The organism is Endozoicomonas sp. ALD040 (genome assembly GCF_049275945.1).
Lineage (GTDB): Bacteria > Pseudomonadota > Gammaproteobacteria > Pseudomonadales > Endozoicomonadaceae > Endozoicomonas_A.
The window spans coordinates 4,009,217-4,239,902 of sequence record NZ_CP184829.1; the positions used below are offsets into that span (position 1 = coordinate 4,009,217).

Annotated in this window: 187 protein-coding genes, 2 pseudogenes and 1 CRISPR repeat array (2 of these 190 cut by a window edge); of the genes and pseudogenes, 74 read left to right on the forward strand and 115 right to left on the reverse strand. The window is 47.3% G+C overall.

What is annotated here, in order from left to right:
- Window positions 1–313, forward strand: the final stretch of a protein-coding gene (locus ACOJUN_RS14715) for a hypothetical protein (protein ID WP_422132694.1). It extends 338 nt beyond the left edge of the window; only the last 313 of its 651 coding nucleotides appear in the window; its start codon lies off the left edge, out of view; it ends in the stop codon at window positions 311–313.
- A 22-nt stretch (window positions 314–335) separates the two neighbouring features.
- Window positions 336–2,150, forward strand: coding sequence for a translational GTPase TypA (gene typA, locus ACOJUN_RS14720; RefSeq protein ID WP_422132695.1), 1,815 nt, complete (start codon window positions 336–338; stop codon window positions 2,148–2,150).
- A gap of 35 nt (window positions 2,151–2,185) precedes the next feature.
- On the opposite strand, the gene ACOJUN_RS14725 is transcribed toward typA, so the two are convergent.
- Window positions 2,186–3,886 carry a CAP domain-containing protein gene (locus tag ACOJUN_RS14725; protein ID WP_422132696.1) on the reverse strand — a complete coding sequence of 567 codons (1,701 nt, stop codon included), beginning with the start codon at window positions 3,884–3,886 and terminating at the stop codon, window positions 2,186–2,188.
- A gap of 267 nt (window positions 3,887–4,153) precedes the next feature.
- On the opposite strand from ACOJUN_RS14725, the gene pip reads away from it, so the two are divergent.
- A complete protein-coding gene (gene pip, locus ACOJUN_RS14730; RefSeq protein WP_422132697.1) occupies window positions 4,154–5,107 on the forward strand; it encodes a prolyl aminopeptidase in 954 nt (317 codons plus the stop codon).
- Between the two features lie 249 nt (window positions 5,108–5,356).
- Window positions 5,357–5,794, forward strand: coding sequence for a D-aminoacyl-tRNA deacylase (dtd, locus tag ACOJUN_RS14735; RefSeq protein ID WP_422132698.1), 438 nt, complete (start codon window positions 5,357–5,359; stop codon window positions 5,792–5,794).
- 31 nt (window positions 5,795–5,825) lie between these two features.
- On the opposite strand, the gene ACOJUN_RS14740 is transcribed toward dtd, so the two are convergent.
- A complete protein-coding gene (locus ACOJUN_RS14740; protein WP_422132699.1) occupies window positions 5,826–6,314 on the reverse strand; it encodes a DUF29 domain-containing protein in 489 nt (162 codons plus the stop codon).
- Between the two features lie 186 nt (window positions 6,315–6,500).
- Here ACOJUN_RS14740 and ACOJUN_RS14745 point away from each other — a divergent pair, with 186 nt between their 5' ends.
- Window positions 6,501–8,093: an FMN-binding glutamate synthase family protein gene (locus ACOJUN_RS14745; protein WP_422132700.1), complete on the forward strand. Its 1,593-nt coding sequence runs from the start codon at window positions 6,501–6,503 to the stop codon at window positions 8,091–8,093.
- A 48-nt stretch (window positions 8,094–8,141) separates the two neighbouring features.
- Here the strand turns inward: ACOJUN_RS14745 and argS are convergent, their stop codons facing one another.
- On the reverse strand, window positions 8,142–9,884 hold the full coding sequence (argS, locus tag ACOJUN_RS14750) for an arginine--tRNA ligase (RefSeq protein ID WP_422132701.1): 1,743 nt from the start codon (window positions 9,882–9,884) through the stop codon (window positions 8,142–8,144).
- 26 nt (window positions 9,885–9,910) lie between these two features.
- Between argS and ACOJUN_RS14755 the strand changes: the two genes are divergently transcribed.
- The 3 genes from ACOJUN_RS14755 to ACOJUN_RS14765 all read left to right on the forward strand — a co-directional run bounded on the left by ACOJUN_RS14755 (window position 9,911) and on the right by ACOJUN_RS14765 (window position 11,506).
- Entirely contained in the window at window positions 9,911–10,141 is a 231-nt protein-coding gene (locus ACOJUN_RS14755) for a hypothetical protein (protein WP_422132702.1), read from the forward strand.
- 171 nt (window positions 10,142–10,312) lie between these two features.
- Complete coding sequence (locus ACOJUN_RS14760) at window positions 10,313–10,438, forward strand: hypothetical protein (protein WP_422132703.1); 126 nt, start codon at window positions 10,313–10,315, stop codon at window positions 10,436–10,438.
- An 87-nt stretch (window positions 10,439–10,525) separates the two neighbouring features.
- Window positions 10,526–11,506 (forward strand): class I SAM-dependent methyltransferase, encoded by a 981-nt coding sequence (locus tag ACOJUN_RS14765; protein ID WP_422132704.1) that lies wholly within the window; start codon window positions 10,526–10,528, stop codon window positions 11,504–11,506.
- Between the two features lie 6 nt (window positions 11,507–11,512).
- On the opposite strand, the gene ACOJUN_RS14770 is transcribed toward ACOJUN_RS14765, so the two are convergent.
- From ACOJUN_RS14770 to phrB, 4 genes are all read right to left on the reverse strand, one after another.
- The gene (locus tag ACOJUN_RS14770) at window positions 11,513–14,110 is read right to left on the reverse strand and encodes an ATP-binding cassette domain-containing protein (RefSeq protein ID WP_422132705.1); all 2,598 of its coding nucleotides are present in this window, start codon (window positions 14,108–14,110) and stop codon (window positions 11,513–11,515) included.
- A 258-nt stretch (window positions 14,111–14,368) separates the two neighbouring features.
- Window positions 14,369–14,566, reverse strand: a complete 198-nt coding sequence (locus ACOJUN_RS14775) for a hypothetical protein (protein ID WP_422132706.1) — start codon at window positions 14,564–14,566, stop codon at window positions 14,369–14,371.
- Between the two features lie 105 nt (window positions 14,567–14,671).
- The gene (locus ACOJUN_RS14780; protein WP_422132707.1) at window positions 14,672–15,646 is read right to left on the reverse strand and encodes a YbgA family protein; all 975 of its coding nucleotides are present in this window, start codon (window positions 15,644–15,646) and stop codon (window positions 14,672–14,674) included.
- Window positions 15,647–16,308: 662 nt separating this feature from the next.
- Entirely contained in the window at window positions 16,309–17,727 is a 1,419-nt protein-coding gene (phrB, locus tag ACOJUN_RS14785; protein ID WP_422132708.1) for a deoxyribodipyrimidine photo-lyase, read from the reverse strand.
- Between the two features lie 276 nt (window positions 17,728–18,003).
- Here phrB and eat point away from each other — a divergent pair, with 276 nt between their 5' ends.
- The 7 genes from eat (at window position 18,004) to ilvD (ending at window position 27,182) form a co-directional block, all read left to right on the forward strand.
- Window positions 18,004–19,449 (forward strand): ethanolamine permease, encoded by a 1,446-nt coding sequence (gene eat, locus ACOJUN_RS14790; RefSeq protein ID WP_422132709.1) that lies wholly within the window; start codon window positions 18,004–18,006, stop codon window positions 19,447–19,449.
- A gap of 66 nt (window positions 19,450–19,515) precedes the next feature.
- On the forward strand, window positions 19,516–20,889 hold the full coding sequence (locus tag ACOJUN_RS14795; RefSeq protein WP_422132710.1) for a glutamine synthetase family protein: 1,374 nt from the start codon (window positions 19,516–19,518) through the stop codon (window positions 20,887–20,889).
- Window positions 20,890–20,912: 23 nt separating this feature from the next.
- Window positions 20,913–22,301 (forward strand): aldehyde dehydrogenase family protein, encoded by a 1,389-nt coding sequence (locus ACOJUN_RS14800; protein ID WP_422132711.1) that lies wholly within the window; start codon window positions 20,913–20,915, stop codon window positions 22,299–22,301.
- A gap of 22 nt (window positions 22,302–22,323) precedes the next feature.
- Window positions 22,324–23,493 carry an iron-containing alcohol dehydrogenase gene (locus ACOJUN_RS14805; RefSeq protein WP_422132712.1) on the forward strand — a complete coding sequence of 390 codons (1,170 nt, stop codon included), beginning with the start codon at window positions 22,324–22,326 and terminating at the stop codon, window positions 23,491–23,493.
- A complete protein-coding gene (locus ACOJUN_RS14810) occupies window positions 23,490–24,188 on the forward strand; it encodes a glutamine amidotransferase-related protein (protein WP_422132713.1) in 699 nt (232 codons plus the stop codon). Before ACOJUN_RS14805 ends, ACOJUN_RS14810 begins: the two co-directional genes overlap by 4 nt.
- A gap of 287 nt (window positions 24,189–24,475) precedes the next feature.
- Window positions 24,476–25,186, forward strand: a complete 711-nt coding sequence (locus tag ACOJUN_RS14815; protein ID WP_422132714.1) for a DUF3581 family protein — start codon at window positions 24,476–24,478, stop codon at window positions 25,184–25,186.
- Between the two features lie 154 nt (window positions 25,187–25,340).
- On the forward strand, window positions 25,341–27,182 hold the full coding sequence (gene ilvD, locus ACOJUN_RS14820; RefSeq protein ID WP_422132715.1) for a dihydroxy-acid dehydratase: 1,842 nt from the start codon (window positions 25,341–25,343) through the stop codon (window positions 27,180–27,182).
- Window positions 27,183–27,297: 115 nt separating this feature from the next.
- Here ilvD and ACOJUN_RS14825 read toward each other — a convergent pair whose 3' ends face one another.
- A complete protein-coding gene (locus ACOJUN_RS14825; protein WP_422132716.1) occupies window positions 27,298–27,510 on the reverse strand; it encodes a type II toxin-antitoxin system PemK/MazF family toxin in 213 nt (70 codons plus the stop codon).
- The gene (locus ACOJUN_RS14830) at window positions 27,452–27,685 is read right to left on the reverse strand and encodes an AbrB/MazE/SpoVT family DNA-binding domain-containing protein (RefSeq protein WP_422132717.1); all 234 of its coding nucleotides are present in this window, start codon (window positions 27,683–27,685) and stop codon (window positions 27,452–27,454) included. The genes ACOJUN_RS14825 and ACOJUN_RS14830 overlap by 59 nt, the downstream gene beginning before the upstream one ends.
- Window positions 27,686–28,039: 354 nt before the next feature.
- Here ACOJUN_RS14830 and ACOJUN_RS14835 point away from each other — a divergent pair, with 354 nt between their 5' ends.
- A complete protein-coding gene (locus tag ACOJUN_RS14835) occupies window positions 28,040–29,857 on the forward strand; it encodes a hypothetical protein (RefSeq protein WP_422132718.1) in 1,818 nt (605 codons plus the stop codon).
- Window positions 29,858–29,939: 82 nt separating this feature from the next.
- On the opposite strand, the gene ACOJUN_RS14840 is transcribed toward ACOJUN_RS14835, so the two are convergent.
- From ACOJUN_RS14840 to ACOJUN_RS14865, 6 genes are all read right to left on the reverse strand, one after another.
- Window positions 29,940–31,319, reverse strand: coding sequence for a sodium-dependent transporter (locus ACOJUN_RS14840; RefSeq protein ID WP_422132719.1), 1,380 nt, complete (start codon window positions 31,317–31,319; stop codon window positions 29,940–29,942).
- A gap of 171 nt (window positions 31,320–31,490) precedes the next feature.
- Window positions 31,491–32,372: a hypothetical protein gene (locus ACOJUN_RS14845; RefSeq protein ID WP_422132720.1), complete on the reverse strand. Its 882-nt coding sequence runs from the start codon at window positions 32,370–32,372 to the stop codon at window positions 31,491–31,493.
- A gap of 253 nt (window positions 32,373–32,625) precedes the next feature.
- Window positions 32,626–33,672 carry a DNA polymerase III subunit delta gene (holA, locus tag ACOJUN_RS14850; protein ID WP_422132721.1) on the reverse strand — a complete coding sequence of 349 codons (1,047 nt, stop codon included), beginning with the start codon at window positions 33,670–33,672 and terminating at the stop codon, window positions 32,626–32,628.
- Window positions 33,669–34,232 carry a hypothetical protein gene (locus ACOJUN_RS14855; protein ID WP_422132722.1) on the reverse strand — a complete coding sequence of 188 codons (564 nt, stop codon included), beginning with the start codon at window positions 34,230–34,232 and terminating at the stop codon, window positions 33,669–33,671. The genes holA and ACOJUN_RS14855 overlap by 4 nt, the downstream gene beginning before the upstream one ends.
- Before the next feature lie 184 nt (window positions 34,233–34,416).
- Window positions 34,417–35,289, reverse strand: a complete 873-nt coding sequence (locus ACOJUN_RS14860; RefSeq protein ID WP_422132723.1) for an aspartoacylase — start codon at window positions 35,287–35,289, stop codon at window positions 34,417–34,419.
- 95 nt (window positions 35,290–35,384) lie between these two features.
- Entirely contained in the window at window positions 35,385–36,275 is an 891-nt protein-coding gene (locus tag ACOJUN_RS14865; protein WP_422132724.1) for a LysR family transcriptional regulator, read from the reverse strand.
- A gap of 290 nt (window positions 36,276–36,565) precedes the next feature.
- Here ACOJUN_RS14865 and ACOJUN_RS14870 point away from each other — a divergent pair, with 290 nt between their 5' ends.
- Window positions 36,566–37,861, forward strand: a complete 1,296-nt coding sequence (locus ACOJUN_RS14870) for an ankyrin repeat domain-containing protein (protein WP_422132725.1) — start codon at window positions 36,566–36,568, stop codon at window positions 37,859–37,861.
- 55 nt (window positions 37,862–37,916) lie between these two features.
- Here ACOJUN_RS14870 and ACOJUN_RS14875 read toward each other — a convergent pair whose 3' ends face one another.
- From ACOJUN_RS14875 to ACOJUN_RS14885, 3 genes are all read right to left on the reverse strand, one after another.
- A complete protein-coding gene (locus ACOJUN_RS14875; RefSeq protein WP_422137077.1) occupies window positions 37,917–39,131 on the reverse strand; it encodes an RNA-guided endonuclease InsQ/TnpB family protein in 1,215 nt (404 codons plus the stop codon).
- A complete protein-coding gene (locus tag ACOJUN_RS14880; RefSeq protein WP_422132726.1) occupies window positions 39,043–39,699 on the reverse strand; it encodes an IS607 family transposase in 657 nt (218 codons plus the stop codon). The genes ACOJUN_RS14875 and ACOJUN_RS14880 overlap by 89 nt, the downstream gene beginning before the upstream one ends.
- Before the next feature lie 127 nt (window positions 39,700–39,826).
- Window positions 39,827–39,952: a LysR family transcriptional regulator gene (locus ACOJUN_RS14885; RefSeq protein WP_422132727.1), complete on the reverse strand. Its 126-nt coding sequence runs from the start codon at window positions 39,950–39,952 to the stop codon at window positions 39,827–39,829.
- Window positions 39,953–40,067: 115 nt separating this feature from the next.
- Between ACOJUN_RS14885 and ACOJUN_RS14890 the strand changes: the two genes are divergently transcribed.
- A complete protein-coding gene (locus ACOJUN_RS14890; RefSeq protein ID WP_422132728.1) occupies window positions 40,068–40,319 on the forward strand; it encodes a hypothetical protein in 252 nt (83 codons plus the stop codon).
- Between the two features lie 60 nt (window positions 40,320–40,379).
- Complete coding sequence (locus ACOJUN_RS14895) at window positions 40,380–41,153, forward strand: ferredoxin--NADP reductase (protein ID WP_317142846.1); 774 nt, start codon at window positions 40,380–40,382, stop codon at window positions 41,151–41,153.
- Between the two features lie 124 nt (window positions 41,154–41,277).
- Here the strand turns inward: ACOJUN_RS14895 and ACOJUN_RS14900 are convergent, their stop codons facing one another.
- The 5 genes from ACOJUN_RS14900 to ACOJUN_RS14920 all read right to left on the reverse strand — a co-directional run bounded on the left by ACOJUN_RS14900 (window position 41,278) and on the right by ACOJUN_RS14920 (window position 46,703).
- Entirely contained in the window at window positions 41,278–42,306 is a 1,029-nt protein-coding gene (locus ACOJUN_RS14900; RefSeq protein ID WP_422132729.1) for a hypothetical protein, read from the reverse strand.
- Between the two features lie 546 nt (window positions 42,307–42,852).
- Window positions 42,853–44,193: an ADP-ribosylglycohydrolase family protein gene (locus ACOJUN_RS14905; RefSeq protein ID WP_422132730.1), complete on the reverse strand. Its 1,341-nt coding sequence runs from the start codon at window positions 44,191–44,193 to the stop codon at window positions 42,853–42,855.
- 169 nt (window positions 44,194–44,362) lie between these two features.
- Window positions 44,363–44,779 (reverse strand): hypothetical protein, encoded by a 417-nt coding sequence (locus ACOJUN_RS14910; RefSeq protein ID WP_422132731.1) that lies wholly within the window; start codon window positions 44,777–44,779, stop codon window positions 44,363–44,365.
- Window positions 44,780–45,197: 418 nt separating this feature from the next.
- Window positions 45,198–45,407 carry a hypothetical protein gene (locus ACOJUN_RS14915; RefSeq protein WP_422132732.1) on the reverse strand — a complete coding sequence of 70 codons (210 nt, stop codon included), beginning with the start codon at window positions 45,405–45,407 and terminating at the stop codon, window positions 45,198–45,200.
- Window positions 45,408–45,533: 126 nt separating this feature from the next.
- Complete coding sequence (locus tag ACOJUN_RS14920; RefSeq protein WP_422132733.1) at window positions 45,534–46,703, reverse strand: pyridoxal-phosphate-dependent aminotransferase family protein; 1,170 nt, start codon at window positions 46,701–46,703, stop codon at window positions 45,534–45,536.
- A 152-nt stretch (window positions 46,704–46,855) separates the two neighbouring features.
- Between ACOJUN_RS14920 and ACOJUN_RS14925 the strand changes: the two genes are divergently transcribed.
- Window positions 46,856–47,566, forward strand: coding sequence for a DNA-3-methyladenine glycosylase I (locus tag ACOJUN_RS14925; protein WP_422132734.1), 711 nt, complete (start codon window positions 46,856–46,858; stop codon window positions 47,564–47,566).
- Window positions 47,567–47,754: 188 nt separating this feature from the next.
- Here the strand turns inward: ACOJUN_RS14925 and ACOJUN_RS14930 are convergent, their stop codons facing one another.
- Window positions 47,755–48,621 carry a hypothetical protein gene (locus ACOJUN_RS14930; RefSeq protein ID WP_422132735.1) on the reverse strand — a complete coding sequence of 289 codons (867 nt, stop codon included), beginning with the start codon at window positions 48,619–48,621 and terminating at the stop codon, window positions 47,755–47,757.
- A 272-nt stretch (window positions 48,622–48,893) separates the two neighbouring features.
- Here ACOJUN_RS14930 and ACOJUN_RS14935 point away from each other — a divergent pair, with 272 nt between their 5' ends.
- Together ACOJUN_RS14935 and ACOJUN_RS14940 are read left to right on the forward strand one after the other, a co-directional pair.
- A complete protein-coding gene (locus ACOJUN_RS14935; protein ID WP_422132736.1) occupies window positions 48,894–50,558 on the forward strand; it encodes an ankyrin repeat domain-containing protein in 1,665 nt (554 codons plus the stop codon).
- Between the two features lie 355 nt (window positions 50,559–50,913).
- Window positions 50,914–53,385: an F-box/WD repeat-containing protein gene (locus tag ACOJUN_RS14940; RefSeq protein WP_422132737.1), complete on the forward strand. Its 2,472-nt coding sequence runs from the start codon at window positions 50,914–50,916 to the stop codon at window positions 53,383–53,385.
- A 67-nt stretch (window positions 53,386–53,452) separates the two neighbouring features.
- Here ACOJUN_RS14940 and ACOJUN_RS14945 read toward each other — a convergent pair whose 3' ends face one another.
- A complete protein-coding gene (locus ACOJUN_RS14945; protein WP_422132738.1) occupies window positions 53,453–53,632 on the reverse strand; it encodes a hypothetical protein in 180 nt (59 codons plus the stop codon).
- Between the two features lie 543 nt (window positions 53,633–54,175).
- On the opposite strand from ACOJUN_RS14945, the gene ACOJUN_RS14950 reads away from it, so the two are divergent.
- A complete protein-coding gene (locus ACOJUN_RS14950; protein WP_422132739.1) occupies window positions 54,176–54,787 on the forward strand; it encodes a YceI family protein in 612 nt (203 codons plus the stop codon).
- A 109-nt stretch (window positions 54,788–54,896) separates the two neighbouring features.
- Here ACOJUN_RS14950 and ACOJUN_RS14955 read toward each other — a convergent pair whose 3' ends face one another.
- Window positions 54,897–56,735, reverse strand: coding sequence for a hypothetical protein (locus ACOJUN_RS14955; RefSeq protein WP_422132740.1), 1,839 nt, complete (start codon window positions 56,733–56,735; stop codon window positions 54,897–54,899).
- A gap of 84 nt (window positions 56,736–56,819) precedes the next feature.
- The gene (gene trxC, locus ACOJUN_RS14960; protein WP_422132741.1) at window positions 56,820–57,260 is read right to left on the reverse strand and encodes a thioredoxin TrxC; all 441 of its coding nucleotides are present in this window, start codon (window positions 57,258–57,260) and stop codon (window positions 56,820–56,822) included.
- Window positions 57,261–57,408: 148 nt separating this feature from the next.
- On the opposite strand from trxC, the gene ACOJUN_RS14965 reads away from it, so the two are divergent.
- Window positions 57,409–57,825 (forward strand): response regulator, encoded by a 417-nt coding sequence (locus tag ACOJUN_RS14965; protein WP_422132742.1) that lies wholly within the window; start codon window positions 57,409–57,411, stop codon window positions 57,823–57,825.
- A gap of 66 nt (window positions 57,826–57,891) precedes the next feature.
- Here the strand turns inward: ACOJUN_RS14965 and leuS are convergent, their stop codons facing one another.
- Window positions 57,892–60,489 carry a leucine--tRNA ligase gene (gene leuS / locus ACOJUN_RS14970; RefSeq protein WP_422137078.1) on the reverse strand — a complete coding sequence of 866 codons (2,598 nt, stop codon included), beginning with the start codon at window positions 60,487–60,489 and terminating at the stop codon, window positions 57,892–57,894.
- Between leuS and ACOJUN_RS14975 the strand changes: the two genes are divergently transcribed.
- Window positions 60,478–60,879, forward strand: a complete 402-nt coding sequence (locus ACOJUN_RS14975) for a hypothetical protein (protein WP_422137143.1) — start codon at window positions 60,478–60,480, stop codon at window positions 60,877–60,879. The genes leuS and ACOJUN_RS14975 overlap by 12 nt on opposite strands.
- Window positions 60,880–61,070: 191 nt before the next feature.
- Here ACOJUN_RS14975 and ACOJUN_RS14980 read toward each other — a convergent pair.
- A pseudogene (locus ACOJUN_RS14980) lies at window positions 61,071–61,637 on the reverse strand (trypsin-like serine protease); the annotation flags it as partial.
- A 114-nt stretch (window positions 61,638–61,751) separates the two neighbouring features.
- Between ACOJUN_RS14980 and ACOJUN_RS14985 the strand changes: the two are divergent.
- From ACOJUN_RS14985 to hslU, 8 genes are all read left to right on the forward strand, one after another.
- The gene (locus ACOJUN_RS14985; RefSeq protein WP_422132743.1) at window positions 61,752–62,015 is read left to right on the forward strand and encodes a hypothetical protein; all 264 of its coding nucleotides are present in this window, start codon (window positions 61,752–61,754) and stop codon (window positions 62,013–62,015) included.
- A gap of 22 nt (window positions 62,016–62,037) precedes the next feature.
- Window positions 62,038–63,102, forward strand: a complete 1,065-nt coding sequence (locus tag ACOJUN_RS14990; protein WP_422132744.1) for a hypothetical protein — start codon at window positions 62,038–62,040, stop codon at window positions 63,100–63,102.
- 342 nt (window positions 63,103–63,444) lie between these two features.
- Window positions 63,445–64,575 carry a hypothetical protein gene (locus ACOJUN_RS14995; RefSeq protein ID WP_422132745.1) on the forward strand — a complete coding sequence of 377 codons (1,131 nt, stop codon included), beginning with the start codon at window positions 63,445–63,447 and terminating at the stop codon, window positions 64,573–64,575.
- A gap of 92 nt (window positions 64,576–64,667) precedes the next feature.
- Window positions 64,668–65,045: a hypothetical protein gene (locus ACOJUN_RS15000; protein ID WP_422132746.1), complete on the forward strand. Its 378-nt coding sequence runs from the start codon at window positions 64,668–64,670 to the stop codon at window positions 65,043–65,045.
- Window positions 65,046–65,093: 48 nt separating this feature from the next.
- The gene (locus ACOJUN_RS15005; RefSeq protein WP_422132747.1) at window positions 65,094–65,693 is read left to right on the forward strand and encodes an SPOR domain-containing protein; all 600 of its coding nucleotides are present in this window, start codon (window positions 65,094–65,096) and stop codon (window positions 65,691–65,693) included.
- A gap of 71 nt (window positions 65,694–65,764) precedes the next feature.
- Entirely contained in the window at window positions 65,765–67,867 is a 2,103-nt protein-coding gene (locus tag ACOJUN_RS15010) for a S9 family peptidase (RefSeq protein WP_422132748.1), read from the forward strand.
- A gap of 411 nt (window positions 67,868–68,278) precedes the next feature.
- Entirely contained in the window at window positions 68,279–68,827 is a 549-nt protein-coding gene (gene hslV, locus ACOJUN_RS15015; protein WP_257255452.1) for an ATP-dependent protease subunit HslV, read from the forward strand.
- Window positions 68,828–68,924: 97 nt separating this feature from the next.
- Window positions 68,925–70,265, forward strand: coding sequence for an HslU--HslV peptidase ATPase subunit (gene hslU / locus ACOJUN_RS15020; RefSeq protein WP_422132749.1), 1,341 nt, complete (start codon window positions 68,925–68,927; stop codon window positions 70,263–70,265).
- Window positions 70,266–70,269: 4 nt separating this feature from the next.
- Here hslU and ACOJUN_RS15025 read toward each other — a convergent pair whose 3' ends face one another.
- The 4 genes from ACOJUN_RS15025 to ACOJUN_RS15040 form a co-directional block, all read right to left on the reverse strand.
- On the reverse strand, window positions 70,270–71,532 hold the full coding sequence (locus ACOJUN_RS15025) for an LPS O-antigen chain length determinant protein WzzB (RefSeq protein WP_422132750.1): 1,263 nt from the start codon (window positions 71,530–71,532) through the stop codon (window positions 70,270–70,272).
- Window positions 71,533–71,774: 242 nt separating this feature from the next.
- Complete coding sequence (locus ACOJUN_RS15030; RefSeq protein WP_422132751.1) at window positions 71,775–72,113, reverse strand: hypothetical protein; 339 nt, start codon at window positions 72,111–72,113, stop codon at window positions 71,775–71,777.
- Between the two features lie 449 nt (window positions 72,114–72,562).
- Window positions 72,563–73,108, reverse strand: coding sequence for a hypothetical protein (locus ACOJUN_RS15035; protein ID WP_422132752.1), 546 nt, complete (start codon window positions 73,106–73,108; stop codon window positions 72,563–72,565).
- Window positions 73,109–73,454: 346 nt separating this feature from the next.
- Window positions 73,455–74,828: a TatD family hydrolase gene (locus ACOJUN_RS15040; protein ID WP_422132753.1), complete on the reverse strand. Its 1,374-nt coding sequence runs from the start codon at window positions 74,826–74,828 to the stop codon at window positions 73,455–73,457.
- Between the two features lie 208 nt (window positions 74,829–75,036).
- On the opposite strand from ACOJUN_RS15040, the gene ACOJUN_RS15045 reads away from it, so the two are divergent.
- Entirely contained in the window at window positions 75,037–75,420 is a 384-nt protein-coding gene (locus tag ACOJUN_RS15045) for a gamma-butyrobetaine hydroxylase-like domain-containing protein (protein WP_422132754.1), read from the forward strand.
- Window positions 75,421–75,424: 4 nt separating this feature from the next.
- On the opposite strand, the gene ACOJUN_RS15050 is transcribed toward ACOJUN_RS15045, so the two are convergent.
- Window positions 75,425–75,940, reverse strand: a complete 516-nt coding sequence (locus ACOJUN_RS15050) for a hypothetical protein (RefSeq protein ID WP_422132755.1) — start codon at window positions 75,938–75,940, stop codon at window positions 75,425–75,427.
- A 224-nt stretch (window positions 75,941–76,164) separates the two neighbouring features.
- Between ACOJUN_RS15050 and adk the strand changes: the two genes are divergently transcribed.
- The 5 genes from adk (at window position 76,165) to ACOJUN_RS15075 (ending at window position 80,431) form a co-directional block, all read left to right on the forward strand.
- Window positions 76,165–76,815 (forward strand): adenylate kinase, encoded by a 651-nt coding sequence (gene adk, locus ACOJUN_RS15055; RefSeq protein WP_422132756.1) that lies wholly within the window; start codon window positions 76,165–76,167, stop codon window positions 76,813–76,815.
- A gap of 151 nt (window positions 76,816–76,966) precedes the next feature.
- Window positions 76,967–77,638: a tRNA (adenosine(37)-N6)-threonylcarbamoyltransferase complex dimerization subunit type 1 TsaB gene (tsaB, locus tag ACOJUN_RS15060; RefSeq protein ID WP_422132757.1), complete on the forward strand. Its 672-nt coding sequence runs from the start codon at window positions 76,967–76,969 to the stop codon at window positions 77,636–77,638.
- A 113-nt stretch (window positions 77,639–77,751) separates the two neighbouring features.
- The gene (locus ACOJUN_RS15065) at window positions 77,752–78,567 is read left to right on the forward strand and encodes an undecaprenyl-diphosphate phosphatase (RefSeq protein ID WP_422132758.1); all 816 of its coding nucleotides are present in this window, start codon (window positions 77,752–77,754) and stop codon (window positions 78,565–78,567) included.
- 219 nt (window positions 78,568–78,786) lie between these two features.
- A complete protein-coding gene (locus ACOJUN_RS15070) occupies window positions 78,787–79,446 on the forward strand; it encodes a peroxiredoxin (protein ID WP_422132759.1) in 660 nt (219 codons plus the stop codon).
- A 199-nt stretch (window positions 79,447–79,645) separates the two neighbouring features.
- Complete coding sequence (locus ACOJUN_RS15075) at window positions 79,646–80,431, forward strand: class I SAM-dependent methyltransferase (RefSeq protein WP_422132760.1); 786 nt, start codon at window positions 79,646–79,648, stop codon at window positions 80,429–80,431.
- Window positions 80,432–80,512: 81 nt separating this feature from the next.
- On the opposite strand, the gene plsB is transcribed toward ACOJUN_RS15075, so the two are convergent.
- The 4 genes from plsB to ACOJUN_RS15095 all read right to left on the reverse strand — a co-directional run bounded on the left by plsB (window position 80,513) and on the right by ACOJUN_RS15095 (window position 86,380).
- Window positions 80,513–82,993 (reverse strand): glycerol-3-phosphate 1-O-acyltransferase PlsB, encoded by a 2,481-nt coding sequence (gene plsB, locus ACOJUN_RS15080; protein ID WP_422132761.1) that lies wholly within the window; start codon window positions 82,991–82,993, stop codon window positions 80,513–80,515.
- Window positions 82,994–83,212: 219 nt separating this feature from the next.
- The gene (locus ACOJUN_RS15085; RefSeq protein ID WP_422132762.1) at window positions 83,213–83,599 is read right to left on the reverse strand and encodes a hypothetical protein; all 387 of its coding nucleotides are present in this window, start codon (window positions 83,597–83,599) and stop codon (window positions 83,213–83,215) included.
- A gap of 32 nt (window positions 83,600–83,631) precedes the next feature.
- Entirely contained in the window at window positions 83,632–84,762 is a 1,131-nt protein-coding gene (gene dapE / locus ACOJUN_RS15090; protein ID WP_422132763.1) for a succinyl-diaminopimelate desuccinylase, read from the reverse strand.
- Between the two features lie 160 nt (window positions 84,763–84,922).
- Window positions 84,923–86,380, reverse strand: coding sequence for a hypothetical protein (locus tag ACOJUN_RS15095; RefSeq protein ID WP_422132764.1), 1,458 nt, complete (start codon window positions 86,378–86,380; stop codon window positions 84,923–84,925).
- Between the two features lie 393 nt (window positions 86,381–86,773).
- Here ACOJUN_RS15095 and ACOJUN_RS15100 point away from each other — a divergent pair, with 393 nt between their 5' ends.
- Both ACOJUN_RS15100 and ACOJUN_RS15105 read left to right on the forward strand, forming a co-directional pair.
- Entirely contained in the window at window positions 86,774–88,159 is a 1,386-nt protein-coding gene (locus ACOJUN_RS15100; RefSeq protein ID WP_422132765.1) for a hypothetical protein, read from the forward strand.
- An 80-nt stretch (window positions 88,160–88,239) separates the two neighbouring features.
- A complete protein-coding gene (locus ACOJUN_RS15105) occupies window positions 88,240–89,319 on the forward strand; it encodes a substrate-binding domain-containing protein (protein WP_422132766.1) in 1,080 nt (359 codons plus the stop codon).
- Window positions 89,320–89,428: 109 nt separating this feature from the next.
- Here the strand turns inward: ACOJUN_RS15105 and nth are convergent, their stop codons facing one another.
- From nth to rsxA, 7 genes are read right to left on the reverse strand one after another with little or no spacing between them, the layout of a single operon-like run.
- The gene (nth, locus tag ACOJUN_RS15110; protein ID WP_422132767.1) at window positions 89,429–90,061 is read right to left on the reverse strand and encodes an endonuclease III; all 633 of its coding nucleotides are present in this window, start codon (window positions 90,059–90,061) and stop codon (window positions 89,429–89,431) included.
- Entirely contained in the window at window positions 90,061–90,819 is a 759-nt protein-coding gene (locus ACOJUN_RS15115) for an electron transport complex subunit E (protein ID WP_422132768.1), read from the reverse strand. Before ACOJUN_RS15115 ends, nth begins: the two co-directional genes overlap by 1 nt.
- Window positions 90,816–91,604, reverse strand: coding sequence for an electron transport complex subunit RsxG (gene rsxG, locus ACOJUN_RS15120; RefSeq protein ID WP_422132769.1), 789 nt, complete (start codon window positions 91,602–91,604; stop codon window positions 90,816–90,818). Before rsxG ends, ACOJUN_RS15115 begins: the two co-directional genes overlap by 4 nt.
- Before the next feature lie 14 nt (window positions 91,605–91,618).
- Window positions 91,619–92,692: an electron transport complex subunit RsxD gene (rsxD, locus tag ACOJUN_RS15125; RefSeq protein WP_422132770.1), complete on the reverse strand. Its 1,074-nt coding sequence runs from the start codon at window positions 92,690–92,692 to the stop codon at window positions 91,619–91,621.
- A 30-nt stretch (window positions 92,693–92,722) separates the two neighbouring features.
- Window positions 92,723–95,233: an electron transport complex subunit RsxC gene (gene rsxC, locus ACOJUN_RS15130; RefSeq protein ID WP_422132771.1), complete on the reverse strand. Its 2,511-nt coding sequence runs from the start codon at window positions 95,231–95,233 to the stop codon at window positions 92,723–92,725.
- The gene (rsxB, locus tag ACOJUN_RS15135) at window positions 95,230–95,814 is read right to left on the reverse strand and encodes an electron transport complex subunit RsxB (protein WP_422132772.1); all 585 of its coding nucleotides are present in this window, start codon (window positions 95,812–95,814) and stop codon (window positions 95,230–95,232) included. The genes rsxC and rsxB overlap by 4 nt, the downstream gene beginning before the upstream one ends.
- A 19-nt stretch (window positions 95,815–95,833) precedes the next feature.
- Window positions 95,834–96,418 (reverse strand): electron transport complex subunit RsxA, encoded by a 585-nt coding sequence (gene rsxA / locus ACOJUN_RS15140; RefSeq protein WP_034834307.1) that lies wholly within the window; start codon window positions 96,416–96,418, stop codon window positions 95,834–95,836.
- Window positions 96,419–97,033: 615 nt separating this feature from the next.
- Here rsxA and dnaK point away from each other — a divergent pair.
- Window positions 97,034–98,989 (forward strand): molecular chaperone DnaK, encoded by a 1,956-nt coding sequence (gene dnaK, locus ACOJUN_RS15145; RefSeq protein WP_422132773.1) that lies wholly within the window; start codon window positions 97,034–97,036, stop codon window positions 98,987–98,989.
- 161 nt (window positions 98,990–99,150) lie between these two features.
- On the opposite strand, the gene ACOJUN_RS15150 is transcribed toward dnaK, so the two are convergent.
- Window positions 99,151–99,780, reverse strand: a complete 630-nt coding sequence (locus ACOJUN_RS15150; RefSeq protein WP_422132774.1) for a glutathione S-transferase — start codon at window positions 99,778–99,780, stop codon at window positions 99,151–99,153.
- A 316-nt stretch (window positions 99,781–100,096) separates the two neighbouring features.
- Between ACOJUN_RS15150 and ACOJUN_RS15155 the strand changes: the two genes are divergently transcribed.
- Window positions 100,097–100,819, forward strand: a complete 723-nt coding sequence (locus tag ACOJUN_RS15155) for an SDR family oxidoreductase (RefSeq protein ID WP_422132775.1) — start codon at window positions 100,097–100,099, stop codon at window positions 100,817–100,819.
- 49 nt (window positions 100,820–100,868) lie between these two features.
- Here the strand turns inward: ACOJUN_RS15155 and ACOJUN_RS15160 are convergent, their stop codons facing one another.
- The 3 genes from ACOJUN_RS15160 to ACOJUN_RS15170 form a co-directional block, all read right to left on the reverse strand.
- Window positions 100,869–104,024: a hypothetical protein gene (locus tag ACOJUN_RS15160; RefSeq protein WP_422132776.1), complete on the reverse strand. Its 3,156-nt coding sequence runs from the start codon at window positions 104,022–104,024 to the stop codon at window positions 100,869–100,871.
- 119 nt (window positions 104,025–104,143) lie between these two features.
- Entirely contained in the window at window positions 104,144–107,281 is a 3,138-nt protein-coding gene (locus tag ACOJUN_RS15165) for a hypothetical protein (protein WP_422132777.1), read from the reverse strand.
- Window positions 107,282–107,401: 120 nt separating this feature from the next.
- Entirely contained in the window at window positions 107,402–110,542 is a 3,141-nt protein-coding gene (locus tag ACOJUN_RS15170; RefSeq protein WP_422132778.1) for a hypothetical protein, read from the reverse strand.
- Between the two features lie 175 nt (window positions 110,543–110,717).
- Here ACOJUN_RS15170 and ACOJUN_RS15175 point away from each other — a divergent pair, with 175 nt between their 5' ends.
- The 3 genes from ACOJUN_RS15175 to ACOJUN_RS15185 all read left to right on the forward strand — a co-directional run bounded on the left by ACOJUN_RS15175 (window position 110,718) and on the right by ACOJUN_RS15185 (window position 112,798).
- Window positions 110,718–111,080, forward strand: a complete 363-nt coding sequence (locus ACOJUN_RS15175; RefSeq protein WP_422132779.1) for a DUF2288 domain-containing protein — start codon at window positions 110,718–110,720, stop codon at window positions 111,078–111,080.
- A 5-nt stretch (window positions 111,081–111,085) separates the two neighbouring features.
- A complete protein-coding gene (gene arfB, locus ACOJUN_RS15180; protein WP_422132780.1) occupies window positions 111,086–111,502 on the forward strand; it encodes an alternative ribosome rescue aminoacyl-tRNA hydrolase ArfB in 417 nt (138 codons plus the stop codon).
- A 381-nt stretch (window positions 111,503–111,883) separates the two neighbouring features.
- On the forward strand, window positions 111,884–112,798 hold the full coding sequence (locus tag ACOJUN_RS15185) for a Tim44 domain-containing protein (RefSeq protein ID WP_422132781.1): 915 nt from the start codon (window positions 111,884–111,886) through the stop codon (window positions 112,796–112,798).
- A 68-nt stretch (window positions 112,799–112,866) separates the two neighbouring features.
- Here ACOJUN_RS15185 and ACOJUN_RS15190 read toward each other — a convergent pair whose 3' ends face one another.
- A complete protein-coding gene (locus ACOJUN_RS15190; protein ID WP_422132782.1) occupies window positions 112,867–113,526 on the reverse strand; it encodes a hypothetical protein in 660 nt (219 codons plus the stop codon).
- Window positions 113,527–113,759: 233 nt separating this feature from the next.
- Window positions 113,760–114,530, reverse strand: coding sequence for a type IV pili methyl-accepting chemotaxis transducer N-terminal domain-containing protein (locus ACOJUN_RS15195; RefSeq protein ID WP_422132783.1), 771 nt, complete (start codon window positions 114,528–114,530; stop codon window positions 113,760–113,762).
- A gap of 157 nt (window positions 114,531–114,687) precedes the next feature.
- On the opposite strand from ACOJUN_RS15195, the gene ACOJUN_RS15200 reads away from it, so the two are divergent.
- On the forward strand, window positions 114,688–114,888 hold the full coding sequence (locus tag ACOJUN_RS15200) for a type II toxin-antitoxin system PrlF family antitoxin (protein ID WP_422132784.1): 201 nt from the start codon (window positions 114,688–114,690) through the stop codon (window positions 114,886–114,888).
- A gap of 435 nt (window positions 114,889–115,323) precedes the next feature.
- Window positions 115,324–116,312: a CRISPR direct-repeat array (repeat unit 28 nt; unit sequence CTGCTAAACAGCCTACCCGGCTGAACAC).
- A 145-nt stretch (window positions 116,313–116,457) separates the two neighbouring features.
- Here ACOJUN_RS15200 and cas6f read toward each other — a convergent pair.
- From cas6f to ACOJUN_RS15225, 5 genes are read right to left on the reverse strand one after another with little or no spacing between them, the layout of a single operon-like run.
- Complete coding sequence (gene cas6f, locus ACOJUN_RS15205; protein WP_422132785.1) at window positions 116,458–117,075, reverse strand: type I-F CRISPR-associated endoribonuclease Cas6/Csy4; 618 nt, start codon at window positions 117,073–117,075, stop codon at window positions 116,458–116,460.
- A gap of 2 nt (window positions 117,076–117,077) precedes the next feature.
- Window positions 117,078–118,112: a type I-F CRISPR-associated protein Csy3 gene (csy3, locus tag ACOJUN_RS15210; RefSeq protein ID WP_422132786.1), complete on the reverse strand. Its 1,035-nt coding sequence runs from the start codon at window positions 118,110–118,112 to the stop codon at window positions 117,078–117,080.
- Complete coding sequence (locus ACOJUN_RS15215) at window positions 118,096–120,150, reverse strand: hypothetical protein (RefSeq protein ID WP_422132787.1); 2,055 nt, start codon at window positions 120,148–120,150, stop codon at window positions 118,096–118,098. Before ACOJUN_RS15215 ends, csy3 begins: the two co-directional genes overlap by 17 nt.
- A 2-nt stretch (window positions 120,151–120,152) precedes the next feature.
- Window positions 120,153–121,388 carry a TniQ family protein gene (locus ACOJUN_RS15220; protein WP_422132788.1) on the reverse strand — a complete coding sequence of 412 codons (1,236 nt, stop codon included), beginning with the start codon at window positions 121,386–121,388 and terminating at the stop codon, window positions 120,153–120,155.
- Window positions 121,389–121,395: 7 nt separating this feature from the next.
- A complete protein-coding gene (locus tag ACOJUN_RS15225; RefSeq protein WP_422132789.1) occupies window positions 121,396–121,746 on the reverse strand; it encodes a hypothetical protein in 351 nt (116 codons plus the stop codon).
- Window positions 121,747–121,875: 129 nt separating this feature from the next.
- Here ACOJUN_RS15225 and ACOJUN_RS15230 point away from each other — a divergent pair, with 129 nt between their 5' ends.
- Window positions 121,876–122,091: a helix-turn-helix domain-containing protein gene (locus ACOJUN_RS15230; protein WP_422132790.1), complete on the forward strand. Its 216-nt coding sequence runs from the start codon at window positions 121,876–121,878 to the stop codon at window positions 122,089–122,091.
- Between the two features lie 84 nt (window positions 122,092–122,175).
- Here the strand turns inward: ACOJUN_RS15230 and ACOJUN_RS15235 are convergent, their stop codons facing one another.
- The 14 genes from ACOJUN_RS15235 to ACOJUN_RS15300 form a co-directional block, all read right to left on the reverse strand.
- Window positions 122,176–125,343, reverse strand: a complete 3,168-nt coding sequence (locus tag ACOJUN_RS15235; protein WP_422132791.1) for a type I restriction endonuclease subunit R — start codon at window positions 125,341–125,343, stop codon at window positions 122,176–122,178.
- Between the two features lie 182 nt (window positions 125,344–125,525).
- Complete coding sequence (locus ACOJUN_RS15240; protein ID WP_422132792.1) at window positions 125,526–126,950, reverse strand: hypothetical protein; 1,425 nt, start codon at window positions 126,948–126,950, stop codon at window positions 125,526–125,528.
- Complete coding sequence (locus ACOJUN_RS15245) at window positions 126,950–132,001, reverse strand: AAA domain-containing protein (protein ID WP_422132793.1); 5,052 nt, start codon at window positions 131,999–132,001, stop codon at window positions 126,950–126,952. Before ACOJUN_RS15245 ends, ACOJUN_RS15240 begins: the two co-directional genes overlap by 1 nt.
- Before the next feature lie 46 nt (window positions 132,002–132,047).
- Window positions 132,048–133,916: a UvrD-helicase domain-containing protein gene (locus tag ACOJUN_RS15250; protein ID WP_422132794.1), complete on the reverse strand. Its 1,869-nt coding sequence runs from the start codon at window positions 133,914–133,916 to the stop codon at window positions 132,048–132,050.
- Window positions 133,913–135,778 carry an ATP-dependent nuclease gene (locus ACOJUN_RS15255; RefSeq protein ID WP_422132795.1) on the reverse strand — a complete coding sequence of 622 codons (1,866 nt, stop codon included), beginning with the start codon at window positions 135,776–135,778 and terminating at the stop codon, window positions 133,913–133,915. Before ACOJUN_RS15255 ends, ACOJUN_RS15250 begins: the two co-directional genes overlap by 4 nt.
- A gap of 78 nt (window positions 135,779–135,856) precedes the next feature.
- Entirely contained in the window at window positions 135,857–137,956 is a 2,100-nt protein-coding gene (locus tag ACOJUN_RS15260) for a GmrSD restriction endonuclease domain-containing protein (protein WP_422132796.1), read from the reverse strand.
- A gap of 11 nt (window positions 137,957–137,967) precedes the next feature.
- Window positions 137,968–138,660 (reverse strand): restriction endonuclease subunit S, encoded by a 693-nt coding sequence (locus tag ACOJUN_RS15265; protein WP_422132797.1) that lies wholly within the window; start codon window positions 138,658–138,660, stop codon window positions 137,968–137,970.
- A gap of 29 nt (window positions 138,661–138,689) precedes the next feature.
- Entirely contained in the window at window positions 138,690–140,207 is a 1,518-nt protein-coding gene (locus ACOJUN_RS15270) for an IS1182 family transposase (RefSeq protein ID WP_422132798.1), read from the reverse strand.
- 55 nt (window positions 140,208–140,262) lie between these two features.
- Window positions 140,263–140,901, reverse strand: coding sequence for a restriction endonuclease subunit S (locus ACOJUN_RS15275; protein WP_422132799.1), 639 nt, complete (start codon window positions 140,899–140,901; stop codon window positions 140,263–140,265).
- A 2-nt stretch (window positions 140,902–140,903) separates the two neighbouring features.
- Window positions 140,904–142,505, reverse strand: coding sequence for a type I restriction-modification system subunit M (locus ACOJUN_RS15280; protein ID WP_422132800.1), 1,602 nt, complete (start codon window positions 142,503–142,505; stop codon window positions 140,904–140,906).
- A 243-nt stretch (window positions 142,506–142,748) separates the two neighbouring features.
- Window positions 142,749–143,978, reverse strand: coding sequence for a Wadjet anti-phage system protein JetD domain-containing protein (locus ACOJUN_RS15285; RefSeq protein ID WP_422132801.1), 1,230 nt, complete (start codon window positions 143,976–143,978; stop codon window positions 142,749–142,751).
- Window positions 143,962–147,438, reverse strand: a complete 3,477-nt coding sequence (locus tag ACOJUN_RS15290; protein WP_422132802.1) for an SbcC/MukB-like Walker B domain-containing protein — start codon at window positions 147,436–147,438, stop codon at window positions 143,962–143,964. The genes ACOJUN_RS15285 and ACOJUN_RS15290 overlap by 17 nt, the downstream gene beginning before the upstream one ends.
- Window positions 147,435–148,106, reverse strand: coding sequence for a DUF4194 domain-containing protein (locus tag ACOJUN_RS15295; RefSeq protein ID WP_422132803.1), 672 nt, complete (start codon window positions 148,104–148,106; stop codon window positions 147,435–147,437). The genes ACOJUN_RS15290 and ACOJUN_RS15295 overlap by 4 nt, the downstream gene beginning before the upstream one ends.
- Entirely contained in the window at window positions 148,096–149,532 is a 1,437-nt protein-coding gene (locus ACOJUN_RS15300; RefSeq protein WP_422132804.1) for a Wadjet anti-phage system protein JetA family protein, read from the reverse strand. The genes ACOJUN_RS15295 and ACOJUN_RS15300 overlap by 11 nt, the downstream gene beginning before the upstream one ends.
- A 242-nt stretch (window positions 149,533–149,774) precedes the next feature.
- On the opposite strand from ACOJUN_RS15300, the gene ACOJUN_RS15305 reads away from it, so the two are divergent.
- Window positions 149,775–150,512, forward strand: coding sequence for a WYL domain-containing protein (locus ACOJUN_RS15305; RefSeq protein WP_422132805.1), 738 nt, complete (start codon window positions 149,775–149,777; stop codon window positions 150,510–150,512).
- Between the two features lie 158 nt (window positions 150,513–150,670).
- On the opposite strand, the gene ACOJUN_RS15310 is transcribed toward ACOJUN_RS15305, so the two are convergent.
- Window positions 150,671–150,964 (reverse strand): hypothetical protein, encoded by a 294-nt coding sequence (locus ACOJUN_RS15310; RefSeq protein WP_422132806.1) that lies wholly within the window; start codon window positions 150,962–150,964, stop codon window positions 150,671–150,673.
- Window positions 150,965–151,252: 288 nt separating this feature from the next.
- On the opposite strand from ACOJUN_RS15310, the gene ACOJUN_RS15315 reads away from it, so the two are divergent.
- Window positions 151,253–151,498 (forward strand): 3'-5' exonuclease, encoded by a 246-nt coding sequence (locus ACOJUN_RS15315; protein WP_422132807.1) that lies wholly within the window; start codon window positions 151,253–151,255, stop codon window positions 151,496–151,498.
- Between the two features lie 3 nt (window positions 151,499–151,501).
- Here the strand turns inward: ACOJUN_RS15315 and ACOJUN_RS15320 are convergent, their stop codons facing one another.
- From ACOJUN_RS15320 to ACOJUN_RS15335, 4 genes are read right to left on the reverse strand one after another with little or no spacing between them, the layout of a single operon-like run.
- On the reverse strand, window positions 151,502–152,560 hold the full coding sequence (locus tag ACOJUN_RS15320) for a TniB family NTP-binding protein (RefSeq protein ID WP_422132808.1): 1,059 nt from the start codon (window positions 152,558–152,560) through the stop codon (window positions 151,502–151,504).
- 3 nt (window positions 152,561–152,563) lie between these two features.
- A complete protein-coding gene (locus ACOJUN_RS15325; RefSeq protein WP_422132809.1) occupies window positions 152,564–154,573 on the reverse strand; it encodes a hypothetical protein in 2,010 nt (669 codons plus the stop codon).
- 45 nt (window positions 154,574–154,618) lie between these two features.
- On the reverse strand, window positions 154,619–155,251 hold the full coding sequence (locus ACOJUN_RS15330; RefSeq protein WP_422132810.1) for a TnsA endonuclease N-terminal domain-containing protein: 633 nt from the start codon (window positions 155,249–155,251) through the stop codon (window positions 154,619–154,621).
- A 25-nt stretch (window positions 155,252–155,276) separates the two neighbouring features.
- Entirely contained in the window at window positions 155,277–156,032 is a 756-nt protein-coding gene (locus ACOJUN_RS15335; protein ID WP_422132811.1) for a DNA-3-methyladenine glycosylase I, read from the reverse strand.
- Between the two features lie 11 nt (window positions 156,033–156,043).
- Here ACOJUN_RS15335 and ACOJUN_RS15340 point away from each other — a divergent pair, with 11 nt between their 5' ends.
- Window positions 156,044–159,649 (forward strand): hypothetical protein, encoded by a 3,606-nt coding sequence (locus ACOJUN_RS15340; RefSeq protein WP_422132812.1) that lies wholly within the window; start codon window positions 156,044–156,046, stop codon window positions 159,647–159,649.
- A 93-nt stretch (window positions 159,650–159,742) separates the two neighbouring features.
- Window positions 159,743–160,222, forward strand: a complete 480-nt coding sequence (locus tag ACOJUN_RS15345) for an FKBP-type peptidyl-prolyl cis-trans isomerase (RefSeq protein ID WP_422132813.1) — start codon at window positions 159,743–159,745, stop codon at window positions 160,220–160,222.
- A gap of 56 nt (window positions 160,223–160,278) precedes the next feature.
- On the opposite strand, the gene ACOJUN_RS15350 is transcribed toward ACOJUN_RS15345, so the two are convergent.
- Complete coding sequence (locus ACOJUN_RS15350; protein WP_422132814.1) at window positions 160,279–161,190, reverse strand: DMT family transporter; 912 nt, start codon at window positions 161,188–161,190, stop codon at window positions 160,279–160,281.
- A gap of 145 nt (window positions 161,191–161,335) precedes the next feature.
- Here ACOJUN_RS15350 and ACOJUN_RS15355 point away from each other — a divergent pair, with 145 nt between their 5' ends.
- Together ACOJUN_RS15355 and ACOJUN_RS15360 are read left to right on the forward strand one after the other, a co-directional pair.
- The gene (locus ACOJUN_RS15355; protein WP_422132815.1) at window positions 161,336–161,794 is read left to right on the forward strand and encodes an Lrp/AsnC family transcriptional regulator; all 459 of its coding nucleotides are present in this window, start codon (window positions 161,336–161,338) and stop codon (window positions 161,792–161,794) included.
- A 67-nt stretch (window positions 161,795–161,861) separates the two neighbouring features.
- A complete protein-coding gene (locus ACOJUN_RS15360) occupies window positions 161,862–162,476 on the forward strand; it encodes a hypothetical protein (protein ID WP_422132816.1) in 615 nt (204 codons plus the stop codon).
- A gap of 45 nt (window positions 162,477–162,521) precedes the next feature.
- On the opposite strand, the gene ACOJUN_RS15365 is transcribed toward ACOJUN_RS15360, so the two are convergent.
- The 8 genes and pseudogenes from ACOJUN_RS15365 to metG all read right to left on the reverse strand — a co-directional run.
- Entirely contained in the window at window positions 162,522–164,132 is a 1,611-nt protein-coding gene (locus ACOJUN_RS15365; RefSeq protein ID WP_422132817.1) for a C2H2-type zinc finger protein, read from the reverse strand.
- Window positions 164,133–164,473: 341 nt separating this feature from the next.
- Entirely contained in the window at window positions 164,474–166,144 is a 1,671-nt protein-coding gene (locus ACOJUN_RS15370; protein ID WP_422132818.1) for a C2H2-type zinc finger protein, read from the reverse strand.
- Between the two features lie 297 nt (window positions 166,145–166,441).
- Window positions 166,442–167,431 carry a rhodanese-related sulfurtransferase gene (locus ACOJUN_RS15375; protein WP_422132819.1) on the reverse strand — a complete coding sequence of 330 codons (990 nt, stop codon included), beginning with the start codon at window positions 167,429–167,431 and terminating at the stop codon, window positions 166,442–166,444.
- 189 nt (window positions 167,432–167,620) lie between these two features.
- Window positions 167,621–168,022 carry an SMI1/KNR4 family protein gene (locus ACOJUN_RS15380; RefSeq protein ID WP_422132820.1) on the reverse strand — a complete coding sequence of 134 codons (402 nt, stop codon included), beginning with the start codon at window positions 168,020–168,022 and terminating at the stop codon, window positions 167,621–167,623.
- Window positions 168,023–168,112: 90 nt separating this feature from the next.
- Window positions 168,113–169,426, reverse strand: a complete 1,314-nt coding sequence (locus tag ACOJUN_RS15385; protein WP_422132821.1) for a DEAD/DEAH box helicase — start codon at window positions 169,424–169,426, stop codon at window positions 168,113–168,115.
- 105 nt (window positions 169,427–169,531) lie between these two features.
- The gene (locus tag ACOJUN_RS15390; RefSeq protein ID WP_422132822.1) at window positions 169,532–170,053 is read right to left on the reverse strand and encodes a hypothetical protein; all 522 of its coding nucleotides are present in this window, start codon (window positions 170,051–170,053) and stop codon (window positions 169,532–169,534) included.
- Window positions 170,054–170,203: 150 nt separating this feature from the next.
- On the reverse strand, window positions 170,204–171,535 hold the full coding sequence (locus tag ACOJUN_RS15395) for a DEAD/DEAH box helicase (protein WP_422132823.1): 1,332 nt from the start codon (window positions 171,533–171,535) through the stop codon (window positions 170,204–170,206).
- Between the two features lie 84 nt (window positions 171,536–171,619).
- Window positions 171,620–173,674, reverse strand: a pseudogene (gene metG, locus ACOJUN_RS15400) (methionine--tRNA ligase); the annotation flags it as partial.
- 107 nt (window positions 173,675–173,781) lie between these two features.
- Between metG and ACOJUN_RS15405 the strand changes: the two are divergent.
- The 4 genes from ACOJUN_RS15405 (at window position 173,782) to apbC (ending at window position 176,398) form a co-directional block, all read left to right on the forward strand.
- Window positions 173,782–173,904, forward strand: coding sequence for a hypothetical protein (locus ACOJUN_RS15405; RefSeq protein ID WP_422132824.1), 123 nt, complete (start codon window positions 173,782–173,784; stop codon window positions 173,902–173,904).
- A 201-nt stretch (window positions 173,905–174,105) separates the two neighbouring features.
- On the forward strand, window positions 174,106–174,582 hold the full coding sequence (locus ACOJUN_RS15410; protein ID WP_422132825.1) for a DnaT-like ssDNA-binding domain-containing protein: 477 nt from the start codon (window positions 174,106–174,108) through the stop codon (window positions 174,580–174,582).
- Entirely contained in the window at window positions 174,539–175,228 is a 690-nt protein-coding gene (locus ACOJUN_RS15415; RefSeq protein WP_422132826.1) for a replication protein P, read from the forward strand. The genes ACOJUN_RS15410 and ACOJUN_RS15415 overlap by 44 nt, the downstream gene beginning before the upstream one ends.
- Window positions 175,229–175,303: 75 nt before the next feature.
- Window positions 175,304–176,398 (forward strand): iron-sulfur cluster carrier protein ApbC, encoded by a 1,095-nt coding sequence (gene apbC, locus ACOJUN_RS15420; RefSeq protein ID WP_422132827.1) that lies wholly within the window; start codon window positions 175,304–175,306, stop codon window positions 176,396–176,398.
- A gap of 31 nt (window positions 176,399–176,429) precedes the next feature.
- Here the strand turns inward: apbC and ACOJUN_RS15425 are convergent, their stop codons facing one another.
- Window positions 176,430–177,005, reverse strand: coding sequence for an NAD(P)H-dependent oxidoreductase (locus tag ACOJUN_RS15425; protein WP_422132828.1), 576 nt, complete (start codon window positions 177,003–177,005; stop codon window positions 176,430–176,432).
- A 184-nt stretch (window positions 177,006–177,189) separates the two neighbouring features.
- Between ACOJUN_RS15425 and dcd the strand changes: the two genes are divergently transcribed.
- The gene (dcd, locus tag ACOJUN_RS15430) at window positions 177,190–177,774 is read left to right on the forward strand and encodes a dCTP deaminase (RefSeq protein WP_422132829.1); all 585 of its coding nucleotides are present in this window, start codon (window positions 177,190–177,192) and stop codon (window positions 177,772–177,774) included.
- Between the two features lie 71 nt (window positions 177,775–177,845).
- Here dcd and ACOJUN_RS15435 read toward each other — a convergent pair whose 3' ends face one another.
- The 3 genes from ACOJUN_RS15435 to ACOJUN_RS15445 all read right to left on the reverse strand — a co-directional run bounded on the left by ACOJUN_RS15435 (window position 177,846) and on the right by ACOJUN_RS15445 (window position 180,496).
- Entirely contained in the window at window positions 177,846–178,442 is a 597-nt protein-coding gene (locus tag ACOJUN_RS15435; protein WP_422132830.1) for an OmpA family protein, read from the reverse strand.
- A 479-nt stretch (window positions 178,443–178,921) separates the two neighbouring features.
- The gene (gene dapD / locus ACOJUN_RS15440; RefSeq protein WP_422132831.1) at window positions 178,922–179,959 is read right to left on the reverse strand and encodes a 2,3,4,5-tetrahydropyridine-2,6-dicarboxylate N-succinyltransferase; all 1,038 of its coding nucleotides are present in this window, start codon (window positions 179,957–179,959) and stop codon (window positions 178,922–178,924) included.
- 99 nt (window positions 179,960–180,058) lie between these two features.
- Window positions 180,059–180,496 (reverse strand): ArsC family reductase, encoded by a 438-nt coding sequence (locus tag ACOJUN_RS15445; protein WP_422132832.1) that lies wholly within the window; start codon window positions 180,494–180,496, stop codon window positions 180,059–180,061.
- Window positions 180,497–180,631: 135 nt separating this feature from the next.
- Between ACOJUN_RS15445 and ACOJUN_RS15450 the strand changes: the two genes are divergently transcribed.
- A complete protein-coding gene (locus ACOJUN_RS15450; protein ID WP_422132833.1) occupies window positions 180,632–181,375 on the forward strand; it encodes a DUF6435 family protein in 744 nt (247 codons plus the stop codon).
- A 64-nt stretch (window positions 181,376–181,439) separates the two neighbouring features.
- Here the strand turns inward: ACOJUN_RS15450 and ACOJUN_RS15455 are convergent, their stop codons facing one another.
- Together ACOJUN_RS15455 and ACOJUN_RS15460 are read right to left on the reverse strand one after the other, a co-directional pair.
- Entirely contained in the window at window positions 181,440–181,697 is a 258-nt protein-coding gene (locus ACOJUN_RS15455; protein ID WP_422132834.1) for a hypothetical protein, read from the reverse strand.
- Window positions 181,698–182,024: 327 nt separating this feature from the next.
- Window positions 182,025–184,571, reverse strand: coding sequence for an AAA family ATPase (locus tag ACOJUN_RS15460; protein WP_422132835.1), 2,547 nt, complete (start codon window positions 184,569–184,571; stop codon window positions 182,025–182,027).
- A gap of 391 nt (window positions 184,572–184,962) precedes the next feature.
- Between ACOJUN_RS15460 and ACOJUN_RS15465 the strand changes: the two genes are divergently transcribed.
- Window positions 184,963–185,949 carry a pentapeptide repeat-containing protein gene (locus ACOJUN_RS15465; protein WP_422132836.1) on the forward strand — a complete coding sequence of 329 codons (987 nt, stop codon included), beginning with the start codon at window positions 184,963–184,965 and terminating at the stop codon, window positions 185,947–185,949.
- A gap of 56 nt (window positions 185,950–186,005) precedes the next feature.
- Here the strand turns inward: ACOJUN_RS15465 and ACOJUN_RS15470 are convergent, their stop codons facing one another.
- Window positions 186,006–186,476 carry an aminoacyl-tRNA deacylase gene (locus ACOJUN_RS15470; protein ID WP_422132837.1) on the reverse strand — a complete coding sequence of 157 codons (471 nt, stop codon included), beginning with the start codon at window positions 186,474–186,476 and terminating at the stop codon, window positions 186,006–186,008.
- A gap of 490 nt (window positions 186,477–186,966) precedes the next feature.
- Between ACOJUN_RS15470 and nhaD the strand changes: the two genes are divergently transcribed.
- Window positions 186,967–188,274: a sodium:proton antiporter NhaD gene (nhaD, locus tag ACOJUN_RS15475; protein WP_422132838.1), complete on the forward strand. Its 1,308-nt coding sequence runs from the start codon at window positions 186,967–186,969 to the stop codon at window positions 188,272–188,274.
- Between the two features lie 28 nt (window positions 188,275–188,302).
- Here the strand turns inward: nhaD and ACOJUN_RS15480 are convergent, their stop codons facing one another.
- From ACOJUN_RS15480 to ACOJUN_RS15495, 4 genes are all read right to left on the reverse strand, one after another.
- Window positions 188,303–188,671 (reverse strand): hypothetical protein, encoded by a 369-nt coding sequence (locus ACOJUN_RS15480; RefSeq protein ID WP_422132839.1) that lies wholly within the window; start codon window positions 188,669–188,671, stop codon window positions 188,303–188,305.
- Window positions 188,672–188,854: 183 nt separating this feature from the next.
- Window positions 188,855–191,143, reverse strand: coding sequence for a hypothetical protein (locus ACOJUN_RS15485; RefSeq protein WP_422132840.1), 2,289 nt, complete (start codon window positions 191,141–191,143; stop codon window positions 188,855–188,857).
- Between the two features lie 195 nt (window positions 191,144–191,338).
- Window positions 191,339–194,467 (reverse strand): efflux RND transporter permease subunit, encoded by a 3,129-nt coding sequence (locus tag ACOJUN_RS15490; RefSeq protein WP_422132841.1) that lies wholly within the window; start codon window positions 194,465–194,467, stop codon window positions 191,339–191,341.
- A gap of 5 nt (window positions 194,468–194,472) precedes the next feature.
- Window positions 194,473–195,687 (reverse strand): efflux RND transporter periplasmic adaptor subunit, encoded by a 1,215-nt coding sequence (locus ACOJUN_RS15495; protein WP_422132842.1) that lies wholly within the window; start codon window positions 195,685–195,687, stop codon window positions 194,473–194,475.
- Between the two features lie 717 nt (window positions 195,688–196,404).
- Between ACOJUN_RS15495 and ACOJUN_RS15500 the strand changes: the two genes are divergently transcribed.
- Entirely contained in the window at window positions 196,405–197,103 is a 699-nt protein-coding gene (locus ACOJUN_RS15500) for a response regulator (protein ID WP_422132843.1), read from the forward strand.
- A gap of 17 nt (window positions 197,104–197,120) precedes the next feature.
- Window positions 197,121–198,494, forward strand: a complete 1,374-nt coding sequence (locus ACOJUN_RS15505; protein ID WP_422132844.1) for an ATP-binding protein — start codon at window positions 197,121–197,123, stop codon at window positions 198,492–198,494.
- A gap of 78 nt (window positions 198,495–198,572) precedes the next feature.
- On the opposite strand, the gene ACOJUN_RS15510 is transcribed toward ACOJUN_RS15505, so the two are convergent.
- From ACOJUN_RS15510 to ACOJUN_RS15520, 3 genes are all read right to left on the reverse strand, one after another.
- Complete coding sequence (locus tag ACOJUN_RS15510) at window positions 198,573–198,959, reverse strand: VanZ family protein (protein ID WP_422132845.1); 387 nt, start codon at window positions 198,957–198,959, stop codon at window positions 198,573–198,575.
- 38 nt (window positions 198,960–198,997) lie between these two features.
- Window positions 198,998–199,699, reverse strand: a complete 702-nt coding sequence (locus tag ACOJUN_RS15515) for a pseudouridine synthase (protein ID WP_422132846.1) — start codon at window positions 199,697–199,699, stop codon at window positions 198,998–199,000.
- A gap of 168 nt (window positions 199,700–199,867) precedes the next feature.
- The gene (locus ACOJUN_RS15520; RefSeq protein ID WP_422132847.1) at window positions 199,868–200,068 is read right to left on the reverse strand and encodes a DUF2788 domain-containing protein; all 201 of its coding nucleotides are present in this window, start codon (window positions 200,066–200,068) and stop codon (window positions 199,868–199,870) included.
- Window positions 200,069–200,258: 190 nt separating this feature from the next.
- Here ACOJUN_RS15520 and ACOJUN_RS15525 point away from each other — a divergent pair, with 190 nt between their 5' ends.
- Entirely contained in the window at window positions 200,259–200,621 is a 363-nt protein-coding gene (locus ACOJUN_RS15525) for a hypothetical protein (RefSeq protein WP_422132848.1), read from the forward strand.
- A gap of 82 nt (window positions 200,622–200,703) precedes the next feature.
- The gene (locus ACOJUN_RS15530; RefSeq protein WP_422132849.1) at window positions 200,704–201,810 is read left to right on the forward strand and encodes a hypothetical protein; all 1,107 of its coding nucleotides are present in this window, start codon (window positions 200,704–200,706) and stop codon (window positions 201,808–201,810) included.
- Window positions 201,811–201,814: 4 nt separating this feature from the next.
- Here ACOJUN_RS15530 and ACOJUN_RS15535 read toward each other — a convergent pair whose 3' ends face one another.
- The 5 genes from ACOJUN_RS15535 to ACOJUN_RS15555 form a co-directional block, all read right to left on the reverse strand.
- Complete coding sequence (locus tag ACOJUN_RS15535) at window positions 201,815–202,420, reverse strand: DUF416 family protein (protein ID WP_422132850.1); 606 nt, start codon at window positions 202,418–202,420, stop codon at window positions 201,815–201,817.
- A gap of 120 nt (window positions 202,421–202,540) precedes the next feature.
- Entirely contained in the window at window positions 202,541–203,026 is a 486-nt protein-coding gene (locus tag ACOJUN_RS15540; RefSeq protein ID WP_422132851.1) for a hypothetical protein, read from the reverse strand.
- Between the two features lie 623 nt (window positions 203,027–203,649).
- Complete coding sequence (gene yeiP / locus ACOJUN_RS15545) at window positions 203,650–204,216, reverse strand: elongation factor P-like protein YeiP (protein WP_422132852.1); 567 nt, start codon at window positions 204,214–204,216, stop codon at window positions 203,650–203,652.
- Window positions 204,217–204,330: 114 nt separating this feature from the next.
- A complete protein-coding gene (locus tag ACOJUN_RS15550) occupies window positions 204,331–204,753 on the reverse strand; it encodes a DUF3301 domain-containing protein (RefSeq protein ID WP_422132853.1) in 423 nt (140 codons plus the stop codon).
- Window positions 204,754–204,844: 91 nt separating this feature from the next.
- Window positions 204,845–205,033 carry a hypothetical protein gene (locus ACOJUN_RS15555; protein WP_422132854.1) on the reverse strand — a complete coding sequence of 63 codons (189 nt, stop codon included), beginning with the start codon at window positions 205,031–205,033 and terminating at the stop codon, window positions 204,845–204,847.
- Between the two features lie 382 nt (window positions 205,034–205,415).
- On the opposite strand from ACOJUN_RS15555, the gene ald reads away from it, so the two are divergent.
- Together ald and ACOJUN_RS15565 are read left to right on the forward strand one after the other, a co-directional pair.
- On the forward strand, window positions 205,416–206,537 hold the full coding sequence (ald, locus tag ACOJUN_RS15560) for an alanine dehydrogenase (RefSeq protein ID WP_422132855.1): 1,122 nt from the start codon (window positions 205,416–205,418) through the stop codon (window positions 206,535–206,537).
- 170 nt (window positions 206,538–206,707) lie between these two features.
- Window positions 206,708–207,163 carry a GNAT family N-acetyltransferase gene (locus ACOJUN_RS15565; protein ID WP_422132856.1) on the forward strand — a complete coding sequence of 152 codons (456 nt, stop codon included), beginning with the start codon at window positions 206,708–206,710 and terminating at the stop codon, window positions 207,161–207,163.
- A 70-nt stretch (window positions 207,164–207,233) separates the two neighbouring features.
- Here the strand turns inward: ACOJUN_RS15565 and ACOJUN_RS15570 are convergent, their stop codons facing one another.
- A complete protein-coding gene (locus ACOJUN_RS15570) occupies window positions 207,234–208,727 on the reverse strand; it encodes a CoA-acylating methylmalonate-semialdehyde dehydrogenase (RefSeq protein ID WP_422132857.1) in 1,494 nt (497 codons plus the stop codon).
- Between the two features lie 549 nt (window positions 208,728–209,276).
- On the opposite strand from ACOJUN_RS15570, the gene ACOJUN_RS15575 reads away from it, so the two are divergent.
- The gene (locus ACOJUN_RS15575; RefSeq protein ID WP_422137079.1) at window positions 209,277–209,726 is read left to right on the forward strand and encodes a hemerythrin domain-containing protein; all 450 of its coding nucleotides are present in this window, start codon (window positions 209,277–209,279) and stop codon (window positions 209,724–209,726) included.
- Window positions 209,727–209,755: 29 nt separating this feature from the next.
- Here ACOJUN_RS15575 and ACOJUN_RS15580 read toward each other — a convergent pair whose 3' ends face one another.
- The 7 genes from ACOJUN_RS15580 to ACOJUN_RS15610 form a co-directional block, all read right to left on the reverse strand.
- Complete coding sequence (locus ACOJUN_RS15580) at window positions 209,756–211,714, reverse strand: acetoacetate--CoA ligase (protein ID WP_422132858.1); 1,959 nt, start codon at window positions 211,712–211,714, stop codon at window positions 209,756–209,758.
- Entirely contained in the window at window positions 211,711–212,622 is a 912-nt protein-coding gene (locus ACOJUN_RS15585; RefSeq protein ID WP_422132859.1) for a hydroxymethylglutaryl-CoA lyase, read from the reverse strand. Before ACOJUN_RS15585 ends, ACOJUN_RS15580 begins: the two co-directional genes overlap by 4 nt.
- On the reverse strand, window positions 212,612–214,663 hold the full coding sequence (locus ACOJUN_RS15590) for an acetyl/propionyl/methylcrotonyl-CoA carboxylase subunit alpha (protein ID WP_422132860.1): 2,052 nt from the start codon (window positions 214,661–214,663) through the stop codon (window positions 212,612–212,614). Before ACOJUN_RS15590 ends, ACOJUN_RS15585 begins: the two co-directional genes overlap by 11 nt.
- The gene (locus ACOJUN_RS15595; protein WP_422132861.1) at window positions 214,660–215,445 is read right to left on the reverse strand and encodes an enoyl-CoA hydratase-related protein; all 786 of its coding nucleotides are present in this window, start codon (window positions 215,443–215,445) and stop codon (window positions 214,660–214,662) included. The genes ACOJUN_RS15590 and ACOJUN_RS15595 overlap by 4 nt, the downstream gene beginning before the upstream one ends.
- A 17-nt stretch (window positions 215,446–215,462) precedes the next feature.
- The gene (locus tag ACOJUN_RS15600; protein WP_422132862.1) at window positions 215,463–217,070 is read right to left on the reverse strand and encodes a carboxyl transferase domain-containing protein; all 1,608 of its coding nucleotides are present in this window, start codon (window positions 217,068–217,070) and stop codon (window positions 215,463–215,465) included.
- Between the two features lie 161 nt (window positions 217,071–217,231).
- Window positions 217,232–218,395, reverse strand: coding sequence for an isovaleryl-CoA dehydrogenase (locus ACOJUN_RS15605; RefSeq protein WP_422132863.1), 1,164 nt, complete (start codon window positions 218,393–218,395; stop codon window positions 217,232–217,234).
- A gap of 275 nt (window positions 218,396–218,670) precedes the next feature.
- Window positions 218,671–220,245, reverse strand: a complete 1,575-nt coding sequence (locus ACOJUN_RS15610; RefSeq protein WP_422132864.1) for an F-box/WD repeat-containing protein — start codon at window positions 220,243–220,245, stop codon at window positions 218,671–218,673.
- 688 nt (window positions 220,246–220,933) lie between these two features.
- On the opposite strand from ACOJUN_RS15610, the gene ACOJUN_RS15615 reads away from it, so the two are divergent.
- The 3 genes from ACOJUN_RS15615 (at window position 220,934) to ACOJUN_RS15625 (ending at window position 222,207) form a co-directional block, all read left to right on the forward strand.
- The gene (locus tag ACOJUN_RS15615) at window positions 220,934–221,596 is read left to right on the forward strand and encodes a TetR family transcriptional regulator (protein ID WP_422132865.1); all 663 of its coding nucleotides are present in this window, start codon (window positions 220,934–220,936) and stop codon (window positions 221,594–221,596) included.
- Between the two features lie 127 nt (window positions 221,597–221,723).
- A complete protein-coding gene (locus ACOJUN_RS15620; RefSeq protein ID WP_422137080.1) occupies window positions 221,724–222,011 on the forward strand; it encodes a helix-turn-helix domain-containing protein in 288 nt (95 codons plus the stop codon).
- Entirely contained in the window at window positions 221,941–222,207 is a 267-nt protein-coding gene (locus ACOJUN_RS15625; protein WP_422137144.1) for a hypothetical protein, read from the forward strand. Before ACOJUN_RS15620 ends, ACOJUN_RS15625 begins: the two co-directional genes overlap by 71 nt.
- Before the next feature lie 45 nt (window positions 222,208–222,252).
- On the opposite strand, the gene ACOJUN_RS15630 is transcribed toward ACOJUN_RS15625, so the two are convergent.
- The 3 genes from ACOJUN_RS15630 to ACOJUN_RS15640 form a co-directional block, all read right to left on the reverse strand.
- On the reverse strand, window positions 222,253–223,002 hold the full coding sequence (locus ACOJUN_RS15630; RefSeq protein WP_422132866.1) for an HAD-IIA family hydrolase: 750 nt from the start codon (window positions 223,000–223,002) through the stop codon (window positions 222,253–222,255).
- 150 nt (window positions 223,003–223,152) lie between these two features.
- Window positions 223,153–224,172, reverse strand: a complete 1,020-nt coding sequence (locus tag ACOJUN_RS15635) for an acyltransferase (RefSeq protein WP_422132867.1) — start codon at window positions 224,170–224,172, stop codon at window positions 223,153–223,155.
- A gap of 53 nt (window positions 224,173–224,225) precedes the next feature.
- Entirely contained in the window at window positions 224,226–224,570 is a 345-nt protein-coding gene (locus tag ACOJUN_RS15640; RefSeq protein ID WP_422132868.1) for an antibiotic biosynthesis monooxygenase family protein, read from the reverse strand.
- A 254-nt stretch (window positions 224,571–224,824) separates the two neighbouring features.
- Here ACOJUN_RS15640 and ACOJUN_RS15645 point away from each other — a divergent pair, with 254 nt between their 5' ends.
- On the forward strand, window positions 224,825–225,433 hold the full coding sequence (locus ACOJUN_RS15645; RefSeq protein ID WP_422132869.1) for an HNH endonuclease: 609 nt from the start codon (window positions 224,825–224,827) through the stop codon (window positions 225,431–225,433).
- Between the two features lie 731 nt (window positions 225,434–226,164).
- Here the strand turns inward: ACOJUN_RS15645 and ACOJUN_RS15650 are convergent.
- The gene (locus ACOJUN_RS15650) at window positions 226,165–229,071 is read right to left on the reverse strand and encodes a hypothetical protein (RefSeq protein ID WP_422132870.1); all 2,907 of its coding nucleotides are present in this window, start codon (window positions 229,069–229,071) and stop codon (window positions 226,165–226,167) included.
- Window positions 229,072–229,500: 429 nt separating this feature from the next.
- On the opposite strand from ACOJUN_RS15650, the gene ACOJUN_RS15655 reads away from it, so the two are divergent.
- Window positions 229,501–230,686, forward strand: partial view of a hypothetical protein gene (locus tag ACOJUN_RS15655; RefSeq protein WP_422132871.1) — the 5' portion only. The gene runs 44 nt beyond the window's last position; the window shows 1,186 of its 1,230 coding nt (coding positions 1–1,186); it begins with the start codon at window positions 229,501–229,503; the stop codon falls past the right edge of the window.

Consider the following 230,686-nt stretch of genomic DNA (forward strand, 5'->3'; position numbering starts at 1 on the left):
AACCCGAGTTCTGGCCGAGCAGTTAGCCCGATATATTGCGCAGCTGCATAAACAGGGCGTCTATTTTCGCTCCCTGCACATGGGTAATATTCTCAAGTTGCCCGACGGTGCTCTTGGGCTGATAGACATTGCCGATATGCGCTTTAGCCGGAGTCCTCTGAAAGAAGCGTTAAGGCTGAGGAATTTACATCATCTGGCTCGTTATGAGCAGGATGTTCAGTATCTGATTAAGGACCAGACATTTTGTTCCACCTACGCCAGGCTGGCGGATTTGGATGTGGACAAGGTCGAAGCTGTAATGCAGCACACCTGAAAGATTTTAAGAGAGAAAGACAGTGATAGAAAAGTTACGCAATATTGCCATCATCGCACACGTTGACCATGGTAAAACCACCCTGGTTGACAAGCTGCTTCAGCAGTCCGGAACTCTGGGTCGAAAAGATCAGGGTGCCGAACGGATCATGGATTCCAATGACCAGGAGAAGGAGCGGGGCATTACCATCCTGGCCAAGAACACCGCCATCAACTGGCAGGACTACCACATTAATATTGTGGACACACCCGGACACGCCGACTTCGGTGGTGAGGTGGAACGTGTTATGTCCATGGTGGATTCGGTTCTGCTGCTGGTGGATGCGGTTGACGGTCCTATGCCTCAGACCCGCTTTGTCACCCAGAAAGCTTTTGAGCAGGGTCTGCGCCCTATCGTTGTTATCAACAAGATTGACCGTCCTGGTGCTCGTCCGGACTGGGTCATGGATGAAGTCTTTGATCTGTTTGATCGTCTCGGTGCTACCGAAGAGCAGCTGGATTTTCCGGTTATTTACGCTTCTGCACTGAATGGTATTGCCGGTGATGATCCTGAAAACATGGCACAAGATATGACGCCACTGTTTGAAATGATCGTCAATAATGTCCCTTCTCCCAAGGTGGATGTCGATGCGCCTTTCCAGATGCAGATATCTGCCCTGGACTACAGCAGCTTTCTGGGAGTTATCGGTATTGGTCGTATCACCCGTGGTGTTCTCAAGCCCTCAACTCCGATTCGCTTGATTGGTGCCGATGGCAATGAGCGCAATGCCAAGATCCTCAAGGTTATGGGGCACCTGGGTCTGGAACGTGTAGACGTGGAAGAGGCTCGTGCTGGCGATATCGTTTGTGTAACGGGTATCGACAAGCTGAACATATCAGACACCCTGTGTGATCCAAATCACGTTGAAGCGCTGCCAGCACTGACGGTGGATGAGCCAACCGTGAGCATGACCTTCCAGGTCAATGATTCTCCTTTTGCAGGTCAGGATGGCAAGTATGTGACCTCCCGTAATATCAAAGAGCGTCTGGATCGCGAACTGCTGCATAACGTAGCGCTGCGTGTTGAGCAGGGTGATGATGCTGACAAGTTCAAGGTGTCTGGTCGTGGTGAACTGCATCTGTCGGTTCTGATCGAAACCATGCGCCGTGAAGGTTTTGAGCTGGGGGTTTCCCGTCCAGAGGTTGTCATCAAGGAGATTGACGGCGTTTTGCAGGAGCCTTACGAACAGGTTGTTGTGGATGTTGAGGAAGAACATCAGGGCTCTCTGATGGAAGAGATGGGACACCGTAAGGCAGAACTGACCAACATGGTACCAGACGGCAAGGGCCGTATTCGCCTGGAGTTCATCATGCCTGCCCGTGGTCTGATCGGTTTTCGTTCCCAGTTTCTGACCATGACTTCTGGTAGCGGTATTCTGACCAATGTCTTTGATCACTACGGTGACGTGAAAGATGGCGAAGTGACTCACCGCAAGAACGGTGTTCTGGTTTCTATGGTGAATGGTAAGGTGCTGGGCTATGCGCTCTGGAACTTACAGGATCGTGGTCGTTTGTTCCTGAACCCGAACGTTGACGTTTATGAAGGTCAGATCATTGGTCTGCATAATCGTGACAATGACCTGGTGGTTAACCCGACCAAGGGTAAACAGCTGACGAACGTTCGTGCTTCCGGCTCTGACGAAAACATTCAACTGACACCGCCTATCCGACATAGCCTGGAACAGGCCCTGGAATTTATCGACGATGACGAGCTGGTGGAAGTTACACCTGACAATATCCGTCTGCGCAAGAAATTCCTGAAGGAGCATGAGCGCAAGCGCGCCAGCCGCAGTAAATAATTGAGTGGCTGTTCTGACCGGGGGCAGCGCCCCGGTCAGTATTTTGGTGAAGCAAAAACCTGGGCCCAGTATTTTCTGGATCGGCCGGAGGGATTCTCTACAAAGCTGACTCCCATCTCGGTGACATCAGGCGACATGATATTTTTACAATGCCCCGGACTGTTCATCCAGGTTTTTAACACAGCGTCCAGGTTGTGTTGGCCTACGGCAACGTTTTCGGCAAGAGCTGACCAGCGATAACCCTGTGCTTCAATTCGTTGATTGATTTCACTGCCACCTGAACCTACATGGCTCATAAAATTTTTATTGGCCATATCCGTTGCGTGCTTGAAGGCCGCTGCTTCAAGAGAGTAGTTCCAGCGCAAACGTCCGACTGCACGCATGACGGTATTGCCACAGACCTGCGGTTTAGAGCGTATAGCATTGACAGCGGTTAGCACCTGATTTGCAAAGCCCTGGGTGGGTTGGTCCAGGACCTCGTTGTACCAATGAGAATGAGTCCAGCGAGAGTCAGACCAACGTGATCTCAGGTAGCTGTCCACTTTGAAAGTGAGATATTTCCAGGCTTCACGACTTTTCTCCGGAATTGTATCAACGTAGCCAACCAGTTCCTCAGGCAGATCTTTAGAGTTTCCTATCACCCCTGTGCCATCGAGACGGGCCATCATTGGCAGGTTAGGAGCAATAACTTCTTTCCAGAAGTCTTGTGAATAAGCGTTAATGGTTTCCCATTTCTGGTAAATGACTGCAGAGGCAGCACCAAGAATACCCAGTTTGAAGGCACCTTTTGCACAGCTTGCACAAAAACGAGTCATGGCTCCTTTTCGATATTCGCTTGCGGCTTCGTTTCTGTAATGCTCGACATCTTGTTTCATTTTTTCTCTGGCGAATTTTCTTTTTCTGGCCTCTTTTATTTCGCGCTCCATCTCCTCCAGACTGGGTTGGTGGCGGACATTTCTGACGCCAAATTGGAGCGCAGAGAAAAAGTAAGGTGGTATATCACCGCTGCTACCAGCGAAGATCTCAAGTGTTCTGGCAGGTCGGTTGATCATTGCATTCAGCGAGTCTTCAGCAAGAGCTGCCCCGGGTGTCTGATGGGGTTGCAGATTGAAGACAATGGGCTGCACATGACCAGGAGTGTCATTAACGCCGGGGTTCAGGAAAAGGCTTATATCTGCTGTGATTAAGGCTGAGAAAAGAGTTTCAGGCTCTTCTGACAATGAAATGATGTTTTCCTCAACTTCATAGCTGCCATCTTCAAAGCCTGAGAAGAATTGAGTAGCAATGGTTCCATCTGCTAACGGCGTTATTGTCAGTATTCTCTTCTTAAGAAGAATGGCCAGTTGAGTGTTCAAATGGTTGATAGGCACACCCGGTGTCGCTCCTTCGGGTATGACTGCGCTTTGACTTTCAAGATAGAGATGCAGGGCAGCCGCATTGATTGGCTGATCCTCCGGGTAGTTAAGGTAATCTGCCGATTGCCTGTAGATTTGGCTGAGTTCCTGTTCACTGAGAAGGCTCATGATGGAGCGGGCCCAGCAACTTCCCTGATCTGCGTTTTTGTTACACCTTTCAGGCATCTGATAATTGTGGCCTGAGAGGTAACTGTTCAGCTCCTCAGAATCATCCACCGGGAAGGGGTCCACCACTGCAGCATGGCAAAAGCCTATGGCTGTGGAGAACGCCAAAGCTATGATCAACGGATCAATGGACCTGTGAAAAAATGGGTTGTTCATCGACTACTGCTCGCTGTTTCAACGTTATACATAGGCACTCCCTGCCTTTCATATCAGCTATGAAACTTAGATAGCCAAGAGGCGTAAAAGTTCCTCAGAAGCCATGACAATGCTTGGAAAACCTTGGTTTTTAAGAGTATTGTAGAGTGCTGGGAGCCTTTCTGATTTAAGCTTTAGACTGTCTCCCTGAGACAAGAGGTGGATCAGATGCTCTGTTTGCTCAGCTGACTGACTTCGCTTGATTCAGTGACTTCTGAAGGAAGGAAAATGCGCACGCTTTACCCGGCTATAAAGCCATACTCTGTTTTTAAACTGGCTGTAGATACCGTTCATCAACTTTATGTGGAAGAGTGCGGGAGTCCAGATGGTATTCCTGTGTTGTTTGTCCACGGCGGGCCCGGGGTGGGTACTTCAGAAAAATCGCGGCGATTCTTTGATCCCGAGAAATATAGGATCATCCTTTTTGATCAGCGAGGCTGTGGTCGGTCGCTGCCCCATGCTGAGCTGGAAGGGAATACCACCCAGAATCTGATTGCTGATATGGAGCAGATTCGGAAGCATTTGGGTATCGAAAAATGGCTTCTTTTTGGCGGCTCCTGGGGCTCTACCCTGTCTCTGCTATACGCTCAGGCTCACCCTAAAAGGGTTATGGCCATGGTGCTCAGGGGGATTTTTCTGTCCCGACAGAAGGACTTTGACTGGCTCTACACTAAGCAGGGGGCCGGCAGAGTGTTTCCGGATCACTGGAAGCACTTTGAAGAAATTATTCCTGAAAGTGAGCGAGCTAATATGCTGGAAGCTTATTACAATCGCTTGACCGGTGATGATGAGCTGGCACAGATGAATGCCGCCAAGCACTGGGCATTATGGGAAGGGAGAATCAGCACATTGAAGCCCTGTCCTGATGCTGAAGAATTTTGCAGCGAACCACATAACGCAAAAGCCATATCCCGGCTTGAAGCTCATTACTTCATGAATGACAGCTTTATTGAACCTCATCAGATTATTCGTGACATGAAATACATTGACCAGATTCCGGGCATTATTGTCCATGGTCGATACGATATGATCTGCCCTTTGGATAACGCTCAGGTGTTAGCTGATCACTGGACAGAAGCAGAGCTTCAGGTGATCAGGGAGGCAGGTCATTCGTCCTCCGAGCCAGGTATTGTCGATGCACTGGTGATTGCCACCGATAAGTTGGCGGAAAAATTCGGTTAATTTCACATGGGTTCCAGTGATTTTCTTCCCAGCCCTGGCACTAGGAGCCTGACCGAGAATAGACTGCCCTACTGCGGCGGCAGCAAATTGGTCTGAAAATCCGCTTTTGTTCGTCAAATAGCTCGCTATTCTCCTCACAAAACCGAATTTTCATCCTCAATTTTCTGCCGTCCTCGCTACGGGCGCTATTCTCGGTCAGGCTCCTAGCCTGGGCGACCTTTTATACAGACTTCCGGAGTAGGATAACCCATGCGTGGATTAATCCAGCGAGTTCAGTTTGCCAATGTAAAAGTGAACGGTGAAACCGTAGGCCAGATTGCAGAAGGTCTTTTGCTATTGCTGGGCATAGAAAAGGACGATGATCAGGCAAAAGCGGATAAGTTACTGGATAAAGTGCTCAAATACAGGGTTTTCAGTGATCAGGATGGAAAAATGAATCTGGGTTTGAAAGACACTGGAGGTGGGTTGCTGGTGGTCTCACAGTTCACGCTTGTCGCCGACACACGCAAAGGACTCCGTCCCAGCTTCAGTTCCGGGGCTTCTCCTGAACATGGTGAACAGCTGTATGATTATTTTGTCGAGCGTGCCCAAACTCTTCATCACGATGTCGCAACGGGTCGTTTTGGTGCCGACATGAAAGTCTCTTTGTTGAATGATGGGCCGGTTACTTTCAATCTCGAAGTCTGAAGTATTATTCGATGGAAAAACGCCAGAAGGGTTAATCTCCCGGCAGCCAGTCGTCATCGGTGATTTGCTCGAAAGTCCATGGGCATTGTTCGGGGAAGCTGTCTTTGTTCAGGCGACTGGCCTCAGTGCGAATGTAATGGTTCATTTGTTTGATGGCATCTTTTTTGGCATGCGGATAAACCTCGGCCAGCAGGTCATTAACTTTGGGTTGCAGGCAGGGATTTTTCTGTATGTGGCGTCCAATTTGTGTTCTTGAATTATTGATACTTGGCATCCAGGTATGGATCACTTTATCTTTAACCCAAGGGTCTTTCAGTACCTGTTTCTGATAGTCGTATTTGAGAAGATGCACTAGCAATATGATCAAGTGGGAACCTAACTCGTCGGCAATATTGCCCATCTGTATATCTATCGCCTCCAAAAGATTAGGGACGTCAAGCTGATCAAATTGCCCCTGGGCCAGAAGTTCCCGTTGCTGGCCAAGCCATTGGGTGTAATCGGTTTCGTAAAGATTTTCCATAAAATACCTCCATTTGCCTTACCACTGTAGGCAAAAAACAGAAGGGAATCAAAATGAACTCCCAAGGTTTAGATGCCTTTGCGGAGGGGGACAAAAGAAGGAGCATTGCCAAAGACCGTTTTATCATCAAGACTCAAGAGCATCAGATCCAGCTATCTGGATTTTCTCGCTGAAAAAGGTGGAGAAATGGCTCGTAAACTGTTTTTCTGGGTTGCCGTTGGCGGAATGCTGATCACCTTGCTTCTGTCGTTTTTCTGGCCCGGGATACTTTGGCTGTTTGTTTTTCTGGTGCCTTACACTCTGGTCGGGATTTTTGATCTGACCTGCACCAATCATAACGTTTTGAAAAATTATCCTGTCATTGGCCATATGCGCTATGCGCTGGAGTTTATCAGTCCCGAGATTCATCAATACTTTATCGAGTCAAATCAGAGTGGCAAACCTTTTAATCGTGAAATCCGAAATATGGTGTATTCAAGAGCCAAGGGCGTGTCTGATACCCAACCTTTTGGCACCCAGTTTGAACTGACCGATTGCGGCTACCATCGGGCCAATCATTCCCTGACCCCCAAAGAGGTTGATGCCAGCCATGGAAGAATACTGATCGGTGAACATTCCTGCTCACAACCTTATCTGGCGTCAAGGCTGAATATTTCCGGCATGAGCTTTGGCGCCCTGAGTGCCAATGCCATTAGAGCAATGAATGCGGGCGCACGCAGGGGAGACTTTGCTCACAATACGGGAGAAGGCGGGTTAAGCCGACACCATCTGGCAGAAGGAGGGGATCTGGTCTGGCAGATCGGCACAGGTTACTTTGGTTGTCGTACACAAGAAGGTGGCTTCGACGAAAAAGGTTTTGCTGAAAAAGTAAAGCATGAAGCCGTGAAGATGGTTGAGGTCAAATTATCCCAGGGAGCCAAACCGTCCCATGGTGGCGTGCTACCCGCCGTTAAAGTCTCAAAAGAAATTGCTGAAGCCAGAGGTGTTCCTGAGGGAGAGGCCGTCATTTCTCCTCCCGCGCATTCGGCTTTTTCAACGCCTAAAGAGCTGATTTTATTTATTGATCATCTCAGGGGTATTGCCAGTAAGCCAGTAGGCTTTAAGCTCTGTCTGGGCAACAAAGTGGAGTTTATGGGGATCTGTAAAGCCATGCTGGAAACCGGTTTGGCACCGGATTTTATTACGGTTGATGGCGCAGAGGGAGGCACAGGTGCAGCCCCGGTGGAGTATACTGATCGGCTGGGAATGCCGTTGAATGAAGCCCTGGTCTTTGTGAACAACTGCCTGACGGGTGCAGGTCTGAGAGAGAAAGTAAAGATCATTGCCAGCGGCAAGGTAGCCTCGGGTTTTGATATGGTGACAAAGATTGCTTTGGGTGCTGACCTGTGTAACTCAGCCAGAGCCATGATGTTTGCTGTGGGATGTATTCAGGCATTGAAGTGCAACACCAATCAATGCCCGACCGGAGTGACCACTCAGGACCCGGTCAGAGGCAGTGCCGTCAACATCGCTGAAAAACAGATCCGGGTAGCAAATTATCACCATGTGACGGTGGCCAGTTTTCTCGATATTGTTGGAGCAATGGGGCTGGAAAGCCCGGAACAGTTGAATGCGAGGCATATCTTCCGACGTCTCGCCGATCAGACAGAAGCTTCTTACGCAACCATATACCCGGTTCTGGAAACAGGATGCCTGTTGAATCGCGATGATATGGTTGGCTACAGCAACCACTGGGCCCAGGCTTCGGCTGATGAGTTTTTCCCCGGGCTGATTGCCTGAAATAGAAAGCGCCGACATTAAAGTCGGCATTTTCCGGGTTAAACAGGATTACATCTGTTCAACGGTTTCAATGCCCAGCAGGTCAAGGCCTTTCTTGAGGATATGGGCAGTCAGGGCACAGAATTGCAGGCGGCTGCTTTTAACGGGTTCGCTGACGCCTTCTTTGTTAACCGGGCAGTTTTCATAGAAGCTCATGAATGCACCAGACAAGTCGTAGAGGTAGCCGCAAAGTACGTGAGGCGTTCCTTCACGGGCAGCCTGCTCAATGGTTTCGCTGAATTGGTTGAGCTTCAGAGCCAGGTCTCTCTCGGAAGGCTCTTCAACCAGGATGTTACCGGTGAGGTCGGTTTCAGAAACTCCGGCCCTGCGGAAGATGCTTTTAATACGGGTATAGGCGTAGAGCAGGTAAGGCGCAGTGTTGCCTTCGAAGGCCAGCATGGTGTCCCAGTCGAAAACGTAGTCGCTGGTGCGGTTTTTGGACAGGTCAGCGTATTTTACCGAGCCCATGGCAACGGCTTTGATAACCTTGAACTTTTGTTCTTCGTTGAGATCAGAGGCTTTGCTGGCAATCAGTCTGGCTGCACGCTCTTCAGCTTCGTCCAGCAGATCTACCAGTTTGATGGTAGTACCGGCACGGGTTTTGAACGGTTTGCCATCCTTGCCCAGCATCATACCGAATGCATGATGTTCTGTGCGGGTATCTTCATTGACAAAGCCGACCTTGCGGGCAATGGTGAAGATCTGGTCAAAGTGTTGTCCCTGACGAGCATCAACATAGTAAAGAACACGGTCGGCGTTCAAGGCGTGAGTCCGGTGCCGCAGGGCCGCCAGATCGGTTGTAGAATAGAGAAAGCCGCCGCCAGACTTTTCAACGATGACACCCATCGGGTCGCCGTCTTTGTTCTTGAATTCATCCAGAAAGACCACTTTTGCCCCCTGGTCTTCACTCAACAGGCCTCTGCTGTCCAGTGCATTGATAATGGCAGGCAGGCTGTCATTGTAGGCGCTCTCACCCATAACATCGGATGGCGTCAGGGAAACATTCAATCGCTCGTAGACTTCCTGGTTGTGAGACAGAGTGATATCAACCAGTTTTTTCCAGAGTTTCAGGCAGTGCTCATCGCCAGATTGTAATTCGACAACATATTCACGGGCTTTTGTGGCGAACACTTCGTCATCGTCAAAACGTTTTTTAGCCGCCTTGTAGAAGGCTTCCAGATTTGAAAGCTCCATAGCCTGAGCTTCCTGACTGTCTTGCTCCAGTTCTTCGAGGTGAGCAATCAGCATACCGAACTGAGTCCCCCAGTCTCCCAGGTGGTTCTGGCGAATGACCTTGTGGCCCAGAAATTCCAGGGTTCGAGCGGTGGCATCACCAATGATGGTGGAGCGAATGTGGCCAATGTGCATTTCTTTAGCAACATTAGGCGCGGAGTAATCGACAATCACAGTTTCCGGGCTGTCGACAGAGGCTACACCGGAACGATCGTCTTTTACTGCTTCCTTCAGTCTGGCAGCGAGCCATTCTGGCTTGAGATAGATATTAATGAAGCCGGGTCCGGCAATTTCCGTTTTTTCAGCAATGCCTTCCAGATCCAGGTTTTCTTCTACTTTTTGGGCCAGATCTCGAGGTTTGAGTCCCATTTTCTTGGCTGCTGCCATCACCGCATTGCACTGATAGTCACCAAAGTTGGCCCGTGCGCTCTGACGAACCATCGGAGGGGTGTCTTCTGGGGCTCCGGCGGCGATCAGTGCTTTGATGACTCTGTCTTCAAGCAGTTTAAGAATATTCATGGAAAAAATTCCTTGGTCTGAAACTTGTGTGCGATGATTTTTTTCTCTCTTGGCTGCTCATCGGGAAAAATATTTTGCACTGTCTGCGTCTCATTGTTGATGGTTTTTCAAAATATTTTTCTATCGCTTGGGCGTCTCTAATAGAGCGCCTGTTGACCTTTCCGGTCAGCGGCAGCCTTGTTCTGCAAAAAAGCAGGATGTCGAAAGTGATGGTGACTGAAAAGCAACCTTTCAGCCTTGGCATCGTCGCAATGTGAATGTCAGGCAGCCCGGAAAGTTGCCGCAACAGAGGGCAATATCAGATGCTGACTGAAGCCTTTCAGGACTTGCCGCCTGAGAGGCAGATGAAGTGGCTGATGAGAGTGATTTCATAGCGGGAAATAATAGCGAATAAAACGGCTTTGAGACAATAGCAGTCTTCTTCAATCATGAGAAATGTTGCCACTGTCGAGAAATGTGAAGTCGGGTATCACCATGGTCAGCTGGCTGATTTGTCTACCCCGGCTGCTGCAGAGGCTGATAAACCGGATTTATCGCCATCAATGGGAAAATAAAATAACTGTCTTTTTTCCAAAAAGCGACTAAACATAAGGATTTGAATTCAGACACTTGAATATTCTTCAGATCAGTGAGAGCTTGCGATGTTTTTGAGGACTTTCTGCTTTGCCCTGACTCTATGGCTGGCATTAGCACCTTTAGTTAATGTTTCGGCAGTTAATTTTTTAACCGGACAATATGAATCCAGTTTAATGGGGGCGGCTGCCGAGCATCGTAATTTCGACCTTTACACCAATCAGATGGATGCTGCTTTACAACACAAACTGTCCCGGCTGTTACCCCATCTGCCATTATACGACGGGGCATTTATTATTGATGTAGGATCTGGCACTGGTGCTGTGGCCGCAGCCATTGCCAGGGAAAATCCCGGATTAATGGTTCAGGGGATCGATATTCAGCCTCCGATGATAGCCCATGCCCAAAGTCGATACAGCGCAATAGAAAATCTTCATTTTGAGCAGGGCAGTGGCAATAAACCTTATGGCATAAATGCTGACGCAGTGATAATGGCTGCGGTCCTTCATGAGATCTATTCCTACAACGAAGATTCTCTCGACGCTGTTAAAAATGCTTTAGAGCTTGCCTATCAGACGCTTAAGAAAGGGGGGAGAATCATTATCAAAGATTTTGCCCGACCTGAAGATGATACGAGGCAAGTTCGTTTTTATCACGCAAAATCTGATGTAAAGGACCGACATTGTTTCGCTGAATTTGCACTCGGCTTCTGGCAACATAGCCGGCATGTGCCAATTGGTTCGTATGAGAGTACCGAAGATTATGAATCCGTCGAGACGGATATGGCATCAGCTTATGATTACATGTTCAGAAAGGACTATACGGAAGACTGGCATGCAGAAATTAAAGAACATTACGGATTCATTCATCCCCGCAAACTTATCTTTATGCTGAACGACGTTGGTTTTAAAGTTCATGTAGCTAAGTTTTTTGATAATGAATGGATTTTAGAGCACCGGATTCGTGGAAAAGTGTGGCTTAAGGATGTAAAGACCGGTGAGGACATTCCGATTCCAAAATACGATATGGTCATTGTTGCTTATAAATAAAGAACATTACTGTTCACTTTCCATTTCCCAGAGATTGACCTGGCTGTCTTCAAGGTGGATTCTGCCCGTAAAAAATCCATCGTGGTTATTATGGGCTGCATTGTGGTCGACGATCAGCAGCAGGCTGTCAGGCAGGTATTTTTTTAACATTTCCTGTGCCCGTTGCACCGATGCCTGATCCATCCCGGCGAAAATTTCGTCCAGTATGGCTACTTCGGGGCGCCGGTTAATTACCGAGAGCAGCGCCAGTTTTTTAATCTGGCCACCACTGAGCTGATCTTTCCAGTTGCGTTCGTCGCGAAGCTGTTCTTCCAGAAGGTGCCATTGATCTTCAGGGTAGAAATCGATCTCCTGCAACATGTTGATTAACTCTCTATCTGTCAGGTCGCCTCTGTGTTCTGGCTTTTGAGGATGCGGGTCGTTTGAGTCGGTTTCCAATCTTAACGTGACGAGTTCTCTCAGGGTTGTGTTCGGAGGAATGTAGGTTAACTGTTCGGCATGGAAGACTTCAGGCAACTCGCCATTCGCAGTGGTGTAGGTCACATTACCCGTTGCCCAGATACCGTTGCCGGCTTCTCTTCTGATCTTTGAAAGCAGGCTGCTCTTGCCGCTGCCAGAAGCACCGGAAACCGCATAATAGCCCTTGGGAATGGTCAATGCCTGATCGGTCATCAGCACTCCTTCAGGATGTCCCATGGAGAAGGCGTCCAGACGAATGGCGACCTCATCTCCTTTTTTTGCCCGATAGTCAGGCTGTTTCCAAAGTTCCGCCGGGGGATCGTTTATTTCTGCTCCCAGTGAGTAAATGCTATAGAGCGCTTTATCGAAGCTGAGCAGGTTTTCGACGTTATTAGCGTGCCACGAGAAGGCGTCGGAAACACTGTCAGAGGCGAAAAGAAGGGCCTGATAATCGTCGTATGCAACTTCCCCAGTGCTCATCTTTTTGACAATAAAAAGGCTTTTGGCGACGAAGTCGACAAGGCCTTTTGCTATGCTCCAGCTGCCCGAAATCAGCCCTGCTTTAGACTGGCTGGCTTCTGTTTCACGAACTGCCAGCAGCAGCTCAGAATACTTTTCGACCATAAAATCCTTTTTGGCACCGTTGCCAATGGTTCGTGCATTGGTGTTGAAGTCTTTTTTCAACAAGTCGAGTTTAGTGCTCAGGGAATGCCTTTTGGTTTCCAGATCCAGGGCTCCCTGGTTAAGGCTCAGGGTTACGGACTCAGTCATTTTGCTATAGATATCCATGAACACCAGCATATCGGCAGCGCCGCTTTTGACAATAAAAGAAAGGTCATAAAAACCACCGATATAAGCGCGGGCCAGCGAACGCTTCAGTGAGCTACCGGCATTGACGATGTTGTGGATACTGACATCCATTCCGGCAATCAGGGTGTCGAGATTTTTATCCAGATTCAGTCTTATAAAATTCTGGTCATCGAAAAAGAGACTCTCCAGTTCATCTTCTGCAGCTTGCGTCATCAGAATTCTGTAGTAGCTTTCTATCACCGAATCCATCAACCAGTGTCCTACGTATGGCAGGCAGAAATAGCCCACTGACAGACCGGCTTCAACATAACCGGATAAAGCCTCTTCAGGTTTTAGACCGAACCTTGGATTAAAGTTTGACAGACTTGTATGAAGAGACTGGGCCCGGGAAGAGCGCATTTTGGTCAGTCTGGAGCTCATCAGTTGAGAGCCTGCTATAGCAAGAGCCTGCATGTGTGAGAGTCTCTGGATGGTCTGGTGATCCATAATTTCATTCAGGATCTGATCCATTTCAGAAACGACTTCCAAATTGGATTTGTCATTCTCCCGACTGGAGGGTTTCAGAGTGATACACAGATAAGAAAGGGAGCGCTCGTCTTCTGAAAGTGAGGTAAACAGGCAGGTTCCACTCCAGACAGTGCCAGCACTTTCCATTAAATAAGGAACATTGAGTTGAGACACCGCAGAGCTGTACGAGCTGCCAATCAGTGGCAGTCGGCCCAGAGCCGATGAGAAAAAGGGCGTCATTACTTTTAGCTGAGTGACAGCGGATAATGTTGTGGATAAGGGCTCGGTGCCCGTAAGATTACAGGCTGCCATCACTTCATCGACTGCACCGAGAGCCGCTCCTGCAGCCGCTCCCGGCATTCCTCCCAGGATGGCGCCGTTGATGGCTCCCTTTGCGGGTGCGCTGAGGTACTTTTCAAGAAAGTTAAACTGGCCTGAAGCAATCAGTGCGCCACCGACAAAACCACAAAGGTAATTAATAGAGCTGGGCATGGGAGTATTGCTCATGGTAGCGGCTCCCATGACACCGGCACTCATATAATAGGAGGCAGATGTATTGACGTGATTGTAAAGTAAATCCAGGCCAGATAGTGCGACACCGGAAATAACGCCTGCACTCACGGTATAAGGGGTTTGGTCAGGCGAATTGCTCGCAGCTATGCCACCTGCAATACCGCTCAGGACAGGCATTACCAGCCACTGAGAATTATGCAATATCTGATGAGGCTGGTGAGATACCAGATCAGGATAAGAGGGTTGTAATAATTCTGAACAGAAAGCCATTTCATTCATTAATAACAGAATGAATCCCAATACAAAAAATCGCACTCAAAACTCCTTTTACTTCTTAATTCTTCTTTGTGTGTCACTTCAGTGGACTAGATATTAGAGTATGGGGGGGCGGAAAAGTTCCTTCTTTTCTGATAATCAGTGAAGTAGTTTGAAGTGCTTATCTGGAAGGAGGCTACTGCTGTGTGGCGTGCAAGATGCGAAGTATCCGAATAGTGATTCCGCTTTCTTTGTGACTGTCAGCGCTATTGAGGGTGTCGCAAAACTTCAACAGCTCGTTCTCACGCTCTGAAGTCGTCATTCCCGCGAAGGCGGGAATCCAGCGCCAACATTGGGTCTCTGCCTTTTCGGGGATGACAAGGCCAAGGGGGGCACCGGGCAGTATGGTTCTGGTGGTGAGTCAGTGTGGATTCCCGCCTTCGCGGGAATGACGAGAATGAAGCCGTGAATGACGAGAGTAAACTCGTTCTCAGGCTGGAGAGAGTTTTGCGACACCCTCTATCAGGCGAGGGTTCTTGACCGCTCAAGAAGGTTCTGTTTCACAGTTTGTAGCTCAGCACCAGACACTTGTGTCCGGCGCTTAGTGTGGAGCGTCAGAATTCAGATCTGATTCCTGAGTCCTAATTGATCAGGATGAGGGTTTAGATAGGTTTGTTCCCGAATGTAATCGTTACCATGATTTTCAATGAAATGGCGTAGCATGGTCATTGGAACCACTAATGGCAATATACCCTGACGGTACTCCTCGACCAGCTTGAGAAACTGGTTTCGCTCTTTGGTATCCACGGTCTTTTTCACATACCCCAGAATGTGCAACATGGTATTGGTGTGGGACTTGCGGTTAGCTCTTTTTTTCAGGGTGTTCATGAATTCTTCGAAGTATTGTGCCAGCAAAGATTCCAGTTCCAGTTTGCCACCTTTGGCGACCAGTTTTCCCAAGGCGGTGTAGTCACTGGGGTTGTGAGCCATGATCATATATTTGTGGGTAGAGTGGAAACGAACCACAGCGGCATGACTGGGGTTGTTCAGCACTTCGTTGTGCCAGCGGTGGTAGGCATAGACCCGGGTGAAGAAATTTTCCCTTAAAACGGGGTCATGGAGTCGGCCTTCTTCCTCTACCGGCAGTAAGGGGCTTGCTGCCATCAGAGCCTTGGCGTAGGCGCCGGCTGAACTGACGCCGGAAGGGCAGCCGTTTTCATGGTAGACCTTGACCCTTTCCATACCGCAACTGGGGGATTTTTGCATCAGGATGTAGCCACTGATATCGGTTAATTCTTTGGCTTTCTTGTAGCCATAATCCGTTAGTTGATCGGTAACGTCGACATCCGGATGGTCTGTACCCACAACCCGAACCTTTTGGATATCCCCAACCAGACGAATTGGCTCTCTGGGGGTGCCGAGTCCGATGGCTACTTCGGGGCAGACTGGTTCGAAGTGGAAGTACTGGCTCAGGGTATTCATGCAGAATGAAGAGCGCTTGTGCCCACCATCGTACCGGACTTTCTGACCCATCAGGCAGGCGCTGATGCCGAGTTTGATGTCTTTTTCAGGTTCTGGAATCGAGACGATAGCCATTTAACTCTTCCTTTCTTATCCCTTTGCTTTCAATGTCACTTATTTTAAGGCAAACCCCCGGGAGCCTGTCGGACCAAGGTTCGACCCGGGCACCGGAAAGAGCGGCCATCTTTATCTTTTGTAAGCTTCCTGCCAGGTCCGAATAAAACGACAGCACGGAAGGCTAACATACTACTGCGTACGTATAAGTCCAACGATTCGGCACTGATAATAACAAAGACCGATAACAACAAAGGCCCAAGTTGCACTCACTTGAGAAACTCCCATATCAATATCGCTGAGAAACCTCCGACTGCCCCAGACACATAATCGGGCAGAGAAAAACCGAATATACTACGAAACAATAAACCGATTAAAAAACTTGCTACCAACATCACTGCAAGGGCAATCAGGCAACGTTTCCAGAGAGGCAATATGGATGAAGCAGTTTTAACATCAGACATGATTATCTTCAAAAGACCATAATCACCCAGTCTAGTAGGCGACCGTCATAACCCGCAAATTCAGAGGCGTTATAAACAGCGTGATTTACGATGCAAAATCGACCTGAAGGGTTGCTCAGACAGGTCAACCATTCGCACAAATCCAACAAAAAAAACTGCCTCGTCCACTGAAATTCATTTCCGAAGGCTCAGGGGCGAGACAGGCTCTTCCGATTTTGTTTATGACTGCTTCAGCGCCTTGAAAGCAGAGAGTACTTTTGCTCTGGATGCTTTGAGGTCAACAATCGGTGCCGGGTAGTTAATCTCATGAGTATTTTTTTGCCAGGGGGCGTGAATCTCCTTACTACTGAGTTTGTCCAGCTGGGGTAGCCAGTGGCGAATAAAATGACCTTGTGAATCAAATTTCTCGGACTGACTGACAGGGTTAAACATTCTGAAATAGGGGGCCGCATCGGTGCCTGTGCTGGCAGACCACTGCCAGCCACCGTTGTTGGCAGACAGATCACCATCAATCAGATGCTGCATAAAGAAGGTTTCCCCGAGGCGCCAGTCAATCATCAGATTTTTGCTCAGGAACATGGCCGTGACCATTCTGAGGCGGTTGTGCATCCAGCCGGTATTCACCAATTGCTTCATGGCTGCATCGACTAATGGAAAGCCGGTCTCACCTTTGCACCAGGCATTGAATGCCTGTTTATCCTGATTCCAGGGCAGATGTTCGGTTTCCGTGATGAATGCCCTGCCTCTGGAGAGTCTGGGAAATCCATGCAAAATATGTTTGTAAAACTCCCGCCAGATTAACTCACTCATCCAGCATTGCAGGCCATCACTTCCTGAGTCCATTTCTCCGTTGTTGGCTTGAAGGGCAGCATAAAAACACTGTTTGAGGGAGACTGTTCCTGAAACCAGGTAGGGTGAGAGGGTGCTGGTGGCATCAATACCCGGAAAATCCCGGAACTTTTTATAACCTTCACCGTGAGACTCAATAAATGCTTTGAGCCGGTTTGCTGCTTCCTCCTCACCAGCGGGCCAGAGTTTTTGCAAGCCTTCTACGGGCTTAAACAGATTTTGATAGTCGAAGGTCTCAACTTCAGGCAACTTCAAGGGCTTTTGCTTTTCAGGCGCAGGCAGTGGCTGAATCTGATGCAGGTTAAGGGTTCGATAGAGAGCCTTTTTAAAGGGCGTGAAGACTTTGAAATAATCACCGCTGCCATTCAACAGTTGACCGGGAGGGATCAGGGTCTGGTCAGAAAAGCGCTGGCACTCTAGCTGCTGCCCGATAAATGTTTGCTCTACAGCCTTGTCCCTGTTTTCTTCATTGAGCCCATGTTCGTTATTAAAGCTTATGCCATCGCACTCTAGCTTCCGGGCCATCTGCAACAGTTGTTGGGCACAGTGCTCAAACCTGAGAGACTGGATGACGACCAATGGAATGTTGAGTCTGTTGAGAGACTGCTCCAGTTGTTTGAGATTCTGCATCCAGAACCAGAGCTTGTTCGGGCTGTCATTGTGCTCCTGCCACTGATCCGGGCACAGGCAATAAACAGCTATAACTTCATTTTTGTCTGCGCAGTGGTATAGAGCAGGGTTGTCACTCACTCTCAGATCGCCTCTGAACCAGACCAGTGTTCGACTCATAGATATGTAGGCTGGAAATCCAGCCCACCTCCGAAATAGGCAAATAAATACTCTCTCTGACTGAGCTGGATTTTCATAGTGTGAATAGCACCTTCAGTTATATTTTTAAGTTATAACTCTGTTACGGACTTTAAAAGGAAGTGGATCATCCCGGGGAAACGTTAAGAACTCTGGCTTAATAGTTGCTAAACAATATTTTAACTTTCTCACTATGCTATCAGGGGAGTTAATAGCATAGATGAGCTAACAGGATGGCTTTAAAAAAAGGTACTACACATGCTCGATACGAGTTCGTTTCCAACAACCCGTTCTGTTGAATATGAGCAGGTTTCTGATGATTATCTGAAGCAGAGACAACTTAAGAAAGGAGCAGCGGGCTGGCTGGTTCTGGCTGGACTCGGGGTTTCTTATGTGATTTCCGGAGATTTTGCCGGTTGGAATTTCGGGCTGGAACAGGGCGGTTTTGGTGGCATGCTCCTGGCCACCCTTGTCATGGCTATTATGTATACCTTTATGGTGTTGTCATTGGCTGAGCTGTCTTCTTCATTACCTACTGCTGGTGGCGGCTACTCCTACGCCCGTCGGGCAATGGGTCCCTGGGGAGGGTATCTGACAGGCACCGCCATACTTCTTGAATATGCGATCGCGCCTGCAGCGATAGCCGTGTTTATAGGCGGGTATGTGAATGAACTTTTTGGTTGGGACGGACCCCTGGTTTACGGTGCCTTCTATGCTGCCTTTATTGGTTTGCACCTTTTGGGGGCCGGAGAAGCTCTGAAAATCATGATGGTGATTACCGGCCTGGCATGTTTAGCCATAGTAGTGTTTATCCTGGGAATGATTCCTGTCTTCAACGTCGACAACCTGTTTGATATCGCCGTGAATGCAGAAGCTACCGGCGCTTCAACTTTCCTGCCCGAAGGTTATGTCGGTATCTGGGCTGCCATCCCATTTGCCATGTGGCTGTTTTTGGCGGTAGAGGGTGTTCCCCTGGCGGCTGAAGAAGCCAGCGATCCCAAGAAGGATATGCCCAGAGGGATTATCACCGCCATGGTCGTTCTGTTGTTGTTTGGAGGGCTGGTACTGGTTCTGGCCCCCGGCGCAGTGGGCGCCGAATACATGAAGGATCATGCTGCTCCACTGGTAGGGGCTCTGCAAGAAGTCTATGGTAAAGACTCTTACATGGCGACCTTTGTAAACTTTGTTGGACTTGCCGGTCTGATCGCGTCCTTCTTTTCTATCATTTACGCTTATTCCCGACAGGTATTCGCCTTGTCCAGAGCCGGCTATTTACCTCGCTTTTTATCAAAAACCGGTGAGCGAAAAGTGCCCACAATGGCCCTGGTCATTCCTGGAATCATTGGTTTCCTGCTGTCATTGACCGGAGAAGGTGATCTGATGATCACTATGGCCGTTTTTGGTGCCACCCTCTCCTACGCCATGATGACGCTGTCTCATATTATCCTGCGAGTTAAAGAGCCAGAGCTGGAACGTCCTTATAAAACGCCGGGTGGCATCATAACGTCAGGCATTGCTTTTGGTCTGGCTATTGTTGCCTTTCTCTCTACCTTTCTGGTGAGCAGCGAAGCCGCTTTCTGGTCTGCGGCTTTCTATGCCGTCATGGTGGCTTATTTCGGTTTATACAGCCGACAGCACCTGGTGGCTAAAGCGCCAGAAGAAGAATTCGAAGCCATTGCCGAAGCTGAGTCTGAGCTGAGCTGAGCTGATTGTTTGGGCACCTTTCTGGTGCCTGACACCTGAAAAGCCTAAGAAAAACGAGTATCAAATATGCACAACCCCAGAGATGTCAAAACCATTGAAGATGCTAAAAAAATTGTTGAAGAGAGGGGACTCTCTCACGTTAAGGTCGGTCTTTTCGATAACGATGGAATCATGCTCGGCAAATACATGAGCAAGGCCAAGTTTTTTTCAGCTCTGGAAAGCGGCTTTGCCTTTTGTGATGTAATCCTCGGCTGGGACAGTAAAGACCAGCTTTATGACAATGTAAAATATACAGGCTGGCATACTGGATACCCTGATGCTCCCGTACGAATCCTGCCCCATTCCTGCCGGGAGATCCCATTTGAAAATGGCATGCTGTTGTTCATTGCCGAATTCAAGGGGCAGTCAGAAGCGCTCTGTCCCCGGGGTACATTGAGAAGGGTCATTGAGAAAGCAGCTGACATGGGCTTTGATGCCCGTGCGGCGCTGGAATATGAATTTTTTATGTTCCAGGAGACACCGGAATCGGTTCGGGAAAAAGGTTTTCGAAACCTCAAACCATTGACGCCTGACTGGTTTGGTTATTCGATGATAAGAAACTCAGTGCATTCCGATCTTTATCACCAGATACTGGAAATGGCCGAAGTAATGGATTTTCCCATCGAAGGCATTCATACAGAAACCGGGCCTGGCGTGGTCGAAGCTGCCATTGCTGTCGACTCTGCTGAAAATGCCGCAGATAAAGCCGCACTGTTTAAAACGTTTATGAAAGTGCTGGCGCAGCGTAATGGGCTGATGGCCACTTTTATGGCCAAGTGGTCACCGGATTATCCGGGGCAGAGCGGTCATATTCATTTGTCTTTGTTCAACAAAAAGGATGGGCAGTCGGCGTTCTTTGATCCCAGCCAGAAACACAGCATCAGTCAGACACAGAGGCATTTTATTGCCGGTTTGCAGCGATTAATGCCTGAATTTCTGCCCATGCTGGCCCCTACCGTCAATAGTTACACCCGACTTATTCCCGGCTTCTGGGCACCTACCGACGCGACCTGGGGGGTTGAAAACCGTACCACCGCATTGCGTGTTATTCCGGGTTCAGAGACGTCACAGAGAGTGGAGTACCGGTTGGGCTCTGCGGATGCTAACCCTTATCTTTCCCTTTCCGCCGCTTTGGCTTCCGGTCTTCAGGGCATTATTCACCAATGGGAGCCCGAGGATCAGGTGAAAGGAAATGCCTACGACCAGGGGCACCCACCTGAATATGCACTACCCACAACGCTCTGGGATGCAGCCCAAAAATTCAAGCAATCCGAAGCCGCCCGAACGATGTTGGGTGGCGCTTTCGTCGAACACTACGCTGCTTCCAGAGAGTGGGAAGAACGAGAGTTCAGAAAGCATATTACGGATTGGGAAATGGATCGTTATTTCGAAATTATCTGATCACTTCCAACGGATTTAAAACAATGAATAATACACAGATTACCCTTTCACCAGTGGATGGTTCGGTGGTTGCTGAACGTCCACTGTCTTATATTTCAGACATTAATCAAGCGTTGGCAAAGGCTGAGAAAGCTCAGCTTGAGTGGCAAAGTACTGCTCTGGAAGAGCGACAAAACATCTGCAGCAAAGCTGTGGATTACTTTGTCGCTCAGAAAGACGACATTGCCAGTGAAATTACCTGGCAGATGGGTAGACCAGTCAAATACTCTGCCGGAGAAGTAGCAGGGTTTGAAGAGCGTGCCCGCTACATGATTGAAGCTTCAAGTGAAGCACTGAAGCTCGTCACAATTCCTGAAAAAAAAGGCTTTACCCGTTATATCTGCAAGGAAGCTCTGGGTGTTGTGTTGGTCATAGCGCCCTGGAATTATCCTTACCTGACCGCAATCAACAGCATTATGCCAGCCCTGCTGGCCGGTAATGCCGTGCTTCTGAAGCATTCTGCTCAAACCCCGCTCTGTGCCGAGCGCATGGTCGAAGCCTTTCTTCAAGCGGGTCTGCCTGAAGGGCTTTTTCAGTATCTGCACATGTCCCATGAGAACACTGAGTACCTGATTCAATGTGACGCGATCAAGCATGTGGCGTTTACGGGCTCAGTTCCTGCGGGAGCCGTAGTAGAAAAGGCGGCTGCCGGACGATTCATCGGTATGGGTCTGGAGCTTGGTGGCAAAGATCCTGCCTATATCAGAGCGGATGCTGATCTGGATGCAGCGACAGACACGGTGATAGACGGTGCTTTCTTTAACTCCGGTCAATCCTGCTGTGGCATAGAAAGGCTCTACGTACATGAAGCTGTTTATGATGCATTTGTTGAAAAGGCTGTTGCTCTGGTGAAGCAATACCGCCTCGGACGACCCGATGATCCTGAAACCACTCTGGGTCCTCTGGTAAAAAGCAGTGCTGCGGACTTTGTCAGGGGGCAGGTGGAAGAAGCTGTGTTACAGGGTGCAGTTGCTCATATCGATCCGGCCTTGTTTCCCAAGGATGAGCCAGGCACTCCCTATCTTGCACCCCAGCTGCTGACTCAGGTAAATCACGCTATGCGGCTGATGACTGAAGAAAGTTTCGGTCCTGTTTTAGGGATTCAAAAAGTTTCTTCAGATGAAGAAGCGCTCAGCCTGATGAACGACAGTGAATTTGGACTGACTGCCGCCATTTTCTCACGGGATATTGAGCGGGCGGTTGAGTTGGGTCGTCAGGTTCAAACCGGCACTTTCTTTGTCAATCGCTGTGATTATCTTGACCCTGCTCTGGCCTGGACAGGTATTAAAAACTCTGGTCGGGGCTGCACCCTGTCGGTGCTGGGTTTTGATGCCCTGACCCGACCCAAATCTTTCCACATCAAGCACGGCTGAGGCAGTAAGGAGACGTACATTAATGAACATTGAGCAGTACACAGCTAACTGGAACTTCCCGACAGCTATCCGAACGGGCCCTGGCCGCATCAAAGATCTGCCTGCTGCCTGCATTGAACTGGGGATGAGAAACCCACTCATTATTACCGATCCGGGGTTATCACAGTTGCCCATGATTCAGGAAGCCCGGCTACAGGTCAGCTCTGCTCTGACCGGGTGTGGACTGTTTTCCGGAATCAAGGGTAATCCAACCGGTGAGAACGTCTCAGCCGGCGTCGCTGCCTGTAAGGAAGGCGACCATGATGGTGTGATCGCTTTTGGCGGGGGGTCTGCCCTGGATGCGGGTAAGGCTATTGCCCTGATGGTTGGCCAGAGTCGTTCAATCTGGGATTTTGAAGATGTGGGTGATAACTACCTGAGAGTCAATGTAGAGGGAATGTTGCCCGTTGTAGCTGTGCCCACCACCGCCGGAACGGGCTCGGAAGTGGGGCGTTCTTCCGTGATCACCCATCAGGATGAGCAGGTGAAAAAGATCATTTTTCACCCGGGTATGCTTCCTGGCATCGTGCTTCTTGATGCGGAACTGACCTGTGGTTTACCTGCCGGACTCACCGCAGCGACTGGTATAGATGCACTCTCCCATAATCTTGAAGCCTATTGTTCGCCTTTCCATCATCCTATGGCCCAGGGTATCGCACTGGAAGGCATTCGTCTGGTAAAAGACTATCTTCCCAGGGCAGTGGCGCAGGGCAGTGATCTTGAGGCCCGGCATCAGATGCTGGTGGCCTCCAGCATGGGGGCAACGGCTTTTCAAAAAGGTTTGGGTGCTATGCATGCTCTGGCGCATCCACTGGGGGCTTTATACGACGCTCATCATGGATTGTTGAATGCCATTCTGATGCCCTATGTTCTGAAGGCAAACAGAGCCGCCATCGGTCATAAAATGGCGGCCCTCAGTCGTTACCTTGACCTGCCTGCTCCGGGCTTTGACGCTTTCTTCAACTGGGTGATAGAGCTCAGAGAACAGTTGGAAATCCCCCATACACTGGCTGAAATAGGAATCGACGAAAGCCAGCTGAATAAAGTCGGGCGGATGGCCTTTGCCGATCCTTCGGCGGCCGGAAACCCAATCTCTTTTTCTGCGGCTGAATATCAGCAGATAGGCCAGAATGCGGTTCGAGGAAATCTATGATGAAAGTCGGTTTGCTGTTGTGTGATGATGTTTCGCCCGAGCTGCGCAAGGTTCACAACAATTATCCGGATATGTTTCTGGCTCTGTTGAGAAAGCAGGAACCTGATATACAGATGATCACCTACCGGGTAGTGGATGGTGAGATTCCTGAAACGACTCATGAGTGTGATTGCTGGATTATCTCGGGCAGTCGTCACAGTGCTTATGATCCTTTTCCATGGATAGCTTTATTGGAAGGGTTTATCAGAAGGCTGTACGAGGATCGTTGCAAGTTGGCGGGTATTTGTTTTGGTCATCAAATCATGGCAAACAGTCTTGGGGGGCAAGTAGCGCTGGCTGACAAAGGCTGGGGTGTTGGTATGTCGTACAATCACGTCACCCGAAAGACCCGCTGGATGGAGCCTGCGGTTGAGGACTTCAAGTTACTGGTCAGTCACAGGGATCAAGTCACTCGTTTGCCATCTTCGGCTGAAGTACTCGCCTGCAGTGATTTCTGTCCCAATTTTATGCTGCAATATGGCGATTCTTTTATCAGTATTCAGGGGCATCCGGAATTCAGCAAGTCTTACTCTGCGGACTTGATGAATTCACGTCGGGAGGCGATTCCCGGGGACAGAGTGCGCAAGGGCATGGATTCGTTGAAAGACGATCCTGATAGTGATCTGATAGCTCAATGGATCATGCAGTTTTTCTAGTCATGGTCTAACCCGGAAATTTAATTGAGTTTCCGGGTTGATACTAAAATGGCTTATTAATCAATTGGTTGTATTAATATATGAAGTGCTGAAACAAACGGCTACGTTTTAGTAACAGTAGTCTTATTCGGATTTGACGTATGATATCAGTGAGTCGCCAGAGATAGATCGAGCCCTCTGGCCGTTTTCAATATTTGATTCTCACTGCCCTGGGGAAATACAAGTCCATATGAAATGGATTGAGCTCTGGTCACTCATCTGAAAGACCGGGCCAACAGAACAACATTATGTTTTTAGATCAATATTGTACTGAGCTGGAAAATAACCAGTTCTCATTCACTCGTCAGCAGTCCAGTGATTTTGCCAAGAATATCGCCAATGACTTCAACCCGCTGCATGATGTCGACACCAAGAAGTTTTGTGTTCCGGGTGATCTTCTGTTTGCCAAAATTCTCTGCTCTGAAGGGCTATACCCTGATATGAAAGTGAGTTTCAGTGGCATGGTCAGTGATGGCGTTGCCCTGTCGATTGCCGATGCCGACAATGGTGACAAGATTATTTGTGACCAGAGTGAGAAGGAATACCTGCGGGTTGAGCATGATGGCAAGCAAACAAACAATGCTGACATGATTGCAAAGCTGGTAAAGGCTTATGTGGCGTTCTCAGGTGAAAACTTCCCACATGTTCTGGTGCCACTGATGAAAGAGAAGAATGTCATGATTAATGTGGCGCGGCCTCTGGTTATCTACGAAACCATGTCGGTACATCTGGACACAATTGATCTGAAAGACCCCGTAATAGAGGCCTCAGCGTCTCATCTGGAAGTGAATGGCAAACGTGGTAATGTCACCCTGGGCTTTGTCTTCAAAGAAGGTGACAAAGTTGTGGGCGAAGGGAAGAAAACCATGGTTCTGGCCAACCTGCGGGAATATGATCAGCCTGCCGTCGACAGTATGGTCGAGGAGTATAATCGTCGCCGGATAGAATACGCAGCTTAATTATTCTTCTGCATTATGAGGCTGTCGGGAGCCTATCAGGCTCCCATCATTCTGTTATAATCCCGAATCCGCCATGGAAGACATCAGAGAGCCTGGTTTCCAGAGAGCTTCTCAAACATCAGGATTAAGAATCAGAGAGAAAGGATAGAGAGTCATGCCTGCATACCGTTCAAGAACCTCGACCCACGGTCGTAATATGGCTGGAGCCCGCTCGCTTTGGCGTGCCACGGGTATGAAGGATGATGACTTCAAAAAGCCTATTATTGCCGTAGCCAACTCTTTTACCCAGTTTGTTCCCGGCCATGTTCATTTAAAAGACATGGGACAGCTGGTGGCCAGAGAAATTGAAAAGCATGGTGGTGTAGCCAAAGAGTTTAATACCATCGCCGTCGATGATGGTATCGCGATGGGCCATGACGGCATGCTTTACTCCCTGCCCAGCCGGGACATCATTGCCGACTCCGTTGAGTACATGGTAAATGCCCATACTGCTGATGCCCTGGTCTGTATTTCCAACTGCGACAAGATTACTCCCGGAATGCTCAATGCCGCCATGAGACTGAATATTCCAGTGATATTTGTCTCCGGTGGTCCCATGGAGGCCGGTAAAACCAAATTGGCACAGCATGGACTGGACCTGGTCGATGCCATGGTCATTGCCGCCTCGGATGCCGACGATGAAACTGTTGCTGAGTATGAACGTTCAGCTTGCCCAACCTGTGGCTCCTGCTCCGGTATGTTTACCGCCAACTCCATGAACTGTTTGACGGAAGCTCTGGGTCTGTCCCTGCCGGGCAATGGTTCCATGCTGGCCACTCATGCCGATCGTGAGCAACTGTTCCTCGAAGCCGGTCGACGGATTGTCGATATTACCAAGCGCTATTACGAACAGAATGACGAGTCTGTTCTGCCTCGCTCTATTGCCAGCTATAAGGCCTTTGAAAATGCTATGAGTCTGGATATAGCCATGGGGGGGTCCACCAATACCATTCTGCATTTGCTGGCCGCTGCACAGGAAGCGGGTGTCGATTTCACCATGAAAGATATTGATGCCCTTTCTCGCAAGGTGCCTCAGCTGTGCAAGGTGGCACCTAACATCCAGAAATACCATATGGAAGATGTCCATCGTGCAGGTGGTGTGTTTGGCATCCTGGGTGAACTGGATCGGGCAGGGTTGTTGAACAATGAGATCCCGACGGTTCACAGTGAAACCATGGCCGCAGCTCTGGCTAAATGGGATATCAAACAGACCAGTGACGAATCGGTACTGACATTCTTCAAGGCAGGACCTGCCGGCATACGTACGACACAGGCATTCAGTCAGGAAACTCGCTGGCCAACGCTGGACGATGATCGTGAATCAGGTTGTATCCGGACACTGGAGCATGCATACAGCAATGAAGGTGGTCTCGCGGTTCTGACCGGTAATATTGCCCTGGATGGTTGCGTAGTAAAAACCTCTGGTGTCGATGAGAGTATTCTGGTTTTTGAAGGACCTGCACATATCTGTGAGAGTCAGGAAGATGCAGTCAGTGATATTCTCGAAGGTCGGGTAGAAGCCGGTGATGTTGTTATCGTCCGCTACGAAGGTCCCAAAGGTGGTCCGGGTATGCAGGAGATGTTGTATCCGACCAGCTACCTGAAATCCAAAGGTTTGGGTAAAGAGTGCGCGCTCCTGACCGATGGTCGTTTCTCTGGTGGTACTTCCGGACTTTCCATAGGTCATGCTTCTCCAGAAGCGGCAGCGGGGGGCAATATTGCTCTGGTAGAAAAAGGCGATATCGTTCGTATTGATATCCCTAATCGTACCATTGACGTACAGTTGTCTGATGAAGAGCTGGCCGAGCGTCGTACCCGGATGGAAGTGAAAGGCAAGGCAGCCTGGAAACCTCTGAAAGAGCGGCCTCGTAAGGTTTCTGCGTCATTAAAAGCCTATGCGGCTATGGTGACCAGTGCCGATAAAGGTGCTGTCAGAGATGTGTCGCTCCTGGATTGACAGTGACTCATGAACGACAAGCTCTATGTTATATAGAGCTTGTCGTGTACTTTATCTGTCGTAAACAAACAAAAAATTCAGGACAATGAGTCTGAGCTTACATTGATGTGCCGACTTAATCGAAAATAGCCACTATTTTGGCTATCGCTTCTTCAACTGCATCAGGATCAGCTTTCTCTATGAATTCTAGTTCTCTCGAAAGGTAGTCCAATGACTTGATCTGTTCACAAAGGGCAACTCCTGAAACATCTCCGCCATCAATTTTGACCTCAAAGGGCCAGCCTCTTATCTTCCTGATTAGGCTCAAAACTGTTCTCGTCATAACCATCAAACATCTGCTCCAAGGTGTATTTCACCTTTGGCTTTGATTCCTTCAGGAGAATTTCACCCTTTAAAGAATTTACTTCCAACCAGGAACCTTCACCTAACCCTGAAATAGAAAGAGCCTTAGCAGGTATTCTAACGGCAAGGCTATTACCCCATTTTTTAATTTGAACGATCATCTGGCCACTGGCTCCGAATAAAAGTATATACACAGGTATAAACTATAGCGCCTGAGCAAGTTAATACAAGCGTTCTTAAATTTGGCCACTTTTAAAACTACGAGTGCTCGAAATCGTACAGGGAACTGAATTTTAGTTTCAGGTCTCCAGCCCATGCTCAAGCACTAATCCTTACTGACTTTCATTTTCAGAGATGAGGTTGAGCTCGTTATCCGCCTTTTCTATTTAAAAGCGGAGTTAAAAGGGTGATCAGGTCAAGTCTGGCGGGTGCAGAAAATCTGTCGCTGCTGCAATAGATGGACTACGTTACTGTAGTGTTCAAACTAGGCAAGAAAGACGACAATGGGTAATTATATGGCTCGATTACCAACTGCTGCTTCCCTTGGCCTCATCATAATGGCTTGCCCCTGTTCAAAACTGCTGGCAGGAAGTCCTTTTTCAATGCCTGTGGTGGAGGAATTTGTCAGAGGAAAAACCACAAAAGGGTCTGGCTTCCTGGACGATTTAATTAACCATAATGCTTATACGGGGAAAATCCCTCCTTTTGTACCCAGCCCAAATAGCACCCATCTTATCTTTGCAATGAACTATGAAAATGAGCAAGGCGAAATAATAGCTGAGGGTTCAGAAGCATCGGATGGGGCTGGAGCACAGCAGCCTCAGCCTTTAATGGATATTCCGCTCCCGCCAATGAATCATGCACAAATTACTGCCATTATCCTGGGATTGAATACAGGAATTGCAAACAACACCCTGAACACTATGTTGAGCTATATCCCGATAACCCCACCCGATGAGAGCCTGACAATTGCAAGCATGATTCAGCAAGTACAACAAGTTCTCCATATTTCGGCTGACAGTAACCAGAATGCAATGATAGGCGTTCTGACTAACATCATGGGTACCGAATCTCCTGTCGATATGACTAAGCCAGAAGATCAACAGAACCTGGCGATTTTGATGTTGAGCTACTACACAATCATCCATTCAAATGAAAGCCTCCCTCAGGTGGCTCATGCTTTATTTGACTCATTCCTGTTTCACGCCACTGGCTTGTCTGGTATTGAGAGACTCCATGCCGGAAAACGTGACCTTTTAGGTACATTAGCCTCAATAAACGATCACGACGTTTTAAAAGCAAATGTTAAAGAGTCTGCTTCCGTTTTCTCTGGCCTGAAGTTATTGGGAGAAATGCGTCTTAAGATTTTGCAACAATTGGGTGGTTCCCCAGAAGCTGAAAATTCTGAGGCATCAGCAGACCCAATGTTATTAGCTGCTTACTCTCTGCTCAATTTTGAAGTTAATAAAAATTTAACACCGCTTTATCAGTACGGTGTAGAATCAGCTGAACAAATGTTAATGCTTATAGAAGAATATGGTGAGAAAGATCCTGAATCAGTTGCCTCGAATATGCAGTTCATGAGTTTCTTGTATGCCACAAGCCTGAAACTTGAACATCTCTTTAAAAAAATCGTAAGTGCACATGTTGATAATATGCCGAGTTGTTTTAGCCAATCAGATACGGAAGAAGACATGGTTGAAAATTATGTAACGATTTTCAGAAAATTAGAATTAAAGATAAGACTCAAAAGGGTATTAAACGCCTCAAATGAAAACCCTGGAAATGAAAACCCTGAATTGTTTCAAAAATTTCTTCTAGCCTTAGAAAAGTTCATAACGAATCAATTAGAAAAACCGTTTATTGGTAGATGTGAATTCACGTGCACAATGTTAAGCCTTGGCACAATATTTGACAGAATGCAAATAAACTATGTTGTGGCAGTGTCAACTGCTGTGATGGCGATGTTTCCGCCAACTGTTAATACCAACGTCACTGAGCAGGTTCATGGAGCTATACAAAACAAGGCAGAAAAGAGAGATAAAGAAAAAGAGCTTAGCATCGAAGAGAAAGAGAAGGAGAGAAGAAAAGAAGAAGAGAGGATAAAATATCTGAAAAAACGGGAAAAATACCTGGATGATTTCACTGAATGGTTCGATGCTAACTTTGATTATTCTGTGGAAGAACTTTATGGTTCTGAGAATATCGAGGCTGTCAGAGCGAGAGTGGAAACGTTTTGTGGTTCTGAGAATATCGAGGCCGTCATAGAGAGAGTGGATGCGCTTTATGATTCTGGGGGTATCGATGCCGTCAGAGAGAGTTTTGGCTTTTGACGGAGTTTATTTTTAATCTTCTTCCTGTTCTTTCAGCCCGGTTGCTATTAGCAGGCTTTCCGGGAAATTTTTAAAAAGAAGATCAGAGATTGCTCAGGAAGAGTATCAGAATCAGGCCCGGGCAAATCGTCCTGATATACCAGGGCCAGATCTTCCAGAACAGGCTCTTCCGGATTTCAGGAAAGCCCTGACTCAATTCCTTCAGCAGGCGGTTCTGACGCATGATCCAGCTGCCATAAATGGCAATCATGAAGCACAAAACAGGTTGCAGATACTGAGTAGCGACTTTAACGGCCAGACCCAGCAGCGTCTCAATGTGATAAATGATTAAAACCGACAGGCAGGCTGAGATCACCGTAATGCACCAACTGGCGTAATGGCGACGAAAACTGAGCTTTTCAACCATATAGGCTACGGTTGGTTCTATCAGAGAAATCGATGAAGTCAGCGCGGCAATCGTTAGCAGCATGAAGAAAGCCAGCGCAACCAGCTGCCCGAGTATTCCCAGCTGATTAAATAAGGTTGGCAGTACGTTAAACACCAGCGTGTCAGCACTGTGGAGCTGTCCGTTAGCGGTGTAAATCTCGATACCCTGCTGCATGGCAGCGAACATACAGGGAATGATCAGCATACCAGCCAGGAACGCCACTGAGCTGTCGACCAGCGCAACCTGGAAAGCGGTGAGTGGAAGGTTGGCTTTTTTACTCAGATAAGAACCGTAAACCATCATGCAGCCCACACCCAGAGACATAGAGAAGAAAGACTGCCCCAGGGCTGAAATCAAAAGCTGTTGGTTCAGTAGTTTGGAAAAGTCCGGAATCAGATAGACTTTCAAACCTTCTATACCACCGGGTCGGCTTAAAGCGAAAGCAATGAGCACAGACAAAATAATAAACAGGGCGGGCATCAGCCTGTTACACCAGCGCTCTATGCCCTCTTTAACCCCACCGATGACGATCAACGTGGTCAGAACCATGAAAAGCAGGGTGACCAGAGCCGTTGAGTAGACATTAAAATCGGTCAGCCAGCTGGCCGCCGCGTGAAGGCCGCCCAATTCGAAGATCGGGGCCAGAGAGAAACCAGTAAACCAGCCACCGATAATGCTGTAAAAACTGTAAATCAGAGTCAGGGTCACCAATCCCATAATGCTGGTGATCAAGCCCAGTTTTTTGACCCAGTTCCTGTTATCCAGACCGGTCATGGCAGTCACTGAGTTGGATTGACTGTATCGGCCGATAGTGAGTTCGGCCACCAGTGTGGGATAGGCAAGAAGGAATGAGAAACAGAGGTAAACCAGAACAAAGGCTGCGCCGCCATTTTGTGCCGTCTGGGTTGGAAAGCTCCAGATGTTTCCCACACCTACTGCGCAGCCGGCAGCGGCAATAATAAAGCTCAGTCTGCTACTGAACTGACCTCGTGTAGCCTGGATTTCTGGCAAGGTGGATTTACTCTGATCAGTCATTCCATTCAGGGACTGTTTGTCCGCCGACTTATTTTTAATACAGCCTGTTGATAACAGCTTCCTCGTTGTCTGATGCGCGGGCCTGATCTTTATGGGCCGACAACTGCGCCGCTGTAACAGCAAATCCCAAAGACTATAGCAGTGATTTTGAGGTTTGCTTTTCGTTTTTACCTACTTGTTGGGGCGAATGAACAGCAACGGTTTGCCTTTCTCCAGTACATAGGGGTAAGCGATGGTTTTGTTGTCGTCTCCGATACCCACCTCTTTGGGCGCCATGTAGAAATAGACCCACCCTGGCAGACGGGCACTCAGCTTCTGATAAAAGACATTCTCGCTGATGCTTTCCAAACCTTCACCCTGGGTGATGGACAGCCTGGGGAAAGCGTTATCATCATGGGCTGAGAAAAACCAGGCTGGCTCTCCCGCCATACTGAAATAGGAGAATGAAGGCGCATGGTCGACAGCAGTTGGAACCGGGATATACAGACTCAGAACACAGTTCATTCGGGCAAAAGAGCAGGTAGCACCGGTCTGTTCCAGGTACCACTGCTTGAAAGCCAGACCATTATGCTCGAAAGGTGTTTTGATCGGCTTGTACTTGTAATTCATGTCGTTGAGGATGGTCAGGGCGGAACGGGTCAGCATCAGCTCCATCGTTTCCCTGGCTCCGATCTCATCCTCGGCCATGGCGATGGGCATCCAGGCAAATAACCTGTGGTGATCATAATGGCTGGCACCCGGTACCGTCCATCCCCAGTAAAAGCGTTCAAAGGCGCCATAAGGTTTGACATTAACTCCCACCACACCGCTGGCAGCACCATAGGCCGGGTGAGAAATATTGCCCAGTTTGTAGTCCTCCAGCTTGCCTTCCTTGTTGTAAGCTCCGGCAGGTAACTGCTGGTCATACACCTGTTCAAGCATGCCGCCTGCATTAGTCAGGTTCTTGGCTTTGGACCATTTCTCGTTATAGGCCCCTTTATGGTTTGACATGTTGAAGGCACAGCCTGCTACCAGCAATGCAGCAGCTGCTCCCAGCAGGTTTCGAAAAATCATATCCATACACTCCTGTGCGCGGTTTCGGATCTCTCGAACCATCGGCCCTGCCATAGAAGCCTTTATAGAAGTTGTTCGCTTGTTGCAAATGCGTCTAGCAAGTGGGTTTATTTAGTGCAATAGGAAATTATAAGCGACTAATTAAAGGCAGAATGAGTCAACCGACTGAGATTGAATACTATTTTTAGCCAGAGGTCTGACGGTCACAGCTGTCTGTTTAATGTCATTAAAAACGTACCGATTGGTATAAAATTCAGGCTTGAAGAGGAGCAGGCATACCGGCCAGGAAAAGGCTCAGGGTCAATAATTCATCCCAGCAGTTGATTTTTTCAAGCCCTTTGACACCTTTGTCAATATGGCCAGTATGAATCAGCATCTGGCGAAAGGCACGCTCACTGTGACGACCCATGCATTTTTCCAGCAGGTTTTTACGCTTCTTGAGAATAAAGGATGACATGCCGTGAGTTTTGGCTGCCTGATCATAAGCCAGATTGGGCGGTGTGCCCCGGGATTTTAATCGGCTGAGGTGGCTGAGCAGTCGCACGTCACGGGCCAGAGCCCAGAGCACAATGGGTGGCTCAATGCCTTCGCTTTTCAAACCGCCGAGTATTCTGACCACAGACTTCGGGTCACCATTCAGAGCCGCATCAGCCAGTTGGAAAACGTCATAGCGGGCACTGTCAGAAACCGCTTCCCTGACGGTTTCCACTTCAATCTTTTTGCCATCCGCCAGGAGCTTCAGCTTTTCAATTTCCTGTGACGCGGCCAGCAGATTTCCTTCAATGCGTTCGCAAAGTAGCGAAAGAGCATCCTGACTGGCTTCAAACCCCTGACTTTTCAGACGTCGGGCAATCCAGCCCGGCAACTTGTCATGTTCAACAGGCCAGATCGGGATAAACAGTCCTTCCTGTTCCAGGGCCTTGAACCATTTTGCCTTTTGGCTGGCATTATCAAGCCGGTCGGTAATGATCAGTAGCAGGTTATCCGGAGAAAGATGTTTCAGATATTCCTGAAAAGCTTTTCGGCCTGCATCACCGGGCTTGCCATTGGGCATCCTGACTTCAAGAATTTGTTTTTCAGCGAACAGTGAGAGACTGTTTGCTGCTTCCAGAAAATCCCCCCAGTCAAAGTTATTGTCGACATGGTAAACGTGTCGCTCGGTAAACCCCTGCTTTCTTGCCGCTTGCCGGATTTGGTCACAGCACTCCGAGACCTGCAGGGGCTCATCGCCACTGACTATGTAGACAGCACAGAGTTGTCGCTTGAGTTGGGCGCCGAGTTGGTCGGGTCTGATGTTCATTGTTCCGCTTCACGCGCCTCTCGCTCGGCTTCGAGGGCTTTGCGGGCTCGTACTTCTTCCTGGCGAAGCACTTCACCGGAAATAGCAGCCACTCTGCGAACAGTGGTCAGCAACAGCTCCTGACGAAGCTGATCAAAGATGATGGCTTCCTCGCTCAGGGCCGCGTTGGTCTGGTTCTTGTCCTGGAACATGTAGCGCTCGTTGAAGAGCACAATGGGGTCAAAGAGTTTCAGGCCATCATTAGTGCTGAGCTGGTAGGTGGCTTTCAGGGTCAGCAGGCGTTCGTACTGACCGACACTGGCTTGAATCTCATCGCCTGTCGAACGCTCCAGACTCAACACTTGCAGGTGATAGTGGGCATTATCTGTGATCTCAATACCATTGAGCGTCAGGGCTTTTTTTAACTCCCTGACAAACGGCAGATCACTTCCTGAGACAGACAGCTGGGCAATTTCACTGGCAATATCGACCTTGCCTCGCAGCTGAAAGCCGCAGGCTGTCAGCAAACCGGTGATCAGTAGCAGGGGGAGAATGGCCCCTGTATGAAAGCGTCTTGTCATAATCTCTCCATTCCGGGCTCAGGACTCTTTATTGAGCTCATGGCTGTTTTAGCTCAAGGCTGATGAACTGCGACCAGAGATTGTGCCAGCAGTCGGACAGTATCTCAGGGGACGGCATGCTAGCATGACGTCCCTTAAAGGTTAACATCGGAATGCCTGCCTGTGTATCGTTGCCTTGAAGAGTTTAACCGTCTGGAACAACCGTTTTCCGGGTTGTCATGACAAAAGCCGTGTTCTCGTAATAGTACGCAGCTTCATTGATAAAGATGGGGTATCCGGGTTCACCCTGATAGGGAGTCACTGTGCCATCCATATTCTGAAACATCGGCATGCCTGGCTTCAGCTCCTCAAAATCCCTGTCCTGCAGAGCACTGTGAACCATGGCAGATATTTGTCCGTCGTCGTCTCTGGGATAAAAAAAACGATCCCTGACGTTATAAACTTCGGTGCTTGCGGGCAGGATATTGTCCCGTTCGTTTTCTGGCATTTGGGTGAAGTCGACCAGATGTTGGATCACTGATTCAGTGTCTGAAAACTGATCGTGTCGCAAAACGCCGTTGGGAATAGGGCCGACTTCAATGGTCACTGCGTAGTCGGAAAGGCTATTCAGCGTTCGGCTGAATTGGTTATCACGGTCACTCAGAATGATTTTTACTTCCGGCATCTGTTGTTGCACATAGGATGCTGCTTTGAGGTTGAAAGCGGCCTGATCTTTGATAATCAGCGTCATTCCCATGTTGCTGGTGGTACTGTGCAGATCGATGATAAAACGGTCATTATTGGCTTTGGGGCCGAGCAGTTGATTGATTTTCCGGGCTCGGCGGTGTTCATAGACCGAATCATCATCGCCGTTGAGAATGTCATCCGTAAAGGAACGATTCAGATCGGCATCCATAAATCGTCTGACTGCTTTATAAGCTTCAACATTGGCCAGCAGATAATCTACTGGAATGACGCTCTGTTTGAAACTACCGTCCTGTTCCAACTTCCTGATCAGGTTAGGCCCAATCAACTCGTTGCCATGGGTTCCGCCCACGATAGTGATTCTTTTAATCATAATCAGACCTTTGTTGCACTGGCTAAAAGACTAAACCCGGTTTCAGATTTGTATAACTTTCTGAGAACTTAAAAGCCCAAAGACCTCTTATGTTCTCAAGGGCTGGCGGTCCAGCTACGGCAGAGTTCAATTAATTCCCTGGTTCCCTGACTGATGTACTTTTGTCGGTGCATGATGAAATAGAATTGTCGGCTCAAATCTCTGTCAGGGATTAACAAAGGGATCAGACTGCCCCTTTTGAAAGCATCCTGAAGTGTAATTCTCGACAGGCAGCCAATCCCGAGACCGGCCTCGACAGCCCGCTTGATGGCTTCAGTGTGTTGCAACTCAATAACCACATTCAGGTTGGGCAGAATGCCGTACATAGCTCGATCAAACGCCTGACGGGTACCCGAACCGGCTTCGCGGAGAATCCAGCCAGCACTCAAAAGATCCTGGTCTGTCAGTTGGGTTTTGTGTTCGAGGTCATGGCCCGGTGCGCAGAAGGCAACCAGTTCATCATCACACCAGGGTATGACATTCAGGTCATGGTGGTGTAACTCTCCTTCGATCAGTCCGATATCCAGATCAAAGTTAAGAACCTTCTCGGTAATATTGGCGGTATTGGCCACCTGCAGATCAATATGGGTACCCGGTTTGTCTCTCATCATTCGGGCTACGATGTTAACGGCCAGATAATTGCCTATGGTCAAAGTAGCGCCGACCCGGATCTGTCCTGTCAGAGCTTTGCTGAAGAGTTTCTGCTCAAGCTGCCGGGCCTTTTCCAGAAGGGCTTCGGCGTCCGGTCGAATCTGCTGGCCGAGGTCATTCAGCTGAATTCTTTTGCCAATGCGATCAAAGAGCTGAGTATTGAACTTTTGTTCCAGTTCTTTCAGTGCACTGCTGGCGGCAGACTGGGACATGACCAGAGCTTCGGCGGCGCGGCTAAGGTTCTGCTGGCGGGCAACCTCCAGAAAAACCTCCAGTTGTCGGAGAGTCAGTTTCATGAGCTAATCGATTTAATCGAATAATCTTATAAGAATTATCTGTTTTGCCAATATCCTACCCCTGACTGGTCTATTCCGGAAGAAAAAATAGTATGAATAATTGAACTTTTGGCCAACTTTTCTCTCAAACGTTCGATTGTGATGGATTTTTTACGCTCCGGGTAAGAAACAATCACTCAGATAGCTCAGGTGCCAGCACCTGGAGCGACTAGTTGTCGACCAAAGAATGTCTGCTATCAGTTGATATGATGGTTCGATATTGATCTAAAAACACAATAAGGGACTGACTAATGGATATAAGTTCACACACCTTCTCAATGGCAAATTTGAAACAATTGATTCTGGAATCGAGAAGTTTCTGTGACGAAAGTACAAGAAAAATCAACAATTTGACTGAAGGTAATATTTCTCAAGAATGTGGCATTTGCTTTAAGGGTGTTTTTGGCTCTCACAACGTCGTTGTTGCACACGTAACATACAATTTTTTTAAGTCCACCAACCCCAAACTCCATCTTTTTCATGGTTCCTGCCACAGGGAATTTGAAGAAAACCAGCAGAGTCTTGATTCCCGGAAAATATGCCCTATCTGTCAGGATCACCGTCTTCCGGAATTAGAATTTTCATCGGTGGCCCATGCTGTAGTATCTGGCCAGATAGACCACGCCCTGGAACTTATGGAGCATGAAGGCCCGGGCTCGAAACACTCATGGCAGGAAGCGAAGATGTCAGCCCTCCACATTGCAGCGATAAAGGGCGATCAAAATATAGCCAGATTACTGGCCGAGGATCCTGACATCGACGAAGATATTGACCCTGACGAAGGTATTGATGTCGCCGAAGAACTTGACATTGGCGAAGATATTGACGTTCAGGACTCAAAGGGCAAAACAGCACTACACTACGCAGTCAGCAATCATAATCTGGAGACGGTGAGAACATTACTGGACTTCAATGCTGGTGTGAACATCCGCGACGAGTGTGGCCGAACACCTCTGCATCTGGCTGCCGAAAAGCCTGAATGTCCTGATTTGTTTACCCTTTTGATGGAGCATGGAGCCCGTTTCGATATTCCAGATAACGACGGCCACAGGGCAATCCACATAGCTGTTGATGCTGATCATGAGTTGGCACTTGAAACTCTGATTAAAAACGGAGCCGATGTAAATGCAACTGCTCGCGATGGACGTACCGCCCTTCACTACGCAATGGTATTTGGTTTACCTCAAGATTACCCTAAAACGAAAAACCATTTAGGCCTGGTCAGGATGCTGATCAATGCGGGGGCAAAAGTTGAGCTTAGTACCGGACAAGGGTACACAGCTTTTGACGGAGTCAATTATGTAAGAAATTCATCTGACAGGGTGGAAATTATTAAAGTGTTACTCTCGTCTGCTATCAATGGTTTTGCTGATATTAATGCACCGGCAGGTCATTCAGGTTACGACCCGGGTCGCAGCCTTCTTGAATATGCACTCATTGCCAAGGACAAGGAAGCATTGCAACAACTCATTGACAGAGGAGCTCAAGTCACAGACAGCAACCGGGACAAAGTTGACTCGATTTTGAATGATCATAAGGATAAGTAACTCTTGATTAAAACCGCAACGAGCGCAACACTCGCTGTTATGGATAAGGTTCAAGCTACCTTGTCAAACACTTAAGAAAGACATTTCTGGCACCGTTGATATCACGATCAACGGTGAAGCCCTCACCCTTTATAATTTTGGAAGAACCTAATTTTTCGTCAATGGTCCCGTTCCATGATTGAGTCTTGGATGTATAGGCTTCGTTGCAATCAACTACATGCTTTCCATACTTTTTTGCGTACCACTTAAGCCGCTTTTTGAATTGGTAGTGATTGAGGTCAAGCATCTGGCGGCAGGTGTTACGGCGAATGGTGCGAACCTTCTTATCTTTGCGTGTGACCATACCTCTTGTCTCAAAGGTTGGCAAAAATACAACGTCGTAGTTCGACACCAGCTCGAACGCCAGCCGGTTATGCAGATCAAGAACAATGTCATCCTTTTTGCATTTCAGCCGGTCAATTTCCCTCTTGAAATGAATAATCCGATCTCTTGCCCACTGGGGCATGTCGGGGAACTTAACGCCCTTCTGCGTGTTCAGGATTTTTTGCTTTTGACTGATCAAGCTGTCCACTTGCTTCATCAGTGGAAACAGCTTTGTTTTTGCAACCTTATCACCCGCTATCAATGCCTCTTTTTCGCTGTAGCAAGTGGCAAAGGTGCGAACTCCGGGGTCAACTCCAACGCATCTAACCTTCCCTTGGATTTCGGGATTTAGCTCAATATGTTGTTGAACCTGAATGAACCAGCGACCTTTGTCGTAGGTTACGACACAAGACTTGCCAATCGCTTCTGCTGGCACATCTTCTGTCAGGTGAATCTTGCCAAGAGCCTGTATGCAGGGATTTAATCCCTTTGGCAAACGGTCAATAGAGAATGAGTGCCTGCTACCTTTGCGGCTTTTGAAACTGATTTCTGCAAAGCCCTCTTTAGCTCCCTTGAGCTTCTTGTTGTGCTTGCAGACCGCTTTGAATGTAGCCGCTGCCGCCAGTGTTCCATTATCAGAAACAATCGAGTTATAAGCCCTGCCACTTTCTTTTTGCTCCTGCTCCACTTGAGCTTTAATGGCGGGTCGCATGTTGACGAATTTTCCGCTGGCATCTTTATAGTCATCATTGTGGAAACGCTCAACAGCAAGGTTGTACGACCTCCGATAGAGTATCAGGGCATCGTGATAGGCTTGCTCATTCTCTGGGTAAAACCTGATCTTTTTTGACGCTACTATCTTTGCGTCCTTTGCGTCTTTTAGCAGATCGCTTCCCGTAGTGGCTATTGCAGAATGAGGTAATGAAACCGATAAGCTCTTGGGTGTCGAATGGCTCACAGGCGTTATCCGGGTCATCCAAAACCTCGATGTGTCCTCCCGATAATTCAACAAGCCACTTGATAAGTTCAAATCCTGATCGGGCAAGGCGATCTTTTGTGGCAACCACAATATGGGTTGGATTTCCGCACACCGCTGATTCCAGAATGGTTTGCAGTCCTTTTCGCTTAAAGTTGAAAGCACTGGCAATGTCGCTGATAAATTCTGCATCAGGGTGCTCTTTGAGTAAGATACGCTTTTGCGTGTCAATGCTGGATTTTTGCTTTCCAGAACTCACTCTTGTATAGCATATCTTCCTCTGCTGGTTAATGAATATGCGGAAGTGACCACCACTTGTTTGCTTCATTTTTTCGTAGTGACCGCTTTCGATCTTGCGCCTCATAGTTTGGCTGGTTACGCCTTCAATCTTGGCTAGCTTTGTAGTTGAACCCCACAAGATAAATTCACCTTTTGACGATTTATCTTGTGTCTGGCGTAATTGATTTTGCGATTGTTGCAATTTTATTTGACTGTTCATGATGCAGCAAAGTGTCAGGCAGAACCATCGATCATCAGGAGTGATAACAACCTTGAGTAATCTTATCGGGATCATTCAGCTGAAGTCTTTTGCCAATGCGATCAAAGCGCTGAGTATTGAATTTTTGTTACAGTTCTTTCAGTGCACTGCTGGCGGCAGACTGGGACATGACCAGAGCTTTGGCGGAGCGGTTAAGGTTCTGCTGGCGGGCAACCTCCGGGAAAATCTCCAGTTGTTGGAGAGTCAGTTTCATGGGGTAATCGATTTAATCGAATAATCTTATAAGAATTATCTGTTTCACAAATATCCTACCCCTGACTAAGATATCCCGGAAGAAAAAATAGTACGAATAAATGAACTTTCGGCTAATGACGCTTTCAAAAAAAATCAGATATCTGTCCAAAAGAGCGGTAGATATTAAATTGTTACTCCCGTCCGCTATCAATGGCTTCGGTGATGTTAATGCACCGGTAGATTCTCGGGGTGGGAGCTTTCTTAAATACGCTCTCAAAGCTCGGGACATCGAATCGCTGCGAAAACTCATTGACAGGGATGCTCGAGTCACAGGAAAAGATCGCGAGGGAGCTGACCGCCTTTTGAATTATTACAAAGATAAGTAACTTTTCAGGGTACAGCAAAGTGTCAGAAAGAAAAATCGACCATCAGGAGTGACACCTACTATGAGTAATCTTATCCGGGAGACAGTGACCAGTGTTCATCACTGGAATGATACCCTGTTCAGTTTCACCACTACACGCAACCAGGGATTGAGGTTCAAGAACGGCCATTTCACCATGATCGGTCTGGAAATCGATAACAAACCTCTGCTGAGAGCCTATAGCATTGCCAGCGCCAACTATGAAGAAGAGATGGAGTTTTTTTCCATCAAGGTACAGGATGGCCCCCTGACCCAACACCTGCAGAAGCTGGAAGTGGGAGATGACATTCTGGTGGGCACCAAGCCTGTGGGGACTCTGGTAGCCGACCATCTGCTGCCCGGAAAGAATCTCTACCTACTCAGCACAGGAACGGGTCTGGCTCCTTTTATGAGCATTATCAAGGATTTTGAAATTTATGAGCAGTTCGACAATGTAATTCTGACTCACGGCGTTCGCTATGTTTCTGAATTGGCTTATCAGGACCGGATTGAAAATGAACTGCCAGAAAATGAATACTTTGGTGAGATGGTTAAAAAACAGTTGAAGTATTACCCAACGGTTACCCGGGAACCTTTCCGCAACCAGGGGCGCCTGACGGACTTGATGGAAAGTGGCAAGCTGTTTGCCGACCTGAATCTTCCTGAGCCCGATCTGGAAAATGATCGCTTCATGCTGTGCGGCAGCCCTGCCATGTTGAAAGATCTGTGTCGTATTCTGGATGAGCGTGGCTTTAAGGAAGCCCGTGGTGGAAATCCGGGGCACTATGTTATTGAAAGGGCTTTTGTTGAGAAGTAATTCCTTTCTGAAAAGGCGGCTGTTGTGAAAGTCTTTTGCTTGACCAATAGAGCGTTAAGCTGGGTCAGTTTTACAGGCTACTTTTGCGATAGCCTGTTCTCGATCTGCTATCAGTTATTATGTATTAATGGAGGGAACACCGATTTTGGGGTAGGGGAATTACACTGGTTCGAATATATTTTGAGGTATGATAAATATCAGGATTTGAGACTCTTTCTCTATCTTCAATGAATTCTCCTTCGTCATTAAGAAACATATCTGTTTCATATAAATCATGCCATATATCACTCCCACGTGGACATCCATCATATAATGATTGAAGCTTGGTTGCTTCATCTGTAGTAAGACCTTGAGCTATTGCCACCATTATTGGAAGTAAATGATTGAATCTCGCTAAATGAGCCAATTCAAGAGTGTTGTTGTTTGCCCAGGTTACACGCTTACGCAATAACTCATCGGTATAAAAAGGTACTAAATCCAAAGCCAGTTCTTCATTGTTAGTTTTAATGGCCAGTACCAGAGGTGTATTGTTTCCAAATTGCCTTTCTAATGTCTTTTGATTTGGTGTGATTAATAACTCATGGTTTGTTTTCGTTAGATGATTGAATAGGGCTTTTGATAACTTTATATCTCTGGCTGCAATGGCTGCGGTAAATGGTGTGTTTTGAAAGGGTGACGAGTCAAACTCCATTAGGGCAGATTCAATCTCATCTCTCTCCAGAAGTAATGCAATGAACTCTTCCCGTTCTTTTGACTCTAAAAGGTGTTTTGCTTCGATTTTTGGAGTATTGGTAATATCAACAATAAGCTTAAATAATATATTTGGAGTGAAGCCAGTCCCTTTATATGCAAAAGGATCTCCACCACTTTTCAGTAGCTTTACTGCCCTGGCCCAGTTAACTTTCACTACTGAAAGTACTTCTATAAATTTCTGTGTGACTAAATTTCTTCCTCTTTCCAGTCTTAAAGTCTTTGACCTTTGGGCTTTATCAGGAATAGGTATATATTTGAATTTCAGAGGATAAGGGGATGCTCTTTTCATTGATCGAAAAGATCGCATTCTTAACTTTACAGTATTTCCTTTATGAATAGGGTTTTTCTTGTCAAAATACCAACTTCTGTACAATGGATCATCTGGATGAGGTGGAGTCATATTGTCTACTTTATATCGTAAAAAATTATCAATATGTTTGATTTCTTAAGTCTTATAAAGTTCCAAAAATATCTTTTTAGTTAGTAATTCTAACGTTAAGTACTCAGCCATACGGAATCGAATATTTCTGGCTTATTGGGCAGGTGCTCTGCAAGGCGCAACGACGGGTACATAGCAAGCTATGTGACCAGAGTTGCAACGCAGTTAGAGTGCCTGAACAATAAGTCAGAAAATATGATTTCGTATGGTTGAGTACTTAATTGCTGAGTAAAAATATAACAGTCATTGACTTGTTTGCTTGCTTCAGAGGCCGCTGAAAAATGCTGATGTGATATTAACAAGTGGCTCAAAATGCTTATTTACTCTCTGTAATTAGCGGTTTTTCGACACTTTTTTCCCTGTCTCAACCCGTTTCCTCTGAGACTCTGGAGCGAAGGGGTGAGAGATATAGCCAGCTATAGAGGTACGGCGATTGAAGCTGATAAGCCTTTGTTTTTATGCACTGAAGTACTTAATTGATTCATCGATTAGCTCAATATTCTTAATTCACATTGACTGGCTCCGACAGGCACAATTACTCGCACCTGCCTCACCTTCATCCTCATCATCATCATCATCATCATCATCGACCAGATAATCCACAGCACTGGGGTTTATTGCAACCCACTCCGGCAAATGGTCAAGCAACTCCTGTAACAGTTTCAGCTCCTGCCCTGCACCAAACTCGCTTCGTCTGAAACCACCTTCCCGCAGAGCACTGAGTGCCATTAACATTGCCCCAATCGTATCCTGGTCTATGGTAAATTTTGCTACCTGCTGCAGCAATGAATTCTGGGATCTGTCACCGGTAAAAAGAAAATACAGGACGGCCGCTGCAGAACTGGGGGCCCAGGTTCCTCGAAGCTTTGTGTCACCAGTCTTTTTTCGGGATCTCTCTGCACCAGAGCTGGAAGGCAGAAGGAGATTTAACTCAGCCATAACCTCCCCATGATCAAGCTTGCGAGCATGCGTGTTTTGCAGGATTTGTTGCTCAATAATCCTCAGGCATTTCAAAACTTCCGGGTCAGTTACCTGTCTATAAATGCGTTGTAAGGTGATTTCGGCCAGATCTCTGTTCGCAGTTCTTGAATCACGATTTTCAATCATGACCCTCGCTGCAAGGGCGATAGCGACAGCAGCCTGCATGGCCTGCTCATGGTTATGACTGACCTGAACCGTTTGTCGAACGCGGCTGACAAAATCCTCGTCACTGATATAGGGATCATGATCAAGGATAGCCACAATCGTAGCAATTCCCATACAGCCGCCATTACCAGAGGAGCCTTCTGCTTTCCCTGATCTTGTACGAAAACTCTGACCGGAAAGGTCGAGAACCTGATCCCTGGTTGTCAGAGTGCCATTTCTGAATCCCTGAAAGAAAGTTTTTAACAACCGAGAGTGAAAAGCACCGTATTCGCTTAACACCACATCCATCGAATCTTCCATATTTAAATGAAAACGCTGCTCTTTGGGAAATGCAAAAAAACACTGGCATTTAGCCAGCCTGACAGCATCAAACTGTGCACCTTTACCTTTTTTTTGATGCTGTTTTTTAGGGCGATCAGAGCTTCGGTAATAATCCAAAAAGAACTTGTAAATCGCAGCCGCTTTGTGAGTGTCATCCGTAAATAGCTCACGCCTCCCAGCTCCATAGCCGTAACGAACGGTCCCCTTGCAATCCCCCAGGGCAGTGCCAAGCAATGCCAGCTCTGCATTGGTCGGCGTAGCAGCAAATGCAGGCATTATGAGCAGGAAAAAGACTGCAAAGCACATGCACTGAGCAATGAAAAATTGAAGATTAACTGATTTATACCAACATTCTGGATCAGCTCGTCCCAGGTTAGTCATTAGATACATTCCTTATATTAATTCTGGTAAGGGAATAATAGCGGTTGTTTTAAGTCTTGCCACCCGGAAGCCAGTAGGCAATGTAAAAACATAGAGGACAGCAACGGCTGGTCAACAAAGGCTTTATAAGCCCTTTTCTTCAGGGTGGGTAGCTGAGGTGCGGATGTTTTTAAACCGACTCGTCGATTAGCGCGATTGTATCTTGTAGTTCTTTGGATAAATTTAATTCTTCACACCGTCTAAAAAAGGGTTCGTATCCACTCATTATTGTTCGTATTTTAATAAGTATTGTTCTCACTTCATTTTCTATATCACTTGTAGTCATTGCATCAAATTCGGAAAAAGCATAGTCGAGACTAAAACCGTGAGCTATTTCAGTAACTTGAATTGCCATATCAATTTGCATTTCCATACTCATTTCAGTTGGAGCTGTTCTTTGTGAAATTCGAAAAAATAATTCTTTTGGTGTTATGGGATTGGGCTGGCGACGACTTAATAATATAGAATGAAAAAATCTTAGGTGTGCCATGAGTTTAATCAAACCTGAAGCTTTGCTAATGTTCTGACAAAAATCCAGCTGTGTCATTCCTGATCTCCGGGAGTCTACAAGCATCTTGTCATGTAACTTCAATATTGAAGCTTCTGAAAAAGATATATTGCCAAGTACGATAAATAACAATACATACAGTTTTTTCCTGGCAATCATTGGGTTAATAACTCGTCTGTTGGATAACACTACGACATAATACTCATGCTTCCATGCGGAGGAAAAAATATCAGTCTTTTATACAAATCATATTTGCAAGACCTGGTGAAGATACATTAAACGCGCAAGCGGGTGTCCCCGAGCTGCTTTTCAGACAAGCAGCACCGACGCTGGCAGTCTGGCTGTATGATAGAGCGAGTCCGTCCGTATCAGCTGGTATCAGACTTAGAATCCATTGGCAGGCGAGCAGCCCGCAACTGGAGTACCGTCTGTCAGCAAATAGATTTATGCCGCAGGATTACTGCTTTATTTTTTCTTTAACATCATCGTATACGCCTTCGAGTCCGGCTCTTTTACCGAATTCAAAGTCAAACCAGGCTTTATCGGCAAAGCGGGGATAGTCCGCTTTCACATAGGCATAATCCGGTCCAACGAGCATTTCAAAATTCCGTGCGAGGCCGACGATCGCAACCAGAGTCAGTAAAATAATTGCCAGCAGCTTGAACATACTTCTTACCCCAACGAATCTGTTTCTTCGATATTAGCAGAATGATTCTTTCAGGCTCGGTGTACTGTTGAGAATTCTCTTAACAAAATTCAGGCCTCCCTCAGCGGATGAAGGAGACCCAGGGCATTAGTTCTGTGAGCGATAAAATGCCAGTGCAGCGGCCGCTCCGTTTTCATCAGAACCCAGAACCGCCTGCAGGGCACCCAGACAGCACAGAACATGGGTCTGGTCGGCGCTGCAGCCCATCAGCCCTATCCGCCAGACCTTTCCAGCCAGATCACCAAGGCCTGCACCAATTTCCAGGTTGTACTTTGACAAGAGTTCACTTCTCACCCGGGCGTCGTCGATACCATCAGGAATCCTGACCGCATTCAGCTGGCTCAGACGTTCATTTTCAGGAACAACCAGTTCCAACCCCATGGCTTCAAGACCGGTTGCCAGGGCCTGATGATGAAGCTTGTGGCGGCGCCAGGCGTTTTCGATACCTTCTTCCTGCAAAATAACCAGAGCTTCGTGGAGGGCATACATGGCGTTGACAGGCGCAGTATGGTGATAAGCCCTTTTGGCCCCCTTACCCCAGTATCCCATGATCAGATTCATGTCCAGGAACCAGCTCTGGACTTTGTGCTTGCGGCTGGCAATTTTCTCCACAGCTTTTTCGCTGAAGCTCACCGGAGATATACCTGGCACACAGGAGAGACATTTCTGTGTGCCCGAGTAGATAGCATCGATACCCCAGGCATCTACTTCCAGCTCAGATCCACCCAGTGACGTGACCGCATCAACGATGGTAAGGCAGTTATGCTCTTTGGCCAGACGACAGAGTGTTTCTGCATCAGAGCAGGCACCGGTAGAGGTTTCTGCATGAACGAAGGCCAGAATTTTGCTGTCCGAGTGAGCCTGAAGCGTTTTTTCAACTTCAGCCACATCAACAGCACGACCCCATTCACCCTGAACAATAACGGGTTCGCCACCTGCCCGCTCGACGTTTTCTTTCATACGGCCACCAAAGACGCCGTTAATGCATACCACTACCTTGTCGCCTGGTTCGATCAGGTTGACAAAACAGGCTTCCATACCGGCAGAGCCGGGTGCGGAGATGGGTAGTGTCAGGGCATTGCGGGTCCTGAAGGCGTACTGAAGCAGCTCCTTGACCTCATCCATCATACGGACAAACTCAGGATCAAGATGACCGATAGTGGGTCGGGACAGAGCCTCTGTAATTCGAGGGTATACATCTGAAGGGCCCGGGCCCATCAGTGTTCGTTTGGGCGGATGAAATGATTGAATGGTCATGTCTTGTTCTGCTGTTGGTTGACCTTTTGGTCAGGTTTATGACAAAGGGGTGTGTATGTAATACACATTTTATCAGTAACTATCAATGTTCAATTTTTTTTGAGCACTGTATACACTTTTCGGCAAACCTTTGCCAGAAATATGGAGTGGCCATGAAGCCAGAACGCTATGATGTCATCTTTGAACGTGCCTGTGAACGCAAGGGGGGAGAAGCAGCCGTTGAATCCTTGCTGGTAAAACCCCTTTCCAATGACCAATTAAGAAGTATTCCGGATGACCGCTATCTTGCAGAACTTACCCGCAAGGTTTTTCAGAGTGGATTTGTCTGGAGAGTTGTGGATCAGAAATGGCCTGACTTTGAGGAGGTATTCTGGGGTTTTGATATTGACAAGTTGCTGATGATGCCTGACGACATGCTGGAGCGAAAAGCAACTGACCCTAAAATTATTCGTCATCTCAAGAAGGTCTGGAGCATCCGGGAAAATGCCCTGATGATCCATGATGTACGACAGAGAGAAGGTAGCTTTGCACAGTTTGTCGCGCTCTGGCCTGAAGATAATATCATTGGGCTTTGGGCCTATCTGAAAAAACATGGCAGTCGTCTGGGCGGCAATACCGGCCCCTATGCCCTGAGGGCATTGGGCAAAGATACCTTTCTGATGACACGGGATGTTGAAGGCTATTTTCGTGCTATGAAAGTCATTGAAGGCAGTGCAACCAGTCAGAAAAGCCAGAAAGCCATCCAGTTATTCTTCAATCAGCTCAGGGAGACCAGTGGTCGATCGTTGGCCGAACTTAGCAGAATATTGGCTTTTGGTGTCGGTGATAACCATGTTCAGGCGTTGGCTGACATGGCACACTGAATAAAATTTTATTGGTCAGCAAAGTATCACGATTGGCCGTCCTCCATCGGAGCCACAGCCTGCCCTACCTGCCCTGAGAATAAGTCAGATCAAAATGGCACCGCCATGCTAAGCGGGTATACATCAGTAGGCAAGTTTCTGAAGAAATAATGTTTTTCAGGGTCCTTCTGACTTCTCAAATCAGAACGCTAAATATCACCCAGCATATTTTTGAGATGAAAGCGTCCGATGTCCAGCTCCGGTGTCCAGAAGTCTACTTCGTGCAGGTATTCCATCTTGGCGCTTAGTTTTTCCAGTTCGGGTTTGATTGCTCTTGAACGAAACAGAGGGTCATTTACCTGTCGGACAATACAATCAGCGTAGGCTTGGTAGGTCTCTGACTTGTCTTCTTCAGGGAGTCTCAGGGCCTGCTCGAGGTCACGATAAGTTCCGATAAAATCACCATCAAGGAGTTTTTCTTTGGCTTGTTCACGGAAATAGGCCGTGGTCACTGGAATGGCAAACATAGCCAGATCTTTTGACCAGATGTGTTTCAGCCTGAGAGCTTCAAGCTGACGTATGATGTTTTTAAGCGGAACCTGATTTTCAAGTTCATGGTTCAACAGGCCCAGCCAGGAGCTTATTTGAATTTCATCAATGGCCTCGGTAAATTCATGGGGGGCATCTCCCAGGGCATAGAAACGCTCTATGGCCTTAATAGCAGGAACAAAACTTCCGTTACCATAATGAATCATCACCGCAATAAAAGCGGCTTTGCCAGCAATCTTTAGCTTCTTTTTCCCTTTGGGCTCCTCACTCCAGCGAATGAGAGAGTCCTGAATGGCCGAATTATTGGCGCGAATATAATCCAACTCCTGATTAATTTGTTCGGGCGAGTATTCATTGACCAGCATGAAACAGAAAAGAGATTCCAGCAGCTTGATCTGATTCTGGGCAACGGCATCCTTGAGTTTCTGACTCAGCTCGGCTCGAGTCATTTTTTCTGATAGACCCGGGTAAGGGCTGTTGCTCTCTTCTGGCATAAGGTTTTCAATGGGTTCAGCTGCTTTATTCATGGTTCCTTCCGGTCTGTCACACCTTAAAAAACACGCTGTTTTGCAGGCGATGTGGCTTATATCGGCCATATTTCCGGTATCTGAGAGCAGTTTGTCAGTTTATGCCAGTTGATTCAGTGATTTATACCCATCGTGCTTTCTAACTCTCATGTAATGTATATACATCGCCGTACGCCCATAAACCCGGAAAAATAAACTGATGAATGGGTAAATTGTTGATTTACTTCACCCAGAGCCGATAAATCGGTCATTATTGTGACTCAGGAATAGCGATGAAAACAGGACCACGCCTGCCGAATGATCAGGTTCAATCTGATCAGATGCCCCGGCAACAGGACTTGGATTCAGGGCGTTTTAAGCACTGGTTAGTCAAAAGTACGGTCGGTCAAACTTTTCTGCATACGCTGTCTTTAGCAATCACTCAATCCACAACTTTGCTCAGTCGGGTAACGCAAATTATATTATTGCCTTTGCTCCACCTGATTGGTCATGGAGAGCTTCTGTCAACCAGAGCGCAGAAAATTGAGCAATCGAAATCAGAGCCGCAGCAAAGATTACCGTTTTTGGTCATGAATCTGATGTCACTATCAACCCGGTTTGATGATGAAGATAAGGCAAGACTTTATGATTTCAGTGACGGCTGTTGCTATGGTCTTGCCTCAAGCTACGTACTATACGAGCAGATGGGATGTACAGAGGAATATGATGAACTTTTGAGCACTGTCAGTCAGGATCCGGCACTGGGCTGGGTATTCTGGAATAACCACTATGATCATCTGGCGGATGCTATTCTGGATGCCCAGCAGATGTTTAAAGCCGATCCTGCCACGCAGGATCATCAGGCGCTCTTGTTATTAAAACTGCGGCCTTTTTGTGAATCGTTACTGGCTTTTCAGGCACCGGCAACCACGACGTTGCAGGAAGAAGTGCCTGTGCAAAATACAGAGAAGACTGCACAATGGATTGTCTCAGCGGCTGGTAGCAGTACTCCGGTCTTACATTCAACTCCCTGGTACCCCATTGGGCTTACCCAATCCGGGTTGCGCTTATTATTAAACGAGATCGCAGAAACGATTCCGGAAGGCCGGGGAAGCCGTCTTTTTCACCTCGCAACCGGCAGACATATCCTATCTCTGAAGTTGACTCCCGAAGGATTTGAAATCAGGGATCAAAATATTCGTAACTATAAGGAGTTATTTAAAAAGGAACGGGACTTGTTCGCCTTTGCCGCTGGCTGCCTGGCCGACTCTTTAAACACCAGTCAAATCTTTTCATCAGGCATAGCTATTCCAGACGAGTCAACGGATACCGTATTTGCCATCAAGGAATTCACAAACCTTTCATCAGCCAGCAGCAACTCAGGGTACAAGCGTCTTGAAATCCTGTTAGCGGAAATTCCGGAATCCGGGCTTTTACCCATAAATCATCGTAACCCTCATAATTTCAATCAGTTGCTACTGGCTGTTAAATGTGGAACCAGTGAAGTGGCTGAAACAGTGATGGTTAAAGCCACGGAGGTCGCAGACATAGATCCAGACTTTTTCAATCAGCAAGATGATTTTGGCCAGACTGCCCTGACTTGGGCTGCACTCCAGAATTATACAAATGTCGTGGATAAGTTGTTAGATCAGCCGGGCATTCGTACCAATCTACCCAGACAAGATGGTGCAATACCATTACACTGTGCCTGTCATTATGGTCACGCCGAAATAGTGGAAAAGTTACTCGTCAGACCTGATGTCCAAATAAATCACAAAACGAATGAGGGCGAAACCCCGATACAGATTGCGATCAAAGCCGGGCATATTGAAATCGTTAAACGTCTTCTTGAAGAAGGTGCTGATATTGAAACATCTTCAGAAGCCTTAGCCCCTGAGGCATGTCGTGGTGAAATCAGGGAGCTGATAGAGACAGAGCTGAAGAAGCGTGGGTTATAGCCAGCAGAGAAAGCACAAAAAAGCGCTTTTTACTGAAAGTGCTTGAGTGTTGTTTACGTTCTTCTTATTGAACTCCGGCACAATAGCCCCAACGAATCAGGTGGGGGATAGGTGCTCTCTGGAAACATTCAGAACCAGGTGATGTACCAAGACCTGTTTACATGGACAGAATAACCACCTGCCGTTTTTGGCACCAGCTTATGAACATTCGCCATCTCAGTTGTTCCCATGAACTTTTTCTTTGTAAGTCAGTCAAAGCCCATATGAGCTTGACCAGGTATAGCGCCCGTCTCGCTTCGGGGGCGCTATGTCGGTCAGGCTCCTGGATAAATAACCAGCTTAAAGGAATAAGAGTATGCAGGGCATTCGCAACCTATCGAAGAATACTGTCGGTGCAGCTTTCGAATTGAGGTTTTATGGCAATGAGTCCAGAAAGCCAGTTATTTTGTTACAGGCCCGTGAAGACGACAGCTATTACTTCTTTGCTGGCAAATCCGTTAAGGCTGTCAGAAAGGTTTCTGCCTTCTTTTCCAATGCTGACACCTGTTACATTCATACGCAGGACGGCATCTCACGGTTCCACGCACGCCCTGTCTCAGATATTAAGTCTCTGTTTTCTCCTATACCGGATGCTCAGACTAACTCAGCAAGCACTGACAATTCTCCTGTCACAATTAGCTCTACCTCCGTTGACAGTGTTGACAATAAAACATTACTCCCGGAGAGCGCCGCCCACCCTGAAAAACAGCAGCCCTCAACATCGGAAGATGTAACGCCAGCGCCTGAGCTCAAACCTGGACATATCCTGGATCACTCTTACGCGACGCCACAGAAGCCTTTAAGCCCGGATACCCATCTTGTTGGCAAGGCTCATGGCTCTTCGACTCCAGTTGCCATGACCAATGATCCGGTAGAAAACGTTACCAGCACTCCTGTTGCCATTGTTCCTGATCAGGACTTCTTTCCATTACTGGCTCTGCCAGAGGAGGTTATATCCCGGATCTTGGGTTATTTATCCCACAGAGATGCAGTAGCGATGGAAGAAAGCTGTCTGCGTTTAAGGGAAATAGCTGCTTCGGTTCTGAGTGCCAGGAACATCGCCAGCAGCAGGGTATGGTTCAAACAGTTCGCGCCATCACAACAGCAGATATTCATACAGATCGCCAAAAATTTCAGTGAACCTCAACTCAGAGCCTGGTTGATGCAGTTTACCCGGGATAAAATGCTGGTGAGTCATCTCTGTCGCCAGTCAGACAGGGAGGTGACAGACAACTCAGAGGCCCGGAGCCCGGAAAAGATACCATTGTTCCCTCAACTCCTGTTTTACCAGGTGAGTCAATTGATGATTGACAGTCCGGTTTTGCAGCCGGATCTGGTAGCAGACATTCAGTGCAAGTCCTACATAGTCGAAACCGCCATACTCAGCCACGATGCCAGCTACCTGTTGACCGATTGTTATGGCGCCGATGGCAGAGCAAAAATTCATGCTCTGGCGGCGAAGAACAGTGACTGCCAGCAGATCCACATTCCTCATGTTGGCAGGGTCAGGCAGGTCATCTGTAGCGCAGATAACCGCCATATACTGAGCTTCTGTACCCAATGTACGGTAAAAATCACCAGCCGTTCTGACGATGACCGCTGGGCAGAGCAATTTTGCATTGTCCATAAAAAAAAGATCAGATCAGCCAGCTTCAGCCCCGACAGTCGGCATGCGGTGACGGTCAGCGGCGATAAAAATGCGTACATCAGTTCAGTAGACCAGGATGGCCGCTGGGCATTAACAGCGACGATTGTCCATGAGGGGGATGTTTGTTCAGCAAACTTCAGCCCTGATAGCTGCCTTCTAGTGACCGCCAGTGAAGACCATACCGCCAAAATCCATAGGCGTGCAGCTAACGGCAAATGGTTGCCGATAACCACCTTGCAACACAAAAACAAAGTCATCTCAGCCGAGTTTAGCCCGGATAGCAAGCATATCATCACTGTCTGGACTAATCAGACTGGTAAGTTTGGACAAACAGCAACGATTTACAGCGTTAACCCTGATGGTTGCTGGACAGAAAAAGCCGACATTACCCACTCCGACAGGGTCTGCTCAGCCACCTTCAGCCCCGACAGCTGCCATGCAGTGACGGCCAGTCTCGATCACACGGGTACCGTCTTCAGTTTTGATAGCGACAACAACTGGCAGAAAAATGCGCTGATCAACCATACAGGGAGGGTCAGCTCTGCCAGCTTTAGCCCCAATAGTCTGCTGATAATAACCAGCAGTGATGATCACTCGGCGAAAATTTACGGGTTTGATACAGACCACAGGCGCTGGACAGAGCAAATGGCCATTATGCATGAAGATAAAATCAATTCTGCCCTGTTCAGTGCTGATAGTCGCCATATTTTGACACTATCGAGCAACGACACATCAGAGCCCAAAAACAATTGTAAAGCCTTAATCCACTCTCTCTGTACCGAAGGGCAGTGGCTGCCTGGCGCCAATATTGAGCTAGAGGGCGGGGTCTGTTCAGGTCAGTTCAACCACGATGGCACCCATGTTGTCATCAACGACTTTTCAGGCGATGCCCAGATCCTTGGCTGTGGCAAAGATGGCAAATGGTCGCGTAAAACTCTCATCCGCCATCCATACTCGCTCAAATCATCAGAATTCAGCACCAACGGCAGCCATCTCGTCACCATTAGCAGCAAGGGGAAGCGGATTAAAGTCTGGCGCCTCTGCGGGGTAGAGGCAGCGCCAACATCCCATTCAAAAGGTAAACGTGCTGCAGCGTCATCGTTATTGTCGCCGCCTCCAAGTAAAAAGGCTCGCAGGTGAACGGTTAGCAAAATCGTCGTAAACCCTCGCCCAATCGAGGGTGTTGTAAAACTTCAACAGCTCGTTCTCACGCTCTGAAGTCGTCATTCCCGCGAAGGCGGGAATCCATCGCCAACGGTGGATCTCTGCCTTCTCGGGGATGACAAGGCCAGGGGGACACCGGGCAGTATGGTTCTGGTGGTGAGTCATTGTGGATTCCCGCCTTCGCGGGAATGACGAGAATGAAGCCGGGAATGACGGGAGTCAACTCGTTCCCAGGCTGGAGAGAGTTTTGCGACACCCTCAATCGGGCGGGGATATAAGACGGGAACGCAGAGCGTTCCGGTTGAGTATTTGTACGTAGTTGGTTGTATTTTCCATCGGTCTGTCTCTATGCAGAGACTCACGGTGACGAAAACCAAGCACTGTTAACAAAAAATTAAGGCAGAGACAACTGCCCAACCGCCCTTGAAGAACCAGACGAGCCCATACCTGAGTGACCCGTTAAGGCTGCGGCAAATCAAACAAAAGACCAATAAATAACCGAGGGGCACCCGGTTACTGCTGATGGAGGCTTCTGTGTAAGTCCAGTCGCTATAGGCTGGCTGTAGCCTGTGAAGTCAGAAGCCTCGCCTGACAAGGCAGGGAGTGTCACAGACTATCTTGGAATAGCCACTTATGATCAAAAATTATTGCCATTTTCAGACGGTGTGCCATTGAGGTTAGTGCGTCTGGTTTGATTTTTGATTGGATTGAGTGCTTAACTGGCAGAAACGCCCAGTAAATACCTCTACGTTGGAGGAATGGAGCCATGAGGTTTCAACCTGCCCCGATTAATTCCAAGGGAAAAAAGATGAAAAAAATCCTTTTATTTCTATTAGTGTTAACTGCTTGCGGACTCAGTAAAGCGGCGCAATACGAACTAAACCGGGATATATCAAGAGTGTCATTTGCTACGGTGAAGTTAGAGTACGTTATTGAGCCGGCTTCAATATCCTCTCTAACGGGCAGTATTAATGAAACCGGTCTGTTAACTCTGGATATTCCAATCTCTGGCATTGACACTGGCATTGGAATTAGAAATGAGCGCTTGAATAAGCTGTTTTTCCAATCAGATTTATTTCCCAGTGCTAAGGTTTCTGCACAAATTTCCAACTCATTATTAGCCCCTGAGACAGTGGTTAAGCAGCTAACTGTGCCGGCAAAAGTAACCCTTTATGGCCAAACACAAGAGCTGGAATTTCCAGTCAATGTGGTAAAGTGCGGAAATCTATTGTCGGTGGCCAGCACAGAGCCGGTTATCATTCGAGCTTCTCAATTTGGTATTCCGGCTAAAAATCTGACAGAACTGGCTAAAACTGTGGGACAGATCCCGATTTCTGAGACCGTTCCTGTCAATTTTTCATTAGTATTCAGCAAATAAAATAGATCTACCTGGAAAGCAGGATGGCGGGATTAGTTCTCTGTTCTTGCTTGATGGTGGCCAACCATCGAGTGCAGCCAAGTGGTATGGAATATACCTCCTGGCTGCACTAATTTTGCTTGGACAGCTCTTTATATTTGGTGACAATATTTTCCAGACTTTTCTTTTCTGTATCCATGATGTCCTGAACACTCTTTGGGACCTTGTTCATGTTTATCTGGCTCATTTCGCTTAACAGTCCTTTTGCCTGGTTGTTCAGCTCTTCGAGCTGACCGGCTGTTAAATTTTGACCCTTATTTCCTCCGGCTGTTAAATTTTGATCATCATCTTTTTTGGTGTTCTTCAGGCGCAGTTCGGCAAATTTTTCGGTGACGGGGTGAGCGGATTTTAGCCAGGGTGTGCAATGATCGAGGGTGTATTGAAAACTGTTCACCCGTGCTACCTTGAAAACACCTGTACCATGGGTTTTCTCGGTAATGCTTTCCAGAGGCACTTTACCGAAAGGCGTGTCATCCAGGCGTACTTTGTATTTACCTTCTGTCCTGTTCTTGAGGTCATTCAGCAGCGTCGTGTAATTCTGGTATTCCTGCCGGGATATAGTGTCCAGTTGTTGATTCAGCCATTGGGATACTTCTTTACCCGAGTTGGGCTCAAGGTCCTGCAGACTCATGGGGTCAAGATGGCCGTGCTCGGACAGGGGTAACATCATCTGACTGACTGCCGCCATTCTCACATTTCTGCCGAGCTGATGTTGGTCAAAGAAACGATAGAAGCCGGTAAGGCTTTCACCTTTTTGGAAAGCAATGTCTTCCAGTCTGTTCCTGAGTCCTTTCTGGGTATCCGAAGCACTGCTTTTGTTACTGAGGATTGAGGAACCTGGTACTTCATGCTTGAACCATTTTTTATCGACACCCCCTTTTTCGGATGCCCCCGTCAGAGCCATGGCTCTCAGATATCGGGTGAAAAATTTCGGCATCTGCTCTTTCCAGGGGGTGTCCTTGCGCTGAGCGAGACTTTTGGACATATATTTTGCCGGTGCATCCAGTGCCGCTTGTCTTTTTCTCTGGCGTCTGGCCGGAAGAGAAATTTCAGTGATAGGAGCGGCTGGCTCTGTCTCAACCTTCTCTGATGGTGTGACAGGCGTTTTCTGAATGCTCGCTGGCTCTTTGCTTTTTGCAGTCGGAGCTACACTATCGGGCAGTGAGCTGGTGCGGACTGGTGGTTTTGGAGGCACTTTTTTAACGGTTCTTTCCGGGGGAGCTTGCTTCAGAAGTTCTTTACCCTTTGTTTCCAGACGCCGATAAAAATGCTTCTGCAAGTCTTTTATCGCAGCGGGATCGTCTGCGAGTTCCGGGATTCCCAGTTTTTGGGCTGCGCCCCTCAGGGCTTCCTGTACGTCAGAGAACGCATCATCTCCCTCAGCACAGGAGCCGGGTTTGAAGGTTGCAATCAGTTCCCGGTACTCTGCCTGCTTGTCCGTTGCCCATGATATTTTGGCCAGGTGATGGTCCAGTAGATTGCTGGTCGCTTTTTGCATAGCGGCAGTCTGAAGCAATGTGTTCGTTGGAGGTGTCGCAGGCTTGCTAATGGATCGACTGGCAACTGATTTAGCTTCCTGGGGTCTTTCAGTCAGCACCTGGCTTCTGGGTCTGAGTGGGGTCTTCTGCTCAACAGAGGGTTGTTTCTGCGGCTTAAGATCGGTCGCCGACGTTGCCTGTCTGCGCGGTTGGGACGATGTCTTGTACATTTCTTTAGGCGTTGGAGGTATAACCCGGACGCCCCGTTTATAGATGGACTTTTTTTCAGGAGTCACCTGATCTTCAGAAGAGAGCATCTTAGTGACGACATCACTCAACGCCTTGACTTTGCCATCCTTGGAAACCCGTGTGCTCTGCTCAGGCTGTATCCATTTTGGACCCTGACCTGAGGTTTTGTCGATCAAGCTCATACTGTCCCTGTATGCCGTTTTCTATCCGTTCCTTAAGAATAGTAGAGCATTAGTTGTTCTATTTATTATTGCCTCTGGTTTTTATTAGCTTTTGGCCGCATTTTTAATCCACTTCTTCAGCTGATTGGCGGGCAGGGCACCGGATATACGGCCAATTTCTTTCCCGCATTTGAACACAATCAGGGTTGGGATAGAGCGGATGTTCAATTGCGCTGCAATTTGCTGGTGCTTTTGAGTATCGAGTTTTGCCAGTCTTATGTTGGGTTCGAGTTCACGGGCTGCTTCGGAAAAGGCTGGAGCCATGGCTTTACAGGGACCGCACCAGGGAGCCCAGAAATCCACCACAACCGGTATATCGGTCTGGGCCAGAAAACGTTTGAAATTACCGGAATTGAGTTCTACGGGTTTGCCGTAAAAGAGTTTGTTCCTGCATTTACCGCAAGAGCCCCCGTCTTCCAGGCGCTCTTTAGGGACCCGGTTGGGAGTGCTGCATTTGGGGCAGGCGATTTGCAAGGGCTGAGACATATCATTACCTGGGACAAATGAAGAATTTTACGTGATATATGTGGGGGATTATGACTCGTTAATAGAGCATAAGACCAGATGCATTAATGCAAACTCTGGGTTAACCGCTAATCTGAAAGTAGGGCAATTGTTATAAGAAGGTTAAATCATGGACGTTTACCAAATCGTTGAGTCCGGTGTGCTGGAGAACAAGAAAGTGCTGGTGGCTGAAGATAATCCCGCCAATCAACTGGTGCTGAAGAAGTTACTCAAGAAAGTCAATATTGAGCCGGTTTTCGCAGAAAACGGTCAGGAAGCTCTGGAATACTGCAAGAGTGATCCGGAGAGCTGGGACCTGATTCTGATGGACTGTGAAATGCCCGTCATGGATGGTTACACTGCCACCGAAGCAATCCGGGAGTTTGAACAGGAGGCCGGAATAGAAGAGCATACTATTATTGGTCTCAGTGCTCATGCTATTGACGAGTTAAAAAATAAAGCCTTATCCAGAGGCATGGACGACTACTTAACCAAGCCTATTGAGCGTGATTATTTATTTCAAACCCTGGTCGATTATCTCGGCTGAATGACGTCTCAGGAAAAAGGCCAGCAAAAATGCTGGCCTTTTTGACAGGGGGCTGGCGTTAACCGATCAATTGGCAACGATATTAACCAGTTTGCCGGGTACTACAATCACCTTGCGAACAGTCTTTCCTTCAGTAAACTTGGTTACATTTTCCTGCTCAAGCGCCAGCTTTTCAATCGCACTTTTATCCATGTCGGCTGGAACTTCCAACTTTGCACGAACTTTGCCGTTGACCTGAACCACCATGGTGATGGCGTCTTTCTCCAGGGCAGACTCATCCACCGCAGGCCAGCCAGCCTGAACCACAGGCTCTGCATGACCCAGGGCATTCCAGACGCTGTGCATAGCGTGAGGAGCAATAGGTGCCAACATCAGAGTGGAGGCCTCCAGGGCTTCACGAAGAACGGCACGAGCCTGATCACTGTTGTCCCGGAACCGGGCAATCGCGTTGTTCAATTCCATGATGGCAGCAATAGCGGTGTTAAAAGTCAGACGACGTTCGCAATCATCGGAAACCTTTTTGATAGTTTCGTGAGTTTTACGACGCAGGTCTTTCTGTTCCTTGCTCAAAGCCTTGCTGTCCAAAGCAGGTACATCTCCGGAAGCCAGATGTTCAGAAACCTGTTTCCAGAAACGACGCAGGAAGCGGTGAGCGCCTTCAACAGCGCTTTCGGACCATTCCAGGGTCTGCTCGGGAGGTGCAGCAAACATGGTGTACAGACGGATAGTGTCGGCACCGTACTTATCGATCAGTTCCTGTGGATCAATACCGTTGTTTTTGGATTTGGACATTTTGCTCATGCCCGCATGCTCAACGGTTTCACCGGTTTCCTTCAGGGTGGCTTTGATCAATCGACCTTTGTCGTCCAGTTCAAAGTCTACTTCGTTTGGTGCAATCCAGTGCTTCAGGCCCTTATCGTCCAGCTTGTAAAAGGTATCAGCCAGAACCATGCCCTGACAGAGCAGCTTTTTGAAGGGTTCGTCACTGTCAACCAGGCCGGCATCACGAAGCAGTTTGTGGAAAAAACGGGAGTAAAGCAGATGCATAACGGCATGTTCAATACCACCAATGTATTGATCGACAGGCAGCCAGTAGTTGGCAGCCGCCGGGTCCAGCATTTGTTCGTCAGTCTTAGGAGAGCAATAACGAGCGTAGTACCAGCTGGACTCCATGAACGTATCGAAGGTATCGGTTTCACGGGTTGCTGTCTGGCCGTTATGGGTGGTTTTAGCCCACTCAGGATCGGCCTTGATGGGTGAGTGAACACCATCCATCTCAACATTTTCAGGCAGCAGAACCGGAAGATCTTCCAAAGGGACTGTGACTTCAGTGCCATCTTCCAGATAACACATGGGAATCGGAGCTCCCCAGTAACGCTGACGACTGACTCCCCAGTCACGCAGACGGTAGTTAACCTGCTTTTCACCTTGGCCCAAAGCAATCAGCTTGTCGGCAATTGCATTGAATGCTTCCTGAGAAGTCAGGCCGTCAAATTCCCCGGAGTTGATCAGCTTGCCTTTTTCAGTGAACGCTTCTTTGGACAGGTCACACTCTTCGCCGTTTGCGGGCTCGATGACTTGTTCGATAGCCAGTTCAAAGCGGGTAGCAAATTCGTAGTCACGCTGATCATGACCGGGTACCGCCATAACAGCGCCGGTGCCGTAATCCATCAATACAAAGTTGGCAGCCCAGACAGGTACTTCTTTACCCGTCATTGGGTGAATGGCTCGAATACCGGTATCGACACCCACTTTTTCCATGGTGGCCATTTCTGCCTCGGTGACACCGTTGGACTTACATTCTGCAATGAAAGCGGCCAGTTTCGGATTATTAGCAGCCGCAGCTTTGGCAATAGGATGCTCTGCAGCAACGCCCACGTAAGTCACACCCATCAGCGTGTCCGGGCGTGTGGTGTAGATCTGGAATGCTTCCGGTGATCCGGCAACGGGATTGGCCACTTTGAAGGTCATCTGAACACCTTCGGAGCGACCAATCCAGTTGCGCTGCATGGCTTTAACCTGATCAGGCCAGTCTTCCAGCTGATCCAGATCAGCCAGCAGTTCGTCAGCGTAAGCCGTGATTTTCACAAACCACTGGGGCAGCTCTTTACGCTCCACCAGAGTGTCGCAACGCCAGCAACGGCCATCTTCTACCTGTTCGTTGGCCAGTACGGTGGCGTCGTTGGGGCACCAGTTCACAGAAGACATTTTCTTGTAGACCAGACCCTTTTCGTACAGTTGGGTGAAGAACCACTGTTCCCACTTGTAGTAGTCCGGTTTGCAGGTGGCCAGCTCACGGTTCCAGTCATAACCGAAGCCAAGACGCTTGAGCTGACCTTTCATGTAGTCAATGTTTTCGTAAGTCCATGGGGCTGGAGCGGTTTTGTGTTTGATAGCGGCGTTTTCTGCCGGTAGGCCGAAGGCGTCCCAACCCATGGGTTGCAGGACGTTTTTACCCTGCATACGTTGATAACGGGATACCACGTCGCCAATGGTGTAGTTGCGAACGTGGCCCATATGCAGTCGGCCGCTGGGGTAAGGGAACATGGACAGACAATAGTACTTTTCCTTGCCGGCCTCTTCACTGACAGCAAAACTGTCATTCTCTTCCCAGTATTTCTGGGCTTCTGTCTCAATCTTGTGCGGCTGGTAATGCTCTTCCATCATGGCTCTTTGCGAGAATCTGGATTTAAAGGGTTTCAAACTCTGCAATTAAAAATTTGCAAAATGTACAAATTTTTAATTGCAGAGCGGAGAAGAACACGGGTGTTCAGTATAACCTGCGAAGCATACATGAGTGAGGGCAGCGGGGGTAGCGCTTCTGGAATTTTTTGTTATGGGGCTTGTAGAACAATGTACAACAGAGCAGGCAGGGCAACAAAATGTGAGTTTGATGATGTACTGGATGAAGTATTTGAGGTGGACCTGGTCGATGTATTGGGTGAAGTAGATGTATTGGGTGAAGTAGATGTATCGGTTGAAGTAGATATATTGGATGAAGTGGGTGTACTGGATGTAGCTAACTTACTCCAGTTTTCTAAAATAAGTGAATGACCAGAAATAAACCAGGTGCCAGAATGCGCCTGATACACTTCTTCTAACGCAATTGAGTCACTGATGAATTCATGATTGAAAGACAGAGATACTTTATTCTGAAAGATTGCACCCGCTAAAAACGAGATGTTGACAGAAGAATGATGTATTCCTAATACATAAGTCTCGTTGTTCCGAAAATAAAACAAAGGTCCTCCTGAGTCGCCATTCTGCGATGTACCCCTATACCAAAGTCGATAGACGTCGGTTCGACATTTAAAGGGCCAATATAAAGAAGCTGATCGTAATATTTTTTTACCTGCATAACCAGCAGTCATTGGATGGGGCGCAACTTCCCGGAGATCAGGGCATGTTGCATTTAATTGCATTTTTGGAGGTGCTATGTTCACTGAATCCTCCAGTTCAATGATTGCAATGTCGTGTATTGTGTTCGGATGTCTGTAATCAGGGTGCTTGATATATCTAACAGCCTCTCTAACTGGAGCATGAGCTTTATTAAAGAAAAAAAGTCGTAGACTATCATTTTCGCTTAATGAACTTACACAATGGGCTGCAGTCAACAGATGAATGTCAGATATTAGTACTGCTGTACATAATGATGAGGGGGAGGATGAGAAGGCAATCCATGGATATGTGTCAATGGGCACTACTGATGATGGCACATATCGTTCAACTCTATCCAATGATGCGGCAAAAACATCTTTGAATATAAAGGTGTAAAAAAACAGAGTTAAGATTGCGTTTTTGTTTGCATGCACGGATTCAGCTCTCCTGAATCTATGAAAGTTGCTTACGAAATTAGCATATTTTGCTTGTTCTGCAATTGCTATCTTTATTGCGCAGCAGCACCTGAGTGTGGCAAGCAAACGTTCATGAAGCGTTTTTCATTGGAAGTTCATAAGATAAAAGCGCGTTATCCTGATGCGACTTATGTGGGTGTTGCATACACAGCGGCTGACAACTGGACATTTCTGGAGCTACTAACATTACAGCTGACTCAGGTCTTGCTCTTATTAACCATTATTGATGGAAGTAGATATGTTTTCAGTATTGAAGATCTGGTTATCCGGATTCCCGGTAATATTGGCTGCTTTGTGGATAGATTCTGGATACTCTTGTACTCACCCCAGAGCTGAAGTTCAGGCTCGTTGTGAAGAGGTGTTAAAAGCAAATCCGGGTATTTTTACTCGTTTTGTTTTTCATGACGATCCGGGTGTGAGTCTGAGGGGCATTCTGAAAACCCGAAATACTCTGCATATTGTAACCAGTGATTATGCCCTGGATGCTCCGATTACCGTATCAGGTTATTTCGTCAATGTGGGGATTATTGGTGTTGCCACTGATGGCAAATATCCAACATTGTCATTGACAGGACCAATGTTATCCCATGGCGTTGATGCGTTCATTCGAGTTTCAGACTTCAGGTTATTGTATCTCGATGGGTTTGAACTGGATGCCGGTGGCAGCTTTGCTAATTTTTACGGCAATCTTAACCATTTTATTCATGCCAGTAATGATAGAGTTACACTGAAGAATCTCAAGTTACACAAAGCTGATGAATCTATTGATAGCGCTATCTATGTGGAGCACTCCAAAATACTGGAAGTCAGCCATTTAGAAATCTGGACAGATGGGTACAGAGAACCACCATTGCTTGAAACCAGAAAGGTTGATGAAGTGTACTTGAGTGACAGTACGGTGCATGGCTACCCATCAGAATGCACACTGATTTTGCATGAAAACAGTTATCAGGTGTCGTATTTAAATGTTGCCTTACCCATTAAACAAGAACGTTTTTCGTATGTGTTTGCTTACCCGGGAATTTCTATCGTTTATAAAGATCCTGAAAAATTCAGTGCCAATTTGAGTTTCGAAAATATAAGAACCGATCCGCCCTCATATCATGATCCCGATCTTGACTGGGTTCAGGTTCCTTTATGGGTAAATGGTCCTGATCAGGTTCACGCGAGCGTTACCTATAAAAATAACACGTTTGACCGGGCAAATACTCTCATGTTTCTTACTGATGTTCATTGGAAGGGAGATGCTGCAGCCATACCTATCCTGAAAACACCTCAATATGAGGCATTTTTAAAAGAAGATTTTGTTCCAAAATGCCTTCATAGAAAGTATCCATCAGCTTCTATAAAAGGGAATAAAGAATTAATAGAGTTGCGAATATCATTAGATAAACTATTAAATATTAGCGAGCGAGAACTCTAAGATAATGCCTGCTCTTATTATGATTTTTCATTTAAGTCTGTTTGTCGCCTTAGCATTTGACTTATTTGCCTGAGGGTGGTTCACCTGACGGAATGTTTCTGAATTGATTTTTTGAATTGTTTGACCATTATAAGTACCTAACCAGTTGGTTTCACATATTCTGGACGGCGGCTTTTTCCACCCTTCTGCGTTCCAACTCTGGTTGCGTAGCTACGGCTACGCGCCCGTCGTTGCGCCTTGAAGGATGAAAAAATCCACTCGCCAGAATATGCGAAACCAACTGGCCAGGTACTTACATGATTCAGCTTTTGCTAATGCTAACTATTTTTAACGGAAATAGATATGTTTTCAGTATTGCAGATCTGGTTATACCGATTTCCAATAATGTTGTCCGCTTTGTGGATAAATGCCGGATATTGTTGCACTCACCCCAGAGCTGATGTTCAGGCTCGTTGTGAAGAGGTTTTAAAAGCATTTCCGGGTGTTTTTACTAATGTTGTTTTCCATGACAATCCGGTCAGAAGTCTGAGGGGTAATCTGAAATCCCGAAATACTCTGCATATTGTGGCCAGTGATTTTGCTCTGTATGATCCGATTACCGTGTCAGGCAGAGCTGTCAATGTGGGTATTGTTGGTATTGCCACTGATGGCAAGTATCCAACTGTGTCATTGGCGGGGACAATATTTTCCAACGGTGTTGATGAGTTTTTTCGGGCTTCAGACACCCAATTGCTGTATCTCGATGGGTTTGAACTGGATGCCGGTGGCAGCTTTGCTAATTTTTACGGTAATCTTAATCACTTTATCCATGCCAAGAGTGACGAGGTTACGCTGAAGAACCTCAGGTTACACAAAACGGGTGAGTCTATTGAAAGCCCTATTTATGTGGAGCACTCCAAAAAACTGGAAGTCAGCCAGATTGAAATCTGGAATGATGGGAATAAAGAGCATCCAGTGGTTGCAACCAGGGAGGTTTTTAAAGTGCAATTCAGCGACAGTACTGTGCATGGATTCCCATCAGAATGCACACTGATTTTGCATGAAAACAGTCATATTGTGTCGTATTCGAACTTTACCTACCCTGTTAAACATTCACAGTCTTGGCAATCTGGAGTTACCCCGGGGATTTTTATCGTTTATGAAGATTATGGAATGTTCGCTGCCAAATTGAGTTTTGAAAATATAAAAACTGAACCATCCGCATCCCATGACCCCGCTTTTGATGAGATCCAGGTCCCATTATGGGTAAAACGTCGTTATGGTGAGGTTCACGCGATCATTACCTATAAAAATAACGCTTCTGACCGACAAATGACCGGCATATTTCATTCTAATGTTCCTTGGTGTATCAATGATAAAATCAGTTATTTTCCAAAAAAAACTGATAAGGAGGACAAGTTAAGTGAATATTTTGTTCCAGAATGCCTTCAGAGAAGGTATCCAACCGCTCACATAGAAGGAAATACAGAATAAATGTGGTCGTCTAAGTCATAGAAACAAATAAACAATGCGTGGAAAACCAGAGTTATCTGATTTGTATTCCTTGTGTTCATGTCAGTGGTGACATGGTTACGCTGAAAAACCTGAAGTTACACAAAACCAATCAATCTTCAAAAAGCACTGTCTATTTGGAGCATTCCAGGCAATTGGAAGGCAGTCGTATAGAAATCTGGGGAGATGGAAATAGAAGACAACAACTGATTGAAACCAAAGAGGTTCATGAAGTGCATTTCTGCGACAGTACAGTGCATGGATTTACGGCGGAATGTAATCACCGGTCTGAGATGGCCCTTTTCAGCTCGGGATTGGTCACCAGGACCGGATGTAAAGTCACAAGGTGTCGTGACTTCGTGGTAACTATGGGGAACCGTGGTAATATGATCCTGTTCGTTAAAGTCGTCTTGTTAAAAAGGATATTGTGCAAAAATCCGGTTCATGAGTGACGATGAGTTTCTTGCTTTTTCTCTTGAAACAGATTTTGCATCAGGCATATGAGCACCCGTACTCCAACAAGAAGAGGCGCCAGCAAGGCCGCTTCGAAAAAGAAATCCAATCAACAGTCGAAACTGCCAGGCTGGATGTGGCTGGTAACCGGTTTTGCGGCTGGCTTTTTTGTGGCTTTCCTGATCAAGCTGACACCGGCTCCTGTTTCCGTTAATGCTTCTATGGAGACAGCTGAAACGGCTCAGTCGGGTAAGGAACGCCCGGAGCCGGTCTTCGATTTTTATACCGTGCTGCCCGAGCAGGAAGTGATTCTGCCTGAACCGATTGAACGCCAGTCGCCACCTGCAGTCAGTGTCAGTGAAAAAACTGGCTCCAAATCCGTGCCTGAAGCGAAAACAGCTACTAAGCCCGGTGTGAAGTATTTGTTGCAGGCTGGTTCATTTCGAAGTGCCAAAGACGCCGATCGTCTGAGGGCGCAGTTGCTTTTGGCAGGTCAGGAACCCAGGGTCGTCAAGGTAACCGTGGGTGCAGGGGAGTCGTGGCACAGGGTGCAGCTGGGGCCTTTTGATACATCAGAAAGTATTGATCAGGCAAAGCAGGTGCTGGCTGATTTCAAGATTGATGGTCTGTTATTGAGAATGAAATAGCTGGATTCACCCACTTATACTCCCGAATGATAAAGTGCCATAAGCGAAGAAAAATGAATCAGGTGATAAGTATGAAAGCACCGGTAGCCCAAAAAATAGCCCACGAGATCGTTCAACATGGTACCAGCAGGGTTGATGACTACCACTGGCTGAGAGATAAAAACTGGCAGAAGTTTATTGCCGGTGATCTGGATTTTGATAATCCGGCGGTTCTTGAATACATCCAGTCTGAAAACGCCTACAAAGATGAGTTTATGAAAGGCTACAAGGATGTTGAAGAAACTCTCTACGGTGAAGTTCTTTCCCGTATCAGGGAAGACGATGAATCCTGGCCGGTCAAAGAAGGTGGTTTTTTCTATTACTCAAGAGAAGAAAAAGGCAAGGATTATTCGATTCTCTGTCGCAAGCAGGGCTCAAGAGAGGCGCCTGAAGAAGTCTACTTTGACATAAACAGGGAAGCAGAAGGTAAAGAGCTTTATATCTTCGGTGCTTCAGGCACCAACCTTAAGCAGACTCATTTTGCCTACAGCTTCAATCTGACCGGTTCAATGGAGAGAACTATCCGGGTTCGAGATCTGGAGACAGGACAGGATCTGGATTGGGAGTTTGCAAACAGTACCGGGTCTTTTCTCTGGCACGGCAATGAGCATCTGTACATTGTTGAGCGGGATGAGTCAGGTCGTGGTCGTGATGTATACAAAGTCCATATCCATAAAGGTGTTGCTGAAAAAGAGTTAATCTTTTCCAAGCCTGAAGAATACGACAGCATGTTTTTGTCATTATCACGAACCAATGATCGTGAGTATTTCATGATTCATCTGGATAGTGGTTCGACGCATGTCGTGTATTTGGCTGGACGGGATTCAGATCAGTTTGAAAAGTTTGCTGTGGGCGAGAACGATGTCTCTTTCTCTCTGGAACATTACAGGGGCGACTTCTACATTCTGACCAATCAGGATGGAGCCAACGACTTCAAAGTTATGAAGTGTCCGGCAGCTTCTGAAATGACGATTGCTCAGGAAATGTGGCCCCAGGAAAACTGGCAGGAGTTTCTGCCTGAGCAGAAGAACCTGTGCCTGGGCGGTATCCATTTCTATAGCCACTTTCTGATCGTTGAGCGCAAGAATAACCAGAAAGTACTGGATGAAGTGGCTGTGATGGATATGGATTCCGGAACTCTCTCAATCATCTCAATGCCGGATGAGGCTTATTGTCTGGATTTTTATGGTGACTGGGATCATCAGGCAACCGTTGTCAGGTTAGACTACGATTCACCTGTATCGCCAAACACGGTGTTTGAGTTGAATCTGGAAAATGGTGCTTTGACAGAGGTTTATCGCAAGGATGTTCCCAACTTTAATGCCGCGCTTTATGAAGTGAAGAGAGAGTTTGCCATGGCTCGAGATGGTGAGCAGGTGCCACTGACCATTATCTGCAAAAAAGGAACGAAGCTGGATGGAAGTAACAAGGCCATGGTGTATGCCTATGGTTCTTATGGCTATGGAATGCCGGCAGGTTTTTCTTCGCCTAAATTCAGTTTGATTGATCGCGGCTTTGTCTATGCCATTGCACATGTCAGGGGCGGGGATGACAAGGGGTATAGCTGGTATCTCAATGGCAAAATGCAGCACAAAATGAATACCTTTAATGATTTCATTGATTGCTGTGAGTACCTGGTTCGTCGTGGCTATATGGCCCGGGGTAATATTGCTATCAATGGTGGCAGTGCGGGCGGTCTGCTGATGGCAGCCGTGACCAATATGAGACCCGACCTGTTTGGTTGTGTTGTTGCCGATGTGGCTTTTGTCGATGTGATCAATACCATCAGTGATGCGTCTTTGCCCCTGACTGCGCCAGAATGGGAAGAGTGGGGTAACCCGATCACCAGCAAAGAAGACTTTGATTACATCTCAGGTTATTCGCCCTATGACAACATAGAAGCAAAGGACTATCCGCCTACGCTTTACAACTCGGGGATATCCGATGAGCAGGTCACTTATTGGGAACCCACCAAAATGGTGGCCAAACTAAGAGCCTTGAAAACCGACGATAACCCCCTGATCCTCAATATGAAAATGCATGCGGGTCATGCCGGTGCCAGCAAGCGTTACGAATGGATAGAGGAGATTGCATTTGATTACGCCTTTATCCTGAAATGTTTTGATAGGATGTAAGTACTCAACCATACGAAATCATATTTTCTGACTTATTGTTCAGGCACTCGCGGCAACTGCTCCTGCGTTGCTCTAGCTCCTGCATCCATGCAGTCGTGATGCGTTGCAACTCTGGTCACATAGCTTGCTATGTTCCCGTCGTTGCGCCTTGCAGAGCACCTGCCCAATAAGCCAGAAATATTCGATTCCGTATGGCTGAGTACTTAACGGACTGTCAGGCGCGGAAACACTATTAAGTGTTACCATGGGGTTAATTTCGAAATTTTCTAATGCGAAAAATCAGGCGGATAACCCACTGGTCAGGAGCGCGTTATGCGGTATGAAAAGTTTTTCCCTGCCGCCCCCTTGATAATTCTGTCTCGCCCCCAATATTAATCGACGAATCAAGCAAAATGCTAAAAGGAGCCCACCTTGGAACAGTATCGCGGCACCACCATTCTGTCCGTTCGTCGAAACGATAGTGTGGTCGTAGGGGGTGATGGTCAGGTTTCACTGGGTAATGCCGTCATCAAGGGCAATGCCCATAAGGTGCGTCGCCTGTTCAAAGGCAAGGTTATAGCAGGCTTTGCAGGTGGTACAGCAGACGCATTTACTCTTTTCGAACGTTTTGAAGCCCAGTTGGAAAAGCATCATGGGCGTCTGGAAAAAGCAGCCGTTGAACTGGCGAAAGAATGGCGTACCGACAGAACATTGCAGCGTCTGGAGGCCATGTTGATTGTGGCAGACGCCAAAGCATCTCTGGTCATTACCGGCAATGGTGACGTTATGGTCACTGACGATGGCATTCTGGCCATTGGCTCGGGTGGATTCTTTGCTCAGTCTGCTGCCAAAGCGCTCTACCAGAATACTGACCTGGGTGCGAAAGATATCGTTGAGAAAAGTCTGGAAATAGCCGCAGATGTCTGCGTCTATACCAACCAGAACCGGGTTATCGAAGAAATCAAGATTGAGCAGTCCTGACCAGAAGGCCGAAAGCAGAAATCGGTTACAATCCGGCTTCTCGCTGACAGTGTTTAAATGGTGAATTTACTGATCTTTCGTTAACAGAGTCTGTGACATGTCAAATATGACCCCTCGTGAAATCGTTCACGAACTGAATAAACATATTATTGGCCAGGATGATGCCAAACGTGCTGTAGCCATTGCTCTTCGCAATCGCTGGCGTCGCATGCAGCTGGATGAAGAGCTGCGAAATGAAATTACCCCCAAGAATATTCTGATGATTGGTCCTACCGGTGTTGGTAAGACTGAAGTCGCTCGTCGTCTGGCCAAACTGGCTAATGCCCCTTTTATCAAGGTTGAGGCAACCAAGTTTACAGAAGTGGGTTATGTTGGCCGTGACGTAGAATCCATCATCAGAGATCTGATGGATGCGGCTATAAAAATGCTGCGTGAGCAGGAAGTTGAGAGAGTAAAAGATCGTGCTCTTGATGCCACAGAAGAGCGGATACTCGACGCCCTGCTGCCTCCTCCCCGTTCCTTCTCGGAAGAGTCCGAAAAGCCTCAGGATAATTCAACCCGTCAGGTGTTTCGCAAAAAGCTGCGTGAAGGCCAGCTGGATGAGAAAGAGATCGAGATCGATGTTCGCGAAGCGGCCATGGGTGTGGAAATAATGGCACCTCCCGGCATGGAGGAAATGACCAGCCAACTGCAGAATATGTTCTCGAATCTGAATGCCGGCAAGCAGAAAAAACGCAAGCTGAAAGTCAAGGACGCTCTGAAACTGGTTCAGGACGAAGAAGCTGCAAAACTGGTCAATGAAGACGAACTGAAAACCAGAGCGATTGAGTCTGTTGAACAGAATGGCATTGTCTTCATCGATGAAATTGATAAGGTGGCCAGGCGTTCTTCCGGCTCCAACGCGGATGTTTCCCGTGAAGGTGTTCAGCGGGACTTGTTGCCACTGATCGAAGGCTGCACCGTTTCCACCAAGTACGGCATGATCAAAACGGATCACATTCTGTTCATGGCTTCCGGTGCATTTCACCTCGCCAAGCCATCTGATCTCATTCCAGAGCTGCAGGGTCGTCTGCCTATTCGTGTTGAGTTGAAGGCACTTACCACTAAAGACTTTGTTCGTATTCTGACTGAGCCTAATGCTTCCCTGACGAGGCAATATCAGGCGCTGATGAAAACAGAAGAACTCAATATTTCTTTTGCTGAAGATGGTATTGCCCGTATTGCGGAAGTGGCCTGGACAGTCAACGAGAACACCGAAAATATCGGTGCCCGTCGTCTGCACACCGTGATTGAGCGTTTGCTGGAAGAGATCTCCTACAGTGCAGCAGACCTCTCCCTGAAACACAGCGAATCACCGCTGCTGATCGATGCCGCTTATGTTAACGAGCATCTGGGCGAGCTGGTTCAGGACGAAGACCTGAGTCGCTATATTCTCTGATATTCTAGCCGACCATACTCAGAGAGTTGTGGTCGGCAGCTCGCTTTTTCTCTTCTCTGTTTTTCAGCGCTATCCTGATCAGGGCAAGAAAGACGCCAGCCATCAGCCCTAACATAGCTCCTAAAACGACGATAAGCTTTTTATTGGGTTTAGAAGGTGAAACTGGCACGATCGCAGGTTGCTCTATTTTGGCAGGAATCATGGTAGAAAAGTCCGGGTCCAGTTTTTCTAATTGTTCGAGCTGGTAAACACGACTGGATACACCTCTGATGTAGGGTTTTTCTGCGCTATCTTCTGCATTGGGCCTGCTGTAAAAGCGATACTTCTCAATTCTGCTGCTGACCGCATCAACCCCTGACTTCAGAAGCTTTTCACCCAGTAAGTAAGTAGCTCCATCAATAATGGTTGCATTCACTTGACTGGTCTGGAGTTCCGTAATTCCGGCGGCTTGAGCCTGGGCTAAGGCTTCCTTCAATTCTGTCAGGCGCAGTCTGTTATAAGAGATGAAGTTTGATTCCAGACGATCAATATGACTTTTTATCTGCTTTTTCGTTATTTCAACCTGTGCATGAAAGTTCTCATGCATATTCTTTACGAACCGTTCCTGAGCATAGGGCAAAAGAACTTCATTAATGATCGATGCTGATTCTTCAGGGTTTGAAGAGCTGTATCGAATGTTTGTCCGATTATCATTCTTGCCCGTTGTGATAGCTAAGTTATCAGAAAATGCTTTGTATTGTGCTGCGAGCATTTTTTGATCAGGCGTTGAGCTATTATCGGAAGCAGTGTTTGCAAGAGACGACTTCTGGAATGCGTAACGTCTTGCGGCAGGGCTGGTTAAATACTTCAGGTACAGCTGATAGGCTTCTTCAGTGGTCAGATGCTCGGAGTCCTTGCTTTCACCATTTGAGGCAATCAGGAAAACGTTACTGTTCCAAGCCGCAATATTTGCCGGGGAAGATTCATTTAAGACAGCCTCGGTCGTGTAGCTTACAGGAAGCTTAAAGGCAGCAATCACAGCAATGGCTGTTGCCAGCGTGGTAATCACTATAATCAGCCATTTCTGGGCAAACAGTTTCTCTGCAAGTTCAAAAAGGTCAATTTCATCGTCAGGATAAGGGTCATGGTATAACTGATTTGGGGTCTGTAGGTTATTCATACCTGGGATAAAATCCTTGAGCGTATTTATTCGTTGTAAATTTAATGCTGCAACATTATCCAGAATAAAAGGGTTAATGTCTCCTGTGATTTTATGTTGATCAGGCAAAGACACTTGCAGGTAAAGCTCGGTATTTGATTGTTTTTATAATGCGCAATGGCTGTTACGAGACGCTTCAAAGATGAGTAGCGAAATTTTTCTGGTGAGCACTTCCGGTCGCGAGGGTATTTCGTCTGCCCAGTAGGCCATTGAACAATCCCTTCGTAGTTAAGCGATTTTCAACGTTTTGTGGCTACTTGCAGTGCACAAATGGCAGTCACCGGCACTGAAAGTAGCAGAGTTGGTCACGGCTATCTCCAAGTCCCATCGTCTCTCAAAAGGTAGATTCTCCACCAATCGGCAGTGGCAACTTTTACCCGGGTGCCACTGGTGTCTAACCACGGGTGGTCGCTATCACCGGTTTTTACTGCAGCTGCAACGACCCGATCCTTAAGATAAATGGTAGCTTTTGCTTCCTCTGATCCATCGGCGCGCGGACAATAGATTGTCACGCTGTTGTCATAAATGCCAGTACCGATAGCAGCCCTTGGGCCGAAAGCACCTTGTTGTGCGTTTTGCGGAGCTTGTTGTGAGGTTGACTCTGAAAACCCAAAAGCGCCGGTAGTGGTGTTATTATTTACGTTATGCATATTAAGTTCCTCTAATTAAATAAGTATCATCCTTGATTGCAAGGGCTTTGGTTTGAAGGACATTCAATACTGATGTCCTATGATAGGTTAGACCGGGTTTCAGAGTGAAAGTTCATAACATGGATGGCAGCGTGACTAACAAGAAAACAGGACCCTGATAAACCGCGTTGAGCCTGTCATTTTGCTGAAGTAGAGATTTTGAGTATGCAGCAAATAACCCCCGAAGCTCTGAATGAATCCTCGCTATGCAGGCTTTAGTCCGAAAGGCTCCAAAGAGCTGCATCATGGTCGATATGCTGCCGTCTGCAGGGCAGCCATTATGGACAAAATACGCCTCCGACTCAGCCGGAGGCTATTGAACAATCCCTTCTTAGTTCAGTGATTTTCAACGTTTTGTCGCTACTTGCAGTGCACTGATGGCAGTCACCGCACTGAAGAAGCGTAGTTGATCACCTCTCCATAGAAGTGTCTTGTAAGAACCATAACCCATCATCATCCTTAGCGTAGGTTTTCGCCACTCCATCAGTGGTGATCTCCGCTCGGGTGCCATCGTCCCTTAAGTCGGCTGGAGCGATCGAATCCTGTAAGAACCATACTCCTTCAGCATCCTTAACGTAGATTTTCGCCACTCCATCGCGATTGTTAATCACCGCCCGGTTGCCATCGGCACTTAAGTTGTCTGGAGTGATATGATCCTGTAAGAACCAGAAGCTATCAGCAGACTTAACGTAGGTGCTCGCCACTCCATCACGAGTGTTAACCACCGCCCGGGTGTCATCGGCACTTAATTCGGCTGAAGTGATCATATCATCCACGCTAAAGGTGACTTTTATTTCGCCTCCTTCTAAGATTGACGCACTGTTACCAAAATTGTCATGTTTATTAATGACGATAACACTCCTCCCAAAACAAGTACCTTCTGGTGTGTTTTCCGGAGCTTGTGGCGCGGGTGAATACCCGGTAGCGCCGCTAATGTTACCATTATTTACGTTCATATTATGTTCCTCGAATTAAATAAGTATTCCTTGATTGCAAGGATTTTGGTTTGAAGGGCATTCAATATTGATGTCCTACGATGGGTTAGAACGGGTTTCAGACTGAAAGTTCATAACATTGTTGTAAGCGTAACTAACAAGAAAAAAGGACTCTGTTGTAAACCGCGTTTAGTCGGTCATTTAACTGCAGCATAGACTTTCAGCATGCAGCAAAAAATCCCCGAGACTCTGAAACAATCTCAACGACTGTTCATGCCGGTTGAGATGCTGCCATCTGCGACACCCTCTTTACGGCGGGGAGGGTGTCAATAATCCGATTCATTGCAGGTGGGATAACAGTACTGCGTCAGTTACCGAGGGAGAATATACGTCTGGCATTGTCGGTGGTTGCAGCGGCAATCTCTTCGCCATCCACGCCAAGCACCTGGCTCAGCGCGTGGACCACATAGGGCAGATTAGCCGGTTCATTATCATTTCTTCTTCTGCCACCCCGACGATTTTCTAACCGCTCTGGCATGACCAGATAAGGCTCTAAAAACGGTGCATCGGTCTCAACCATCAGGCGCTCACGCAGAGTCTCCCAACCAACAGAGCGCAGTGCCTTAACCAGATCTTCGTTACGTTTGTCGCCGATATAACCGGTAATTCCGATGGAACAGCCCAGATCAAGATAGGCCTGCAGTTGCTCACTGTTACCCGTGAAGCAGTGAACGCAAGCCATGGCTGGTGAAGGCAACTGATTTATGTGATCTTTCAGAATGCCGATGAAGTCATCATGGGCAAGTCGCTCATGCAAAAACAGTGGTTTTTTCAGCTCTGCAGCCAGCTCCAATTGTTCCGTGAACACGGTTCGTTGCACATCAGGAAACGACCATTTGCGATCGTAATCCAATCCACACTCACCCACCGCAATGCAGTGACGATCCCCCTGTTTAAGTATTTTTCTCATTTCCCGTATGCCACCTTCTCGGTGGAAATTCTTGGCATCGTGTGGATGGCACCCCACTGTATAGTACAAAGAGCATGGGGAGGAATCTAAAAATCCACAAGCTTCAGCAGCTTTCGCCGATGGCTTCGGCCATTGAGCTACCAGTTTCTGAGCCTTTTTCGACGCAGAAATGGAAGTGCCCGTTATCATGATGCTACCAACCCCTGCCCGGGAAGCTTCTGCAAGAACCTGGGGCAAGTCAAAGCAGTCTTTAACGAGATTGGCTCCAATATCAACCAGTGGCGTCGTGTATAGAGGCTTGAACCTCGGGCGAGTCAGATTTACCTTGCCCGACTCTGGCCGGGCAGCTAACTGGAAACCAAAAGCTTCATCATCCCTGGCAGGCGCATCAGGTGATGCTGCGGCCTCGCTTGAGCGCTGGCAATATCGGGACTCCAGGCCCTTATCCATGACCTGCTGACCCTGAACGGCAGGGTAGTTCGGGTTGCCAAGGTATCGGAATGCAACGGGAAAAACGCCTGAAGAAGCCTTGTCAGCAGAACCTGAGCCTTTCTTCTTTTTTTTCATTTTCCGTGGCTTTGAACGGCCTTCTTGCCAGACTTTCAGATCCGCTTCGTCCGCGGCCCATTGCGTACCTTTGCTGCCACCAGTACTGACAGTCCTACCGAAACGAGCACCTTCTCCAGCCTCTTGCGGTTGAGGTTGAACAGGTTGTGACGTGATTGGGTTTGAACCGCCAACAGCGCCGGTAGTGTTATTTGAGTTAATCATATTAGGCTCCTTCAATTAAATGAGTATTCTCCTTGATTACAAGGGTATCGGGTTGAAGGGCATTCAACAGCGATGTCCTCCAGTAAGTCAGAGTGGTTCTCAGATTGAAAGTTCATGACATTGACGTTAGCGTAACTAACAAGAAAACAGCACTCTGATGTAAACTGCGTTGAGCCAGTCATTTAACGATGCAGTAGAGACTTTAAGCATGCAGCAAAAAATCCCCGAAGCTTTGAACTTTCACAGGCAATCCCAACGACTGGAATTGAAATACGGCGGCGATGAGTCTTATCAGCTCAGCAGTGAGATGCTTCGTGTCCACAGTCCTTCTGCCGAGGTCAGGGGACATGGTACTCCAGTGCTGCAAACTGGGAAAAAGCAGGTTCAGGTCACCAATATAGAAAAGGTGGGCCACTATGCCATTAAAATTCACTTTAGTGATGGCCATGACAGTGGTATTTACGACTGGGGCTATCTCTACGATCTTTGTGTCAACCAGGAAGCGTACTGGGAGGCCTATCTGGAGAACCTGCACCAGGCAGGTGAAAGCCGGGAGCCCGATGCTGATGTTGTCAAACTGATGATCAGTTAAATCGTTAGTTGAACAGTGTCCCTCTGGGTTTCCACAAATAGACTGCTGTACTCCAGGGGCATTCATAGAGCTGCATCAGGGTTCTCTCATTGTGAGAGACGACGATCTGGTAAGTGACCGATTCTCTCTGAGGCCTGCTGGTCAGGATAACGGTGGCAGGTCTACTGATAAGAACAGGGGTTCCGCCCAGGTTAAGGGTCTGTTGGTAAAGCCTGTTCATGATGGTTGAGATGCTGCCATCTTCGGGATCGTAGGAAAAATTTTCGGCAAATGAAACTCTGTAAGTGCGCTTGTCAGCAGGCAGGTCGCCAATGTTCTTGCTAATACTGCAGTTGTTGAGATCAAGATAGCCAGAAGGGGGGCGGTTACTTTTTATAGCGGAGAGTAGCCAGCGATGCCCCATGATTTTAGCGTCAGGAAGTGCCATAGATGTGACCGGCAGGGTCATAGCCATCAGGGACACAGCCATTATGGATAGTACCTTTATGGATAGTACTTTTGCATTGTATGGCCATCTCATATCTGCTTCTCTCTGGAATGGGTGTTCTGGAGACTTTATCGGCCAAGGGATTAAGAAATTTCATCGTTGTGAGTTAACCTCGTTTACCCTGATGATGGGTGCATGGAGGTTAGAATTTTCCTGTATCAACTTGTAACCCAGTGGCTCTGTGTATATCCTTTGTGCCTTTTAAAATCGTCGTGGCAATGCTCAAACACTGGGTCTTGTCAGACAGGAGCCTGTTCATGAGAGTGATTCTGTTGGGTGCCCCGGGTGCCGGTAAAGGTACGCAAGCCCAGTTCATCATGGAAGAGTTTGGTATCCCCCAGATCTCTACCGGCGATATGCTGCGCGCAGCGATCAAGGACGGTACCGAGCTGGGCCTTAAAGTCAAAGCGGTTATGGATTCCGGCGCCCTGGTTTCAGATGAAATCATCATTGAGCTGGTTAAAGAACGTATTGCCAGGGATGACTGTGCCAATGGATTCCTGTTTGATGGCTTTCCCAGAACCATTCCCCAGGCTGAAGCACTTCGTGATGCCGGCGTCGACATTGACCATGTGATCGAAATTGCCGTTGAAGATGAAGAGATTGTTCAACGCATGGCAGGAAGACGTGTTCACCCCGACAGTGGCCGAACCTATCACGTTGTCTATAACCCACCGAAGGTTGAAGGTAAAGACGATGTGACGGGTGAAGACCTGATTCAGCGTGATGACGATACGGAAGAGACCGTTCGCAAGCGTCTGGGCGTTTACCATGACCAGACGGCCCCTCTGGTCAGCTTCTATAAGTCTATTGAAGGCCAGACCCGTTATAGCCGTGTAGAGGGTGTAGGCAGTGTTGATGATATCAAGGCTAAAGTGATCAGTGCCCTGAAGCCTGGGGCTGCCTGATAAGCTCTGCTGTCTGGCATCTCATGATGCTGATCGTAAAAAAAGGACGACTGTTCGTCCTTTTTTTACGTTTTCAGGAGACTTTCTCATGAGCTGGCAACGATATAATACACCGTTAGCCGCATGAGTTACCCCTATTAGAGATACGCTGATGAAAATTCTGGCTCTAGATAGCGCTACAGAAGCCTGTTCAGTGGCACTGAATCTGGATGGCGAGATTGTTGAACATTTTGAGTTGTTACCCAGAAGGCACAGCCGTGAGCTTTTGGGAATGGTCGACAATCTACTGAAAAAACAGGCAGTCAGCCTGTCTGATCTGGACGCTTTGGCTTTTGGTTGCGGGCCAGGTGCTTTCACAGGTCTCAGAATAGCGGCTGCCATGGTGCAGGGGTTGGCGTTTGCCATCGATAAACCGGTTGTTGCCGTGTCAACTCTGAGAGCACTGGCGCAGGAAGGCTTCAGAGTGCATCAGTCAAATGCCGTACTGGCTGCTATTGATGCCCGTATGGGTGAGGTTTATTGGGGAGCTTTCAAGGAAGAGAATGGGCTGATGCAGCCAGTGATTGAAGAGCGCGTTATCACCCCCGAAAAAGTTGTCCTGCCCGATGGCAAACAGAATTGGCTGGGTATGGGGACGGGTTGGCAGTTCGAAGACCAGCTGGCAGCAAAAGTGGTGAAATGTTTTCCCGAGGCATATCCCAGGGCGGCAGATATCGCCATTCTGGCTGCGGCTGATTTCAGCGAAGGACTCAGTGTCCCTGCTGAACAAGCCAGGCCAGTCTATCTCAGAGATAAAGTGGCTCTCAAGAAAAGTGAACGATAAAACTCGTTTTCTCCTTTAACAATTAAAGCCTGATGGGAAGTGCTTTCTTCCTTTGTGAGATGACACAGAAGTCGGCATGGGCTGATATTATCCATCAGGGGAGGGAAGCTATCGTGGATAGCCTTCAGGTAATCATTCTTGCTCTGCTTCAGGGCCTGACAGAGTTTCTGCCGATTTCCAGTTCTGCTCATTTGATAATGCCTGCGCAATTGTTGGGCTGGAAGGATCAGGGTCTGGCATTTGATGTGGCGGTTCATATTGGCACATTGATCGCGGTTGTAGGATATTTTCGTAAAGACTTGATCAGAATTACTCAGGATTGGCTGGGCTCTCTGATGGGTAAAGGCTCATCGGTCAACAGTCGTCTGGGTTGGTACCTGATTTTTGCTACCTTGCCAGCGGTTGTGTTTGGTTTTGTCCTGAAGTCCTTGGGCCTGGACGAGGCTATGCGCAGTATTGCCGTCATTGCGGGGACAACCATGATATTTGGTGCGCTTCTCGGTTGGGCAGATTACAAGGGGAAAAAAATACAACCTATCGAAAAGTTAAACTTTCGTCAGGCCATGTTAATTGGTTTTGCCCAGGCTATCGCCTTGATTCCGGGCACCTCTCGCTCAGGCATAACCATGACCGCTGGCCTTATGCTCGGTTTGACCCGGGAGGCAGCAGCCCGCTTTTCGTTTTTGCTTTCTATTCCGGTCATACTCGGAGCAGGGCTGCTTCTGACACTGGACCTTGTTAAAGCGACAGAGCCGGTGGACTGGAGCGTACTCTTCTCTGGTGCCCTGTTGGCAGGCTTCAGTGCCTGGGTTTGCATATACTTCTTTCTGTCGTTTATTAATCGAATCGGATTAATGCCTTTTGTGATCTATCGCTTTATTCTCGGCGCATTACTGATCGCTGTGATGGTGTTCCAGGTAAACACTTAAAGCATCGCTACCCATCCTGTCCGGATGGGTAATTTCATCTTCAAACTGTAAATTCCGGTTGATCATTTGCATAAACAGGCTTTACTTCTCATAGGTTGTAATTCGGGACGGGTCGGGTAAGACTCTATCTGTTTCAGACTGATCTTAATGAGAACAGTTTTTCATAGATAGTACTGAGATACTGGCTTTTGACCCGAGGTAGATCCCCGAGGAATTGACATGACTCTGAGAATTAATGACGTTGCCCCTGATTTCACAGCTCAAACCACCCAAGGCTCTATTCGGTTTCATGACTGGATAGGTGATTCCTGGGCTATTTTATTCTCCCATCCGAAAGACTTTACACCTGTCTGTACGACAGAGCTTGGCTATATGGCCCGGCTGCAACCAGAGTTCGAACGACGCAACTGTAAGCTCATTGGTTTGAGTGTGGACCCTGTAGATGATCATGAACGCTGGGCCAGAGACATTGAGGAAACTCAGGGGCACCTGCCCCTGTACCCCATGATTGGTGACACGGACCTCAACGTAGCGAAGCTGTATAACATGCTGCCTGCTGACGCAGGTGATAGCTCAGAAGGGAGAACAGCTGCCACCAATGCTACGGTCAGAACCGTATTTATCATCGGCCCTGACAAACAGGTCAAATTGATGATGACCTATCCAATGACCACCGGCAGGAATTTTGACGAGATCCTTCGTTCTCTGGATTCTATTCAGCTGACCAGCCGATGCACCGTGGCTACTCCAGTGAACTGGCAGCCTGGTGAGGATGTGATTATTCCACCTGCGGTTTCAGAGGAAGAAGCTAAAAAGAAATTCCCGCAGGGTTGGAAGACTCTGAAGCCTTACCTGAGGGTGGTTGCTCAGCCTGATTAATGCTCGAACTAATATCTGAAACTTCCTCTATTAACAGAAACAGCAGGCCAAATGTCTGCTGTTTTTTTATGGTGCACAGTTACAGAATAGCGGTCTGGAACCAGCCCGGGAGGCCCCCTTTAGAAATGATTCGAGGTTTTCAAACAGCTCTCCGGTGATAAAATCCGATCTAACTAAACGCGTTGTGAGCAATAGGTGAATGGCCAGTTCTGTCGTAGTACAAATTCATCCGGATCCTGATAAGCAAGCCTATCTTGAGACGCTGCTGAGTTCCATGGATGGAGCCACTTACATTGAGAATCCGGCTGGCTGCCGGGAAAATCAACTTATTCTGGGTTTCGAAGATGATCGCCTTTCTCTGACACGGGCTTGTGGAAAAGAAAAACCCATCAGTGTTGATTTTGTGGGCGGCAAGGCAGGCCACAGAAGAAAGTTCGGCGGCGGGAAAGGTCAGGACATAGCCAAAGCTGTGGGTTTGAATAAAGGTGTCAAACCTCATGTTCTGGATGCCACAGGTGGGCTTGGTCGAGATGCCTTCGTGCTGGCCTCTCTTGGCTGCAAGGTGACGGTCATTGAGCGCTCTCCCGTCATCGCCGCTTTGTTGGAAGACGGCATCAGAAGAGCGATAGCAGATCCGGAGGTCTCAGAGATTGCCGGACGTATGCAGCTGATCAAAGAAGACAGTCGTCATGCTATGGCGTCGAGTCTGTCCCTTGGAAAACAGTTTGATGTCGTTTATCTCGATCCCATGTTTCCGCATAAAGAGAAGTCTGCAGAGGTCAAAAAGGAAATGAAAATCTTTCAGGCACTATTATCAGGTGATCCCGATGCCGATGAGTTGCTTGAGCCTGCCCTGAAACTGGCCCAATACCGGGTGGTGATTAAAAGACCCCGGTTATCACCGGAGTTGGGCAATACCTCACCTACCTACAAACTGGAAGGAAAGGCATGCAGGTATGATATCCACGCTCTTAAAGCATTTTAGTGAAAGGTTCAGGACTAGCGGTTCCCTCTTTCATCATCCAATCATCCGACGATGAAAGAGGGTTCCCGAACCGAAAGCGAGTTAATGCTCTTCGACAGGAGCAGGTTGGGTTTTGGTGGTTTGCAGTATGCTATGACGGACTTCGCTGGTCAGGACCTTAAAGGCTTCGTCCGCGACCATTTTGACTTCATCGCCGTAGTTGAGCTTGTTAGTCCGGGTGATCTCCACGACGTTATTGAGTCTTAACTGCTCGATAAAGTTTTTGAACAGCGCCTTGTCAAAGAACTCAGGGGCATTCAACCCGTGGATAATGGACAGTCTCTGAGCCAGAACACGACTCTGGTTTTCCAGGGTTTCCTGTTCGATATTGCCGCTGTCATTACTGATCAGCAGGCTGATGACCATGAAGAAGCGCTCAAGGGTCTGGGCAATGGCACGGGAAAGCACCGTCAGGGTGACAAACTGCACTGAGCTGTAATCAGGTCGGCGGTAATAGCCGTCATGGTCACTGATGATAAGCCCTTCACTTGCCAATGTTTCCAGCCACTGGTTGACCACTTTCAGAAATCCTCTTTTACTCCATCTGAGAAAGAGCTCGGATTGAAGATAAGGGTATAAAATGGAACAGACTCGGAGAATTTCTCTTTGTGTCATGGCATTGTTGTTGATAAACAGACAGCTGAGCAGGGAAGGTACGGCAAACATATGCAGTACGTTATTCCGGTAATAAGTCATCATTACCGCCGTTTTTTCGTCAAGACTGTAAACATCTCCCAGAGAATCAGTGAATTTATTGAGTACATCCAGCTTCTCGGCATAGCGGATAACGCTATAGCCATCCATATCAGTAATAACTGTTTTTTGGCTGTAGGGAGATTTCCTGAGGAGTTGCTGATAAGTCTCAATCAGCAGAACCAGCTCCTGTTCACCCAGAGCATGACGTGGCGATGAAAGCAGGGCCATGGCAATCAGGTTGATCGGGTTGATGACTGCCGCTGAGTTAATCCCACTGGCAATTTTGAAAGCAAGTGTGTTGGTAGCTTTCTTTAGCCACTGTTGTTTAAAGTCTTCAGACTGATCCTGCTGCCATTGAGGTACTTCCTTATCCAGGAATTCACCCATGCTGACCGGGTTACCAAAGTTAATCCAGGCTTTGCCAAACTGATCCCTCAGGGCTGCCAGTGTGCGCACAACGTCAAGAGGGGACTCTTTTTTCTTGCTCTTGCCCCGCAGCTCACTCATGTAAGTGCTGACTTCCAGTAACTTCTCATAACCGATATAAACCGGCACAAACAGTATGGGTCGTCGGTTATCTCTGAGGTAGCTTCTCAGGCTGATAGAGAGCATGCCGGTTTTCGGGTTCAGGGTTCGACCGGTTCTGGAGCGGCCACCCTCAACAAAATATTCAATGGGGAATCCACGACTGGACAGGGTATGCATGTATTCATGAAAGACTGCACTGTAGAGAGGGTTGCCTCTGAAGGTTCTTCTCATAAAGAAAGCGCCGCCTTTACGGAGAATGGTGCCAACGACAGGCATATTCAGGTTGATACCGGCAGCAATATGGGGAGGTGTCAGTCCTTCATTGTAAAGAGCATAGGAAAGCAACAGATAGTCAATATGGCTGCGGTGACAGGGTACGTAAACAACGCTGTACTTCTGGGAAAGTGCTTTGATCGGTTCGATGTTATTGATCGACAGGCCGTCGTAGAGCTTGTTCCAGAACCAGGTCAAGACAATGTCCAGAAACCTGAGGACCGGATAAGAGTAGTCAGAGGCGATTTCATTGGCGTATTGTCGAGCCTTGTTCTCGGCCTCGATCAGGGTGATTTCCCGGGCAGCGGCTTCAGCTTCTATGGCTTTGCGAATCTGTGGTGTATGGATCAGGCCATTGACCAGTATTCTTCGGTGAGAGAGATCAGGACCAATGACAGACTCTCTGAGCTGACGAAAGTGCACCCTGAGAATACGACCCACCTTTCGGAGAGTGCGGCAGTGTTCCTGGCCTTCATCCACCATTTCTCTCAGGGACATGGCTGGATTAAAGTGAACCATGGTCTGTCTGCCATGGAGCAGAATGGCCATAAACTTCCTGAACCGTCCTCCCAGGCTGAAGTTCCAGTCAAAAAGGAGCTTCAGGGCGGACTGCTCTTTATCCGGGGCCCGTCCCCAGAAAATACTGACAGGAACCAGCTGAACGTCGCGGTCAGGATGCTCCTCGGTTTCCCTGAGAAGATTTGCCAGTGTATCTGCCGTTTCCGGATGCTCTCTTTGAAGCAGAACGCCTCGCTGCTGAGTCAGATAAAAATAGGCCTGATCACCGTTCTTGTGACCACTGTGAATAAACGCATAGGGTCGTGGCAGACCGGCTTTTCGACACTCCTGCTCAACTACCATCAGATCGGACAGGGAGCGGTTACGAAGTACGTAGCAGACAGGCTTGTCTGGCTGAATCCCAAGGCTTTGTGCAGTGTTGTTATGAACCGTTGTTCTAACCCAGATGAATAACAGCTTTCTCAAGCTATGAAACAAAAAGCGACTGAGAGTATTGGGTTTGTGCATGGAATTGGTCGCGGCCTGAAATCAAGAGGGTGAATGGCTGTCGGTGGATTCTAGCTTGAATAGAGGCCGTGGCGCAAAGAGGAAAGTGACTATTTCCCGGATTGAAAACAGGTTCCCGGAGTGAAGGCACGCCAGTAAGGGTTTTGTTCTTTCCTGGCGAGCAAAAGCAATGGGGAAAAGCCAGAAGCGCTTAATAGCTTCTCTGGCAGCAATAAGTTTTCAAAGAGCATTAGGCCAGGAGACCGTGCTTTCTTCGCCTGTTTCCGTCATCTGCCACCATTCATCCATATCTTCACCGTCTGACCAGGGGGCTGCATTGGCCCTCACCCGGCACCTGGCAAACTGGTTCAGGCTTCTGGCGCAGGCCATATCATCACTCCAGGGGGTTTTATTGGCTTTGAACCAGATGCTGGTCCAGGCTTTGCCAACCGCACACTCAACAATCATCACCGGCGCTGAGTCTTTCTCGCTGTGCAGCAGAAAGTCGTGGACTTTCTTGCCGCTACTAAGAACTTCAACGCTATCAAAATTAACCGTGAGCCATTTCCGGATCATCTCCAGGCTCAGGTCTTTGACATAAATTTCTAGATCTTCAACCTTGTTCATAGGGTCTGTATGTCTGAGAGTAGAGGATGAATTTAGGTCAACAGTCGCTTCAGGATGCCCTGATAAATCCGGCCCAGATCATCAAGGTCGCTGGCTTTGATACATTCATTCACTTTATGGATGGTTTTGTTGACCGGACCCAGCTCAACCACCTGGGCACCGGTTGGCGCTATAAACCGGCCATCGGAGGTGCCACCAGAGGTCGACAGCTCTGAATCTATGCCGGTTTCAGCCTTGATGGATGCCAGGGCTGCATTGACCAGCGCACCAGGGCGGGTAAGGAATGGCTGGCCGCTGATATGCCATTCAATATCGTATTCAAGGTTATGTCGATCCAGAATGGCCAGCACTCTTTCCTGCAGCGCTTTGTCAGTGACTTCAGGGGAGAAACGGAAGTTAAAGTTAACTTCGCAGTTTCCGGGAATCACATTGCTGGCACCTTCTCCGGCATGAATATGCCAGATCTGGAAGCTGGTGGGTGGGAAGAACTCATTGCCCTGATCCCACTCTTCGCCGGTCAACTCTGATAAAGCCAGTGCCACTTCATGAACCGGATTTCTGGCCAGATGCGGATAGGCGACGTGCCCCTGAATCCCATGAATCAGCAAGTGGCCGTGCATAGAGCCCCGGCGTCCATTCTTGATGATATCGCCTACCTGATGAGTACTGGATGGCTCGCCTACGATGCACCAGTCTATCTTTTCGTGACGGGCTTCCAGGTGCTCAATGACTTTAACGGTTCCATGCCGTGCCGGACCTTCTTCATCGCTGGTGATCAGGAAAGCAATGGAGCCTTTATGGTCAGGGTTCGCGGCCAGAAAGGTTTCGCAGGCTGTCACCATGGCAGCCAGACTGCCTTTCATATCTGCCGCGCCGCGGCCCTGCAGCATACCGTTTTCATCGACAAAAGGAGAAAAAGGAGGGTTATCCCACTTTTCTACAGGACCTGTGGGTACAACGTCGGTATGACCGGCAAATGCCAGAACCGGCGCAGAGTCTCCTCTGCGGAGCCAGATGTTTTCCACTTCACCAAACCGCAGTTTCTCTACTTTGAAGCCCAGGGGTTCCAGACGGCTGATCATCAGATCCTGGCAGCCCTCATCTTCAGGAGTGACTGAGGGACGCTGAATCAGATCTATGGCAAGTTCAATCGTAGGGGTCATGTGCAGTTTATCTGTTCTATGGTTTACAGTTTTTCACTTTGAAAAGTGATTGTACCACGTGATGTACTTGCCAGCCGAGCCAATAAAGTCTTCAGAATGCCAGGGTTTTCTGTCCAGGACCTTGAAGAAATTCACTCAGCCCAAGATCAAGACCGAAGGCTTAATCGGTCTTGATCTTGGCGGGCTCGGTCAGACCCGATAACGCTTTTAGCGTCTCTGATTTCTCTAATTCATCGGTTGCAGACTGCTTCAGTTTTTCACAGGCATTCTCGAAAGCCTTTGGCTCAAGGTAACACCCCTTAAAAATTCTTTTCAGCCTCTGTGCCAGTTCAATTTTTTCCCCACGAACACAAAAATCAATGAGCGGGTTGAGCAAGAACAATCTGCCTTCGACCGGTTTAGAAAGCTGGCAGATATAAGACCGGATAAAACTCTCGAAATTTACAATCTCATGAGGTGGCATGCGATCAACATCGACCAGAGCTTGTTGCAAAATATCCAGAACGGTTTCTTTAGTTCTCTTTTGGCCAGCAGCCCCGGGATTTGCCAGCTCAAACAGTTCCTTGACAGAGCCTTGGTGAAAATGATCCCTGAGGGCTTTGCAAAGGTCCTCGTCGGTAATGCGGATACCGTCCGATGCAACTTTCTTTGCCGACTTGTAATCACCCCTGATAAAGAAGAGATTCAGGAAGGAGTAGGCCAGCTCCTCATCCTTGATGCCGAAATTGTAAAATTCCCAAAAACACCTCTCTATTTCAGTAAAATCTTGTGGGGGCAAGCCTCGCACCCATTGGGTGTCTCTCAAACATTTTTCCAGCCCGTCAGCGAACGTTTTCCTGACAATCTCCATGGTTTGATGATCTTGCTGATTCGCCAGGGCCAGTAGCGCTTTGCTGTGGCTATGGAGGAAGCGTGGGTAAGAGTCGTCGGTATGTTTAACGTATGGCGCGTAATTCCGGACCTCCTTATCGAGGGCTACCTGAAGATGATCTGCTTCCAGAATTGCCTGATGTTTATCTTTAACAGACTGGGCATGTGGAAAATCTCCCCGAACGACAAAAAGGTTCAGAGCTGAATTCGCCAGTGCATAACCACCATTGCCACAGTTGGCCAGCAAACAGTCGATAAGCTTTTTCAGCTTTAAGTAATCATTTTGGGGTATTTTACGAGCAGATGGAAAATAATCCTGCAAAATGGTTTTAAGGTTATCCTCGGCTACTTGCGCAGCTTGATTCGGGGATGTCAGTTTCAGTGATGCCAGCAGTGATTTTACCCGGGCGGCATCTTTTGCACTTATGGCCTCTGCCAGAGCAGGTAAAACCTCTGTGAGTTCCATCGGAGTGGCTGGTTGTGGATCGGCTGCCGGGATGGAGCCTGTGTGTGCAGAGCTGCCGGAGACAGAAGCAGCGATTGTCCTGTCGGAAAGAGCTGAAGCAGTGTCTGTAACGGTTTCTCCGTAGCCAATAGCGCGGAAGAAACCGTTATAGATAGCGCCAAACCAGCTGTTTACTGCCCTTCCGTTATCAGCCCTTCCTGAGGTGTCTGTTAACTGGTCAGATTGCTCCTGCCTGATTGAGTTGTCTAGTGGCAGTGATGATGGGGATTTTAATGGTTGCATAGTAAGTTACCTCTCTAAATTTAATTGTCGGTATCTATTTGGACAACAGAAAGTGCAACTAGTTCCAGACAGTCAAAAAGAAGAGTCAAAAAGAAGAGTCAAAAAGAAGAGTCAAAAAGAAGAGTCAAAAAGAAGAGTCAAAAAAAAGAGTCAGCACTGTTTTCTCTTTCAATTGTTGCAGGAACCTTATGGCCTTAAATTCAGATCCGGTGCGCTTTAGCGCAGAATAAACAAGCTGATTCTGAGCAGGCACACGGCGATTCTGCTAACAATAGTGTCCATTTCACTAACCCATATACAGGAACTCTTCGGAGCCTTCTGTCATCTAATTAATAGAGGGTTGTATCGCAATACCTGACGAGCTGATTAAGGTTTTTTTGGAGAAAAAGTACTATGGACCGCTTACACCCTTTATTACTGACGAGTTTGCTATTTTTTTCTGTCCAGGTTTTTGGCGGGGTATTTTCACCCGGCTATCCGTCGGCCTACCGCTACTTCCCTGAGCTGGCAGGTGCCCTTGATAAAGACTTTGATGGCCTGCTCTCCTACGATGAGCTGATTGAGGGCTACCATGCACCCTATCTGAACAAAGACCTTTACCAGACCATCAGACTTTATCTTGTTAATTTCGAGTCATGGCAAAACCCTGTCACTGCCTCATTAAGCAGAGAAAGCATTGAATTGGCTGAACTGTCGGGGCGAGTCGCAAAGTATCACCACGAGCAGGACAACAGCTTCTGGGATGTCTGGCTTGCAAAACCCGAAAGGCAACCGTTTGCCGACGGCTACAGACGACTTTTTCCTCAAGGTCTGACGAGTATTACTCCGGATAATCTCCTGCAGGGGTATTTTCCAGATTGTATTCTGATCGCTTGGCTGGCCTCAATAGCCAGCTCAGAAACGGGAAAAAGACTCGCATTCAATTACTTTTATCCCTTCGATGAACAGACGTTTGAAATTGTTTTTCCCGGGATTGCTAAAGGCGAAGTGATTCAATTCAGAGAAGTTGAGCGTTACTCACACTTTGCCGAAACACGCGATGGCGGTATCTGGCTGGCGATGCTGGAAGCCGCTTATGCGCATCTGTCGAAAAAATATTATAACGTACGGGGACGAAATGATCGGGCGCGATTCGAGTATCATCAATATTCTGAGCTGGTCAAAGTACTCCCATCAATAGCCAATGAGGTACTCATGAATTCACTTTCCGGGCACATCAACCCGGAGTTTGAATCTCAGGCTCGGTTAAAGATGCTACTCAACTTTTTTGTGGATGATGAAAAAGCAGCAACTTTTTTTATTTCCTCAGCGTTGTCAGCCCCCTTGAAGCTAAGGCCATTCGAGGGAATCGAACCCCGGCACGCCTATAGTCTGATCGGTTATGACAAAGAAAAAGAGATTGTTTATATTCGTGACCCTCATGGTCGTTCTGATGCGGTTGAAAGTCTCCTTACCATTAATAGACATATTCAACCTGCTTCTTCAGAAAATAAAGTAATATATGAATACATGGCGAGTAATCCCAGTTCCCCTGACTATGGTTTCGCTTTAGGCCTGACAGAGTCTCTGATTACCGTTATTCTTAATCAAACTTTTCCGAAGGCATTAGCTGCAGGGCAGGGCGTCATTCCTTTAAATATTGCAAGATCGAAGCCTACAGCAGAGAGAAGCCCTGCCAGGACCGGCATCATTGAAATGACTATACAACAGGTGATTGATACCTTTAATTTCATGTACGTCAGCATGTGCGGACCTTACCAATGTCCAAATGACGAGTGAGACTAAACCGATAAAAAAATACATCGCATAAATACCGTCTATACTTTCTTGCCCTATCTACCAGTAAACACAGAGTTGTTATGACTACGTTAATGCCGACTTTATTCAGCTGCCCGAAATGGAGTTTCAAAGAGTATTGGCAGTCTCTCAGGTCTAATACACGACATGGTTTTTTTAAAAAAGTCTATCGATCCGCATGTTTTATTCTGGCTCTGATATTCCTCAGTCCCGTTGTTTTATCAGACACGCTGAAAATTGCGGTTGCATCCAACTTTTACCCGACAGCTGTTGAGTTGAGAAAAACCTTTAATAAACTCCATCCGGACATTGAGCTTACGCTGGTAAAAGGCGCAAGTGATGATTTGTTTGATCGTATTATTAATGACGAGCCCTTCGACGTCTTTCTCAGTGCAGATGAAACCCACCCGGCTACGCTGGTGCGGCTAGAAAAAGCCAAACCGAAGTCACGGAAAACCTATGCGTTTGGTCGGCTTGCGTTCTTGCACAAGATGGGTAACCAGACCGAAGATCATGGTCACGGTCATGGAAAAGAGACTATAACACTGAAGGAGTTGGGTGACTTTATCTCCAAGCATCGCAATGAGACAGTCTATATACCGGATCCTAAGGATTCTCCCTACGGCAAGAGGGCGGAGGATCTGCTTGAGGCTGCGGGGTTGTACTATCCCTTGAATGTAATGAGGAGAATCAAGATCGAAAACAGTACCCATGATGTCTGGAACAACAACATAAACAAAACAGAGCTATTTGCTCTGCTCCCGGCCTCATTAGTGTTTCATGAAGAAGATGATCACTCCAGGGATTCACATCATGTTAGGCACAATTATCCCAAAGATGACGAGGTGTCCCTGTTAAAAGACAATGATTTTCATCGTCTCAGGCAGGAAATGGTAATAATAGAGGGTTCTACCAGCATCAAAGCAGCTGAAACCTTTGCAGCGTTTATGCTGTCACCTACCACTCAAGCCTATATTGGAACTCATGGTTACTACCCTGCAAGTTATAAAGAGGTTTGCGATCCGGCTAACACTTCGTCCGCTGTCAGTTATTTTTCAGCGATTCCTTATGCTGGTATTCTGTCTGCTGTTACTTCCGCAGCTGTTGCCGCCTGGATTAACAGAGGTCACTGCGGTTTCTAAAGCGCTATACTCCATAAGGTTCGTCCGGAGCTTGTCGAAATGTGTTGCCATTATTCTTCGACAAGCTCAGGACGGACGGAGTCTCGGTGCCTGGTCAGGTACTAATAGGTCAGGAAGTCTTTTTTTTGAATTCACACAAATCTTCAATAATGCAGCTGCCGCACTGAGGTTTTCTGGCCTTACAGACATAGCGACCATGAAGAATGAGCCAGTGGTGAGCGTCCAGAAGAAAGTCTTTGGGAACCAGTCTGACCAGTTTTTTTTCCACTTCCAGAACATTCTTGCCCGGAGCGATTCCGGTTCGGTTGGAAACCCTGAATATATGAGTGTCTACAGCCATAGCAGGTTGCTTGAAAGCGGTGTTCAGCACAACGTTTGCGGTTTTTCTGCCCACACCGGGTAGTGCTTCGAGGGCTTCGCGGTTATCAGGGACTTGGCCGTCGTGGTGTTCGAGCAGCATTCTACAGGTCTTGATGACATTTTCGGCTTTGGCATTGAACAGGCCAATGGTTTTGATGAACTCCTTCAGACCTTCAAGACCGAGATCCAAAATGGCCCGGGGTGTATTGGCCACCGGGAATAATTTATCTGTCGCTTTGTTAACGCCAACATCCGTTGCCTGAGCTGAAAGAATCACGGCGATCAAAAGCTCAAAGGATGAGGAGTAATTGAGCTCTGTCGTCGGGTTAGGGTTCTGGTCCCGTAACCGGGTAAAAATTCGGGTCCTTTTTTCTTTATTCATTAGATATTTCCAGTTACTCGAACACGTTTACTGCCCACTTCTGATAACGGTTCCTGAGCCTTTCTGGTTTCTTCCAGCTTTTTGTCGATGACATTCTTGATGGCGATAAGAAAGCCCATGAATACGAAGGCTCCGGGAGGAAGAATGGCGAACAGAAACTGTTTGTAGTCCTGAAAAACGACAATTGTCCAGTTTTGTGCGACAGGGCCCAGCAGCAGGTCCATACTTGAGAATAGTGTTCCCTGACCGATCAGTTCCCGAAGCGCTCCCAGCAGAACCAGAATGGCAGCAAAGCCTGCTCCCATCATAAACCCATCAAAAGCGGCAGGAATCACGGGTTGCCTGGAGGCGTAGGCATCTGCACGGCCCAAAATAATGCAGTTGGTGACAATCAGGGGAATGAAGATACCCAGAATCCTGTACAGTTCATAAGTGTAGGCCTGCATCAAAAGCTCTATGCAGGTGGTAAAGGAGGCGATGACCATAACAAAAACGGGGAGGCGAATCGCGTCAGTCACCTGATGTCGAATCAGGGAAACAACGATGTTTGAGCCCATGACAACAAGCATGGTCGCAACTCCCAGTCCCAGAGCGTTAACTACGGTGTTGGATACACCCAGCAAGGGGCAAAGACCCAGCAGTTGGACCAGGGCCGGGTTATTTTTCCAGAGTCCGTCCCAGGCAATCTTGGCGGCAGATTGATCGGCAAATAATGATTTTTTCTGCAGCGCTGAATCAGTAGCAACGTCATTGGTCATTTTTCTGCACCTTTTTCTTCGCGCAAGGCTGTCTCTCCCTTCAAGTCAGTCTCTTCGCTTAGAGCAGTTTCTCCGTTCATGGCTGCCTCGCCCTCTTTAAAGAGTGCTTGCCTGTGAGCGTCAAAATAGTTCATGGTTCGATAAACGGAACCGACAACAGCCCTGGGGGTTATAGTAGCTCCGGTGAACTGGTCAAACTGGCCGCCATCTTTCTTGACACCCCAATCTTCAGGGGCAGGGTCCAGCAGCGATTTACCCTGGAACTGCAAAATCCAGTCAGACACTTTGGTGTCTATTTTATCACCGAGTCCGGGTGTTTCCTTATGTTGGGTAGCTCTGACACCAGCCAGGGTTCCGTCGGTATAAATACCCACCAGCAGATCGATTTTTCCGGCATAGCCGTCGGGGGCTACGGCGGGGAGAATAACTGCCACAGGCTTGTTATTCCTGAAAGCTACGTAGCCATACTTTTCGGTAGAGGTTGCCAGCAAATCATTGGCCGGGATGGTAATTCGGGCATCCAGAATGTTGTTGTCGTGTGTCTTACCCGGAAGAATTTCTTTCAGAGCCCTGGCTTCAAAGGCACGAACCTGGGCATGAATCTTCTTCTCTGTCAAAACAAAAGTCGCAGCGATAAGGCCTACGGTCAGAATGGCGAACAGACCCAGTGTCAGACTGTTGTGGACGATGCTACTGGTCAGACCGCCAGAAGGTGTCTTCTGTTGAGAAGACGCCTCTGGCTCATTTTGACTTTCTTTATCTACAGGTATTCGTGAGTCACTCATTTCGCATTATTCACTCAGGGCTGCTTAGGCAAACCCTTGTTGGGCTTTTTATGACCATAGGTTCTGGGCTGGGTGTAATAATCAATCATGGGTGCAGCCATATTCATTAACAGTGTGGCGAAGGCGACACCGTCAGGATACCCGCCCCAGACTCGGATAACGTAAACAAGAATCCCTATGCCAGCGCCAAAGATCAGCCTGCCCTTGTTACTGGTAGCACTGCTGACGGGATCGGTAATGATGAAAAAGGCGCCGAGCATAGTGGCACCACTGAATAAATGGAACAGTGGTGAGCCGTGGCTGCCAGATCCGGTGCCACCCCAGAACAGGGTAGACATCACCAGCAGGGCTGCCAGCATTCCCACTGGTGCGTGCCAGGTGAAAACTTTTTTGTAGAGCAGGAAAAGGCCACCCAACAGATAAGCAAGGTTGATCCAGAGCCAGCCTCTGCCAGCAAAATATTGCAAGGCTGTATTCTCTGACCAGAGTTCTTTCATGGTCAGAGATGTATTCTCCCGAACGATATCCAGCGGCGTTGCCATACTGATGGCATCAACATTAACGGGTTGGCCGAACAATGGAAAAATGGTGAAAAGCGCATCGCTGAAACTTTTCACTGCAGCCTGACCCTCTGCGCCTGTTGCTGAACCCAGTGGAGGTAACCACTGTGTCATTTCCTGAGGGAAAGAGATCAGTAGCAGCACATAGCCTAACATGGCCGGGTTAAATGGATTGTTGCCCAACCCCCCATAGAGCTGCTTGCCAATGATAATAGCGAAGGAGGTCCCTATCAGGGTTAGCCACCATGGAGACAGAGGTGGCAGTGCCAGGGCCAGCAGCACGGCAGTGACAATCGCAGAACCATCAGAGAGATAAAAGCCGATAGGGCGTTGTCGTATTTTCAGCACCAAGGCTTCCGAGCCCAGTGCAATGAATACGCACCAGACGAGATTGATCAGCGTTCCCCAGCCAAAAAAGACTGTCTGCATGGCCAGACCCGGCATTGCTGCCAGTAGGACCCATTTCATTACCTGCTGCGTGCTGTTCGGGCTGCGAGCATGGGGGGATGTCTGCCTTACCAGGGTCATCGTAAATTCCGACTGTTTATTAAATGAGATTTAACCTGCTGCGGTCAGAGCATTTTCAGCTTCAGCTGCTTTGGCTTGTGCTTCCATCAGCGCAGCTTCCAGGGCATGAGTATCGCCTTCGGCGTTATCCAGTGCCCTTTGGGCTTTCTTGAGAGCGGCTCTGGCCATGGCGTTCTCAATTTTCAATTTCTTAAGGTCGTCGCTGGCTTCTACTTTTGCCGGGGATGATGGTCTGGTCGTCTCCGGTTCGCTATCAGCAACGGATGCTTTTCCAGATTCCAGCTGTTCAAGCTTTTGCCGACATTCGTCTATTTTTTCCTGAAGGGGTACTGTGTCAATGGAGCCCGATTCCCGGGCTTTAGCCATTTCGCGCTCAGCCTTCTTCAAAGCTGCTTTGGCCATTGCACGCTCAACTTTCAGTTTTTTGTCATCCGCTGCGGGTTTTGCAGGCTTTTCTAGATCGGCGTTAACACATTCTTTGGCCAGACGCTCTGCTTTCTGGCGGCACTCTTCTACAGTGTCCTCGAGGGCTTCTGTTTCAGAGCTACCTTCTTCGAGTGCTGTGGCCAAAGCTCTTTCTGCTTTTTTCAAGGCCGCTTTAGCCATAGCGGATTCTATTTTCAGCTTTTTGGCGGCTTCTTCATCAAGGGCTTTTTCAGTTTTCGGCGGCTGTTTTATAGCTGAAGACTGTCTTATAGCTGAAGGCTGTTTTATAGCTGAAGGCTCTGAAACGGCTGCAGCATCAAAATCTTTCTGCAGTTTTGCCACCTGGTTCTCCAGCATACTGACGTCAGCACTTAGCTTGTCAACGTCGCCTTCTGCTTTCTCTTGAGCCTGAATCAGAGCTCTGCGGGTTTTCTTCAGCTGGGCGTTGGCCAGAGACAATTGGATCCTGAGCTCTTTCTGATCTCCTGACAGTGTCGCTTTTGCCGACTTGCTGGTAGCTGTGCCAGTGGCTGCTTTTTTGGCTTTGGCCCTTTCAATGGCGGCCTGGACAGGGTCCGGGGCTGCTGATGAAACTTTATTGCCTGAAGCCGCCTTCTCAGCTTTTAACCTGGCAGCGCGTTCAGCATTAGCCTTACGCCTGGCTTCTTTTTCAGCCTGCTCTTTTTCCAGACGGGCCTGGCGATTTTCGTAGCGAACTTTAGAGCGCTCTGCTTTGGCATGTCTGGCTTCCTGAGCCCGAATTTCACCTTTTGAGGCGCGGTAATATTGAACCAGTGGAATACTGCTCGGGCAAACATAGGAGCAGGCACCGCATTCGATACAGTCAAACAGGTTATGATGCTTCAGCTGCTCATGATTTTCTGATTTCGCATGCCAGTAAAGCTGTTGAGGCAGCAAAGAGGAAGGACAGGCTTCTGCGCACATACCACAGCGAATACAGGCCTGAGCGGGCATAGCCGGAGGGAATTCTTCCCGGGTTCCGGCAATCAGGCAGTTGCTGGTTTTGGTGACAGGGACATCCTGCTCATTGAGCGTGAAACCCATCATAGGGCCACCCATAATCAATGTTTCCAGCTCCTGATCATTGATACCTGCACAGGAGAGAAGGTGTCTGGCGGGTGTGCCCAGAAGAACTTCGAGATTACCCGGGCTTGAGAGGGCTTTGCCGGTCATGGTGGTGATTCTGGAAATCAGGGGCTTTCCATGCTGGACAGCCTCGTAGACAGCCACCGTCGTGCCGATATTCTGAACAGCAATACCCAAATCAGAAGGCAGTTTCCCGGAGGGTATCTCAAGACCTGTCAGTATTTGAATCAGCTGCTTTTCACCACCGGAAGGGTATTTGGTTGGGAAGACGACCACTTTCATCCTGTGACCGTTGTCGCACAGAGCAACGGCTTTTTTAACAGCTTCAATCGCTTCTGGCTTGTTGTCTTCAATGCCGATCAGGCAGCATTCGGCATTGAGAAGGTGTTGCAAAATCTCTGCGCCGGCAATAATGCTGTCGGCACGTTCTCTCATCAGCATGTCATCAGCCGTGATATACGGCTCACATTCCGAGCCATTCAGGATCAGGGTGTGTACCGGGCTCCTTGGCGATAGCTTGACTGCGGTTGGGAAGCCTGCTCCGCCCATACCCGCAATACCTGACTGGCGGATAAGTTCAACCAGGGTGGCTGGCTCAACAGTAGTATAATCGTTGACGGGCTTTAGCTCACACCATTGATCTTTTCCATCCGGAACCAATGTAATGCACTCGTCGTGCATCCCGGAGGGATGGGGAATAGCTTGCGAACTTATTGCAGTTACAGTGCCTGAGGTAGGTGCGTGAACGGGCACACTGACAAAGCCGGTCGCTTTGGCAATCATCTGTCCCTTCAATACGGTGTCGCCAACAGAAACAATGGGTCGGGCAGGAGATCCCGCGTGCTGTGACAATGGCAGAATCAACTTCTCCGGCATGGGAGTCGGCCTGATTGGCGTGCGGTTGGACTGGTGCTTGTTTTCTTCAGGATGAACACCACCCGTCAGAGGCCAAACTTTGCCTCTGGACAAGTGCCCGGATTCAGTAATGTCCCTGAGAGGCAGATTCATAGGGCTTGCCCTCTCATGTCAGTGGCTATCAGGCCGGGTTGTGCTCTGGAGGGCAGGTTCCAGCTCCAGGTACGAGTGGTTGTTTCGATGGTTACCATGTCTATGCAATCAACAGGACAGGGCTCAACACAGAGATCACAGCCGGTGCATTCATCTTTCATAACCGTATGCATCTGCTTGGCAGCGCCGAGAATGGCATCAACCGGGCAAGCCTGTAGACATTTGGTGCAACCGATACACTCATCTTCCCGGATATAAGCGACCATGGGTGGTTTTTCGGCGCCGTGCTCTTCGTCCAGTGGCTCTGGCTCTACATCCAGAAGGTCAGCCAGTGCATTGATAGTGGACTGACCACCGGGAGGGCAACGATTAATGGATTCACCGCTGACAATTGCTTCTGCATAGGGACGACAGCCCGGAAAACCACATTGACCGCACTGGGTCTGGGGCAGTAGTTCATTCACCTGGTCGATAATAGGGTTGCCTTCCACCTTGAAGCGAACGCTGGCAAAACCCAGTATGGCGCCAAAAACGAGCGCCAGGGCAAGAAGGGCGATAATGGCGAAAATGACGATTTCCATAAACCTTGACAGCTCTCCCTTACAGTTTGATCAGGCCGGTGAAACCCATAAAGGCCAGTGACATCAGGCCAGCACTGATCATTCCGATGGCCGCTCCCCTGAAAGGAGTTGGGACATCGGCAGCAGCAATTCGTTCGCGCATGGCAGAGAACAAAACCAGCACCAGCGAGAAACCGGCAGCAGCGCCGAAGCCGTAGGTCGCAGAATCAACCAGTGAGCTGTTTAATCGATTGCTGTTCAGCAGAGCCACACCCAAAACAGCACAGTTACTGGTGATCAGAGGCAGGAATACGCCAAGGACACGATGCAGCAGAGGGCTGACTTTTCTGACCACCATCTCGGTAAACTGAACCACTACTGCGATGACAAGGATGAAAGCAATGGTTTTAAGAAATTCCAGACCCAGGGGAATCAATAGGTACTGATAAGTGAGATAGCTGCAGATAGAGGCCAGAGTGAGAACAAACGTGGTGGCCAGAGACATACCCATGGCTGACTCCAGCTTGTTGGAGACACCCATAAACGGACAGAGGCCCAGAAACTGAACCAGTACAAAGTTGTTGACCAGGATGGCACTGATCATAATCAGTACCAGTTCGCTCATCTGTTCCATTTTGACTCTACCGAGAGTGTTCTGGGGGCAGGCTGACCATGGAGTGCCTTATCCAGGTGTCAGCATCGTCAATACCCGAATGCGGCCGCTCATTATATATGTCCAAAAAATGCAGTTAAATGCACTTTAAGATCTAAAAGAAATAAATATAAAACGGTTCACACCACCGCCTGACCACATTTCATGTTGAAAACTGCGGGATTATAGCGGGATTGGAACATTGATGCATCGTGGAAATTTCCCAAGTCACCCAGTTCGAGAGACTGTTTGGAAAGTAAGTGGATTGGTTGAAAATCCAGAAATAATGGCCTAGCTTTCCGGTCAATTCGATAAAACAGTTCACTTTTTAGCGCAAGTTGACTGAAAAACGTTGAGTGTAAAGTTTGACTTGCGCAACTGAATTTTATGCTCAAGCGTAATTCCCGTTCGACTCTTGGAAACTATGAGAGGTCTAAGGGGGCCTGCGCTTGCCAATCCTTCCTCTTCTGACGAAGGCATAGAGTTCAGATTAGCGTTTTTAGGATGTGCGTTTGTATTAGCAAGCGCTCTGCCATTGATTGCCTGGGGTAACTGTTAACTTCAAATCCGTTAATAAAGGTGCTGATCATGCTGGAGTGGGGTTTAATTCAAAAGTCATTTATTAAGGCTATGCTATTTCGCGCTCTGATAATCTTTGCCTCTGCCCAATCAGAGGCTAGCGAAGAGAAAGGAGTTATTATCGGTATTGATCTGGGGACCACCTACTCCTGTGTGGGTATTCGTCGCAATGGGCGAACGGAAATCATCGCCAATGATCAGGGAAATAGAATAACGCCATCGTTTATCGCATGGACGCCGGAAAATGAGCGTCTTGTTGGAGACGCTGCGAAGAACCAGGCTTCCAGAAATCCGGAGCTTACGGTGTTTGATGTCAAGCGCATTATTGGTCGAAGTTATGATGACCCGCAATTGCAGGCAGATATTAAGCACTTCCCTTTCAGTGTCGTCAATGTCAATGGTCAGCCCAAGGTGGAAATGACGACCCAGCAGGAACATTTTTCATTTACTCCGGAAGAGCTAAGTGCGATGGTCCTGAGCAAAATGAAAACAACTGCGGAAGAATATCTTGGGCAGAAGGTCACCCATGCGGTTGTCACAGTGCCTGCGTATTTCAATGACGCCCAGCGCCAGGCTACCAAGGATGCTGGCACAATAGCAGGGTTGACTGTGGAGCGAATCATCAATGAACCGACGGCAGCGGCACTGGCTTATGGTTTGGATGCAAGGCTCAAGGGTGAAGAAAACATACTGGTATTTGACCTTGGTGGTGGCACTTTTGATGTATCAATACTGACGATTGATGGCGGTGTGTTTGAGGTACTGGCTACTGCTGGCGACACTCACCTTGGGGGGGAGGACTTTGACCAGCGACTGGTTAATCACTTCAGTAAAATTGCCAAACGTAAATACGGTCTTGATCTGACCCATAACAAACGCGCTCAGCAAAAATTACGCCGTGAGGTGGAGAAGGCCAAGCGCACTTTGTCAGCGTCCCATCAGGCCCGGATTGAAGTTGAGTCACTGGCAGATGAAAAGGACTTCAGCGAGCCACTGTCCAGAGCGAAATTTGAAGAGATCAATATTGACCTGTTCCGAAAAACACTGACTTCCGTGAAGAAGGCTTTGGAAGATGCCGGACTTGAGCGCGGGGATATCCACGAGATTATTCTGGTTGGTGGCTCCACCCGAATCCCTAAAGTTCGGGAGCTGCTAAGCAATTTCTTTGAAGGTAAAGTTTTAAATCATAGTATCAATCCGGATGAGGCCGTCGCCTATGGTGCTGCTGTTCAGGGAGCGGTGCTCAGTGGGGATAAGTCAACCAGCGACATACTTCTGCTTGATGTCATCCCACTTTCCCTGGGGATTGAGACAGTAGGCGGGGTTTTCGCAAAAATACTGACCCGCAATACGGTAATCCCCACCAAGAAACACCAGATATTCAGCACTGCCAGCGATAGCCAGACCACAGTGACTATCCAGGTCTACGAGGGGGAGCGTCCTATGACGAAGGACAATCACCTGTTGGGTAAGTTTGATCTTACCGGTATTCCACCTGCTCCCAGGGGCACTCCTCAAATAGATGTGACTTTCTCTGTGGACGAGAACAGCATATTGACGGTGAAGGCCGAGGAAAAATCCAGTGGCAGTAACAATATCGTTATTAACAAAGATACTGGCCGACTGAGCGAAGAGGAAATTGAAAAAATGGTTCAGGATGCCGAGAAATTCGCGGAGCAGGATCAGCAGACACAAAAAAGAGTTGAGGCCCGTAACAAGTTGGAATCAATTGTTTATTCGCAACGCGCCCAATTGACGGATGACAGTAACGGCTGGGTAAGTAAACTCTCTGATGAAGACAAGAGCCTTCTTGATAATAACGTTCAGGATGCCATTGCCTGGCTTGATGACAATGCGGAAGCCACTGCAGAACAGTTAGAGGAAAAATATCAGGAACTCAGCGACGCCTTTCAGTCTATAGCTGCCCGGGCCACTGATACATCCGAGGATAAAGACGAGTTGTAAGTCACTAACCAGATAATTAGCAAATCCGGCGTAAATCACCGCCAATTGAGGCTGTTGCAAAACTCTGGTTCCCATGCTTTCAGGCCCTTTGGGTCCTGGCGTGGGAACGAGTTGTTGGAGTTTTGCCATGGTCTCTGATTTCGAAGGGAGATTTCTGAGTGTTAATTTTCCCATAAAGGGTGTTTGCCCATGATTTGCAAAAACAGCCCGGATTCAAGAAAGCGCTTCAGCCATTGTTGCACTCCCCGGTAAGGCGTCGAAAAGAACCAGTTTCTGTCTACATGGGCAAACTGTCGTATAAAAGGAGCAATTGCCATATCCGCCAGGGTGACTTTATCGGACATTAATCCGTTCTGACTGCTGAGTTTGTTGTCCAGAAGCGCTATAAACTCTTCACCCTGAGTACGGTAAAATTCCATGGGATGCTCAGGGTGTCGATCGGCATACTTATAGCGATCCAGTCGTGGCTTAAACTCGACATCACTTTTGCGGATCAGTGCCACGATTTCAGCTCTGTCATCAGGATTCTCAGGTAACCAGTTTTCAGGATCATTGACAGCCAGTGCCCAGAGCATGATATCCAGACTTTCATCAATGACTCTGCCTTCAGGAAGTACCAAAACAGGAACAGTGCCTTTTGGTGAGACACTAAGCATCGCCTGAGGTTTGTTTTTCAGTAATATCTCTCTGTGCTCAAGGGTAATACCTGCGTAAGTCAGAGCCAGTCTGGCACGCATGGCGTAAGGGCATCGACGAAAAGAATAAAGAATGGGTGTATTGCTATGGTTCACGGAGGTTCCCGGGCAGGTTAAGTCATCTGAAACTATTCTTCAGGCGGCGGACAAGGCACAAAAATAATACAGGAGTTCTTGCCAGGAATTGAAACTCTTTTACAAGTTTTGATCTCACATAACATTTTTCAGGCATTGATATTCGCTGCAGGGCATCCAGGTAGCCCTGTAGATAATAAAAACTCATTGATGTCCAAACCAAAAGGTATTTCTGCAAGAGGTGAGTCTGAAGGTAGAGTATCGCTCAATTCTGATTGGTTACGAACTCATGCCAGGTACGATTTAAGTTCGATTGGTATTAACAGGAATTCCTCCCATGACAAAACCATTGGTAGTAATTACAGGTGCCAGTTCCGGTATTGGTGAAGCCATTGCCCGTCAATTCAGTGCCCAGGGCCATGCACTGTTACTGCTGGCAAGAAGAATTGAAAAGCTGGAAGCTCTGGGCCTGCCCAACACGCTGTGCAGAAAAGTCGATGTGACTGATCGCGAAGCTTTTTATGCCGCAGTGGATGAAGCGGAATCTGTTTACGGTGAGACTGATTGTCTGGTCAATAATGCAGGTGTGATGTTGCTGGGTAATGCGAATGAACAAGATCCAGCCGAGTGGGATCAAATGATCCGCGTTAACGTGAACGGTGTTCTTAATGGTATTGGAGCTGTTATTGGCAAAATGAAAAAGCGCAGGGGTGGCACCATTATTAACCTGAGTTCCATTGCTGGTATCAAAGGCTTTCCTAATCATATGGCCTACTGTGGCACCAAATTTGCGGTTCATGGCTTGTCAGAAACCCTGCGTGAAGAAGTTGCAGACGACAATGTAAGGGTGATTACCCTTGCTCCCGGTGCAGTAGAGACCGAGCTGCTGAGTCACACCACGTCCAGTGATATCAGGGAAGGTTATGAAAGCTGGAAAGACAGCATGGGTGGCGTTATTCATCCAGAAGACATCGCCAGCTGCGTGAACTTTGTTTACAGCCAGCCTCAAAATGTCTGTGTGCGTGAAATTGTGGTTTCTGCTACACGTCAGCAGCCTTAAGACTCAGAGGATCGGTTTATTGATCTGCTCTCGCAACAAAATGCCATTATCAGGGTGATTGTCTTGAAGCACTCCCTCGGGATGGTTCCTGCAGGCGCCACCCTGTATATAAAGCAAACCAGAACAAACTGTCCAGATGGGGCAATGGCAGGGTGCCGGTGTCAATACCTAAATTGGGTCCTTTGGCCCCGGATGAGCGAATAAATCCCCGATCGGTAAAGTTTTCATTGTCGGGGTTCAATCGTTCACGGTCAAAGCTTTGATTCGGATGATCTGGGTAAAGCTCAACGGGAAAACGGCCTGATTTGATATCTTTTACATAGCGGAGCTTCGGGTCACACCAGTAACCACACTCAAGTGCAGCCCGGCGCAGCGATTCTGCCGGGAATTCCTGAGATATCCTTGCTTTCATGGCTCCGGTGCTCATTTTGTATGCACTACCAAACAGATCAGCGGCAATCGTCACCAGTTCTCCCTGCAATTGCTTCATCTGCACGCTGTTTTTGTAATCCAGATTGTCGGTGTCATGGCGCGCTCTTAGCCAGTTGATCACCAGCCCATAAAACGCTTTTCCAAGCTCAGTAATCCGCAATTCGCCCTGTCTCTCACAATCAGTTACACAATAGATTTTTTTCATACCAAAGCTGGAGAAGGTTTGCTCTGCAAATGAGCGGATATCAGCCCAGTCCCTCATCCCCACCGGGGCAGGTGCTATGTTTGGGTAATCCTGGGCATTCCACTCTCCCAGAGTGCCGGGAACACACTGGTTTCCAAAAAAGGGTGTGGGGGTCCAGCATCTTTCATCAGCAGCATTATGAAATGAGCTTAATGTATCCGGTGCCTGAAAATTGTGTTGCCAGAGACGACCCGCGTCCCTGGCAAACAGCCTGAGACCATCAAAGGATGCCTGCACTGAGAGGCCGTCCACTCTTCCAGCTTCATAAGGATAGTGGTGATACAGGTGGGTATCTTTTTCATCATCAAAGACCTGTAGCAGTGCCGAACCATCGGGCTCCAGGGCAATGATTGCCAGGGTTTCTTCACGTAATCCACAGGCTTTGAACTTATTCAGGGCATTGGACAGACGATAAATGCCTCTTGGTTTCAGCAGTGCGCTTTCGAGGCCAAGCTTATCCTTATGGGTTCGAAAAAAATCCAGTTGCGGCTGCTCGCGGACAAAATCATGCCAGCCTTCTGTGGAGCCAGGTTGTTGTTTCAGGAACTTGAAACGGCGATACCCCTGAGGTACCTCTGCAGAAGGAAAAGCCAGACTGCGACCGTAAGTTTCAATATACCCGCTGTTGATTAATAACTCTGCTTCCCAAAGCCCGGAAATTTCCGGAACAGACTCCTTTGGATGTTTTCTGCCAAATTCAGCGACCTCATGGCAGAAACGTTCGCTGTAAAACATGTCTGGATCAAGTGCACACCCACCACCCACACCAAGGCCAATCAGATGCCATGGATAGTAATAAGGTTTCCCGTCATAAGATACATCGTAGCGTCGTTCAATAAACAGTGAGTTGCGATCATCAGCTGTTGCCGACAGGTGCCCAAGGAGTTTTTTTTGCATGTCCCCAGTGGTAAACCGGAGCACCTGCGCAGAATATTCAACCGGCAATCCGATCCGGTGTATTAACTTTATCAGTTCCAGTGTTTGCTGCTCATCCCTTAAAGTGTCAGGGTGAAGTTCAAAATAGTTGATAACTGACTGAAGTAACTCTCTTGCATGGGGCCGGGGTTTGTCTATTAGCTGTTCGTACAATGAATACTCAGTAGAGCGTAAGCTGATTGCTCTATTGGTGGATGCTGGCAGGTATCTGTGAAGCAGAAGGAACTCAAAAAACCAGTTGACATTCAAAGGGAATTTTCCGTCTAAATGATCCTGCATACAATCAATGAGATGACCTGAATGGGTTAGCTTGATCAGAGCGCTGCGGCGGGCTCTGGCCAGCTGACGGTCTTCCGCTCCGGACATGGCCGCCGACGCTAATTGCGGGCATTGATGACGGTACAAAAGCAACAGCGGAGTTGCGCCCTTGTTGTCCCGTTGGTTGGCCAGAGTCTCCGCGGGCAGATATTGAAACAACTTGTCATAGCGGGGAGTATAAGTATTCAGACAGCGATAGCTGCGTATGCTGAGGCCAGATTTTAAGCTCGGAATGGCTGTCGCCATAAGGTGTAGAATGTTACTGCCGTTAGCAAACGTCTGGCTTAGAATTGCGGCTGATGAGCCCGACAGCAAGCGCTTAAACAGTTCCCACTGGCCTAATATAAAAGCACATGCCAGCATGCGCTCCCGCCCCCTCTCGTCCAGCTTTTCCAGTGCTTCCAGGATCAGTTTTTCATGCCTTTGGGCATTAACTTCCAGCAAACAAAGCTGGAAAATAAAAGCCTCTGAAGCCATTGCAGTGGTGATTGTCTGGCAGAAATCCTGCGACGTTTGAGGGTTGCCATGCCTGATGCCCGGTGAGTTGAAAATAGCTTTTATCAGGTACGGTGCCGAACCATCGGAAAGTCGAAGAAATTGGTTGAGTTCCGCCAGAAAATGGCAATCTCTTGCCAGATAATTCAGAAGCTCACGGGCAGCCCGCCGAAGTTGTAACGGGCTCAGGTAGTGTTCCAATATTTCCATAAAGCCCGGATCAGCCCTAAACATCATTGTTTTGGCGTGCTCGCCAAGAATTCCCAGTACTGCTTCACGGTGTGTGTTATCAAAGAGTTGTTTTAATAATTGCGGCGGTATCCGTATTTCATTACCCACCGACTCATTCGGGAGTCCCAACCCCAAATCAGCCAGCGTCTGTAGAACGGAAATATTTTCAGGAAGGGTGGGTCGGCAAGCAAGGTTGAAGATCAGTTTTAGCAAGTGCGGCGAATAGAATTTTTCATCCTCTGTGGAATTGTTCTTACTCACCCTGTCAAAATCCTGTTGGGCATTTTCTACCAGCTCTCGCAAAAACCTGTTATCAAGTGGAATATCAATATTTCTTAATGCATTGTGAACATGGGTTACCCATTCATGACGCTGGCCAGAAGTAGAAGTGATCTGTCGCAAGTGTATGGAGCGACCAGAAGAGGGCCCGTCAGCCTCGGCTGTTTTGTTGCTCAAACCTGTAGTGAAAACAGGGGGGGAAGTATTTGTCCCCGGAACGGTCCAGCTGGACAAGTTTGAGGTGGTGGTATCGGTCGCCCGTGGCAACATGATTCACTCCATCAATAAATTGATTTTTTTGTAACGTCTTGGTTTCTAGACCAGCAAAGATTGATTTGGTTCAAAAAATAGAAAGTTCGATTGATATAAAAAGGCCATTAACAGGATGACTATCTTGAAACACTCTGCCGGGATGGCTCCTGCTGCTGCCAACCCGTATAAAGTGCAAACCAGAACAAACTGTCGAGATGGGGCATTGGCAGGGTGCCGCTGTTAATACCCAGATTTGGCCCTTTGGCTCTGGATGAGCGCCGAATTCCCAGATCGGTCAGGTTCTCTGTTTTTGGACCTAATAGGCCTGGGTTAAAGCTCTGATCCGGATGATCCGGATAAACCTCATCAGGAAAACGGCCTGATTTGATATCCTCTACATAGCGGAGTTTCGGGTCACACCAGTAACCACACTCAAGTGCAGCCCGGCTCAGCGACTCTGCCGGGAATTCCTGGCATATCCTTGCTTTCATGGCCTCCGTATCCATTTTGTACGCACTGGCAAACAGGTCAGCGGCAATGGTCACCAGCTCATCCTGCAACTGGTTCATTTGCACGGGGTTTTTGCAATCCAGACTGTCGGTGTCATGGCGCACCCTGAGCCAGTTAATCACCAGCCCGTAAAAGGCTTTCCCAAGCTCAGTGATCCGCAATTCGCCCTGTCTCTCACGATCAGTTATGAAGTAGAGCTCTGCCAAACCAAAATTGTAGGAGGTTTGCTCAGCAAATGAGCGGACATCCGCCCAGTCCCTCATCCCCACCGGAGCAGGTGCTACGTTTGGGTAATGCTGGGCATTCCACTCTCCCATCGTGCCGGGAACACCCTGGGCTCCAAAAAAGGCTGTTGGTACCCAGCATCTGCCATCAGCAGAATTATGGAATGAAGTTAGTGTATCCGGTGCCTGAAAATTGTGATGCCAGAGACGACCTGCGTCTCTGGCAAAGAGTCTGAGGCCATCAAAGGATGCCTGCATCGAGAGACCGGTCACGTCTCCGGTTTCATAGGGATAGTGGTGATACAGTTGGGTATTTTTTTCATCGTCAAAGACTTGCAGCAGTGCCGAACCATCAGGCTCCAGGGCAATGGTTGCCAGGGTTTCTTCACGTAATCCACAGGCTTTGAACTTATTCAGGGCATCAAACAGACGATAGATGCCTCTTGGTTTCAGCAGAGCGCTTTCAAGGCCGAGCTTATCTTTATGGGTTCGAAAAAAATCCAGCTGTGGCTGCTCGCGGACAAAATCATGCCAGTCTTCTGTGGAGCAATGTTGCTGTTTCAGGAACTTGAAACGGCGATACCCCTGAGGTACGTCTTTGGATGGAAAAGCCAGACTGCGACCGTAAGTTATAATACTACTCCTGCAGTTGACTAACTCTGCTTCCCAAAGCTCGGGTATTCGCGGAACCGTCTCTTTTGGGCGTTTCCTGTCAAATTCAGCAACCGCATGGCGAAAAGCCTGACAATAATATCTGTCAGGATCAGGTGCACACCCGCCACCAATCCCAAGGCCAATCAGATGCCATGGATAGAAACGTGGCCTTATATGGATTAAGTCGTAGTTTCGTTCAATAAAGAGTGAATCGCGATCATCAGGTGTTGCTGACAGGTGCTCAAGTAGTTTTTTTTGCATGCCCGCAGTGGCAGCCCGGAGCACCTGCGCAGAAAATTCAACCGGCAACCCGTTCTGATGCATTAACCTCATTAATTCCAGTGTCTGCTGCTCATCCCTTAAAACGTCCGGGTGATGCTGAAAATAATTGATAACAGGCTGTAGTAACCTGGTTGCACCGGGCAAGGGGTTGTGTGACAACTCTCCATTATATGAATACTTAAAAGAACTTAAGCGGACGGCCTTAAAAGTAGATGACGGCAGGGATTTGAAGAGTTGCAGGAACTCAAAAAACCAGTTGACATTCAACGGGAATTTTCCGTCTAAATGATACTGCATACAACCAATGAGATGAGCAGAAGCAGTTAGCTTGATCAGAGCGCTGCGCTGGGCTCTGGCCAGTTGACGGTCTTCCGCTTTGGATATGGGCGCTGATGCTAACTGCTCGCGGTGATGTCGGTATAAAAGCAACAGTGGAGTTGCGCCGCTGTTGTCCCGTTGATTGGCCAGAGTCTCGGCGGGCAGATATTGAAACAACTGGTCATAGCGGGGGGGATAAGCTTCCAGACAGTCATATCTGCATACCTCCTTGTAAGAGCCCACGCTCTGCAGTGCTGTCACCATAAGGTGAAGAATATTCCCGCCGTTATTAAACTCCCGAATAAGAATTGTCGGAGAGGAGTCTGCCAGCAATCGCCTGAACAGTTCCCACTGGCCTAATATAAAGGTTGATACCAGAAGCTGTTCCCGCTCCTTATCATCCAGCTTTTTCAGTTCTTCCAGGATCAGTTTTTCATGCCTTTGTACATTCACTTCCAGCATAGAAAGCTGAGATATAAAATACTCTGAATTCAGTGCAGTGGTGATACTCTGGCAGAAATCCTCTGATGCTCCGGGGTTGCCATGCCTGATGCCCAGCGATTCGAAAATAGCTGTTATCAGATAGCTTGCTGAAAGATCGGAAAACTGTAGAGATCGATTAATTTTTGTGACTATTAAGCAGAACATTCTCGGCCTAAGCATAAGCTCTCTGGCAGCCTTCTCTATCTGCGTCCGGGTCAGGTATTTTTCCAATATTTCCATATAGCCCGAATCCGGCATAAAGATTATATTTTTGGCATCTTCGGCAAGAATTTTCAGTACTGCATCATGGTCTGTGTTGTTCAGGAGTTGTTCTAATAATCGGGGGGAGGTGTTTATTTTAAAAGACATCGAGATGCCTTCAAGACCCAACCCCAAATCCGCCAGCGTTTTCAGAACGGAAATATTTTCAGGAAATTTAGGTTCCATGGCAAGGCAGTTGATCAGTTCTTGTAATGACTGCGGATAGAGTTTTTCATCCTCCCCTGGATGAATCGGACTCATCGTCTCAAGATCATGATGGGCATCTTCTACCTTGTCTCGCAATAATTTATTACCTATTGGAATATCTATTTTGCCTATTGCATTCTGAACACGGGATATCCATTCACGATGCTGGTCAGCAGTAGAAGTGATCTGTCGCAGGTGTACAGAGCGACTTGAGGGTCCATTAGACCCGGCTGTTACGTTGCTCAAACCTGCAGAAACAGTGGCAGAAACATTTGTTTCCGGAACGGTCCAACCGGACAAGTTTGAGGCGATAGTATGGGTCATCCGTGACAACATAATTTACTCCATCAATAACTTGAATTTTTTGTAGCGTCTTTATTTTTAGACCAGCAAAGGTTGATTTGGTTCAAAAAATGGAATGTTCGATGGGTATAAAAAAGGCCATCAACAGGATGGTTATCTTGAAACACTCTGCCGGGATGGCTCCTGCTGTTGCCACCCCGTATAAAGTGCAAACCAGAACAAACTGTCGAGATGGGGCATTGGCAGGGTGCCGGTGTCAACACCCAGATTTGGCCCTTTGGCTCTGGATGAGCGCCGAATTCCCAGATCGGTCAGGTTCTTTGTGTCTGGATTTAATCGACCAGGGCTAAAGCTCTGACGCGGATGATCCGGATAAACCTCATCAGGAAAACGGCCTGATTTGATATCCTTTACATAGCGGAGTTCCGGGTCACACCAGTAACCACACTCAAGTGCAGCCCGGCTGAGCGACTCTGCCGGGAATTTCTGGCATATCCTTGCTTTCATGGCCTCCGTGTCCATTTGGTAAGCACTAGCAAACAGGTCAGCGGCAATTGTCACCAGCTCATCCTGCAACTGGTTCATCTGCACCCTGTTTTTGTAATCGAGACTGTTGGTGTCATGGCGCACCCTGAGCCAGTTAATCACCAGTCCGTAAAAGACTTTCCCAAGCTCAGTGATCCGCAATTCGCCCATCCCCTCACGATCGGTTATAAGGTAGAGTTTTGGCAAACCAAAGCTGTAGGAGGTTTGCTCGGCAAATGAGCGGATATCAGCCCAGTCTCTCATCCCCACCGGGGCAGGTGCTACGTTTGGGTAATGCTGGGCATTCCACTCTCCCATCGTGCCGGGAACACTTTGAGTTCCAAAAAAGGGTGTTGGTACCCAGCGTCTGCCATTAGCGGTATTATGGAACGAAGTTAGTGTATCTGGTGCCTGAAAATTGTGATGCCAGAGACGACCCGCATCTCTGGCAAATAGTCTCAGGCCATCAAAGGATGCCTGCACTGAGAGGCCGTCCACCTTTCCAGCTTCATAAGGATAGTGGTGATACAGGCAGGTATCTTTTTCATCATCAAAGACCTGTAGCAGTGCCGAACCATCAGGCTCCAGGGCAATGCTTGCCAGGGTTTCTTCAGTTAATCGACAGGCTTTGAGCTTGTCCAGGGCATCGTTCAGACGATAAATGCCCCGTGGTTTAAGCAGGGCGCTTTCAAGGCCCAGCTTATCCTTATGGGTTCGAAAAAATTCCAGCTGTGGCTGCTCGCGGACAAAATCATGCCAGTCTTCTGTGCAGCAATGTTGCTGTTTCAGGAACTTGAAACGGCGATACCCCTCAGGTACCTCTTTGGATGGAAAAGCCAGGCTGCGACCGTAAGTTATAATACTCCTGCAGTTGACGTTGAGTAGCTCTGCTTCCCAAAGCCCGGGAATTCGTGGAACCGTCTCTTTTGGGTGTTCCCTGTCAAATTCAGCAACCGCATGGCGAAACCCCTGACAATAAAATCTGTCTGGATCAGGCGCACACCCGCCGCCAACCCCAAGGCCAATCAGGTGCCATGGGTAGAAACGTCTCCTCTGGGCTACGTCGTAGTTTCGTTCAATAAAGAGTGAATTGCGATCATCAGGTGCTGCTGACAGGTGCTCAAGTAGTTTTTTTTGTATGTCCTCGCTGGCAGCCCGGAGCACCTGCGCAGAAAATTCAACCGGCAACCCGTTCTGATGTATTAACCTCATTAATTCCAGTGTCTGCTGCTCATCCCGCAAAACGTCAGGGTGAAGGTGAAAATAATTGATAACAGGCTGTAGTAACCTGGTTGCACTGGGCAAGGGTTTGTGTAACAAGTGTCCTTTGTATGAATAGTCAGAAGAACCTAAGCGATCGGCCTTAAAGGTAGATGACGGCAGGGATTTAAAGAGTTGCAGGAACTCAAAAAACCAGTTGACATTGAACGGGAATTTTCCGTCTAAATGATCCTGCATACAATCAATGAGGTGAGCAGAAGCGGTTATCTTGATCAGAGCGCTGCGCCGGGCTTTGGCCAGTTGTCGGTCTTCCACTTTGGATATGGGCACTGATGCTAACTGCTCGCGGTGATGTCGGTATAAAAGCAACAGCGGAGTTGCGCCGCTGTTGTCCCGTTGATTGGCCAGAGTCTCGGCGGGCAGATATTGAAACAACTGGTCATAGCGGGGGGGATAAGCTTCCAGACAGGAATAGCTGCATATCCCATCGAAAGAGTTCACGCTCTGCAGTGCTGTCACCATAAGGTGAAGAATATTCCCGCCGTTATTAAACTCCCGATTAAGAATTGTCGGAGAAGAGTCGGCCAGCAACCGCCTGAACAGCTCCCACTGGCCTAATATAAAGCTGGATACCAGAAGCTGTTCCCGCTCCCTGTCATCGAGCATTTCCAGTTTTTTCAGGATCAGTTTTTCATGCTTTTGTATATTTACTTCCAGCATAGAAAGCTGAAATATAAAAAACTCTGAGCCAAGTGCAGAGTTGATGCTCTGGCAGAAATCCTGTGACGCCTGAGGGTTTCCATGCCTGATGCCCAGCGAATCGAAAATAGCTGCTATCAGATACGTTGCTGAAGGATCGGAAAACTGTAGAGATGGATTGATGTATCTCAGAAGATTGCAACTTTTTGCCAGCAGATGCATAAGCTCCCGGGCAGTCTCCTGAATCTGCCAGTGGGTGAAGTATTTTTCCAATACTTCCATATAGCCCGGATCAGCCATAAAGATTATTTTTTTGGCATGTTTGTCAAGAATTTTCAGCACTTCTTTATGGTGTGTGTTACTCAGGAGCTGTTCTAATAATCGGGGGGGGATCTCTATTTCACAATTCATCGACATGCCTTCAAGTCCCAGCCCCAAATCAGCCAGCGTTTGAAGAACGGAAATATTTTCAGGATATATAGGCTCCTCGACAAGACAGCAGATCAGTTCTTGCAATGACTGCGAATAGAGTTTTTCATCCTTCCCGGGATGGATCGGACTCATCCTTTCAAGATCATGATTGGCATTTTCTACTTTTTCTCGCAAAAATTTATTATCAATTGGAATATCAATTCTACTTATTGCACTCTGAACATGGGATATCCATTCACTATGCTGGTCAGCAGTAGAAGTGATCTGTCGCAGGTGTACAGAGCGAGTTGAGGGTCCATCAGACCCGGCTGTGGTGTTGCTCAAATCTGGAGTGGAAGCAGGCGCGGAAACATTTGTTTCCGGAAGGGTCCAACTGGACAAGTTTGAGGCGGTAGTATTGGCTATCCCTGTTAACATGATTTACTCCATCTATAGTCTGATTTTTTTTTAAATCTTTTAATTAATGGACCAGCAAAGTTTGATTTGGTTCAAAAAATGGAAAGTTATCTCCGGTTCGGGAGACTCCGGATCGTTAGACATTCGGGTCTGAAGAGGCTTGAGCCTTCCTGAGACCTGACTGGCTGAAAAAACCATGGATGTGTTAGTCTCTGCCTCTATTAACCTTTATCAGACAGACAGATTGTTAATGAGTGACTCTCTAGACCCCAATGAGCTGAACAAAGCCAAACTCAACCTGGAAACCGCAAAAATTGCCTGGGAAGATCTCCAGCGCTACTTTGCTTCCGGCCACCTGCTGGCGGTGGCTCCCGATCTGGATATTGTTGCCGTCGCTCACAGTATCTCCATTGATGATAAAGCGACGGTAGAAATCTGGTTGAATGACAGGAAACTGGGACCGGTCAGTGATGATCAGGCGAGGAACTGGCATGAACAAAAAGCGGATTTATGGGCGGTAGTTGTGCGCCCGTGGGTGCTTGTTCAGGATAGAAACTGAATTCTATGCTGAAGATTTCCAATGCCGTTACCATTCCTTCGGATGAGATTGAGTTTAATTTTATCCGTGCTCAGGGGGCTGGGGGGCAGAACGTTAATAAAGTCTCTTCGGCGGTCCATTTAAGGTTTGATATCAGGGCTTCTTCCCTTCCGGACTTTTATAAAGAACAGCTGCTGGCTTTCAGTGATCAGAGGATTTCTTCTGAGGGCGTCATTGTTATCAAGGCGCAGTCCTTCAGAACTCAGGAGAAAAATCGTGAAGATGCTCTGAATCGGTTACTGGGCCTGATTCAAAAAGCGACAGCGGTGACTAAAAAAAGAAAGGCCACCAAACCCACCCGTTCTTCACAGAAAAAACGCATGGATCGAAAGCATCAGCGAGGCCAGACAAAAGCACTGAGAGGTCAGGTCAAGGGCTGGTGATCAAAACTCGGTTATTATTAGAAAAATTAATTAACAGTCCCACTGCCACGGACTATAAAGCTAACGGAAGTGAAAGAGTCAGGAGACTCCAGATGCCGATACCGCCAACCGATGGATCTGCGCCCCCACCTTCGGGTAACGGGGCGCCGGACTAAACCGACAATCAGTGCCTCCAATGGTATACTGAACCCTCTACAGTCCTCCGAGGAGCTTTGTGGAGAAACAAAGAGATCTCCTCAGGCTGAATGAATTGAGACCTGATTTAAGTACCTAACTTATTTCATTGATTAATGCGGTTTTTTTATGGAATGACTTGCAATAAATCTGGCTCTCCATAGGATTAAGGCCCATGGGTATTGGAAACAAGAGACTCTCGGATTCATGATAAAACGATTTGCTTCTTTTATGGCCATCATCATGGCCTTCAGCTTCGTCTTCAACGTACCAGTAGCCGATGCTAAAAAGTTTGGAGGAGGCAAGAGCTTCGGCCGTTCTTATAACACGGCTCCCGCTCCCAAACAGCCGGCTGCAGCACCTCAGCAGGGTAGCAAACAGACAGCTGCTCAAGGCTCCCGCAAGGGCATGCTGGGCGGGTTGTTGGGTGGCCTGCTGGCGGGTGGGCTGATTGCCTCTCTGTTCGGCGGTGCTTTCACTGGTCTGCAGATGATGGATATTCTGATTATCGCTTTGCTGGCTTTTGTGCTCTTCAAGGTGTTCCGCAGTATGAACCGTGCCAAAGCTACGGCAGCGGGTCATGGTGGCAATCATGCTCACTTCACCCCGGAACATTCAGGCCAGAATAAGCCTTCCCCTTCGTTAGATCAGCTGTTTGGCCAGAACAGGGAACAGCGCGAAGATGACTTCGGTCAGGCTGACCAAACAAGCTTGCCTCAAACCGGTTTTGGAACCAGTGATGTCCCGATGAATCTGCCAGAAGGCTTTAACCTGAGTGCATTCATGAATGGTGCCAGAGACCATTACCGCACGCTTCAGGAAGCATGGAATAAAAACGATCTGGACATCATACGTGAGTATCTGGACCCTGAACTGTTTTTACAGTTAAAAGCGGAAAGAGCCACTTTGGGTGGCGATCAGCACACCGAAGTGATCTTTGTGGACGCTGAGTTGGGCAGAGCTGATTACAACGACACTGTTGCCGAGATCAGCGTGCGCTTCACCGGTAAATATCGCGATACCGTTGAAGGTGTTGAAGAAGATATTACCGATATCTGGCATCTGCAACGTAGCTTGAAAGAGCCCGATGCTCCCTGGCTGATTGTGGGTATTGAAGCCTGACGGAGCCGAAGGGAAAGGTGTTTTGCCTTTCCCTGACTGGGCTCTATTGTCGATGATCTTCATGTCATTTACCGAAAACTTCTGGTAGCAATATCAAATGTGACGGTAACTGGCCCTTTTTTGGTTTTAGTGACATTAACTGGGTCAACATCAAAAAAATCCCGTACTTTATCGTCAGCATTAGGGCCACACAAATAGCTGGTTCCAGGCGTTTCTTGCACGAATTCTTTCCAGGTTTTTACTCTGTCGTCAGAAGCTTCAGCTTCTAAGCGGCTGTTCACCCCGAGTATATCTCGTAACTCTGGCTTGAATATATTATGCAAATCCATCCCGGAAATATACCAGGCTTTGTAGGCCCGACCCTGATCAGGAACATGAACAAGGAATAAACTATTAACAAGCCTGAGTGCTTGAACGTTTTTGTCCATATCAACCCATTCACGTTCATCCGAAAACAGTTTTAAAATTCCGCTTTTGCTGCCTTCAAGATATTCGTCCAGCCGTTTTGAAAAATCTTCATCACTGTCTTCAGATTCATCGTCTGAAGACTCAATAGAATATGAAGACAATGGCCTGGCTGCACCATGGGATGTTGGATTATCAAGGCCAGATGTTTTTTGGGCGTCAACAGCCGTAGCTCTGGCCGTTTCTGGCTGATCCGGCGCTGTTGTCGGTGTGCCAGAACCAGTAACCAATAAAGGTGGTTTAGTTGAATTAGATGGAATCATAAGTCACTCCGTTAATTGCTTACTTAAATTTGACAAGAAGAAACAGGGGAAGTTCATAAACACGTGCTGTAAGCAGGAAAAGGACAAAGCGAGAGGGTATAGCCTTGCAGCCAGAAACCTCCCGCAGCCACCAGGACGGTGTTGAGTTGGGGAGGTTTTTATAATGACGGTCTTGCCGAGATCAGCTTGCGTTTCACAGGTATGTAGCGTGATACCGCTGAGGAAGCCGGGGACTAACTGCTGGCTAGCCCCTGATCATTGACCATGACCTGTTCGTACTTTTGGGTCAACACCTGCATTTTCTTGAGAATGGATTCTGTGGTCACAGAGATGGCTGTAGGCATATAGCGTCCCTGTTTATATTGCGTAAACCCTGATTTGGAAAAAAACCATTGAGCTTTAACCTTGGAGAGCAGCTTTTTGATTTCAGGGGTATTCACGGGGGACTGGTCGAGTTCATTCAGTGAGCTTTCAAACAGAGCCATGGATTCCTCAAAACCTTTCTCATAGATACTGCCACTGACGCCCCAGGCCAGAGCCTGGTAATACATAGCTATTCTCTGGCTGAGCGCGCGCTGTCGACCTGAAACATTGACCAGTCTGGCTTTGCTGGTGGCAGAGTGCTTTTCAATCAATGTAACCAGGTCATTGCTGCTGTTGAATACCCTCAGAGCCTTTTGAATGAGGTCAGCTGCAGCTTCTCTGTCGGGTTCTGACAGTGCCATTTTTTTGTAAGTTTCCCAGTCTTTCGCAACCACATTCAGCTGATGTTTGATTGCACCGTTGGGCGCATAATCTGATAAAGCCTGAAAGTTATTTTCAAACAGCGTAATGCTTTTATCGAGCTGCTCTCTGGCGTCTTCTGAGTTAATGTCGGCTCCGATCATCAGGTAGCTTTTAGCGACTCGCTGAGACAGCATCCGTTGCAAACCGGATGTGTTGACCGCTTCGGCATCGTTCAGGGCGGCTGAAGTTTCTCCTGAGTAAGCGATTAAATACGCCATAATAAAGCCCAGGAATTTATAACAGAATAAAAGTGGGCGGAAGTCGGGAAGTATTCTGGAAATTTGCACTGTTATTGTTCGCTCTCTGCGCTATCCGGGGGCATCCTGATGAGTTTTTGGTTCAACAGGTTATGTTGCAAAGCTATGTGCAGAATATATGCCAGAGCTGAATAGTTCTCAGACGATTATTCCGGCCTCGGTCAGAAAGGCGCTGGAATTAAACAAGCAGGAAAAGCTTCAGTATGAGATTCGCTCCGATGGCAGCGTCCTGCTTTTTAAGTGCCAGAGTGACAAAAGAGACCCTGTAATAGCAGGCTTCCTGGATTTTCTTGAGCGGGATATGAAAAACCACCCCTGAACACTGAAGCCGTTTTCCCCGGAGCTTGCTCGGAAGCTCAGTGATCTGGTTGGGGAGATTGATATCGATCTCGACTTTCAAAAGAAAAACGCCACAAAACGACTGGCGGCAATCAACCAGTTGGCATTTGAACGGGTTTCAGGCAATCCCTCTAATCCTGCATATCCTTGAAAGTCACCGTTTGTGCAGAGCCGTTGCCGCAAAAACCACTTTATGGTTTGTCTGACAAGGAATGTCGGAAAAACCATAAGCTGACAACGGAAAAAAAGCATAAAGTGACAATAAACAACAGTGTTTCTATTTTTAATAAACAATAGCCGTTTAATCCATTTCAAGACGAGAAGGCTAACCGAGGGTGTCCATCTTCCCGGCTTAGCCAATAGCTGCCTATCCGGCAGAACGCAGCCCTATAGCATGCATGTATGCATAGCAGATTTAGTCAACAGCCTACCCGGCTGAACACCCACGAGCATAGAGCATTGAACATGTATGGCTCTGCTAAACAGCCTACCCGGCTGAACACTTATCAGAAAGGTCTGCATGGGGCCAGGTTGTCTGCTAAACAGCCTACCCGGCTGAACACGACCTGTCGCAGCTGCTGCCGCCCACGATCGTCTGCTAAACAGCCTACCCGGCTGAACACATGGGCATCTTGACTCAGTTGTTGATTGGACACTGCTAAACAGCCTACCCGGCTGAACACAGGTCAACAGCTTGGTGATGATAGTTCGCCTTCTGCTAAACAGCCTACCCGGCTGAACACCTTTAAGATGCCATGAGCTTAAATGGGTATAACTGCTAAACAGCCTACCCGGCTAAACACAGGATATAGAGCAGAGTCTTATCGGTCGGCTTCTGCTAAACAGCCTAGCCGGCTGAACACGCATTGGACGAGCGCGGCAATCAGACCAGGCCCTGCTAAACAGCCTACCCGGCTGAACACGGGGTATGCTGCGCTCCTAAGAGCGCAGCGATCTGCTAAACAGCCTACCCGGCTGAACACAACGTCTGGAGATTAACCGGGCATATATCTATCTGCTAAACAGCCTACCCGGCTGAACACCAGTATCGCACGATGACCGAACTGGCCGGCGCCTGCTAAACAGCCTACCCGGCTGAACACGAGAATAACCCTACACAATGGCTCACTTTTATCTGCTAAACAGCCTACCCGGCTGAACACGACACCTCCGGGTCACCGCGGGCCAGCAGTTCCTGCTAAACAGCCTACCCGGCTGAACACCATGGCGTGCACCAGGCTGCCCAGCAGCAGATCTGCTAAACAGCCTACCCGGCTGAACACGTTCAGGGTACTGAACTGGCCAGCCTCGGCCAGCTGCTAAACAGCCTACCCGGCTGAACACGTCGAAGTCGGCCAGAGTTTCATAGTCACAAACTGCTAAACAGCCTACCCGGCTGAACACTGAAGATTTATCCCAATAACTCCTGCAATTACAAAATAGTAGGTCGTTTTAAGCAAAAATACCCTTCTTTTTTCAATACCTGCAACTATTTGAAAATAATGAACTTATTTTGTCGCTAAAAAATTTTATCAAATGATAGCTCCGACTAATTCATCCGTTCAAATACAGGAACAGTCCCAGTATTAACACCCCCAGAAAGGCCATAGGAACTGAAGCTGCCTCGGACCGGCGCTTCCACAAACTTCCTTTGGATATGGAGGCTGAATATATTAATTGCGTCATTTTTATCTTCAGTTTCTTTTTTCTTCTTATTTACACTGATCATGGGGACGTCATGGTAATGACCAATGATCTTCGTTTGAGAAGTCACTACCTTTAACGGCTCTAATCCTCTTTTTTCACGCCTTCTGTTTTCTTTTTCATACCAGGCTTTCGTATGCTTATCTGGACTATAAATTCTACAGAATCGGGCTTCCAAACCACCTTCTTCAACAACTGAAATCTTTGTGCACACAAATTTTTTAATTTCTGACATTTGCTTAAAGAGATCCTGATGCAAGAAGGCCTCCAACGCGTTACTGTCTGAGGAAACAAAAGCTATTCCGCTCCCAATCGTGCTATCTCCCCAAAGGTTATATGAGACTCCAATAGAACGGATTTCATGTCGAGTTTGAAAACCATGCAGCACTTTATGACAACGACCAGCTAGAATATTGAAGTCTGAAGTTGGATCACAGAAACTCACAGTGAATATGTAGCGCACTATTATTCCTCCCCAACCTGACGCATACCGCCGCAAACCATCATAGCAGCCAGATAATAGATCTTACCCATTGTAACTGTATCGATCTTTTTACCGCTATTCATCAAAATCGCCAGTTCATCAGCCTGCCGCATGATTGAGTACACATCATAACCAGTATCCGGATGGCGGTGGGCAGTCGCATTCTCTCGGTCAGAGCCATATGATGACACTCGGATCAATGAGTCTGCCCCGGGATGCCAATCATCAATCATCTGAATTGCAGCCCCGATTTTATGAGAAGTGAAAATTAGCTGCTCTTTTTCTCCTGACCTGAAGGTTGAGTATACGCGACTTCTATCTTTGTTAGCCTCTGAAAAGGTTTGGCTAGGAAAAATTTCAGCAAAAGGGCGGAGTTTTAGCTTTGCTTCTACTACAACATCCCAATACTCATATTTATCTGTTAATGCAAGAGCAAATCGCTCAGTAAGCTTTTTATACTCTTGCTCAAAGCCTGTAAGATCATTCACTCTTCGTCTTTTATGTACATCAGAAAGAACATATACACGGTCGTCGTCAAGGTCTGTCAGGCTGATTTCAGTCCTTTTTGTACGTTGATTCATCCAGAGCCAGCGCCCCATAAATATATTGAGTAGGTATCTCCGCGATAGCTCTTTATATACGCCTGTTTCCTTGCAGGCAGACGCAAACTCTTTAAGAGCATCCCTTACAGCAGGTTCATTGCATGAATGAAGGTCTTGATTATTTGAAGTAACCTGAAGAGAGAATCTGACAATAACATACTCCGCTTCCGGAGATAGAATACACTCGTCAATGGTCTGAGGGTTACCATAAGACAGTTCTAAGCGCGAAAGGTCATTTTTAACGCTACCATCTTTCTTATATGCTTTTGAATAGCCGTCTCTGAGCCCCAGTATTTTTCTAGACTTACATTCTAGCGGTATTTCCTCATGAGTATTTTTATCCACCCAATAAAAAAATGCGGGACTAAAAAATAAGGACCGTATCTGCGATAAATTTTTACACAGTTCTATCATTGGATTCACCAGAAGTTAGTTCTACAGAATATTTTGAAACCTGCATTCTCCAAAAACTTCGGTTTCTTATTTCAGGGTTTATGACAACCGAAGCAGGCGATACTAGCTTAACCAGCCCTGTCATGGGTTCAGCATATGCGTGAGTATCTGCAATACTGCCTCGTCGAAATTGCGGGGCTCCAAGAAATTTAAAGCCTTTATTCACAGGAAATACACCGTAGGTATCTTTCAATACCTCTGCCAATTTCTGCATGCTGTTATAACTAATCTCTGGATCAATATCAGAAATAAATCGTGCACAGCTTGAAAGCTTGCTAAAACCCCTCAAAAGCTCAATCTCATCTTCATAAGTATTACAGCGTCTAACTAAAGATGGCTTTTGGTAGACGCCAGCGATTGGAGAAGACAGAATGCCGCCAGCGAGGCGGTTAGGCAGGCAGCGGTATAAGTTACGTTCACTGAAGTCCAAGTTTGAGGCTGGTTGATCAAGTCGGATTATGAGGTCAAATTCTATATCACCATGTTGACTGTCGATGACAGTATCATTTTTTACTACATTCTTCTTGCAAATTTTCTTTGCTAATGGGTGGCCTGACCTTCTATCAAATCGACGAAGAGCTATAGCAAATGAAGCGTCTGTTTTTTTAACCCTTAATAATCTCAATAAAAAAACATGAACAAAACCTGAAAATGCTGTAAGGGAAGGTATTCCTATCAGGTAAGAGTTGCTCTGTAATTTGGCTCCATAAGCCTGCAGTCTTTCAAAATGAATATAAACAAAGTGTCCAGGTGTTCCCTTCGGCTGGCTTTGTTTCAAAAGATACGACCTGACTGCATTACCAACTTCGTCGATCAGCACTGGCTCATATGCCAAAATCTGATGGTGTTCACTTTTTTCCAGCAACTCGTGTATTTGCCGGGTAAAATGATTGACCGCTTCTTCCAGTTCAAAACTCTCCTCAATAACTTCTCGCTCAAGACTTCCAGCAAATGAACTGTGCAGTTCTGGATAGTCCGTTATCTCTTTGGTTTTGAGAAATGTAATTTCAGAAAAAAGATCCTCAGCTAAATTTCTCATGCGCTGGTTGTACTGCTTTTTACTGGCTTTGCCTGCTTGGTAGGTCGAAAAGTTTGCCTTATGCTCAAGAACTCCAAACAGCAGTCTAAATGTTTGTTTACTAAATAGTGCACGCTCGTTAAGGAGGTGATGTTTATGGTTCCATTGTTGAAACAAATAGTCTGTAGTTTTATCTTTATCTCCTAAGCTTGGGTGATAGCTAAGACACCTGACCCTTCCTCCTGTAGCGCTGATAAGGTTTCCAATGGATGAAGGTCGGTAATGAAAAACTGTCGATCCATAAATGCCTGATTCTTTAGCTAGGTTGTGTACTATTTGTTGAGTCTCAGTTTTAACAACTGGTGTGACAGCAATATATTCCCCGTTCTTCTGTAAAAAGCGCACCTGCTTACAGTGTTTATGTACAAAGTCAGGTAGCCGAACCTCCAGTGCGGCTGAACATTTTTCTTTAAATAGAGGGATGCGCTCTTTCGGAAATCCGGCTTCAACCAGTTTATCAACAAGGTTGTTTTCCCCGTTTTTGTACGAAGCAAATTGCTCAACCAAACTGGTAACTGTTCCGTTATAAATAAACTCTGTAACCATAAACTGGCATTTGTTGATTTGTTTTGAGTCTTTGGCGTAGCCGAGAATCTTCGTTTTACGTAGATGTAATGCTTCTTCATAGTAGAAGATGCATCCATCTGCTTTGCTGTAGGGACATTTAAGATTGTGGGTGTGTATCCACTCCGTAACCTTGAGGACATCATTGCGCCAGGCTTCATCCTTGAGTAAGTTCAAAGATGTTTCATCCGAAAAATCTTTTTTCCCTTTAATAGTTCGATTTATAAGAAAGAGGAGGGTTTCGTACTCTCTTCCATCAATAACAACCAGATCAGCATCGGCAGAAAAAGTCCTTTTAAGCATTTCATTCTGCTTATTACGATCTGTTTTTTTTATCAACTCATCAAGTGCAGCCACTACTACCACCTGGATAAATAAATATGACGGTTAGAAAGTCTCGACTGAAATCGTGATAGCCAGATATTAAATACATTTTTCAAGGGGAATAGTGGGCGCTTCGGATTGAATACAGCGTCATTTTTCAATCTCTTTGCCGAACGTAATTTCCCTTCATCGACAAGCCTTGCCACCTGTTCAGCATCGGCATCAAGGATTGCTGCCACCTCAAAACCATTTAGTAAAACATAGCCAATCTCAGACTGTTCACCCTCGGTATGTATGCAGTAATCCAGATAAGCAAAAATAGCTTTCAACACTGGATTGAAACAAAGTGCTTTGCTTGGAAGGCGTCTGCTTTTAATTAACAGATTTCCAAAAACTGATTGCAAAGATGTTGCTGAAAATCGACGATCAGTAAGCATAATTGCTGTTCTAATCTTGGCCTCCATAAGGTTATTGAAATTTTTGGGCCACTGATCAAAGAATGAAATACATCCAGTGATGGTCTCATCTGTAAGGCACCGTGAGCTCCCACGCTCAGGGACATAAGAGTAGTACCAGAGCATAGCACCAAAAATCTGATGGGGATCGCTAAGCTTATATAAAAGATTTTCATCACTGAAATCTTCGGTTTTTTTATCTTGGATCTTGTTGGCAATATTTATGAAGGGGGCGGAAGCCGATTCTATAGGCATATCTCTGTATTTTTTACCACAAGAACACCCGGATAAATTGCTATCACGGATATAGTTAAGGTCGTGAGAACAATCAGGACAGACTGCAATCAGTTTGCAGCCGTGGAGCGGACAGACTCTTACCAAGTGAAGATGCCAGTAGAATGGCACAAATGCTTTTTCTGATTCCTGGAAACATTTTGGGCATATTGGTATCGAGTCTTTACGAACGAAAAAGCGTGGGATATCGAGCCCTTGCCAGTACAGTGAACTATGCCGTGAGGCGTATTTGGTCGGTGATCGAAAAACGGCCATTCCCATGATAGGCAGGCGACCTTTACACATTTTCTCGGCAAGTAACTCAAGGCACTCAATACGTAAGGCTGATGACGTATTTGCATGGTAGACATTCAGTTGCTGAAGATGACCGGGTAGTGAGCCAGCCAGCTTTTGATCAGCTTCATCTAAAATAATATGAAACCGTTCAATGAGCTGTTTTGGAGTATAGCCATACAAATCCGCCAGCCGGATCATATAACTCTCCAATGACTCTGACGGTTTGGGATTCGGGCGTATTAACATGCGGGTATTAGTTTCCTGTACGGTGTTCAGTTTGCATTGCAATATAGGCTGAAATCCATTGGGTACTCAGATGTACCAGCTCCCTTAAATGCTTATTTTCTTGCTCCAACTTGCGCTTCTCTCGATCAATGTGGTTTTTATCTCCCCCCAAGGGCTTTGTGATTGGTGTACTGCTCACTGAAACACCAAAGATACCGGGGTTAACAGAAGCGGATTTATTTATTGCATTATTAAACCATCGTCGTACTTTCTGGGACTCTACACCTAACTCATCAGCCACATTTTCCGGTGTCTGCCCTGCCAGTACCATCGACACTGCACGTTCCCGAAACGCTTTAGTGGTAGTCTTTCTGCCCATATCCAGCTACTCCCGCCGAAGCATTGCTACGGAGTTCTCCGACAAAGATACAAAATGCCCATTATAGACGGTAGAGCGAAAAGCATGGTGCAAATCAGTATTTTCTCTTCATTGAGAAGGATACGAAGTTTGACCACCGTTCAGAAAGAGTTTGGAAATCGTTTACGAGAGATACGGCAGGAGCAGCTTCTCACCCAAGAGGAGTTAGCTCACATGGCTGGACTTAATCGCACTTATATAGGCGATATCGAGCGAGGGGAAAAGAATATTACTCTGGTCAGTATGAGTCGCTTGGCCAAAGCTTTGGGGATAAAAATCAGAGATCTTTTTGACTGGGAGTTGTGAGTGCTCTGCTGTCACTTTCTTTCTTGGCTTTTCATTGCACTAAAAACGGTTTATATACAGGGATACCTGTAGCCAAGACACCTGTCAGTGGTAAGGGCTAACCCCCTGCCCAGGATACTTATCGAAGATATGCAAAAATACGTCATCACATGCCCGAGGCCACAAATTGTCATCGTAAACTTCGGGCAGCTGATCCAGCATTTCCTCGATAAAGCTACGGACCCGGGCCTTGGTGCGCTGTTTCTTGCGCCAGTCAAGTACCAGCACCCCTTTCATTCTATCCGTTAGATCTTTTGCTACCTTTTTGACTTCATTTCGATCTTTCTCAGAAAGCTGAACACCCTTACTGAGCAGATCAAAAATCGCCATCTCCTCTTCAGACAACCCTTCCCGAACAGTACGGGACTCCTCATCACTCAATGTCTGGATAAAAGACTGGAGTTTGCGGAAGAACTCTTCTGCGGTATAGGCTCCAAGATTATATTCTTCCGCAAGCTCTTTAAACTTCTGCTGTAAATCCTGTCGGCTTTTATTTCTGGCGACCATGGGGGTCAGTTTGCGAGCGATCAGATTTTTTAATTTCTCAGCATCGGAAACCCGGGGCCTGGTCACGTTGCTGACCATTTCCGCCAGAGCATCAAAGTCAATACCGGCAATATTCACAGGATCAGGTAGATTTGAGTCAATTTTGATGGTTTCAATGGACTCATCCAGCAACTCATTAACCTGGTGACGCACCACATCCAGAACATCTTCATCATCAACACTGAGGCCAGACTTTTCTCTCATCTGCTTGTAGATAACATTGATGGCAATGCGTTCCTGCACATAGCTGTCGGCGCTGCTGTCTGGAAGAATTGCTTTAAAAATACGGTTAATCTGTCTGACAAAGGATGTAAAGGTGTTTTTATTCGCGGGTTCCAGCAGCTTGTCACTGGCTTCATCCAATAGTTGCAGTTTTCTGAAGTCGGTAGGTGGGGTTGCAATAATTGCTGCCAGATTAATTTCTTGCTCCGTCAGAAACAGCTTTAGTTCTACCACTGCCTGAGTCAGCGCATTTAATAGCTCCAATTTGCTGTTTGCAGGAGAGCCAACATCTTCAGGGACATCATAAATCTGCCCATCTTCAGCGACACCACCACCATAGCGCCCCAAGGCGGTCTGTAGTGCACCAAATATATTGATGTAGTCAACAATCTGTCCGCAGGGCTTCCCCGGAAAAACCCGGTTAGCCCTAGCAATCGTTTGCATCAGGGTATGATTTTTAAGAGGCTTGTCCAGGTAGAGCGTGGAAACACTCTGGGCATCAAAACCAGTGAGCCACATAGCACAGACAAAAACGATCCGGAGCGGGTCTTCCGGGTCTTTAAACTTATCGTCCAAATCCTCTTTGATCATCCGTTCCCGATGAGGACGAAAATCCAATCCTTTTTTTGCCAACCGCTCATGATCATTCTGGCTGCTGGAGACCACCACAGCCATATCGGAACTTTCCATATAAGCGATCTGGTCATGGAGCTTTTGCTGACTGCTGCCAGAAGCGAACCGAATCCGGGTCTTTAAGCTTTCCAGAGTGAGCTTCCAGTGGTGCTGAACTTTGTCATACATCTTGATCGCAGTGGCTTTATCGATGGATACCACCATCGCCTTGCCCCACAAGCCACCGGAAAAGGGCTCCCTATTGATATGGTAACTCACCAGATCTTTGGCAACAGTATCAAGCCGGTCACCACGGGTAATGATGTGGTACGCACGGGCAAACTCAGTTTCCAGTTTGGACTGTTGCTCTTCGGTCAGGTCAGCATTGTCGAGTATCTCCAACAAGTCTTTACCGAGATCCTCACGATTCAGGCTGACTTCTGGTACTCGATTTTCATAATAGAGTGGCAGGGTAGCGCCATCATCTACCGCATCAGCAAAGTTATAGATACTGACATAATCACCGAAGACCTCCCGGGTTTTACCTTCATCGGTTTTATCTGCCAGTAACGGTGTCCCAGTAAAAGCCATAAAGCCAGCATTGGGCATAGACTTACGCATATTCATTGCCAAAGAAGCATACTGACTGCGATGAGCTTCATCAGTGATAACAACGATGTCATCACGCTCTGAGAGCACAGGGTAATTATCACCCTTGAATTTTTGAATCAGCGTAAAAACAAACCGATGGTCTTCACTCAGCAACTGTTTCAGCTCTGCCCCAGACTCTGCCTGGCATAGCTCATTCAGCATACCTGTCGTGTTGAAGGTTTTGTAAATTTGTTCATCCAGATCAGCCCTGTCTGTAACCACGAAAAATGTCCAGTTACCGGGGTACTTGCGAAATGCTTTCTGGGTAAAAAACACCATTGAGAAGCTCTTGCCACTCCCTTGGGTATGCCAGAAAACGCCAAGCTGCCCATTGCGCTGCTTTATATTTTCCAGCCCGGCCAGGCTCTCGTTTACACCAAGATATTGGTGGTATTTGGCCAGAACTTTTATGGTGTGCCTGGTTTTCACGAACAGCGTGAAGTTCTCAACCAGATCAAGCAAGCGGGACTTGTCGCAGGTTCCACGAATCGCTACTTCCAGGCTAACTTTACGTTCTTCATCTTCACTGGCTATTTTTTTCCATTCAGAAAAATGCTCCCATTGACTGGAAACCGTGCCAACCCTGGACTGAATGCCGTTAGAAAGGATGATCAGCTGGTTATAGTGAAACAGCTGTGGAATCGTATTCCGGTAATCTTTGAGGTTATCTTTATAGGCATTGATCAGTTGCTTATGGCTGGCTTTCAGCTCAATAAAGACTAATGGCAGGCCGTTCACAAAACCGATCAGATCAGGTCTGCGAGTCTCAATTTCTCCAGAAATAAACATCTGGCTGCACAGCAGGAAATGATTGTTTTCAGGACTGTTCCAGTCGATAAAGCGAACAACAACATCGTCACCGTCATCGCTGGAGTCCACAAATTTATAGCCCTGCTTCAGTAGCTGATGGATCTCTTCATTAGCCGCAATGGCGCTCATGGCACTGCGGTCACGAGCCATTTCATCCACTGCATTTTGTAGAATGACTGGATCTATACCGGGGTTCAGTTTGCGAATGGCATCCTTCAGTGGTTGATAAAGGATGACATCTGAACGGTTGTCTCGCCCAAATGTACCGTCAACTCCAAAAGACTCATCCCAGCAGATAGCTGTTTCCCACCCCATTTCTCCAAACAGATTGATGGCAGGTTGTTCTATCAGGAGGTCTTCTGTGTATGTCATCCTGGATACCAGAGGGCTAATACGAAAGTACGATTTTATCCCTGAAAGGCACCCGGTTTCGAGTGTAGTCCTTTTTAACCAAATATTTTTTAACTATAAACGAGGGGCTATGGCAGGGCGCACTTGACTGATGAAAACGCTCGGGCTTCATTTGACTGTATGAAGTCCCATCACCAAAAAAACTATTTAGGCCTCAACAGCCCTGCATCATGAGCTTTTCCTGTAGAGCTGTCGATATCGTCCAGAAAGCCTTTTACCCGCGATCGGATATTAGCGATCTGTCCTTTGTCTGTTGTCATGAAGCCAAATGGTATAGGTACTGGTGAAGTTTCCGGCGCTGACAAGTGATAGCTGACAACAGCAAACAGATCACTATGCACAATAACTTCAACATTTCCTCTGCAGAATTCACAGGTATAACCAAACAGGCTATTCTTATCCAACCCTTCAAACTCTGCCCCCCAGTTTCGTCGGGACCAGTCTTTATTCTCTCCTGTCAGCGGCAGATATAACTTTGGCTTATACAGCTTTTTGGCTTTTTTTCCAGAGGTCTTGGACTTGTCCAGCATATACTGTAAGCAGCTGAGAACTTTCTCTGACTTCCCCCAGAATGGGTTGCTTGGTGCCAGCCAGATCAACTCTGCAGGCTCCTCTGACGCTTTTTTCGGTTTTTTTGAATTTTTATCTAAAACCTCAGCAACCTGAATCCAGTTGTCTGGAGTATAAGTTATGCCAAGAAAGGGCGTAACGGGCGTTCCTTGAGACTCAGAATGCTTACGGTCAGAAAGTATCCGAGGAATGTCCAGCCCATCATCAGTTATGTAAATTTTACTCTTATCATCCTCCAATTCATTTATGACTTTGAATATCTCCAGAGCGTTCAGAGGTTGCTTTAGCAGATCAATAGCGTCAGTGACAAGGGAAGTTGCCTCCGATGAATCCTTAAGGTCAGCGATTTCTCCTCTCTCAAGAAAGTCTCCGACAGGGCTCACAGAGAACCGATGACTTATGCGTAGGGGCTTCTCTATAACTTTCCTTACATCACCGACGTTATACAAGCTCACACGGTTATCATCGTTATCAGTGATTCCCTTAACATCACCATTATCAACAATGTTCTGGAAGTGCTGTTGAAATGCTTTTCTGGCCAGTACTTCACTCTTTGCCTTGCGTTCATTGTCAATATTGAGACGGAGTGCAAGCTTCCAGTTCTCATTGATTTTTTTAGCCCCGAGATAGTTAAGGCTCGACAATTCGAAGTTAAAATGTCCAGTGGACTCATCAATTTTTTCGACTTTGGGTATCGCCTCCATTCTGGAAAAATATGATCGGCTTTGGCTGGTGAGCTCAACACAGGCATCGTCTCGGTATCTGAGATCCCCACTTGTAACAAGATCTGATAACGCTTCGTTCAGCTCTCTCTTTGTGAGAGAAAAGAACTGAGCCAGGTCACCCGGAGTAAGTGGGGAAACATTGACAATCCTGAGAATAAATTCCCTTATAAAAGATAGTCTCTGAGCATCTGTATAGGAAAAGCTGATATGAAACCTGTGTACAGGAAGAACAAAATCCAGCTCGTGGAAACAGACCGGGTTATTTTTTTCCATTATTTACTTCTCCTTTGCTGGCCTTTTCCTTTTGCTTTAAACACCCTGTACTCTGTACCGCTACTTTCCATATGGTTAAGAACCCTGCCAAATGGCATCTCTTTATTTTTGCCACTCCACATGTTTGTTGAGCCCACAATGACAAGTCGATCCATTGCCCTGGAAAGAGCAACATTGATCCGATTAGGGGAGTGAAGGAAGCCAGGAGACTGCCTGCCATCCGCACGAGTTATAGAGAGAATAATGATCCGGTTTTCCTTTCCCTGGTAGCTGTCAACGGTGTCGATTTTGACAATATTTTTAAAGTCATCACTCCAAGAAATTTCATTGAACCTTTGCCTGATGAACCGCTTCTGCTCCCCATACATACAAATAACACCAATACCGGCTTCCCCCTCTTTGAGGTGTTGGCCTAGCTCAGCCAGAAAGTCAGTATTTCTCTCAATTTCTCTCAGCAGAGAGATGATCTGATCAGCCTCGGTCCTATTGTATATGCTGACCCCCTTGTCCTCATTATGATAAGCCTGCGACTTAAGACTTGCGGTATCTAGCCAGGTAACAGGGTGTTGCAAAGTCTGTGGAGCCAAGTGGTAAATGTCAGGTACAGCGCGTTCACCGGTAACCAACTTACCCTCATAAAAGCAATCCGAAACCATTCGACCAATAGGCTCTATCATTCGATATTGAGTCAGCAACTGCGCTTGTGCCTGCTTACCATACTCGGACTCAAAAGCTCTCTCGAAATCGCTCTTGAGTATGCCATCAAGATCTTCAGCCGCTGCAGTTACACCCAGTTTTTTGGCAATTGCTTTCTGGTGCGGTTTTGAATACATCGGAGGTAGCTGTTTATGGTCACCAACAAGTAAGATTCGCTTGCCTACTTGCATGGCGATCGCTAATTCGCTGGATATAGAGCGGGCAGCTTCATCAATGATGACCCAATCATACTGCTGTTCACCTATTCCCATATGCCGCTGACCAATACCCACACAGGTACCCGTGACCAGCTGTCTTGATCTGGCAAGGAACTCATCATAATTCACTCGATCCATTGCTAGAGCATCCAGCATATCCATGTATATTTTCACCAGCGCTTTAGCTTTTAGGGTTTCATTAGGCTGTAGATCAAACTGGTATTCCAGTTTCTGATAAATCTTGGATTTCACATCCTCCACTGAATCTTCTGTATTCCAGCTGATGCTAAAGTCTTCACGCAGGCTCTCGGTTATGGAAGCGATCAGCTCTTTTCTTGCTCTGGTAAGATTTTTAACCTGATCTTGATCGTCATTATCATCTGCTGACTGGTTATCCAGTGCCTTTAGAGCATCCATCTTACTGAATAACTTGAATTCAGCTTGTGTAAGATCCTTGAGATAATCCTTCTCAACTCCCAGAACTTTACTCATGGCCATAATTTTGTGACTGGCTTCTACCCTGAAAAGTTCCCTTTTTACATTAACTATTGAGCCTGCATATACATCTTTCAGGGAGTCAGAAACAGTGGATTCACGGTTACTGAAGCGAACAACCTCTAATGGTGTATCCAGCCTTCGACAGTGTTTACGAATCCGTTCTGCGGCGGTATTTACTGCTTCATGGGACTGGCTGACCAACAGAATGCTATTTACCTTCTCCTTTTCAACAAGAAAATGTACGAAGGCTGCAATGAATTCAGTCTTCCCTGTACCGGGAGGTCCCTGCAGTAGCGACAGTGGTCCATATCGCACCAGATTCCGGAATGCCAGTCGTTGCTGGGGATTCAGGCTGATGGCATTCCCATGGTCGTCAGGCCTGTCATATCTGGTGAAATCCTGATCAGTTATCTCAATGGGGTACTCAATCGCCTGTAGCTGACACTCAGGATCAAAATACTCTGTAAGATTGGGTATGACACTGCTTCGATCCAGTATGCGCTTAAGGGCATTTTTCCTCTTTTGATAGGAAGACCTGTCCATTTTGGTTCTGAAATAAACAATATCACCATCAGTAAGAGCTTTGGCGCGGTGTGAAATCTTCTTGAGATGAACCTCACTAATGCTTGACTTTTTCAGGTCAACATCGCCCAGCCATGAGTCTTCATGCTCTTCATTGATCTTAAGAACCTCAACATCATCCCCTTTTCTGAACTTTTCCAGCCCTTCTGACACTTCCGGTGTATATGGTAAAGCAAGCTTAGAGCTATTATTCTCAGGGACAAAAACATCACCCGATACCTCAATGTAGGGCAGGGCCATTGTTTCAGTATCAAGGACGGCTTTCCAAAGTTCGGATGTTTGAAAAGTTATATCTTCTGAGTCTTTGGTATCAGGCGTAACGCTGAGGGCAGCTTGTTCTTCTACGTCAACAAGCGCAGAGGCGAATATTTCAGCAGACTCACCTGTAGCTTCCACTTCCATCGGGGAAATAGCTTCAGGTTCTTTTTCTGGACGTAGCTTTGTATTGACGACCCTTTTAAACTCATCAAATTCGCTTATTCTTTGATTAAGCTCGCTGAGTTCATAGAAATGTTCACTGATTATGTGGATAGCAAAAGGTAGCGTAATGTCACTGGAGTCAGCATCTTTCCTGCTAACCGAATCTCTACTTCTGGGTTGGAAGCCAACGACAAAAGCACTCTCGCGAGGACTGTAGATTAGGTCTACAGACCCACCCAAGCCGATAAAGCGAACTCTTGCCTCGTCTGGATTCTTCTTGCTCCGCTCTACACTTACAAAAAGCTGACCATTATCCGGGTAAATAATGATCTCCTCACTTAGATTTCTCAACCTTATTTCAATGATTTCAATGACTTCAATATCTTCATTGAGTTCATTATTATCAGGCTTGAGAGCCTCAATAAATCGCTCGAGGCTCCTGAATCCTGCATCAATATCTTCTATTTCCCGGCGAACTGCAGTACAAATCTTAGGGTATGCCTCAGAATCCTGATTCCACCCCATGCCAAACAAGTCGCAGGTCATCCTCATCACTGCGAAGTTGTCTCGCTCTTGTCCGGAACAACCATCAATGTTCTCAGGACTGTAGAGATGATTAAAAGACTCTTTGCCAAATACGCTGAAGTCGGGCAGATCAAGAAACTTAACTTGAGGATGCTCAGGATTTGTTATGAGCAGATTTTCTGGATGAAGATCACCATGATATAAATTCAGACCATGAAGATGCGTGGTAGCGGAAATAAGGCTCTCAATCAATAGTTTCTTTTGCTCATCTGTATAGCTCGTTGCTGCCGTTTCCCAAGTTTCACCTTCAACATAGTCGGTGACCAGAAACAGGCTGCTAGAACGGGCGGACAGCCCGAAATCATGAATCTCAGGTAAATAGTCCGGAGAAAGGCTTTTCAAGGAGGTGAGCGTTTTACAAAAGTGTAGAGAGCGATAACCCTGCTCAGGGTCATTGCTCGAAGGATGCACATTTAGCCAGACCTTCACCAGTTGATTGTCAGACCTATAAACTTCTTTGGTATCTGATTCCTTCAGTAGTTGATCTTCAGGGTATTGCCGCTCAACCTTGAATGGCTTCTGAAAAACATCCAGTTCAGAAATGTCGAATTCGAACTCACTTGTATCATGCGGCTCATGTTCTTTAAGCGATGAAAAAAACTCTCCAGCATCCTTAAAGCCTTGGTGGCGCATGCCATCCAGGAAAATATTTTTATACCAGGTTGCAGAGTTTTCGATTTTTTCATCCAATCCTTTCAGGCTTTCGGGAGATATACGGCGGCCTTCAAGTATGTGCCATGACAGTACAATAAGTGCATGCACATCAATCTGAAAAGGTGTCGTGGTTGGCTGAACAGTCATACCGAATGGCGCTTTAGCCTCACTCACCGAAATCAGTTCTCGAATATCCCCCACAGTTCCAGCTCTCTGGTCATAGGCTGAAATAAAGCTTGAAAGTGCAATATCCCGACTTGGCGATATCCAGATGGAGTGGCTACCTATATCCCGGTGAGCCACCTTGATCTCGTGGAGATCCGCAAACTTGGCAACCAATAACTTAACAATACTGAACCGGTCACTTTCAGAAAGTGGTTCTGAAAATCTGCCAATAAACTCATTCAAGCGCTGATGGCTGGGCGGTAGTTCATATAATTCACAGTACTCTGAAGGAATATTGCCTTCATAAGAGCTTCCAGGGAGAGCTCTCAGGCAATAATTATATAGCTCGGGCTTTTGATGTTTGATCAAGCTAAGAACATCGCGCTCACGGCTAACAATGTGTTGCCTGCCCTCAGGTGTTTTAGCAGCCTTATTTTCTATCTTGTTGAAATCCCAAACCCGTAATAGAGCTTCTTCCTCTTTTCTTTGCTCTAAAATTGATCGAAATTCTTTATAAATCTCTGCAGGGTGTTTAAATACGTGCTCAACAGCTTTGTAACCGTTGATATAAATATGCTTGGGGGCTGTATTACCTTCGCTGAAAATTTGATCAAAAACAGCCGCATCATTGCGAAGTTCCGCCTCAGGATGTGGTCTGAACCGTTTATTAAACTTATTTCTGTCTTTATAAGATAGAAATTCATCCAGAGTAAGTGTATGTTGCAGGTCAGTCTCCGGAAGTTGAGAAAAATCTGCATCTCCAGTCATTACCACCAGATGATGAATTTTAGGCAGGCGCCCTGAAGAGAGCTTGTTCTTGTATTTTTTTAATTTATTTTGCAGTAAGTAGAGCTTTCGCTGGGTTACATCTACCGGAGAGTTCCCCATCTCTTGATCGTTTTTGCACCATTTCCCGCGATTAGCTGTGATTTTACCGTGATTCCAGTCTTTCAGTTCAATGATCAGAATATTACAGTGCGTGATAATAACCAAGTCAAACTCACCATCTTTTCCTTTTGAGTCTGTGAAGCGAAATCCTGCGTAACCTTTCCATGGGAACATACTGTCTTGGGGAATTCCAAGCTGCGCTCCGAGCTGCTGGGCCATGGAGCTACCGGATTGCCCTTTACTTTTCTGCTTACCTGCTTTGGCGGGCTGGAAACGCTTTTGTATCTTCTCAATAGCAGCAATCTCTTGTTGCTGAAGCCCTTCATGCCATAGTACAACGTCCATTACGATCTTAATCCTTTCCTGTTTTATACGGGTATTTAGATGATACTTAGAGCTTTGTCAGATCCACTACTGTCCATCCCAGAGCTTCCGCTTGAGACTTATATTGAGATGTAAATCTGCCTTTATCCATGGCAAGGCACAGCAAATATTTAGGCCTTGTCATTGCCACATATAACTGCTTCATGAATTTTTTCTTTTGTACTGCAGTTACCTGCCTGCTCTGATTCTTCAGAAGATAATCAAGCAAACTGTGAATATCGTAGCTTTTGCCAAATTTTGTCTCAAAGATGAGAGTTGCAGCATGGGTCTCACCCTTAACGCTATGGATTGTTGCAACTTCCACATCAATAACGTGATCGCCCTCTCTATACCTGTATACATTCCCTTTAGAAGTGCCATCTTCTTCATGGAGTGAGTCCGGAGGGATGTAGCCCAAAAAGTCTAAGCTGCCCCCGGAAGGAGCTCTCAACCCAGCTAATCTCAGAAGGTTAGAACTGCCCTGCTGCCATCTTTCTGCATCCTGAAAACCGCTATTTATAATATTCAGATACAGCTTGTTAAAATCGTGTTTTTTCCCGGTTGCCTTCAAATATTGTCGAATAGTCTCTGTCGTGCAGACTTGCTCCGCAGTCTCTGGCATGGTTATTTTTTGCTGACTTAAACGCGCGTAATGAACAATACCATCAAGTACAGACCGATAAGCAGCGCCAGAGTGGCTAATTGCAGAACCACCATTGTGCAAAAAATAATCTATAAATCTGGCTGGCCTAAATCTTCGAGAAGACCTGGATTTATCAAAATTTGGAAAATAATGAGGAATTGTCAACCCCTCTGGTTTTTCTATACCAATTGCGCCTACTGCCTTGAAAGAGGCGCAAGCAGGCACTGGCACATTTTCGCAACACAGTTTTGCAAAAGCAGGGATGGCTGCTTGCCTTGACTGCTCATCAACAAGAAAAACCGTATTGGGATAGAGCTTATCGGTTGTTTGCGATGACTGGATACTGATGCCCTGATAACTTAGGCCTGAAGAGAGAGTAGCGATAGCAGGAGAGAAGCGATGGCTATTACAAATAGCATCCAGTTCTGCATCATTGTATGAGGTGTTTGGCGTATCAGAACCCTCAAATATTGATTGATCAGGGTCACCAAAACGCTGAAGCTGCGAGTCTCCTTCACCAAATATGCTGTTGATTACTTCATCCTGAAAGAGGCTTGTATCCTGCATTTCATCAATGAAAGTAATAGGGAATCTATAGCGTATAGCAGCAGCGGTTCCTGGATTTTGGTTGATACCAGCTTTCCCATATTCATACATTTCCCTGAAGAAATGATATCCATTCTCATGTAGCCGCTGTTTTATGCTGTTAAGGTCCTGATAACTCACTGACGTAGATGGTTTGTTAAAACCTGGGACCTTTAGAACCAGATCTCCAGCTTCAAAAAAATACTTCAAATCAGCAGCATCTGCATACCTTTGCTTTAAAAACCCCTTTGTTTTCCAATGCAAGTTACGCTCTATAAAGCTGGTACAAATATCATCATCAATGCTGTTGACTGGTATGCCTTTTGATCGACAATAAGGAATTCCAAGAAAATTATTGACAAACTCTTGAATTGTTCCAATAAAGTGTGGATAACCAAGCAGGACACGCCCTTGAGTGTGACCTTTTAGTCGCTCAATGATCTCATCTTTGGCTACATTGGTATGGCTCAGAACACAGATACCTCTGTGTTCTTCACGCCATTTTTTTGCCAAGAGAATCAGTTTTGCGCTGACCAGAGTGGTCTTACCACTACCTGGGCAGGCTTGTACATCTGTGTAGCTTTTTAAAGCCTCTCTGCGAGCTGCATCAAAAGTCAATCCTGTTTCTTTCTGCAGTTGATCAATATCCTGATCAGTAATTGTGATCATACTCCGCTCTCCCGAATAACTTCAGACTCGAGAGGTTCTGTCACATGCTCTACGGCAGCTACGATATACGGGGGCAGAAGGTTTTTTAGTTCTTCAGGCTTGCCTTTGAAAGCCTCCTGTAACAGCTCAGAAAGCCTATAAGTAGCTTTCGTTTTACCGGAGTTATCATCTTCAATCATCCCGTAGATTTTTATTGCCTTCTCTTCCGGGTCGTCAGGCAAATCGGTATAGCCATCGTCACTTCCATGAATCGCTATATATACATGTTGAGCAAGACCATACCTGGCCAGACAATATTCAAATGTCCATTCATCAGAGATAAATGTTTTTACATTCTCACCGTCATGTTCTTGTTTTGCGGACTTATATGAAGCCAGCTTTTCAGGGTTGTCATAATGACTCCTCCAATACCGGAGGTTACCACCTCTGCCCGTATCTGTATTGGGATGTTTCTTTTCTTTAAAACCAACCGGATTTCCTGAACTCAGCTCAGCTTTATCAGGCCATACATCCAGATCAGTCATACATGCAACTCGGACAGGTAGAGTGGCTGCTGGATCTTTTGCCCGGTATATCTTGGCATAGCGTTTATAAGCAAGATTGCCAATATTTACGATGGATACGCCATAGTCCTCCAGCGGCCTACCAATGAGTTCTGCAATAGTTGGAAGCAGAATATTTTCTCCATCTCCTTCCACCATGAGAATTCCTTTGGCAAAGAACATATTCGACTTGGTGACATCAAGAAACTTCTCAAGGAATGGATAATCATCAGCATCCAGATAAGTACAGCCTTTTCGTAAAGGATATGCTTTGCCTTGGTTCATCAAGATAATGCTATCCAACGGTGCCTTAGAGGCCAAGTTTGGACTGTGTGTGGAAAGGATGCACTGAAACTGTGATTGTTCTGTCGTGAAATACTTGAGAAATTTCATCTGAAGTTGCGGATGAAGGTGTGCTTCAGGCTCTTCGATTAACAAAAGTGGAAAGCCTTCACCTTCCTGAGTCAGCAGCATCAACTCAGCAGCCATAAACAGAAGATTACTGTAACCAAGTCCATGAGACTTGCCAGTGTCATCCAGATTGAGTGACAGCCGCTCCAAAATACCCTTGAACAACGCTTGTTGTTCAGTTTCCGTCATGTCTTCGAAAGCTCTACTACCAAGCATTTCAATGGCTGGTGAAAACTGGTCGACATGGAAAGTCAGCTTTTTCAATAAATCACTAACCTTGCCTTTAGCTGACTGAATCGACTCATCATCCTTGATTGTCTGGTTTGCAGCTATTACTGCCTTTAGCAGACGCTCAATATCGTCACTCTGCCCTCCAACACTTTTTGTGCTTGCTAATAGTTGTGATAACCGTGAGTAGCGTCCTGAGGTAAGTTCCGCTTGTGCATCTCTCAGCGGTTTTAGATAAGTAGAGCAGAGATACATTCTGGCATCTCTTTCGATTACAGTGCCTTCTGCATGTGCCCCGGAACGAATTTCAGTTTTTATATATTGGCCAGCCCGTGCTGTGTACCCTCCGATGGTAGCCTTCAGGTTTACATATAAAAAAGTTTCGGCACCCGCATCACCATAGTCATGGCTCAAATGCTCCACAAAAACAGCGGCATCCTCTATGCTTAAGTCGGCAAATTTTAACTTAATACTCAGAGAGTCTTCACCATTGTGAAAGTCGTTTTCATTGAAGCGCACCCACTCAGCTGAATTTGTGTCAAGCACTAGCCGGATGGCATCAATCAGTGTTGTCTTGCCCGAGTTATTTTCACCAATAAGTAGGTTCAATCCCTTATTGAGCTCAACGTGAAATGAATCAAATAGTCTGAAATTCTCGACTTCTACAGTAGACAGATACATTTATAAACCCTTGATTACAGTTTTTTCATCCTTAAATGGATGTATTGATAAAAATACTGTGGTTACAGGGTTCGGAATTCACTCCCCAACCTGCAAGTCCAGCGCCTGCTGCACCAGCTCCATCACATAATCCAGCTCATTTACAGCAGCAAGCTTGATCTCCACATCGCCGTTACCCCAGCGGCCAAGCCCACTTATATCCCTGCAGCGTTTCAAAGGATCATGAATCTCATCAAACTTCATATTCAGCGACAAGCGCAAGCCGGAAGCCTGAGGCACAACATCAACAAAATTCGTGTCTAATTTGAATGCGACATATTTTTTCAGAAATTCTTCCCGCACATCCTCATCCAGCGCCAGCACCTGGGTTTTGAACTTCTCATACAGTGTTTTTACCGGCTCTTTATTCAGATAAGGGTGGTCTTCCAGACTATAGGCAGACTGTACTTCAGGCTGACGATATGAGTTAAGGGTTTCTTCATCCAGCTGGGGGCAGGGCCATACATCCAACATGGTCTTGCTGAGTTCTTTGGCACGTTGCTGTATAGCGTGTTCATCCCAGTTGACCAGCTTTGCCAGGCCTTTGTTCAATCGCAGGTGGCTGTCGGCAAAACCGCCCTCCATACTTTGTTTTTCCTGAAAGGATCGGTCGCTCAGCTCAGAGTTGTATCCTGTCAGAGTGAGGTTACCGAGGGTATGCAGGTAAGTCTCATGCACCTCCTGCCAGTTTTCGCCCAGCGCCTCCTGCCAGGCTTTAGACAGGTTCGGGTTTTGGGGCATCACATGCTCAATGGTGTATTCCGTGACATGGATAGGATCTTTGTGATGATAGTTTTCCAGCTTACGCAGCCAGTAGGATCTGCTGCGCATGTTGTACATATCTTTGGTTTGCAGGTTATGTTCGAACTCACTATCCAAAGGCATGCGACGATTACCAGTTAATAGCAAAAACTTGGCTTTGAAACTTTCAACATAACGATCTTTCTTTAAGCCCACGCTGAACCGGGCAAAAGTCTTGTTCATGGAGTTCGTGGGAATCCAGCACACCAGGCGGCGGAAGGCATAGCTCTCGATATAACGCACACATTCCACAAACTCATCCAGAGCCAGCACCTTGTGGTCATAGTCGTTATACATCTCCAGAAGCAGAGGGTACGCCACATCCACTTTGTAGCTGTTTAAATCCTTAAAAGCCTCCCTGAGACTGGTCTGGCTTTCGGCTTCCAGAGTAAATGCTGCGTAATAGGTAGAATAGCGGTAAACCTCCGCTACGATATCCTGAATACTTTCGGTGCTCTTGGTCACATAAGTCTTGAACCCTTCATACACTTCATCCTTTCGAGGTGTATAGCCGGTTCTCAGGGTCAGAAAATCCCGCATAAAAGCATTAAAACGCTCGCTGTACTCCCCGTGGCCAAAGTTCTTTTCCATGGGGAACCAGTAATTTTTATAAAGCCGGTTCTGCTCCTTGATATCCTGCTTCATAAGCACATAGTTGCGAATCAAATCCGCCTGGCTCAGGGCCAGCCCGGTGGAGTTCAGGCTTTCAAAAATCAGCTGGGGATCATCCTTGTCTTTATCCAGGGCGATATCGACAATGATCAGCTTCTGTAGCCCCTTATAGATATGGCTCAGCTCGTCATCGTCCAGATTGGCCAGTTTCCCGGCAAAGAACCGACAATTGTGTTCAACCCGGTGAACGGACTCTTCTTCAAAGTCCACTTTGCCATCCACAATTTTATGAAGGGCTTCATTATCACTCTGGGTCAGCACCAGCTTGTAATAGAGTTCTCCGTCTTCCTCAGCATTGCACAGGTAGTAATTTTTCAGTTTTTTGGCATTGGTGCCATCAATCTCAATTTTCTGTTCTGCCTTTTCATTGCGTTTGGTAATCTCGTGGGACAGGGCAGCAATCAGCAGGCTGTTTGATGTCAACCGTTGCTGACCATCAATTACCAGAAGCTCAGGTACGTCACTGTGGCTATAGAGACTGCGTTCCACATACACGACAGAACCTATAAAATGCCCTTCGAGTCCGGTAGAGCCAGCCCGAAGAATATCGTTCCAGAGCTGTTCACACTGGGCATAGGTCCAGCTGTACTGGCGCTGGTAGATTGGGATAATAAACTGGGCAGATTTCTGCAAAAACTTGAACAGTCGGGTTTCCGTGGCTTTCATCAGATAATCCTTTAGAGTTGTATTTGGCCAGAGATCAGTCTGGGGAGGAGCATGTCTCGTTGTTGTTTGAGATTTTCGTTTCGCTGAGTCAGGTTGTGAATACTCCTGAACATTGGTCGAACAAGTTTAGAGAACTCTTCCAGAAGTTCCTTGGGAGGCAAGGCTAGCTTGAAGCTATCAAAGCAAGCATTCTGAACCCGCTGCCTTCCAGTTGCCCCTGTCATACTTTTGATAGCATTTTCTCTGAAGGGCATAGACCGAGCGAGAAGGTATATGTATTCGGAAGTCAGCAACTCTGACTCCCGGAGAACGATAAACTCAGTAGAGCCAAATCCAACAGGATTGGCTTCATCTAGGAACTGGACATAGCCAATCTTGCCATTTTGGAGGCAGGGTGTGATTCGTGAAAATAGTGTGTCACCATTGATAAACTTGGCTCCGCTATTACCCGCTTTAGCTTGAATATCACCAATAACCATAGAGTTTTCAGATAAACCACTCATTGGGACAAATGGCTTTTCTCCTTCTTTGGGGAGCTTTGTTCTTGGATTTATTTGCATAGCTTCTGATGCTGAAACTAACTTCCAGTTCTCAGGCATTATCCCTAGGAGCCTGACCGAGAATAGCGCAACCAGACCAACAGAAGTTTTCCCAAATCTTAAAATGAGCAAAAAATATCCAATTATTAGTGGGATTTTGCTCATTTTTGCATATTTATGCCTTCTCACAGCCTCTATGCTGCCTTTTTAGCCTCTTTCAAATCTTCGAGACGGATTGACCTCGTGGAAGCCGCTTTTACAAATTTTTTGATATTATGCGCAGTGCATACCAGTGAAAATTCCGCTGAAACTTTTTCTTTGCCGCGGAGACTGAACCCTCGGAAACCAGATTCTTTTATCTGTCCAAATGGTGGCTCCGCAATAACTTTACGACGCTCATATATGGCTTTCGCACCGGCTGTCTCCATTTTCTTATTCATAGCCTGACGTGCTTTTTCAAACTTATCGGTACGGATAACCCTGCCAGCCTCTTTCTTTGAATCACTGCAATTCCGACGATAAGGGCATTCCCTGCATACCGTCTTGTTTGCCCGGTAGCTTTTTCTTTTGCTTTTGCTGGCCGGGTTCGTTACCAGCTTTTCCCCTGCCGGACAGATAAATACATCAGCTTCGGAATCATACGCAAAATCCGCTTTGACAAACTTCCTGTCAGAGCTTTCAAGGTCGTCAGCGGCAGGCTTCTCCGCCTTGTCGGTTGCGATATAGGCATCAATCTCATGTCGCTCGACTGTATGTAAGTTTGACCCTGAAAAGTAACCATTATCCATACTCCACTTATCTACAGCCGCGCCATCAGTGGCTCCTGATAATGCCCTCAGCGCCGGCTCCACTTCCTGTACATCGTTGGCGTGTTGGCTGACATGCTGGCCAACAATGATCTGGTTATCGGAATCAACTGTAATTTGAGCATTGTAGCTGTACTCACAATACCCCTTCTTGCTCATCACGCGGGCATCGTGATCTGCAAAACTGATCTGCTTTTTGTCGTCTATTGGTTTGTCTGGATTTAAAGCTTTTTCACGTTCTTCAAGTGCTTTCTTGGCCTCTTTGATTTTTTTCAGGCGCTCTTCTTTAAACTGGAGGTCTTCAGGAATGCTGTAACCATTGGTTGCTTTGTAGGCGTCATCTTCTTCCTGATCACACTGACTGGCTTTTTTGATCAGCTCATCCACTTCGGCACTGAGTTCTGCCTCTTTCGCTTTGAGCCTCCCGTAGCTCATGGCCTTGTGTTTTGAGCTGTTGGCTTTGAACTTGGAGCCGTCCAGGCTGATATGACCCAGTGATGCCATTTTGAGTTCAATGGCCAGTTTGACTGACTGTTTGAAGCAGTCATGGAAAAACGACAGATTATCCTTACGAAAGTCACCAAGAACCCTGAAATTCGGGCAGTTCATTTGTGAGATATACATGAACGCCAAGTCTTGTCGACACCGTCGCTCAATCTCACGGGAACTGAAAACACCATGGCTGTACGCGTAGATCAGAATAGCGACAATGAGCTTTGGAGGGTATGCGTGCTGACCAAGGTGGTGATATTTTTTTTCGACTTCAGACGTATTAATGTTCTGAAAAATGCTTTCATAAATAAAACAATCATGATCTTTGGGAAGCAAATCGAAAACGTTGGTTGGGAACAGCAGATGCTGATCAAACTCAACAGGACTGTCCTTAAACTTTGGTGGTGGTGACATTTGGCATAATCAGAGTTGGTTTAAGGCTTATCATAACAGATAAGCCTATTCTCGGTCAGGCTCCTAGTGGGGAGTCCACAAAACTTACCTGTCTATGATCGGGAAAACGAAAGTGAACAAACCACTCTCGATAGAGGGACTGCGCTATTTCTTCCAGAATGGCTATACGCCGATCATTATTTTCAATAAGAGAATCGTAGCTTGATAGTACCCTAGATGCTTTCTTTTGATCTTCAATGTTCGGCAATACTTCCACTTCAATTGAAGAAAAAGCACTTTTACTCACATTCTCTCGCCCTGACGCTGTACCACTATTCATAGATCTTACTGCCGGGATGGTAAGCAGCATAAGGTAGTAAACGTACATGTAGTCATATTTATTCGCATCAACAACAATGCAGTTTACCGCCTGATTGACAAGGCTCACCTCCTTGGTCAGGCATGATTTCCCAATAGTGCCAATTGTTACAACAGAAGGAGTATTTTCTGGTACCAACTTACTTTTAAATTTTTCCACTCCCAGAGAAGAAAGACTTTCATCAGTTGAACCAATATACCTTTGCCCCAGCACCATATCGGTTGGCTTTATCAGTGGTACTCTATTCCCGTAGTATTCACGTTTTTTTGTAGGAGGGGTTGAACCTGTGATAATGCAACCTAGATCAGCAATCCGAACCACTTTTGAAGGATGCATAATTATACTTCCCCCAGAATTGCTATAACATTTTCCTCAATCACAGCTTCCAACTTATGAGCCTCAGCATTCAAAACCTCCAGCTCTTCCTGTAGGGCTTCCAGTTTTGAAGCAAAGTCTTCGTCATGTCCTTCCGCACCCTGAGCCACCACGCCAACGTAACGACCTGCGTTCAAACTCCAGCCCTGAGACTCAATTTCTTGCAAAGTAGCAACTTTGCAAAGCCCTGCAATGTCTTGATATTTCCTTTCCGGGAAATATTTTTCTAACGCCCAACCACCATCATTACCACTATCAGGATGGTTTTCCATAAAAGTGTGGTCTGCCTGCTCACCACGATAGAGTTTGACGATATTGGCGATAAAATTTAACTGCTCAGAGGTGTAGTCCCGTATTGCCCGAGTGACCTGTCTGAAAATATGGCGGGCATCAATAAACAGAACCTTATCTCGATTTTTCTCCTGCTTATTTTTATCGAAAAACCAGAGGGTGCAGGGCAGAGTAACGGTATAGAAAAAGTTGCTGGACACCGCCACCATCACATCCACTGCACCGGTCTGAATCAGTTTTTTACGAATTTCCAGTTCAGAACTCCGGGCATCGCTGGCGGAGTTCGCCATAACAAAACCCGCACGACCTTTGTCATTCAGAGCCGCGTAGAACATCTGAATCCAGATATAGTTACCGTTATCGGTGTTTGGCATACCAAAAGGGAAGCGCTTTTTGTCATCTTCAATGCGTTCCTTCTGAATTTTATCCACGTTAAAAGGCGGATTAGCCATAACAAAGTCAAAGGCTCCGGCACAGCGATGGATATCTTCGTAGTAGGAGTTTCCTTCCCGGATATCTCCCTGCAAACCATGGACTGCCAGGTTCATTTTTGACAGCCGAACGGTATCGCCAGTTTTCTCCTGTCCGAAAATGGAAAGTTCGTCTGAAGCACTACGGTTATGCTCTTCCACAAAGGCGGCACTGGATACAAACATGCCGCCGGAGCCACACGCCGGATCAAAGACCTTGCCGTGGAATGGTTCAATTATCTGGGTAATAAGGCGAACCAGTGGGGATGGTGTGAAAAACTCTCCACCGCCCTGGCCTTCACTTTTGGCAAACTCATTGAGGAAGTACTCATAGATCCGACCAAAAATATCGGTACCCAGGTCAAAGCGGATGCCAGCAAAGGTTTTCAACAGATCCTGAAGAATATCGTCTTCAAAGCGGGTGTAGGTTTTTGGCAGGGCATCACGAATGGCTTCATTTTCCGCTTCCAGCGCTTTCATTGCCGCATTAACGGCAAGACCGATAGAGCGATCTTCCGGAAGCTCCAGCAAACGGGAAAACAACGCTTCTTCCGGCACATACATCGCACCTTCTGCCTGAATAGCAGTGCGGATATCACCACCTCCTCGACGACGCCCGGTGGAGGCTTTCGCATCCAACCGCTTTTTGGCTTCAGTGAACCGATACTCGGCATAACGCAGAAAAATCAGCCCCAGTACAGGCCGGGAATATTCCTGGGCAGTAAGGCCACTGTTAGCACGTAGATTATCTGCAGCTGACCACAGGCGTTTTTCCAGTTGCTCGATATTTTTGAAATCGGACATGAAGACTCTCAACGGTTCCTGACTGGTGCAGGAAATGAAAAATATATCTAGTTATTGTATACCCGTCGTCTTGGAAGGTGCAGGGTACATTCCACGTATTCTTTCACCACCGCTCTTCCAGCATTTTGTAAGAACGGTGGTGATCAGAAAAATTTTCAGCATTGATTTATCAAGCATCAGGCACACAAAAGCTCATTAGAACTATGCTGCTTACTTTGACAACATCGTGAAAATGAACACACTTTATGCCGGTGCAAGAGTCAGGGAAGCTGGTGAAACAGGATCCACCAGTTCCTGCTCAACCCAGTACTGGGTTTTGCCATCTTTCTTCGCCTGTTGCAGCTGCCCATGAAGAAGGGAGCTTTGGTGTGTTTGTAATGCTTCTAAAACAGACAGGAGCTCATTTATCTCTATGACTCGTTTGCTGTGGCCGGGTGGGTTACCCATCATTCGGTGGGGAATAATTTCACCCAAGCTTTGTGACAGGAAAGCAAAAATTCTATAGCCACCAACATCCGTATCTCCCCAATGATACACAGTGGGGCAGTCTTTAGTGTTAACCAGAGTATGCAGCAGTTTGACAAGGTGACGAGATGGAAAACCGTTGGTAAAAACGACGATTCCATCATCGTTTATTTCTCTGGTGTACCGCTCAAATGCCGTCAGATTTTCAATCAACAGAATATACCTGGCATGTAGCTTTAACTCGATCTGAGCAAGAGAGTCTGCGGGCATACCAAAATAGGGCCTGGCGATCTCAGCATCAATTACTCCGTCTTCAAACCGTAGCCGACATGGCCCGGAAATTCTGAGCAGAGGAGGAAATGGAGTGATGCCAAAATACCCAAGTGTTTCTGAGGACTCCAGCGTTTCAAGCAGTTGCGGATTTTGCAATTGTAGGATAGTGGCAATTGAGGTCAGGTTATTTTCCAGATACTTACTGTCTCCAAGCGCTCTAACGCTGGCGGTTCGATAATCCAAATTACAATCAGGCTGCAGGCTCAGCCATTTAGCAAACTTGATGGCCTGCGCCATCTTTTCCCATTGAGTATGGCTAAAGCGGAGTATACGACGACCTTCTTGCCAGAGCTGCTGATAATCGGTTACCCCAAGGGAAAGCCAGTCAGGTGCGTCAGCCAGTTCTGCTTTTATCATCGTTGATGCGGAAATAACTTCTTCATGGATGACAGCTACGCCTAAATATTCACACAGTTCTTTAGGGCAATTGATAGAAACAGCCCTTAGAATGGGGACCGCATCAAAGGGCTGCTTCGTATATTCAATAGAAAATCCCTGAACCTTTTCCTGAAGCAACTCAAGCTGCTGATGTGTTTCCAACCTGATTGCAGTTTTTGCTTTGTGGTAAAACTTAAACCGGCTTTCTGTAATGCGAGTTGTATTGCTGTAAAGTCCATCTGCTTTGTTGCATTTCTTCAGACAGGCTTCCAATAATTGTTCAGACAGGCTGTTCAAAGCCAAACTCCTTTTTAGCCTGCTCATAAAATGGCTCTGTTATTTCAGGGTTTACATGGGGGTTGTCACTTTCCAACAGCTCACGCCCGGCGTCAGTAGGGATGTATTGATCCAGATATAAGTTGGAGCCCGAACGGATCACACTTACTGTTTTATCCACATGAGTGCTGATTTTTACCGAAGCATCGGGAGGTGCGGCAAGAATGACTTGCAAACCAATAGACCGAAAGAACTTCAAAGCTGATGCGGTATTGACGCCATCCATTTTTGACATGGCTTCGTCAAAAATGGCAAACCCAGCTCCTCCAGAAACGGCTTTATCTCCCAATTTTTGCAATCGGAAAGCATTCATAAAAGATGCACCCAAGGCGACATAAAAAGGTGTCTGTTTTTCACCACCAGATCCCACTCTCAGTAGTTGCGAGAACAAGCGGCTTTTTCCGGTTTCAATGTCAATGGTTTTGATATCGTAGCTGTAAAAGTTTCGGTAATCAGATATCTCGTGGAGTCTCCCATCCGTAATCAGCTTTTCTATGACCATCAGCCCCGGGTGGTCTTGCCGGGTGTCGAAGAGACCTCCATCTGCCTCACCTTCTTCTGAATCTTTCACGTATTCATACACTTCACGGAGGCTTTCCAGCTCAACCAGCTTATAGGTAAACTCATATCTGGTGTTATTGAAGCAGAGATTTTGAAGGGAGCGATTCAGGGTTTTAAAAGTGGTTTTAAGATTATCAATATTTGACCTTAGCTCTATTGCCACAGATCTTCGGAAATGCCCCAGCATTTCGTCACACGCATTTTGTGCGTCTACATCATATAGCTGCAATTCAGAGTTCTCTATAACCTCTGCATGATTCTCGCACTCCTTCAGACAGTCCAAAGGATCCATGCTTATCAGCTCAGCTTTACCCTCAATATCATGGGTGTGGCATAGCTCGATTAGAGCTTTGTTGCCTTCTTCCTTGCTTTTGCTTGCTTGGCTATCTTTCGTTCTTGCCTTGCTATTAGCTATTGACTGAATATCAGTGTAATTCTCACTGTGATCCCCCTGAAGCTTCTCCAAAATCCCTGATGCTTTTGCCTGATCAAACAAGAGTGATGATTCTGTTTGTCTTCTCTGTGCACTGGCTTCTTGAATTTTATTTTCCAGATCGGGTATTGCAGATCCCAGAGTATCAATCTTTTGCTTTATCTTGCCTGACTGTTCACTGCATTCACGGATGGCCTGGTCATTTTTCTTCTTATCATTATCTGCCTTGTTAAAATTTTCCTGTAGCTGGGCAAATTCCTGGCTTTGGGAAAGCTCAGCAATCTGGCACTCAAGAGTGGGGTGGTGATCTTCAGCCTGAGCCAGCAAGCCGTAATAATCCATATCCAAAGCCTTTTGTCCCTGCTCAGTGAGATCACTTAACGCTTTTTCTAAGGCTCTATATTCACCCTCTTGGCTCTCAAATTTTTGCTGAAGTTTTTGGCGGCTCTGCATTTTGTCTTTGAGCTGCTGATGAAGCATTTGAGCCTGGTCTTTCCTAGCCTGTTCGCCGAAAAGTACAAAGTCTATGCGTTGCCCGCCACTAATAGCACCATTCGCTGCGATCATGCCGTCAGGAGTGATTGCACGCTCTCTTGAGCGTAACTCTTCCTCCGTCTGAACCAGATCGACACCTCCTAACAGTCGGCATAGATAATTTGCTACAACCGGATTATCGGATTGAACTAATGCTGCAGCAGAGCCTGGCTGCGGAGAGCGAGATGGTGCTCTGATTTTATTGGGGTTCAGTATTTTTACAGAACGCAAGCGGGCATTGAGCTTTTTCTCATGACGATACAATGCGAGAGAGCGATCAAGGTCATCATTACTGGCAGGTTTTCCATCATCATCAAGCACAATTAATGCTTCACGGTTCCAGACCCCCAGAAAGCCTTCTATGGCCCACTGCCAGTTTGAGTCAGTAATTTCAGCCAGATCACAGATCGGTTTGACTGTCAGTCCGTGTTGTTTCAGGGTGTCAATGAGGCTAAGGGTTTCACGTTTTAAACTGGCCTTGCCTGACGAGAGTTCACGAGCTACGTCAGTCAGTTCCTGGATTTCATCATTGATGCCCTCTACCTGTCGTTCTAAAAGATTGACATGACTTCTCAGGTCGGAGAGCACAGGTTTGAGCTTAAATGCAGCCTGAAGAGAATCAGCTAAATTATTCTGGCTACGAGGCCACTGGCTACTGAGATCTTCTCCGTCAAAATCTGTGATAGATGACAGTGTATTAATGCTTGGCTTGAGGTTATCACAAACGACAGTATCAATAACAGATAGGTTAACGGACTCAATGCGAATCAGACTCTTGCGTAACCCCTCGAATACCTCTTTATAATTACTAATTTCTGTTTTGCAATTCTTCAGTTCCTGTTCAAGTTCATTTAACCGTTGTTGATTGTCAGAGCCCTGCAAGGCAAGGTTAGCTGTATCTCTCTTTTTGGTTAGCTCTTCAGTAAGGCCGTTGTATAGATGGAGCTTGTCCTTCAGATCATTATATTTCTGATTTAATGTCTCAAGCTTTTCTTGTATGGCTTCTTTATCTAGGTCAAGCGCACTGACTCTGGCCTCAGTATTCACCCACCGGTAACATTCGGCTGCTTGTCGGCTATTGCGGTACGTATTGAGGAATTTGATGACTTGTTGGAAACCTTCCAGACGTTCCTTTGCATGTTTGATAAGCTGTTGAATCCGTTGATATTCACGGAAATCATTCTCGATTCGTGTAACATCAAGTGTTTTGTCTGGGAGGATGTGGCTACGGGTAAACTCAGTAACATTTTTATGCTGCTTAAAGGTAAGCCCCTGGCGAATAGTCCTGAACAGCGACTCTGGGGAAATGGCTCCCTCTGAACCTGTGGCGGACATTAATTCGCATACGCCTTCGCTATATTCTGTGGCTGTCGTGTATACCTTCGATTGCCCATCCAGTGCTCTTAGGCGTACTTCAAACTGTTTGAATGTCAGGATGTTGTGCTCATCCTGCATGTAGTCGAGGTGACTAAGATCATACCCATCAATCTGGAAAAAATACTTATCGAGTCTGTTGTCAGATTTGGAGGCATAAAAGGCACATCCAAAGCTGTAATAACTTCCATTGCGCCCCTGAAACGACATTGATATATAACAGTTAGATGTTGAGCGACCACTGAGCTCTTCACCGGTTGATTCAACCACCTCTCCAAGAACGTAAGAGCGAATGGTTCTTCCAGACTGGTTACCATCTGAGGAGGCCGCGTTAAACATTAACTTTGACTCATTACCGCCACCCAGAATAGTTTGTATGGCATCAAGAATTGAGCTCTTGCCGGCACCATTCCCACCGGTGAGCATGATGCTTTCCCCATCGATATGAATATCATCAGCTTGAAAGAGATACCAGTTTACCAAACTTACCCTGATTAACTTATGCGTTAGAGTATTCATGCTATTTTCTCTTTCTCCGGCGCTTCAGGAGTGGCCTCTAACTCATCTTTTCCTGATTCAGAATTCTGTTTCTTTTCTTCTTGTAAACTGTTTTTGTCACAGAATAGTTCCAGGCTGGCCAGGAAATCACCTGTAACAACTCGTATGATGGAAGGCAGGATAGTGAGACTGCGCATCTCGGTTTCACTGTTTTTTTCACCTTGCTCAATGATGCCCATTTTCTCAAGGCGATCTAGAGCAGATCTGGTCTCAGACGGCTTAGGTTTTTCTCGCCCGGTTACTGCGCAATATTCATCCAGAAGGTGTGCTTCGCTGGGCTTGGTTCGCCCATTTTCTGAACAGGCTTTACGGCACTCCAGATCGTGCATTTTTGCCAGTAAGAGAAGGTATATGGTTTCAAGCTGTTTAAGTTGAGGTCTTGCGGCGGAAGGGATGATGCCGCAGTAACCAAAATGTGGATCGACAAAAAAATCGTCACCAAAGGCAGCAAAAAGTTTTGAAAAATATGTCTCGTACTTGACCAGAATATCGTAGATGCGGCTGTGCCCTCGTTTCTCCTTCCATATAAACTGGTTTGCCCTGAGTTTTGCAGCAGCCTGCTGGAAATCTAGTTCTGTGAAGCCATACTGCTCGTTGCTATCAACCAGGCGGGATAACTCATGAAGCATGTTCGGTATTCCTTTTTGAAGAACGACGTATAATTGTCAGCTTTGGCGCAGTTAAGTATTGATTCTTAGTCATTGCTCCCTCAGTGACAGTCACTTTGTAATGCTGTTGCAATGGACTGAAAGCACTGCCACGACTGGCTCCATCATTAATGAGTTTGCGAAGATCCAGGTACGACAAAAGATCATCCAGCCCTTCGATGGTTATGTCATCGGTGGTGATAAGGGCCTTGTCACCAAGCTGACTCTCCAAGAACTGGGTTAAGCGTTTTGGGTTATCGCTACGCCGCTGATGATATGCCTTCACTGCTCGATCCAAAGCAATTTTATCGAGAGGCGGTTGTTGGTGTTGCACCCGTGTAGATTGAGCCTCTGCTCTTGCCGTCTTTGGCGTATAAAGTCTACCTTTGGAAAGATAAGTGTCTTCGGTGGTTTTAACTGGATAAAGCAAATCATCCTCGACAGCTGTGCCTGCGATTTTGGAAGCAACGCTGTCCAGTTTTTTGCCTATATCTCCCGTCACGGTATAGGCATAGCGTATAGCTTCACTGGTACGTCGGGTCATGGATCGGCGATACCGTTCGATACTGTCCATAAGGCGAGGAACGTTGTCGAAAATCCGGAAAATTTCATCAAGCTCTTTATGAACTCTCTTGATAATCGTTTCCAGGTCTTCATTTGGCTGCGTGGCTTTTATACCTTCTGAAATCAACTGAACCCGATCAGGAGAAGTTTTAAGTTCGGTAATGATTGAAAGTATCTTGGAACGGTACTGGTAGGGGTTGTCTTTGCTGTTTAACGTTTTGTAATCACGACTTATAACCTGGTCAACAAACTCTCGGAAAAAAGTTCGGAATAGCTCAGGTCCCGCTTGTTGGTTCATCATGCGATGAGACAGCTCACGGGTAGTTGCTGACAGGGTGGCAACTTCGCCATAAAAATGCCGAGAGGATTTTGCAGAGAACGATAATACTGGACCTGATTCCCTTGGCTGATTCATCAGTGCGAAGAGGTTAGTGTAAACCCCTTGACAAGTACTACCGATTTCTAACTCATGAGAACGGCTAATTTGGGCTATCACAGTCAAAAGTTGTGCTGGAAGGTAAGCGAATGAGGTGATCTTTCGGTAACCTACGTCATCTATTTCCAGCAGCCACCCAGTTTCGCGCAGTTTTCGATAAATTCTGTTGGCTACATCAGGTTCGGGAGCGTCTTCGTCGTCAGTTTCTTCAGCCCATTCCTGACTGTCGCAGTCCGCAATGATGCCTAATCTAATAGCTTGTTTAGCTTCTTTTGGAGTGCACTCATCTCCTGCAATTTGATTATCAATCAATCGCCGGTATAAAGCTTGAAGGCTGGCATAGTAGAGCCGAGCGTTCTTTGAGGCCAATGGCCGGAAAAGGTCAGGAGAGAGTCCGTCAAAAATCATAGGGTATCTGATTTACTGTCTATGCCGTTGTAGACTAAACAGTATTTGTAGATAGTGCAACAAAGTTGGCATACCAACTTTGTTGTATATCAATAAACGGCAGTTTATCATCCAATGAAAAGCATGTATCTGAGGCTATTACGGGTTTATCAATGATAGAAGCCAGCAATCCAGTGATTCCATGGGCGCAAAGAACCCGGTTGAGGTTCATTGAACGCCATTTGTTGTGGAAACGGTCATTGGTGGCAAGAGCCCTGACGGATGAGTTTGGAATTTCCAGGTATCAGGCGGGAAAAGATATAAAGCTGTATCAGAGCCTATTCCCAGAAAACGTTAAGCCATATAGTCCTGAAGACAAGGCCTATAAGCCAATGTCTGGTTTTAAGCCGCAGCTAATGGATGAGGCTTTGCCTGCTGGCCTATCGAGTGGCTTGATTGAACATGTCCCTTTGTTGGGTAGAAAGGTTGAAAATAATGCGCTTTATGCAGTGCTTGACGCTATTGATAGCCAGACAGTTATAGAAGTTGTATATGGCTCAAACTCTATGCCAACCGGTTGTAAGCGTAAGATATATCCAAGTCGCATCATACAAACCTCAAACCGCCTCCACTTCCGGGGTTATTGCCTGCTAAAGAAAGACTATCGTGATTTTGTCTTTTCCCGATGCCTGACAGTGCCACGCTTATTGCCAGACAAAATCAAGGCCCCCTGTGACAAGTTATGGAATGATACTGTGACATTTAAGGTGGGAATAAACCCAGGACTGAATGAAGCCGCCCAACAGCTCGTTCAATACGAGTATGGCGATGTTCTCCATGAGGCTGTATGCCTATCAAAAGCCTTGCTCCATTACTATTTGATTGACAACAACATCCCAGCTAATAAAACACAAATGAAAATTGCTCATGAGAAACCATGGGCGTACCCATTGCTGGTAGAACTTTCATCTGAACTGGAGCAGTTGTTGTTTGGTCAGTAATGATAATCGCTAATGATTAAGTGAAGGATTTAAGTCCTCATTAAGATGCTCGTGCTTAAGCCCTGCAATAACCTAAAAGCAGTCAGTCAATATCACAACCATTCGGCCTTCCCTGATAGAGCTGTAGGGAAAGGTCATGGTAAGAGCCGTAAGTTCGGTTAGAGTAGAGATCTGAGTGGGATTTGATCGGTATATCGGGCGGGAACTATGGGAGACTCTCCACTGTCTGCTTTCATATTCCATGCGGATGGTGCAATCATTTTTTTGTAATACAGGTTGTTGATCTTTTCAGAAAATGGGTTCGGTTGGCTTGATAGCTTCTCTGAAGCATCTATTTCATCGTAGCGATCATCTATGCAGGTCATGTAGAAATCAAAAGCTTCTGAAAAGTGTTCAAGAGTGAGTTCATGGTCATCATTACAAATGGCAACTTCACAAGCATAATTAATCAAGTTTCGTAATCTGCGCATATTGCCCTTTGAGAAAGCAAATAACCTCGGGTATAGGTCTTCGGATGATAAATCAGTGATATTATTGAATGGCAGTTCTACTGAAAACCGCTTTAAAAATTGTTTGAATACTGTCTTATTTTTATTTTCTTTAATTCTAAATGGCTCTAAGTATCTTATTACTGGAAACCTGATTAAAAGCTGATCATCATAATTAAAAATGATGCGACTATATGGCAAGCCAAATAGAATGATCGGTTTTTTTTCAAATATTTATTAGATATTCCGTTAATGACTATTCATAAAAGCAAAGGATTGGAGTTTGATACGACAATTTTCATGGGTGTTGATGACAATGCCTGGTGGTCCTACCAACCAGGCGACGCTGAAGGGCTATCTACATTTTTTGTTGCATTGTCTCGTGCTAAACAAAGAGCAATATTTTCATATTGTGAGGAAAGAGGACCACGAGCCAAGGTTTCTGACTTCTACAAACTGTTGTCCTCAGCTGGCGTTCAGGAGTATGTTATTTCATAAGCCTCACCTTCTTTTAAGGAGAGTCCTGAGGGGAATTTTATCTGTAAAAGTAGCAGGTATTATCCGTGACTCTCCCGGTTGAGCATTCATATTCCATTTTGAATGTGACACCAGCTCTTTATAATAGTGATCATTTATACTTCCAGAAAAAGGGTTTGGTTGAGAACTAAGGGGCTCACTGACATCTATTTCGTCTTTACGTTCGTCTATATGCTGCATATAGAAGTTGTAAGCCACTGAGAAATGCTCAAGTGTAAGTCCAGAATCATTGTTGAAAATTGCCTGCTCACAGGCAAAGTTAATTAGGTTTCGTAGTCGCCTCATACTTCCTTTAGAAAAAGCAAAGAGTCTCGGGTAAAAATCTCTACCATGCAATTTAATCACTTTATCGAACGGTAGTTCAGAGGATAGCATCATTAAAAATGTTCTGAATACTTTCTCATCGCAATCTTTTTTAACTCTAAAAGGTTCGATCTGTCTTATTATTGGGAACCGCCCTGATAGCTGTTCATCATAATCAAGAATTACCCTGCTATAAGGTAAACCAAATAAAACCACTGGTTTTTTCGATATGTTAATGAGCGTTTTAACCCAAGTGACTGCATCATGAAGAACATCATATGACTTTGTTTCAATCAAATGATGAAACTCATCAAGTAATGCTATTTCAACTTCACACTCATGCATCAATTTTGCCAATTGTTTCGTTAGCTGTGGTGCTGATAATCCTTTAGGTGGAAGCTCATGACCAAGGTCATCAAGTAAACTAATTGCTGCCTGCCTTGGCTCTGTTCTTAATGGGAACTCACTTAAAAACACAGGAATACGAGTACGGCAACTTTCCTCTTCATGAGGATGATCTTTCTCATATTTTTCCATAAGAGTAGTTTTGCCAGAGCCTGGCTCACCAATGATTAGGGCGCACTCAGGTTTTCCACCACACTTCGATACCATTCTGTTTCTGTGTATGGTTTTAAGAATTCCATCTAAATACGGAGAACGGATAAAGCAGTCTCTTACTTTAGTTAATTTGGATATTTGGATCTCGGTAATATCGCTCATGATTCAGGAAGTACTCCAGCCTGTTGTGTCTAAATCATCGTCTTCATCTTTGCTTATTAAGGCATAATCTGAAAAGCTTGGATCATCTACGCTTCTCTTAGATACATCGGGGGGCGTAGGTTTCGTGTTTTTAGTATCTATCCCATCAAGCACAGAAGTGTTACCTTCTTGCTCTACACCAGTATATTTTGATAGAGCTGATAAATCGGAAATAGATATTGATTTTGGATTTTCTAATAGGGAAGTGATGTCGTCATTAACACGCCGACTTGTATCTATGCGAGCTTGTACAATAGCCTCATAATTAACATTGTTATTTGTCAACAACCTGGCGTGTTTTTTGTGTGCGTCATGTTGACACTGCCTTAGACTGCAAGTGTATGCTTGATCGACTGCATACACTTTAAAGTACTTTCTTGTGTTTTTATTAAAAACGTAAATGTATGAAAGATTATCTTCATTTACTTTGTATTTTGTTTTACAGCTGCCCACAATAGATCTATATCTTGCTAACTCTTCAGAATCATATCGAATATAGTCGTAGTATAACCCTCCCCTTCTTAGTTTACTTTCATGAGTGGCATTCATGATTATCTCGAGCCTTTCTGGCTCAACTGTAACAGGAGGGTACTCTTTCTCCGATTCTTCCCATAAAATATCAGGAATAATATTTTCATCACCATGTGGAGACACCTGAAATTCATCAATAACCCACTGATAAGTTATTTCGATTAAGGTATCAAAGAAAATAACTGCATTTTTCTTTGGATCGTAGCCTTCTCTTTCTTTAATTGAGTTAAATGTTTTTCCTTTCAGCTTTTCTAAATGCCTTTTGTTTATCGTACCAAATCTACGTTCAGCCTTCGATTTAAACCAAGGTTTCTTGACTGGATTAAATGCATGATCGGCCCCAAGCTCCGCTAATACAATATTGATATCTTTACTCCAAAACTCTTTTCCATTATCGAATATATAGAGAGCAGCTTTACCATAACATATCCATTTATTCTTAATATTGGGATACTTTTCGTTAATGTATTTTTTGCTGTTAATGCTCTGGGCTAAAAGTTTCATAACGACTTTTGCACTGGGGTGGCTAAATGATATATAAAGCCCTATAATCGACCTTGAATATTCATCTACAGCAATTGTCAGCCAAGGCCTTCCCAATGGCAGTCTTAGCTTTTTATCCAGAACAAATAAGTCCAGTTGTGTATGATCAAGCGCTACTCGTTCCAGAATTCTTGTTGTAGGAATTGCTTGAGAGATATGATCATATTCAATATCTGCTTTTGCTGAACCCTGCCTTCCAGCCATAATCTCTTTTGGAGGTTCTTTGTGTAAGCGCTTCAGAAAAGTTGTATAGCTTGGGGTTGAAAGCTCGTCATCTCTGTGCCTGAATTTATTATCTGTGAATATATATTCCTCTAATTTTTCATATGCATCTTTTGCGGAAACTCTTTCCTCAGTTTTGTAATGCTCAAGTGACTTTTTTAAATATCTTTCTACTTCTTCAGAGAGTCTCTTCTTATAATTACCTTTCTTGTAATTGTTTGAGTACAAACCTCTTAAAGAGTATGCTTCTTTTGAGTAAGCCTTGTGCCAGCGAATTATAGTTCTCCATTTAGGAGGCTTCTTGTCTCCGATATCTTCAGCTACCTTATTCAGTAAGGGCTCTATATGTTTTGGGCTCCAAACTGTAACTCCCTCCTCAATCAGCTTATCAATGTAAGCTCGTTTTCTTATAGTGTCGTCGATCTCTTTTTCGTCAAATAGCTGCAAGTCTTCCTTTAAAGCTTCTTTTTCTTCATCATTTGTTTTCTTTATGAATTCGAGATATTGATTTTCTAGCAACTCCTTTAATTCTTCGTAAGAGAGTTTTATTTTTCTGCTTGCGACTATCAGACTTTGTAAAACATATACTTGAGAATTACCCGAACATATAACATATTCATGGACATCACCATCTTGCGATTTTATTCTTAATTTGGCTCCTTCTCGAAAACTATTCATAAGACAAATAAGAACCACTCAAGTTTTATATGGAATGGATCGAACTTATTTATTAATAGGTGATATCAATGATTGTACATTTAGATTGCTGTTAGAAATATTGATTGATAGCATTTTTTTAGCAACTAAATTATAAATTTTCGGAAGAAATGTCGTCTCGTCTTGAGCTAAAATGTCGAGAATATCTATAATTCTGGCTTCTTTGCATCGTTCCATCTTTTCTAGAATATGATAATCAACATCATCTAATGGATTTTTGCTGTGGTAATAATCCAATAATTTAAGGTTGCTTAAAAATGGTTCCCTCCGAATAGTTTCTTCTGTCATATACTCTAAATCAAAGCCCAACTCATTGGCTCTACTTTTCTTGCATTCAAAGAGATCCTGAAAGACAGAATCTTCTGTGTCCTTCTTTATCTTGATTTCAACATATTTCTTTCTCTTTGCAGAAGCGTAATAGAGTAAAAAATCTGGTGTATAAAAGCTCACCCGCCCAAACTCCTTATACCTGAAGCCAAGAGGCTGAGGTTCAAAGCCTTCGATCTCAGGATCGTATTCAAAGTTGAAGCAAGCATCGTATTCCAGTCCAGACTCAACAAGAAACTTCTCTCCTGTCTTATGGCTGTAAAAACTATATATTTGCTTTACTCGAGATTTGGTGATTTTACGAGGCTTCATAGAAAACGACTCTGGACTGAAAACATCAAAATAGTCGAAAGTCATGTTTTGTCAAATTATGCTTTTTTTTCGTTGTCAGCTTATGGTTTTTCCGACACACCAACAGTGGTGAGGAGTACGAAGGACAGCCCACCAAATGATCATTCACCATCCCCATAGCCTGCATGTAGGCATAACAGATAGTGCTGCCTACGAATGAAAAACCTCTTTTTTTCAGGTCTTTACTCATGGCATTGGATTCCGGGGTGGTGACCGGCACCTCAGACATGGTTTTCCACTGGTTCCGGATTGGAGTGTGATTCACAAAGGACCAGATATATTGATTAAAGCTGCCAAACTCTTCCTGAATGTTCAGAAAGGCCCGGGCGTTGTTGATGGCACTGTTTACTTTCAGCCGGTTTCTGACAATACCTTCATCCTGGAGCAGTCTTTCTACATCTTGCCCGGTGAATTGGGCGACGGCTGTCGGATCAAAGCCTGCAAATGCTCTGCGGTAGCCCTCCCGGCGTTTGAGTATGGTGATCCAGCTGAGACCAGCCTGGGCCCCTTCCAGAATCAGAAATTCGAACAGCTTCTGATCGTCGTGACAGGGAATGCCCCACTCTTCATCATGATATCGAATGTAGTCCGGGTCTTCTGTGCACCAGGCACATCGTTGATTTGTCAAAAGGATGACTCCCATACTGGTTGCCGTGAAGAGTAAAGCATTAGAGAACAGGTCAATGGCACTCTTGAGCTGTTGGCAGTGATTTTGGCTAAGCTGAAACAGTAACAACTTCATGGAAGGAAGTCATGCCATCCAAAGTGTCATCATCCGGTTCTGTGTTGCCACCTGTACCTCCTCATTTGCCGGATGAGCCTTCATCAAAAAACACCGTTTCATCAGGCTTTCGAGATGTTTCTGTTGCGGATGGAGAGGAAGGATTAACGTTCCCGCAGGAAGGGTGGCACACTGCTCCTCAAAGTCTGGATTCCCGACACCCCAGAGTGGTCGATGCCCAGCCACTGATTCAGATTGATGATATACCTGCAACCTCGGAAGCAGCCTTTCCCGCCCTGCCAAAAATTAGATCAAGCGTGTTCGAGAGACTATTGGCTACGGTCATAATCTGGGTGCTGGACTTGAAAAAAGTTCGGTCAAAAGTCAGCTTTCGCAGGGCGGCCGTCGTCAGACAACTGAACAAACAGTTGAAAAGGGTCAGGGAGGCGATACACAGCAAGCCTTTAAAGAAAACGCTTGATGAACGCCGGATTCTGAAAAAAAAGCAGATGCTGTTGCGTAAACAGAAAAAGCAGGCAAGAGTGGCCAGGGATAATGAGATTCGTAGTTACCTCAGGCTGTTGCGATCTTTCAAAGCTATGCATAGAGGAGAGTTAAAGGATCATACTGTTCATCTGGACGAACTGTCACTGGGAGGTGGCAAAGCCACTTTGAAGCATGTTGAGTTAAGGGTCCACAAAGTGGAGCTCTTGGATTCGGACACGGGCCAGACCTACCCCAAAATTACCCTGGATGTTAAGGGCTCTGTTAATGTTGATGTGCCCGGTCAGCCTCCCCTTAAGATGGATATCAAAATCAAGGATATGGATGTCAGTATTCAGGGCAGAGTGGTAGCAGGAATTAATGCCTATATTAGTGGAAAGGGCATTGCAGGCTTTTTCAGGGCACTTCACCGTATTCGCAGGCAGAAAGGCACCTTCTTCGAGCTTAACCGGACAGGGGTCACCATTGGAAAAATAAAGGCTTCTCTGGATGAACCGGACCCGGCAGCCCTGTTTGCATTTACAGGGGGGTTAAGTATCGGGGTGAAAGAAAGCATCAGCAAGATGTTTTCTCTGCTCGAGCATCCATTTGATCTGATGGTTCATGATCTTGAGATAGCCAGAAAAGGTCTGCCTCTGCCACTGAGCAGGATGGAAGGACTTAAGGTGGCTAGTGAACTCAAGCCTTTTGAGTGCACACAGGGTGAGACGGAGAGAAGGCTGGCCGTCAGTGTGAAAACCATGGAAGTGGATACAGGAGGGCTTTCGGATGCCCTGTATGGTATTGCCCGCGAGAAAAAGCTCAAGCCTATGGATTTAATAACCTCTGATAAAGAGGAAGATTTTGACTGGGTCTCTGAACTGGAAAAACAGTCCTCCGGTCTCAGGGCCAGAGCCAGCGACCTTAATCTGCAGTTGAAGGCGCAGTTATCAAAAGAAAAAGTTCAAAGTGGGTCTGGAGATTTCGATCTGGAACTCGATGCAGGCCATCTGGAGCTGGAAAATAGCGGAGCAGCACAAGCGCATCTGGATCTGAATAAGGTTCATATGGAGGGCAAACTGGATGGAGGTGCAACAGATTTTAGCGGTCGTGCAAAAACCTTTTCAGCCGGGCTGAGGCTCAATCAGAAGCTGGGAGCGGATTCTGGTAACAGTGTTAATTGTCATGCTGATGTCAGAGGTGAAGATTTAAAGCTTGCAAGGGCTCTGCATCAGGGGCAGGTTCAAACCGAAATTGAAACAAACCGGCTGATCGTTGATACCCATGGCCAGCCATCCTCGATTCATTGGCGTGATACCCGCATTGAGCTGCCCCAAAACCTGGGTGGGCAGATACAGAAGCTCTCTGCTCATCTCAAAGACAGTGAAAAAGGAGATGCTGAACTCAAGTTCAGTGTCGGTAAAACACACTTATCAGGTGAGGGGCTGGTGACCGTTAAGACTCAGGCCAGCAAGTTTTCTGTTCCAGTCAGGGGCAATGTGGCTGTGGATCAGTGTGAGGTCTCTAATACGAAGTTCAAAGAAGGGGATTTAAGGCAATCTTCAGCGATTACGGCAGTCACTCCGGGAAATATCAGTATCGATGGCGTCAGAGCCGGCTCTGTCAAGGTTGGAAACCTGACTACAAAGCTGGATGAAGAAGGCACTGGATACGTTTGTCTCAACGATGTTTTTTTGAGTGGTGATGACCTTATCGAGGATTTCGAGCAGCTTCCCCAAGCTATCCGACAAAACATACCCACAGGTTTTCTTAAGGGCAGAAAGCTGAAGGCGTCAGTCAAAGTAAAGGTGGAGAAGGGGCTGGTGGACCTGAAAACAGCCGAGTTTCTCTCTTTCGATCTGGATGAAAAGGATGTGGATAAATCCGCCTGGACACAATGGTCTTCATGGGATCAATGGTTCAGAAGTGGTCTGATCGGTGCAGCCGGTTGGGCTTCGTTCAAGGGTATGAATGTGGCCGACGGACAGCTCTGTATTTCACTGGGTATTGGTCCATTGAGTTACCCCATTCCGATCATGAAAGCACCGCAAGAGGCTGTTCGGGGCGAAAAGCTCTCTCTTCCGGTTTTGCTGCATCATTACACCGGTGTCTGTTGGGGTGATGCTTTAACAGACGACAAAGATTTTATACATAAGATCAATATGGGCGATCTGCAGGCTCTCTCAACACTGGAGAGCTATTGTCGACAGGTCGGATCTGATCGGGCTGAGCGTCTGCTGAAAACGTTGCAGCTTCAACCCTGGATAGAGAGGTCGAAGGGTGGGGATCAACTGTCCTTCAGCTATTTGAAAACATTAGCTGGATTATTTTTTCAGTATCCGGGTACAGCTGGTCGGGGCATCCTGTTATTCAGGAGCCTTCAGTGGCCTGTTACCCCGCCTCTGGCCCAAGCCATACTGAAACAGCCCTTCCGCTCACAGATTGATCCTGTAGCTTTGGCTCTTTCCGCTTCGCAGGCAGGGCTGATCAAAGAAGCTTATGAAGTGTTTGCAGAAGCACTCAAGAAGAAGCCGGAAGATCCCAGACTGAATTACTATGCAAGTGTCGTTTTAAGAGACGGGCTCCATGCCATCAGGCCGGATCAGATGAGCGAGGACGAGAAAGAGCATCGGAGTATTGAGTCGGCCCGCAGGTTATCGCTTGCTGCCAGGAAAAAATACCCTGCAGCGATAGCGCTTCAGAAGCAACTCTGTGAAGAACGGGAGCCTTATGCGTTGCTGGCTGAAGCCGGAGATTTGTTGACCCATGTTCATAAACCTTCTGCTTTCTACAAAGCCCTGAACCAGCTTGAGGGAATAGCTGCACAGGGAGAGGGAGTCAAAGGGAGAGTAGCAAAAACTATTCTGGCTAACAGAATAGAAAACGGTCGGAAGATTTTCATACATCCTACTGCCAGGGTTGAAAAGAGTATTCATGCTCTGGAAAAGCGAATGAAACACAAAGGATTACACGATGTCAGGCCGGACGAACTCTACCAGCTCGGTATACGCTACCTTTACGGTGTTGAAGGTAAGGTTTCCAATCCGGCCAGAGCGGTTGAGTTGTTGCAACAGGCAGGCAAAGAGGGAGAAAACAGGGCACAGCTTCACCTTGAGTTGGCAGAGTCAGCACGTTCCGGGATGATGTCTGAATAGAGGGTGATTTTAACCGGAAAAAGAACTGTTCGTTTTTCAGACAGACAGGTATTCTGTTCTTTCATTTTCATTCATTCCAGAGAATTTCAATTCATGAACATTACCGACAAAACAGTCGCGCTGATCCACTACACCCTGAAAAATGCCGGGGGTGAAGTTCTGGACAGTTCCGAAGGTCATGACCCTCTGGCCTATCTGCACGGTGCGGGTAATATTATCGCCGGTCTGGAAAGTGCTCTGGAAGGAAAAACGGCGGGTGACAAGCTGGACGTCTCTGTAGAAGCTGCGCAAGCCTATGGCGAATACGATGAAAGTCTGGTGCAGCCCATTCCCCGTGCCCAGTTTGGTGAACACGACGTAGAAGTAGGTATGCAGTTCCATGCAGATACCGCTATCGGCCCACGCATTGTCACCATTACGGCCATTGAAGGCGATGAAGTTGTGATTGATGCCAACCATCATCTGGCAGGGGAAGACCTGAACTTTGCCGTTGAGGTGGTTGAAGTTCGTGATGCGACAGAAGAAGAGCTGGATCATGGTCATGTACATGGACCCGGTGGTCACGAGCATTGAATCAGTCATAAAAAACCGGGTGAATAGCCCGGTTTTTTTTATGACGGTAAAAAGCATTAGCTTCTTTTGAACAAGATCTTGTTTTTTCTGAAAGTTTTTTCTGGCAATTTGGTCAAAAATACACCGAGCATCAGGAACAGAGTCAGGAACAGAGACTCATGGCTGAGCATTGTTCCGTTCAACAGGCTGTCCAGACAGAGTGCAATCACCGGGAAGATCAGAAAACAGATGGAAGCCTGGAATGGGCTGGCCAGTTTGTTTAACTGGAAGTAAGCCATAATGCCGCCAATCCCTGCTACGGAACCCAGATAGATCACTGCGCTGAGTGAGAGCGCCGAGAAACTGTTTATATCCGGCGTTTCCATGAAGTAGCCCGTAATCATCAGAAATACCGCTGCCATCAGACAGGGGAGGGCATTGTAGGTCAGCACATGAATACCCTCACAACGAGTCTGGACACTGGTGTAAATCAGGGCATGCATGAGCACGGCAACGACCAGTGCAATCACACCCATCAGGCTGCCGTTACTGTTGACCGACATTTCGTTACCAATAATAGTCACCAGGCTGCCCAGGGCTATGACCAGACCCGCCAGCTGGTGCATAGCCACCTTATGGCGCTGGAGTAATACCGAAAAGATCAGAACGACGACCGGCATATTGGCGAAGATGATAGACGCCAGTCCCGATGAAATATATTGTTCGCCAAAAATCATCAGGGTAAAGGGGATGGCAAAGTAAAACAGACTGATCAGGAAAAACTCCAGACTTTTATTCTTTGGGAACCAGATCGTAACGCCTTTCAATCTGGCCAGCAGAAGAATCAGGGGTGCTGCAACAGCAAAACGAATGCCGGTAGCGGTAATGGGCGGAATAGTAGCAACAGCCAGTTCCATAGCCAGCCATGTCGTCCCCCAAATGAAGCAGACAGTAACAAACAAAAGGCTGACCCGGGTCTTTGTGCTCATGCCAACATCCTCGTAATACGTTCAATGGCTGAAAAACAGTTGTTGCTAATTATTACCTATGATGAAAAGTTTAAATGACAAAGCTGGAAAAATGTTGTCAAAGTCGTCATGATTTAAAAAGTTTTGGGAAAAATAATTCTCTATTATGCTTGATAAAAAGGATAAACTGATTCTTGACTGTCTTCAGCGGGATGCATCCATTCCAGTGGCTGATATTGCCGACAGGGTAGGGTTAACCGTCTCACCCTGCTGGAAGCGGTTGAAAAGGCTGGAAGAAGAGGGCTATATCACTCAGCGGGTGGCGCTGCTGGACAGTGAAAAACTGGGTTTACACCTCACTGCTTTTGTGAATATCAAAACCCAAAATCACAGCAATGAATGGTATGAGGCTTTTGTCTCGGAAGTCAGTGACTTTGCCGAAGTGATTGAGTTCTTCCGGATGGCAGGAGAGTACGACTATATGATGAAAGTGCTGGTCAGGGATATGGCAGCCTTTGACGTATTCTATAAGCGACTGGTAAACAGTGTGACTGGACTCAGTGAAGTGACCTCTTCCTTTGCTATGGAGAAGCTGAAAAATACCACTTACCTGCCATTGGGTTGACTATGAGACTCATCGAAATCATGTACTAGACTGGTTTCACCCTCATATCTTTAGTTGTTCCGGCTGTATGCGACACATCACTTCTCCGTTAGCGGGTTGTCTGCTGGCGGCTTCTGTTCTGGCAGGGCGGCATTATTTTCCCGATTATTTTCAGGCCATCGTCCGGTTTGAATCAGCACTGCTGTTCCTGAGTGGACTGATTGCCGGTATTCGATTGCCGGATATTGATCTGGCTTTACCAGGGCTGAGTCACCGTTCAGGAATTACTCATTCGTGCCTTCTGGCGGTATTGCCCTTGATGCTTGATCTGCCCTTCGTTGCAGGCGGTCTGGCAATGGGGATTGCGCTGCATTTGTCGTCCGATATCCAGCCAAAAACATGGACCGGTGGAGCATTGATCAGGTTTCCAATACTGGGCAGTATCGGGATGCTCTCGCCACTCTGGATTCTGTTCAATATTGTGGGTTGTTTTGTGGTGCTGTTCCACACCATGCCGCAGGAGCACGAGGTTGGCCATTGGGCCATCCTGGCTGTGATGCTGTTGGGAGGTGGCTGGTATTTCTTAAGTGAAGAGAAAAAGCGGCTTCTTCCGTTGATAACACTGGCCTTCTGTATGTTGTTGGTGCACCAATATAATAAGGGTCGGCTCAATGTTGAGATAGTGATTCGATATTTTGTCTGAAGACAGCCGACTTCGCCTCCCGGGTGAGCCAACGACAAGCACAAATCAATCGCTTGACTTTGAGTCGCCAAGCTTTCGTTTCCGGTGTTGACTTTTGTGTTCCGTCAGGGCTTTCGCGTTTGGCAGGGTCTTCTGGCACTCAGGGCAGGTTTGCACTCCGGTGTGATCTTTGCTTTTGTCAGCCCACAGGGCTTGAGAGCTTGGCAGGGTCTTCTGGCACTCAGGGCAGGTCTGCACTCCGGTGTGATAACGCCTTTTGTGATTCGACAGGGCTTTTGCATTTGGCAGGGCCTTCTGGCACTCAGGGCAGGTCTGCACTCCGGTGTGATAACGCCTTTTGTGATGCGACAGGGCTTGAGCATTTGGCAAGGTCCTCTGGCATTCAGGGCAGGTTTGCACTCCGCTGTGATCTTTCCTTTTGTGATCCGACAGGGCTTGAGCGTTTCGCAGGGTCTTCTGGCACTCAGGGCAGGTTCGCACACCGCTGTGATCTTTTCTTTTATGATCCGACAGGGCTTTCGCGTTTGGCAGGGTCTTCTGGCACTCAGGGCAGCTTTGCACTCCGGTGTGATCTTTCCTTTTGTGATCCGACAAGGCTCTCGTGTTTGGCAGGGTCTTCTGACACTGAGGGCAGGTTTGCACTCCGGTGTGATAGTGACTTTTGTGTTCCGAGAGGGATTGAGCGTTTGGCAGGGTCCTTTGGCAGTCAGGGCAGGTTTGCACTCCGCTGTGATCTTTTCTTTTGTGATCCGACAGGGCTTTCGAGTTTGGCAGCGTCTTCTGGCAATGGGGGCAGGTTTTCACTCCGCTGTGACTTTTTTTTCTGTGATCCCACAGGGCTTGATTGTTGCGCAAGGTCTTTAGACACTCAGAACAGGTTTTCTCTCCAGTATGATATTGCCTTTTGTGACTCGCAAGGGACTTTGCGTCTGACAGGGTTCTCTGACTCTCAGGACAGGTTCGAGCTCCGGTATCATCTTTCCTTTTGTGATTTGACAGGGGTTTCGTGTGGCCATCCGCTCCGACCAGGGTTGCATTGCAGGTTTTTTGTCTGGTTTTGTCGTCTTTTCGGGCTTGTACTGTGCCTCCCTGGGTAAGTGCAATGGAAATCCCGACTGCTTCGGGAGGGCCCGGGACAGTGAACGAGTCATTAATGACAGCAAAACCATCAGTGGTGGTAGACAGGCCAGAAGCACCCTGGGGCTGAATGCCCGGATCGGCCAGTATTTCGAAAGGCACATTGTGCTGGGGGAGTAGGGTCTCCAGAGACTCAAAATGACCCATACAAATAAAACAGTCGCCATCGGCTAAATGGGAGTATGAGTCTTGTTCGTGTGTTGCTTCTGTCTTGCCTGTCCAACTCTCTTCAAAATTCAGCAGCCATTGCCCTGGCTCGATGCTGTCGGGTGATGGTCGCAGTTGACAAAGGCCATGGCAGGGAGGGGTATAACAGTTTAAATCCAAAGTATGCAGGTGTTGTTGAGGGCCTCCGTTACCGTCGTCATTATCAGTGTTCAGCGGGCTGGTAAAAGAGTCCCCGGAGTGGCTGGTGACTGATGAGGTTTGTTGGCCGGATGATGATGTTGATGGCCGGTATTGTGATGGGTCATGCCCTGAGTTAAATAGCACAGTAGTGATCGCAAATCCGACAACCACTTCGACAGGTATCCAAAAAAAATGGCTGCCTGGCCGGGCCGGTCGGTCTCGTTTTATAGAAAAGCACGGGTTTGGATTATCTGTATTGTGTGCAGGCTTGAAAATAAAATCTCTTTCCGACGGCTCGGCAAGAAAGAAGACAGACAATGACAGTAATAGCAGTGCTGTAAAGAGTAAGTATTTAATAATTCTATCCTTGCTCTGGTTTACAGATAGGAAGGATAGATCAAGAAGATAAGTGTGTTTTTAAAAAGGCCGTTGAGCATACCTTAACGCAGGGGCATGATGCAGACCGATGGGTCATTCTGGTTGTGTTTAGGTGATCCAATGACAAGCACAAATCAATCACTTGACTTTGAGTCATCAAGCTTTCGTTTCCGGTGTTGACTTTTGTGATACGTCAGAGCTTTCGCGTTTGGCAGGGTCTTCTGGCACTCAGGGCAGGTTTGTACTCCGGTGTGTACTTTGCTTTTGTGATTCGACAGGGCTTTTGCATTTGGCAGGGTCTTCTGGCACTCAGGGCAGGTTTGCACTCCAGTATGACATTTTTTGTGATACGACAAGGCTTGAGCATTTGGCAGGGTCTTCTGGCATTCAGGGCAGGTTTGCACTCCGCTGTGATCTTTTCTTTTATGATCCAACAGGGCTTGAGCGTTTCGCAGGGGCTTCTGGCACTCAGGGCAGATTCGCACTCGGCTGTGATCTTTTCTTTTATGGTACGATAGGGCTTTCGCGTTTGGCAAAGTCTTCTGGCACTCAGGGCAGGTTTGCACTCCGGTGTGATCTTTTTTTTTGTGAACCGACAGGGCTCTCGAGTTTGGCAGGGCCTTCTGACACAGAGGGCAGGTTTGCACTCCGGTGTGATAGTGACTTTTGTGATCCGCGAGGGATTGAGTGTTTGACAGGGTCCTCTGGCAGTCAGGGCAGGTTTGCACTCCGGTGTGATCTTTTCTTTTGTGAATCCACAGGGCTTTCGTGTTTGGCAGGGTCTTCTGGCACTGGGGGCAGGTTTTTACTCCGCTGTGATTTTTTTTTCTGTGATCCCACAGGGCTTGAGTGTTGCGCAAGGTCTTTAGACACTTAGAACAGGTTTTCTCTCCACTATGATATTGCCTTTTGTGACTCGAAAGGGCCTTCGCGTCTGACAGGGTCTTCTGGCACTCAGGACAGGTTTGAGCTTCGGTGTCATCTTTCCTTTTGTGATTTGACAGGGCTTTCGTGTGGCCATCCGCCCCGACCAGGGGTGCGTCGCAGGTTTTTTGTCTGGTTTTATCCTCTTTCCGGGCTTGTAACGTGCCTCTCTGGGTAAGAGCAATGGAAATCCCGACCGCTTCGGGAGGGCCCGGGACAGTGAACGAGTCATTAATGACAGCAAAACCATCAGCGGTGGCAGAAAGGCCAGAAGTACCCTGGGGCTGAATGCCCGGTTCGGCCAGTGTTTCGATAGGCGCATTGTATTGGGGGAGTTGGGCCTCTGGAAACTCAAGATGACCCATACAAATAAAACAGTCATCGGCTAAATGGGAGTATGAGTCTTGTTCGTGTGTTGCTTCTGTCTGGTCTGTCCAACTCTCTTCAAAATTCGGCAGCCATTGCCCTGGCTCGGTGCTGTCGGGTAATGGTCGCCGTTGACAAAGGCCATGGCAGGGAGAGGTATAACAGTTTAAATCGAAAGTATGCAGGTGTTGTTGAGGGTCTCCGTTACCGTCGTCATTATCAGTGTTCAATGGGCTGGTAAAAGAGCCCCCGGAGTGGCTGGTGGCTGGTGAGGTTTGTTGGCCGGATGATGATGTTGATGGCCGGTATTGTGATGGGTCATGGCCAGAGTTAAATAGCACAGTAGTGATCGCAAATCCGACAACCACTTCGTCAGGTACCCAAAAAAAATGGCTGCCTGGCCGGACCGTTCGGTCTCGTTTTATAGAAAAGCACGGGTTTGGATTATCTGTATTCTGTGCAGGCCTGACAATAAAATCTCTTCCCGACGGCTCGGCCTGAAAGACGACAGACAATGACAGTAATAGCAGTGCTGTAAAGAGTAAGTATTTAATAATTCTATCCTTGCTCTGGTTTACCGATAGGAAGGATAGATCAAGAAGATAAGTGTGTTTTTAAAAGGGCCGTTGAGCATACCTTGACGCAGGGGCATGATGCAGATCGATGGGCCATCCTGTTTGTGATGCTGTTGGGAGGTGGCTGGTATTTCTTGTGAGCATGGAGATTTGAGCCTTGGCTATGGCGACGATCGCCAACGCAGGATTAAGGCTCAAATCTTCAGCGCAATTGGGAGTTAGAAAGTTTGATTGGTATTACTGCTTTGTGGCTGCCAGAGCGCGTTGTTGTTCACGAAAAGCCTGTTTGGCTTTTCTTCGATTCAAAACGGTATTGCCGACCTCACCTCCGAGGTGAGCTTCTCCACGTCGTCTTGCCAGCTGAATCTGGTGTTCACGTTCACGGAAACGCTGCTTCTGATCCGGTGTGTGCCTGTCATAGCAGTGAGGGCAACTGACGCCCTGTTCAAAGTGTTCGCTGAGCTGGTCCTGAACGGTTATAGGAAGACGACAAGCGTTGCATTGATCGTACTGACCTTTTTCAAGCTGATGATTGACGGTGACACGATCATCAAAAACAAAGCATTCGCCTTCCCAGGTGGATTCTTCCTGGGGTATTTCTTCCAGGTATTTGAGAATCCCGCCTTTCAGGTGGTAGACCTCTTCAAAACCCTGTTCTTTCAGATAGGCCGTCGACTTTTCGCAGCGAATGCCACCAGTGCAGAACATGGCAATTTTCTTGTGTTGCCCGGGGTTGAGGTGATCCCTGACGTATTCAGGAAACTCCCTGAAGGTCTCGGTGTTGGGATTGATCGCATTTTTGAAGGTGCCTACCTGGACTTCATAATCGTTGCGGGTATCAACCACCAGAACCTCCGGATCATTGATCAAATCGTTCCATGACTTGGCATCGACATAGGTTCCGACAACATGGTTGGGATCAATACCTTCCACACCCATGGTGACGATCTCTTTCTTGAGTTTGACCTTGGTACGTTTGAAAGGCATCGCCTCGGTGTAGGATAACTTATACTCAATTTCAGCGAGACGGGGGTCGCTTTTCAGCCAGACCAGGAGCTGGTCTATGGCATTTCGGGTACCGGCAACGGTGCCATTAATACCTTCCCGGGCAAGCAGCAGAGTGCCATGAACGCCATGGCCCTCCATGACTTTCAGAAGTTCAGGCTTAATGGTTTCAAAGTTATCCAGAGTAACAAATTTATAGAGCGCACAAACGACGATTGACATATAGGGTCCTGTTGCTGGCCGGAGCGTAAATCCGGTGCAGTGTGTTACAGCCTCCTTCAGGCGAAAGACGACTAACTTTCTGGTCAGGAATCAGACCAGCCGATAAGGATAGCAAAGAGAAAGCACCGGCTGCCAGTGCAGTTAATACTCACACACACTCTGTTGGTTGGTCTGGTTTTATTACATAAACTAGCTTTGCAGCCAGACATCTTTAGCCCAGTGCCAGACCGAAGGCCAGGTGGTTTCCGAGAGGTCGCCTGCTGTCCAAAGGCCTACTTCACCTTCCGCAGACACGCAATAAAAGTCGCCATTATGCTCACAGAGCGGCAGCAGATCTCTGGGCATTCCCTGGTCCCAGGCGATGGCCGCAACTTCAGGCAGGTAGGTGTGAGAGCAGGGGTCTTTAATGGTAACGGGTTCCATGGAGCCAAAAACAAGGTCACTGACTTGCAGCAGAAACTCCCGGAAGTCGGAAGGAATCGGAAGCAGTAGCTGCTCTTCAGCTTCGATAATCTCATCTTCGTCAGGAAGCTCCAATGGTGTAGGTACCTCGACGGCACCTTCCCGGAGTTCATCAATGACATCTTCCATAGCGATAACCTGTGACTGGGGCTGTGGCGGTAGAAAAGCCCCTCATGGATAAGGGGCTGTCATGAGGCTCAATGGAGCCGGTTTTCCTGATTATCTGCGACCTTTGACCGGTCTGCCAGATTGGGAAGGTTTTTTTCGAGTGTTGCCGGAGCCTGATTTGAATGCTGGCCTGTTTTTATTACCAGCAGGCTTTTTTCCCGGATGAGCTGAAGTTGAGCGCGGCTTGCCAGACTTTTTGGAGGGCGCCTCGTCACTCAAAGTAACCTTAACACCGTCCTCAAAATAAGGCACTGGCTCAACGTTCAGGGGCTTGTTAATGAGCTTACGAATGGCTTCCAGCAGTTTTTTCTCTTCCGGGTTCATCAGGGAGATCGCTCGCCCCGGGCTGCCAGCACGACCGGTTCGACCAATACGGTGCACATAATCCTGCGGCACTTTAGGCAGGTCGTAGTTTACCACCAGTGGCAACTGATCCATATCCAGCCCTCTGGAAGCAACATCAGTGGCTACCAGAACCCGGTAAGCACCCGCCTGAAACTCAACCAGCGTTCTGCTGCGAACAGGCTGGCTCTTGTCACTGTGCAGTGCCGTGGCGCTGATACCTTCGTCAGCGAGCAGGTCTGCAACTTTTTCGGCGGCTTTTTTGGTGCGCACGAAAACCAGAACCTGCTCCCACTTGCCACCTTCAATGATATAGCTGAGGATTTCCGGTTTATCCTGCTGATCCACAGGATAGACCGACTGTTTGACTGTGCTGGCAGCAGAGTTTGGATTCTCTATTTCAATTTTGACCGGATGACGCTGGAACTCATGGGCCAGCGCCTTGATCTGCTTGGAGAAGGTTGCAGAGAAAAGCAGATTCTGACGTTTGGCGGGCAGAACCTCAAGAATCTGATCCAGCTCATTTTTAAAGCCGAGGTCCAACATTCTGTCGGCTTCATCCAGAACCAGGATTTTCAGGTGGTCCAGGGTCACATGTTGTTTTCGGATCAGGTCCAGCAGTCGCCCCGGTGTTGCCGTCAGCACATCCACTCCAGCCTGAAGCGCTGCCACCTGGGGCTCTATATCAACACCGCCGTATGCGACTGCTGAGCGAAGAGAGAGGTTTGAACCATAGCGAACGACGCTTTCGCCAACCTGAATAGCCAGCTCGCGGGTAGGTACCAGGATCAGGGCGCGAACAGGATGGTTCTTGAGCGTCCGCATTTCTGACAGACGGTGCAGCAGCGGCAAGGTGAAGCCAGCTGTTTTGCCCGTTCCGGTCTGGGCGGATGCCATGACATCGCGGCCGGTCAGAACCATAGGAATAGCTTTGGCCTGAATCGGGGAGGCTTTTTTATAACCCTGTTCGGTGACTGCCTGAAGGAGAGGTTTACACAAACCAAGGGATGAAAAATCAGTCATTTTGATCTGCAGACCTCTAAGACATGAAATGGGCAGAGGATTGTACAGCAGTCTTTGGCGTTGTGCATTGGGGTTTACCCGCTCTCACTGGAGCGGGAGTGCAACTCAGATCTGCTTGCGCAGGCGCAAGGGCAGTCTGCGAAAATCTATCTCGTACTTACCTTCGGATCCAATCATTGATCCGGCACTGTCATAGAGCCATTGAGCCACGCCATAAAGACCTTCTTCATAAGTATTGATAGCCCCTGTGATGGTGATTTCTCCCAGGCTCTGATTAATGTTCATCACCTTGAGAAAACCCTCGATCTCAGGGCCTTTCAGCTTGAAAGTTGCGCCAGAGCTGCAACCACTCAACGTGAAATACTCATTTTTGATCAGGTTATGATGGAGTGTGCCTGAAGAGTCCATATCCAGCTCATACAGCTTGATATAGCCGAAGCTGTTATTGTCGGAGCCGATTTTCAGTTCCACTTGAAACTGTTCCACCTTGTCGGTCGAGCGATCAAGCGTAACTTTAGACATGCCCGAGTAGTTCCCTGAGGGCAGGTTACATAAGTTTCCGGCATTGACGAAGCTGGCCAGGCAAACAAGCACGCTGAATAGCTTAATTTTTATTAGATTTTTCATTCCCTTCCTCCAATTTTTTAATGGCTTATATTGTTATTGGACAAGGAATGTGCAGTTAAGTTCTCAGTAGGAAGGGATTTGTTGAGGTTAAAGCGGTTTTTTCTAGACTAAAGTCTGAGAAAACCCGCTCTCATAACGGTTCAGGAAGGATTAGTTTTTCTTGCGTTTTAAAGGCTCAAAACCGGCATCAACCGATTCAGTGGTGTCCTGGCTGGCGGGTTTACGGCGCTTACCCAGGTTCTTTTTGTTGCGCTGCCGTGTTTTTCCAGCATTAGTCTTGTCGGAGACCTTCTTTTTCTTGCTGCCGGCGGCTTTTCCCGAAGCCTTCAGCTTTTTAGGGCCTTTCCAGCTGCCTCTCAGCTCCTTGATTGAGCGTTTTTCAAAGCGTGTTTTCAGATAACGCTCTATGCCTGACATCAGGTTCCATTCGTTGGGGCCAATCAGGGAGATGGCCAGACCTTTTTCACCGGCTCGTCCAGTGCGGCCGACGCGGTGAACATAGTCATCGCCATTGCGAGCCATATCGAAATTAATGACCAGCTCAATCCCTTTGATATCCAGACCTCTGGCTGCGACATCGGTAGCCACCAGAATATTGATCTGGCCTGAAGCCAGCATGGCCATCATCTTTTTTCGTTCCTGGTGATCCATCTCACCATGCAGAACACCGGCTTTCAGGTCACTGTAGCGAAGGAAACCGCACAGCTGGTCAGCCAGGTTACGGGTATTGGTGAAAACAATGGCTTTCTCGAAAGGCTCGTTTTCCAACAGCCAGCGAGTCAGCTTTTCCTTATGCTTTTGATCATCGCTCAGTACGACCTGCTGATGGATGTTCTCATGCTTTTCTCTGGCCGTATTTAAGGTCAGGGTTTCAGGTTCTCGCAAAACCAAGTCAATCAGTACACCCATCCCTTTTTGTTGCAGGGTGGCAGAGAACAGCATGGTTTGTCGATCCTGACGACATTCAGAGGCAATTTTCAGGATGTCTGGACTGAAACCAAAATCCAGCATGCGGTCAGCCTCATCCAGAATCAGGTATTCCAGATCATTAAAGTCGGTATTGTTGTTCTCCATGTGCTCAAGCAGACGGCCCGGCGTGGCGATCAGAATTTCCGGATTCTTTCTCAATGTATTGACCTGGTGACGAAACGGGTCGCCACCGGTAATCAGTCCGGCTTTGATCTGGGTAAAACGGGCCAGGGCTTCCGTCTCTTTCAGAATCTGTCGGGCCAGCTCCCGGGTGGGCACCAGAATCAGCATTCGGGTGCTGGAGCGGGGGGCTGGAGTGTTCTCGAAATGATTCAGGGCAGGCAGCAGGAATGCCGCCGTCTTGCCACTGCCGGTTTCGGAGCTGACCAGCAGATCTTTGCCATCCAGCGCTCTGGGAATCACTGCCACCTGGACGGGGGTGGCCTCGCTGAAATTTCTTTCAGTCAGGGCTTTTTGCAGCCGTTCGTGCAGAGCCAGGTCAGAAAAAAGCAAGCGATACTCCTTATGAGAATTCCCACCGAATCAGCTCGGTGGGGAGGGGGAGGGTTTTAACAGGGTATGATTGAGTATTGTGGATTACATGACACGCATTCCGGGTTGAGCACCTTCATGGGGCTCAAGAATCCAGAGATCTTTACCGCCGGGGCCGGCGGCCAGAACCATCCCTTCACTCACGCCAAACTTCATTTTACGAGGTGCCAGGTTGGCGACCATAACCGTATACTTGCCGGTCAGGGCTTCCGGGGCATAGGCAGACTTTATGCCGGCGAATACGTTGCGAGGCTCTGCTTCGCCAATATCCAGAGTTAATCGCAGTAGTTTACCAGCGCCTTCTACCAGCTCGGCATTGACAATTTTGGCAATGCGCAGATCCACCCTGGCAAAGTCATCGAAAGTAATCTGCTCAGCCACAGGCTCTTTTTCCAGCCATTCGTTGCAGGCAGAGGTTTCAGCAGGTTTTTGCTCAGACATTTTGGCAAGTACCTCTTTGCTGGCTTCAATCATGGCTTCGACTTTATTCAACTCGACACGGGTCATCAGAGGCTTGAACTTGTTCACCCCGTGATCAAGAAGCAGGGTCTGGCTGTCGGTCCAGCGCAGAGGCTCTATGTTCAGGAAGGCTTCTGCCCTGGTCGCCATAGCAGGCAGAACCGGCTTCAGGTAGATCATCAGCAAACGGAACAGGTTAATACCGGCTGAACAGATGTCGTGCAGTTCCTGATCCTTGCCTTCTTCTTTAGCAACAACCCAGGGCTTCACTTCGTCAATCCAGGCATTGGCTTTGTCAGCCAGAGCCATGATTTCACGCATGGCTTTGCCGAATTCACGGCCTTCATAGAGTTCTGCGATGCGCTCTCCGGTCTTCTGGAAGTCGGCTGTCAGCTCCGGGATCATGTTGTTGGTAGACAATTTTCCAGTAAAACGCTTCTTGATAAAGCCGGCGTTACGACTGGCAATGTTAACCACTTTGCCGACCAGGTCAGAGTTTACCCGCTGAACCAGGTCTTCTGTGTTCAGGTCCAGGTCATCGATGCGACTGGACAGTTTGGCAGCGTAATAATAACGCAGATACTCCGGGTCCAGGTGCTCCAGATAAGTCCGGGCGGTAATAAAGGTGCCACGGGACTTGGACATTTTTTCGCCGTTCACTGTCAGGTAACCATGAACATTGACGGAGGTCGGTGTGCGATAACCCGTACCTTCCAGCATGGCAGGCCAGAACAGGCAATGGAAGTTGACAATGTCCTTGCCGATGAAGTGATGCACTTCACAGTCACTGTCTTTTTTCCAGTAATCGTCAAAGTTCAGGTCGTCTCTTTTCTGGCACAGGTTCTCGAAAGACGCCATATAGCCGATGGGAGCGTCCAGCCAGACGTAGAAGTATTTACCGGGCTCACCGGGAATTTCGAAGCCGAAGTAAGGCGCGTCGCGGGAAATATCCCAGTCCTGCAGGCCAGCGTCCAGCCACTCGGCCAACTTGTTGGCAATCTCGTCGGAAATGGTGCCGGAACGGGTCCACTCTTTCAGGAAGCCATCAAAATCTGAAAGTCTGAAGAAAAAGTGCTCACTCTCTTTTTCTACCGGAACCGCACCGGAAATAGCCGACCTGGGATTTTTCAGGTCGGTGGGAGAATAGGTGGCGCCACATTTTTCACAGTTATCACCGTACTGGTCGTCTGCCCCGCACTTTGGACATTCCCCCTTGATATAACGATCCGCCAGAAACATCTGCTTCTCAGGGTCATACGCCTGTGTGATGTTGCGGCTGGCGATATGGCCATTTTCCTTCAGCTTCAGGTAAATGGCTTCAGACAGTTTGCGATTTTCTTCAGAGTGGGTGGAGTGGTAATTATCAAACTCCACCAGGAAATCACCAAAGTCACGAATGCGCTCTTTGTTGATCAGGGCGACAGACTCTTCTGGCGAAATGCCCTGCTTTTCAGCATGCAGGCTGATGGCGGTGCCATGGGCATCGTCGGCGCAGACGTAAGTGCATTGGTTGCCGAACAGCTTCTGAAAACGAACCCAGATATCGGTTTGAATGTATTCCACCAGGTGTCCCATATGCAGAGGACCATTGGCATAGGGCAGGGCACTGGTGACAAGTATTTTACGTTGGCTCATTCGAGTACTGTGTTGCTGGAAAGTTGAAAGAGGGTAAAGGGGGGCAGTATACGATAATTCTTATTGCTAAGGCTAAGACTTAGCTGTCAGTGGTGAGGAAAAGTCGCCAGCGCATGACAGGTCTGGTCTGGGTGAAACCGCCCGAAGAAAGTAAAAATACCGCTATTCAATCCGGCTTTACTGGCGTTAAAATAACCGGCTTCCCGTTACAGGTATGGGACAAATTCCGGGAGTAAATGGGTTCTGTCCGGCCTGGCTTCAGGCTCCCGAAGGGATTTACTCAGCACAAAATCTTAAGACAGGTTTCTGCCTCCTTAACGGAGGAATGATCCTGTCTCTGGCTGGCGTCTTCGCCTTTGGCCTTATCTGACAGCGCAGGGCTGTTCCATTATTACAACCGGTAGACCGAAGCCGGGAAGGCAGGTATTGTTAAATTCATGACTGACGAAGAACGCCAGAAGCAAAAACTGCGAAGAGAGTGGGCTTCCGGAGACAGGTCTCCATTTCAGGATTTTGCTCAGGAACGTGGAGAAGAACATCCTGTGTTTGCCCGACAGACGACTGGAGCGACAGCCGCTCAGTCGAAGACGCTTGCGGAGGGCGCCAGGGTTCAGCCTCTGCCTGAGGATTTTACGCCTGATGCAGTTTACATAGAGTTTCTTGAGGCGCACCACGGTATTCCGGCAGACTTTACCCTTGCCCAACTTCCGGAATTCAAGCTCTACTGGCTGGAGACCGGTGAAGCTCGCAAAGCCTGGCAGAATAAGTTCAAGAACCATGTGATCTACCAGTGGAAGCGGGGTCAAAGTGAAGAAGGGCAACGAACTCATAAATCAACTGTCGAAAAACTTACAGACACCAGCTGGGCAGATGGACTCCAGTTCGACTTCGACGAGTCAGACGACCAGTCGTGAAACCTTGCAAAGAGCTCAACAGACAAAGTATGCCATTAATACTCTGTTTACCATGCTGGAAGCCGCCTTCCCGTTAAAGTTTAAAAAAGCCTTCCCAACCGATGCTTCATTGGTAGAAGCGAAGAAAGTCTGGATTCAGGGGCTCGGAGAATTCAAGCCTGCCAGGATTGTCAGGGCTGGTCAAAAAGTTCTGGATACCACTAAATTTTTTCCTGATCTCAGCGAGATACGCGAACATTGTAAGCTGCATCATGATGAGATGGGCTTGAAAAAGCCTCTGCAAGCTTATTACGAAGCCTGCTATGCGCCTGAGCAGAGCCGCGACTCTCGTTGGTCTCACATTGCCGTCTATCTGGCAGCACGGGAAACGGGCTGGATGACCCTGCGAAGTGAAGAGCAAAGAGTCGCCTTTCCCATCTTTGAGCGAAATTACAACATACTCTGTAACCGGGTTCTTGATGGTGAGGATCTTGAGGCTTCAATCATGAAAGGTATTGAAGACAGTCGCTCGAAAGAAGCCGTGAGGGTTGCGGATGAGCAGGCTGAGCAGGCGCTGCGAAAAACCATGGCAAAGCAGGGCATTGATCCTGACTCGGGCCGCTCTGCTTTTGAGAAGTTGAAAAAGTCGCTGTCCAATGGTCAGTAAATTCGTTTTTTACTGGCAGAATAACAACGAAATCATTAGTCTATCTGCCATTCAAACGGTTGGAGTCTGACGCCCATGAGTGTCCCAGATCGTGCTGCGGTTGAAGCCGCTGTTCAAGGCTATCACGATCCTTTTCTGAAACAGGACCTGGTCACGGCAGGTTGTATCAAAGAGCTTTCCATTGAGTCGGGCAAAGTCACCCTGAAGGTCGAACTGGGCTACCCGGCAGAAGGCTTGAAGGGGGGCATTGAGCAGTTACTGGCTGCCAAGATCGAGAACCTTCCCGGTGTTGAAAGTGCCAGAGTCTCTGTCGGCTGGCGTGTGTCCAGTGCGCCGGTTCAGGGTGAGCTGGAAGCTCTGTCCGGTGTCAAAAACATTATTGCAGTGGCTTCCGGAAAAGGTGGTGTGGGTAAGTCGACCACCACTGTCAATCTGGCATTGGCGATGGCCGCAGAAGGTGCCAGAGTTGGTGTTCTGGATGCCGATATTTATGGTCCCAGTATCGGGATGTTGTTGGGCCTGCCTGATGGTACCCGTCCGGAAGTCAAAAATGAAAAGTTCTTTATTCCCATTGAGGCTCACGGCATTCAGGCCATGTCCATGGCGTTTCTGGTGACAGAAGATACTCCGGTGGTCTGGCGCGGTCCCATGGTCAGTGGTGCTCTGCAGCAACTGTTGACCCAGACATTGTGGAATGATCTTGATTACCTGTTTATCGATATGCCTCCGGGCACCGGGGACATCCAGCTGACACTGGCTCAGAAAGTACCCGTCACTGGCAGTGTTATTGTGACTACACCGCAGGATCTGGCGTTGATCGATGCTAAAAAAGGCATCGAAATGTTCAATAAGGTCAATATCCCGGTGCTGGGTGTGGTTGAAAATATGGCTATGCATGTCTGCTCTGAATGCAGTCACACCGAGCATCTCTTCGGCGAAGGGGGAGGAACCCGCATTGCTGACCAGTTTGGTGTTGATCTGCTGGCTGCACTGCCTTTGTCCATGATGATTCGTGAACAGTCTGATGCAGGAGAGCCGACTGTGGTTTCTGAGCCGGACTCACAGATCACCATGATCTACAGGGATATGGCTAAACGGATGGCTGCGGAACTGGCATTAAAAAATACTGAGAAGCCCGAAGCGCCAACCATCTCATTCAGTGACGACTAACTAAAACGGGGAGAGGCTGCTCTCCCGTTTTTCAGAAGCCTTGCAGGTGCTTACTGACTTTTTTCATAAACTGCTTTCGATCTTCCTCTGTTTTTTTGTCCATACCGTAAAGCGCCAGCCACTTTATATCTTTGCAGCGGGATACCACTTTCAGTGAGAGCCTGAACATTTTTCTGGGCGGATTGCCTATCAGAGCCATCCGCCAGCGGGATGACCCCTGGGTAGTAATGATCAGGAACTTTTTAATACGGGTCAGGCCCGGTTCCAGACCTTTAGGTCCATAGGTTGCCACAACTCCGGGTAGCCAGACCCGGTCAAGCCAGCCCTTTAAAATCGCCGGAGGGCCCATCCACCAGGTGGGGTAGATAAAGACCACTGCTTCTGCCCATTTCAGTTTGGCAACCTGGTTTTCGATCCCGTCAGTGTTGTTACGGGTCATGTAGTTCAGTCTCTCTTCACGGGACATTCGAGCTTCAAATTCAATCTCATAAAGATCCAGTGGGTGTACATTGTGCCCGGCCAGAGTCAACTGTTCACAGGTCATTCTGAACAGTGCTCCATTGTAGCTTTCCGGGTTCGGGTGGGCATAAACGACTAAAACATTCATTCTGATCTTATTTGCTGACAACAATCAGAGCCATTTTAGAGGCTTTTAGCAACAAAAACAGGTGTAGCAGAGAAAGCGAGGAGAGGGCTACCGCCTTTGATTGTCGGGCACGTATAATGACGTTTAATAACATCCTGGGGGTTGTGGTTGAGACACTCCCTTCTTGCTGCTGGAAAAATAGACCATGAGACTTTGTGATCGGGATATAGAAGCTTGCCTCGACAGTGGAAAAATCATTATTGAGCCCCGTCCCGGCTCTGGCAAGATCAGTGGGGTCAGTGTTGACCTGACTCTGGGAAACAGTTTCAGGGTGTTCAACGATCATGCAGCCCCTTTTGTGGACATCAGTGGTCCCAGAGAAGAGATTAATCGGGTGCTGGACTCCATCATGAGCAAGGAGATTGCCCTGAATGATGGCGAAGCTTTTTTCCTTCATCCGGGCGAGTTGGCTTTGGCAGTTACCCGTGAATCCATTACCTTGCCCGATGATATTGTTGGCTGGCTGGACGGTCGATCTTCTCTGGCGAGACTGGGTCTGATGGTGCATGTCACCGCTCACCGGATTGACCCGGGCTGGAGTGGTCAGATTGTGCTGGAGTTTTTCAACGGTGGCAAACTGCCACTGGCTTTGAGACCGGGAATGGGCATAGGAGCCATTAATTTCGAGACCATGAGTGGTACCGCAGCCCGCCCCTACAACAAACGAAAAGACGCAAAATACAAGGAACAGAAGAGTGCAGTAGCCAGTCGAATTGCTGAGGATCAATGAGGTAGAGCTCCCGGTCTGATGACAAAAAAGTAAACCCCGGGCAAGCCGGGGTTTTAGCTGTCAGGCCGGTATCATTTCAGAATGATTTCAACACGACGGTTTTCCTGTCTCATCTCTTCTGTATCATTCCCGCGTAGTGGGTGATCTGCACCTTTGCCTCTGACGTTCATGTTTTCTTCTGGAATCCCTTTGCTCACCAGGTAGTCTTTAACGGCCTCAGCTCTTCTTTCAGAAAGCTTCTGGTTGTATAAGCGGGAACCTATCTCACAGGCGTGGCCGACTATTTCGATGTGGCTGTCATGATCCAGCTGACCAATCAGCGTGTTCAGCATTTCCAGATCACCCGATCTCAGTCTGGAAGAGTCAAAGTCAAAGTTAACGGTGGACATCTCTTCTACACCATTAGTAACCATTGGACCCTCAGGCTCAGTAACAGGGTCTGCCATGGCGCAGGCTGTGCCACCGATCAGTGCTCCTGCCACCAGGGCAGCACCACCGGTTGCCATATTGTAAGCCGCTCCGGGGATCCCCATAACTACCCCCCCTTGGGCCATACAGGTCGACCAGTGAGGCTTCTGAGGTTGAGTCTGTGAAGAGGTGGTGGAACAACCTGCCGTGAACAGCAGAGGGAAAACGATAGCTAACGTGCTCAGCATCCTTGCAGACATGGTACTACTCCTATCCATGGTTTTAGAGTCTGGTCTGCAAGAGAATGAATGCAGACCATTTGTGTTGATTATAGGGAGCGTTGAATCCTGCTCCAGATGACTGTTTTCCGGTGGTTTGGTTTTATTGTTAGAGGCAGGCTGAGATCAGGCTGTTTTTTTGACAACAACTGGCGTCAGAGAGGCGTCAGAGGGATGATTTGCTGGAAGAGTGGTCACTTTTCAGAGGTTTCACTTTTCGAGATTCAAAATGTCATGAAAGCTACCGGATTTTGTCGATAGTCATTAGCCGATAAGGGGTAGAAATTAATCGATCAAAGTCGCTTATCTTACAGAGTGGCCATTCCGTTCGATAGGCCTGATAGAAGAAACCAGTCGACTGACCAGAACCTCAAATAAAGTTTATAAGGCTTTGGCCAGAAATGGACTGGTTTATTCATTTAGTAGTCCGAATTGTTCAGAGCGCTGGAAGCCCTGACTTATCAATTATGAGCGTGCAGGTCTTCGTTAAGAGCGATAGCCGACTTATTGGTCAGGCATTCAATGGCACCGGAAATTGAGTTGCGACGGAACAGCAGGTCAGACTGGCCACTCAACTGGCTGGCTTTGACGGTTTCAACCACGTTTCTCTGATCGTCCAGGACATTGACTTTGCTGCCAGCCGTCAGGTACAGACCGGCTTCGATGGTGCAACGGTCGCCCAGTGGAATATTGATTCCTGCATTGGCGCCGATCAGGCAGTTTTCGCCCAGGGAAACGACGATGTCGTTACCACCCGAGAGGGTACCCATGGTGCTGCAACCACCGCCCAGGTCAGAACCTTCACCAATCATAATACCGGCAGAGATACGACCTTCAATCATGCTCTTACCCTGGGTGCCGGCATTAAAGTTAATAAAGCCTTCGTGCATGATCGTGGTGCCTTCACCAACATAAGCGCCCAGACGAACCCTGGCCGCATCGGCGATACGCACTCCGGCAGGGACCACGTAATCGGTCATTTTCGGGAACTTATCCACTGAGTCTACGCTGATGTAGCGGCCTTCAGCACGAGCTTTCAGCTGGCGCTCAGGCAGTTCTGTCAGGTCGATAGCTCCTTCACTGGTCCAGGCAACGTTGGGCAACAGAGGGAAGATCCCTTGCAGTTTGACACCATGGGGCTTAACCAGACGATGTGAGAGCAGATGCAGCTTCAGGTAAGCTTCAGGCGTGCTGTTCAGGGTGTCGTCCGTTTCCAGAAAAGTAATGACACGGGGCTGATCACTTTCTTCAAGGCTCAGCATCATTTTCGCCAGAGCTTCCTCACCCAGATTGACGAAAGACTCTTCAAGCGCATGACAGGTTGTACTGTCCAGCTCAACGCAGGTGTTGCCGCCAGTGTAATCAACGAGCTCGATAATCGCTGCAACCAGCTTTTCCGATGGGTTCAGCAGAGGCATAGGATAGAATACTTCCAGCCAGTCGCCTTTCGTGTTTTTACTGCCTACACCAATCGCAAGACTGAAAAGAGTTTGGTTCATAAATTACTTCCCCTGATATTCAAATCAAATTGGAGACAGCCCTCTGCAGCGATTGCAAGGGGCTTTGTTATTCTGCCTGCTTGAAAAGAGTCAGGCGTTTCACTGAAAAAGTGTTTGATATTGCTTGTCTGAAAAGCCCAGAACTCTTTTGGAGCCTGTGTCGAGCAAGGGTCGCCTGATTATAGCGGGTTGCTCCAGCATTAACTCAATGGCTGAGGCTTCATCGACAGACGCTTTTTGCTGCTCTGGTAGCTGTCGCCAGGTTGTGCCACGACGATTCAGCAGTGCTTCCCAGCCTAGTTCATTGGACCAGGTTTGCAGAGAAGCCTTGTCCAGGCCGTCTTTGCGGTAGTCATGGAACCGGTATTCAATACCGGCAGCAGTAAGCCACTTACGGGCTTTTCGAACGGTGTCGCAGTTGCTGATTCCGTAGAGGGTGATCACGAGGCTACCTGTGTGTCCGCTGTGTACGCGGTATGCAATAAAACCATCTTCTGTCTCACCGGGAGATGGAAGATATTCAAGTAATAGTTTCAAGCGGCTAAGCATACACGTCTGGGTGTTGAATTGCATGAGCCGGTCAGGAAATTCAAAAAGCAGATGGTAAACACTTCTGATTATTTTGCCGACATAGTATGGAGCACTTATTGAAAAAGGTTGGGCTATTTTGTCATGCCGATTAAAGATGACCATCAATGCCGTTATATTGGCGAGCGATCCGGCCCCTGTAGTGAGCCGGCTTTAGAAGGCGGTGACTATTGCTTTTGGCATGACAGGGACGTTGATAAATCCGGTGCCGATGTCAGAGCATTATTGGAAGAGCGGGCTCATAAAAGTACCATGATGGAGGGGTTTTATCTGAAAGGCGCTCATCTCGATAATCTGAATCTTGTCTCTCCTGAGGGTGAAGTCTATCACTTGATCAGTAGTGACTTGAGTCGTTGCAGCCTTGTTAAAGCTCATCTTTATCGAGCAGACCTTTCCGGTTGTAATTTACTGAAAGCGGACTTAAGTGGTGCAAATCTACATCGTACCCGTTTAATAGGAGCAAACCTTCTGGGTGTTAATTTTAAGTCGGCCCGAATTGAGCATGTTGATTTTGGTGATACTTTTCTGCAGGAAGAAAAAGCTCATCAGGCCAGCCGGGAAGGCGATAAACGCCAGTCCAGCGAGTTATTTGAGGAGGCTGAAGAAGTAGCCAGAAATATTCGCAAACATTGTGAAGCGCAGGGACTGTTTCATAATGCTGGTGAGTTTTTTTACCGGGAAAGGACCTTTAACCGATACCGGTTTCCCCTCATCTCCCGGCAGAGGGTACTCGTCAAGCCAACCACAATTTCTCAACTCCCAGATTGCATCTCTCTCGCAGAACGTCTAACTCTACCTCGCACCCCCTCGCCGCCAACATGGCCTTAAATTTAGCGAATCTACCCAGAGCTTTCCTCGCAGTATCAAGGAACCGCTACTTATTAAACTCATCTCACCGATGGACTTGCATAACTCCGCATGCATCCTTTCTTTCCCACCACTGATTGACCTTTTCGGCATACTGAAAAGCCATCGCTCTATGATGCTCTACCATGTCAATCCAGAGATTTACCTCAATTTGACTCGGAGCCTTAACCTTCAACTCCGCCAGTACCTCAGACCTCTCAGCTTCCAGCCTCCTAATCAGCGACTCACTTGGAGCCTTATCCCTAAGTTCTGCCATAACTTCTTCATATTCGTCGTCCGTCACTCACCCCTCTGATACTTCAAAACGCTGTTCTTACTAATCCGGAAGTACTTCATAAGCTCCCGAATCTTCCACCCACCGGATCTCAAATCCTTAATCATCCGTTTTTCCTTATCTGATAAATGCTTTCTCATGATTAGCCCTCTAACGCGCCCATTAAAAAAAATCGAAACCCTCACTGCACCTACCTTTCCGACTTCCTTAAATTTATTTTAAGGAGCCCAGCAACAACCCATCGAAAAGGCAAAAACACAGACGACACATACAAAAAAGGCGACCCACAAAGGAATCGCCTAAAAAGAAAGGAAAAACGGAAAGATTATCTGGCAGTTACTTTCTTCTGCTCTTCAGATCCTTGAAGAACGCCCGGAACTTCTCGATATCCTGCTTAACTTCATCAGGAGGAGGGAAGGTGACTCCACTCTCTACCGCGTTATCATGGCAGTACTGGGAGCATAGATCCTGAACCCAATTGATAGCCTCAATATCCTCAGGCTTTGTATCCAAGAGATACCGCGCATTACCCGGCTTGATATCAGTACTGAATCGAGTAACCATCTTCTTAATCAGCACCTCCTCAATAAGCCTCTCCAGCGTCTTCCTCATATCCCCATACAGACTCTTCACATGGTACTTATAAGCCTCCTCGGAATCCTCATATACAGTCCTCAGGGTAGGGATACGACGATCAAGAGAGTCTATCCGCTGCGCCGTTCCCATAGCATTCCAAGGCAACTCACTCATGATCTTCCCAGACTTACGCCCGCCCCTCGTGATACCTATCTCATGGATCTCATCAGCCACATCCTTAAGCATCATCACGAAAGTCAGATCATGCGTCAGGACAACCACCTGCCTATGCTTGGACTCCTCAGTAATCCGTTCGGCAAACTTTAGACGCCACTTGTGATCAAGGGAGTTAACAGGATCATCGAATATCACCGCAGATTTCCTATTATCCACCCTCAAGTCAGAGAAGAACCCAGCCAAAGAGATACACTTCTGCTCACCCTCACTCGCAATATCAGGAAGCTTTCCATTATTCCCGGATAGCTTGAGGCTCAACAGCTGATTACCCTTGGAGCCCTTAGTTGCCGCCAAAACGGGGAGATTGTTAAACCCAAGCTTACCCAGCTCCTCCTCAAAGAATTCTCCTATACGGCCAATGGTGCCAGAGCTACTAATCTCAGAGTTCTTTCTGGTTATGCTGGTGGCTCTACAGGAAGTCAGCAGGGTATCAAACTTACCCCTCAGCTTTGCCTTATCGATCTCTCCGAGAATCCCGGTCTTAAACTCCATTATTGCCTTACGGTCTTTGATCTCCTGAATGCTCCGCAGCTTTTCAGCAATAAGCCTTTCCCTACCTTCATCCCTATTCAGCTCTGCTTCCTTCTTAGTGAGAGACTGAATCTGCCCCTGCAACCATTCTATAGGTCTCATATCAAGAGGCTCGTAGGTAAATCCCGGCTCCCTAAGCAAATCATCACGCCTCCCCTTGAGGGCAGCCAGCAAAGCCTCAAAGCGTTCCCCCGCCTCTGGGATTCGATCAGCAATCTCCTCAAGAATTGGAAGGTATGGCTGGTGGTTCACATCAAGCCCCCTAACAGCCTTCAGAGCAGCATCCCGCTTACCCAAGGCGTCCTCGGATTGCTGATGTATCTCACTGGATAGGTACTTCTGGAAACCCGCCAGCCTCTCAGCAGACTCCTCACCAACAGTCTGAAGGCAAGTAGGGCAGGTATCACCTTCCCTCGGAGGAAACCCCAGATCAGGATGAGATGAGGCAACGAACTTCTCAACAGCCTTCCACATGATCAACCATTGAGAGGAACCTATTTCACCATGGTAAAGGTCAGAGAACGCCTCCTTAGCCATCGCAGAGGAAAGCTGCTTGGTATCCTTAACCCTCTGAAAGAGCCCCTTCAGCTCCTCTACAGCCTTATCCCCGAGCCCTTCCCGAAGAGTCATAAGGAACTTCAATAAAGGCTCAAGATGACGCTTACGGGCTTGATAATTCTGCTTCAGCGCCTCTGGAGAGTTGTTTACCAGCTCATGATATTCCTTCTCGAGAGGCTCAAGGGACTTCAACTCGTCCGCCGTAGCGCACAAGGCTTCGACCTGCTCAAGAGTAGTCTTATCGGTAATCCTGAAAGTACTTGGCTTCGTACCTTCATGCATCTGAGGAAGGATTAAGTTACTCTGAGCCTGCATCTTCTCGGTATTAGCCCGCGTCTTCACGTACTCCGCCGCCTTATACAGCTCATCCAGCAGACTCAGAGCTGCCGGTTTGTATTCAATAACACCATCCTTAGATAAATAGTGTGCAGAAGAGGATGAATCGAAGACCCTAATAGACTTAAGGGCTGGCTGGTGGATGCTGTCCTTCACCCATCTATGCGTCTCCTGAGCACCATCAGAGTCAAGGGTAATAACCGCAGAAGGGACACCATTAGAAGGCTCAAATATATTCGGGAGAATTTCTGGTGCATCCCCTCGAGTCAAACAAGCATTCTTGAGGATCTTGGCATAGCTGGATTTACCCGCACCATTCTCACCATAGATAACAATAATGCCATCCCGAGGAAGCCGCATAGTCTGATCTGAAGAGAGCGAGCAGACATTATTAACCTGACTAATAGATTCGAGGGTATACGCCCGCTCTTCCTCTTCAAACCCGACAGGCTTCACCGTCGAAACCCTATCATCATAATCAGGGCTCTTCTCGACAAAGTCATACTCCATCTTGGCCGTCTGGTATATTTCCTCGAACCCCTGATTAGAGATTATCTGATTATCCAAGGCCACTCTGATCGCGTACCGCCACCAGCCCGGCTTCCCCTCATTCACCCACTTTGCTATCTGCTCGACAATAGTCATAGCGACTCCATCTACCATTATTCGTAGGCATACGATAACCCGGAAGAGGATCTTGAATCACTGGTAAAAGGCTTGTTTGTGAGGTCTATCAATGAATGGGCGACTTATATTGTCTAACTATACAAAAAAGCTCGCAGTTGCTGATTCCGTAGAGGGTGATCACGAGGCTACCTGTGTGTCCGCTGTGTACGCGGTATGCAATAAAACCATCTTCTGTCTCACCGGGAGATGGAAGATATTCAAGTAATAGTTTCAAGCGGCTAAGCATACACGTCTGGGTGTTGAATTGCATGAGCCGGTCAGGAAATTCAAAAAGCAGATGGTAAACACTTCTGATTATTTTGCCGACACAGTATGGAGCACTTATTGAAAAAGGTTGGGCTATTTTGTCATGCCGATTAAAGATGACCATCGATGCCGTTATATTGGCGAGCGATCCGGCCCCTGTAGTGAGCCGGCTTTAGAAGGCAGTGACTATTGCTTTTGGCATGACAGGGACGTTGATAAATCCGGTGCCGATGTCAGAGCATTATTGGAAGAGCGGGCTCATAAAAGTACCATGATGGAGGGGTTTTATCTGAAAGGCGCTCATCTCGATAATCTGAATCTTGTCTCTCCTGAGGGTGAAGTCTATCACTTGATCAGTAGTGACTTGAGTCGTTGCAGCCTTGTTAAAGCTCATCTTTATCGAGCAGACCTTTCCGGTTGTAATTTACTGAAAGCGGACTTAAGTGGTGCAAATCTACATCGTACCCGTTTAATAGGAGCAAACCTTCTGGGTGTTAATTTTAAGTCGGCCCGAATTGAGCATGTTGATTTTGGTGATACTTTTCTGCAGGAAGAAAAAGCTCATCAGGCCAGCCGGGAAGGCGATAAACGCCAGTCCAGCGAGTTATTTGAGGAGGCTGAAGAAGTAGCCAGAAATATTCGCAAACATTGTGAAGCGCAGGGACTGTTTCATAATGCTGGTGAGTTTTTTTACCGGGAAAGGACCTTCAACCGATACCGGTTTCCCCTCATCTCCCGGCAGAGGGTGGTTTCAAAGATTGTCGATCTGCTCAGCGGCTATGGCGAAAAGCCCGAAAGAGTGGTTCTGTTTTCAGTGTCATTTATTGTCTTCTTTTCCCTTTTTTATTTCTTTTTGGGTATTGAGGATAGCGGGACAATGGTTCAGTACCAGTCGGGCCAGCCTTTTTATAATAATCTGATTAATTGGCTGGAGGCACTTTACTTCAGTGTCGTGACCTTTACCACACTGGGCTACGGAGATCTGGCTCCCGTGGGTCTTTCAAGATTGTTTGCAGCCATTGAGGCCTTTATTGGCAGCTTCACGCTGGCACTCTTTGTGGTGGTTTTTGTAAAAAAAATGACCCGCTGAAGAGAGCCGTCACTGGCTATAGAGTCTTCAGCGGTTATCGACCCTCAGCTGTTTTTTCAGTTGCAATAGGCTTCCATTTCGTCTGGGTCGCAACTGATGGCAGCATGGGTTTCTCCCTGAAGCAATGCCTTGAACTGATTACGGTTCATATGAATCAGCTCCCTGTGGTTACCAGACTCCAGATACAGGTCCTGTAATGAATTCAATTCGTCATCCCAGCAGGTGGTCATGCCATAAGCAGTGCCGATAGCAGGAATCGAACCATCCTCACAGTCCGGGAAAAGGTGTTTCAATTCCTGTTCTGAAACCAGATTCAGATGTCGATCCAGCTTGGCGTTGATCCAGCGCAGCATGAGTTTGTTCATTGAGGGCATGACAGCGATGACATAACCCCTGTTGTCCCTGAGAACGACAGCTTTCGTCATATTCTTGACTGGAATACAGGCGGAGTGTGCCGTATTCATCGCTCTTTCTGAGTATGGGTGGGAAACAAGTTCGTATTCCGCATTATGTTGGTTTAGAAACATGTGCAGTTTCCGGGCGATGCTCATCTTCACGTCCCCGCACGAAGGTTAGAAAAGTCGTAATTAAAGAGACTACGCCCAAGTGTATATGGATTATTTCAGAGTGCTGTGCCCTCAGGCCTAAATAGTAAGATGAAAATTGTATATAAAAGTCGATTGTAATCTGTTTCTACTCTTTAACCGACGCTTCATACCCTGCATGTCTGAGCAGATTTCACAAAAAATATTTTATATCGAAAGTAAATAGTCAGGGTGTCGATTTATTAGACAGGAATCCACTGAAATGAGTTGGGCTGGCTCAAATTGGATCTCACAGGCGGTTGGCTTATCGTTATTCAATCAGTATCATTTGCGCGTTTTTGGACCCTGACTCATTTAAAAATTAAAGGAAATCATAGTGAATTTCTCTGGACTGAGAAGGCCTTCCCTGCTTGCCGGGGCAGGTTTGTTTGCTCTTCCGCAGAACTCTTTTGCGGCAGAGGAGTTGTTGAGGATGACAACTCACCCCATCGCCTGGTTGTGTATTGTCATTTTTACTCTGGCTTATATTGCCGTGATGGCGGAAGAGAAGTTACATCTCAGTAAGTCAAAACCGGTCATTCTGGCTGCCGGTATCATCTGGGCCCTCATTGCCTGGCTGGCCGTCGGAGAGGGAGTATCCCACGAAAGCTTATCCAGAGCGGTCATGCATGACCTGGAAGAATATTCGGCCATGTTCTTGTTTCTGCTGGTGGCGATGACCTACATCAATGCCATGGAAGAGCGTCAGGTATTCGATTCACTTCGCAGTTGGCTGATCCGAAAGGGGTTCAGTTATCGTCAACTCTTCTGGGTAACCGGAGTGCTGGCCTTCTTTATTTCACCGATTGCCGATAACCTGACGACGGCTCTGTTGATGGGTGCCGTCATTATGTCCGTCGGACAGGGAAACCCTGCTTTTGTCACCCTGGCAATGATCAATGTGGTTGTAGCGTCCAATGCCGGTGGAGCTTTCAGTCCTTTTGGTGATATCACAACGTTGATGGTTTGGCAGGCTGACAAGGTTGAGTTTTTCACATTCTTTACTTTATTTATTCCCTCGGTTGTGAATTTTATTATCCCGGCGACCATCATGAATTTCTTTATTGATAATGGTCGCCCGGCGGCCCTCGAAGACCATTCAGGTATTCGCCGGGGTGGGTGGGCTATCTGTGTGCTGTTCCTGATCACGATTGTACTGGCCGTTTGTTTTGAGAGCTTCTTCGGACTGCCCCCTTTTATGGGCATGATGACCGGACTTTCGCTGTTGATGTTCTATACCTATTTCCTGCGATTGAAAGGGCTGACCGCCAGTCAGATTATGCCTTCGATGGACGACGAGAAAAAAGAAGATCTGGATATTTTCAAACGGATTGCCCACGCCGAGTGGGACACCCTGCTGTTCTTTTTTGGTGTCATTTTCTCTGTAGGGGGCTTGCGTTATCTGGGTTACCTGGAGCTGATTTCCGAAAGCATGTACACCGGTATAGGTGCCACCTGGACGAACATTGCAGCCGGAGTCTTCTCTGCGATTCTGGATAACATTCCAGTCATGTTTGCCATTCTGGGAATGAACCCTGAAATGGATACATTCCAGTGGCTGCTGATTACCCTGACCGCAGGGGTAGGCGGCAGTTTACTGTCAATAGGCTCCGCTGCCGGCGTCGGTCTGATGGGAACGGCCAAAGGCCAATATACCTTCCTGGGCCATTTGAAGTGGAGCTGGGCCATTGCCCTGGGATATGCCGCCAGTATTGCAACCCACTTCCTGGTGAACGGTTGAAGTGAAAGGCAGGGGATAATTCCTGTTCTCATTGCGCCAGAACAGGTTCTCCCTGATAAACAATATAGGGTGAGCAGCTGCCTGAAGTAAGGATATTAACAATCGCCTTGTGACGGCTAGAAGGTTTTGGCGCTCGCCCAACATTGCTGATAGGCATCACAAGACCTTCAGGTTCAATATCGTGCTTCCTGAACCATACCAGATCCTGCTTTGTATCGGGAAAGAAGTCCAGTTCAGCAAGGTCTCCCTTCACTTCATTAATCAGCATCGTTCCCCTGACAGGCTGGTAGTAACAGCTGATTGATTCCAGAGGATTGGCACAGCCAGCCAACAGAATGGATGGGAGTATCCATGCTGCGATGGGAAGAGATGTTCTGGAATGATCAGATCTTTTCAAACCTGAAGCTCCTTGTTCTCTTTACCAGGAGCATTCCCTTTCTTCCAGAGAAGCTCCCGCAGTTCCGGTTTCGTGAAATACGTTGAGTCTTTGCGATCATTGATCATAAAGCCGTTTTGACTTGATTGAGGAGCTTGAGGCTTTAAGAAACTTCCGGATCAATCTGTCAATTATTACACCAGCTTAATGGCTTTGAAAACTTCGTTTAGCTTTTTCAGGAGTGAGGTCATTGTTTTGCTCCACATCAACAGATTTGCGCTTACGATGTCCTCTTTTGTGATCCATCAGGATTTGATCATTCTTGCAGATCACCCTGCATGGCCAGGACCGACCATCCTCTGTGATCACGGTTTCATCACAAGTTTTTTGTTTGCTGTGGATTTTGCTTTTATGAACTGATAGCGATGGAATATTCCTGAAGACCTTTCCGCATTGCTGCAGTTGACCATCTTCCCCGATCAGGCGCACGTAGCAGATTTGTTGGCCGGTGTGTTCTTTGTTTTTGTGCTCAATCAGGTCTTGAGTACTTCTGCAGACTTTCCCGCATGACTGCTGTCGGCCATCCTCGCCGATCACGGTCACGTCACAGGTTCGTAGCCCGGTGTGGTATTTTCTTTTGTGATACGACAGGGCCATTGAATTATTACAGACTTTTCCGCATGGTCGCGGCTGGCCATCCTCTCCGATGACTGTCTTATCGCAGATTTTTTGTTGTCCTTTGTGAGCGCTTCTTTTGTGAGATATCAGGGCTCTGGCATCCTCGCAGACTGTTCCGCATCTTTGCAGCTGGCCATCTTCTCTGACTAAGGTTACGCCACAGGTTTGTTGTCTGATGTGGGCTCTGGCTTTGTGAGCCGCCAGGGCTTGAGAATGATTAAAGACCTTTTCGCATGGCAGCAGCTGGCCATCCTTTCCGACTTCTGTCAGGTCACAGGTTTTTTGCCCGCTGTGGTATCTGCTCTTGTGCGAGGATAGAGATCGGGCATTCTTGAAGATCACCCCACATGGCCGTGTCTGGCCATCCTTCCCGACCAAAGTCACTGCGCAGATTTGTTGCCCGCCACCGTTTCTCCTTATGGGATTAGGCCAGTCTTGTTGACAACGGGTGGAACCATTGGGGGGAAGATAACCTGAAGGTGAAGTCCGAGCCAATTCAGGTTCGCCAGCTTGAGAGGTTTTTTGGTTTGATGTCGCGAATATAATTTTACAAGATGCTGTCGGCGCCTTTATTGAACCTATCTGAATAAGCTGAGTTGGGCTTTGAACCCATTGGGGTGATTCTGTTGTTTTTTGTGGTGTTTCTGAAGTTCCCAGTGAGGATGTGAAGTCGGTAAAGGCACAAGAGGTCCCGATTTTTTCGAGAAGGATTTGATTACCTAAATTGAGTAACCCGTTGATTACAATCAAGTCATCATTGGAGACAGGAAATTTCTCAAGTACTTGGGCGTCATTTCTGACTGGCCCGGTTGAGTGACTGTCTGTTGACCCAGAACTCATGGAGTATGCTAGCTTGCAGCTACTTGCCCGGTTGTTGTTAAGGCCACGGGGTTGCATCTGATCGAACTGTGTCTGAGAAGGTTGAACAGAAGTACATTGGAGTTGAATGGCAGGATTACTCAATATTTGGAAAAGCCAGTTTTGCTGGGAATATAGAGTCTGTAGAAAATTAAAGCGATCTATACGGTTATGGTTGTGTTTATTGACTGGATCGGGGCATGTGCTCTGTCCTGCTCCCTTCTGGACTGCTGAACTTTCTGCCGATTTCAGTGGCCATCCACTGGGCAATCCGCTGTCGGGTGATCTTCGGAATTGACAAACGCCATGACAGGGAAGGATGAAACAATTTAAACCGAAAGTGTGCAGGTGTTGTTGAGGATCTCCGTTACCGCCGCCAGAGTCAGAGTTCACGGGGTTAGTGAAAGAGCCTGCAGGGAGGGTCCTGGCTTCCGATACTGTCTGAATGGATGATTCTGATGACTGTTGTGATTGCTGGTTATCTCCAGAGCCAAACATCATAGTGATGGTCGCAAACGAATGTTTCTGGCTGACCTCTTGTAGTTTAATCGGTTTAAACAGAGGTGAAGCGGGGGTCCAATCGCTTTTTAAAAGCCAACAGACAGTGATAACCACTTTTAAGGGGAGCCATGAATAGGGATTCGAGCCTGAAGGAGAATCTTTGGTTGTCAGGATCAGTTGGTAGGCAATCAGCAGAGGAGCGGTGAAAAAACATTGCTGCGCTATCAACTCAATAAGGGTAGGGGGCATCCCGTAAATGTCAGGTATGTGTTGTTTGATATCAGGCGGCGAATCTTGTTCTGTACAGTCGTTTGTGTCGGAAATGTATGATGGGCTGCAAGGCCATGTGTGTCGGTTACGCTTTATAGAAAGGCTCTGGTTTGGAAAAACTGCATTCGGTTCAAGCTCGACAACAAAAAAACCTGTCAACGGTTGAGCCTGACAGACGATAGACATCGACAGCAGCAGCCACAGCGCCGCTACAAAGAGTGAGTGTTTAATAATTCTGTTCTAGCATTCTGGCATTCAGAGAGGAAGGATAGATTACCTCATGGAAGTGGGAGCAAAAAACTCTGGTTCTCAAGCTGGCGCACGGTAGCGAGAGGCAGGCTGGACACAAAAAAGCCCCTTTAGACAGGGGCTTTATGTTGATCAGCTGTTCGCTTTATCTGAATCAAAATGCTCACGCATTTTTTGCAGGAGATAATAGAACAATGGGATCATTATCGTGCCGAACAGGGTGGCAGCGATCATTCCAGACATTACTGTCGTACCAATTATCCTTCGGCTGGCAGCACCGGCACCACTGGCAAATACCAGAGGTAGTACCCCAAGTACGAAAGACAGGGCTGTCATCAATACGGCGCGAAAGCGCAGTTCGGCAGCGTTGATGGCAGCATCGAAGATACTCTTGCCTGACTGTCTTTGAACCATGGCAAATTCTACGATAAGAATCGCCGTCTTTGCAGCAATACCAATCAATAGCACCATACCTATCTGGGCGTAGATATCATTGGCCATCGAGGGTATCAATAACCGGAACAGGTTGATTCCGACAATGGCACCGAAAGCCGCTATGGGCACTGCCACGATGATTGCCAGCGGCATGGTCCAGCTTTCATACTGTGCCACCAGGAACAGGTAGACAAACAGGAATGCCAGGGCAAATAGCAGTGGAGCCAGACTACCGGCTTCAATTTCCTGCAGTGACTGTCCAGACCACTCGAAGGTGTAGCCATCGGGCAATGTTTTGGCCAGATCTTCCATGGCTGTGATAGCATCACCGGAACTAAAACCCTGATTAGCCTTGCCACTTATGCTGGCTGAGCGGTACAGGTTGTAATGGTCAATGCTGCTGGGGCCGAGAATCGGTTTCAATGAGGCAACGGTAGTCAGAGGCACCATCTGGTTATTCAGGTTTCTGACAAAGAACTTGCTCAGGTCTGAAGGATTGGCGCGATACTCGCTTTCTGCCTGAAGCTTAACCTGGTAGGTTCTACCGAATTTACTGAAGTCATTGACATACAGAGAGCCCAGCTGGGTTTGCAGGGTCATGAAAATTTCAGACAGCGGAATACCCTGTGCCTTAGCCTTGTTGCGATCTACTTCGAGGAAGTATTGAGGCACATTAGCACGGAAAGTACTGAATACCTGAGTCATTTCGGGGCGCTGGTTTGCCTGATAGATCAGCCCATTCAACACCTGACCAAGCTCCTGAGGGGTGCGGCCAAGCGTATCCTGAAGCCTGAAGTCAAAACCACCTGAAGATCCAAGGCCTGGAATGGGCGGGAAGGCAAACGCCATGACCTGGGCTTCCGGTAACGTCCAGAGCTTGCCCTGTATCTTTCTCAGTACCGCCTGCTGGTGTTGTAGAGGGTCCGGGCGATCTTTCCAGTCGTTGAGGACAACGATAGCCATGGCGTTGTTGGAGTTGGATCCACCCATGATGCTGAAGCCGGAAACACTGATAACACTGTCTACATCGGGTTCGGTTCGAATGATGTTGGTGATGTTCTCCATAGTGGCTTCGGTTCTGTTCAGGGACGCTGCGTCAGGAAGCTGAACATCAACCACGAAGAATCCCTGATCCTCATCCGGAACAAAACCGGAGGGCGTGCTGTTGAACAGGAAGCCGGTGGAGGCCATCATGATTGCAAACAGTCCAATTCCCAGAATGCTTCTTCTAATCAACAGGGTAACCCAGCTCTTGTAGCCGCCGGTCAGTCGCTTGATAAAGTTATCAAGAGGAACCAGCCAGTTGATGTGTCCCATCTTGCCTTTTTTCAGCAAAGTGGCACACAGGGCCGGACTTAATGTCAGAGCGTTGATGGAAGAGATTACAACGGCTACCGATATGGTGACCGCAAACTGTGAATAAAGTCCACCGGTAATACCCGGCATAAAGCCTACAGGTACAAATACCGCCAGCAATACCAGGGTGGTCGCCACAATAGGACCCGATACTTCCTTCATGGCCTGACTGGTGGCTTCAGTCGGGCTCATCCCTTCCCTGGTGATTAATCGCTCAACGTTTTCAATAACAACAATGGCGTCGTCCACGACCACCCCTATCGCCAACACCAGGCCGAAAAGCGTAATAGTGTTAATGGAAAACCCGAGAGCTTTCATGATAGCGAAGGTACCAATCAGGGAGACCGGTATTGCGATTGCGGGGATCAGTGTTGCCCGCCAGTTTTGCAGGAACAGGAATACAACCAATACCACCAGAGCGACTGCCTGGAGCAAAGTGATGATTACTTCCTTGATGGACTGATCAATAAACTGGGTTGTATCGAACTTGATTTCATACTCGATACCTTCCGGCATACGGGCAGACAGCTCTTCCATGGTCATTTTTACACCTTTCGCCACATCCATAGCGTTGGCATCAGGCTGCTGATAGATAACCAGGAAAGCCGTGTCATCATTGTTAAACTTGGCAACACCATCGTAACTCTGGGAACCCATTTCAACCCGGGCGATATCCTTGATGCGAACATAGGAGCCATCAGGGTCGGCCTTGATAATGACGTTGCCGAATTCCTCAGGGTTGCTCAGACGTCCCTGGGTTTTTATGGTGTAAGTGAACTGCTGGTCTGGCTGGTTTGGCGCCTGACCCAGCTTACCGGCTGCAACAATAACGTTTTGCTCATTCAGTGCGTTGGATACGTCTGAGGTTGTGATATCAAGAGATGCCATGCGTTCAGGATCAAGCCAGATACGCATGCTATAAACCAGTGAACCCAAAATGTCGGCGGAAGCGACCCCGTCAATACGAGCCATGGGTTCTTTCAGGTAATTGTTGGCGTAATTATTGAGGTAAACGCCGTCGTACTCACTCTTATTGGAAACCAGGTTGATGCCCAACAGCATGCTTGAAGACTTTTTGCTGACCGTCACCCCCGTTCTTCTCACGTCTTCGGGAAGTGATGGTTCAGCTACAGCAACACGGTTCTGGACGTTTACCAGAGCCATATCCTGATCGACACCGGAATCAAAGGTCACGGTGATGCTGGCGCTGCCATCGTTACCAGCAGAAGAGTTGATATAGATCATGTCCTCTACACCGTTGACCTGTTCTTCAATCGGTCGGATGACGGCTTCTTCTATGGTTTCTGCATCGGCTCCCGGGAATACCGCACTGATGTTAACCTGGGGAGGGGTGATTTCAGGAAACTGAGCCACAGGCAGGGTCAGCATGGAAATCATACCCACCAGGGTTATGACGATCGATAGAACAAAGGCAAACTTGGGCCTGTGAATAAAAAACTGACTGATCATCGCAGTTACCCTTGTTTGTTAGCCTGGCTGCCCTGCTCTTGATCAGACTTTGGCTGGGCTTCAATTCCGCCTGTCTCTGGATCAATTGTGACGCTGGTGGGAGTGACCTTGACACCCGGACGAACTTTCTGGAGGCCTTCAACGATGATTTTTTCACCGGCTTTAAGTCCAGAGTCTACAACCCACATTGGCCCCAGGCGACGTCCAAGTTCTACCTGACGGGTTTCAACTGCGTTATTAGCATCTACGACCAATACAAAGCGGCCCGATTGGTTTTCCTGAACGGCAGACTGCGGGATGATCGGATGTTCGGTTTTGTTCTTGCCTTCCACGATCAGGGTGACGTAAAGGCCCGGAACTATGATGCCCTGAGGATTCGGGAATTCAGCCCGCAGGGTTAGGGTTCCCGTGGTTTCATCGACTCTGGTGTCTGCGAAATTGAAGGTGCCCTTGTGATCGTAATCGCTGCCATTGGGTAAACGCAGGCTCATTTCAAAGTCCTGCTTTTCGGATGTCCGGCTGCCAGAACTTTCCTGCAAGCGGCTGATGAATAGTTGTTCGTCGACCTGGAAGTTGACATAGATAGGGTCAATCGAATTCAGAGTTGCCAGAGGTTCACTATTGGGACCTACCAGGTTACCCACGCTGTAATTGGTGCGGCCGATCTGACCTTTAAAGGGGGCTATGATTTTGGTGTAGCTAAGATCCAGTTTGGCAGTATCCAGCTGCGCTTCAGCAGCTTGAACAGAGGCTTCTGCCTGAGCTTCTTTGCTGGTCTGGGTGTCCAGATCAGCCTGACTGATATAGCCTTTTTTATGAAGATCCTTGCTGCGTTGAAGGTCTTTTTTCGACTTGTTCAACTCTGCGTTAGCACTGGCCAGATCAGCTTCGGCCTTTTTAAGGTTGGCGATATACGGTTTCGGGTCTATAACGAATAGCAGCTGATCTTTCTCGACGGTTTGCCCTTCAATGAAGTCTCTCTTTGCGAGAAAGCCTTCTACTCTCGCTCTCAGGTCGACAGTATTAACAGCTTCTGTACGAGCGACATATTCTTTGTAATCGCCAACAGGCTGCTCCGTAACACTGATAACTGAAACAGCAGGGGGAGGCATTTTTCTTTGTTCCTGCTCTTGATTACAGCCTGACAAGGCTAACAGAGATGCGACAAGCAAGCCGAAAGGGAGCAGGGGGCGTTGTCTATTTCTGATGATTGATTTCATCGATGGCTCCGAGAGAAAGAGTCTCAAGTTCAGATTTCCAGCCCACGGTCAGAGTCTTGTGGTATGAGTGTGCCGGTCAGGAGATCTCTCCGCCAGGCAATATACCGGCAAGTCTAGTCTGTAAATAGTCTTAGCTGCTTGCACAAGAGTTTATTCAGGCATGATTACAGTTAGTTTTCACCTGTCTTTTATTCTGTGCAACCGCCACCATTGAGTGCCGGAGAAGGTGAATACAAACATTAATTATTGAGCGTTTATACTCAAAGTCACCCGTTTTTCTATAGTTGGCGCAGTATTTTGCAGAGCTGAGCATACTCGTGCTGGAAAAGTAGTGAGTATTGTACTCAGCTAAAGGCTGATTCCTACCACTAAATTAAAAATAAAGCATTTGTTTACAGGACGCTTACTTCAGATGCGAGTAAATCTTTTTACAGAGTGCTTACTGACTCTAACCCCAGTGTATATACGGGCTTCAATACACTGTGGCCATTGTTTAAACACTGAAGTTTTTCAACAAAGAAGGGGGCGATTGAAACGAAGGTCTTCCGGAATGTTGAGCTCTGTTTGTTTGCAACAAGACAATTTGTTGTTTCGTGACGCTTTCCGGGGTCGTGTTGGATAAGTCAGCTGACAGACTCTCTGTAAATTTTGTGCCCTGTGCTGTACCTTTAACCCCGCCTTGCCCCTGCGGGGTCTTTTTTTATTGAGGAGCTGCCAATGAGTAATGAAAATCTAGAGCTTCTGTTGATAGATGATGATATTGAACTCTGTGAATTGTTGATTGAGTACCTGGCCACAGAAGGGTACTCTGTCAATGCAGTTCATGATGGTGAGTCAGGTGCCCATGCTGCCCTCTCTGGCGAGTATCAGCTGGTATTGCTCGATGTTACCCTGCCAAAACTGAACGGTTTCGAAGTCCTGAAAAAAATCCGTCAGACGTCTGATATCCCGGTATTGATGTTAACGGCTCGTGGCGATGATGTAGATCGCATCATTGGGCTGGAAATCGGAGCGGATGATTATCTGCCCAAGCCCTATAACCACCGCGAACTGGTAGCCAGGATCAAGGCCATTCTGAGAAGGGGAAGGTCACCGGGGACCGAGGTCGGTAATAAAGTCCTTTCTATTGATGATATCACTCTCAATCTGGCAAACCGTGAAGCCAAGATGGGTGAAACACTGCTTGAGCTGACGGCCACTGAGTTTATGGTTCTCAAGGCACTGATTGAAAAAGCTGGCGAATTGATCTCCAGAGATGAACTGACCCAAATCGCATTGAACCGTCGTCTGACACTTTATGATCGCGCGATTGATATGCATGTGAGCAATGTACGCAAGAAAATTGGCACACGACCGGATGGCTCACCCAGAATTAAAACCGTCCGTGGTGCCGGCTACTTCTATATACGACCATGATTAAACAAGTCCGGAGAATGTTGGTCTGGCCATTTCAGCGTCTGTTCTGGAAGTTGTTCCTGTGGTTCTGGCTTACCATGTTGTCGATGATGGCTGCCATGGTTATAGCGGTGGCCATAACGGTGAATCCCTCGGATTTTCTGTCAGAACGCAGAGAGCTGTTTCGTGAACTGGAGATCGTTTCCAGAAAAGTCGAACGCATGGCTTCTGGTTGGGCTCCCCACACTCCTTTCCCTCAGTTCAGCGGAAGTTATTTTTACCTTTTTGATCCTGCCGGTGAAGTGATGGGTAGAAGAGCCATTCCGGACGAACTGATGTCCGCTTATGATCGAACCCATGATCGCACTGAGCCTACCATTACTTTCAGAAGTGGAGTGGTAGTTGTAGGCCCCAGGAAAGTCTGGATTGGACGAGTGCCTTATGATCTGTTTCTGACCAAGGAAATGCCCAGACTGGTTCACTGGCGAGTGACCAAAGTACTTTCTCAGCAATGGCATCTGGTCATCATTGCTCTGGCGGTCAGTTTTCTGCTCTGCATCATGCTGGCGCGCTATCTGGTAGTCCCCATCAGGCGATTGCAGATAACCTCCAGAAAGTTGGCGAAAGGAGAGCTCTCTGCCCGGGTGGAAGCCACTGTTCGACAAAGAGGCGACGAGCTGGGAGAATTTGCCCGCGACTTTGATCACATGGCAGAGCAGTTAGAGACGCTGATCAATAACAAGGAAATCTTACTCAGAAACGTCTCTCATGAGTTACGTTCCCCGTTAACCCGGTTGCAGATTTCTCTGGCGCTGGCTCGAAGAAAAACGCCAGAAGCTGAGGCAGAACATGGGCGTATAGAGAGGGAAATTGAGCGCCTTGATGAGCTGATTGGTGAGATTATTCGTTTCTCCCGTATTCAGCATGGTCTGAGTGAAGTGGCCTGTGAGCAGGTCAATCTGGAGCAGCTTATCAAGGAATTGGTGGATGACGGCAATTTTGAAGCTCAGGCGCAGAATAAAGGTGTTGATCTGATTAAGAGCCAGCCTGTTGAGATTGTTGGAGTGCGTGACTGGCTGAGCAGCGCCGCTGAAAACATCATTCGTAATGCCATCCGATTTACTCCGCAAGGCAGTAATGTTGAAGTGACACTGGAACAATTTCGGCGAAATGTGATCATCAAAGTACGGGACAAAGGTCCGGGTGTTCCTGAAGAGGTGCTGGAGTCCATGTTCGAACCTTTCTTCAGGGTGGATGAAACCCGAGGCAAGGAGAATGATGGATTTGGACTGGGGACTGCCATAGCAATGGGTGCTATAGCCAATCACGATGGGTCAATCTGCGCCAGAAATGCCCACCCTGGTCTTGAAGTAACGATCAGGATACCTCTGGACAATAAGCGCAAGTTATGACCGGCATCTGCCAGAAATCAGGGAGAACGCCGCAATGAATTGAAGCGCTGGCAAAGCTGAAGACTCCTCGCTCAGCATTTACGTTAGAGACCAGCGCCAGTTGATCAGCGGTATGCGCTTCCAGACAGGAATAGTGAAAAAGTACAGACCTGTTCCGGCCAGGTCAGCCATCAGGTCAGCCAGTGAAAAAAAGCGATATTCCGTTTGTAATTGCAGCAATTCAATGAGAAAGCCGTAGGCCATTAAACCACTGACTTTCCATAAGTTGAATGGCTGGTTTGGAAAGCTGGCATCCATCAGAAAAGCTAACAGCAGAAAAGCTGCAAGATGTTGAAGCTTATCGTTTACAGCACTGAGGGGGACTTTTTCTATTGGCAATAGGGACAAAACCACAATTGATGCCATGGCCAGCAGGAGGGCAGTCCGGGCCAGTTTTGTGTAATGAGTCTTGAATAATGCTATCAAGCTGTCCTTCCTGTCGATTCCTGAAAATGATCAGATATTTATTTTCTATGACGTTTTGTAAAACCTTTTCGAGCCAGTTTATTGGCGCTGGAACGATTTCTGGTAATACTGTTTTGTTTTAATTGTACCTTTAAAGCATCTGGTATCTCTATCTCGCACCAGTTTCCCGGTTTGAGTTCGTCCAGTGCCCAATCACCTATACGGTATCGTATTAGTCTCAGGGTAGGGTGGCCAACTGCTGCGGTCATGCGTCGAACTTGTCTGTTTCGTCCCTCTCGAATAGTCAGCTCCAACCAGCAGTCAGGGATGAACTTTCTTTCCCTTATGGGCGGTGTCCTTGGCCAGACTGCTGGAGCCTCTATGATTCTGGCTTTTGCAGGAAGTGTCTTGCCGTCTTTGAACTCTATGCCTTTTCTCAGTTTCTCCAATGCCCGTTCATTGGGTATGCCTTCCACCTGAACCCAGTAGGTTTTATCCATCTTGTGAAGGGGAGAACTGACCTGATGTTGAATCTGTCCATTGTTAGTGAGTAGCACCAGCCCTTCACTATCCCTGTCCAGGCGACCAGCAGGATAAACACCTGGAATGGGCAGGTAATCCTTAAGCGTAGGGCGCCCTTCTGAATCGGTGAATTGAGTCAGTACATTGAAAGGCTTGTTAAACAGAATCAGCCGGGGAGCGGGAGTCTTTTCTGTTTTCTTCTCGGGAGAACCGGGGGGGTGGAGGGGGCGACCTGACATCGGGCTCAGTCTCATTGGCTTTGGCTGATATTATAAAGTGATTGAGACAGAACAAAAGCCCTGAAGTCTAATCTGAATAATGGGCGAGACTCTGCAAACGTTCGACAGGATTACGCTGTTTTGAGTGGTAAGTGCGTGTTCAATCGTCGCAGAGTCAGGCAAAAGGCCTTAACCACCAATCGTTTTCATCAAAACACCTTTCAGGACAAACCCCAGTACACCCAGGCATAAAGCGCCAAAAAGAATAAATGTACCAAACTTTCCCGCTTTCGACTTTTTAGCCAGATCGTAAACAATGAAACCCATGAACAACACCAGAGCTGTCAGGAGGGCTTTCATCATCAGGCTTTCAAAACTGTCTATATCCATACTTCACTCCAGCGAATAGGGCTACTCATTCTATCGCCGGTGAATTCTATGTCTACACTGAAATAAGAAGAACTGGCTGATGTCATCGGAAAGTAAGGTTGAGCTGGAAAGAATACAAAGTGCCAAAGCGATAATGGGCCATTGACTGGTGAGTAAATGGCCTCTTACTTCGCTAAAAGGAGAGAACCCTATGGCCTCCCGTATCAGATTGATTGATGTCACCAAGCTTAAGAAATCGTCCTGGCTTGTTCAGCAGGAATCCGAAGCTGCAGTAAAGACCGCCAAAGCAGGCATTAACCAACAGAAAGACTTTATGGATTCTGTTGGTATGGATAAAAAGAAACTCCGTGAGTTTATCAATAGCGATGCCTGGCCCACCCATTTCAAGCATAAAGCCCGTCAGGAGCTGATCAAGTTCAATGATGAGCTGAAGAGTGACCTTTCTCAAGAAGCATCACTGAAACGAAAAGAACTCAGAATGGCTAATCGACTGCTGAAACCTAAGACAAAATCAGGATCCTCCGGCAGAAGGCATCGGACCGGATTTGTCTGATGGTCCGAACAGAACGGCCGGATCGGGCAGAAAACAGTGTTTTTTTACTGAATATTCATGTGGATGACAGGGGCGGTTTTTCATGGCTACCGTTAATGGAGTTAACAGTAATAATAATGTTAATGTTGTTGATTCTTCCAAGCTCAGTCAGCAGGACTTTGTCTCGGCTGTCTACCTTGAGCGCGGGAACATGCTGGACTCAGAAGTCCGCAGACTTCTCAGTGAGATAGAAACTTCTAATAAGCTATTGGGTAACGTCAATACTCTGATCAACAAATCCAACATAGCCCAGTATGGCACCAGTCAATACAAGCAGACGACCTGGACCACTAACGGTAATAACATTGTACTGGATAATGGTTATGGTATTGCTATTCAGCCGGATGCTAATGGCAAAACTACCTTCACTCTGGTGGATGCTGAAGGCAATCAACTCAATTATCAAAACCAGGCACTGGTGCCGGTTGCCAAGGGCTCCATATCGGATGCCAAACAGGTGGGCATTCCGGTTATGAATGATATGACTATGGTGTTGGATGATGGTACTGAGATTACTTTTCAAACATCTGCTCCCGGAACTCCCTTTGATCCTTCCAATTTGTCAGGAGGTCTCGCGGATATCACCGGAATCACCATCACCAGAGGCAATCAGGGGCTTACAGTAACTGACTTGAATACGGCAAAGCCTGTTATAGGTACACCAAATCTCAATGGCACCGCCCTGGATGCTGCCAGTAACGATGGTTATGTTCTACTTGAGGCGGGTGGGCTTCATTCCTGGGAGTTTGACGGAGTGAATACCAACCAGATGTCTCGTAAGGACCCGAACGATTCCAGTCAAACTCTCAGTGGCTATGCAGCCCGTAAAGTTGCCTTCCAGAATAGTTTTACTAATGAAGTGACTGGTGGTATGCCAGCATTGACTCAGGAAGAGCGTGATGTTCTCAGTAATCTGCTGAAGATCAATTACACTGACGCCAGTGGAAAAGGCCAGCTCACACCAGAGGAATGGGCTTCGCTGAAGACATCACTGAACGCGGCAAAAGAAAATCTGACGGGGAGTAACCAGTTGCAGACTGTCCAGTTGCAGCGTGCGATGACTACTTACAATCAGAACTTTGATACGATGTCGAACTCTCAGAGTAAAATATATACATTGCTGAAAGATATCATCAGTAATTCGAAATGATAAATCACTCAAGACTGATACCAATGTGGCTGATTCCTTCATTCCTGGCCAAAGCCCTGATCTGTTTCATAACATCGGGGCTTTGCTTGCTTCTGCTGATTTGATCCAGCAGTTCTTTAATAAACGCAATCTGTTGCTGATAAAGCTCATGCTGCTCAACATACTGTTGGAGTTCAGTCCCTTTAAGCTCTTCAGCTTCTGTATACTTAACGAATTTACCAATGGTGCTCAGTGAGAGTGTCAAGGCACTGGCTGTCTCTCCAGCATCAGGTTCCATAGCACAGTTAACGGCACATATCGTACTGATAACACTGTCGTAAGCTGGAATGGCGCCAAACATCTCCCACTCATCAAGGTCGGGTACATTCGGCTCAAGCTTCTCCAGAAGACGCTCAAAGTTTTTGGCTGATTGATAGCCTGCGACGTTATCCCAGAGCATATTAAGAGAGTGTCGAACGTCTTCGGGAAGTCCAAACTCTGTCAGTTCGGCAAACAGGGCAAAGTTGGGCCAGCTTCTTTCACAGACAGCAGTTGTGACTGCTACGAGCTTCCAGGCTGGAAGTTTATGCAGTTGACGCAAGAACTGAGCGTATTGTCGATGTGTGTTCAAGGTGAAACCTCAGGCCAGAATATCTGGACAGGGATTCTAACGGGATTATACCGGGAAGGCACTGCTTGGAAGAATTTCCTGAGTCAGTTAGAGCTTTGGCTACAAATCATAACCCTTTAATTAGATCTGCCATTTGAAGTTAACAGTGAAAGAATCCAGATCATAATCAGAATTGAGCTCAATTGTAGAATTATCGAACATGCAGGTTTCTGCTTTGACGTTACTGCTGAATTGGACCTTACCACAGTCGCCGAATTCGAACTGTGTTTTTTCCTTGATGAAGTCCATGCCTTCTTTGATGGGTCTGGCAACACCAATGTAGTCAAGCCCGAGAAATGCAGCACTGGCGGCAGCCTGTTCGGCCAGCTTTTTGGGATCGCTAACAGCTTTGTATACAAAAGAGCTGACTTTTTTCTGGTTTACTTTGGATTTTTCCCGGATAGACAACTCAGGCATTCTATTGACGTTTTTTGATCGCTTAGTAGTTATGGTGGAGAACGGGTCAATCATCGAAACATCACGAGAGTAGACAGTGCTGTAATGAGGGGACCCTGAAAGATAATGACCTTCCGAGTCCGACAGTGCTACAACCGGGAACAAAGTCATGAAAAAGCACGACCCCCATTTGCAACATGCACTAGAGCTGTTTAAAGATTTGCTTCCATCCATGGTGCTAACCCTTAGTTAGCGCTGAATGCGCTTCCATCCAAATTATATTGCCAGTCTATACGACATGCTGGCAATAGAAAAACCCCTACTATTCAGTTAAGCATGTTCAGGCTGAAGTGCCTTGAATTTCCTGCTCAATATAGCGACATAATATATATGTTTTTTCGTTATTATATTGTGAAATAATTTCTCAGGATGGCCGTGATGAATGGTACAAAAAGAGAAAAACACCTCGTTATCCATTCGTTGTGTATTGGGACCATATAGTTAGTTATATTCCTTCGTATTTATTTCACTTATTACTGGTTTTTTCCTTGAACTATGAAATCTACAAGAAAACTCTGGTATCTGACCTTATCGGCCACGGGGTTGCTATCTTGACCCTTTTGCAGGCTCTGGGCTGTGAATGACCAATACTATCTGGTCATAATGCCCTGACATTAGGTGACCGAGCGAATGTATTGACTCCAATGGCGATCGTTTTTAACAGCGCACTCAAGTGCACTGTTGAAGGTTTAAATCGCAGAAGGTTTGAAGAGCCAAAAAGGTATGATCCGACTTTATGCTCTGGACATGAATTTGCCTGTCTCTGTATTAATCTTGATGATTTCTCCGGTACTCAGGTATTCTGGAACCTGAACTTCAAGACCGGTAGTCAATCGTGCTGTTTTGGTTCGAGCAGCAGCAGAAGCACCTTTAATCGCGGGAGAGGTATCAATAATTTCCAGAGCGATAGATGACGGTAGTTCAATAGCCAGTAGCTGACCATCGACCAAGAGAGCGATCAGTCCTTCCATGCCATCAGACATATAGGGAAGTTGCTCTTGAATGGTGCTTGAGTTAACCAGATATTGGCTGTAGTCCTCACTGTCCATAAAGGTAAATTCATCACCTTCACGATAGAGAAGCGAAACTGTTCGGCGGAGTAAGTCGACATCAGCAAACTGATCGTCACCTGTGCAGGTCATCTCCAGCTTTTGGCCATCGGGAATGGAGCTGAAACGAAACTTGTAGAGGGTTGAGGCACCGCGAGCGGACGGACTCTTGGTTTCCTGCTGTCGAACGATGCAATACTGGTTTTCAATTTGAACAATCTGACCTTTCTTCAGATCTTTGGCATGGGCCATTTGTTTTAACCTCGGTTCAAAGGGGGCAGGCAAATTCTATCACAGGACAGAAATTGCCATCGGCTCGTTAATCATTTGTATATTGGGTCTGAATGTTTGGGCTGAAACGATGTACTAGGGCTTCGTGTCCTGGTAGTTTGTCAGATCAACTGCATCAGATGGATTGTTATTCTTGGGCTGAGTATCCTCTGAATACTCTGTAGACATGATCAGATTCGAAGTTTGCTGTTCTTCAGGGTTAGTGTATTGCAAATTCACTACCTGCAAGTATTGACCGAGCAAGCGTATATGACCCGGGTAACGCTGAATCCCATCGGGTGTAAATTCAAAACTGAAATCTCTGGCAAGGCGCATCTGACCGTCTGGACTGCGCTTGAAACGTGTAGAATAACGAACCACTGTCCCATCAAGAAGCTGTAAGTTCATTTCCTTGCAGGCACGTCTGCCATGCATGATCGCGATCTCTCTTGCTTTTGTTGTATCAGCCCAGTACCAGGCAAAAGCTGCTCCAAGTAGCATCCAGATGATAATATTCATAGGGGCATTTTATAGCCAAGCAAGACAGAAAAGCTATGTCTCAAGCGTTTCTTTACAAGTTGTGGCGTTTTTCTGAGTAATAAACCAGAAATCAGTGCAGATGTCTTGGATTGCTGGCTTTACCAATGGGCTTTCCATCACGGTCAATGATCTTTTCTCTGGGGTCGACTCTGTAAATTCTTCTGAAGTATTCCGCCGCCAGGGCTTTCTGATTAGTAAACTGCTTGATGTCTACGCCAACCCGGTTGAGATATTCAAGCATAAAAATGGTGTCGGGCACGTTAGCCTCCAACTATTGGCTCCATAAAGTGACTCTCTACTATCCAGATCATCCATTCCAGGTTCTGGTCGAACAAAGGTCTCACTGAAATTCGAAACCAGAATAGCAGCAATATGTTTCGTTTCTTTGACTTGGTACGTGCTTTCTCCAATCTTTAAAGCCTCTTTATTGTTTCTATTGACTAACCCCTGGGAGTCTTTTTCCTCTTCGCTTGCGGTGAGGCAGTTGATTGCCTGAAAATTTCTGGAGTTGGTGATTTTATTTGTAGTGTTAGTTTTTTTGGTTGAATATTCTGAAAAAAATTTCAAATAAAAATAATTCACTAAACCGAGGGTCTTATACTAGTTTATAAGCGTAGATAAAGCTTGGGCTGGGGGAATATATGCTGGTAGGTGTGCCGAAAGAAATAAAAAATCATGAGTATCGAGTCGGGTTGACACCCGCTGCAGTTAAGGAACTCGTGGCACAGGGACATGAAGTTATGGTTGAAATGAATGCCGGAGCAGGTATTGGTTTCACCAATGATTGTTATGAGAATGCCGGAGCTACTGTTGTTAAAAGTGCCGAGGCAGTTTTCAAAAAGGCTGAGCTGATTGTTAAGGTCAAGGAACCTCAGGCTATTGAAAGAGCAAGGCTGCGTCCTCACCATACTCTCTTTACTTACCTTCATCTGGCGCCAGATGTTCCTCAAACTCAGGATCTGATTGAATCAGGAGCTACCTGCATTGCTTATGAGACTGTAACAGATGCTAATGGTCGTCTGCCTTTGCTGGCACCCATGTCAGAAGTCGCAGGTCGTATGTCTATTCAGGCTGGTGCCCACTGTCTCGAAAAGTCCCAGTCAGGTCGTGGCGTACTCATGGGCGGTGTTCCGGGTGTAGATCCTGCGAAGGTTGTCATTATCGGTGGCGGTGTTGTTGGTCAAAATGCTGCAGCTATGGCTGTCGGCATGGGAGCAGACGCTGTTATTCTGGATCGCTCTGTGGACACTCTCAGACAGCTTGACGCCCGCTATGGCAACCGTATTAAAACCGTGTTTTCTACTCATCATTCTATTGAAGAGCATGTACTGACAGCTGATCTGCTGGTAGGCGGAGTTCTGCTGCCAGGTGCTGCCGCACCCAAATTGGTGACCAGAGATCTTGTCAGCAGAATGAAGCGTGGCTCTGTTATTGTTGATGTTGCTATTGATCAGGGTGGTTGTGTTGAAACGTCCAGACCCACCACCCATGATGATCCTACCTTCATCGTGGATGGTGTTGTTCACTACTGTGTGGCCAACATGCCAGGTGCCGTGGCAAGAACTTCTACAGTGGCACTGACAAATGCAACGCTGCCATATGTTCTGGACATTGCCAATAAGGGGACTCGTAAAGCTCTTGAGGATAATTCACACCTGCTGGAAGGTCTTAACGTCTGCAAAGGCATAGTGACCTGTGAGAGCGTTGCTCAGGTACAAAACCTGACCTACAGATCTGCTGCTGAAATGCTGTCTGAAATCTGATTTAAGGTTATCTGAACCGAAAACTCTGGTTTGCTTTTGGAAGCCAGAGTTTTTTGTTTTTAATTCTTGAGAGATGGTCCGGCGAGCAGGATACTCTGTTGGGTAGCTCGTTACTTAACAGTGAATAGATATTCACACACAGGTTGATTGATTTTGGGTTGGATTCGGGTTTGATTAATTGGCAATGGTCCAGGTTTGAAGAACTTACCGGGCAGGAAGTATATAGCATTCTTAAAGCCCGTCAGGATGTCTTTATCGTTGAGCAGGATTGCCCTTATCACGATGCGGATGGGGTTGATCAAAGGTGTCTGCACTTATCAGGCTGGAGGGAAGGTGAAAATAATCTTGCGGCCTATCTGAGGATTATACCCCCATCCTCCCCCGAATCTGTTGTGGCTATTGGTCGTGTTATCACTACATACTCTTACCGTGGTGGCGGGTTGGGCAAAGAGTTGATGAAACGAGCGGTAGAAAAAGCCACCGAACTCTTTCCTGAGTATGATCTTTATCTCAGTGGTCAGGCTCACCTTCAAACATTTTATGGCGCTTATGGCTTTAAAGCTGAAGGTGACATCTATGAGGAAGATGGTATCCCCCATATTGCTATGTTTTTAAGAAGATCTTGATGACCGGCCGCTCCTGTTGTCTCTGACAACTGATTCTGCTGTGTGCCAGCTTCTAATGTTCAGTGGCTATTCATTTCATGGTAGGAATGACAAACTCTGCGCCTGGTCTGATTCCGATTGGCCAACGAGAAGTAATAGCTTTGCGACGTGTATAAAACTTCACACCTTCCATGCCGTGCATATGCAGTGGACCAAACAGAGACCGCTTCCAGCCGCCAAAGCTGTGGAATGACATTGGGACTGGAATGGGTACATTAATACCGACCATGCCGATCTGGATGTCATGGGCAAACTGTCGGGCACTGTTGCCATCACGAGTGAATATGGCAGCACCGTTGCCGTATTCATGATCATTGATCAGGGTGACCGCTGTCTCATAATCAGGCACTCGTACTATCGACAGTACCGGTCCGAATATCTCTTCCCGGTAAATGGACATATCGGTGGTAACATTGTCGAACAGGCAGCCGCCCAGAAAGTAACCCTCTTCGTGGCCCTCAACGGAAAAATTTCTGCCGTCCACGACCAGTTTGGCACCCTGGGCAATACCGGCATCCACATAACCTGATACCTTGCTGCGGTGCTCCTGGCTGATGAGTGGACCCAGTTCAATACCAGACATCAGACCGTTACCCACCTTCAAGGCTTTCACTCTCGGAGTCAGGCGTTCAATCAGTGCATCCGCTACATCACCCACAGCAACTGCAACAGAAATAGCCATACAGCGTTCGCCCGCAGAACCATAGGCAGCACCTATCAGTGCATCAACGGCCTGATCAAGATCAGCATCTGGCATAATAACCATGTGGTTTTTGGCTCCACCCAGAGCCTGAACGCGCTTTCCGTGGTGGCAGCCTTTCTGATAGATATACTCAGCAACAGCTGTAGAGCCAACAAAACTGACGGCCTGAACATCCCTTGAGGCGAGGATAGTATCAACAGCTTCCTTATCACCATTGACCACATTCAAAACACCATCGGGAAGACCGGCTTCTTTCATCAACTCGGCCAGACGGAAAGGAACTGAGGGGTCTTTTTCTGAAGGTTTGAGAATAAACGTGTTACCGCAGGCAATGGCCAGGGGGAACATCCACATGGGAACCATGGCCGGGAAGTTAAAAGGTGTGATTCCGGCCACTACGCCCAAGGGTTGGCTGACGGACCAGGCATCCACATCAGTTCCCACATTTTCTGTGTATTCCCCTTTCAGCAGGTGAGGAATACCACAAGCGAATTCTACGACTTCCAATCCACGGGTAATATCGCCATGAGCATCTTCCAGAACTTTTCCATGTTCTCTGGTCAGCATTTCAGCCAGCTCATTACGGTGTCTTTCAACCAGTTCCCTGTATTTGAAGAGAAGTCTTGCGCGATTTAGTGGGGTGACATTTCGCCATTGCTCAAAAGCCTGTTTGGCTGTGGCTATAGCAACCTCGACCTCCATGGCACTGGCCAGAGAAACAGAAGCTTCCTGCTGTCCGGTAGCAGGGTTAAAAACGGGTAACTGTCGTGCGCTGGGTGCAGAGGGCAAGCCGGCGATGAAATGGTTGATTTGAGCACTCATGTCAGGGCTCCTTACAGTTCATTACTTTTATTGTTCAGAGTGAAACCATTACCTTTTTAAGGTTACGGGAATTCAGTCTCCGTATGAAGAGGCTGTCGCAAAACTCCAACAACTCCTTTGACTCAAGAACTTCTGGATTACGGCTGAGTGCAGTTATTCTGCGAACCTGCTCAAATGGTTGTTGAGCAGGTTGACTTGAATAGTGGCAAAATAAGGCATTGGAGCAACCCTTCGGAAATATTCTGTAAATAGAATAGATCCAGCTTTCAGAATGTGAGAGGGTTTTTATTCACTTGACTCCATAGAGGGCTGTCTATTCTCGAGCCCCGGGCTGAAATGTCTGAATGTCTTGAAGATCCCTTAAGTTTTCTTTCAGAGCTGGCATTTCATAATTAAGAAGAACAAGGGAGGGAGTGTGCTATGTCGCTGCCGATCAATAGACTTGTGAAGGATCATGAGCACCTTTTGCGGCTGCTCGATTGTTTGGATCACGCCGGATACAAAGATGACAGTCAGCGTACACCCAAAGTCTGACTGATCCTCGATGTTCTGGATTACCTGCATAATTATCCGGACAGCTTCCATCACCCACTGGAATCCCGATTGCTATCCCGTCTCCGTCCGAGACTGACTGATGCCAGCCAGCGCAATCTTATGGCAGAAGTAGAGGCTGAACATGAAGAAATACGTCAGTTAACCACCAGTTTGATAGAGCGCTTCAATGCTCTGGCTATGGATCAGGTTATCCCGGTCAATCAGCTGTTGGCGGAATATCAAAAATACGTTGAGTTGCAAAGGGCTCACATAAAGAAAGAAAACAGGGTTTTAATCCCGGCGATGAAAGCCATTCTGACGGAGGAAGACCTTAAGCAGGTAAGTGAGGCTTTGAAAGAGACTCCAGATCCTCTTTTTGGATCCCATACCTGGCAATCCTACGAAAATCTGTATCAGTTTGTGGTGGGCGCTCCCGTTGACCGGGTGGTCTCCAAAGAGCATTGACAAACTGCCGCCTCAGGGGCGGCAGCCTCTTAATCCTGAAGTTCTGGTCGTTTTCGGAAATACTCTAAAGCTTCCGGGTTTGCCAGGGTATCGGTATTGGCAACCGGTTTGTCATGGACAACATCCCTGACGGCCAGCTCAACAATCTTGCCACTGATTGTCCTGGGGATATCCGGTGTCTGTAGTACAACTGCGGGTACATGACGGGGTGTTGTATTGGCCCGAATAGTTTTTTTAATTTCGTCGATGAGCTCGTCATTCAGCGTGTTGCCATCTCGCAACTTAACAAACAGAACAACCCTGACATCGCCTTTCCACTCCTGATCAATGGCAATACTTTCGAGTACCTCTGCTACCTTTTCAACCTGTCGGTAAATTTCTGCAGTCCCGATTCTTACGCCACCTGGATTCAATACAGCATCTGCCCGACCGTGAATGATCACTCCCTTATTTTCTGTCAGCTCACCAAAGTCTCCATGGGCCCAGACACCCGGGAACTGGCTGAAATAGGCTTTGTGATAGTTTTTATTTTCGGGATCATTCCAGAATCCAATGGGCATGGATGGAAAACTGCTCTGACAGGTCAGTTCACCCTTCTCTTCCAACAGAGGCTTGCCTTCAGGGCTGACAAACTGAACGTCCATTCCCAGTCCGCGGCACTGAATCTCCCCTTTATTAACTGGTAAGGCAGGGCAGCCCAGAGCAAAGCAGGAGATGATATCGGTGCCACCAGAAATAGAAGACAGGCACAGATCTTTTTTGATGTGCCGGTATACGTAATCAAAGCTCTCGTGAAGCAGAGGAGAGCCCGTAGACAGAATAGTCTTCAGCCTTGGTAAAGAGTGAGATTCAGCAGGCTTAACCCCGGCTTTTTCCAATGCTGCAATGTATTTTGCACTGGTGCCAAAAACAGTGATGCCTTCTTCTTCCGCCATATCTATAAGACTTCGCGGTTCGGGATAGAAAGGGGAACCATCATAAAGAACGACAGTGGCACCCAAAGCAAGAGAGGAAACCAGCCAGTTCCACATCATCCAGCCGCAAGTAGAGAAGTAGAAGATAATGTCTTCGGGTTTTAAATTCGTGTGTAGAGACAATTCCTTCAGGTGTTGCAGAAGGGTTCCGCCATGTCCATGCACGATGCACTTTGGTGCTCCGGTCGTGCCTGAAGAGTACATAATGAACAGAGGATGATTAAAGTCCACCGCTACAAACTCAGGTGTATCAATGTCTTGAATAATAAAATCGTCGTATAAGATCAATGAGGTTCGGGAACTGATATCGGCACCGGTGCTCAGGAATGGCACAATGACGGTTTGTTCGATAGAAGGGATCTGTGCCTGAAGGGATTGAGCCTTTTCCAGACACTGAATCGTTTTGCCACCATATAGATAGCCGTCGATACTGAGCAGTACTTTTGGTGTGATTTGCCCAAAACGGTCCAGAACGCCCTGAATACCAAAGTCTGGCGAACAGGACGACCAGATAGCTCCCAGGGCGGTGGTAGCCAGCATCATGATCAGGGTTTCAGGGCAGTTGGGCATAAAAGCTGCAACTCTGTCTCCTTTGCTGACCCCTGCCGCTTTCAGTCCTGCCTGAGCTGCCGCGACCGCTTTAGTCAGTTCGCCACAACTCAAGGTGGTACGGTGGCCGTCTTCGCGTCTGAAAATCAGCGCATCTTTTGTAGCCTTCGCAGCATCTTTACCATACCGCAGCATGTGTTCTGCATAGTTGAGAGTTGAGTCCGGGAACCACTTTGCCCCCGGCATTTGATCATGGTTGCAGATGGCAGAGGGTGGGGAGTGAAAGTGAATATCGACAAATTTTGCCAGGTTTTCCCAGAAAGCATAACGATCACTGAGACTCCAGTCATAGAGGGAGTGGTAGTCAGTCAGCTGCTGAACGGTACTGTCATTGACAGACTGAATGAATGTATGAAGATTTGATGTTTGAATCCGGTTCTCGTCAGGTGTCCAGAGCTGCGTCATATGCGATCCTGTTTTATTTTTTTTAAAGCCAGTCCAGTGTTCGAGTGAGAACGAATACCCAGTTGATGACAGATGAAGGCAGCGGCCTCCAAAAGCTTGTCCATCTGCACGCCGGTTTTGATGTTCAGACCTTCCATTAGATAGAGCACATCTTCGGTCGCAACATTGCCAGAGGCCCCCGGTGCATAGGGGCAGCCGCCCAGACCTGCAACCGCCGAATCCACAACCGCCAGACCTTCCTCAAGGGATGCGTAAATATTGGCTAATGCCTGTCCGTAAGTATTGTGATAGTGAGCAGCAAGGTGTTTGATAGACACTTCACGACAACAGGCTTCCAGAACTCTTTTAACCCGAAGAGGTGTTCCTGTGCCCAGGGTATCTCCAAGGGATACTTCGTAACATCCCATTTGATAGAGCGCTTTGGTCACTTCAGCCACTTGCCGAGGTGAGGTTGCACCATCATAAGGACAACTGATAATGCAAGAAACATAGCCTCTGACGGGCATATTATTCTGTCTGGCCAACTCCATAACCGGTTCAAAACGTTTAAGGCTCTCGGCAATGGAGCAGTTAATATTTTTCTGACTGAAACCTTCGGAAGCTGAGGCAAACACTGCGGCCTCGTCCGCTCCTGCCTTCAGGGCATCTTCCATCCCCCTGAGGTTGGGGGTCAAAGCCGTGTAAACAACGTTACTTTGTCGCTTAATGGTCTGGAATACCTGATCCGAGCCCGCCATCTGAGGAACATAGTTGGAGGAAACGAAACTGCCGGTTTCAATGTGCTCAAGACCAGACTGAGACAGTAAGTTGACCAGTTCTACCCGGGTTTCTGAAGACGCTGGCGTTGGCAGATTCTGTAGCCCGTCACGGGGTCCAACTTCAACAATGCGGACAGATTCAGGCAGCATTTTCGTTTTCCTTTGTACCCTTGCTCAAGGCTTCCTGAAAACTCATGAGTGAAGAACCAGCGTCCACTCGGTCGCCTTCCTTGTAAAAGATCGACTCAATCATTCCGCCGCAGGGAGCATGAATGGTATGTTCCATTTTCATGGCTTCCATAACCATTAAAGGGGCTCCGGCATTGACCTGCTGTCCCTCTGAGACCATGACAGAGCTGACGGTTCCGTTCATTGGTGCTGACATGGCTTCAGAACCATCGTGAGCGGTCAGGCATTGTCCTGAAAGACACAGCTCGACACTGAAGTGCGGGAAGAATATTTTCAGTCTGGCTTCCGGTAGGGGAAGCACACGACATTGTGATGTTAATTGTGTCGAAGAGAACTCTGTGTGATCGCCAATCAACAGTTGTCCCGACAAACAACCAGACTCTGCCTCATACCAGTGGATATCAGCCTGACAATAGCCATCAGGCAGACTCACCCTGAATCCTTCAGACACTTTTTCCAGTGAAATCAGATAGGGTTGTTGGTTCAGAAAGAGAGTCATTTGAGACGGTGCTGAAGCAGCCGGTAACGACCCCTCGTATTGAGATTGATGGAATTGATAAAGGGCTCCTGCAATCAACGACATTCTTAGTTGATCATGATCCAGCTCTATCTGAGGTGGATGTTGATCAATAAAATGTGTGGATAATCCAGCTTCTCTGAAAGCGGGCTCATTGATCAGATGCAGCAGAAAATCACGGTTATCACTTAAGCCAGCCTGTTGATAGTCAGACAAAGCCCGGGACATTTTATCAATAGCAGATTCACGATTTTCAGCCCAGACTACCAGTTTTGCCAGCATCGGATCATAGTGACTGGAAATATAATCTCCCTGTCGTATACCTGTATCGATGCGGACGTGATCTACTGCTTGAGGCCATTGCAAGTTCATGATTTTCCCTGAAGAGGGTAAAAAATCATGATCGGGGCTTTCGGCATAAATGCGAGCTTCAAGGGCATGACCATGACATTGCAGCTGGTCCTGGGTCAGAGGTAAGGATGCACCTGCGGCAATAGCCAGTTGCCATTCAACCAGATCCTGTCCGGTAATTGCCTCAGTGACCGGATGCTCGACCTGAAGTCGTGTATTCATTTCCATAAAGTAGAAACGTTCACCGTCGACCAGGAACTCAACCGTACCGGCTCCGCGATACTGTATCGCCTTACCCGCTGAGACTGCTGCCTCTCCCATACTTTTTCGCATGGCATCGGAAAGATCAGGTGCGGGGGCTTCTTCGATGACTTTCTGATGACGTCGCTGCAAGGAGCAGTCACGATCGAAGAGATAAACACCTTCATTGTTATGATCGAAAAAGATCTGAACTTCTACATGGCGAGGTTGGGTGATATACGACTCCAGAAGTAAGTGGTCATCGGCAAAACTTTTCAGGGCCTCTCTTCGGGCCGCCTGAAGGCCTTCCTGTAACTGGTCGTGATGCTCAATAATTCTCATGCCCTTGCCGCCGCCACCCAAGGCGGCTTTGACCATCAGGGGGTAACCGATGCGCTCCGCCTCCAGGTTCAGGGTTTCATCAGACTGATCGGAACCGTGGTAACCGGGACAAATAGGAACACCGGCTTTTTCCATCAGGGTTTTGGCTTCACTTTTTGAACCCATTGCTCTGATGGCTTCGTGCCCGGGTCCAATGAAGTGAATGCCGGCGTCATGACATGCGAGGGCAAAGTCGGCATTCTCAGACAGAAACCCATAGCCGGGATGTACTGCCTGGGCACCGGATTGTTTTGCTACTTCAATCAGTTTGTCGCTGCACAGGTAGCTTTTCTGTGCAGGTGAAGGGCCAATATAATAAGCCTCATCGGCCAGGGTTTTGTGAAGGGCCTGGTAATCCGCATCAGAGTAGACTGCGACTGTTCTGACTCCCAGTTTTCTGGCGGTTCTTATTACCCTGCAGGCGATTTCACCCCGGTTGGCAATGAGGATTTTATCGAAATGCTTTACATTCTGGAGACTGTTGTCCGAGTTCATGGCGCTATTCTTGCTCATGGCTGACTCCATGAAGGTTTGCGTTTTTCAAGGAATGATGCCAGACCTTCCTGACCTTCCGGAGAAACTCTGATCCGGGCTATCTCCCGGCAAGCCAGTTCAACAAATTCATCATCAATGGGCCTGTTATGAACACTGTGCAGCATGCTTTTTGCCAGTCGGGTCGCTGCCGGAGCATTCCCCAGAAGCTGTTGGGTCAGTTCATCGGCTTTGGCATCAAGTTCTGATTCAGGCGCCAGTTCATGCAGCAATTCCAACTCAAGTGCTTTTTCTCCGGAAAAGACTTCCGCACTGAGGAAGTAACGACGAGCTTGACGGGTGCCAATGGCCTGTACAACGTAGGCGCTGATGACGGCTGGAATCAGGCCAATCCTGACCTCACTCAGGCTGAATCGGGTGTTGTCAGCGCCAACTGCGATATCACAGGCACAAATCAGTCCTATGGCACCACCGAATGCAGCACCCTGAACCACCGCCATAGTTGGTGCAGGAAAGTGATTCAGGGTGTAGAGCAGTTCTGATAGTGTGCGTGCGTCGTCGTAGTTTTCCTGCTCACTGAGATGAATGGCGTTCTTCATCCAGTTAAGGTCACCTCCGGCAGAAAAATGTTTGCCGGAGCCCCTCAGTTGCAGGAGTCGAGTCTCTTCGCCAGACAGCTGTTTCAGGGCATCAATCAGTTCGCTGATCAGTTCGGCATTAAAGGCATTACCCACTTCCGGACGATTCATGGTAATGGTGGCAACACCATTGCCGCTGGTTTCGATAATGAGAGAGTTGCTCATGGTATTACTTCCCTGGCTCACATTCTGAACACGCCGAAGCGAGTCTCTTCAATGGGCGCATTGAGGGTTGCAGAAAGGCTCTGTCCCAGAATGTCACGGGTATTGACGGGGTCAATAATGCCGTCGTCCCAGAGCCGGGCACTGGCATAAATCGGGTTGCCCTTTTGGTCATAGGTTTCGATGACCGGTGTTTTTATGGCGGCCTCTTCGTCAGCAGAAAGAGTTTTTCCTTTTCGGGCCAGGCTGTCTTTTTTAACCTGGGCCAGAACTTCGGCGGCCTGTTCACCGCCCATGACCGAAATTCTTGCATTGGGCCAGGTCCATAGAAATCTTGGATCATAAGCCCGGCCACACATACCGTAGTTGCCAGCACCAAAACTGCCGCCAATGATGACGGTGAGCTTTGGCACGGTTGCACAGGCTACTGCATTCACCATTTTGGCGCCGTCTTTCGCTATGCCTCCAGCTTCATATTTTGAACCCACCATAAAGCCTGTGATGTTTTGCAGGAAAATCAAAGGTATACGTCTTTGACAGCATAATTCAATAAAGTGAGCCCCTTTTTGGGCTGATTCCGAGAAAAGAACACCGTTGTTAGCCAAAATACCGACCGGGTGACCATGAATTCTGGCAAAGCCGCAGACCAGAGTGTTGCCATAGCGGGCCTTGAATTCATCAAATTCGGAGCCATCGACGATTCGGGCAATGACTTCTCGAACGTCATAATTCTGTTTCAGATCAGAAGGGATAAGGCCATAGAGCTCGCCAGGATCATAGACTGGAGGAACAGGCTTTTCTAATGCAACGGAGTGTTTTTTCTTTTTGTTCAATCTGCCAATGGCGTGTCTCACAAGTTCAAGCGCATGGGCATCATTTTCGGCCATGTGGTCAGCCACCCCGGATTGTTCACAATGAACTCTGGCTCCACCCAGTTCTTCTGCCGTGACCTCTTCACCGGTAGCGGCTTTGACCAGCGGTGGTCCTGCCAGAAAAATGGTGCCCTGATTTCTGACGATAATGGTTTCGTCTGCCATAGCCGGCACATAGGCTCCTCCCGCCGTACAGGAGCCCATAACCGCTGCAATCTGGGGGATTCCTTTGGCAGACATATTGGCCTGGTTAAAGAAGATGCGACCGAAGTGTTCTCTGTCTGGAAATACTTCATCCTGATAGGGAAGGTTGGCCCCTCCGGAATCCACCAGGTAAATGCAGGGAAGATGATTTTGTTCAGCTATGGTTTGGGCGCGCAGGTGCTTTTTTACTGTAAGCGGGAAGTAGCTGCCGCCTTTCACAGTAGCATCGTTGGCCAGGATCATACATTCGATGCCAGCAACAAAACCTATACCTGCAACAACACCGGCGCAGGGAGCGTCATTATCATAGATGTCTGTGGCGGCAAAACGGCCTATTTCAAGAAAGGGAGAATTGGGATCAAGCAACTGGGCAATACGATCCCTGGCTAATAGTTTACCTCGGGCAATATGGTTTTCTCTGGATCTTTGACTGCCGCCCCGGGCAATGGTCTCAAAGCGTGTATTGATCTGGTCTACCAGGGCCTGCATATGTCGCCGGTTCTTGTGGAATTCGGGACTGTCGGGTGCCACTTTTGAAGATAATACGGGCATATTGATCGCCTCTGATGAAGCCGTTTCGTTTGCACATAGTCTTGCAGCGTTGCGATAGAGGTCAGATCACATCCAGCATGCCAAGGCCATGGCTGTTTGAGAGCTTATTATTCTTGTTATGGCAGCATGGTTCCCTGAAGGGGCAATACTGCGTGTCGCTGTTAGCATGACTCCTGGAACAGCTCCCTGCCAATCAGCATACGACGGATTTCTGATGTACCAGCACCTATCTCATAAAGTTTGGCGTCTCTGAGCAGGCGACCTGTCGGGTATTCATTGATGTAGCCATTGCCTCCCAGAATCTGAATGGCGTCCAGTGCCATCTGAGTAGCTCGCTCAGCACAATAAAGAATGACACCGGCTGCGTCTTTTCGGGTACTTTCACCACGATCGCAGGCTGCTGCAACCGCATAAAGGTAAGCTTTACTGGCATTCATCTGGCTGTACATGTCAGCCACTTTGCTCTGAATCAACTGAAATTCACCAATGGATTTGCCAAACTGTTTACGATCGTGGATGTAGGGGATCACGATATCCATACAGGCTTGCATAATGCCGGTCGGGCCACCGGACAGAACGACCCTTTCATAGTCCAGACCACTCATGAGTACAGCTACCCCTTCATTGACGTTGCCCAGTACATTTTCTGCAGGCACTTCGCAATCTTCAAACACCAGCTCACAGGTGTTCGAGCCTCTCATGCCCAGTTTGTCCAGTTTTTGTGCGCGGGAGAAACCCCTGGCGTCTCGTTCAACGATGAATGCGGTGATTCCCCGGGAACCTTTTTTGGGTTCGGTTTTGGCGTAAATGACGTAAATGTGGGCATCAGGGCCATTGGTGATCCACATTTTATTGCCATTCAGAATATATCTGTCGCCTTTTTTTTCGGCTTTCAGTTTCATACTGATAACATCAGACCCAGCGTTGGGTTCGCTCATGGCCAGAGCACCGATGTGCTCACCACTAATCAACTTGGGAAGGTATTTCTGCTTCTGTGCTCTGTTGCCGTTGCGACAGATCTGGTTTACGCACAGATTGGAGTGTGCGCCATAACTGAGTGCAACGGAGGCGGAAGCGCGGCTGATCTCTTCCATAGCGATGACATGCGCGAGATAACCCATGCCAGAGCCGCCAAACTCTTCTTCTGCTGTTATACCGAGCAAACCCATCTCTCCGAACTTCTGCCAGAGGTGCATGGGGAACTGGTTGCTCCTGTCGATTTCCTGTGCGAGTGGAGCAATTTCATGATCGCAAAACTGTCTGACCTGCTCTCTCAGCAGATCATTGGTTTCACCCAGATTGAAGTTGAATGTCAGGTAACTCATTGAAAGCATCTTTGTTTAAATTGTTCTTAGACTATAGGCATTGATTGGCTAAAGCATTTCAATTTGTGGCTACAGTCCCGAAGATCTTTCTGTACATCCATCTAAACGTCAGTTATCGGATAAATAACTTCAGAATATAATCTTAGTGTTCCACTTCTTGGAGTCAACGTAAATGCTTATTGTTGAAAGTTGAATACAGGGATTAAGGTGGGACCCGGATTTTTTGCCCATTCCAGCAGACGTTCTTATGTCCACCCATTTTGCTTGCAATGTCCTTAAGGCACATGTAATTGGTCTTTCCTTTGCAGTTCAGTGATTCTCAGCTGATGAGATGCATTGATGGTCAACACATGTCGGCCATCGCTGCTGATGGTGGCTAACACGATCCTCGACTTGCGCCGAATAGTGGCTTTTTTGACCCAGGACCCATCGCCTCCGAGACCATAAATTTGAGCCTCTTTGTCTTTGTTGGCGATCGTCAATACATGGCAACCATCGGCACTAAAGGTGGCTGATCGGACCCAGCCCTTGTGGGTAATGGTGGTTTTTTTTACCCATGATCCGGGCGCCTTCGGGCCATAGATTGTCGCCGTGTGATCATCACTGGCGGTCACTAGATGACGGCCATCGGCGCTGAAGTCAGCTGATGTGACTGCCCCCTGTTGTTCAATGGTGGCTTCTTCTTCCCATGATCCGGGCGCCTTCCGGACATAGATTTTCGCCTTGCGATCAGCGCTGGCAGTCACCACACGGTTGCTATCGCTACTGAAGTTGGCTGAGTAGACCTTATCACGATGAGAAATCGTGGTTATTGCTTTCCATGATCCATCGTCCAGCAGGTCATAGATTTTTGCCGTACCATCCACGCTGGCGGTTGCCAGATGGTGGCCATCCGTGCTGAAGGTGGCAGAGCGGACATTATCCTCATGGTGAATGGCGGTTTTTACTTTCCATGATCCATCCTCTTCCTGACCATAGATTGTTATGGTGTTATCTGAATCGATAACTAACAGATGTCCGCCATCGAAGCTTAAACTGGCTGACACGATCGAACCATTATGGTTAATAGTGGCTTTTTGTTCCCAGGATCCATAGGTCTCCTGTCCATTGATTTTCACCACTCCATCCGAACTGGCGGTCATTACAAGGTGATCATCGGCGCTGAAGGTGGCAGAGAGGACAACACCTTTATGGCGAATAGTGACTATTTCTTGCCATGATCCATCGTCACCCTGACCACAGATTTTCGCTTTGCCATCATGAATACCGGCGCTCACCACATGACGACTATCGTGACTGAAGATGGCGAATCTGAGCCAGCAGTCATGGGGGATTTTGGCTTCTTGTACCCATGACCCATTGATCTTCTGGCCATAGATTATCGCCTTTTTATCCATACCGGTGCTCACCAGATGGTAGCCATCGGCGCTGAAGGTAGCCTTGCAGATTGTATTACTATGGCTAAATTTGTTTTTTTCCACTAATTCAAATTTTTCACATTGAGACATCAGTTTACTGTTGGTGAAAAGAAGGTCGGCAGGAAAATGAGTCATATTTCGTTGTTCTATAAGTGACTTGATGGTGTCCTCATATGCGAACGGCTGCAGCCAATGACGGAGTTTTTCCTCATCTTTTTTTGTCGTAGCAATGGTATTGAGTTGATATTGGTGTGGTGAAGGAAACCGGCGATACCAGGCTCTTTCCACAGTCTTATTTGTTTTAATAAATGTGTGAAAATGTTTGCATACCATTGCTAAACCGGTGACCTCTCGAAAATTTAAATGGCCAATAATCATCAATGTTGGTATGCGGGGCAAACTGAGGAATAAAGATTCATTTTTGTCACACACAGTGACGTTCCTACCTGCACTTATACCCCTTGGCGCTTCCTCTGATCGGGATTGCTTAAGTGTATGTGAGAGTGAATCGTTAATGCTGGGATTTCTTTCTACAGGGGAAAACATGTCTGGTTACTCCATAGTCAGTTTGTATTCTCTCCTTGAGAGGCTTTTCAAAATTGATTAATGAAGGTTGGAAACGGTTTTAGAATGAAAGTTCATAACATTAAGGTAAGTGAAGCTAACTAAATTGCGAATAAGTCCCTCTAATCTACAATAATCTCTTCCAAACCAGGGAGCTGGCTTGGCTGTCCTTCACCCTGCCCATAGCATTCAGGAGAACACAGGCTGACAAGGAACACCCTCTTCGGGACAGGGAGAATGGAAGCCATTTTTTAACCGGTGCAGCGGAATTAAGACTTCAGCTCTCACTGGGGTTCGCCCTCAAAGACTACAGGTGTTAAGCTTGCGTTCAATTTAAGAAGCTTTAAATACTGCTATTAAACGGCATTGAACAGGAAGTGCTGCCAGTGTCTCATCATTGAGAACGGCAAAAGGGTTTTATGATCGGCATTTCTCTGCCAGACAACGTAGGCGGTCTACGACAGCGGGCAGCCTTTATAACTGAGTTGGCTCGTTCTTTTTGAATGATATTAAAGTGAGTAATTAAGCTAGATAGCTTAACCTTTGTGGCAACACTATGAATGCAATTATACGTCTGACAGACGCTAAGGAAGCACTGATAAGAGCAGCGGAAAAGCTGATAGCCGAAAGAGGGCTCGATGCTGTTTCGGATCGTGAAATAGCCAGAGCTGCAGGACAGAAGAATAACTCTGCTGTTCAGTACCATTTTGGTGACCGGGCCGGATTGATTAATGCAATTCTGGATTTCCGGATGATCCCTCTCAACCAAAAACGTCACGAGATGCTGGATGAACTCCTTAACCGCAAGGAACCTCCAACAACCAGAGATTTAGTTAAGGTTCTATTGCTTCCCTACATGGAAAACCTTACAGGCTCAAGAGAAGATAGCTCCTATACCAGTCTGGTCAGTCAGCTGTTCCAGCGTGGCAATCAACAGATCGTTGCCATGGATACCCCCAGAAGCAGCTCTCTGGTTCGTATGACTGAAGCATTTGCTACCACCTTGCCACACTTGAGTGTCAAAGAGCGCCATGCCCGGCTCACTTTCCTGGGTTCCATGGTCGTTCACACGGTAGCTCGCTGGGATCAGCAGTGCCGTCTGGACCCTGAGACCTGGACACCGGAACATATTGTTCAGCAGACCCGGTTCCTCATTGAGTTTCTGGCAGGCGGGATGGATCAGGATGCTCTGCAGAGAGAGCCGAAATCAAGGCTCTGAGTTTCCCGTTTGGAAAGATGCTTCCTCAGAAGTTAAACAGGATTTTTCAAACTAAAAATGAATGTATATAAGTTCATAATGTGAACCTATGTCATAGTGAATGTATATGCATTCATAATTGATGAAAATGAATACTATTGGACAGCAATGTCGAGATCGCCGAAAAGCCAGGGATTGGAATCAGACCGAGGCTGCTAAACAGGCTAAAACCACCCGAAGTGTTATCTCAGCCATAGAAAACGATCGATATCGGGGAGCTTTGTGGGCTCTGAACAATTATCTTGGGTTGCTGGGCCTGGAGCTGACGGTTAAAGATGCTGAAAGACCCACATGGGATGATCTTGATGAGTTATTTAAATATGAATATTTCAGATCAAGACAAACTGGTGAGATTTGGCAAAGGTATTGGTGTTAAAAATCCTTCAAAACGATTGGAAGAGATGGCGGGCATTGCCAGAGATTATATTAACGGCTTTGACCGGTGGGAGTCGTTTCCAGAACTCAGAACTGCCTTGGAGAAGTCCATTGCCAGAGCTATGTCGGTAGCCGGCTCTGGCGTTAGATACAACGTCAAAAGGACTAAAAAGAGAAAGACTGATCGTTATCTGTGAGGCAGGCATTCAGATCACTCAAATTCTGTCTGAGATTAAACCGGCTCAGATAATATCAATATCCGCTACACAATCGAAAATATGGTTGGGCTTGTAAGGAACCTGATCGATATCGGCAAGGCGGGACACACCGGATAAAACCAGAATGGTTTCAAGGCCCGCCTGAAAGCCTGCAAGAATATCAGTGCGCAGGTTGTCACCCACAATAACAGTGTTGTCTGAGTGTGACCCCATCCTGTTCAGGGCGGCACGGATAATCCAGGCACTGGGTTTACCTACGTAGAATGGCTTTTTGCCCGTAATCCGCTCAATAGGAGCACAGAGTGCGCCGCAGGCCGGAGACATATTGGGACCGTGGGTATCAGGGTTTGTGGCAATAAAGCGTGCCCCTTCAGAGACAAATCGGGCACCGGTGTGGATCATGTTCCAGTTATAGTTCCTGGTTTCACCCACGACGACAAAGTCCGGATTGATATCGGTAATGGTAAAGCCTGCCTTATACAGTTCGTGAATCAGGGCACCTTCGCCAATAACATAAGCTTTCTGACCTTCCTGTCGTTTAAGGAATTCTGCGGTGGCCATGGCGGAAGTGAAAAAGCAACTTTCCGGGATAGTGATACCAGCAGAAGCAAAGCGGTTTTGCAGATCTTTTTCGGTCTGGGAGGGGTAGTTGGTCAGCATGATCAGAGAGATGTCCCGCTCCTGCATGCTATGAATGAAATCATCAGCGCCAGGAATCAGGGTGTTGTCATGCAGAATTACGCCGTCAATGTCACAAATCACGCTTTTAGACATAATGCTACCTGATCAGTTTGGACAGTTAGAAGGGCATTATAAGGTGCTTGAAAGCCAGATAGCCAGATAGCTTTTCAGCGGGGAGTTTTACCTCCCCGTTATCGAATAGAATCTGGTCTCTTGCCCGCTACTTTTGCGACATTCTTTAGATCAGGGAACCATCCAGTGGGTTAAACGACTTCGACTGAGTAGCCAGACGAAAGCGGTACTGGCCAGTAAGGTCACAACAGTCCAGAAGGGAATCATGATAATGGCGCTGGCTGGGTAGAGGTCGTAGGCTCTTACGGGCCAGAGCAGAAGAGGATGTACCAGATAGATGCCCAGACTGTAACGGCTGAACATGGAAATAATGTTTTTGCTTCTACCCTGAATCCTGTCGCCATAGTGCTTGGCAAGACAGAAGACCATGGTCGCCACAAGAACGGTATTAATGGTTTTATAGGAGTTAAATCGACCAAAGCTGTACATTCCCTTTTCGGTGCTGAGCCAGAGCACACCACCTAAAGTAAGCACCAGTCCAAGAATACCGCCAAGAATAATCAATGGTTGATGTTTGCGGGTATCATACTTTGCAAGGCAATAACCCCAGATTAAATAACCCCCGTACAGGAGAGTATTGATATGCCAGAAAGTCTCGATCCTGATCAAATAACTCAATGTCAGCCATAACCAGACCCCGGCCATAAATTTAAGCAGATCATCGGGCATGATGTGAACGGCAGGCCTTAGAAAAGGAATAACAAGATAAAGAGGAATAAAATAGTAATAGAAGCCAAGGTGGTACCAGGTGCTTTTATAGGGAAGTTCTTTCAGGGTATCAATGGCCCTGGTCCACTGGTAATCAAAAGTGGGTGAGAGTCCTGCCAGAAAGGAATAAAACATGGCCCAGAAAAGGAAGGGCACCAGAACTTTCATCACCCGTCGTCTGAGGAAGTAATCCAGGTCAAAAGGGCGTTTGTCTGATAAAAACAACATGCCGGTGATCATGATAAAAATAGGAACACACCAGCGGGAAAAACTGTTAAAAGTGACCGCTGTGAGCCAGTCCGACATCGGAATTTGCCCGTAAAGGTCACGATAGGGTCCCAATACGTGGATAATGATCACAGCTACTGCGGCCACAACTCGTAATAGATCCAGATAAAACACAGGTTCTCTTTTTGATGACATTGGCCTGATTCTTCTTGCTGGGTGACCGTATATTATGAAGTTTGCTTCATAGCTTATTCAGGGGGGAAACTACTTATTAAAGTTTGGGTGTAGTGATCCACCTCTGGAAAGGGATCATAAAAGTGATGCAGTAACCGTTTCCGATCCTGATACTCTTCTGACCCTCTGAAGCCTTCAGTGTGATCTTCCAGTGTTTCCCAGTTTACCAAAAGTAGATAACGGCTATCCTTCTCCAGACGTTTTTGTAGCTGATGGTAGAAGTAACCCTTTATGCTGGCAATGGTGTCCTGTGCCTGAGCAAAGGCTCGTTCAAACCCGACCTCCTGGCCCGGTTTTACATCCAGGATGGTTACTTCCAGTATTATTACTTCGCTGTCGTTCTGTTGCAGGGGAGACAAGCTCCGTCCCTTGAAAAAAGACTATCAGAATCCGTTACGGCGTGTCTGCGTTTCCAACTCTGGTTGGGTTGTGGTTTCAGAAAGTCAGTATAGGAGTCAATTCTGATTTAAAATAAATGCAGTTCCTGCCTGTGTTTTTTGAACAAAAGTTCAATTGTTAACAAACAGTTGTCGGGAATAGGGCATTGGCAAGTGCATTTCATTTCGATAAGTTAATAAAAGAGGGTCATGGATGAAAAAACGGGAGCTGAATTATGTATATTCTGCGACTGAATGCTGCCGGACAACCGGTGGAGTGGCTGACCTGGCAGGAGACAGTCTGTCTCTACTCGAGAGACCTGATCCGCTGGAGCCTTGGTGACATCATTTATCGGGTAAGAGGTGGCTATAACCGATGGCTTGGCGCCCAGACGGTCATTGAATTACCCAGCATCATTGCTTGTGGTGGTAAACGACTCTTCCCTGCCCGCACAAATCCAGCCTTAACTAACACTTCTCTTTTTGAACGTGATAATCACCAGTGCATGTATTGTGGCAAGTTCCTGGCACGCCGGTTTTTGACCCGTGACCATATTCTGCCTACCTCAAGGGGCGGACAAGACGACTGGATGAATGTGGTGGCTGCCTGCAAGCGATGCAATCAATTCAAAAGTGATCGTTTGCTGGATGAACTGGATATGACACTGGTGGCGCTACCCTATCGACCGAATGCCGCTGAATATCTGGCTTTAGTGAATAGCCACCGGATTTTGCCGGAGCAGGCGGATTATCTCAGCAGCCAGTTTTCTAAAAACTGTCGCTGGAGTCTTGATCCGGATCGTCTGGACAAAGAGCCTGCACAACTGATTGATGACTTCATTTAATGATTCTTCTCTTTTGTTATGTCTGTCATTGTCGAAAAGCATTTTGTAGACCTACCCTCGGGCAGAGGGAAAGTAAAGTCTGTGGAGGTAATGTAAGTCCTTTGTGCCATACCCATGAAGCAGAAACCTGTGTGAAATCGTGAGAGAGTAGCACCTGTAAAGGAATCCCCTGCTGATTTCTTTGAATCAGCGGGGGAGGATGTCAATAAGTGATCCCTCGCTATCACTTGAGCCTCTGCGTTTTCTGAGTCGTGCAGCAAAAGGCATCCTTGCCCTGATTGCCTGATTATGCGGATGATGCTGAAACCCTCCAGCATCTGGATCAGCAGCCAGGCCGCAGCGGGGGCAGGTATCGGTTTCTACACCGCAGGAATCGGTATTCTGGCCATGGAATTCTGCCGTCCGGCGCCTTTTGCAGAAGGATAGCGACTAACGCTCTAGCTACTACCTTGCAAGAATTTACGGAATTAGACGATACCCAATACCGTTCATGGTTGACTCGCTCAGCTCAGGAGATCCTCTACTGGACTGCCCTGCAACCCTACGAGGTCAGAGACAATCGTGCATTTGATCCTGGTTGTGAGTTCTACTCAGAGCACTTAAAGCAAACGGGGCATTTGGATAAAACACTCTACCCTGAAACTTTGCACCTAGCGGACGAGGAGAAAAAATTTCCCAGAGACTTCGATCAAGGCGATGATCAGCTTAATCTCAGGGCCGATAATGCCGTTTTACCTCTGGTCAGGGGACTTACGCTGCTGGCCAACCGGGGTAAGTTTAATCTGAACGTAAACACATTCAGGAAAACCATTGTTGTGACGACCTCTGTCCTTACTATACACGGTTTTAAAAAGTAATTCTGTCAGGCATATTGGGTACGGATCTGGATGAGTCATCGTATCAAGATGAACCTCGTAACCACAGAGATCACATGAGGAATCTCCCCGCATCACAAAGGGTATGTCTTCCAGCTTTTCACCTTTTCCGTTAAAAACGACGGGTAGTGCCATACGGCGATGTTCTGCTTCCGGAAATATAAGGAGAGACAGACTACCTTCAAAGGTATCAAATCTGAAATCTACAGAAAAACCATCGGAATAATCAGGGTTAACGCAGATAAACTTTATAGAGTGTTTTCCCCATACGTGTCCTCTTTTGGTTATTGATTCATAAAAAAGCTTTGAAATTTTGCAATAGTAGGTATCTTCTCCTGGCTTCTTAAACACTGGAATCGCCTCCTCTTTATCTTGACCCCAGAGCCTAACAGGCTTCTGCTCAGTTCTGTCATAAAATAAGGCATCATCCTGATTCAGTCGTATACTGGCAAGGCAGTTTTTCCTGTGCCTGCTCATTTTCGTCAAAGCTACCTGTTGGTGGCATATTTGGCACTTAACTTTGTTATAACGGCATTTTAACAAGTGTGTCGGCATCAGGGCAGACTGATGTTGAAAAGAACAGCCATCATCTCTGTTAGGGCAGAAACCGATTTTAGAGCATTTGCTTAAATGTTCCCGTATATCCATCACATTTTGATTCAACCCTATGCGTACGTTACAAAAACGGCATTTGGCGCTTTGTTCATCAGTACTTCTGACACACTGCAAGTATGCCGAATCAAGATTTTTCTCTCTGGAATTGAAAAAAGCATACGACGGGTGATGACTGGTCACGTCTGTGTTATCCCGTCCAGAATGAACACTGGCTGACTGTTCGGGCCTGTTTTGAAGTGCCTCGAAGACCCGGGTAAATGCGCCTGCCAGTTGCAGGTGTTCGGGATCATTAATCTGCCGGCAGATATGAAGAAATTGCTCGACCCTGTCTTTATCTTCTGCCATTACAGGCACACCATAAAATAACACGCTCCCCGGAGGCATCGCCTGCTCTTCCTCTTCTTGGTTCATAGTCACTGATCGATCTTCGGATGAACCGGGGGTATGCTGCTCTTTGATATGGTTCTTTATAAATGCCAGCGGGCAACTGTGCCCACAGCCTAACGGACATTGGAACATGACAACTGCGGCAGCGTCTTCATAGTTGAATGAATGATTATGCATTTTCTCACTGCAAGTAATGCATTCTTTGATGTTTCTCACTTTTGCTTTAGTCATTTCGTCAAAACAGTCAATGCAGACACTGTGAGGAACACTCGAAGTGCAGGCTTTCGCTTCTCCGGTAATGAACTCAGTGCAAACCGGACAATACAAATGTTGCTGGTTGCCATTAAGAAAAGCGGTAGCGTATAAAGGAATGGGCGTTTCATCGCGGTTTTCCGGAGGTTGATAATCGTAAATAGCGTCAACTTTCTGCCGGTTTATCTGTGCTTGCCTCCCATCCTTTTCGGTAGACGCTGTTCCGGGTTCCCGGGTTTGTTCTGAGTAATGCATTGCATGAGCTTCAGATCGAGTCGATCTGTCATTTCCTTCATTATTCCCGCCTTCAGGATTTACAGGTCTTTGAGCACCAGAACCGTTACTGGCATCACGTTCAGACCTCTCATAGGGATGAAAAGGCTTCTTGCGAACCCAGCGGTTACATTCATGCCAGCCGCCACCTGCGGGGAGCGATGGCCCGAAAATCTCCGGATACAGTGACTCAAGAAAGCTCTGGCTATAAAGACTTAACCTTAAGTGGGCTTCGAATCTGCTGATGGATAACAGCTTGCCGTTGCGCTGGATGATGTATGAAAGTTGTCCATTACTGTCCTGTACCAGAAAGGCTGTCCCGTGAATGAATGCCAGAAATCTTAATAACGGATCATCGGACAGTGCGTTCTGTATCAGCCTATTAGTCCATCTCAAGACAGACCTGACACCATCGGTATTCCTGTGAACAGACTCAGCCGCAATGAGTTGTGGCCAGTTTTCATCGGACATATCGCTGACTTTGGCCACGGCAGGAAACTCCGAAGGCGCAAGAACCAGCGATTCTTCCTGATTAAGCCTTAGCCAGATTGAATCCTGGAATAAAACCGACAGACCAGATTCAGCATAACGGATTGACAGGGGGTAGGGGGCAGGCAGGAGATGGGTTAACGGGTTTTGTACTGCGTCAAGGTCATTGCTATCAGATCTATCCAGTCCATTACCTGCAAAAAGATGGGTGAAATTAAAGGGTGTGGGTAAATCAGAATTATTCCTCAGTGATGGTGGCAGGCTGTTTTCAGGGTCTTCCGGGTCGATGTCTGGTGGAATGTCTTGTATGGTAACACCCTGAATAACCCAGTGCTCGTGACAATGTCCCGTTGGGTCAATGTATCTTACCGCACTGGGCAGATGACGGGGCTCCAGATCCAAAGGTTCATTATTGCCTGAAGATTGCCAGATATGGCCTTCAGCCAGGGCGATTTGTAGCTTTATCTGGTGGTATTGCGGCGCAACGACTGAAACGGTGGTATCAAAAGAGCATGAAATGTTTCCGGGATGATGTGATGGCTGCGGTGGCGGATTCAGGTCAGGCAATGGGCTCTTTGCTTCGGGCATATTCCGGTAAACAGTGGCCAGCAAGGGGAACAGCGAACTTAATGACATGGGCTCAGAGAGACTATTCTCGGCCACTGCCTGGGGTATTGTTGCCACTTGAATCGCAAGACAGAAAAAAAGAAGTCCGTAAGCACCCAGTGAATAATAAGTTTTTTTCATGCCACCCTGAAATCCGTCATTCACCCTGCCAGTCAGGAATAAATTGTCTGGTCTGTGTGAACAAGTATAAAAATTATTGTTGATAGACTGTCCGTTTTGCCAATCCCATACTTTTCGTCCAATCGGTTGTCCGGCGCACCCAATCCAGAACAAATTCGATGCTGCATAGCAGGATAGACCATCAGACAGAGGGTTATTTATCTTTGGCAGGCTTCAGCTAATCAAATACGCAGAATCAGTAGCAATGACAGCTTGTTTGCACTGCTCTATGTAACATAGGTCTGGCCAACAAGCTTTTTTTAATCCGGCGATTTTTTTTGAACTTTGGTCTACTAAACGGGTCTTACTAGTAAACCTTCTCTGGTTGGGCTCATCTTCGTCGGCTCATCCTCGTCAAGATTAAGGACAATTAAAGGCAGGAAAAAAATAATGGAAGCATCATTTCAAAAATCATGTACTAATGTACAAAGTTCCTCTACTAGCATTGCTAAAGCCAGTGTTACAGAAACAGAAGATGCTACATCAACGCAGCGCATTGTTGCCGGCAGAGCCGTTAGCGCTCTCAGCGGTAAGCCATTCAGAGTCAGTCTCGATGATTTCACAACCGATTCTGTAACAGGACAAAAAGATCAAAAAGAGATCGGAATTTCCTCCAGAGCCGTTGCTTTAGATCCGAATACCTCTGAAGCCTCTCAGCGCAAACACAAACGGCTCTTTACCGATGCCGGAGATATTGCTCTTAGGGTAAAACCTAAAGCATCATTACCCAGATCTTTAACAAAGTTTAAAGCCAATCCGGGTGGCAACACGGCTATCTTAAACCAAAAACAAGTCGAGCTGATTCAAAAAGTCTTTGATGGTCGAAGCCATGAACTCTCAGAAGAGGAATTTAAGAGCGTTATCGACTATTTTTCACGAAAAAATTTTAGAAATTACGTACCCCAAGCTTATTTAGAATCACCCGCCTTGATGAAAGAATTTTTAAGGAATGGTATTTTGAAAGTTTATGAAATACCAAAGAATAAACTGACTAAAGATATACTCTTGTCCAAGAGTAGTTCTGGTATTGGTTGTTGTGACTTCGATGAACTACCAGACGAATTGAAAACAGATTTTGATTTCCTTATTGAATATTCAGCCCGTAAAGGTATTCCCTTTGGTACACCACCGGAACTGGCTGTTCTTATTTATGATCATCTGGACATCACAGAGAAAATAAAATCTCTCAATCAACTTCCAGACAGCTTTAAAAATAAAAATGATGATTTTTACGATGAACTCATTCATTCAGGAAAGATAGCGCTTGAAGACCTTCCAGAACACGTCAAGAGCAAAAACAAAGAATACTGTCTTTCGCAATTATCAAAAGGCCTGTGTGAATTATCAGAAGTTCCGGTTCATTTGTTGACGAAAGAATCCATTCTGGACTCGATCAAGGGTATATATTACGGGCGTAACTTTAGTAGAGTTTTTTTTGATGAATACAAGGTTTTTATCAAGGACTCTGTATTTTTTGAAGAGGTACTGGTCAGGGCTGTAACAGCTGATTTGGAACGTGTTGATAAATATGATGCTTCATTGAAATATTCTTCAGGGGAATTATGTATGATGCAAG

Bases quoted from the DNA above. Each gene is read 5' to 3' on its own strand.
- ACOJUN_RS15075 (WP_422132760.1), top strand. From the start codon at position 79,646: ATGGCCAGTTCTGTCGTAGTACAAATTCATCCGGATCCTGATAAGCAA.
- ACOJUN_RS15520 (WP_422132847.1), bottom strand. From the start codon at position 200,068: ATGGATATAGACAGTTTTGAAAGCCTGATGATGAAAGCCCTCCTGACA.
- ACOJUN_RS15040 (WP_422132753.1), bottom strand. From the start codon at position 74,828: ATGATTAACTCAAATAACACTACCGGCGCTGTTGGCGGTTCAAACCCA.
- adk (WP_422132756.1), top strand. From the start codon at position 76,165: ATGAGAGTGATTCTGTTGGGTGCCCCGGGTGCCGGTAAAGGTACGCAA.
- ACOJUN_RS15625 (WP_422137144.1), top strand. From the start codon at position 221,941: ATGAGTTATTTAAATATGAATATTTCAGATCAAGACAAACTGGTGAGA.
- ACOJUN_RS15070 (WP_422132759.1), top strand. From the start codon at position 78,787: ATGACTCTGAGAATTAATGACGTTGCCCCTGATTTCACAGCTCAAACC.
- ACOJUN_RS15595 (WP_422132861.1), bottom strand. From the start codon at position 215,445: ATGAGCAACTCTCTCATTATCGAAACCAGCGGCAATGGTGTTGCCACC.
- ACOJUN_RS14900 (WP_422132729.1), bottom strand. From the start codon at position 42,306: ATGACTCCACCTCATCCAGATGATCCATTGTACAGAAGTTGGTATTTT.
- ACOJUN_RS15345 (WP_422132813.1), top strand. From the start codon at position 159,743: ATGAACATTACCGACAAAACAGTCGCGCTGATCCACTACACCCTGAAA.
- ACOJUN_RS15570 (WP_422132857.1), bottom strand. From the start codon at position 208,727: ATGAGTGCTCAAATCAACCATTTCATCGCCGGCTTGCCCTCTGCACCC.
- ACOJUN_RS15580 (WP_422132858.1), bottom strand. From the start codon at position 211,714: ATGACGCAGCTCTGGACACCTGACGAGAACCGGATTCAAACATCAAAT.
- ACOJUN_RS14925 (WP_422132734.1), top strand. From the start codon at position 46,856: ATGAAGCCAGAACGCTATGATGTCATCTTTGAACGTGCCTGTGAACGC.
- ACOJUN_RS15590 (WP_422132860.1), bottom strand. From the start codon at position 214,663: ATGAGCAAGAATAGCGCCATGAACTCGGACAACAGTCTCCAGAATGTA.
- ACOJUN_RS14855 (WP_422132722.1), bottom strand. From the start codon at position 34,232: ATGACAAGACGCTTTCATACAGGGGCCATTCTCCCCCTGCTACTGATC.
- ACOJUN_RS15245 (WP_422132793.1), bottom strand. From the start codon at position 132,001: ATGGACGTTGTACTATGGCATGAAGGGCTTCAGCAACAAGAGATTGCT.
- ACOJUN_RS15195 (WP_422132783.1), bottom strand. From the start codon at position 114,530: ATGGCGTATTTAATCGCTTACTCAGGAGAAACTTCAGCCGCCCTGAAC.
- ACOJUN_RS15325 (WP_422132809.1), bottom strand. From the start codon at position 154,573: ATGAATAGTTTTCGAGAAGGAGCCAAATTAAGAATAAAATCGCAAGAT.
- dcd (WP_422132829.1), top strand. From the start codon at position 177,190: ATGAGACTTTGTGATCGGGATATAGAAGCTTGCCTCGACAGTGGAAAA.
- ACOJUN_RS15525 (WP_422132848.1), top strand. From the start codon at position 200,259: ATGGCCTCCCGTATCAGATTGATTGATGTCACCAAGCTTAAGAAATCG.
- ACOJUN_RS14950 (WP_422132739.1), top strand. From the start codon at position 54,176: ATGAGGTTTCAACCTGCCCCGATTAATTCCAAGGGAAAAAAGATGAAA.
- ACOJUN_RS15605 (WP_422132863.1), bottom strand. From the start codon at position 218,395: ATGAGTTACCTGACATTCAACTTCAATCTGGGTGAAACCAATGATCTG.
- rsxC (WP_422132771.1), bottom strand. From the start codon at position 95,233: ATGAATCTGCCTCTCAGGGACATTACTGAATCCGGGCACTTGTCCAGA.
- dapD (WP_422132831.1), bottom strand. From the start codon at position 179,959: ATGAACCAAACTCTTTTCAGTCTTGCGATTGGTGTAGGCAGTAAAAAC.
- arfB (WP_422132780.1), top strand. From the start codon at position 111,086: ATGCTGAAGATTTCCAATGCCGTTACCATTCCTTCGGATGAGATTGAG.
- ACOJUN_RS15415 (WP_422132826.1), top strand. From the start codon at position 174,539: ATGGACTCCAGTTCGACTTCGACGAGTCAGACGACCAGTCGTGAAACC.
- ACOJUN_RS14870 (WP_422132725.1), top strand. From the start codon at position 36,566: ATGGATATAAGTTCACACACCTTCTCAATGGCAAATTTGAAACAATTG.
- ACOJUN_RS15550 (WP_422132853.1), bottom strand. From the start codon at position 204,753: ATGAATATTATCATCTGGATGCTACTTGGAGCAGCTTTTGCCTGGTAC.
- tsaB (WP_422132757.1), top strand. From the start codon at position 76,967: ATGAAAATTCTGGCTCTAGATAGCGCTACAGAAGCCTGTTCAGTGGCA.
- ACOJUN_RS14895 (WP_317142846.1), top strand. From the start codon at position 40,380: ATGAGTAATCTTATCCGGGAGACAGTGACCAGTGTTCATCACTGGAAT.
- ACOJUN_RS14885 (WP_422132727.1), bottom strand. From the start codon at position 39,952: ATGAAACTGACTCTCCAACAACTGGAGATTTTCCCGGAGGTTGCCCGC.
- argS (WP_422132701.1), bottom strand. From the start codon at position 9,884: ATGAATATTCTTAAACTGCTTGAAGACAGAGTCATCAAAGCACTGATC.
- ACOJUN_RS14835 (WP_422132718.1), top strand. From the start codon at position 28,040: ATGGCTCGATTACCAACTGCTGCTTCCCTTGGCCTCATCATAATGGCT.
- ACOJUN_RS15095 (WP_422132764.1), bottom strand. From the start codon at position 86,380: ATGCAACCATTAAAATCCCCATCATCACTGCCACTAGACAACTCAATC.
- ACOJUN_RS15350 (WP_422132814.1), bottom strand. From the start codon at position 161,190: ATGAGCACAAAGACCCGGGTCAGCCTTTTGTTTGTTACTGTCTGCTTC.
- ACOJUN_RS15235 (WP_422132791.1), bottom strand. From the start codon at position 125,343: ATGACATACACAGAAGACCTCCTGATAGAACAACCTGCCATCAATCTG.
- ACOJUN_RS15265 (WP_422132797.1), bottom strand. From the start codon at position 138,660: ATGAGCAAAATCCCACTAATAATTGGATATTTTTTGCTCATTTTAAGA.
- ACOJUN_RS15645 (WP_422132869.1), top strand. From the start codon at position 224,825: ATGTATATTCTGCGACTGAATGCTGCCGGACAACCGGTGGAGTGGCTG.
- ACOJUN_RS15190 (WP_422132782.1), bottom strand. From the start codon at position 113,526: ATGATTCCATCTAATTCAACTAAACCACCTTTATTGGTTACTGGTTCT.
- ACOJUN_RS14955 (WP_422132740.1), bottom strand. From the start codon at position 56,735: ATGAGCTTGATCGACAAAACCTCAGGTCAGGGTCCAAAATGGATACAG.
- ACOJUN_RS15330 (WP_422132810.1), bottom strand. From the start codon at position 155,251: ATGAAGCCTCGTAAAATCACCAAATCTCGAGTAAAGCAAATATATAGT.
- ACOJUN_RS15185 (WP_422132781.1), top strand. From the start codon at position 111,884: ATGATAAAACGATTTGCTTCTTTTATGGCCATCATCATGGCCTTCAGC.
- ACOJUN_RS15225 (WP_422132789.1), bottom strand. From the start codon at position 121,746: ATGGGCAGAAAGACTACCACTAAAGCGTTTCGGGAACGTGCAGTGTCG.
- ACOJUN_RS15490 (WP_422132841.1), bottom strand. From the start codon at position 194,467: ATGATCAGTCAGTTTTTTATTCACAGGCCCAAGTTTGCCTTTGTTCTA.
- ACOJUN_RS15500 (WP_422132843.1), top strand. From the start codon at position 196,405: ATGAGTAATGAAAATCTAGAGCTTCTGTTGATAGATGATGATATTGAA.
- ACOJUN_RS15495 (WP_422132842.1), bottom strand. From the start codon at position 195,687: ATGAAATCAATCATCAGAAATAGACAACGCCCCCTGCTCCCTTTCGGC.
- nth (WP_422132767.1), bottom strand. From the start codon at position 90,061: ATGAATAAAGAAAAAAGGACCCGAATTTTTACCCGGTTACGGGACCAG.
- ACOJUN_RS15320 (WP_422132808.1), bottom strand. From the start codon at position 152,560: ATGAGCGATATTACCGAGATCCAAATATCCAAATTAACTAAAGTAAGA.
- ACOJUN_RS14995 (WP_422132745.1), top strand. From the start codon at position 63,445: ATGTTTTCAGTATTGCAGATCTGGTTATACCGATTTCCAATAATGTTG.
- ACOJUN_RS14920 (WP_422132733.1), bottom strand. From the start codon at position 46,703: ATGACCATTCAATCATTTCATCCGCCCAAACGAACACTGATGGGCCCG.
- ACOJUN_RS15540 (WP_422132851.1), bottom strand. From the start codon at position 203,026: ATGACTTTGTTCCCGGTTGTAGCACTGTCGGACTCGGAAGGTCATTAT.
- hslU (WP_422132749.1), top strand. From the start codon at position 68,925: ATGTCAAATATGACCCCTCGTGAAATCGTTCACGAACTGAATAAACAT.
- ACOJUN_RS15380 (WP_422132820.1), bottom strand. From the start codon at position 168,022: ATGGAAGATGTCATTGATGAACTCCGGGAAGGTGCCGTCGAGGTACCT.
- ACOJUN_RS15270 (WP_422132798.1), bottom strand. From the start codon at position 140,207: ATGTCACCACCACCAAAGTTTAAGGACAGTCCTGTTGAGTTTGATCAG.
- ACOJUN_RS15085 (WP_422132762.1), bottom strand. From the start codon at position 83,599: ATGAACAAGGTTGAAGATCTAGAAATTTATGTCAAAGACCTGAGCCTG.
- ACOJUN_RS15160 (WP_422132776.1), bottom strand. From the start codon at position 104,024: ATGTTGCCACGGGCGACCGATACCACCACCTCAAACTTGTCCAGCTGG.
- nhaD (WP_422132838.1), top strand. From the start codon at position 186,967: ATGACAACTCACCCCATCGCCTGGTTGTGTATTGTCATTTTTACTCTG.
- ACOJUN_RS14940 (WP_422132737.1), top strand. From the start codon at position 50,914: ATGCAGGGCATTCGCAACCTATCGAAGAATACTGTCGGTGCAGCTTTC.
- ACOJUN_RS15410 (WP_422132825.1), top strand. From the start codon at position 174,106: ATGACTGACGAAGAACGCCAGAAGCAAAAACTGCGAAGAGAGTGGGCT.
- ACOJUN_RS15220 (WP_422132788.1), bottom strand. From the start codon at position 121,388: ATGTTAATACGCCCGAATCCCAAACCGTCAGAGTCATTGGAGAGTTAT.
- ACOJUN_RS15630 (WP_422132866.1), bottom strand. From the start codon at position 223,002: ATGTCTAAAAGCGTGATTTGTGACATTGACGGCGTAATTCTGCATGAC.
- ACOJUN_RS14975 (WP_422137143.1), top strand. From the start codon at position 60,478: ATGCTCTTCCATCATGGCTCTTTGCGAGAATCTGGATTTAAAGGGTTT.
- ACOJUN_RS15155 (WP_422132775.1), top strand. From the start codon at position 100,097: ATGACAAAACCATTGGTAGTAATTACAGGTGCCAGTTCCGGTATTGGT.
- phrB (WP_422132708.1), bottom strand. From the start codon at position 17,727: ATGAGTCGAACACTGGTCTGGTTCAGAGGCGATCTGAGAGTGAGTGAC.
- dnaK (WP_422132773.1), top strand. From the start codon at position 97,034: ATGCTGGAGTGGGGTTTAATTCAAAAGTCATTTATTAAGGCTATGCTA.
- ACOJUN_RS15165 (WP_422132777.1), bottom strand. From the start codon at position 107,281: ATGTTGTCACGGATGACCCATACTATCGCCTCAAACTTGTCCGGTTGG.
- ACOJUN_RS15250 (WP_422132794.1), bottom strand. From the start codon at position 133,916: ATGATCACAATTACTGATCAGGATATTGATCAACTGCAGAAAGAAACA.
- ACOJUN_RS15240 (WP_422132792.1), bottom strand. From the start codon at position 126,950: ATGGAAAAAAATAACCCGGTCTGTTTCCACGAGCTGGATTTTGTTCTT.
- rsxB (WP_422132772.1), bottom strand. From the start codon at position 95,814: ATGGAAATCGTCATTTTCGCCATTATCGCCCTTCTTGCCCTGGCGCTC.
- ACOJUN_RS14930 (WP_422132735.1), bottom strand. From the start codon at position 48,621: ATGAATAAAGCAGCTGAACCCATTGAAAACCTTATGCCAGAAGAGAGC.
- ACOJUN_RS15275 (WP_422132799.1), bottom strand. From the start codon at position 140,901: ATGCATCCTTCAAAAGTGGTTCGGATTGCTGATCTAGGTTGCATTATC.
- ACOJUN_RS14795 (WP_422132710.1), top strand. From the start codon at position 19,516: ATGCACAACCCCAGAGATGTCAAAACCATTGAAGATGCTAAAAAAATT.
- ACOJUN_RS15200 (WP_422132784.1), top strand. From the start codon at position 114,688: ATGCCAGAGCTGAATAGTTCTCAGACGATTATTCCGGCCTCGGTCAGA.
- ACOJUN_RS15050 (WP_422132755.1), bottom strand. From the start codon at position 75,940: ATGAGATGGCCATACAATGCAAAAGTACTATCCATAAAGGTACTATCC.
- ilvD (WP_422132715.1), top strand. From the start codon at position 25,341: ATGCCTGCATACCGTTCAAGAACCTCGACCCACGGTCGTAATATGGCT.
- ACOJUN_RS15615 (WP_422132865.1), top strand. From the start codon at position 220,934: ATGAATGCAATTATACGTCTGACAGACGCTAAGGAAGCACTGATAAGA.
- ACOJUN_RS15355 (WP_422132815.1), top strand. From the start codon at position 161,336: ATGCTTGATAAAAAGGATAAACTGATTCTTGACTGTCTTCAGCGGGAT.
- ACOJUN_RS15295 (WP_422132803.1), bottom strand. From the start codon at position 148,106: ATGCTTCATGAGTTATCCCGCCTGGTTGATAGCAACGAGCAGTATGGC.
- ACOJUN_RS15100 (WP_422132765.1), top strand. From the start codon at position 86,774: ATGGACCGCTTACACCCTTTATTACTGACGAGTTTGCTATTTTTTTCT.
- ACOJUN_RS14760 (WP_422132703.1), top strand. From the start codon at position 10,313: ATGAGAAATGTTGCCACTGTCGAGAAATGTGAAGTCGGGTATCACCAT.
- ald (WP_422132855.1), top strand. From the start codon at position 205,416: ATGCTGGTAGGTGTGCCGAAAGAAATAAAAAATCATGAGTATCGAGTC.
- ACOJUN_RS14910 (WP_422132731.1), bottom strand. From the start codon at position 44,779: ATGACACAGCTGGATTTTTGTCAGAACATTAGCAAAGCTTCAGGTTTG.
- apbC (WP_422132827.1), top strand. From the start codon at position 175,304: ATGAGTGTCCCAGATCGTGCTGCGGTTGAAGCCGCTGTTCAAGGCTAT.
- ACOJUN_RS15405 (WP_422132824.1), top strand. From the start codon at position 173,782: ATGACAGGTCTGGTCTGGGTGAAACCGCCCGAAGAAAGTAAAAATACC.
- ACOJUN_RS15505 (WP_422132844.1), top strand. From the start codon at position 197,121: ATGTTGGTCTGGCCATTTCAGCGTCTGTTCTGGAAGTTGTTCCTGTGG.
- ACOJUN_RS15175 (WP_422132779.1), top strand. From the start codon at position 110,718: ATGGATGTGTTAGTCTCTGCCTCTATTAACCTTTATCAGACAGACAGA.
- ACOJUN_RS15460 (WP_422132835.1), bottom strand. From the start codon at position 184,571: ATGACTATTGTCGAGCAGATAGCAAAGTGGGTGAATGAGGGGAAGCCG.
- ACOJUN_RS15470 (WP_422132837.1), bottom strand. From the start codon at position 186,476: ATGTTTCTAAACCAACATAATGCGGAATACGAACTTGTTTCCCACCCA.
- eat (WP_422132709.1), top strand. From the start codon at position 18,004: ATGCTCGATACGAGTTCGTTTCCAACAACCCGTTCTGTTGAATATGAG.
- ACOJUN_RS15030 (WP_422132751.1), bottom strand. From the start codon at position 72,113: ATGCATAACGTAAATAATAACACCACTACCGGCGCTTTTGGGTTTTCA.
- ACOJUN_RS15010 (WP_422132748.1), top strand. From the start codon at position 65,765: ATGAAAGCACCGGTAGCCCAAAAAATAGCCCACGAGATCGTTCAACAT.
- ACOJUN_RS15515 (WP_422132846.1), bottom strand. From the start codon at position 199,699: ATGTCAGGTCGCCCCCTCCACCCCCCCGGTTCTCCCGAGAAGAAAACA.
- ACOJUN_RS14985 (WP_422132743.1), top strand. From the start codon at position 61,752: ATGAAGCGTTTTTCATTGGAAGTTCATAAGATAAAAGCGCGTTATCCT.
- ACOJUN_RS15425 (WP_422132828.1), bottom strand. From the start codon at position 177,005: ATGAATGTTTTAGTCGTTTATGCCCACCCGAACCCGGAAAGCTACAAT.
- pip (WP_422132697.1), top strand. From the start codon at position 4,154: ATGCGCACGCTTTACCCGGCTATAAAGCCATACTCTGTTTTTAAACTG.
- leuS (WP_422137078.1), bottom strand. From the start codon at position 60,489: ATGGAAGAGCATTACCAGCCGCACAAGATTGAGACAGAAGCCCAGAAA.
- ACOJUN_RS15045 (WP_422132754.1), top strand. From the start codon at position 75,037: ATGCAGCAAAAAATCCCCGAAGCTTTGAACTTTCACAGGCAATCCCAA.
- ACOJUN_RS14965 (WP_422132742.1), top strand. From the start codon at position 57,409: ATGGACGTTTACCAAATCGTTGAGTCCGGTGTGCTGGAGAACAAGAAA.
- csy3 (WP_422132786.1), bottom strand. From the start codon at position 118,112: ATGATAGAACTGTGTAAAAATTTATCGCAGATACGGTCCTTATTTTTT.
- ACOJUN_RS15620 (WP_422137080.1), top strand. From the start codon at position 221,724: ATGAATACTATTGGACAGCAATGTCGAGATCGCCGAAAAGCCAGGGAT.
- holA (WP_422132721.1), bottom strand. From the start codon at position 33,672: ATGAACATCAGACCCGACCAACTCGGCGCCCAACTCAAGCGACAACTC.
- ACOJUN_RS14825 (WP_422132716.1), bottom strand. From the start codon at position 27,510: ATGGTTATGACGAGAACAGTTTTGAGCCTAATCAGGAAGATAAGAGGC.
- ACOJUN_RS14815 (WP_422132714.1), top strand. From the start codon at position 24,476: ATGTTTTTAGATCAATATTGTACTGAGCTGGAAAATAACCAGTTCTCA.
- ACOJUN_RS15300 (WP_422132804.1), bottom strand. From the start codon at position 149,532: ATGATTTTTGACGGACTCTCTCCTGACCTTTTCCGGCCATTGGCCTCA.
- ACOJUN_RS15450 (WP_422132833.1), top strand. From the start codon at position 180,632: ATGCCGATTAAAGATGACCATCAATGCCGTTATATTGGCGAGCGATCC.
- ACOJUN_RS14765 (WP_422132704.1), top strand. From the start codon at position 10,526: ATGTTTTTGAGGACTTTCTGCTTTGCCCTGACTCTATGGCTGGCATTA.
- trxC (WP_422132741.1), bottom strand. From the start codon at position 57,260: ATGTCTCAGCCCTTGCAAATCGCCTGCCCCAAATGCAGCACTCCCAAC.
- rsxA (WP_034834307.1), bottom strand. From the start codon at position 96,418: ATGAGCGAACTGGTACTGATTATGATCAGTGCCATCCTGGTCAACAAC.
- ACOJUN_RS15260 (WP_422132796.1), bottom strand. From the start codon at position 137,956: ATGAAAGCCACGGAAACCCGACTGTTCAAGTTTTTGCAGAAATCTGCC.
- ACOJUN_RS15465 (WP_422132836.1), top strand. From the start codon at position 184,963: ATGCCGATTAAAGATGACCATCGATGCCGTTATATTGGCGAGCGATCC.
- ACOJUN_RS15315 (WP_422132807.1), top strand. From the start codon at position 151,253: ATGACTATTCATAAAAGCAAAGGATTGGAGTTTGATACGACAATTTTC.
- ACOJUN_RS14800 (WP_422132711.1), top strand. From the start codon at position 20,913: ATGAATAATACACAGATTACCCTTTCACCAGTGGATGGTTCGGTGGTT.
- ACOJUN_RS14935 (WP_422132736.1), top strand. From the start codon at position 48,894: ATGAAAACAGGACCACGCCTGCCGAATGATCAGGTTCAATCTGATCAG.
- ACOJUN_RS15335 (WP_422132811.1), bottom strand. From the start codon at position 156,032: ATGAAGTTGTTACTGTTTCAGCTTAGCCAAAATCACTGCCAACAGCTC.
- ACOJUN_RS14740 (WP_422132699.1), bottom strand. From the start codon at position 6,314: ATGGAAAATCTTTACGAAACCGATTACACCCAATGGCTTGGCCAGCAA.
- ACOJUN_RS15650 (WP_422132870.1), bottom strand. From the start codon at position 229,071: ATGAAAAAAACTTATTATTCACTGGGTGCTTACGGACTTCTTTTTTTC.
- ACOJUN_RS15585 (WP_422132859.1), bottom strand. From the start codon at position 212,622: ATGCTGCCTGAATCTGTCCGCATTGTTGAAGTTGGACCCCGTGACGGG.
- ACOJUN_RS15290 (WP_422132802.1), bottom strand. From the start codon at position 147,438: ATGAATACTCTAACGCATAAGTTAATCAGGGTAAGTTTGGTAAACTGG.
- ACOJUN_RS14905 (WP_422132730.1), bottom strand. From the start codon at position 44,193: ATGACTAACCTGGGACGAGCTGATCCAGAATGTTGGTATAAATCAGTT.
- ACOJUN_RS14845 (WP_422132720.1), bottom strand. From the start codon at position 32,372: ATGATTTTTCGAAACCTGCTGGGAGCAGCTGCTGCATTGCTGGTAGCA.
- rsxD (WP_422132770.1), bottom strand. From the start codon at position 92,692: ATGACCCTGGTAAGGCAGACATCCCCCCATGCTCGCAGCCCGAACAGC.
- dapE (WP_422132763.1), bottom strand. From the start codon at position 84,762: ATGACCCCTACGATTGAACTTGCCATAGATCTGATTCAGCGTCCCTCA.
- ACOJUN_RS14890 (WP_422132728.1), top strand. From the start codon at position 40,068: ATGACGCTTTCAAAAAAAATCAGATATCTGTCCAAAAGAGCGGTAGAT.
- ACOJUN_RS14830 (WP_422132717.1), bottom strand. From the start codon at position 27,685: ATGATCGTTCAAATTAAAAAATGGGGTAATAGCCTTGCCGTTAGAATA.
- ACOJUN_RS15255 (WP_422132795.1), bottom strand. From the start codon at position 135,778: ATGTATCTGTCTACTGTAGAAGTCGAGAATTTCAGACTATTTGATTCA.
- ACOJUN_RS14725 (WP_422132696.1), bottom strand. From the start codon at position 3,886: ATGAACAACCCATTTTTTCACAGGTCCATTGATCCGTTGATCATAGCT.
- ACOJUN_RS14780 (WP_422132707.1), bottom strand. From the start codon at position 15,646: ATGGCTATCGTCTCGATTCCAGAACCTGAAAAAGACATCAAACTCGGC.
- ACOJUN_RS15375 (WP_422132819.1), bottom strand. From the start codon at position 167,431: ATGTCAATCGTCGTTTGTGCGCTCTATAAATTTGTTACTCTGGATAAC.
- ACOJUN_RS15485 (WP_422132840.1), bottom strand. From the start codon at position 191,143: ATGTCTATCGTCTGTCAGGCTCAACCGTTGACAGGTTTTTTTGTTGTC.
- ACOJUN_RS15035 (WP_422132752.1), bottom strand. From the start codon at position 73,108: ATGAACGTAAATAATGGTAACATTAGCGGCGCTACCGGGTATTCACCC.
- ACOJUN_RS15390 (WP_422132822.1), bottom strand. From the start codon at position 170,053: ATGAAAAATCTAATAAAAATTAAGCTATTCAGCGTGCTTGTTTGCCTG.
- ACOJUN_RS15000 (WP_422132746.1), top strand. From the start codon at position 64,668: ATGGTTACGCTGAAAAACCTGAAGTTACACAAAACCAATCAATCTTCA.
- ACOJUN_RS15360 (WP_422132816.1), top strand. From the start codon at position 161,862: ATGCGACACATCACTTCTCCGTTAGCGGGTTGTCTGCTGGCGGCTTCT.
- ACOJUN_RS15280 (WP_422132800.1), bottom strand. From the start codon at position 142,505: ATGTCCGATTTCAAAAATATCGAGCAACTGGAAAAACGCCTGTGGTCA.
- dtd (WP_422132698.1), top strand. From the start codon at position 5,357: ATGCGTGGATTAATCCAGCGAGTTCAGTTTGCCAATGTAAAAGTGAAC.
- yeiP (WP_422132852.1), bottom strand. From the start codon at position 204,216: ATGGCCCATGCCAAAGATCTGAAGAAAGGTCAGATTGTTCAAATTGAA.
- plsB (WP_422132761.1), bottom strand. From the start codon at position 82,993: ATGCACAAACCCAATACTCTCAGTCGCTTTTTGTTTCATAGCTTGAGA.
- ACOJUN_RS14860 (WP_422132723.1), bottom strand. From the start codon at position 35,289: ATGATTAAAAGAATCACTATCGTGGGCGGAACCCATGGCAACGAGTTG.
- ACOJUN_RS14865 (WP_422132724.1), bottom strand. From the start codon at position 36,275: ATGAAACTGACTCTCCGACAACTGGAGGTTTTTCTGGAGGTTGCCCGC.
- ACOJUN_RS14745 (WP_422132700.1), top strand. From the start codon at position 6,501: ATGGCTCGTAAACTGTTTTTCTGGGTTGCCGTTGGCGGAATGCTGATC.
- ACOJUN_RS14880 (WP_422132726.1), bottom strand. From the start codon at position 39,699: ATGAACAGTCAAATAAAATTGCAACAATCGCAAAATCAATTACGCCAG.
- ACOJUN_RS15005 (WP_422132747.1), top strand. From the start codon at position 65,094: ATGAGCACCCGTACTCCAACAAGAAGAGGCGCCAGCAAGGCCGCTTCG.
- ACOJUN_RS15340 (WP_422132812.1), top strand. From the start codon at position 156,044: ATGCCATCCAAAGTGTCATCATCCGGTTCTGTGTTGCCACCTGTACCT.
- ACOJUN_RS15115 (WP_422132768.1), bottom strand. From the start codon at position 90,819: ATGACCAATGACGTTGCTACTGATTCAGCGCTGCAGAAAAAATCATTA.
- ACOJUN_RS14840 (WP_422132719.1), bottom strand. From the start codon at position 31,319: ATGACTGATCAGAGTAAATCCACCTTGCCAGAAATCCAGGCTACACGA.
- ACOJUN_RS15105 (WP_422132766.1), top strand. From the start codon at position 88,240: ATGACTACGTTAATGCCGACTTTATTCAGCTGCCCGAAATGGAGTTTC.
- ACOJUN_RS15435 (WP_422132830.1), bottom strand. From the start codon at position 178,442: ATGTCTGCAAGGATGCTGAGCACGTTAGCTATCGTTTTCCCTCTGCTG.
- ACOJUN_RS14810 (WP_422132713.1), top strand. From the start codon at position 23,490: ATGATGAAAGTCGGTTTGCTGTTGTGTGATGATGTTTCGCCCGAGCTG.
- rsxG (WP_422132769.1), bottom strand. From the start codon at position 91,604: ATGAGTGACTCACGAATACCTGTAGATAAAGAAAGTCAAAATGAGCCA.
- ACOJUN_RS15600 (WP_422132862.1), bottom strand. From the start codon at position 217,070: ATGCCCGTATTATCTTCAAAAGTGGCACCCGACAGTCCCGAATTCCAC.
- ACOJUN_RS14805 (WP_422132712.1), top strand. From the start codon at position 22,324: ATGAACATTGAGCAGTACACAGCTAACTGGAACTTCCCGACAGCTATC.
- ACOJUN_RS15385 (WP_422132821.1), bottom strand. From the start codon at position 169,426: ATGACTGATTTTTCATCCCTTGGTTTGTGTAAACCTCTCCTTCAGGCA.
- ACOJUN_RS15635 (WP_422132867.1), bottom strand. From the start codon at position 224,172: ATGTCATCAAAAAGAGAACCTGTGTTTTATCTGGATCTATTACGAGTT.
- ACOJUN_RS14915 (WP_422132732.1), bottom strand. From the start codon at position 45,407: ATGTTCAAGCTGCTGGCAATTATTTTACTGACTCTGGTTGCGATCGTC.
- ACOJUN_RS15170 (WP_422132778.1), bottom strand. From the start codon at position 110,542: ATGTTAACAGGGATAGCCAATACTACCGCCTCAAACTTGTCCAGTTGG.
- ACOJUN_RS15530 (WP_422132849.1), top strand. From the start codon at position 200,704: ATGGCTACCGTTAATGGAGTTAACAGTAATAATAATGTTAATGTTGTT.